Below are 230,686 nucleotides of genomic sequence, written 5' to 3' on the forward strand. Positions count from 1 at the left end.
GATCCTCGCTGGCTTCAATCGCATAATAGTCTAGAATCGCGCGAATTACAGCGCCTGCAGCTGCAGCCGACGACCCCAATCCTCGCTCTGGCGGAAAATCGCAAGCCGTTTCCACTTGTAACGCTTCGCCGCGCCAATTCGCAAATTGCAAAGCCTTATAAATCGCGGTTTTAATGGAGTTCAAACACTTTGGTGCATTTTTTAATGGCCCGCAAAAATTCAACGCTTTAAGCGTTACGTAACTTTGAGCAAGCTCTTGCAAGCTGTTTTTATTAGGATTATTTTCGATTTGTGCAACTAGCTCGTCGGTTGCTTGTGACTTTTGCGCACCTGTGTTTAATACGTTTTCTGCGTTTGCGCTACTAACTGTTGCGCGCATCTTAAGATTTTTCAGCGGAAGAGCCACTGCACTGTAGCCATAAACAACCGAATGCTCACCAAAAAGAATCACTTTTGCGCAAGTCTGCCCAACGCCAATGCGATTATGTACGCGATTTTCCGCGCTCTCACAAATATTCTCATTCTTGCGCTCATTCTTGCAATCGCACGGATTGGACGCGTGGCGATTCGCTAAAGTGTTGCACTCAGTCACTAATCCTCCTTTGCGACTCATCTGGCTCACTCGCTGGCATTGCTTAATTGATGCGCGTTTAAGCTTATTTGCACAACTTTTATAATTTAGTAGCTAAAGCGACTAAACACCACGATTTGTGCAATACACACACAACACATTCACATTTCCCGCTTCATGTAGTGCGTTTGTATCATAAAACACGTAAATCCAGTACAAACACACTACAGTTCTACGTGTTTATGTAGTGCGATTGTACTAAAAACACCAAAATCAAATACAAACACACTACATGACAGGTCGTCGTTCGCGCGGTCTAAGCGCGCGAACGTCTTCGCCGCACGTAAAGTCCACTGGACTTTACGTTTGAGCGGCTCAGCGCTCCGAATTGCCTTTTCGCTTAGAGCGTAGCGCGAAAACAAAAAAGCTCTGCGCAAGTCGCAGCAAGTAAAACTCACCACAATTCGCACAGAGCCAATGCTTAAGATCAATCCAAATGGATTGCCTCCCATCGCAAATTTCGCAGAAATCCTGCAAGAATACGCAAATCCTACAAAACTCGCAAAATCACGATAACCAGCAAGAACTCACAAAACCCGCGTGGGAAGCTGGAACACGTTTAACTACTCAGCTACAACCTTAACAGTAAAGGAAGCACTGATTTCTGGGTGAAGAGCCACAGTTGCTGGGAATTCGCCAGTGGTCTTGATTGCAGCAACGCTAATAGCGCGTGCTTCAACGGCGGCCTTTGGTGCCAAAGCAGCAGCAATCTTATCGGCGGAAATACCACCGAAGAGCTTGCCAGACTCGCTCACCTTAGCGGCGATTTCTACAACAGTGCCTTCGATTGCTGCCTTAGCTGCAACGGCCTCTTCGCGAGTGGCCACAGCCTTAGCCAAGCGTGCGCGACGCATCGCTTCAATCTGGGAAGCAGCGCCCTTATTCCACGCAAAGGCCAAGCCCTGTGGAATCAAGTAGTTACGTGCGTAACCAGCCTTAACAGTAATAACGTCACCCGAGTGACCCAAGTTTGCAACGGTCTTGGTGAGAATAACCTTGGTTTCTGCCATGTTCTTATCCTCTCAATCAGCGACCAGTGGTGGCGTATGGGAGCAAAGCCATCTCGCGAGCGTTCTTAACGGCCTTCGCGATCTTGCGCTGTTCCTGTACGGTTACACCAGTAATACGACGGGAACGAATCTTGCCGCGGTCCGAAACGAACTTACGCAACAAAGCAACGTCCTTGTAATCAATTTCAGTAATCTTGGCAGCCTTCAAAGGATTTGGCTTCTTCTTAAAAGGCTTGACCGGTGGTTGCGGCCTCTTACGTGACATAGGATGTCCTCTCTTAAATGCGTTAAACTTTTGTTTTTGTTTATACGCTAAACTGATGTTTTTAATTGTAAAGTCGTATTTAGATTTTTACCAGCATTAGTTTTACAAGCAATAAGTCATATTCGCTAAACTATCTGCCCTAAAGCAGCGGCGACTAGACGCCATTAGCGCGCGCATAAAACTAGTAAACCAGTAAAACTAGAAAAACTAGAACTCTGGCTCTTCGTCTGATCCACCAAAATCGGAGCTAGCTCCAAACGTTGCAAATCCGCCGTTTGATGGAGCAGAAGCACTCCACGGATCTTCAACGTTTACGCCCTGATTAGCGCCATTTTGCGCATTCATACCAGCACCAACAGCCGCACTATTCGCATAATTCGCGCCGCCAGCATAACCGCCAGTGTATCCACCAGCATTCATACCAGCTCCAGCACCAGCGCCCTGATTGAATCCGCCATTGTTCCCAGCAAAACCGCCCTTCGAGCTCAAACGATTAACCTGAGCGGTTGCAAAACGCAAGGATGGCCCAATCTCATCAATCATCAAATCAATGCTGTATCGTTTTTCGTTGCTGTTTTTATCAACGTAGTTGTTTGCACGCAACCTACCTTGAACAATAACGCGCATTCCCTTTGTAAGCGTTTGCGCGCAATGCTCAGCTAAGTCACCCCATGCAACGCATCTAAGCGATAATGGCGTGCCGTTAACGTAGCTGTTTGTTCTTCTGTCAAAAGTAGAGGAATTAGAAACAATCGTAAAAGACGTTCTAACACTACCGTTAGAACTGGTAGCAGTCTCTGGCTCTTTAGCCAAATTACCAATCACCGTTATAACAGTTTCTCCAGCCATCGTAGCCTCTTTTCTATTAAGACTTGGAACAATTTAGTAAGACTTGGAACAATTAGAGCAAATCCAAAATAATTTTGACTATTTTCAAATCTTGACTTTACTTTGCTTTATTTCGCTTTACTTTGCGTCCTTGCGAAGAATCTTCGTGCGGACTACAGATTCGTTAAGGTTCAAAACACGGTCAAGCTCGTCGCTAAGAGCTGGCTCGGCAGTGTAATTCACTACAACGTAGTTACCTTCGTTCTTGCCATCAATCTCGTAAGCAAGCTTACGGCGACCCCAATAGTCGGTACCATCAACGGAACCGCCCTCTTTGGTGACAAGCTCAAGATACTGCTCGGTCAACTTCTTAAGACCGCGCTCGTCAAGCTCTGGATCGGCAATGAACATCAGTTCATACTTATGTGCAGACATCACCCACCTCCTTCGGACTATTCGGCTGCGGGCTTTCCACAGCAGGAGTGTGTTTGCAAAATCGTTCGTAAATCAAGTTATTACACAATTTATTACGCAAATTCTCACGCAATATTTTTGCATATTTAATTTTACGAACAACCTACTAAGTCTACATCATGCTTGCGACTCACCGCCGCGCAGCTAATCAACAACACTAATGAGCGTAAATATTCCTATGCTTCATGTCTTCTGGAAGCGCGTTTCTAAGCGAAACAAGCGATCCCGACCTAAACACGGACCTAATTCCAGCAGCCAAAAGAGGCGCAATCGAAAGAACCGTCATGTTTTCTAAGCGCTTTTCTTCTGGAACAGGAACAGTATCCGTTAAAATGATTTCGCGCGCGCCGCAATTCTTAAGTCGCTCTACTGCAGGGCCAGATAGCAGCGCATGAGTTGCAACCAAAGTAACGGATTTTGCTCCAGCGCCTTTAAGCGTGCGCACAGCTTCGCAAATCGTGCCAGCCGTATCGATCATATCGTCTACAACAATGCAATCGCGGCCTTGAATGTCTCCAATAATTCCATGCGCTTCCGCGTGATTTGGCCTTGTTATATCGCGCGTTTTGTGAATAAACGCTAATGGCAATCCGCCAAGCTTTGCAGCCCATTGTTCCGAAACCTTAATTCGCCCTGCATCTGGCGAAACAATCGTAGTGTTTTCTAGGCTCATTGTGTTGCGAACGTAGTCAATAAGCACTGGCATAGCTGTTAAGTGGTCCACAGGCCCGTCGAAGAATCCTTGCTCTTGAGCCGCGTGCATGTCTACAGTCAAAATACGAGTAGCTCCAGCGGAACGGAATAAGTCAAACATAAGTCGCGCTGTAATTGGCTCGCGGCCTTGATGCTTTTTGTCTTGACGCGAATACCCAAAGAAAGGCGCAACAACGTTTATGCTTCTAGCGGATGCTCGCCTTAAAGAATCCACCATAAGCAGCTGCTCCATAATCCAATTGTTGATTGGATCTGTGTGCGCTTGCAAAACAAAAACGTCTGCGCCTCGAACTGGCTGCGTAAAGCGCACATACATTTCTCCGTTTGCAAAATCGTAGGCAGTTGTTTCCAGCACGTCTATTCCAAGGTAGTTGGCGGTTTCTTCCGCAAGTTGCGGATACGCTCTACCCGTTACAAGCATCATTTGCTTTTTTGGAGTGCCTTCAAGAATTGTTGACATATTTGCCTTCCCGTTTGCAAAATCTGTAAAAACGCATACGCGACTAGTTTAGCAGCATACAACGCCACTACTCAAATGCGCGAACAACCTGCTGCGCACTTCCATACGAGCTTTGTGCTCCAAATCCCATTGCTGCATACGCCGAAACGTAAGTGGCAACTTGCGCGCTTTGATCCAGACTAAATCCAGCTGCAAGTCCTGCTAAAACGGTTCCCATAAACGCGTCTCCGCAACCCGTTGTATCTACTGCTTTAACACGCTGAGGGCAAATGCGCACAGCCTTCTTGCCATCTTGCGCAGCATAGTCTAAAACAACCGAGCCTTCTGCACCAAGCGTTACAACTGCCTCGTCAAAGCCGTACTCGTGCATAATGCGCGCCGCATCATGCCAATCAAAATCATCCCAATTTCCGTCTTCTGGCTCGCTAATTTTAAGCAATTGCGCCATCTCGTGCTCGTTTACAAGAAGTATGCTTGCGTTTTCAATCAATTCGCGTGGCAGCTCGCTTACAAAAGGAGAATTATTTAGCAAAACTTTTACGCCAGCCGCACGCGCAATTTTTGCCGCCGCCGTTACGGTTTCCATTGGGCTTTCTAGGCAAAGTCCTAAAACGCTTGCGCCGCAAATTGCTTGCTTAACATCGTTTTGATTAATGTATTCAACGCTCACTTTTGCATTAGACCCTGGAGCGTAAACGATTGTGTTTTCGCCACCTTTTGCGTCTACTGTTATTACTGTTGCGCCACTTTTTACGCCTTCTACGCGCAAAATTCTAGACGTGTCTACTCCAGCAGATTCTAGCGTGTTTAGTAGGAATTTTGCATTTTCGTCGCTGCCTACCGCGCCAAACATTTGCACGTTTGCACCTATTTTTGCTGCAGAAACGGCCTGATTTCCCGATTTTCCGCCTGGAAGAACGCGCAAATCACTTCCGTTTACAGTTTCTCCAGGATTTGGGAGACGATCTGCGACTATTGTGTAGTCTGCGTTCATGGAGCCTACTACAGCAACGTGATTGCTTGATTCGCCTATCTTTTTTAGCGCGCTAGCAAGCATTTCGCCGCTTAGTGGCGTAGTCTTTTCCATCATAAATCCTTTCGTAAACTTCCATTAATTCGTGATTTAAGCGTGATTAAGTATTAATTCAAGCCGCAATCAAATCACAATTTAACTTACGATTAACTCGCCTAATTCTTAAAGCTATGAACAGGCGCTGGAATTCTTCCGCCACGCGAAACAAACTCCTCGCAGCTTGCGGTATTTACTGGCATAATAGGAGCGTACCCCATTAAACCGCCAAAATTAGCCATTTGCCCAACGCTTTTACCTTCCACAGGTATTATGCGTACAGCAGTTGTTTTTTGATTTATCATGCCAATTGCTGCCTCATCCGCAATCATTCCAGATATTGTTGCAGCAGTTGTGTTTCCAGGAATCGCAATCATATCTAGGCCTACGGAGCATACGCACGTCATTGCTTCTAGCTTTTCTATTCTAAGGCATCCAGACTTTGCAGCAGCAATCATGTTTGCATCTTCCGAAACAGGTATAAACGCGCCAGAAAGCCCGCCAACGTAGCTGCTGGCCATTATTCCGCCCTTTTTAACTTGATCGTTAAGCATTGCAAGAGCGGCTGTTGTGCCAGGCGCACCAACAGTAGAAAGTCCGATTTTCTCTAGGACTTCGCCTACGGAATCTCCCACGGCTGGCGTTGGCGCAAGCGACAAGTCGATTATTCCAAACGGCACACCAAGCCTTCTAGATGCCTCTTGCGCAACAAGCTGACCGACTCGCGTAATCTTAAAAGCTGTGCGCTTAATCGTCTCGCACAAGAACGCAAAATCCTTGCCACGCGCCTCGTCTAGCGAGCGCGAAACCACGCCTGGCCCCGATACGCCAACGTTTATTACAGCGTCTCCTTCGGTTACGCCGTGGAATCCGCCTGCCATAAATGGATTATCGTCTGGAGCGTTGCAAAATGCAACGAACTTTACGCATCCGTACGAATCACGGTCTGCAGTCGCGCGCGCGATTTGCTTAACTACTCGTCCAAGCAACTCCACACAATCCATATCAATTCCAGTGCGCGTGGACCCAACGTTTGCGCTCGAGCACACAATATCCGTCTCGCTCAAGGCTTTTGGCAGCGATTCTATAAGCATGCGATCGGCAGCTGTCATGGATTTTGCAGGCAGCGCAGAGTAGCCGCCAATCAAATCTACTCCAACTTTTTTGGCAGCCTTATCTAGCGCGTGCGCGATTTGCACAAAGTCGTCTGGGCTTTTGCACGCTGCTGCTCCAACTAGGCTTATTGGCGTTACGGTTATGCGCTTGTTTACAATCGGAATTCCGTAGTCGCGCTCAATCGCGCAGCCCGTGCTAACTAAGTCTTTTGCAAGGCGCGTAATCTTGTTGTACACGTTTTCGCACACTTTTTGCACGCTTGCGTCTGCGCAGTCTAGCAGATTTATTCCCATTGTTATGGTTCTAACGTCGAGCTTTTCTTGCTCGATCATGGAGTTTGTTTCGCTCACTTCCATAATGTTTAGCATGGGCTTCTCCTACTAATCCCTAGATTCTGTGCATGTTTGTAAATATTTCTGCGCGCTGGCAGTGTATGCTAACGCCTATTCCTTCGCCCAGCTTTGCCAATTCTTCGGCCAGCTCGCCAAATTCTACGCTTATTTCGTTTACGTCTACAATCATCATCATGTTAAAGAATCCGTTGACGATTGTTTGAGATATATCTAAAATATTCGCCTTGCTATTTGCTAAATGAGTCGTAACTTTTGCTATGATTCCTACAGCATCTTTGCCCACTACGGTGATTACGGCTTTGTTTTCATCATTATTAGTGGTGTTCATAATCACTCCTATTGGCTATATGTGATTTTTGCTGCGCAACAGCTGTTCTATCTATTCTGCTTGCCATTCGCGCGCGTTTTGCTCCTTATTTATACTATTGCCCGCCGCGTATAATCGCTTAGTTGTGCAACACGCCAAAATAACATATGAATAAATTTTCATAAAAGGTTAAAAATTTATAATAAAATCCTCTATATATCGTTATATCAACATAATATGCGTCAAATACCCCCCCCCCATCAGTAAATTTTACACTTATAAACAACGTCACGCTTAAAAAATTTCACTCAAAAAACAAAAATACGATATAATATCTTGAATTGATGAATATTTATCTGTTCATGTAATTGGGCAAAGCTTGAATGCATGCATGTTAAGCACACATTAGCAATCGCAATGCATCGCATGCTCCGCAAAGCGGCCGAATAAAAGAAGAACACAAAAAGAACGGGGATTATTATGGTAAAGAGCACTCGCCAAAAGCACGCTCGCAATCAAGAGTATCGCTCATTTGCAAATGTAAGCGCCGATTTTAGTGCATCAACCGCACGCAAACTGTCACTTAGCGCACTTACAACAGTTCTTACTGCCGCCACTTGCTTGGGCGGTCAGCCAATCCTCGCATCCTCTAATATTCTTCTTCCTCCAACTACTGCGGCATTTGCGCAAGAAGTGCGTAACGCAGACCCTACTCCTTGGCTACATACGCCAAACATTCTTGAGTATCAGCGCTACCGTTACTTAAACAGTAAAGGCGAATTTGGCTACGTTGGAGACGATAAAGTCGGCGACTGGGATAGAATCATCAACAAAACCGACATGTATGCACACGTTCAAGGCGAAGGCAATAACAAATACATGGTTTTCGACGTGTTCTTTAACAACGACGGTAAATCCATGATTTCTGCATCAAAAAAGCATCAATACGTGTGGCAAATTCCTTATGCAATTGCCGATTTAAGCAACGGCGGATATAAGAATGACACTATGCGCAATCTTAGATTTGACTTCTACAAGCGCAATGACAAATCACCTCAGACGTATGCAAATCTTTCTCACGATATTACCTTGTTCGATTACGACGCAAGCAAATCGTTCAGCCAAGACTTCTTGAAAGATAGCCAGGATCACAATAACTCAACATATCACTACTCTATAGGTGTACGCCCTGGCAGACCAGGTGATCAAGACATAAAAGATAACTTCCATGTTAACCCAGATGCTTTGGATTCTGCTATTAAAAAGGCTCTCCCACCAAACCAAAGACCTTATAACGGCTACAACTATGGCATTGGCATAACAACAACTCACGTTGATTACGCTGTTCACATGCATTGCGAGTTGAAGCTTAGACCAGGCGTAACCGATGAAGAAATCAAGAATGCCTTTACTTGGGCAAATAGCAGCTCTTATGGTAGAACTACTCATTCTGCTTACACCTTTATTTCTGGTCGCACAAAAGATGAAAATGTGCCACCTACAAAAAGCGATAAAATCCCTCCAAAGCTGTATTTTAATGGCAAAGAGATTAGCGATTCCAACAACAGCATTACCGTGTATCAGGGAGATATTCCTACAATCAAATTCGGAACATCCGACGACAGTGGAAAAGTAACGAAATTCTCTGTAAGCGGATTGCCAGACTTTGCTAAAAATGGCAATGTTGACGAGAAAAACGATAATGGCATTAACGCTAGCGAAAGCAATCCTCATACCAAGGTTGTTGAAAACGTTAAGTTTGAGCACAAGAACGGCAATACGCCAGTAAACTCCGACTACACGATTACTGTTTCTGCAACCGATGCTTCCGGCAACAAAGCAGAAAAGAAAGTCACTGTACATCTTAAGAACCAAAATCTTAAGCATAAGGTTCCAACCGCTACCCCAATTACTGTTGATTGGGGTCATAAGCCAACTGCAGATGAGCTCAAGAAGCATGTTTCTGGAGCCGACGGCGGCACGCTTACTTTTGACTCTATTCCAAATACTGAAATTCCTGAGCAGTACTTTAACGGAAGAGATACTATTCCTGCATACGCTTCTGGAAAAGTGACGTATAGCGATGGCTCGTATCACAATGTGACTGTTCCTGTGAATGTTAATAAGCCACTTTCTTTACAACATAAGAGCGAGCTTAAGGATCACACTGTTGAAGTGAGCGTTAAAGATAAGCTCACAATGACCAAAGATGGCAGCAAGGTTGACGCTAAGGAATATCTTGGTATAACCGATAAGAAGGTTAAAGATAACATCAAGAGTGCAGAGTGGGTTAATGGCGAGCCTTCCACAGACGTTGCAGGAAAGAGAACTTACACTGCTAAAGTCACGTTTAATGATGGCAGCACAGCGGAAGAAAAGGTTACTTTCACGGTTCGCCCTCAAAAGCCTAAGATTGAAACTGATTTGACTGGCGTTGCAGGCGTAAAAAACAAGGAAGTTGTAGTTGACGCTGGCCCTGGCACCGAAGGAAGCACTGTAACTCTTAAAAGTAAAGACAATAATAATAAAGTTATCGGCACTGGAAAAGTTGGAGCCGATGGCAAAGTTACGATTACTGTTGAAGACGGCATTCCTGCTGGAAATGTAACTGCCGTAACATCTACAAATCCTGCAGATCCAACTAAGGAGCAGTCGGTCCAGTCGCCAGTAAGCGACCCTAAGAATGCTACTAAAGACGACAAAGCTCCAACGCTTACTGCCGATAAAACCAATATTGAAGTCGAAGTTGGCAAAGATTTAACTATCAACCTTACAGCAAAAGACAATTTGAAAGTTGATAGAATCGACACATCAACAGCTACGATGACTCTGTTTAAAAATGACCAAACAAAGCTGTTTAGTAACCTGACTCGCGCTGGATCAAAGTACGATTCTAAGAACACAGACAAAGAGAAGAAACTTACTTATACATTCTCTGGCTTTAAGACTGAAGAAATTGGCACATACGACTTAACATTTAAGGCATTCGATTCTGCAGGAAACGAGTCAACGCCTGTAACTGTAAAGGTAACAGTTAAGAAGAAAGAAGATCTTCAGACTAGGCCTATTACTGTTAACTTGGGTCAAACGCTAGACGAAAAATGGGCAAAGAAAACTATAGCCAACCACAGGAGCTTACCAAAAGGGACTAAGTTCGCATGGAGCACTGAAACTGGCGGAACTCCAAACACTTCCACCGTTGGCAAGGAAAAGCCTGGAAAAGTTGTTGTAACTATTCCTACTAACGACCCAAATAATCCACAAGTTGAAACTGTTGCCGTTAAGGTAACTGTTAAGGATAGCGAAAGTCCTAAAGTTACGATTCAGCAAAAAGGCGAAGGTGGCACATATAACACCATTAATGGTGAATATCCTGATGGGCCAAAACACGCACAAGTATTCACTATCACTACATACCGCGGCGATAAGAACGATATTAAGATTACTGCAACCGACAACAGCGGAAAAGTTACAACTCTTACTTTAACGCCTAAAACTCCAGGCGAGACAGAAAAAACTCCTACTGGAACTGGCACAACTGCAGATCCTAAGACTTTGACGCTTGACGGCACTACTCCACTCAACACTGAGCCTGGCGAGTATAAGCGTACTATCACGGCGGTGGATCCTTCGGGCAACACTACAAACGTGTCTGTGAAGTTTGTTGTTAAGACGCAGGCAGATAAGTATAGCAAAGTCACAGGCACGCCTGTTACGTACAACATGAGTAGCGGAACAACGCATCCAGATCCTAAGAGCGGCATTAATGCAGATGATCTAAAGAATCTACCTAGTGACGCTACCTACTCTTGGACTACGGAGCCAGATTGGAATAAGCCTGGCAAAGATACAACCGCTACAGTCCGCATAACGTTCCCAGACGGCTCAACTAAAGACGTGGAGACAAAAGTTACCGTTAAAGACAATATCGCGCCTGTTATTAACACACCTAGTACCAATAAGGCAAAGAGAGCAGACACTGAGAAAACAGCTGAGTACTACCAGTTCAAGGTGCATAATGGCAAACCGTTCAGCATTGATATCAACGCTTATGACAACAGCGGAAAGATTAAGAGTGCAACAATAGCAACATTCCCAGGTCATGACGGAAAAATCACTATTGACAATCAAAACGGGAATTCTGCAGAAAAGCCTGCGACTATTCATATTAAAGGCACTGCTCAGCGAGATGCGAATATAACCAATTCGTCAGACAATAAGTGGTCTCGTGAACTTGTTGTTACAGACGAAGCTGGCAACGAGTCTAAGCTAAAGGTTCAGATTTCCGTATACACGGATGCTGAAGAGCATACTGCTACAGCTAAGCAAGTTGATAATCCTAAGGATAACAACGCAATTACCAACGCGATCACAATAACAAAATATGATAATCCAAATACGCCAATCGATAAGACTGGTATAACATTTGAAGTTGGAAAAATTCCTACAGATGATGGAAATTACACTGTTCCTGTAACTGTTAAATATCCAGATGGATCTTCCAGCAAGATTGAAGTGCCTATTGTCGTTAATAGGGAGTCCAACAACTATGACCCTGTTGGTAAAACTATTACAGTTCCATGGAATTCAAAAGAAGATCTTTCCAATAAGATTAAGTCGTTTGATAATGGCGGCGGCTTGACGTGGAATGGCACATCTGGAAACGATAAACTCAAGTCAGTAGAAATCGTCAACACAAAAGACGTTCCAAGCACCGATAAGCCTGGCGAAAGCCAAGTGCAGGTTAAGGTTACGTATTCGGATGGCTCTAGTGACGTTGCAACAGTAACTGTTAAAGTTTTGGATCCACAAAACAAGGATTACACGCCAGAAGGCCAAACTATTAAGGTTGACTACAGTAAGACGAAGAACACTACCATAGAGGATAGTGTAAAGAAGAATGGCATTAAGCTAAAGAAGAATGGCGCTGACACGACTTTGCCTACTGACGCAACAGTGACCATTGACAGCAATAGCACTATTCCAGATGGCACTCAGCCTGGCGATTTTACTGTTCCTGTAACTATCACCTATGGTGATGGTTCAACTGATCATGCAACAGTGACCGTTAAGGTTGGCGAGCCTCAGAATAAGAAGTATGAGCCAAATAAGCCTGATGGAATCAACGTTGGTTATGGTAAAACCAAACCTTCTGACAATGACATCATTGCTAAAGTCAAGTTTGACGATAAAAACCAACCTCCAACAGACGGTACAAAAATTACAGTTGACGATGGTCAAACACCTATCGACACTACTACTCCTGGAACCGTAAACGTTAAGGTTACTGTGAAGTATCCTGACGGTTCTGAGGATCACGTGGAAGTTCCTGTAACAGTTGGCAATCCAGATAACGTTACTCATAAGGCTTCTGCAACTCCTATAGAGTTGAAGCGCAATAAAGACAATACAAATAAGCCAAGTGAAGATGACATTAAAAAGCATGTCACAACTGACGTTGATAAAACTAAGAAGCAGCCAACCATTACTGTAGATACGGATAAGATTCCAACTACAGATAAGACTGGCACAACTAACGTACCTGTAACTATTAAGTATGAAGACGGCACTACCACAACTGTACAGGTTCCTGTTATTGTAACGGATACAAACGCAGACGAATACACTCCGAACGTTGACCCTGTGGAAGAGCCGTATGGCACTGGTAAAGAAAAGACCAAGGAAGCTGTTACAGCTGCTGTAACTGTTCCTGATTGGCCAGATAAAGATGATAAAGCTAAGCCACAGCCAAAAGTCACTATCACCAGCAAAGATGAGGATATTCCAGACGGCACAAAGCCTGGTACTTATCATGTAAATGTAGATGTTGAGTACCCTGACAAAACTGTTGATAAAGTTACTGTTGATGTGACTATTAAGAACAAGCAGTCGGATACTTTCGAGCCAAAAGCAAAGCCTGTTGTTAAGCCGTATGGCACGAAGGTTACATCTGATGATGTAACTAAGAATGTAACTGTTCCTGATTGGTCAAAAGATTCAAAGGAACAACCAAAGATTGAGTTGAACGAGCCTAACACAAAGCTTCCAGATGGTAAGACTCCTGGAAACTCTACTGTTAAGGTTAAAGTCACCTACCCAGATGGCACAACTGACACTGTTGACGTGCCAGTAACTATTAGCAATAAGCAGTCTGAACTTTACCCACCTAAGGCAGATAATCTTGAAAAAGATAATGGTCAAAAGCCTTCGGACGACGAAATTATCGGCAAAGTAAGTGTTCCTACCTGGCCAACGAACGAAACAAATAAGCCAACTTACTCTATTGCTGAGGGAGATAAGTCTAAGATCCCTAATGGAGATAAGGCTGGCAAGTTTGAAGTGCCTGTAACAGTTACGTATCCGGATGGATCAACAATCGTGATTAACGTGCCTGTAACTATTAAGGCTCCAACTGCTACAGCTAAAGTTGTGACTGTGCCAAAGGGCGTGGAACCTAAACCAGAAGACAGCATTGCCAATAAGGATAAGTTCCCTGAGGGTACGCAGTTCGAGTGGAAGAAAGACAACGGCAAGGAAACTGGCAAACCAGATACTTCTTCGGAAGGAAACAAGTCAGGCATTGTTGTTGTAACAGTTCCAGGTCAAGCTCCTGTGGAAGTGCCAGTAACTGTGAACGTTGTTGACCCAAGTGCTCCACAAATCAATGTGCCGCAAGGTAAGGATTTGCCAAAGCCTGAAGATGTAATTAATGGTTCCACTGATAAGACCAAGTACCCAGAAGGAACTAAGTTCGAGTGGAGTAAGGAAGATACACCAGATACCAAGAATCCCGGCACGAAGAATGGCAAGATTATTGTTACTATTCCAGGCCAGGATCCTGTGAAAGTGCCTGTAACAGTGAACGTTACGCCAGATCCAGAAGCGAAGGTTGTTAATGTGAAGGTTGGCGACAACCTTCCAGACGCATCGAAGGGTATTGCTAATAAGGATAAGTTCCCTGAGGGAACTAAGTACACTTGGAAAAACAATGGACCAAGTACTACTACTCCAGGCACCACTAAAGGCACTGTGCTCGTTCATATCCCAGGTGTGAAAGATCCAGTGGAAGCCACAGTTACTGTGAACGTAAATCCTGCGCCTATAGCGAAGGAAACCTTCGTCATTCAGAACAGCGATCCAGATCCTAAGAACAGCATTAAAGACAACGACAAGTTGCCAGAAGGAACCACATTTGAGTGGAAGAAAGATGCTGCTCCAAAGACAGACAAGCCAGGCAATACTACTGGCACTGTGATTGTAAAGATTCCAGGACAAGAGCCTCAAGAAGTGCCTGTAAAAATTACTGTTACAGCATCTCCTGAAGGAAAAGACGTAACTGTGCTGCAAAAGACTGACGGCAAGGACAACACTCCTCAGCCAAAGGATGTTATTAAGAATAATAGCGATTTGCCTGAGAATGCCAAGACTTCTTGGAAGAAGAAGCCTGATACGTCAAAGACTGGCAACCAGACAGGAATTGTGACTGTTACAGTGCCAGGCGAGCCAGATGTTGACATTCAAGTCAACGTGCTCGTTGTTCCAAATCCAAAAGACAAGACAGTAAGCGTGCCAGTAAACGCCAAGCCAAAGGCAGAAGATAGCATTGCAAACAATGGTGACTTCCCACAAGGCACTACTTTCGACTGGAAGAAGGATGGCGAGCCAAAGACAGACAAGCCAGGCACCACTAAAGGCACTGTGCTCGTCAATATTCCAGGCGTAAAAGACCCAGTAGAAGTGCAAGTAACAGTAAACGTGACCAACAAGCCATTTATCAACGATGGCAATGCTGAAAACACGCCAACTAAGCCTGATAAGACCACTATTACTGGTAAAACTCAGCCAGGAAACACAGTAACTGTCAAAGACAATGACGGTAATACTGTTGGTACTGGAGATGCCAACAAAGACGGAAACTTCACTATCGAAATCGATAAGAAGGATCCTGGCACAACACTCAAGCTTGTTCCAAGCAAGGGTGGAGTTGATGGTGACGCAACTACTGTAATCGTCACAGCTAAGCCACAAAAGCCAACGATTACGGTACCAACCGACAACCAGAAGAACGACGGAAACGTAACTGTAACTCCGCCAACTGATGACACAACGGTTGTGAAAATTGAAATCAATGCTAAGCCAAATTCAATCAATGGTCCAGAACAGCCAGTTCGCACAATTATTGCTAAGAAGGATAACGATGGTAAGTGGAAGATTGACGGAGACGCTCCAGAAGGCGTAATCGTTAATCCAGATACTGGCGTTGTTACTATTCCAACAAAGAATTTGGAAGACGGCAGCACTATTACTGCAGTATCTAAGAACAAGACGGACAAACCATCTGATCCCGCTACTGCTGTAACTGGCTTTAAGACTCCACAGATTAGTGAGCAAACGCTAAAAGACAATCCAGATGATTCTACTAAACAAATCATCACTGGAAAGACTCTTCCGGGCGCAACAGTAACTGTTACCGACAAAGATGGAAAGCAAATCGGAACAGGCGTTGCAGATAAGAATGGCAACTTCACTATTACTATCAACAAGCAAACGCCTGGTGCGATTGTAAACCTTACGCCTACAAACGGCACAGGTGATTTTGCTAAGACTGGAAACACTGTTGAAGTAACGGTTGACGGAGATATTGCCGTTCCACGCATAGATACGCCTGCAGACGGAAGCCACGACAATAATGGCAACAACGCAAACAACGCCAACAACGCAAAGAATAATGGCAACAAAAATGATGCTAGCAGCCACAATGGCAGCAATAATCATGGAAACCAATCTCACAATAGTGGATCTAATAGTGGATCTAGAAGAGGTAAAGGTGCGCTAGGCAATACTGGCGTTGGTGTTGCATTAAGTGCTCTTGCGTCTGCGATGCTTGCTGGCATGGGTGCTGCAGGAAGGGCTGTATCTCGCCGCAAGAAGCGCAACTAGCTAGCACGCGCTAAGTAACTATAAACCAACAAACAAAGGCCTGGAGCGATTGCTCTGGGCCTTTTTTATTGCCCGCTTTTGTAGACATCCGCTTTTTGTAGACATCCGCTTTTTGTAGACATCCGCTTTTTGTAGACATCCGCACTTTGTAGCTCTAAACAGCGTGCCGAACAACAAAAAGCGGAAATTCATGTAGTGCGATTATACCTAAAATATGGCGTGTCGCGTCGTTCGCGCATTACAGCGCGCTCACGTCTTCGCCACAGTAAAGTCCAGTGGACTTTACGTGTGAGCAGCTCAGCGCTCTATTCCTCACGGCTATTAGTAGCCGCGCGTTCGTAAATGAGTAAAAAAAAAACGCGGTAAAATACCGCGAAAACAAACATATTGTGGGTGATATAGGAATCGAACCTATGACCCCTTCCGTGTGAAGGAAGTGCGCTAGCCGCTGCGCCAATCACCCAAAATTTTTTTAATTATGCGTGAAAGGCAATCCTTTCGAGTGGGCGATACAAGGTTCGAACTTGTGACCCCTTCCGTGTCAGGGAAGTGCGCTACCACTGCGCCAACCGCCCAGGTTGTTTATTAAGCTAACACGCTCAATCGAGGTGGGTACGAGAGTCGAACTCATCTATACGGCTTTGCAGGCCGCTGCCTAACCGCTTGGCTAACCCACCACAAGGCCGATAACTCACCAGACCTAGAGCGGACAACGGGACTCGAACCCGCGGTCTCAACCTTGGCAAGGTTGCGCTTTACCAACTAAGCTATGTCCGCAATGCTTTCTCACTAACTAACGCCAGCCCGAAGCACGAGTAACTACTATACCAGAAATATTTATAAATTCAAGTCCGCCGCCCATTGGCGTGTCGAGCAACAAAAAGCGTCTATTTTTGCCCGCGTTTGTTCCCATTTAACGCAATTCGGGAAATAAACACGCGAAAATCGCTTGCGCTGTCCAAGCACACTATACTTACGGCGGTATTGAGTGACTGGAAGTAGTCTTCCAAGCATGAGCTTGTTTTGCGGAATTTGGAAGTAGACTTCCAACTTTTGCCATTTTGTACTAAACTTGGAAGTAGACTTCCAACTTGCGAAAGGCAAACGTATGTATTCCAGAACTGATTATCTTAATAAGCTTCTTGCTTTTAAAGACACTGATTTTGTAAAAGTGATAACAGGCGTACGTCGCTGCGGAAAATCGGTTATTCTTCAACAATACATGGATTCTCTTCGCGAGCTTGGAGTGCCAGACTCGCACATAATATACATAAATCTTGAAAGTTTTGAATATCGCGACGTGCTTACAGATTCCAATCTTATGGATGTTATCTGTTCAAAAATGCACAGTGGTAAAAATCGCAGTGGTAAAAATCCAAACGGTAGCGAAAATTCGAACAATGGCAAAAGTCAGCAAACAACCGCAAATCAACAAAAAACGTACATTTTAATAGACGAAATACAGTTTGTAGATGGTTGGCAAAAAGCCATTAACGCACTTAGAGTTAGTTTTAATTGCGATATTGTTATAACGGGTTCTAACGCAAAACTTCTTTCTGGTGAGCTTGCAACTAATTTAAGTGGAAGGTACGTTGAAATACCAGTATATCCGTTCTCTTTCAAGGAATTCTTAGGAGCAAAGCAAATCGACGTTAATTCTAGAGAAGTCGATTTGGCATATAAAGAATACGAACAATATGGCGGCTTTCCTAGTGTTGTTCTTGCGGATGAGCCGCTTAGATACACTATTCTTTCCGGAATATATGATTCCATTATTCTTAACGATATTGCTGCTCGCGCGCAAATAAAAGATAGTTTTACTCTTAAAAGAATAGTCGCATTTTTGGCCGATAATGTTGGTCAGCTTGTTAATGCTTCCAAAGTTACGAGTCTTTTAAAAAATGAGCGGATAGAAGTTTCGAATCATACTATTTCTAGGTATTTAGAGCTTTTGCAAAATGCTTATTTGTTCTTTGAAGTTCGCCCGTACGATATTCGAGGTAAAGCATACTTGAGGCAGAATGCAAAGTATTTTATTGTTGACAGTGGTTTGAGGAATCAGGCAGTTAGTCATCGTCTTGGGAATATGGGTAATCGCTTAGAAAATATTGTATTTTTGGAGTTGCTGCGAAGAGGGTATGACGTTGATGTTGCTCGAGTTGAGGGTAGTGAAGTAGATTTTATTGCGCGCAAGGGCGATTTGGTTGAATATTATCAAGTTACTCAGCAATTGCCAGAAAATACGCATGAAACCGATAATTTGCTTAAATTACGCGATAATTACGCGAAATTCCTTATTACAGGCAGATATGCTGGAGTTGATTTAATAGACGGCATTCACGTGAAGTATGTGGTTGATTGGCTGATTGATAAGTCTTGATAAGTCTTGATAAGTCTTGATAAACGCTCGCAGATTGACCGTCTTTTGGCGCGCGCTGCGCCGCAAAACGCACTACATGAAACTGGAAAAGAAAAAGGCTTGTTAGAAAACCTAACAAGCCTTTAAAACTAAAGAACAGAATCCCGTCCCTAGCGGAAAACCATCTCTAGCAACAAGCATTAAGCACCCGCAAGCAGAATAAAGAACCTACACGGTAAGAAAAGGAAATTTCGGCAAACCAAGCAAACTCTAAACCCCACATGCAAGCTGCAGCACAAAACACGCGCCGCCGCCTAACGCAAGCCTATTTTTTACACGCGCACCAGCGAACACCAGTGCGCGCACAATGCTTAGTGACGAGCCTTGCGAACAGCAGCACCCATGCCAGCAAGCATGGTGGCAGCCAAAGCGGTCAAAGTTACGCCAACACCAGTACCAGGCAACTTCTTACCGCCATCCTTCTTCTTCTCAACCACAGTGGTCTTAGCACCAGCAGCAGCACCATTAGCACCAGCCTGACCTGGCTTTGCAGCACCAGTATTGCCCTGCTGAATCGTTGCAGATGGAACAATACTCAAAGCATTCTTAACAGCCTCATCATCAGCCAAAGCTTCCTCAACTCCAGCCACAGTATCATCAGTATTAACAGCTGTCTCATCCAATGCAGTTAAAGCGTTAACAGCCTTAGCATAATCACCAGTCAACAACTCCATAAAGTTTTTGTAAGCATCCTTGAAAGCAGCACTCTTCTTCTCCTGCACCTTCTCAGCCTTCTTCAAAGCAGCATCAGCACCATTTAGGGTATCCTTCAAAGAGTTTACACTCTTCTTATCTTTATTCTGAGCCAAAGCACGCTTCGCATCATCAACACTATTCTTCGCCTTCTGAACAGCCTGAACAGCATTATTAAGACCAGTAGCAGCAGTAGTAAGAGCAGTCTTCTTCTTACCCAACTCAGCCTTCTGCTTATCAAACTCAGCCTTAGCATCCGCTAACTTAAGAGCATGAATCTTATCATCTGTAGACTCAGAATCCTTCTTCTTAGGAGTCTGATCCTTCTTAGAATCCGCAGGATTCTGATCATTCTTAGGAGCCGCAGGAGTCTGATCATTCTTAGGAGCCGCAGGAGTCTGATCATTCTTAGGAGCAGCAGGAGTCTGATCATTCTTAGGAGCGGTTGGAGTCTCAGCAAATGCTGGGGTGGCCATTGTGAAGCCAGCAAGCAAAGTTGCGCCAGCAGCGAAAGCGGCGATAGCCTTCTTATTCATCATTTTATTTTCCTTTCTTCTTCTCCTATGCGTTAGGGGCGCATAGAAAAATTTGCTCCACAATCCAAAACGAATCGTGGCACACGGCCAAACTAGGTGCGGCCATGTTTGCTATTAACATACCCCCCCCCCGTTTGAAAAAGTCAAGCCCCAGCCACACATGCTAAACCGAAAAAAATGATGTTATACACAAACTAATCCACAATTAAGCCACACTCGCCGTAAAATTTGTGGATAAACAACGATTAAACCGTAAAAATACGCATTTCAAGGTTTTTGAAGAATTTTCCCAGGTTTTTTTAAGGAAAGACTTTTCGCGCGTGTCGCAGTACAAACACACTACAAAAAATGAACAAAACATTGAACAAAAGTCAACATAAACAACAAAAAGCGGAGAAACGTTAGCGCAACCTAAGCGAGAAGGCAAGTCATGTAGTAAATCAAATGCAAACACACTACAGTTTTGCGTGTTTATGTAGTGCGTTTGTATCAAAAAACACCGAAATTCGGTACAAACGCACTACATGGCAGGTCGTGTCGTTCGCACGGATTAGCCGTGCGAACGTCTTCGCTTGCGTTGAAAGCACACCGTGCTTTCAACCTTAAGCAAGCTCAGCGCGCCGAATTGGAAAATCGTTAGCGCGGTCTAAGCGCGCTAACGTCTTCGCCGCACGTAAAGTCCACTGGACTTTACGTTTGAGCGGCTCAGCGAATCGAGGTGATTTCTCGCGCATTATGCAGCTCGAAATCGTCGATTCGCGCTACGCTTTAAGCGAAAAGGCAGGTCGTCGCGCAAACTATTCGCCAGTAACTGTTGGCGCAAGAACTAGATTCTTAACCAACTCGCGAGTGCGAAGCTGCGAATCAGCGTCTAAGCAATCGTCTGTAATAACAGTGTCAACCTGGTCAAATCGCGCAAAAAGCGAAAGCGACGTGCAAGTCCACTTAGTATGATCCGTTAATATAATCGTGCGATCCGCAATATCCATCAAAGCCATATCCGTAGCGGCTTCCAGCGAATTTGGCATAAGGAATCCGCGAGGCAGGCTCACGGAATGCGTGCCCAAAAATACTGTGTTTACGCGCAAAGACGAAACAACTTTATCGGCAATAGGTCCAACCAGCGAGTTGGAACGCGTAATCACACCGCCCGTAACAATAACCTCAATATCTTTAGATTCAAGCGCTTGAACAAGCTCCGCAACTGGAATCGAATTTGTTAGAATCGTGATTCCAGATGCCCTGCGCGACTCAAGAAGATGCTGCGCAAACACGTATGCGGTTGTTCCGCCACCTATTGCAATCACATCTCCTGGCTGAACATAATCCACCGCCTTAGTGGCGATTGCATCCTTAAGCCCCATGTCCATCTGCGACTTTACGGAAAACAGCGGCTCTGAAAGAAGCGTGTTAGTTGTAACAGCACCACCGTGCACGCGCTTTAGAAGACCGCGATCCGAAAGTTCCGCAATATCCCTGCGAATTGTCATTGCAGAAACGGCGAGTTCCTTAGAAAGAGCGGTAATACGCACGGCCCCCCTGGTGCGAAGGCGGCTCAAAATCAATTGTTGACGCTGTGAAGAAATCATGTGAACATTATCGCACAAGTAAACGCAAAAAACAAACGCAGATGAGCGTTTCTAGGCTCAAAACGTTATGTATTTAACAAAAATCACATAAAATCTGGCAAAACGAACAAATGCTTGTAAAAAGTGCGGAAAATCGTTCGCGCGGTCTAAGCGCGCGAACGTCTTCGCAGCGCAGAAGCAGTGCTTCTGCCTTGAGCTGCTCAGCGCTCCGAATTGCAAAATCGTTAGCGCGGCCTAAGCGCGCTAACGTCTTCGCCGCACAGAAGCAGTGCTTCTGTTTTGAGCGGCTCAGCGAATCGAAGTGCATTCGCGCGCTACGCTTTAAGCGCTCATGCAAGTAGATTCGCGCTACGCTTTAAGCGAAAAGGCAGGTCGTCGCGCGCGCAAATATATCAGTATTGATGATGCGTATGATCGTGCATAACATCTTTATGCTCCGATGCGTGCGGAATGTGCAAAACGCGCATACGATCAATCGCCCTGCGCGCAAGCTGATGCGCCGAACCCGCGCCTTCTCCCTTAACTCCAAAAATAACAATCAACGCCATAATAGCCGTAATAATCGCGCTAATTCTCAAAGTCCATTGCACGCCAAAAATACTAGCTGCAACGTTATCCGCACTTCCAACGCCCGTAAGAACGTGATGCCATTGCGTAAAAGTAGCCATTGTTACAACAAGCACAGGCGCACCAATCGCACCCCAAAGCTGGCGCATTGTGTTAGTCACAGCAGACCCATCGCCAAGCTCGCTTTGTTGCAAACAGTTTAATGACCAAGTTGTAACAGGCATAAGCAAGAAACCCATGCCGATTTGACGCGTAAATTGCCAAATAGAAATCCACCAAATCCACGTATGCATGTCTATAAGACTCATCATGACTGTGCCAAAAAGCAAAATCAACGAGCCAGCCATTGCCACTGGCCGCACGCCGAAACGATCGAGCATACGCCCACCAAAGTATTGCGAAATGGCCATTCCAAACGCGCCTGGCAAAAGCACAAGGCCGCTCATAGTGGCGGAAAAACCGCGATCAGACTGAATATAAAGCGGAATAACAACCATAATCGAGCTAAACGCAAAGAACGTTAAGCATGCACAAGCCGTTCCAACTGTAAAATAGCGATTTTTCAAAACGTTAATGCCAAGTAGCGGTTGCTTACCACTCGCGTGCGCGCGCAATTGTCGCACAACAAACCACGCCACTCCGCACGCACCAACAAGCATAGGCGCCCAAGAGAACGCGCTAGCAATTCCGTACGCTTCAATATTTGTAAAGCCAAACATAACGCCGCCGAAGCCAATAATCGAAAGTCCAACGGAGAAAAAGTCGGCCTTAGCGCTGCGATCTTGCTCACCAAAATTGTGCAAGAAGAACGCAGAAAGAACAATAGAAATTACGCCAATAATACTAAGCGACAAGAAAATTGAACGCCACCCATTAAAATCGGTTTGCATGCCACCAACAGTTGGGCCGATTGCAGGCGCAATGCTCATAGCCATACCAACGCTGCCCATTGCCATTCCTCGCCGTGTTACTGGGTACACGGAAAACACGGTGATTTGCAACACTGGCCACATAACGCCCGTGCCAATCGCCTCTAAAGTTCGACCAGCAAGCGCCATAATAAAGTCATTGCTAAGCCATGCCATAATTGAGCCGAGCGTAAAAAGAATCATAGACGATATAACGATTTGACGCGTGGAAAATCGCCTAGTTAAAAACGCAGTAAGCGGCACCATAATGGCCATAATCAGCTGAAAAATAGACGTAAGCCACTGACCTGTAGTAACACTAATGTTAAATTCGCGAACAATCGTTGGCAGCGCGGCCGTAAGTTGCAATTGCGCAAAATTACCAATAAACGTTATAAATGTTAGAATTGCCAAAGAAACCAAGGCTGCTCGAGTAAGACGATTGTTCTTATACGCCTGCTCACCAACAAGAGCATGGCTAAGTTCACGCAAATTCCCAAAAGGCTTGCATTTATAAGACTTGCTAACAGAGTCACTACTCTTATTAAACCATGATTTTCTAGGCAATATTGTCACTTAAACTTCCTTCCATATTTGCAAAACACGCATAAAATAATCAGCGATTATTGCAAAATCAAGAAATATACTCGACTCTACAATAATCGCCTTAAAACAAGCTATAAGACTACTCCGTGAGTTTGTTGTTTACAAAACTATGTTGTTTACAAAACTAAAAACCCACGATTCTCTATAACCCAACGATTCTCGAAAAAATAATTACAAGTCAAATCAGTAGCTTCTGCGCGATAGCCAATGCCTGTAGGCGCCTTGAATAGAGCCATAACGACCATTGCAATAATTCCAGAACCAACGAAGCTGAGTTTGATAATTAGTTGCCCAATCGGCTCCCATAGAAGACATCTTTCTTCCAGGCAAAGCTTGAGGCAAGCCATACGCGCCAGAAGGATTCATAGCGTTTACGCGCCAACCCGATTCATGCGAGATAATAAACACAGTAGCAGTAAAATCAGCCTCGCTGTATCCATTCGAAAGCAGCCACGAATGCGCCCACTCTTGCATCTCGCCAGCTGGAACTGTGGTTCCAATAGACTCAGCAGAAGCAGAATCTACACTAGCGCCGCCAGTTCCAACAAGAACAACCCTATCTTTTGGAGCTTGCTTAACAAAAGACACAAAAACGTTGGAAGACACAATCTTCTTACCTGCACGCGTAACGATTTTGCTCGTTTCCATAACGCCAGGCGCACCTTGATCTTTAACCTTTTCTGTACCTTTTGGAAGAGCCGATGTCTCTTTTTTAACCGTATTAAAAGCAATAGGCTCGTCGGAAGTTTCAAGCTTTGCACCAGCGCGCTTAATAGTTATAACTGTAGATTCACTAACCTTTGAATCAAGAGACGGCGTAACAACGTCGTGCGAATCCAAAGTTATGTCTCCCGCTTCTAAAACGGACTTAACGTTTGTAAAATCTGTTCCAAAAACCGCGCGATGATGGCCATTTATATTTACAGTAATATAAGAAGTTGCGCCTTTTTTAGATGGGTTGAGCGAGTTTCTGTATGCTCCACGAGAAACCTGATTTTCGCTATCTGTAGCCGAATAGGCAGTTACATAAGACTTTGCGGAATTTGATTTGGAACCAGAATAAAAGTTTCGAGAAACAACTCCAAGAACTACAACAGCCACAATACTAACGAAAATCACTGCAACTCTTGCCCATTGACGCATGCTCAATGAAGTAAGCGTAACAGTTTTCTTTCTGTGACTTGTCATAACTCTCCTTGATAGAAGTTAGTGCAAAGTGTAAATCTAAAACGTTATACGACTTTTTATACGATCTTTTATACGATTTTTAGTTATACGACTTTTTGCACAAAGTATATGTAATTGTAGTCTTACGTAAAGAGAAGCGCTAAAAATCAAGGTTCTTGCGATTATTTCACACTCTTATTAAATTCGCTTTACTCGCTTACAGAATCACCTAATTATCTTTACTGTTTTTAATTATCTTTATTATTTTCATCATCTTTACTAGGATCATAAGCCTTAGCTTGATTAACTAAATCTTCTAAATCAGCTGGAAGTAAAGCGCCAGCTTGACGATAAATAACATCTCCACGCTTAATAACCATAACTGTTGGAACCGCTTTAATCGCAGCTGCACTCGCCAAATCTGGAGACTGATCAATATCTACTTTAACAAACGGAACATCTTCAAATTTTGCGCTTACTTGCTCAAAAATCGGCCCAAAAGCGCGGCAAGGACCGCACCAAGTGGCCCAAAAATCAACAACAACTACCTCGTTGGTGCTTGCAATCTTCTCAAAATCTTCTTGAGTAGCGTGAATAAGTGCCATTTTTACTCCTTAAAACAAGATTTAATAAATTTTACACGAACACGTACTCATTTGCACTATAGTTATTAGCATCATCTGTCGCCTTGCGGCACTAGGCTAGAAAACATGCTTGATATCCAATTTATTCGTGAACATGCCGACGTAGTTAAGGAGTCGCAACGCAAGCGTGGCGAGTCCGTAGAACTTGTCGATGAAGTGCTTCGCGCAGATGATTTGCGCCGCACAAGCTTAAAGGCATTTGAGGCAGCTAGAGCCGATCAAAAAGCAATCGGCAAAAAGGTAGCAGCCGCAAGTGCAGATCAAAAAGCCGAACTTATTGCACAAACAAAAGAGTTAGCGCAAAAAGTTGCACAGTTTAAGGCTCAATCCGAGCAAGCTACTGCAGACTACACAACAGCAATGTGGAAGCTTTCTAACATTGTAGAAGACGAAGCTCCAGAAGGCGGAGAAGACGACTACGTTGTAGTTAAGAAGGTTGGCACACCTCGCAACTTTGCAGCAGAAGGCTTTGAGCCAAAGGATCACTTAACTCTTGGAACTGGCGTTGCTGGAATCGATATGCGCAGAGGCGTTAAGGTTGCAGGCTCTCGCTTCTACTTCTTGCGCGGAGCTGTAGCACGCTTGCAAATCGCAATGCTTACAATGGCTGTAGACCAAGCAGAAGAGCATGGTTTTACGCTTGCGATTACGCCAACGCTTGTGCGACCAGAAGTTATGCGCGGAACTGGCTTCTTGAATTCTCACGCAGACGAGATTTATCGCCTTCGCGAACCAGATGACCAATACTTAGTTGGCACATCCGAGGTTGCTCTTGCTGGCATGCACGAAGATGAAATCCTTGACTTAAGCAATGGCGCTTTGCGCTACTGCGGTTGGTCGAGCTGCTACCGCCGAGAAGCTGGTGCTGCTGGAAAAGATACTTCCGGCATTATTCGCGTGCATCAATTCGATAAGGTAGAGATGTTCGTTTATTGCAAGCAAGAAGATTCTCGCGCAGAACATCAAAAGTTACTCGGCATGGAGCAAGAGATGCTCGCTAAGGTGGAAGTACCTTACCGCATTATTGACACCGCTGCTGGCGACCTTGGCTCTTCTGCTGCGCGCAAGTTTGACTGCGAAGCTTGGGTTCCAACGCAAGGCCGTTATCGCGAGCTTACTTCTACTTCTAATTGCACTGAGTATCAGGCTCGTCGCTTGAATGTTCGCGAGCGCATAGAAGATGGCGGAACTCGCCCAGTTAGCACGCTTAATGGCACTTTGGCTACTACTCGCTGGCTTGTTGCTATTTTGGAAAATCATCAGCACGAAGATGGTTCGATTGATATTCCAAAAGCTATGCAAGCATACATGGGCGGCAAAGAGGTTATTGAGCCTACTAAGTGGGAAGCCTAAAAGCCTAAGCCTAACAGAGCTTTAAGCCTTTGATATTAACGTTGATTAATAAGTGTGCAAATCAGTTTTGGTTTGCACACTTTTGTTTTTGACATTTGCGCTTGTTGCTCAAAACGCCACTACTTTGTAGGCAGCTCTTGCGCAGAACACCCGTGCAAAACAGACGCCATACTCTGCTTTTCGGCGCTTGTAACGCTAAGGTCGTACTTATACTTAACAGCAATCTGCCTAGCTACATAACCGCATCTAAAAGACTTATTAGATGGAAGCCAATAGGCCGCAGAAGCAGAGCCTTTTTCTTGGTTTGCTGCTCCTTGCACAGCAAGAAGGTTCAGCATATCGTTACCAAACTTAAGTCGCTTAGCGCGATTCCACTTCCAAGCACCCGATTGCCAAGCGTTTTCTAGAGCCACAACGTGATCAATTTGAACAAGCGCGCTAGTTTTTCTGCCTCGCACAAAGTTAATATCTAATCCTGTATATGGGTCGTGTAAAAGCCCAGACGCTACTTTGCAAGATCCCGCATACTTAAAGCGAACATGCGTTAAATCGCGCGCAAGAACGTCTTCTCGAACATCACAACCGTTTTTATCATCGTCTGTAGTTCTATACCCAAAAACGCTTCTGTTATATCCAGAAGCATGCGACTTATCTACTTTTAGCTTACTAAGCTTTTCTGCAGCATCTCCACTGGCAACGTATTCTCCAGTAATATTCCCAACATCTTGGTTAAGTTTAGGCAAAACTAAGCCAATAACAATTCCTACAAGAATCGCGAGAGCAATAAGCCATATAAAAGACGTTACGCTCCTAGAGATTGGAGCGTTACTATAGCGCGCATCACCTACTCTACGATTGCTACGACCGCCACGACCGCTACTATTACTACGATTGCGCAGCATGATTAATATCTACAACCCAAGGAATACGACGTATAACAATGTTGAGCACTTGCTGAATAAGGCTAATAAGAATAATGATTGCCATAACTGCGTACACAACGTTCCATTGCGGATTCTTAGTTACAAGTGGGTGGATTGTACTAGAAACAAGCATTATTGCATTTGCAATTCCAATAAGAGAAACCGACATAAGAATCGCTTGCATTCTGCCGACTTTGCGCGATAATCTTACGCGTTGCTGAGCCAATTTTCGCATTGAGTCAACAACTCGCTTAACGCAATAATCTCCTTGACGGAATGCCAATACTTCTTGCAAACCAAGCTCTACATCGTCTACTTCTAGTTCAACCATTTTTTGGTCTAAATGAACTTTATTAATAAAGCTTTTAAGGCTCAAACTAAACAATCCTGGGATTACAAACACGATTAGCAAACAAATCACAGATGCAAAAATCGCGATTTGAACACTAAAGTAGCTTAGCAAAACGATTGCTGGAATAATCGAAAGGATCATTCCAACGCTCATACTAAGACCTGCCTTGTGTAAGTGCGCGTGATGAAGGTCTAGTCCTGCAAAAGACGCAACAAGCGTTAAGCATCTTAAGCATGCGCAAACAACTACAACAAGAACATAGTCTTTAACACCTAAGCCAAAAAGCGGCCTGCTTGCTATAGCAAACATTGCTGCGATTGCGCAAACAGGAATCAACAAAGCACAAACAATATTTATTACAGTTGAGAAAGCACTGAGAATGGCAAATAATGCTTTCTTTAAGTAAGACACTTTTGATTTTTTGCCACTATTATGCACAATATTTTCATGCTCATTTTCATGCTCATCGCTACTTGCATCGCCACTTGCATCGCCACTTTGCGCGCGTAAATCTCCGTTTGAATCATCACTTAGTGCGCCTACAGATGCAGCTCGCGCACGCGAATCACTAAACACACTAACTTTAACTAAATTGTCTGCACTAGTGGCGTAGCTATCGCTTGGAAGAAACACAAGAATAGTTGCTTTTTTGGCAATTTTGCGCAAAATATCGCATAAGTTTTTAGCTTCTTTAGCGCTAATATCTTTGGAAGAATAGTCAAAAATGTATACAGGAGTGCGTCGAATCAACGCGCGTGCCATAACAAGTCGCCTAAGAATGTCTTGCTTATTTTCGGCATGAATATTTTCTACGCGCAAGTCTAAACCGTTGTAATCTGCATAAACAACACCATCCGCGCGAGCAGCTCCAAGTGCCTGCCACATAGACGTTGTAGTAGCATTTTTAGACGCCATCAATAAGTTTTCTCGCAAAGTGGCAGAAAACATGTGACTATTCTTGCGAACAATCGTTACAAGATCTGCCAACGCGCCAGGATCTACATTATTTAGAGTTATATAAGAAGGATTTCCAGCAATATCGCCAAAATCAGATGCCACAAATGGCGAATCCGTACCTAAATCAGGCAGAGCATAACTATCACTGTAAGATAGAGCAACGTTTGATTTAGAGCTAAAAGTAACGCCATTAAGAACGTTGTGCGCAACTAAATCGTAATACTCGCTTGGCATTACATTCAGTTTTCCACTAGAAACATTAAAGGATGCTCGCAAAGGACGATTATTCTTAACAAAATTACAACGAACATGAAGAGAAACGTTGCTAGCGCCATCTGGAATACTCAAAGACGACTTATTGTCTATTTTTTCTAGCACGGATTGTGAATATTCGGAATCCAAATCGGAATCTAAAGTAGATGAATTATTGGAAGAACCACCATTAGCAGCAACACTTTTGAACAAATCGCCAATATTATTTAGCCCCGAAACAGCACGATTTTTAATATGCATGCAATTAGCAACTCTGCGAATTGGATCCACACTTAACATAAGCAGCGGCAAAGTTAGCATTGCTGCAGGAAGACCCACAGACCTAACCGAAAGAAGCCAAACCGTGCAAACAACAGCAACAGCAACCATAAAATACGTCAAAAAAGCACACAAACAACGCAACAAAACACGAACGTTATAAAGCGCAGTACAAAGAGCTAAAGCAGAAAAAACGGCCGCAACGAGGCAAATACTCGCTAGATAAGTGTTGATTGAGAACAACGCAATGCTAACAGCAAAAGGCATAGGAAAAGCTGCAAAAATTTGCGGCAAAAGCAAACCAGCCCAACGCTGAACCCAAGCAATATCTTCATTTACGCAAATCGAAGAATACTCAACAGAATCAGTACGATTAGCCGAACTGAGCGAAATCATAGACCGCAACATCTTCGGTCGAAGCTTCATAGCTACGCGAGTGCCAATCTCGGTAGAAAAAATACAAGATTGATGAAAAGCAACGTATTTTATAATCAAAATACCAACAAGCGAAATCAAATAAGACGTTAGCTCAACGGAGCTAAGCAAAGATTTACCAGTATATTTTGCTGGAATCAAAATAGGCGAAAGAATGCCAACACAAACATACACAAAACCGATGTTTGCAAGAGAAGATATAGCAAGACACGCCGCTCTTAAGGCAACCAGATGTTTAACACCTGGAACAAAAGCAAAGAAACGACTAATCATTTAACTATCCTTTTCTTGTTCATAAAACCTACAAAATCAACGTAGCTATATTATGCATAAGAGCGAACACATTTAACCAGTGCAAACAAACACAAAAGAAGCCAAACATCTAAATATCTAAACATCAAACAAATCTAATACTCACAGCACATCTAACATCTAAACTCTTAAAACACTATAAGTCACTTTTCAAACCCGTAAAATGCACTTTTACAAGCACTCTCTAACACACAGATTCGCTACTTTTTACAACACATAAGATTACGCTAAACGCCAGGCATCAACACGCCGAATTGTAGATTGCAATCTACCCCAAATGCCAACTCAAACGGTGCAAATCGCTAGCGCCATGCTCCAAAATCGCATCCCTATGCGCTTTAGAACCATAGCCCTTGTTATGCGCCCAATCGTAAACAGCATATTTTGGATTTTGTGCTAAATCAATCATCAACGAATCTCGAGTCACCTTTGCAATAACAGAAGCCGCCGAAACACTAGCACACTTTTGATCTGCCTTAACTAAAGTGTGAACTTTTACAGAAAATTGCATACTAGGCGCATCAAAAGTACCTAAAGCTTTGCCAACGTAATTGAACGGACCGTCCAAAATCGCAGCAATCCGCGCATCTTTAAGGCTAGAGCGCATGCGATTTTGAACATCGTTAATCGCATTAATCGCAGCAACACCAAGAGCGTAGCTAATACCCCACTCGTCAATTTGACGATTTGTACAAGAGCCAACAGCAAAAGCATTGCACCAATTTTCAATCGGATCCAGCAAACCCTCCCGCTTATGTGCATTAAGAAGCTTAGAATCCGCTAGACCTTGCGGAAAACTACCCGATTTAATCTTTTGCGCACTAAAAAGCGCTGCACCAACCATAACAGGACCAGCAAGACTACCGCGGCCAACTTCGTCTAAGCCAATAACCCAGTCAAATCCGCTGCTTATAAGGTTTTGTTCAAAGTCAAAAGATGGAATAATTGCCAAATTTGCCTACTCTTAACTACTTATTTGCACTACTTATTTGCGATATCTACTTACGTTTACTTATGCTTAATTACGTCTACTTACGCCTTACTTATTTGCAGATTTAGCTTTTACATCGTCAAAAGCATCGCTGTGATTTTCAAAAATGCCCATACGATTAAGTGGCCAAAAACGCATAAACGCAACGCCTTCAATTTTAGAAATTGGCACTAAACCATCGTCCCCATCGTTCTTATGATACCTAGAATCCGCTGAATTAGCGCGATTATCTCCAAGAACAAAAACATGGCCTGGCTTAACTTTTACCTTAAAAGCAAATGCGCTCGGACTTACACCTGGCCTAATGTAAGCAGATTCAAGAACTGGAACTCCATTAACCAAAATCGGGTCGCCATCCCCTTTGCACTCAACTGTATCTCCAGGAAGACCAATAAGGCGCTTAATTAAATCTTTGCCTGAAAGAATGCCGCCACTGCTGCTTTCTCCGCTTAGCCAATTAGCGGGATCTTCGAAAACAACAATATCACCACGATTTAGCGGAAAAACCCTAGGAGTTAGTTTAGACGTAACAACGTAATCGCCTATATGAATTGTGTCTAGCATAGATCCCGACGGTATAAAATACACGCCAAGAATAAAAATACGCAAAAAAATTACAACGATAATAGGCACAAGATACCAAGCAATAAGCTCTTTCCAAGAAGTTTTGAAAAGCTTTACTGTTCTTGCTTTAGAGCCATTTTGCGTTTGCGAATTTTGGTAATCGCTTTGCTCCGAATTATTACCACGCAAAGCATAATTCGCATAATCGCTATGATTCACGTAATTACCAGAAACGTGATTTCCCCTTATTTTGCAATGTTTAGAGTGCATACCCCTCCTAGCACTCTTAGAGCCAAAATTAAAAACGCTCATAACACCAAAGCCAGAAGCAAGATTACGCTTGACTTCTGGCTCGGGTGGAACAGGAGAAGGATTCAAGCCGTGACCTGCTACATTAACAATATGATTATCGCTATTTTGCAAGTCTTCGGAATGCATATTAATCCTTATGTAAATCCTTAACCTAAATAAATTTACTTAGCAGCGCTGTTGTCACGACGCTCGGCAATACGAGCAGCCTTGCCACGCAAAGCGCGCAAGTAGTAAAGCTTAGCGCGACGAACGCGACCACTACGAACCAGCTTAATCGAATCGATAGCTGGAGAATGAAGTGGGAAGCGACGCTCAACACCAGTACCAAAGCTAACCTTACGAACAACAAAAGTCTCGCGAACGCCAGCACCCTTACGAGCAATAACTACGCCAGTAAAAGTCTGGATACGAGTGTTGTTGCCTTCCTGAATCTTAACGTTAACGTCAACAGTATCTCCAGGACGGAAAGCTGGGATTTCTTCGGCAGCCTTAAGATGCTTAGCATCAAATGCTTCTACAGCATTCACCATAATAATTCCTCCATCGCCGCCGCATATCAGCGCAAGTTATATCAAAGTAAATTGTCTAATTTTAATTTTGACTTTTAAACTTTACTTTGAATAATCTTTCCCAAAAAGTTTGCTTTTTGGGGCTTCCATCCGCCAATCTTCAAAAGCTGGCTAGACTACTAATAAACAGACTATGCGGCATCCGCTTATTGAAAGCATACGAACATAAATTTATGCTCAATAATGGACATTATTGAGCACTATTTCGCACTATTTTAGCGTGCAACGCCATTAAGCGGCGCCGTCTCAACAGTACGCGTTAGCTCGTCGTCGTCGGCATCGTAGTCAAAAAGCTCACCATAACGACCCCAGCTAATCGCAATATCAAATTGCTGACGAGCCAAAGCGTCCGTATGCTTACTGCGAAGCAAATCCAAAATCAACTCACCGCGAAGCTTGCCGTTTCGGTTTCTGCTCAAAGCCTGATCAATCGCGTGAACAAGAGGCGCATGCTCAATCGCAAGTCGCGCAAACACCTGCTTGCTGTGCAAAATGTCGGCATTATGCCACTCTTGACCAGCTTGCGTAATCGTAATATGGCCATTTTCTGCTGTGAGCAAATCAAGCATTGTTCCAGCATCCACAAGCGGGAACAAGTCATCGATTTCAAACGACAAATCCGCGGCCAAATCAGCCAAATCAATGCCATCTGGCTCTTCCGATATAACGTCTAGCAAACCAGCCATACCTCCTGGCGTTGCGTTCGGCAGCAAGTGCACAGCAACAGGCTCTGGCTTAGGCTCGCCAGATTCCGCTTGCTCTTCGTTTTGCTTAGCTTCCACCTCTGCATCGTGATGCTTTTGAATAAGCATGTCGGCGATTGCAGCAGCCTCAGTTTCTTCCGCATCCACTTGTTCCGCAGGCAAAGAGTCGGCAACCGCACTAGGCGAATCGGAAGCTTCCGCCGAATCCGTATTTTGCGATTCAAGATCGCTTTCTGGGTTAGAGCCAGTCAAAATCGCATAAAGATTATCTACCATCGCCTCAAATTCGGCACTATGCTTGTCTCTTGGTCGAGGCAAATCAACTTTCACGTCTGCAATCAAATGACCTGGATGAGATCCCAAAACCACCACGCGATCTGCCATTTGCACAGCTTCTTCAATATTGTGCGTAACGATTAGCACGGACTTAATATCGCGCTCTTCGCTAGACCAAAGCTTAAGAACTTCTTGGCGAAGATTTTCTGCAGTAAGAACGTCAAGAGCAGAGAAAGGCTCATCCATAAACAGTGCGTCTGGGCGCAAAACCAGTGCGCGAGCAATGCCTACGCGCTGACGCATACCGCCAGAAAGCTCCTTTGGATACGCTGTTTCGAAGCCGTCCAAGCCGATTGCGTCGATTGCAGCAAGCGCAAGCTCCGTACGCTTCTCTTTGCTAACTCCTCTAGCGCGCAAACCAAGCTCCACATTGTCTTGAACAGTAAGCCACGGCATAAGTGCGAATGTTTGGAAAACAATTGCAACACCTGGGTTTGGCCCTGTAAGCTCGCGGCCGCGATACGTAACTGTTCCCTCTGTTGGCTGAATTAAGCCTGCCATTGTTCGCAAGAAGGTTGACTTTCCAGCGCCAGAACGCCCTAGAATTGCTACGATCTCTCCCTCGCGCAGCGTAAACGATATGTCGTGAAGCACGTGCTGAGTAGTGCCGCTATCGGACGTAAAGCTTTGACTTATGTGCTTTGCGTCAATAATGTCGCTTGTAATTGAAGACTGCGCAGCCTTTTGCGCGTTTTTGTTCAAAGTGTTCATAATTTTGCCAATCTGTTTTATAAAGTTAAAAAGTTTAATTTTCCGTAGTTTAATAGATTTATTCGATTGATTAGTCGATTGATTAGTCGATTAATCAATTGATTAATCAATCACTTAATTCAACACGAATCTTTTTGCCGAATACCTTTGCAAAGGCGACCAGAACAGTCGATTACTTAACACAACTATTAAGCTCATAACCGTTACTCCCACAAGCGTTTTTACAGAGTCACCAACGGTTGTTGCATTCGTAATATACGCGCCCAAACCTTGAGTTGCCATGTGATTCTTGCCGTATTCCACAATCTCTGCAACAATCGAAGCGTTCCAAGCGCCACCAGCGGCCGTAATTCCGCCAGTGCACCAAGATCCAAAAATCGAAGGCAAAACAAGAGTCTTCCACTTAAGCACACGATTTAATCTAAAGCTTCTTGTCATCTCTTTTAAGTCGTCTGGAATCGCACTAGCGCCTGCAATAACGTTAAACAGAATGTACCATTGTGTGCCAAGCGCCATCAAAATAATGCTTCCCCAACCAAGGTCAATGTGCCAAGCCATAAACCACATCATTGCAAATGGGAACACAAAGTTTGCTGGGAAGCTAGCCAAGATTTGCACAACAGGCTGCATAATGCGAGAAATCTTAGGATTCATGCCAATGTACACGCCTACTGGCACCCAAATTAGCGAGCTTACAAAAATCAACACAGCAACGCGCGCAAAAGTCAAAGCGCCTAACGCTCCAGCTGTAACAAACTCTTGCAAACCTGTGCGAGTTGCTACAAAGTAAAGCATTTGTGCAGCCGCAGCAATAATTAGAACAATCATTACAACGTTAAAAACTAAATCGCCAAGCTTGCGAGCAGACGCTTTACGAGGCCATTTTGCACCCGTGCGGCCAAATGGGCGCGTAGCCAATTCCAGCCACTCGCGAATAGGCGAAAACAGCTTGCTAATAACTTCGTCGGCATGCGAATGACGAATCAGCGTTAAAATCGCGCTCTTTCGCTCTTCGTCGGATGCGCTTTGCGTTATGCGGAATCGTTCTGCCCACGCGGTAAGAGGCTTCCAAAGGAAGAAGTCGATTGCAAGCACAACAATAATCATGGATAAAATTGCCCACCAAATATTTCCAAGCTTGTTTTCTGCAGCAGATTGCGCAACAAAGCTACCAACTCCAGGAAGCGCGTAAGTGTGATTATTTACGGAAATCATCTCGGAAGCAGTAAGGAAGAACCATCCGCCACCAACGCTCATCATGCAATTCCAAAGCAGCGGAATCATTGCGTTTGGCATATCCAGCACCCAGAATCTCTGCCAATGCGTAAGTTGCAAGCTGCGCACTGCCTCGTCCAGCTCCTTAGGCTCACTTAAAAGCGAACGGTGGAACGAGAAAGTCATATTCCAAGCCTGGCTTGTAAAAATCGCAAAAATCGAAGCGGCTTCAACGCCCATCATCGATCCTGGGAAAATCACAAGCCAAATCGTTACTGTAGCCGAAAGGAAGCCAAGAATTGGAACGGATTGCAAAATATCTAGCAGCGGAATAAGAACCTTGCCCAAGCGACGGCTGCGCGCTGCAAGAGAGCCGTAAATAATCGTAAAAATCAGCGATGCTATAAGCGCAAGCATCATACGAAACACGGATCTAAGCGTGTAATAAGGCAAATTAATAAGGTCGGTTGAAACCGCGGAAGGTATGCCACTAGGTCCAATCGGCTGGTTAATGCGCTGCAAAAGGAAAGCGCTTACTCCAAAAAGTGCGATTATGCCAACGCACACAATAATGTCGGACCAAAAACGAGTGTTTTCGTCTACTTGCGCGCTGGCACTACTTTTTCCAGATGTTGTAAATATTGTCATGATAAGTCCTCTGGTAACGCGTATTTTCTTTGAGAGCCGCTTATCACCACTATTTTGCGTAATACTAATAAGGCTAATAAGCCCAATAAAGCTAGTAAGCCTAATCAGCTAAATCACTAAATCACTAAACGCAAGTATTTTGGCGGCGATTGCTGGCTTTTTTTATATTCAGGAGGAACGTCCGTACTACTACTAACACTGTCTGAATCGTCACTAACAGCGTTAACAGTATTAGCAGTATTAGAACTTTGATTACAACCCGTACTGTCATGTTTCACAGCAATCACCTCCTCCAGCTTGTGCGCGCCAACGCAAAACCGTACTATCGCATCGTCATTGAATCGGACGGCAAGCAAGAAGACACAATGTGATTTACAAATCAAAAGAAATCAACATTAATCTTGTCGTTCAAGCTTCAGCTTCGCAGGGCGATGGCGTTGCATTAGTCGAAGCCTTGAAATCGACAACGACTGTTGACCAACTTGCAGTGTCTCCACTGTGTTGCGGCAGCAACCCGTATCCCCGTGGTAGCCTTACCTACCGACCGTGCTCATTATAAATTATCACCACTTTTAAGTCAACCTATTTTTTGAATTGACTTTTCGCGCTACGCTTTAAGCGCAAGGCAGGTTGGAGCAAAAAATAAAAAAGCCTCTTGAAGAATTTAATCAACAAGAGGCTTTAAATCAACAATCAAATAAGATTGCTACTCGCTCGCTTACTTGCGATGAGCGCGGTAGAAGCGAATCAAGCTCTGCGTAGAAGCATCCTGAGCTGCCAAAGCGCTATCATCCTTAGAAATTGCAGGAGTAATCTGCTTTGCAAGCTGCTTGCCAAGCTCCACACCCCACTGATCGTAGGAATCCAAGCCCCAAACAGTGCCTTCAACAAAGGTGATGTGCTCGTAGAGAGCAATCAACTCGCCCAAGCTAAATGGAGTCAAAGCATCGCCAAAGATAGAGGTGGTTGGACGGTTGCCGCTAAATACGCGAGCTGGAACAATCTCTTCTGGAGTACCTTCAGCGCGAACTTCGTCTGCAGTCTTGCCGAAAGCAAGAGCCTTAGTCTGTGCAAGATAGTTGCCCAAGAACAGCTCGTGAACATCTTGATCGCCATCCTTAGTAGGATTTGGAGTGTTCACAAAAGCAATAAAATCAGCTGGAATAAGCTGAGTGCCCTGGTGAATCAACTGGTAGAAAGCGTGCTGGCCATTGGTGCCTGGCTCGCCCCAGAAGATTTCGCCAGTTTCGCTGGTTACAGGAGTGCCATCCCAGCGAACCGACTTGCCGTTGGATTCCATAGTGAGCTGCTGCAAATACGCTGGGAAGCGATGCAAGTACTGATCGTATGGAAGAACAGCATGGGAAGCAACCTTGTAGAAGTTGCGGTACCAAACGTTGAGCATACCAAGAAGAACAACAACATTCTTCTCGAATGGAGTCTCAGCAAAGTAGGTATCGATTGCGTGGAAGCCCTTCAAGAACTCCTCAAAGCGCTCAGGTCCTAAAACAACAGCCAAAGAGGTGCCAACAGCGGAATCCACAGAGTAGCGGCCGCCAACCCAGTTCCAGAATCCAAAAGCGTTGGTTGGGTTAATGCCGAACTCTTCAACCTTCTCGAGGTTGGTGGAAACAGCTACGAAGTGCTTTGCAACAGCTTCTGCCTTCTTTGCATCGCTGCCGTCAATAGCACCACTCTCCTGAAGCTTGTTAAGCAACCATGTGCGAGCGCTACGAGCGTTAGTCAAAGTCTCCAAAGTGGTGAAAGTCTTAGAAACAATAATGAAAAGCGTGGTTTCTGGATCCAAATCCTTGGTCTTTTCTGCCATATCGTTTGGATCAATGTTGGAAACGTAGCGAGCATTAATGCCAGCATCTGCGTATGGCTTTAAGGCTTCGTAAACCATGACTGGACCCAAGTCAGATCCGCCAATACCAATGTTTACAACGGTCTTAATGTTCTTGCCAGTAACACCCTTCCACTCTCCCGAGCGAACCTTATTTGCAAAGTCGTAGATGCGACCCAAAACTTCGCGAACGTCGGCAACAGTATCTTGACCGTCAACAATGAACTTGCCAGCGTCTTCTGCTGGGCGACGCAAAGCGGTGTGCAATACTGCGCGATCTTCGGTGTTGTTAATGTGCACGCCAGTGTACATTGCCTTAGTGCGCTCGTCGAGCTTTACAGCCTTAGCAAGGTTTGCGAAAAGCTTAAGCGTTTCTGGCTTAATCAAATTCTTAGAAAGATCGAAGTGGAGGTCTCCAGCTTCGAAGCTCAACTTATCCACGCGATTTGCATCTTCGGCAAACCACTTCTTCAGGCTCACGCCTTCGGATTGCAACTCATCATAGTGCTTTTGCAATGCAGCCCATTCTGGGGTCTTAACGGCGTCAACTGGTGGATTGATGGCCATTTCTAGGTCCTTTCATCTTTATTAAGTGATGTGATGATTTATAAATGTTTTATATAAATGTTTTAAGTCTAAGCACAATCTTTGGCACACTTAAACACAATGCAGAATCATCATGAATCGTAAGCAAAAATCATAATGTAAACAAGTGTAAAAATGAGCTTAAGCAAGGTGCTTGCATCACATCTTCCAATTGCCAAGATACTCACAAAAGCGGACAGAAATACACTTTGACTAGAACACATGCGAACATTACGGCGCGGCGCACTAGACAAAATCGAAATATTCATATATAGTATTTGATTTGTGCGCGAGTCGCGAATGCTTCTCGGGCAGTTGCCACTTTAGCTCAGTCGGTAGAGCGTCTCACTCGTAATGAGAAGGTCGACAGTTCGATTCTGTCAAGTGGCTCTTAAAAACCCATTTTTTGCCTGTTTAGGCGATTTTGCGCGAGTGGCGGAATGGTAGACGCGCAGGATTTAGGTTCCTGTGTCTTACGACGTGTGGGTTCAAGTCCCATCTCGCGCACATTTTGTAGTTTAATCGCAAGCTGAAGTCGTTAGTTTATCGCAACTATAATCGCAAATTAAATCGCAACTACTCAATAAACATAGCTTTTAATTCAGGCAAAAGTGCCCTCAAAGCGTTGCCGCGATGAGAAATCGCATTTTTTTCTTGCTGATTAAGTTGCGCGCTAGTTAAATCGTGCATTTGAACACCATCCCTAACGGGCTGATTATTTGGCACAAAAAGCGGATCGTAGCCAAAACCCTTGCAACCTCTAGGCTCACGAATCAAGCGCCCAACCATTTCTCCAACGCGAACAGTCTCAAAACCGTTGTTTTTCCACATAGCGTTTTCCAGATCCGCATCAACGCAGTCTTTAGGAACAGCAAGAGCCGCCGCGCATCTAAATCGCGCCGTTCGGCATTCGTCTGGAATATCCTCAAGCTGCTTAAGCAAAAGCGCGTTATTGGCATTATCGTCTCCATGAACCCCGCTCCAGCGCGCAGACAATATTCCTGGAGCCGCGCCCAAAACGTCTACAATCAAGCCAGAATCGTCAGCAACCGCAGGTAATCCAGTTCTTTGCGCAACGTCTCTAGCCTTGATTAGCGCGTTTTGCTCAAAAGTCACGCCTGTTTCCACTGGGTCTGGAAGCCCCAAAGAGCCAGCAGTAACAAGCTCAATATGCTCCGATATTTCCGCAAACTCTTCGTTAAGAATCCGCTTAATTTCAACGAGTTTACCCTCATTATGCGTTGCCACAACAAGTTTCACGCTCGCCACTCCTTAGTAATTTATCGAATAAACAGACATAAATTTTATTTAATTTTGGCTTAACTTAATTTTGGCTTAAAACTGCACGCTGAGCCGCTTGAAGCTCGCGATTACCTTTGGCTGCCAAATCAAGCAAAACGTTAAGCTCATCGCGATTAAACGGGCGATGCTCCGCCGTGCCTTGAATCTCAATAAAATTGCCCGAACCAGTCATAGCAACGTTCATATCTGTCATAGCTTGACTGTCTTCTACATAGGGCAAATCAAGCATTGGAGTGCCATTAATAACGCCTACAGAAACAGCGGAAACGGAGTCTTTAAGAACGTTTTTAGCGCTGCGAATATGCTTGTGCTTTTCGGCCCAATTTAGCGCGTCTACAAGAGCCACATATGCGCCTGTAATCGAAGCTGTGCGCGTGCCACCATCTGCTTGAAGAACATCGCAATCAATTTGAATAAGGCACTCGCCCATTGCCTTCATGTCTATAACGCCCCTAAGGCAGCGACCAATAAGACGACTAATCTCGTGCGTGCGGCCGCCGATTTTGCCCTTAACAGACTCGCGATCGGTGCGCTCGGCAGTGGCCCTTGGAAGCATTGAGTACTCGGCTGTAACCCAACCTAAACCAGTGTCTCTCCTCCAGCGCGGAACGCCAATAGTAAAAGTGGCAGTGCACATAACGCGCGTATTTCCGCACTCAATAAGAACGGAGCCTTCTGGAACGTTTGTAAAATTGCGCGTGATTTTTACTGGCCGCAACTCGTCCACATCTCTGCCATCAAAGCGAATAGGTTTTATAGATTCCAACATATCCTTAATTTGAGCCATAATTCAACAATTTAGCACGCGGCATTAACTAGCACGCAGCATTAATCTTGCTAGCACACAGCATTAATCTTTAGCAAAATCGCTATACAAAACCGTAGACTTTTGCATCAAATTTGCTCGCTAAGCGTAAGCCACTCTTCTTCTAACGCGCTAGATTCGCTTTGATTCGCCTGCAACTTCTCGTTAAGCTCTTGCAAGCCAACAAAATCGCTAGGATCGTGGCTTGCCATTTTTTGCTCAATCGCGCTTTTTTCTTCTTCAAGCTTTTCTAGCTTGCGCTCTATTGCCGCAACTCTTCTTGTAGCATCGTAGTACGCTTTTCCGCTTAATTTTGCTTCAGATTTTTGATTTGATTTTTGATTTGACTTTTGATTTGAATCTAATCCAACACCTTCTGCAGACTCCGACTTTGACTCCGACTTACCACCAGATTCCGCCGCAAAATCTGCCTTAGACTCTTGCATATTTGCGCGCTCATAGTCTTCCATAATCTTTAAATATTCGTCAACTCCGCCTGGAAGATGGCGAATCTTGCCGTCAATCAACGCAAACTGCTGATCAGTCACGCGCTCAAGCAAGTATCTGTCGTGCGAGACAACAATCAAAGTGCCTGGCCAAGTGTCTAGTAAATCTTCCATAACGGCAAGCATGTCTGTATCTAAGTCGTTTCCAGGCTCGTCCATTATCAACACATTTGGCTCGTTTAGAAGAATCAAAAGCAATTGCATGCGACGTTTTTGGCCACCCGAAAGGTCTGCAATCGGCGTCATAAGCTGCTCTGGCTTAAAACCAAGCCTCTCCATAAGCTGACCAGGAGTCACTTCTTTGCCGTCGATTATGTAGCTTGGCTTGTATCGGCTCAAAACCTCTTTAACCTTATATTTTCCAAGCTTTTCCAGCTCTTCTAGGCGCTGAGATAGCACGGCAAATTTTACAGTTTTGCCAATATTTACATGACCTTTAGTTGGATGCAAAGAGCCGTCGATTATGCTTAAAAGCGTTGATTTTCCAGCGCCATTAGCTCCGACTATGCCGAATCGGTCTCCTGGCCCTATTAGCCACGTTTGATTGTCTAAAATCATGCGGCCGCTAATCGTTTTTTGCAATGCTGCACATGTTTCTTTTAATGGCGATTCTTCTTGCGATAATGGCGATTCTTGCGATTCCACTTGCGATTCTTCTACAGAAATCGTAACGCTACCATCATGCGTAGGCTGTGAAAATGGCGATTTTACAATATCCGCATCGGATGCAGCAGGACTTGATGAATCCTCAAAAATTTGCGTAACGTCAATCAAATCAACAACTTGCTTACCAAGACGAGAAGTTGCCATTCTTTTTAGCTCAAGAGTATCTCGCATTGGCGGAACGTCTGCTATAAGCTCGCGAGCTTGCTTAACGTGGAATTTTTGCTTTGTAGAACGCGCTCGAGCACCTCTAGAAAGCCACGCAAGCTCTTTACGAGCCAAATTCCGCCTGCGCTCCTCGCGAACATCCGCCTGGCGTTCGCGCTCAACTCGCTGCATCATGTACGCACTGTAGCCGCCTTCAAACGGGTCGATTGCGCCATCGTGAACTTCCCACATAGAAGAGCAAACTTCGTCTAAAAACCATCTATCGTGTGTAACAAGCAAAAGAGCGCCCTGCCCATCTTGCCACCTGTGCAAAAGATGCTCCGCAAGCCAATGAATTGTAAGAACATCAAGATGATTCGTAGGCTCGTCCAAAGCCAAAATATCCCAATCGTGCAGCAGAAGCCTTGCCAAATCCGCACGCCTGCGCTGTCCGCCAGAAAGCGTACCAACCTTAGCTTCAAGGTTGATTCCGCCCAAAAGAGACTCCACAATTTCTCGCTGCTTTGAATCTGCAGCCCACTCGTAATCCTGGCGATTCTCCAATGCAGCTTGGCGAACCGTAGCATTATCGTCTAGCGGATCTCGCTGACTTAAAATGCCTAATGTTAGGCCATTTCTGCGAGTAACTCTTCCAGAATCTGGGCTAATCGCGCCTTGAAGAAGCTTTAGAAGAGTGGACTTTCCGTCTCCGTTTTTGCCTACGATTCCTATGCGGTCGCCTTCAAAAACGCCTTGAGTTACGTCTTTGAAAATCGTTTTTGTTGCAAATTCAAGGGAAACATGTTCTAGTCCCAAATCATAAGTAGGCATAACTCACAAATATAGCTGTGCTGCTATACCATTCGCGAATGCAGGTCGTCGTTCGCACGGATTAGCCGTGCGAACGTCTCCGCAGCGCAGAAGCAGTGCTTCTGCGCTGAGCTGCTCAGCGCGCCAAATTGCCTTCGCGCGCTACGCTTTAAGCGCTCGGGCAGGTTGGCGCGCAAGCTAGGTAGAGATTCGAGATTTTTCGCCCTGAATGAGATGAACCTCAGCGCCGAAGGTGGTGATTCATCGAATGAAGAAGAAAAATCGAGAATCTCAGGCGATTAAGCAATACGCAATTGTTCAAACACGTAAGAGGGCTGGGTGATTCTTGGTCGAACAGTATAAGAGCGGCAGCCGATACCAAATAATCCAACGGCTCACGCCTACAAACAAACTTAAACCAAAAACAAAATCAAAGCCAAATCGGAACAACCGCAACAACAAACAACACGTAAGAGGCGGAGCGTTGTGAGACAAGAATTAGCCAGCCCTCAGCAACACTAAATAGGAAAATCCGCTCACATCTTCGCTTGACTTTGTACCAAAATTGCAAAATGCTTAAAGTCGTATAGTATTGAATCATGAGTTACGTATCTGAAAATTCTTTACACAATGCTGTGAATCTTGCTGCAACAGACCTCTTTACTTTTAGCTACAAGCACATTATTAAGCCGCACTTAGTGTTTAACATTCCGCCAGACGAAGCACACGACCGCATGATTGCATTTTGCAAAATAAGCGAGCGCATTCCTGGATTAATGTGGCTTTTGCGACAAATGCTTGACTACACAGATCCAATTTTACAAACGCAAGTTATGGGAGTAGATTTTGCGAATCCATTTGGCTTAAGCGCAGGACTCGATAAAAACTGTGATTTGTGCACAGTTCTAGACAACGCCGGTTTTGGTTTTGAAACAGTTGGCTCCACAACTGCTCGCCCATGCGCAGGAAACGCTAAGCCTTGGTATCATAGGCTTCCGCAATATGATTCACTTCTTGTTCATGCAGGTCTTGCCAATGACGGCAGCGAATTTGTGATTCCTAGAGTAGAAAAAGCGTGGACAAACGCTAAAAGCATGCAACTTTCTGTAAGCATTGCGCGAACTAACGATAATCTTGTTGGTGATTTAGACGAAGGTATTGAAGATTATCGCATATCTATGGAGCGCGCGAGCGGCAAAAGCTCCATGATTGAGGTTAATATTTCTTGCCCAAACACTATGGCTGGCGAGCCTTTTAGCAATCCAGATGCTTTAGATAAGCTTTTTAGTGTTTTAGATAAAGTAAGCAGACCTCAGCCAACTCTTGTAAAAATGCCTTTGAACTTAAAGGGAGGGTGGCCTCAATTTAAGTCTTTGTTAGACGTTTTAAGCGCGCATAAGGTTGATGGCGTGAGCATTGCAAATTTGCGCAAGAATCGAGATGGGCTAGACATTCCTGCAGATTGGCAAGGTGGAATCTCAGGGGCTCCAACTTACAATGCAAGCAATGAGCTTATTAAGCGCACTAGAAGCGAGTTCGGGTCTCGCTTTGCAATTGCTGGAATCGGCGGAGTATTTACCGCTGAACAGGCGTATCAAAAGATTAGAAACGGCGCCGACTTAGTTATGTTCGTTTCTTCTCTTATGTACAGAGGCCCTCAACAAATTACAACATTAAAGCGCGGTCTTGCAAAGATGCTTAGAAAAGACGGCTTTAATAGTGTTAAAGATGCTGTTGGAGTAGACGCGCTCTAGGCGAGAGTCGCACTAGTGACAACAAACACTAGCGGCCACACACTAGCAACAAACACTAGCGACCAAACACTAGCGAGTTCCGCCAGAATACGAGCTGGAGGTATCTCTACTGCTGGAGTCACCAGAATATTGGTCTTGCCTTCCGTCGCCCGTTGCGTAGCGTCCGTTTGTAGCAGCATCTTGTTGCGAGTTTTGATCACCTTGCGAGTTTTGATCACCTTGCGCACTCTGATCGCTTTGCGAACCCTGGCTTTGCTCTTGAGCTGCCTGCCTGCGCGCTTCTTCTTCCCTATCGCGCTGTTGTTGCAACTCATATTGCCTGCGCATCTGCTCGCTAGTCAACGGCATTTTTCCGCCAGCCATATACTTTGGATCTGGCTTTCCGTAATCGTTATCCATAGGCGTGTTAGATGCCTTTAGGTACGTATCCATAAACTTTTTCCAAGCAGGCATAGCAATGTAGGTACCATACCATGTGCTGTGGTAGACGCCATTAATGCGCATGTTGTTAAAGCTTTTTTGAACTTCCGCATTTCCAACCGCAATAAACGCAGATACCTTGTTTGGCACAAATCCAGCTGTTGCCATGTAAAAGTCTTCGTTAGTACCAGTTTTAGTAAACGTTTTTCGTCCACCTTCTAGCTGAGCCATATGCGCAACACCAGTTGGCTGAACAACGCCTTGATTAATAGCGTATGCTGCCGTTTGAGCAACCTTCTTTGGTATTGCTTGATGGCAATTAGCGCTAGGAACACGCAAACGCTTACCATTCTTGTCTACTACACGCTTAATGGCTATAGGATCGCATTGAACGCCATCAGCTGCGATTGTTGCATAAACATTTGCCATTGTAAGCGGCGAAGCTTGCACAGCACCAATCAACATAGGAGGATTGAACGAGTTCTTAGAAAACACATCTTCTTGACCCAGTGGCGAATTGTGATACCCCAACGTTTTAGCTGCCTCCGCAACAGCACAAAGCTTAAGCTGGGTTCCCATTGCTGCCTGAATAGTGTTATGAGAATGAACAAGACCCATTAAAGGCGTTTCTGGGCTAACACTACCGCCACCAGAGTTTTGAACAGACCAGCGACCAATTCCACGATACCTTGCACAAGAAAAATCAGTGTTGTTATAAAGCATGCTTGTTCTTAGAGGCTGATTAATCGACTTTCCAGCAAGCAACCAAGCAACAATGTTAATTGGCTTCCACGTAGAACCAATCTGCCAGCCTAAGCCGCCGCCGTCTCGCTCGTCTACAGCGTAGTTAATCGCAGTGTGCGTAGGGTCTGATTTTGCTGCATCTGTAGCATCGTAAATACGGTTGCTTCCAAATCCAAGTACTTCTCCAGTTCCAGGCTTAATCGCAGCAATCGAAACTTCAAAACCGCTTGGATCGTTGATTGGAACAGTAGCCCTAGCTGTGTCCATTGCAGAAGAGTTTGCAAGAATATCCATTGTTGTGTAAATGTCTAATCCGCCTTCGTTAAGAAGCTTTTGACGCGCAACAGTGGTTTTACCAAACTCGCGAGAATTCAATATTTTTTTAGTAACGTAATCGCAGAAGAATGCAGCGTCTCCAGCAGCTTGGCATCCAACATTTGCAACTTCGTGCTGAATATTAAGCGTATCTTTAATTGGAATTTTTGCAGCATCATCATGCTCTTTTTGGCTTATAAAATTCTGCCTAAGCATTAAATCAAGAACAATATTCCTTTGCTTTTGCGATTCTGGCCAATTTTCTTCTATAGAAGGATCATACCTAGAAGGATTTTTTGTGATTGATGCAATCGTTGCCGCTTGAACAAGATTAAGCTTTGCTGCAGTAGTGTTAAAGTAGCGCTTTGCAGCTGTTTCTACACCATAAAGATTATTACTACCGAATTGCGCAACGTTTAAGTAACCCTGCAAAATCTCTAACTTTGAGTATTTTTTCTCCATTTGAATTGCGATTAGCATTTCTCGCAATTTTCTAGCAACAGTACTTTCTGCAGCATGATATTCCGATATAGGATCGTTATCTTCCCTAGCTTTAATCATAAGAACGTTTTTAACGTACTGCTGCGTTAAGGAAGAACCACCTTGCATATCTGACTTTTTAATAAACGTTTGCACAAACGCACGCATAACGCCTTGAACATCTACGCCAGAATGTTCAAAGAATCGTCGATCTTCTCGAGCAACCATTGCTTGTTGCATATATTGCGATATTCGCCTAAGCGGCACAACAGTGCGGTTTTGCGCATAAAAAGTGGCAATAACAGTTTTGCCATCGGAAGCGTATAATCGCGATTTTTGAGGCAAAGCAGTAACGTCAAAATCAATACCATCTACCCTAAGAGAAGGCACAACAGACTTAACAACGCTGTTTATGCTCATTACCCCTGGAACAAATAGAATACTAGAAGCTACACCACCTGCAACACACAAAGTGATGTACGTAAGAAACAGTGCGAGTACTCTACGAGTTGTTAGGGATTTCTTTTTAGGCATGCGTACTATTCTAGAGGCTTGCCTCTACGTTGCGGCACGCAAAAATCGCGATTTACAAGATTTACGCGATTTGCACGATTTGCATGATTTGCACGATTTATCTTTCTGCTCGGCGAATCAACATTCCAGGCTCGTAAATAATAATCGACCTTCCGTGCCTTTTAATCCAACCTCTTTGCGCAAAATCCATCAACGCTTTATTAACTGTTTCTCTAGAAGATCCAACCAATTGCGCAAGCTCTTCTTGAGTTAAATCGTGAGGAACAAGCACGCCTTCTCTAACAGGCTCTCCAAATCTAGAAGCAAGGTTCAAAAGCGTTTTTGCTAATCTTGCTGGAACGTCCATAAAAACAAGATCAGAAATATGCTCGTTGTTTGCTCTTAAGCGAGCAGCTAAAACTTGAAGCATATCTACAGCAACTCGCGGATGATGACCTAACCAGTTAAAAAGTACTTCATTTTCTAGCCACAGCACGCGAGTTTTATCTGTAATAGCAATCGCAGAAGCCGTACGCGGCCCGCCATACGGGTCAAAAACAGGAATCTCCCCAAGAATTTCCCCATGCGTGTGAATGCTAAGCAATTGCACACGATTATCTCTAGAATGACGAACAAGCTTAACGCGTCCGCGCTCCAAAAGATACATGCGGCGATCCGTATCTCCTTCGTTAAAAATCGCCTGCCCCTTAGAAAAAACCGACTCATGCAAGTGTTCTAGCAGCTCCCTCGCTTGGTCTAGTGGCACTTGCTTAAATAACGCTGTATGCGTTAACGGAAGGTCTTCCGCATAGGGCTTATCTGGCTTAATTCTTACCACAATCAGCCTCCAATGTGTTTTAAGGATATTCTACGAAATACCCATGGCATCTAAACACCACGCGTTTTCGTAGCAAACTTCTTCCCACTTTTTATATCTACCAGAGCCTCCGCCGTGGCCACCTTCTGTTTCAACGCGCGCAATCGCATCCACTCCAGCCGCTTGCAATCGCGCAAGCCACTTAAGCGGTTCCGTAACAAGAACGCGAGTGTCGTTAATCGAAGACGTTATAAGAATCTTTGGAAACTCACTTGCATCAACGTGTTCAGGCACATTCTCGTAAGGCGTATACGACTTTAGATACGCGTAATCTTGCGCATTGTGCAACGGGTCTCCCCACTCGTCCCACTCGGTAACAGTAAGCGGCAGCGAGTCGTCCAACATAGACGTAAGCGCGTCTACAAAAGGAACGTCCGCTTCGATTCCTGCGTAGCATTGCGGAGCCATATTTGCCACAGCTCCCATAAGAAGGCCGCCCGCAGAACCACCATTTGCAACAGTATGATTTGCATCAGCATACCCTGCTTGTTGCAAAGCGCGCGTAACGTCTACAAAATCCTCAAAAGTGTGTTTTTTATTGCGCCGCCTGCCATTCTCATACCACGCGCGACCCATTTCTCCGCCGCCTCGCACATGCACTTGCGCAAAAAGCACGCCTCTGTCTAACATGCTTAAACGCGCAACAGAAAAATACGGATCGCTGCTAATCTCGTACGCTCCGTAAGCGGTTATAAACATTGCGTTCGTTTTTGCAACAGCGTCTTTTTTCCACACTAGCGAAACTGGCACGCTCTCGCCGTCTCGAACTTTAACCCACACTCGTTTTTCTGCGTAGTCGTTTTCGTTAAAATCGCCTAAAATTTTTCCGCGCTTAAGCAAAACGCTTTCACCTGTTGCTGGGTCTAGTTCTTTTAACGCTCCAAGAGTTGCGTAACTTGAGCAAGAATAACGTATTTTTGGCGCTTCATAACACGGATTTCCCGTTGCTCCAATAAGGCTGATTCTGCTATTTTTGGCTTGTTCAAGACTTATTTTAGACAATTCTTTGCGAGCGCTAGTGGAACGGAAGCTTGCGACTTTTGCGCAAGAATCGCTAGCCTCCAACGAATCGTTAAGCGCCAAAGAATCGCAAGAAACCGCGCAATCGAAAGAATCTCCTACAAACCCATCTTCTTTTACAAGACGGAATCTCCATGGGCAGCCAGTCTTAAAATCTTCAACGGCATTGCTTTTAGTCATAACTGCCAATTGAGGCAAGCCATTCGCGCGGAAAGAAAGAGCAACGTAATTTTTATAAACGCTTAAACCATCTACGCTCAAGCCGCGCAATCCTTGCAAAATCTTAGGATTTTTGCTGTTGTAATACGGCGCACTAATGGCCTTTTTACTCGCGCCTTTTTCTATTAAATCGCCATTTTGGCATCCGTATGGAGACCCTTGCGCAACGCAGATGCCTTCGCCAATGTTAAATGGCATTGAATCCGCAGAGTGCTTCCGCAAATCTATAACATCAATTTGAAAATTAGGATTTTTAAGATTGTGGCTTACAAACATTAGTGGAATATCTTTGCCATCTTGCCCAGCATTTTCAAAGCACGCAAACGAAACGTCGTATTCTACGTTTTCTATAGGCTTAAGAACCATTCTAAAATCGCCTTCTGGAGTGCTTAGAGGCAGCATTAACACGCGTGAAGTGGTTTTAGAACTGCTGTTTATAATAACACTTCGCTCGTCGAAGCTTTCGTACACGCTAACAAAAAAGCGTTCGTCTAAATCTTCAAAAACTTTAACGTCATTTTCTACACTTGTTCCAACCTTATGCCTAAACACTTGGTATGGCCTCCAAGCACTATCTAAAGTTACGTAGAAAACCCATTTTCCATCTGGCGTTAAAAGCGCAGAAGATATGCCTTTTATGCAATCCGAAAGTGTTACAAAACTACTGTTATAGCGAGTGATGTAATCGGCACTTTCGCTACCATTTTCTTCGATATTTTCGCCATTTTTGCAATCAAAATCGCCACTTTTCTCCGCGCAAAAATCGCGAATATAAAAGTCAAATCTTTCATCGCCCTTAGAGTCAACTCCAAACAGCATTCGCTTACCATCTAAGCTAATATCCATTCCACCAAGCTGAAAGAATCCGCCATTAAAACGGTTAGCTTCTATATTTGCGTCAAAAATAACCTCTTCGCATGGCGTTTGACCAGCATGAGCGCGCTCATCTATAACAGGCGGATTCCAATCATCTTCGCTCTTAATTTTCATACGGCATTGAACGCCATATTGTTTTCCTTCTTCTGTTCTAACGTAATACCAATAGCCATCCACGCGCGTTGGAACCGACATATCTGTTTCTTGAATACGGCTCTTTAACTCACTAAACAAATGTTTACGTAAAGTCTCTAAACTAGAAACGCGTTTGCTAGTGTACTCATTTTGAGCATCAATATACTCGCGCAACTCCTTGGATTTAGTGTTACTCATCCATGCATATTCGTCTACGAATACATCGTTATGAAACTTACGAACGTAGTCAACTCGTTTTGCAAGAAGTGGCTTTTTAACAGTATTAAAATCACTAACTTTTAGCGAACTATCTTCCATTTATAACCTTTACAATCTTTATGATCTTTACAACACTTAAAATACTTACAACACTTACAACACTTAGAACACTTAAAATCAGTCTTTGATTAAAATCATTCTTTGTAATTAACAGAATCCATAATAAACGGAATCATAATATCTTCTAGCAAATTGCCATTTTGAGCAGCAAAGAATGGAACACCTTCAAAAGTACCAGCTGCACCCTTAGCTTCAACAAAAATATCATTGCAAGTTTTAGCAACTCTAGAAGATGCAAGAGTCACACCAAAATTCTTAGACATGTTTCGCCTGAAATCAACCAAAGTTGCGTCTTTTTTAAGCTGACGTATGCCAACAGCAAGAACGCGATTGGGGAATTTTTCAATGATTTTTGCATAAGTCGAAGGGTCTTTTTGACCGTCATCTCCAATAAGAACAAATCGCATGTCTGGAAAATCATCCATAAGCTGTTGAGCAAACTCGAGCTTGTGCTGTGGTCCAGTTGGAACAAAAGTCTTAGGACGCGGGTCTAAATCCCTAAGAAGAAGAGGTCCTGCAGGAAAACCTTCGCGCAAAATAAAGTGTCGAATTGAAGCTTCCACATTCCAAGGAGAATTGGAAAGGTAGAAGAAAGGGGTGCTAGGAATTGAATCCTTAATACGCCTAAAAAAGTGACTCATTCCATCAACAGCATGCCTATGTTCAGGATTCATAATAAGCAAATTGTAAGCAGCTCTAAGAGGAGAAGGCGCTTGAGTGACCATAATAGTATCGTCAACGTCGGAAATAATACCTAAAGGCGTTTGCTCCGATATAACAAACATGCTTGCTTCAACAGCATTGCGATTATCAACCGTGTACGAAACCTTGTGTTCGCCTGGCAAAAGCGACCTTTCGGTAACCAAATCCAAGTAACCCGAACAATCCGAAACGCAATATTCTGCGCTACTGTTATACGCAGAATCTGGCTTATCGTACACGGAAGAATCGCCAACTTGCGCCCATTCAACAGCAACGTTATCAATACTTAGAGCAACCTTAACACGAATTGCAGGAACAACAAGCATCGCGTAAATACCGCGCTTTAAAGCGGAATGATGACCAGCTTTAGGCGCTAGAACAGTTCGGCAAATCAAGCGCGCGTAGCGATCTGTACCGTAACCAATGTATGGCTCAACGCTAGGAAACCATCCAAAATGCCGAGCGATTTTGCCACTTATGCGCACCCAAAGTCCAAAGCTAGACGTTGCAAACTTTCTAGCAAATTGAACAATCGGAGGTTTTTTATCTAAGCGCTCTTCGCTAGAAGGAGCATCAAACAGCGTTTCTGTAACACGAACCTGAATCGGAGTGCTACTAACTCTTCTAGATGCAGCAGGCAAATCGCCCTTCAAATTTGCTGCTTTATTAGCGTACTGGTCCATCTGGTTGTTCTCCAACAACTTCCACAACTGTTCCGCGAGGGCAGTTTTCAAACACCCACTTTGCATCTTGCTCATACATGTTTATGCACCCATGAGAACCGTACTTTGCAGGATATCCTTGAGATATACCAACATTGTTCCAAAGAGCTGTATGGAATGAGATTCCGCCGTTAAAGTAGCTAACCCAAGTAATTCCAGGCAAGAAATACCTAGAGCCGTTTCGGTTAAATCCGCGCATATCTTGCACTCGGTAGCGCAAGTAAATAAAGTACGTTCCGTTTGGCGTTTCGTAATAACCGTTTGAGCCACTGCAAACTGGGAATGTTTTAAGAAGCTGATCGTCTTTGTAAACGCTTATTGTTTGGTTTGACTTGTTAACAACAACGCGCATGTCAACAGTCTTTTTTTCGATTCCAAACTTAACAACGTTTGTTGGAACACTAAGCTTTGCATCTGCCGACTTTTCTACAGCTTGAACAACTTTATTTGCAAAGTCTTTAGAATACTTAACTTCTATGCCGTTTTCACCCTTAAGCGTTGTTAATATAAACTTTCCTTGCTTGTTGTATGTATCTTCTTGGTCTACTTTTTGTTGATTAAGATTCTTAGCAAGCTCTTTAGAAAGCCATGCGTTGGCAGCAGACGAATCAACCTTGTACGAAATCTTCTTTTTTGCACAATCTGCATCAATCTTAATCCAAGATGCTAAAACAGCCTTTGAAAGCGTAAAATCTTTTGAATCGCCATTATCTAACGTAATTTTTTTAGATAGCAAATTATTGAGTTGATCAACAGTTTTCTGCGCTACATCACGCTTAATTGGAGCTTCTACCTTACGAGAGCCAACCGTAACTTTTACTGTTTTACCAGGATTTTCTAGAACGCGCTTAATTGCCTCACGAACTGGCAAAGTTATAATCGTACGGCCTGGAACACCATCTTCTACAACATAAGAGTTAGAAGAAGAATCGAACTTAGCTGTATACGGCATTGCCCTATCTTTTTCGCTAACAAACTTTTTAACAATGTACGCGTCCATGCTTTCGTTGTCTAACTTGGCTTTAAGCCCAACGTTTTCTTGCAACCAAGGCATAAGCATTGTAAACACGTTATTGTGCTTTGCGCGCATAACGTTTTGCACAGTTGCGCTTTTATCTACACTTACCGATAAGTCTTTAAGTGTTTCAACAGAGCTTTTTCCAGAATCGTCTTTAATCTCAATCTTTGTGTTTTCAATCGCCCTATTTACAGCATCTGTGACTTTTTCAATCTGCGCGCCCGAAACTTCACTGCTGCCAGCAAAATGCACTCCAGGAGCAACACGGTTATGGAAGTATGCTTGCGACCCTACAAAAGCCGCAACTACAAGTATTAAGAAAATAATAAACGAGTAAAGCAATACAAGCGCAGACTTATTGCCTTTAACACGTTTTTTCGATACTTCAAATTGTTCAGTATCGTCGGATTCAAAAACGCTCATATTATTTTCTTGCGATTCAGACATAACTTTAAACCCCTGCTAGTTCTACGCGCAAAACGCATGGTGCAAGCTTATCACTTGCTTAGCATATAAAAATCATATAAATGGCACTAACTAAGCAAACATGCCAACGTCAAAATGTAATTAAGCGCATAATCAAGCTCATAATCAATGCGCTAATCAAATGCCGCAACGCGCTAAATAACGCAATAAGTGATGAAAATGTAAAGAAATAATCAAATTTTATAAATATTGTCAAAATAATGTCCATATATTAAAGATGTGTGCAAGAATAATAAATATGCCAGATATGCCAATTCAAGCAACAATTGCGTTAATGGTGATTGTTTTTGCGCTAGTTTTTGCGCCATTCGTCATCATGATAGTTACGCGTACCCTGAAGAAGCATCATTTAGCAGAAAAACTGGCAGAAAGGCATGGAGACAGCGTTCACTATGCTTTTATACTAAATCCTTCTAAACCGCAAGCCGAAGAATACCGAAAAAGCATTAAAGATTACTGTGCTTCTAACAATCTTACTTACGAAATAATAGATACACAGCTTAATAAAGACGGGCGCGAATGCGCGCTAGAAGCTTTGAAAAATGGCGCAAACGTTGTTGTTGCAGTTGGCGGAGATGGCACTGTTAGAACGGTTGCGAGCGCAGTTAGCGGAACGAACCACGCAATGGGGATAATTCCAATTGGAACGGGAAATTTGTTTGCGCGAAACATGGGGATTCCTGTAGACAATGTTCAAGCTGCGCTAAGGGTGGCCACTAGCCATGGATCTAGGTTTGTTGACGTTGGTCGCGTTTTTATACTCGATAAGCCGTACGAAGACCACGGTCACGCGTTTTTGATTATTGCGGGAATTGGATTCGACGCGCTTATGATAGACGACACTAATCCTGCACTTAAAAAGAACATAAGCTGGCTTGCATACTTTGTTGCAGGTGTTAAACACTTATTTGCGCCAAAATACCGCGGAGACGTTACTTTTACGCGCAAAGATGGAACGGATTACACATCTAGTGCAATATCTTTCCGCACGCTTATGGCTGGAAATTGCGGCCAGATTCCAATGTTTTCACTTATGCCAGATGCAGCTTACGACGATGGCATACTCGACTTTGAGATTATTGACACTTCTGGCGGATTAATTGGATGGGCTAACTTGTTTGGAGATGTTGTGCACCAAACCGTTACAGGAAAAGCGCAACAAAGCCCACTTTCTACAAACTCCAAGATTGACCAATCGCAGGGTGTTGAAGCCGAAGTTAAGCTAGAACGGCCTGCTCCTGTGCAGGTTGATGGAGATATTTTAGGCTACACAAAACACTTGCGTTTTAGTGTAGATAAACGAGCATTATGCGTGCGCGTGCCAGAGAGTTTGCAATCTTCTTTAACTCAAAATACCGCCGACTTACGTTAAAATACCGCCGCCGTGGCAAAATAAAAAATTATGGTAGCAAAAAATGCGGGAATGCCCGCCACCCCAGAAGATCTAGTAGACGTTGACGCTTTGATTGGCGCTTACTACGATGAAGTTCCAAATTCCAATATTCCAGAACAGCGCGTTATTTTCGGCACGTCTGGTCACCGTGGTTCTGCGTTAAAAACTTCGTTTAACGAAGCTCACATTGTTGCAATCACACAAGCCATTGCCGAATATCGCAAGAAGGCTGGCGTAACTGGCCCACTTTATATTGGTAGAGATACGCACGCTCTTTCCGAGCCTGCTCAAAAAACCGCTATTGAGGTTTTGGTTGCTAACGGCGTTCACGTTCGTGTGGACTCGCGCAGCGACTTTGTTCCAACGCCTGTTGTGTCGCAAGCTATTTTGACGCATAATCGCGCAGCTGATGGCACTCAGCGTTTTAGCGGCGAAGGTTTGGCAGATGGCATCGTAGTAACTCCTTCACACAATCCTCCAACCGACGGCGGTTTTAAGTACGACCCTGTAACTGGCGGCCCTGCCCCAGCAGACGTAACTAATGCGATTGCAAACCGCGCAAACGAATTGCTCGACAATTACAAGTCCGTTAAGCGCGTGCCTTTCGAGGAAGCAATCAAGTCTGATTTGGTTGAAGGCTTCGATTACCGCGAACACTACGTTAGCGATTTAGCAAACGTTATTGACTTCGATGTAATTCGCTCTAGCGGTGTGCGCTTGGGAATTGACCCACTCGGCGGCGCAAGCGTAAACTACTGGCCACTTATGAACGAAAAGTACGGCTTAAACATTGGCGTTGTGCGCCCAGATGTTGACCCAACTTGGCGATTCATGACAATTGACCACGATGGCAAGATTCGTATGGATCCAAGCTCCCCTTACGCAATGAAGGGCTTAGTTGATCAGCTTAACGCTGGCGCTTGGGATAAGTACGATTTAGTTGGCGGCACCGATCCAGATGCTGACCGCCACGGAATTGTGTGCCCTAACTGGGGCGTTATGAACCCGAACCACTACATTGCAGTGTGCGTGGAGTACTTGTTCGGCGGCGCTCGCCCAGATTGGCCAAAGAATACTGCTATCGGCAAGACGCTTGTGTCTTCTTCTTTGATTGACCGCGTAGCTGCTTCTATTAACGCTAAGCTTGTGGAAGTTCCTGTTGGCTTTAAGTGGTTTGTTGACCCACTCTTTAGTGGCGAAGTTGCTTTCGGCGGCGAGGAAAGCTCTGGCATGAGCTTCTTGCGCAAGGATGGCCGCGTGTGGACAACCGATAAGGATGGCTTGATTCCTGATTTGCTCGCTGCAGAAATCACTGCAAAGACTGGCAAGAATCCTGCTCAGCTTCATCAAGACCAGGTTGCTCGCTTTGGCGAAAGCTGGTACAAGCGCGTAGATACTCCAACCACTCTTGAGCAAAAGCAGAAGTTTGCGGCTCTTAGTGGCAACGACGTTGAAGCGACTAAGCTTGCTGGCGAAGATATTACAGCAAAGCTCACTGAGGCTCCTGGAAACGGCGCTAAGATTGGCGGCTTGAAGGTTACAACTAAGAACAATTGGTTCGCTGCTCGCCCATCTGGTACCGAGAACATTTACAAGGTTTATGCTGAGTCCTTCGTTTCTCCAGAAGCGCTTGACAAGGTGCTTGAGGAAGCTACTGCTGTAGTTGACAAGGCTTTAGCGTAACGCTTTAATTGCGATTAGTTAAAGTTGACTGCGACTAGTCGAAGTTGATTTACGATTAGTCGAAGTTAACAGCTTCTATATGCGCTGGTTGCTGATGCTGCCAGCGCATTTTTTGAAAGGTTTTGCAATGATTGTTGTTTCTACAGACGGATCTGCTCTAGGAAATCCAAATGGATCAATGGGTTGGGCTTGGGCAGACCACATAGACGAAGCGGGCAACGCTCACGAGCACAATCACGCTGGTAACGCGGATGCAGGCGGAGCTACTAACGGCACGAATCAAATAGGCGAATTATGCGCAGTTCTAGAAGCTTTGCGAGCACATCCTGGAAGCGAGCCTTTAACAATCGAAAGCGACTCGCAATATGCGATTAATTGTGCAACAACTTGGATTCATGGTTGGAAAAAGAACGGTTGGAAGAACTCCAAAAAAGAGCCTGTAAAAAATGCAGAACTTATTCGCGCAATCGATTCGGAGATTTGTAAGCGCAAAGGCTCCGTTAAGTTCGTTTGGGTTAAGGGTCATGCTGGAAACGCTGGAAACGAGAAAGTTGACGAGCTTGCTAGAACTTATGCCGAAGATTGCCGCAGCAAATTGAAGGATGGATATTTGCCACTAGAAGGGTGGAAATCGTTGATTTCTTCCTCATATTCAGATGGCGTTGACGTTCCGCAAGACGCAAAAATGCTATTGGATGGAAAAATTTCTAGTAGCGAATACCACATTGGCAGATGCGTTGGAGAAGATATTAATCCTGATTTTAATGGCAATAATACGCGTGAAACAGAGCGTGAAACATTTAGCGATACCACTAAATACGCAAATAACAACGCTGCTTGCGACTCATCTACGCAAATCATTAATACAAATGATGAATCGCCAGCAAATGATGAATCGAAAGCCGATGAAGATTCGCATGAAAATAACGAATCCAAAAATAGCGAATCTCAAAATAAATCAGAGCAAAAATATAAAGCAGTTCCAGGATTGCGCGTATGCGGAACATTGCAATTTACGCCTGCTCCAAACACAAGCCCAAGTTTTAACGGAAATCCACGATTTATAACAGGCACAATACAGTTAAGCGGATACGTTATGCCAGATGGCACTTTTAACCTAGAGCCAAGCGAGTTTTATATGCAAACAAATACGAACAAAACAGAATAAAATCTGAACGCAGACTAATATGTAGTATGTATGAAATAAGTGGCGGTTAGTAAAAATCGCTATAAACACGCTGGTATTTTAGCCACGCCAGCAAGAAAGACAAGAAAGTAGGCACACATGGATAAAGCACAACAAGACGCGCTAAAGAAAGCAGCTGGCATTGAGGCCGCAAAAATCGTACAAAATGGCATGATGGTTGGTCTTGGCACTGGCTCTACAGTGCGATTCTTAGTAGACGAGCTTGGCCGCAGAGTTAAGGAAGAAGGCTTAAGCTTTACTGGAGTTACAACTTCTCGCCGCACTCAAGAGCAGGCAGAAGGCTACGGCATTAAGATTCTTGACATTAACGATGTTGACCATATTGACGTTACGATTGACGGATCAGACGAAGTTGATAAGAACTTTAACGGCATTAAGGGCGGCGGCGCAGCTCTTCTTTGGGAAAAGATTGTTGCAATCAACTCCGATCGCATTGTGTGGATTGTAGACGCAAGCAAGGTTGTAGACACAATCGGCAAGTTCCCACTGCCTGTTGAGGTAATTCCATTTGGATCTGCTCAAGTGATTCGCAAGTTCGAGAAGCGCGGATACAAGCCAGTTTTGCGACTTGATGCAAATGGCAAAGAAGTGCGCACAGACGAGAACAACTTTGTAGTTGACTTGCATTTGGAGCGCATTGACCACCCACAAGAGCTTGCTAAAGACTTGATTGAAACTGTTGGCGTTGTTGAACACGGCCTGTTCTTGAACATGGTTGATACTGTGATTGTTGGAGATCCAAACGGTCCTCGCACGCTTACAAATCCAAATAAGTAAGCTGCATAATCCAGTCATAATCTAATATTTAACCAATCATTTCCCGAGAATGTATGTAAAATTAGTTAATTTGCATACGTTTTCGGGAAATTTTTTACAATCTTCAATCGCAATAAAAAAAAAGCGCTGGAAAATCCAACGCTTTCAAAAGTGTTACGTGCCCAAACGGGCAGGCGCGCCAAACAGCATTACTTACGCTGATGACGAGTCTTACGCAGCAGTTTGCGGTGCTTCTTCTTGCTCATCCGCTTGCGGCGCTTCTTGATGACAGAACCCATCTGAAGCCTCCATTCATATGTAAAGTGTGCAACTTGCCTAATGTTACACCGTTTTGACGACTTTGGAAAATCCTAAAGCAAAGTTTTACAAAAACACATGCAAAACATGCGCAAAACCATACGTTAAACACATACAAAACACATGCAAAACAGCTTATATTTTGCAAAGTTTACATTGGAAATTGCTTATAGAATCTTTCAACAGATTGCTTTGATCCAGTTAACTCAAACACAGCTGTGTCGTTTTGCCAAATGGCACTAGCTTTAGCTTTATTGCCCGACTCAGTCTTTAACACATAGCTGCCAGTGGTTTTTCCAGAAACTTGAATTTTTCCAGAAGCAACATCTACCCCACTTAATCCATCTAGCAAAAGCTCATATTGCTTATTCGCTAAGTCGCGACTGCTCCATTGAGCAACAACAAGCGAAACATCACTTCCAGATTCTCCAGTCGAATACTTAACTGTGTATTCTTCTAAAGGAGAAGCCGAAGACCATTTTGCGCTAGCAGAAGCATCAACACGAGCAAAATCAAGAACAGTATCTGGCATAGCTTTTAACAGAGCAGTAGAAGTGCTAGGCAAATCTTTAGCCTTAATAGATGGCGTTTTTGCAGAAGGCACATGCGTTTTAGCAGATTGCGCATTTTGCTGGTGATTTAACGCCCAACCTGGCCAAACAAACGCGGAAACAATTGCCAAAACAACAACTATTAATGCAACAATAAGCACTTTTCGTAAATTGTTATGAGACGCAGAAAATCCTTGCGAAGAAGTAGAAGAATTATTTGTATAAGAATTCATTTTTTACCCCACATAACACTGTTAAACATACTTGGATTATCTCACAAAAGTATGACGGCAAAATGTCTATAAATGCAGCTAGCGTCAAATCATGGCTGCAAAATCTTCTACTTATTACTTGTGCTCCGAATGTGGTTGGAGTGGGTCAAAATGGTACGGCCGCTGCCCAGAATGCGGCGAATGGGGTACACTAAGCGAGTTTAGCGAGCCAAAGTTGCAAAGTGGCGTTTCTAAAGCTTTAAGATCGTCTAGAAATTCAAGAAGCGCAAAAACAAATGCGATTGCCGCGTTAAACATCGATTCCAGCGTAGACGCACAGCCGATTAGCAGCATTCAAGCGGATAATGGAATTAGAATACACACGGGATTTAGCGAATTTGACCGCGTTTTAGGTGGAGGGCTTGTTCCAGGGTCCGTAACACTTATAGCAGGCGAGCCAGGAATCGGAAAATCCACTTTGCTTTTAGAAACAGCTGGAAAAGTGGCCAAAAATGGTGGCGAATCCAAAGAAAGCATAGTCTTATACATTTCTGGCGAAGAATCAAAGTCGCAAGTAAAATTGCGCGCGTCACGCATAAACGCTATAAGTCAAAATCTTCTTCTTGCTAGCACAACAGACTTAAACACAGCTTTAGCATTAATCGAAAAATATAAGCCAACACTTGCAATTGTTGATTCGGCACAAACTATTGTTTCTAGCGATGTTGATGGCATTACAGGAGGCTCCACTCAAGTTAGAGAAGTAGCTAGCGCGCTTATTGACGTTGCTAAAACTTGTAATATTCCAGTGCTTTTAGTTGGTCACGTTACAAAAGACGGCTCGATTGCAGGTCCGCGCACGCTTGAGCATCTTGTAGACACAGTTTGCCAATTTGAAGGAGATAGTCAAACTGCATTGCGCATGCTTCGCGCTGTTAAAAATCGTTTTGGACCTACAGACGAAGTTGGATGCTTCGATATGAGTGGATGTGGAATTGAAGAAGTCCCCGACCCTTCTGGCCTGTTTTTGTCTTCTAACGAGGATTGCAAAAACGAAGGCACATGCGTAACGCTTACTTTAGAGGGCAATCGAAGCCTTGCTATTGAGGTTCAAGCGCTTGTTACAGACTCTGTTCTACCTGCTCCTAGACGCGCGGTTTCGGGAGTAGATACAAACAGAATCGCTATGCTTACGGCAGTTTTATATAGGCATGGCGGATTGAATCTTCTTGCTAAAGACATTTACGTTTCTACGATTGCTGGCGCTAAAGCAAAAGAGCCTGCTTGCGACTTAGCAATAGTCGCATCTCTTGCAAGCGCTGCAAAAAATAAGCCAGTTTTGCCTTTTACATGCGCAATTGGCGAGATTAGCTTGACTGGCCAAGTTCGATCGGCTTCTAGAATGGAAACTAGACTTAAAGAAGCTGCAAGAATTGGCTATAAACGTGCGATTGTTTGCCATTTGCAAAAAAAGATTCACGTTGCAGGAATTGATGTAGTTGAAGTAAATAATCTTAAAGAAGCGTTGAAAGCGCTGGGATTGTAGGAGATTAATGGAGATTAATATGGTTGACTTTAGCAAATGGGCTGCTTTTACATCGCAAAAAACTAATCGCTCGCTTGCAGGTTCGCGAGTGTTTATTGAAGATGAAAATAAAGAGAACAACAATAACATCAACAACAGCAACAACAGCAACAACAGCAATAACATCAATAGCAGCAACAATAGCAATGTGCAAAAATTCCTGCAAAACGCGCAATCCTGGGGAATAATTCCAGTAAATTCTAAGGAAGATGCTGATTTTTGCGTAAAAATATGCGCAAAAAACCTAGAGACCAATGTAGACGCGCCTAATTTAAGCGGAAAAGATGCCATTGACTACGCGCAAAACCACATGCCAGTAATGCGCACACTACTTAACAATTTACAAGAAAATGGCCTTAATCTAGAAGGCGTTAGAATAGCCGTTTGCCTTGTGCTAGAGCCAAAAACAGCCGTGCTACTAAGGGAGCTACACGCACACGGAGCGATTGTTGGAGTTTTTTGCGGCCCAGACGAAACTGACCAGAGAGTGGCAGATCAACTTAAAAAAGAGGGCATTTTAGTGCAAGCAAACCGCGATTGGTCTCCTGAGCAAACGCACGAAGGCGCTCTAAAACTTCTAGACGAAATACAGCCAAACATAATAATCGACGATGGTGCAAGTTTTGCGCGACTCGCAAGCCTAGAACGCCCACAAATCGCAGCAAATCTAATAGGCGTTGCAGAAGAAACAACAAGCGGAGTGCGCGCTTTTGAAGCAATGCAAAAAGCTGGTCACTTGCACTACCCCGTAATCGCAGTAAATAATAGCGCTCTAAAAACCGATTTTGACAATCGTCATGGAACTGGAGAAACATGCGTTACAACAATGCAACAAATTCTTGGAAGTGAATGCTTTAACAATGCCAAAGTAACTGTTGTTGGATATGGACCAGTTGGCCGCGGATTTGCATTAAGAATACGCGCATTAGGTGCGAAAGTTACAATTTGCGATACAAATCCTGTTCAATCCTTACGCGCAGTTTTCGATGGATTTGAAGCTAAAAATCTTGAATGCGCTGTTAAAGAAAGCAATATGATTGTTTCTGCGACTGGCGTTCGTCACACGATTACATTGCAAAATATGCAAAACATGCAAGAAAACGCGATTTTGGCTGTTATTGGTGGAATTGCAAACGAGATTGCACTAGACGAAATCCCTGATTTTAAGCCAGTTGTTGGAACCGCGCAAAGAAAAATCCAAGTTCCGTGCGGTCCTCAAATCACGCTAATAAGCGAAGGAGACGGAACTAACTACACTACAGGCGGCGGAAATCCTATTGAGATTATGGACTTTAGTTTTGCTGTTCAAGTGAGCGCGGTTGCGTATTTGCTAGAGCACAATGGCAATAAAAATGGCAATAGCAATAAAGACGGCAATGGCAATAAAAATAACGATAATCGCCTTAATTCTGGAATCTACCAACTTCCAGAAAGCTCCGATAATCAAATAGCAAGAATCGCACTAGCAAAACGCGGATATAGCGCAAGCGAAGCCAATAAAAACAACGGCTACAAGTGGGATTTAACGCGATTTGCGGAAGAAGCAAATAGTTAGCATAAATCAATTAACCAAATCATAATAAATCTAAGCAATAATAGAATAAATAAAGCAAAAAGTAGTACAACGTAATTCCTTAAGGAACACAATGCTTACAGACCCAATACGCAAACTTGCACACCCAACACCACTTAGCGAAGTCACACTATACAGTGCATCAATGGTTATTCCAGTAACGGGGCCAATAATCCCCGAAGGTGCCGTTGCTGTATCTAACGGACGCGTTGTTCACGTTGGAACACGCCAATGGGTGCTTAATATTCTAAAAGACGAGATGCCAAGCGATTCTTATATGCAAATGTTTAGAAATGAGAAACATTGGCACGGCCTTATGACACCAGGTCTTATAAACGCACATACGCATTTGCAATACACAAATATGGCAAGCGTAGGACGCGGAGAATATAGAAATTTCCACGATTGGGAGCAAGGATTTAACGTTGTTTACGACAAGTTGCAAGAAGATAAACAAAAAAATCCATCGCTAACAACTTGGAAGACTTCTGCATACCAAGGCGCAAGAATGATGGTGGAAGCTGGCACTAGCGCAGCTGCCGATATTGTAACCGATATTGAAGCGGTTGGAGCGCTTGCAAGCCAGGGAATGCACGGAATTGCCTATTGGGAGGTAATGGGCTGGAAAAACGTTGATTGGAAGGAAGAAGGCTACGCTAAGCTGCTAGAAATGCTTGGGCAAATGATGAACAACGGCAGCATACCGAGCATAGGTATTAGCCCACATGCGCCTTATAGTCTAGAAACAGAGCCGTTTGTGGATTTGCCAGACATTGCGCGCCAGCTAAACATGCGCTTGCACATACACTTGGCCGAAACGCCAATGGAAGCAGGAAATCACGCAGATACGCTAACTACGTATTCTGCGCCAGATTGGAATAGCAATGTTTGGGAAAGCTATAGCGAACTTAAATCGCACGGAATGACTGCATCTGCAATTCAGTTTTTGGATCAGCTTGGATCTTTAGGGCCAGACGTGCATATTGCGCACGGCGTTTGGGCGGACGGCGAAGACCGCAGGATTTTACGCCAGCGCGGAGTTGGAGTGGCACTTTGCCCAAGGTCCAATCGCATTACTGTTACAGAGCGAGACGCGCCGATTCGCGATTACATGGAAGAAGGAAACTTACTTGCAATTGGTACAGATTCCCTATCTTCTTCCCCATCTTTAGACGTTTTAGACGATGCTGCAAAAATCTACGACCTAGCAACAGCACAAGGATATAGAAAAGATGATTTAACACATCGAATTATTCGCATGCTTACTTTAGGCGGCGCAAGCGTTATGGGCTTGCACGTAGGGCCGCACAGAATTGGTCAAATTAATGCTGGAGCAACAGCAGACCTGGCGTTCTTTAACATTCCAACAGACACAAGCTCGCCGCAAGGAGTTGAAGAGACTTTGCATAATTTTGTTCGTCACGGCGCAGGTAGTGCAAAAGCAACAGTAATATCTGGAAATCTTGTGTACAATAATGGCGCTTTTGCGCAATAAGTCTTGACTAATAAGTCTCGCAAAATAAATCAGAAAATATCAGGAGATATTATGAGCATTAAATTAGAAGATATGAGCGATTACGCAAAAAATCTTGTTAAAGAATTGCACTTAGAAGCCCACCCAGAAGGCGGATGGTACGCTCGCGATTGGCAAGCAGCACAGTTATATAGCGCAAATAACAGCACAGACGCGAGCGCAGACGCGAGCGCAAACGCGACTAATACACAAGTTGACGAAAACTCCGCAGCCAGCGCTCCAAGACCACTAGCATCGCTTATTTATTTTCTTTTACCAGCTGGCGATTCAAGCGCGTGGCATAAAGTTGATGCAGACGAGATTTGGCTTTGGCATGGCCCAGCAAATCTTACGATTGAACTTGGCGGATGCAGCCAAAATCCTTGCGCAGAGGCTGATTTGCAACGTTTTACTCTGGGAAACACTAAAGATGGTAACGATTTACTTACGCGCGGTCATCTTGTGATTCCTGCTGGAACATGGCAGCGAACTGTACCTAGCAACGCAGATGTATTGGTGTCTTGCGTTGTAAGCCCTGGCTTTACTTTTAGCGGATTTAATTTAGCGTCTAAAAACTAGTATGCTACTTTGAAGGCGTAAGCTATTTAACAAGCGCGTTCAAAACGCTCAAAGTCAAGCTTCCAGCGCGATTTGCAGCAAGAACTAAATCGTCTTTATGCACATCAAGCGATTCGTAAGATTCTCCGCAACGATTACTCATTGCGCGAATCGCAAGGAACGGCACGCTATTTTTAGCTGCAATATGCGCTACTGCAGCGCCTTCCATCTCTTCGCAATCGCCAAAAACCTCTTCGCGAACTGCATCTAGAACCTTTGGATCTGTGTTAAATTGGTCGCTTGTTGCTATGTTTCCGCAAACGTATGCAACGCCATTTTCGCTCTTATTAGACGCGCTTTGCTTAGATTCCGCGGAAAAATCGCAAGCAGCCGAAGATGATTCTTGCAAAGACTTTTCAAGCCTAAAGCCTAATAACTTCGCTTGATTTGCCGCTAAATCGCATAACTTTGAGTCCGATTCAAAAACTTCTTTGTATGGAGCACAATCTGCAATAATTTGCGTATTTGTTTCTAAATAGTGAAGATTCTTGCCTATAACAATGTCTCCAACATTAAGACGCGGATTTAATGCTCCTGCAATTCCGCTAAAAATCAACACTTGTGGCTTAGCTTCGATTATAAGAGCCTGAGCTGCTGCAGCTGCGGCACACTTTCCCATTCCAGCAATACATATTGTAAGAATCGCGCTATTTTCGTTGTTGTTAGACGCGATTTTACCTTGAATAAAAGTAACGCCGTAATCTTGCCAAGACTTATATTCGCCACTAAACGCTTGCAAAATAGGTTGAGCCTCTTTTTGAAGTGCCACTATAACCGCGAGATTTGAAAGATTGCTAAAATCGCTAGAATTACCGATTGAAAATTCCTTTTGCATAGTCTCCCCTAAAATAAGTTCGATAAATCTAATCTAATAAAATCTAACAAAATCAAATATAGTCAAACATAATCAAATACAACCAAATACAGTCAAATACTTATGACTCTAAAATCGTAAATACACGCCAAAACAACACAACACACCGCAACACACCGATTGTAACAGCCATTTAACATTTACAAAATTGAACATAAGTAGAGCAAATTTACGCCATTAAATCAACAAAATATAGCACGTTATAAACAATCGCGATAACAATTCTGTAACAATTAAGCCTTAAATACGCCTATCGTCTTATAAACTATCAAATGTACGGCCGCAAAACCTACTTAAATCGCTTAAAAAACGAATAAGCGAAAAATTTTAAGGTTTTAGCAAAAACAAGGAGAAAAAATGGCTATTTTCGTACATAACAACTTGCACACTAACCGCGTAGCAATCGCAGCTACAAAAATCGCTGCAGCAGCATTAGCAGTGGCTGCAATGGTTAGCACAGCGGCATGCGGAAGCCAAAACGCACAAGATCCAAACCAAAAGACGATCACTCCAGGCGTTTTGACAATCGGCACAGCTCAGCCAACTTACACACCTTGGATGTACGATAACAAGCCAGAAAACGGCAAAGGATACGAATCCGCAGTAGCATACGCTGTTGCAAAGAAACTTGGCTACAGCAAAGACAAGGTTAAGTGGGTTCGCACAACCTTTGACTCCGCAGTAACTCCAGGCCCAAAGGACTTTGACTTTAACCTTCAGCAGTTCTCTATTACCGAAGAACGCAAGAAGGCAGTAGACTTTTCGCCAAGCTACTACAATGCAACTCAAGGCGTTGTTATTAAAAAAGACAGCAAGTTTGCTAACGCAAAGACTTTAGCAGATCTTAAAACCGCGCAGATTGGCGCAATGGTTGGAACAACAAGCTACAGCTTTGCTAAAGACAAGATTAAGAGCGATATTCAAACCTTTAACGATAACGACGCATTGGTTCAGGCTCTTGACTCTAAGCAAATTGACGCACTTGTTATAGATACTCCATCTTCTGTGAACATTGTTCGCAGTAAGCAAGTTAAAGATGGTGTTGTTCTTGGACAGATTGCAGGATCGGAAGATAAGGAAGGAACTGGCCTTGTGCTTCCAAAAGGCTCTAAGCTTACTGCAGACGTTACTAAGGCTGTAAACGCGCTAGAAAAAGATGGCACTTTGAAGAAGCTGCAAGAAAAGTGGCTTGCAGAGTACACAACTGATGTGCCAGTTCTTAAGTAAATTGATCTAAATTAAATCAAACAAAATAGATTAAAAATAGATCAAAATAAATAAAAATCGTACCAACGTCATTACCAATACGCATTATTGTAAGCAATTTGTAACCCAATCGTCACATAAAAGTGCTTACAATAGTGCGTATCATTCATTATGTCGAAAGGCTCAGGCTACCGCCAATGACAGTACTTAACGGCAGTACAACAGATTCTGCAAGCAACGAATCAAATAAGTTACTCACTAATGCGTCGTCACTATCTAGCGCTAATACGGCATTAGATGAAGGAACGTGCGCTTTAAGCAATATCGAGCTTGAGCGCAGAGCAATACGCAAAAAACAAAATCTTAAATCTGTTTTAACAAGCATAATAAGCACTTTAGTATTGCTTGGCGTGTGCATTGCGGCGCTTGCAATGAGCCCTGGTTGGCCAAGAGTGCGCGAAACGTTCTTCTCTGGCAAATACTTTATGCTATCTTTGCCATCTGTTTTGCAAGGCTTAATGCTTAATTTGCAAGTGCTTGTGTTTGCTGTAATAGGAGTTGCAATACTTGGAACTTTAATCGCAGTTATTCGCACAAGCGTAAGCCCAATGCTTTTCCCGTTGCGAGCTATAGCGCAATTCTACACAACCATTATGCGGGGCATACCAATGCTTGTTGTGCTTTACTTAATCGGCTTCGGCATACCAGGATTGCAGCTTTTTGGGCGCATTCCACCAGCAATACTCGGCACAATCGCCATTGTTATGAGCTACTCCGCATACGTTGGAGAGGTATTGCGCGCAGGATTTGAAGACGTGCATCCGTCAATGCGAGCATCTGCAAGGTCTCTTGGCTTAACATCTGGTCAAACTGTGCGATTAGTGGTAATTCCTCTTGGCTTAAGAAAAGTGGCTCCTGCTTTAATGAACGACTTTATATCAATGCAAAAAGACGCAGGGCTTATATCTGTTTTGGGCGCTGTAGACGCAGTTCGAGCAGCTCAAATATCTGTTGCAACTTCTTATAACTTCACTCCGTACGTTGTAGCAAGCGTTGTGTTTATAGCGCTGAGCATTCCGTTTATTGTTCTAAACGATTGGTATACAACAAGACTTCGCAAGCGCGAGCTAAACGGAGGAACTGTGTGATGAATAACGTAACAAATCAAAAGGTAAATCAACAAATGAGTGATTACACGAACACAAGCAACCAAACAAATGCAAGCAACCAAACGGATTCAACTCCAGTTTTGCGCTTAAGTAATATTAGAAAATCGTATAACTCAACACCTGTTCTTAAGGGTATTTCTTTTGATATTGCGCCTCACGAAGTGGTGGCTCTTTTAGGGCCTTCTGGAAGCGGCAAATCTACTCTTATGAAGTGCATTAATTTGCTTGAGCGAGTAGACGACGGCCAAGTTTGGCTTGGAAACACAGATATTACAGATCCACGCATAAATCAAGATCAAATTAGATCTCAAATCGGAGTTGTGTTCCAGCAATTCAATCTTTTTACGCATATGAGTGTTTTAGATAACGTAACTCTTGCTGCGCGAAAAGTTCATCATTGGAGCAAAGACCGTGCAGAAAGCCGCGCAATGGAGCTTCTATCTAGGATTAAGCTAGAAAATAAAGCAAAGTCCTACCCAGATCAGCTTTCGGGCGGACAGCAACAGCGAGTGGCGATTGCTCGCGCGCTTATGACAAGCCCACAACTTCTGCTTTTAGACGAGATTACTTCCGCGCTAGACCCAATGCTTGTTGGCGAAGTTCTAGACATGGTTGCAGAGCTAAAGCAGCAAGGAACAACCATTTTAATGGCCACTCACGAGATGCATTTTGCGCACGAAGCTGCCGATAGAGTGGTTTTGCTTAGAAACGGCGTTGTTGCAGAAAACGGCACGCCGTACGAGGTTATGGACGCTTGCAGCGACCCAGAAACGCAAAACTTCTTTAAGTCATTCCGCCACTAGCGCGCGCGTTTGCTCAACGTCTTTGCTAATAGCGTCCTTAAGCTGCTCTTGCGAGTCAAATGCTTGCTGCGGGCGCAAGAAGCGCGCAAACTCAATGCAAACCCTATGCCCGTATAAGTCTTGAATCTTATCTGTTAACGCGTATGCTTCAACAGTTCGATTAGACGATTGCTCTTCTAGAGTATCGTCGTAAGCATCCGCGCTATTTGATGCGTTTGATGCGTTTGATGCGTCATCTTCAAAAGTAGGATTAGTGCCAACTGAAATCGCAGCAGCCCAACGCCAAGGAGAATGCGATCCAAGATGAAGCTCATCTTTACGCAAAACACCCACGCTAGGAATGTTTCTGCCAGAAGAAGCGCCATTTTGCTCGTCTGCATCTAAATCAATAATCCAGCCAGCATACACACCATCAACAGGAATATATCCGTCAATTCGCTCCCCAAGATTTACAGTTGGGAAGCCAATTTGATGGCCGCGACCAGCTCCGTGAACAACAATGCCTTCTACTCTATGCGGCTGTCCAAGAATATCTCCAGCATCTCGAACCCTACCATTTGCAAGCATCCATCGCACATTTGTAGAGCTCCAAGCACGAACCTTTTTATTCGGCATACCCTTGCTCCAAGCGCGATATTCCGCCTTATTCATGCCATCTGCAGGGTCTTTTGGCTCTCCGCCTTCTAAAGGAACCTCTGGCACAATCGGGTCTGGAACGCGAACGTCTCCCGGGCCAAAATCATCTACAACAACAAGATTAAAAACGCCTGTAGCTTGCGCAAGCTCTTTAATAGCATGAACGTTTCCAGCTCTTTTAGCGCCCAAAGCTGCATCCGAGCCTAAAACAAGCGCGCGCATGCCTAGCTTACCAACCAGCTGCCCAAGGAAGAATCTGTATGATTTTGCCGCAAAAGCAAGGCTATATCGAACAATAATAACGTGATCAACGTCTAACTGTTGCAAAACCCTAAGCCGCTGACGAACGCTTGTTAGAGCTTGCGAATCTACTGGAATTTGCGCGTCATCGCCAAAATCGTCGAATAAATCTGGATTTTCGTGCACAACGCTTGGACGAGGGTCAAACATTATAACAACCGAAAACGCGTTGTTTTTGCGCGCAATCTCTACTGTTCGCTCAATAACTTTACGATGCCCAAGATGCATTCCGTCGAATACACCTATTGTAACAACTGACTTACGTTGAGCGCTCAACGTTGGCCAACTAATCATACCGTTGGCATCTGGTCGAATGTCGATGACCTTCATCATATCCTTACTGTTCGCAAGAGCCGCAAATATTGGTATCGCTTTATTTTAGACGCCACTTTGCCGCAACCCCATTTTCACACTAATATCTATTTTACCAGCAAACTAGCTTTGTACAAATACTACAATTGGTTTAGCTTCTATTTGATTTGTATTTTTTTCGTTATTCTCGATTTTTTCGTTATTCTCGTTATTCTCTTGTGACTTATAGAACGTAATACTTTCGCGCGTAGAAGCTTGCGACTTTTGTGCAACCTCTAGAACTGCAACAACGTCGTTTTTCTCATCTTTTGCGGCTTTTACGTATGCAATCGCGTTTTTTGCGCTAATCGTAGGAATTGTGATTTTTCTGCCAAATCGCAAGTCTTTAGCTTGATTTTCGCTTACTTCTACTGTTTGCATTGTTAATTTTGCAGATTCAAACATGCTTAGCAAGTGTTGATTAAGAGTGTTTTCTAAAGGCGATGAGGCTGGCAAAGCAGATGACGAATCGCCAGAAACCAGCGAATCGCATGAACCTTGCGAATAGTATAAATCGTCTAAAACAGCCTTCGCGCGAGTTTGAGTCACGCCATTTTTGTCTGTAAATGTGCGAATAACACTTTTAAGCTTAAGTACGCGACTATCTTCTATAGAAAAATCGCCAATACGCGTTCTTCTAAGGCTCACTAAGTGTCCTCCAACTCCAAGAACACGCCCCAAATCGCGTGCTAGAGCGCGAATATACGTGCCACTAGAGCAAGAAACACTTGCGCTCACATCAATAACTTTCGCTCCGCTTACGCCCACACTAAAATGCGCATCTAGTAGCGAAAAGTCATGAATAACAACTTCTCTAGGCTCTAAATGAACATCTTTACCTTCACGCGCTAAGTCGTAAGCACGAACGCCGTTTACTTTTATAGCAGAAAAAGATGTTGGAGTTTGCATAATCGAGCCAGTAAAATTCTTTGCTATTACAACGCGCAATTCTTTAAGAATTTCATCAATATTTGCAAAGTTTATAATGCCATTTTCATCATCCGCGCTTGAAACAACATCACCATCTGCGTCGTCCGTATTAGTTGACTCGCCAAGACGAATCACAGCTTCGTACGTTTTATTGTGACCGAGCAAATAGTTAAGTAAGCGCGTGGCGTTACCAAAGCCAAGAATCAGCAAGCCCGTTGCCATTGGGTCTAAAGTTCCAGCATGACCCACTCGTTTAGTGTGCAACAGGCCGCGCGCAAAAGATACAACATCGTGACTGGTAACGCCTTTTGGCTTATCTACTAGCAAAATGCCAGAAGATGGCATCTTGCTAGAAGATTGCATTTGAAAATTACTCATTGCCCTCTATAAAGTCGTCTTCAAAGTCGTCGTCATCAAGGTCATTATCAAGGTCGTCTTCAAATTCCTCATCTTCACGCGGCTTTTTATACGGATCGGCTTCTCCAGCGTATTGAGCTGTTTCTCGAGCTTTAGCCAGCTCCTCGTCACGCTTACGCGCAGCAACCAAAATGTCTTCAATCTCGTGAGCTTCGCTAGGAACTTCATCGTAAACAAATTGGATTTGAGGCGTTAATCGCAAGCCTGCTTTAGCTCCAACTAAAGTGCGCAAACGCCCCTTAGCCTGCTGCAAAGCCTGGTTTGCTCGCATTCGCTCACCCTGCTCTTTTCCAGCAGTGCCAAGCTGTGTCCAATACACTTTAGCGATTTGCAAATCGTTAGTCACTCTCACTTCTGTAATCGTTACGTTAGCAAGTCGCTTATCGTGCAAATGCGATTCCATATTGGACGCAATAACTCTGTGAATCAAAGCCGCAATTCGCGCGGCTCTAGGGTTTGTTCCAGCCATATTACTTGCGCTCAATCTGCTTCATTTCAAAGGTTTCGATTACGTCGCCAAGCTCAATGTCGTTAAAGCTGCCAAGGTTAATGCCTGCCTCGTAGCCTTCGCTAACGGATTGCACATCATCCTTAAACCTACGCAAAGTGGAGATTTCAAGATCGTTAACAGTAGCAACGCCGTTTCGCAAGATACGGCACTTGGTTCCGCGCTTAACCTCGCCATCTTGAACCATAACGCCAGCAATATTGCCAAACTTGGACGAGCGGAAGATTTCGCGAATCTCGGAATGAGATGTAACAACCTCTTCAAACTCTGGCTTAAGCATACCCTTCAAAGCAGCTTCAATATCTTCGATTGCCTTGTAAATAACAGAGTAGTACTTGACTTCCACGCCTTCGCGATCTGCCAAGTCTGCAACCTGGCGATTTGGACGCACGTTAAAGCCAATAATAACGGCCTTATCAACTGTTGCAAGGTTCACATCGTTTTGAGTAATTGCACCAACGCCGCGGTGAATAACCTGAATTCCAACTTCGTCGGAAACCTCAATCTTCATTAAGGAGTCTTCCAAAGCTTCAACAGAGCCAGAAGAATCACCCTTAATAACAATGTTGAGCATATCCACTTCGGACTTAGCAAACTGTTCCTTAAGGCTTTCAAGAGACACAACCTTACGACGCTTTGCAAGCTGAGCCGCGCGTTCTGTAGCCTGACGCTTTTCGGCAATTTGACGAGCAGAACGATCGTCGGAAGTAACCAAGAACAAGTCGCCTGCAGTTGGAACAGAAGTCAAGCCAAGCACCTGAACTGGCGTAGAAGGACCTGCCTCTTGCAAGTGATTGCCATTTTCGTCGAGCATTGCGCGAACGCGACCATAAGACGTGCCTGCAACAATCGAATCTCCGACTTTAAGCGTACCTTGCTGAACAAGAACAGTTGCAACCGCTCCGCGACCCTTATCCAAACGAGCTTCAACAGTTGCACCGCGAGCATCCATGTTTGGATTTGCCTTAGGATCAAGCTCCGCATCTGTAGTCAAAAGAACAGCCTCAAGAAGCTTATCTACGTTGGTTCCCTGCTTTGCAGAGATATTCACAAACATTGTGTCGCCGCCGTATTCTTCTGGCACAAGACCGTACTCTGTAAGCTGACCGCGCACCTTATCTGGGTTTGCTCCAGCAACATCAATCTTGTTTACTGCAACAACAATAGGCACGTGAGCAGCCTGCGCGTGGTTAATTGCTTCAACAGTTTGAGGCATAACGCCGTCGTCTGCTGCAACAACAAGAATTGCAACGTCTGTAAGCTCCGCACCACGAGCACGCATAGCTGTAAATGCTTCGTGGCCTGGAGTATCCAAGAACGTAATCTTGCGCTTGTCGCCGTCTAAAGTAACTGTAACCTGGTAAGCGCCGATTCGCTGCGTAATACCGCCAGCTTCTCGAGCTACAACATTCGACTTACGGATTGTATCGAGCAAGCGAGTTTTACCGTGATCAACGTGGCCCATAACAGTAACAACTGGAGGGCGAGTTACAAGATTATCGTCTTCTTGAAGCTCTTCTTCGTCTAAGTCAATATCGAACTGCTGAAGAAGCTCTTTATCTTCCTCTTCTGCAGAAACAAGGCTAATATTCCAGCCGATTTCTTCGCCGAGAATCTGGAATGTTGTTTCATCCAAAGACTGCGTAGCTGTAGCCATTTCTCCAAGATGGAACAAAACGGTTACCAAAGCTGCTGGATTTACATCAATCTTTTCTGCCAAATCAGAAAGCGTTGCTCCCTGACGAAGGCGAATCGTAGCGCCATTACCCGAAGGAATACGCACGCCACCAATAACTGGTGCTTTAAGCTCTTCGTATTCCCTGCGCTTTGCAAGACGATTCTTGCGAGCCTTAGAGGACTTTCCACCTTGGCGACCAAACGCGCCTGCGGCTCCTGCGCGTCCGCGACCACCCCTAGATGGGCCTGCGTTTGGAGCGCCTGCAGCCGCTGCTTGGAAGCTTGCAGCTTGATTTGCGTTAAAGCGCGACTCTGCCGATGGGCGCGATCCTGCTCCACCATTGCCGCCGCCTGAACGATGCGAACCTTGCCATTGGGAACGATTTGCTCCGTTGCCGCCGTTGCCATTGCCGCCGCCTTGACGGTTTCCGCCGCGACCACCACGTCCGCGACCACCGCCATTGCCGCCGTTGCCATTGCCAGATCCTGTCTTTGAGCCACGAGCGTTCTCTGCAGCTGCGCCTGGGCGCGACATTGGGTGTGGGCGTGGAATGTCTCCAGGTGTAGGCGCGCGCATACCCTGCTTTCGACTAAACGGATTGTTTCCTGGACGAGGAGCGGCTCCCGAGCCAGAGCCTTGGTGTGGTCTAGGGCGTGGAGGCATTTGCGCAGAACGCTCTTGCTTAGCAGATTTAGATTCTGCACCACTGCGCTTTTCTGCGTTGCGCTTTGAATCGCCAGACCTAGAAGCATTATTAGGCTTTGCGTTTCCAGCCGAAGGCTTAGGAGTTGCAGTGGTAGTAGCATGCGCGTTAGAAGTCTTAGATTCATGATTTTCATGCACTTTTTGCGCAGAATTCTGCTTTGCAAAAGACTTTTGTTCTGGCTTTTGATTAGCCTTCTTTTCTACATTTTGACCATGCGACTCTGGCTTGTTACTAGGCACAGAATCCGCAGATTTATTAGACGCATGATCAACATTCTTAGACGCAGAAGGCTTCGATTCGCTCTTTGCAGCAGAATCCGCAGGCACAAATTCCGTCTTTAGACGACGCACTACAGGAGCTTCAACGGTTGAAGATGCGGACTTTACGAATTCGCCCATGCTCTTCAAACGTTCCAATACGGTCTTACTATCTACGCCAAATTCTTTGGCCAGTTCGTATACGCGCTTTTTTACCACTCAGTGTTCTCCTCAGTCTGTGGCAGCGTAAAACGAACGCAGCCACTTTATATTGTTATAAGATTCTTACTCTTATGCTTTTTATTTAGATATCTCATAATGCGATATCTCATCGTGCAACCATGATTTCAACCATGATTTTGTACCTCGTTCCCTAGGCAAAAAGCTGTTAATAAGCCCAGATTGCAGCTTTCAGCTTACTCGAAACGTTGGATTCTCGGGAGTGTCGCAAGTTTGCTAAATGCTAGCAAAATCCTATTCCGCCGAATTAGAATCAGCGTTCATTGCTTCTTGCTTTTTAGCATGCTCTTCCGCAGACTCAATTCCAATCTTCCAACCAGTCAACTTTGCTGCAAGTCGCGCGTTCTGCCCCTCCTTGCCAATGGCAAGCGAAAGCTGAGAATCGTGAATAAAAGCAACAGCAGTCTGACTTTTCTCACTAACAACATGAACTTCAGTTACTACTGCTGGAGACAACGCAGCGGAAACAAACTGTGCTGGATCTTGCGACCAATCAACAATATCGATTTTTTCTTGACCAAGATTTTCCAATACAGCACGAACGCGCGAACCACCAGGACCAATCAAAGCACCCTTTGGATTGACGCCATCTGTGTTAGCGCGAACAGCAATCTTAGTGCGAGCGCCAGCTTCTCGAGCAATTGCCATAATCGAAACAGCTCCCGAAACAAGTTCTGGAACTTCTCGCTCAAAAAGTCTGCGAACAAGATCTGGGTGAGACCTAGAAACAACTATTTCTGGTCCGCGCAATCCGCGAGCAACGTTTACAACATAAACGCGAATACGCTCGCCGTGACGATACCTTTCGCCAGGAACTTGCTCTCTTCTAGGCAAAATGGCTTCAACATCTCCAACAGCAACGTGAATATTAGAAGGATCTTTAGAATCCTGTTGCACAATACCGTTAATAAGCTTTCCTTTTTGACCAGAAAAAGCTCCAAACACGCGGTCATCTTCCACTTTGCGGAAAAGCTGCGTAATAACTTGGCGAGCTGTTGCTGCAGCAAGACGTCCAAAATCTCTAGGCGTATCGTCATACTCTTCGCCCAAAGTAAATGCTGGGTGAGGATTATCTTCTGTAGGAACACCTGGAATCTCATCTCGTGCCCATACAGTAAAGCAACCAGCACGCTCATCTAGCTCAACTCGAGCATGCCTCGCTGGGTGGGAAGTCTTCATGTATGCAAGACGCAAAGCCTCGGCGAGTGCCTCGTCCAGCTCGTCGGCATTAATCCCCTGCTGAGCCGCAAGCTGATGCATTCCCGCCAAATCCAATTCCATCGTGCATGTCCTCCTGTGATTCATTTATAAATTTTCACTTATAAAATTAACTTATTCTTCTTTTATACGTTTTACGCATAACAAAACGCTAAAATCTAATTTTAACAAGTATGTAAAGCGCAAAATTTTATGACTATGATTAAAAATGTTAAGCATAAAATGTTAGACACAAAGCAAGCCAACATTGGTCACAGTCACGGACTATTTTAGTAGATTATGCAGACACGTTTTGTTTTGTTCTAAAGCCTTGCAAGGCGTGCAAAATATTATCAAACGCGTAGCAAAAGGTGTTCCAATGCACAAAAAAAAGTTTGTTCTAGTATTTGCATCGCTTATTGCTGTATTAATGGCTTCTAGCGCTTGCTCGGGATCAGGGCAATTTAATAACGTTAACAACACTGCGGTTCGTTCATCTAAAAGCAATAATGAGTGCTACCAAGTTCTACAAAGTGCAAAGCACAATCAAAAAATCGTAGATAAACAAGAAGCAAACGTAACTAGAAACAACTTGCAAAATGCTGCGAATTCTTGGAAAAACGTTGCAATACAATGCAACGCACGATTTGCTCAAGGCGTTGTTTTTAGCGCGCAAAACACCTGGAGATTGGCCAACTTAAGTCAAGGCAACGAAAGCGGAGCAGCGAACGCCTCTAAAATCGCAAATCAAATGGAATTAAACGTTTACAAAAAATTGTATGACTTTGCGAATAACACAAGTAACTTGTATTGGAATCACGATCCACTTGCAAAAGCGGCATTAGAACAAGACAAACTAGCTTTTATGTTACAAACTTTAGCTGCAAAAGATGTTGATAATGTTTCCTTAAGACAAAGCGATATTACAGCTACGATTGCTAACACACTTATGCACTTTGCTTCAAGCGGAAGTGACTTGCGACAAAAAGTATACGAAATACCGCAAAAGAATCTGGATTCTGGCGTTGCAAAAGACGCAGCGAGTGAAAAAGAGTTGCCGATAGTTGCAATAGCGTATATGGATTGTGCGCGAGGAGAACTAGATGCGCTAAATCAAGCTATTTTCCCTACAAACAAAGACGGTAGCGTAAATCATAGCGCACTTTCTAGCAACACAAATCAAGAGTTTATTGAGATTCTTGCAAACATTGCTATTTCGCATATTATGAGCGCGTATGCTTATGGATATCCTAGCGATTCTTCCATGATTTTTGAGCAATAGCCCACTGCGATTTATGTAATGCGCTAAAACCTGCCTTGCACTTAGAGTGTAGTGTGATTGTACCGAATTTCGGCATTTTTTGATACAGACGCACTACAGTTCTGCGTGTTTTTGTAGTGCGATTGTATGACGACACGTCGTGTTTTAGGTACAATCGCACTACAGGACTACGTAAATGCAGTGATTAAAAATACGCAGAAGTTCTAGCTATTCAGAAGGTTTGATGTATTTCTCTACGAGCAATAAAAGAGGAGCATAGCGACGGGATTTGCGAGGAGAGAAATACTCAAACCTCGCGCAACATTAAGTATGAAATCACTCGCGTAAGTAAAAAGGGTTTCTAGCGATTTGCTAGAAACCCTGCTTGCGGATGAAGCGAGATTTGAACTCGCGGAGGGTGTAGCCCTCACACGCTTTCGAGGCGTGCTCCTTAGACCGCTCGGACATTCATCCTTTGCGCAAATCGCAAATACGCAAAACGCAAATGCAAAAAGAAACGCAACTTTTCAATTGTAAAACAACCCTAGAATATATAAGACGCATGGCGCGTTGACACTCACCCAAGCTCCTCGATCGTGCGCTTAGCACGAATCGCGTTTGCTCGCGCACCAAGCTCCTCGTCTTTAGGGTATTCAACATATTCCAAAGTCAAGCCATTTGCTGCAATCGGACCAGTAGATCCTTCTCGAATAGGATTTTCAATCTTATTTTTGAACCAATCAACAGAACGCTTTGCACGCCCAACTTGCACGCACGCTCCAACAAGCGAACGAACCATGTTATGCGCAAACGCATCTGCAACAATAGTAAACTCAATCAAACCGTTCTCAATGCAAGGAATTTTTCCAGTTGATTTAGATAAACAGCTCCCCACGCAAACGCGATTCCAAACAGCCTTTTTAACGCAGCGAATCGTAGTTCCACCAGGATTTGGCCGCGCAAAAGAGCCAAAATCGTGCAAACCAACAATCAAAGACGCCGCCTGATTCATGGCATCAACGTTTAAGTCGTAGTCAAGCTGCAACACAAAGCCACGCATGCGCGGATCCAAATTCGCGCGATTTGCCGCATCGCTAATCCTATACACGTATGTGCGATCCAACGCAGAAAAACGCGCATCAAAACCGCTTGGCGCAACGCTTACGCTATGAATCGAAATATCTTTAGGCAAAACGCCACAAAGCCTATATTCCAATGCTTTTACAGGCGTAAGATTTGTGTGACCGACGCAATTTTGCAAAACGGATTCCGAAACGTCTAAATGGCAAACTTGGTAAGATGCGTGAACGCCCGTATCTGTGCGGCCAGCAACGCTAAGGCGCAAAGGTTCGCTAGCATCGTCTTTATTCACGCGCAAAACCTTGTGCAATGCGTCTTCTAAAACACCTTGAACAGTGCGCAAAGTAGGCTGCTTTGCCCAACCATAAAAATCGCCGCCATCATACGCTAAATCCAAACGAAGACGCATTCAAAACCTTTCCAAACAGACTTACAAACAGACTTACAAACAGACTTCCACTAGTTTTTCTTATCTGAACCGCCAGCGAGCGCAAAAGCACTCATAACGCTACGAATCAACTCATATGTCTTTGAATCCATATGCATTGCAATCTTCAATAATGTAGGAACAACCTCCGACCAATGCGAAGACATCTCGTCGAAAGTCGAGTACCCTAAACTACTAAAAATGCTGTAAACACTATCAATTCTGCGTTTTCTCTCTTCAAATGGCAAATTCATCATCCACTCGTTTGCAGCTTTAGAAACAGCCAGAGCGCGCGGAGTTACACAATCGCAGTAGTCAAAATCACCATCTTTAACTTGCCAATACATGCCAAAATGTTGCATTAATCCAATCGAATCAGCAGCTGTAACCTTATACGGCACTCCCGTATCCATAATCAATCCAATAAAAGCAGATTGCGGAACAACTTTTTCGATTCTGGAAACAACGCGAGAAAAAACCTTTGGATCAACAACATCCGAGCCAAAACTAGGACCGTCCATTGAATAGATTTTATTAATATGATTTCCAAGGCTTCGATCTTTCGCGTCTAATCGCATTGCCGCGTATGCAGCCATATTCCCGCCTTTTGAATGGCCCACAACAAATATTGTAGGATTATCACTTAAATCGCAATCATTGCTATTTTCTAGATTGCTCTTATCTAAATCACTATTCTTAAAATCACTCTTCTTATTAAACAAATTCGCAAAATAATCACCAACACTGCTAAAAATCCCACGAATACCGCCACTTTTGCAAGAATCTTTACACGCGCGCCTAGATATAGAGAGCAAATACTCCGCTGCCGACTCCTGTGCTGGCACTGGGCAGCGAAACGCCATGTTAAAGTCTTCCTTCCAGCCAACAAGAGTATTGTCTGTTCCCCTAAAAGCTACAACAAAGCAGCTAGACCCAATGCAATCTGTTAAATCAAAAGTAACAGCCGCAAATTGCTGTTCGCAAGAGTCATCAATATTCGACTCGTCAAAACGTTCAAGAACCTCACCAACACGCATGCCCCTATAACGCGGGCTAGACTCAACAGCCAAAAGTAGATTCTTGCGAAACTCATCTACCTTAGTAGAACCAGAGCTAAACATTGAAGAAAACTCCTCACCGCGAAGCAATTCGCTTAAAGGAACGGTTGCTAGTGAGTTAGAATCGTCATTATACTTTGGAATCGATTCAGGCATGCAAATATACGCCAACTCGCATAAAATAAGCGAATCTACGGCGTTGAATTTTCGCTCTTCAAAGTTAGTAAAATCGTTATTCAGTAAATCGAGAATATTTGACATAGTTCAATAATAATTGATACCAGATATAGAAAAGATATGTCAGATATAGAAAAACGGGCTGGAGATATCTCCAACCCGTTTAATAAACCTTTATACTTGCGATTAATCGCAAAAGATTTACTTACCGATGCATCAAGATGCTAATCTCAACTACTCAGCTGCTTCTTCTTTAGCGGCAACCTTAGTAGCAGACTCAGCTTCCTTAACAACAGCCTTCTTTGGGCTTACTGGCTCAACAACAAGCTCGATAATAGCCTGTGGAGCAGTATCACCACGACGAGGGGCCATCTTAACGATGCGAGTATAGCCACCTTCACGCTGCTTCATCTGCTCAGCAATCTGAGTGAAAAGCATGTGAACAACGGACTTATTGCGAATTACGCGCAACACGCGGCGGCGCGAATGCAAATCGCCACGCTTAGCGAATGTTACCAAACGCTCAGCAAGTGGACGAAGACGCTTTGCCTTTGGCAAAGTAGTCACAATACGACCGTGCTGGAAGAGGCTGGTAGCCATATTGGCCAGCATCAGGCGCTCATGCGCTGGGCTAGAAGCCAGACGAGGCCCTTGTTTCGGTGTAGGCATTATTACTCCTTATTGCCGCGGAATTCAGGTGGGCAAAAACCCGAACATCCAAAAACCGCGACGATTTGCGGTGGTTGTTTACTCGTCTTCTGGCGAGAAGAATGTGCCACCTTCGAGATTATTGGCGTCAAAGCCAAGCGGTGAAGGCTTAAGAGACAATCCCATGGATTGCAACTTTTCTTTAACCTCATCGATGGATTTCATGCCGAAATTACGAATATCGAGCAAATCCTGCTCAGTGTGAACTACCAGCTCACCAACTGTGTGGATTCCTTCACGCTTCAAGCAGTTGTAGCTGCGCTGCGTTAGGTTCAAATCCTCAATTGGAGTGGCCATTTGGGAATCAGCTTCCGCCATGACTGGAGCTGGACCAACTTCAACACCTTCAGCATCGACGTTAAGCTCACGGCAAAGACCGAAAAGCTCAACCAAAGTCGAACCTGCGGACGCAACTGCGTCTCGTGGTGTAATAGCTGGCTTAGTTTCCACATCCAGGATAAGCTTATCGAAGTCCGTGCGCTGTTCCACGCGGGTAGCTTCGACCTTATAGCTCACCTTCAAAACTGGCGAGTAGATCGAATCCACTGGAATGCGACCGATTTCGCTGTTTTCCTGCTTATTCATTTGAGCAGGCACGTAGCCACGACCACGCTCCACAGTGAACTCAATTTCGAGCTCGCCATCTTCAGCAAGTGTAGCGATATGCATCTGTGGGTTGGCAATAGTGACGCCAGCAGGAGGAGTAATATCTCCAGCTGTTGCCTCACCCTTGCCGCTCTTGCGTAGATACATCACTACTGGCTCGTCATACTCACTTGTAAGTACGATGCCCTTGATGTTCAGCAGGATTTCAGTGACATCCTCTTCAACACCTGGCAGAGTCGTGAACTCATGTAAAGCACCAGAGATGCGTACCGAAGTAACGGCCGCACCTGGAATGGAGCTCAACAAGGTACGACGCAGCGAATTGCCGAGCGTGTATCCGAAACCTGGTTCCAACGGCTCAATAGTAAAGCGAGAACGCTGGGGATTCAGTGATTCCTCGGTAAGTGTTGGACGCTGTGCGATAAGCACTTTTGTATCCTTTCAGCTTCTGGTCGGTGGTGCACTCGCCGCCCATAAGCGGGTTGGATGGATGGATTCGTAAGAGTGCTCAGACGCGGCGACGCTTTGGTGGGCGAACGCCGTTATGCGCTTGTGGGGTGACGTCGGTAATAGAACCGACCTCAAGACCCGCGGACTGAAGGGAACGGATAGCGGTTTCGCGACCGGAACCTGGACCCTTAACAAACACGTCGACCTTTTTAAGGCCATGTTCCATTGCCTTACGAGCAGCAGACTCAGCGGCCATACCTGCAGCGTAAGGAGTCGACTTACGGGAACCCTTAAAGCCGACATCGCCACCAGAAGCCCAAGAGAGGACTGCACCCGATGGATCGGTGATGGAAATAATCGTGTTATTGAATGTTGATTTAATATGCGCCTGCCCAACCGGTACCGACTTGCGGTCCCGGCGACGCGGCTTGCGCGAGGCTTGCTTTGCAGCTGCCATTGACCCTCGTTTCCTATGACGAATTAGTTGGTATGTCTAGGCGATGAGAATTAACTCGTGGCCTAGAGCCGACCACCGACTATCGGGTGGCCTTCTTCTTCCCGGCGACAGTACGCTTTGGACCCTTACGAGTACGAGCATTAGTCTTAGTACGCTGACCACGCACAGGAAGACCCTTGCGATGACGCTGGCCTTGATAGCAGTTGATCTGAATCTTACGACGGATGTCAGCGTCGATTTCACGACGCAAATCGCCTTCAATCTTATAGTTGGCCTCAAGATAATCACGCAAAGTGATTAACTGTTCATCCGTAAGATCCTTGACGCGGGTATCCGGATTAACACCGGTCGCGGCAAGCGTTTCCTTAGCGCGAGTGCGGCCTACACCAAAAATATAGGTGAGGGCAATCTCAATGCGCTTCTCATTGGGAATATCTACTCCGGCAAGACGTGCCATTGTAATTCCTTTACTATTACGCAGGTCGTGCACCAAGTCTCCCGCAATAATATCGATTATTTGCGGCCTGGGCCTGCGCACCCAGGGTTCAGCTTAAGCTGCGACTTAGCGCCTTATTCCTTTATATTCGCGGTGGAGATCCACTCAGCCCTGACGCTGCTTATGACGTGGGTTGATGCAAATCACCATGACGCGACCGTGACGGCGGATCACGCGGCAGTTTTCGCAGATCCTCTTCACGCTAGGGCTGACCTTCATGGTTTTCCTTTGCTTGTACCTTTACTTATAACGGTACGTAATACGTCCGCGGTTCAAATCGTAAGGACTCATCTCCAGCACAACACGATCTTGCGGAAGAATGCGAATGTAATTCTTACGCATTTTTCCCGAAATCGTAGCCAGTACAATGTGCTCGTTCTCAAGCTGAACGCGAAACATCGCGTTAGGTAGTGCTTCTACTACCGTGCCTTCGACTTCAATCACACCGTCTTTTGCCATGAGCCTCGTTCCGTTCCTTGGATATACTACTTTGCGCATCCGAAGACACGCCAATCTTCTATGATACAGTAAATGCGCCCAATACAACACTCGGCGTGTCGCAAGGGCGCATTACAAATATGAGAAAATCTAAATCTTAAATAAATCTCATACCAAGGATTCAACTATGCGATTGTTGATTTCGGCAATATCTCCAACGCCATCAACTTCAACAAGCTGACCGCGGCTTTCATAAATATCCAGCAAAGGAGCTGTTTCCTTCTCGTAAGTTTCCAAACGCTTAGCAATAACTTCTGGAGTATCGTCGGAACGACCCTGCTCTACAGCACGCTTTTGCATGCGCTCAAGCAAAACCTCACGCTCCGCCTCTAAAGCAACAACATGATCTAGTGGAGTACCAAGCTCTTCCAACATGCGATCAAGAGCCTGAACTTGAGAAGCGTTGCGAGGATAGCCATCTAGAATCCAGCCATTCTTTGCATCATCTTGAGCAAGACGATCTTTAACAATGCTATTTGTCAATTCATCTGGAACAAGCTCTCCCTTATCGAGATAACCTTGAACCTTCTTGCCAAGTTCCGTTTTATTCTTTAAGTTATAACGGAAAATGTCGCCAGTAGAAATAGCAGGAATATTGTAATGCTCTGCAAGCAAAGCGGCTTGAGTGCCTTTACCTACTCCTTGCGGACCCATAATTAACAATCGCATATTAATCTCCTAGTTTTATGCCAATGCAAATCCAATACAAATATTAAACAAAACCTATCTGAAATACTACTTAGCAACCTGCTTATTATTGCTGTGATCAAACAGGAATCCAGCATACTGGAATTGCTCAGTTTGAGCCTTAGCTTGACGCAAAGTATCCAAGCCAACACCAGCAATAATCAGAATTGTTGTACCACCAAATGGAAGCTTCATATTAAGATGCAAAGACATAATCAAAACCGTTGGAATCAAAGCCACAAACAGCAAGTAAATAGCACCAACTGTGTTAAGCCTATTCATAACGTAGCTAAGATAACGGCTTGTAGCGCTACCAGCGCGAATACCAGGAATAAATCCGCCGTATTCCTTCATGTTGTCTGCAGTCTCATCTGGATTAAAAGTAATCTCGGTGTAGAAGAAGCAGAAGAACACGATCATAACGGTGTACAACGCTATGTACCAAACAGAAGTAGAGTTTGCTAAATTGGCATTAATCCAACGCACCCAATCCTTACGACTATCTCCAAATTGAGCAAGAAGTGTTGGAATAGCAAGAATCGAAGACGCAAAGATTGGTGGAATAACGCCACTCATATTCACCTTAAGAGGCAAGTATGTGGAAGAGCCGCCGTACATTTTGCGGCCAATCATTCGACGCGTGTACTGAACAGGGATTCTACGCTGAGCAAGCTCCACAAAGTCAACGAAAATAAGAATCACAAGGAAAACGCCAGCAACAATGGAGAACTTAGTCCAATCTCCATTAAGGCCATTCGTACCCCAACCGATTTCCCACAACTTTGGAAGGAATCCAGAGCAAATAGACATAAAGATTAATACAGACATACCCTGGCCAATACCCTTATCTGTAATAAGCTCTGCCATCCACATTATGAGGCCAGTGCCACCAGTCATGATTAAGACCATTACAATAAGGCTCCACATAGAACCGTCTGGAATAACCTGGCCGCATTGATAGTTAAATAGCGCGCCAGAACGAGCCGTAACCAAAATGGTAGTTGATTGCAAAACAGCCAAACCGATGGTTAAGTAACGGGTGTACTGAGTAAGTTTCGTTTCTCCAGACTGACCTTCTTTGTGAAGAGCCTCAAAGCGTGGAATCACAACTCTAAGCAACTGAATAACAATGGACGCCGTAATGTATGGCATAACGCCTAATGCAAAAATCGAAAGCTGCAAAAGAGAACCGCCAGAGAACAGATTCACCAACCCAATAAAGTTCTCGCTAGAAGAAGCCAGCTTAGCGGTGCAAGCTCGAATAACTTTGTAGTCAACTCCAGGAATCGGAATAAATGAGCCGATTCGGTAGATAATAATCATTGCGAAGACGAAGAGGATCTTATTCCTCAACTCCTTCGTCTTGAAGGCCTGGATTAACGTTTTCACCTGGGTCTTCCTCCCTTTTTTGCGCTACGATCTAGGCGCACCAGTAAAAAAACAAACTCTGAGGCAATAGTTTATATCACGGTACATACTGAAACAATAATTGAGTGAGTTTTGCAATAAAATAATCCCCCCAGTGCAAACTAGGGGGATTATTAAACAGTTAAATCACTGCGTTAATTAGCATTACTAGCTTAAGTATTACTACTTATTACTACTCTTCGCTAACAGAGCCACCAGCAGCTTCGATCTTGGCTTTAGCGGATGCAGAAGCCTTAACTCCCTTAAGAGTCAAAGCAACCTTAAGATCGCCATCGCCCAAAACCTTAACTGGGTAACCATCACGCACAGCGCCCTTAACTACCAAATCAGCAACAGTGACTTCGCCACCCTTTGGGAAGAGTTCTGCAAGGGCTGCAACATTAACAACCTGGAACTCCTTCTTGAATGGGCTCTTAAAGCCACGAAGCTTAGGCAAGCGCATGTAAAGTGGAAGCTGGCCGCCTTCAAAGCCTGGACGAACTTGGTAACGCTTCTTTGTACCTTTGTCTCCACGACCCGAAGTCTTACCCTTAGAGCCTTCACCACGACCCACGCGGATGCGATCCTTCTTAGCTCCTGGAGCTGGACGCAACGTGTGCATGTGCAACATTGGTTCTTCATTAGCCATAATCAGTCAACCTCCTCAACGCTCAGCAAGTGGCGAACGGCCATAACCAAGCCACGATTGACTGAATTGTCCTCGCGAACAACGCTTTGACCAATCTTGTGAAGGCCAAGAGTCTTAACGTTAGCGCGCTGACGCTCGGTGGAATGAACCAAACCGTGCACCAGAGTGATCTTTAAGTTAGCCATCACTCACCATCCTTTGCCTGGGCAGCCTTAGCAGCCTGAGCTTCTTCACGAGCCTTGCGTGCTTCGGCAATGCCAGCAGCGCGCTCACGAAGCAATGCGTCTGGTGCAACTTCCTCGAGGGAAAGTCCACGACGAGCGCAAATTTCTTCTGGCTCTTCAAGCTTCTTCAAAGCATCCACAGTAGCGCGAACCACGTTAACAGCGGTTGCGGAGCCCATGGACTTGGTGAGGATATCGGTAATGCCAGCGCACTCCATAACAGCACGCACAGCGCCACCAGCGATTACACCAGTACCTGGAGCAGCTGGACGAAGCAAAACTGTACCAGCAGCATCGTGACCCAACACAGGGTGAGTCACGGTACCACGAATGCGTGGAACAGTAAACATATGCTTCTTAGCGTCAAGCTGACCCTTAGCGATAGCTGCTGGAACTTCGCGAGACTTACCGTAACCAACACCAACAGTGCCCTTACCGTCGCCAACAACAACAAGTGCTGCAAAGCTAAAGGTACGGCCACCCTTGTGGGTCTTGGAAACACGGTTAATAGTAACTACGCGATCCAAAAGCTCTTCGCCGCGGTTTTCTTCACGACGGCTACGACGTTCGCTACGCTTACCTTCGCCCTTAGAACGACGGGAACGACGATCGTCGGTACGCTCCTCAGCGGATGCCTGAGTGTTCTGAGTTTCTTCAGCCACTTGGGTTTCCTTTTCGTTATCGCTCACAGTGCTAGACCTCCCTGACGGGCGCCTTCAGCTACGGCTGCGACGCGACCATGATACTTATTACCGCCACGATCGAAGACAACAGCGGTGATTCCCGCTTCCTTCGCCTTGGCTGCGATTAACTCGCCAACCTTGGTAGCAGCTTCAGTCTTCGTACCAGTAAAACCAGCGAAGTCAGAAGTCAAGGTGGAAGCGCTTACAAGGGTAAGACCCTTAGTGTCATCCACAATCTGAGCAACCATGTGACGGTTAGAACGAGAAACTACCAAACGTGGGCGCTCTGGAGTGCCAGAAATGCGCTTACGAAGGCGGGCGTGACGACGCAAACGTGCGACTTTGGTACCCTTACCGAAAATCTTAACGCTCATATCACTTACCAGCCTTTCCAGCCTTGCGCAAAATACGCTCATCGCTGTACTTAATGCCCTTGCCCTTATAAGGTTCTGGAGCACGAAGCTTGCGAATATTCGCGGCAGCCTGACCAACGGCCTGCTTGTCAGTACCCTTGACGATTACTTGATTTGCGTTTGGCAATTCAAACTCAATGCCCTCAGGTGGCTGAACGGTAATAGTGTGCGAATAGCCGAGCGAGAACTCAATGCCCTTGCCCTTCATTACAGCACGATAACCAGTTCCAACAATGTCTAGAGTCTTGGCGTAACCTTCGTGCACACCCTTAACCATAGACGCCACGATTGCGCGAGCCAAGCCGTGCTTTGCACGAGTTGGACGCAAATCGTCAACTGGGGTCAAAACGATCTTGCCATCAGCAACTTCAGCGGTAATACCTTCTGGAATTACATAGGAATCAGAACCCTTAGCACCCTTAGCGCTAAAGGACTGACCTTCAATCTTAACTTCCACGCCTGCAGGAATGTCGACGGGGAGCTTACCAATATGCGATGCCATTTTCAGCTCTCCTTTCTCACCATACGTAGGCGACGATTTCGCCGCCAATGCCTCGATCGAGGCATTCCTTCTGAGTCAACAATCCCGAGCTGGTCGAGATAATAGCGATACCGAGACCGCCAAGAGGCATAGGCAAAGAATCAGACTTTGCGTAACGACGCAAGCCTGGCTTAGAGATGCGCTTAATGCCCTGGATGGAACGCTGACCATTGGAGCCGTACTTTAATGTGACTTCCAAAGTCTGTCCAACCTTAGCTTCTTTAGCAGCAAAGTCTTTAATGTAGCCTTCGCGCTTAAGAATCTCGGCGATATTCGCCTTGAATTTGGAGTACGGCATTTCCACGATATCGTGCTTTGCCGCGCTCGCATTACGCAGACGTGTCAACATGTCTGCGATAGGATCTGTCATTGTCATGTTGGGCTAACGCCCTTTCTCGCCGTGGTTTCCACCGCCTGTTTGTTATTTATAAAGCAGTGGACCTTCAGCGTCGATATTTACCAACTGGACTTCGTAACACCCGGCAACTCACCGCGATGTGCCTTTTCACGAAGGCATACACGGCACAGACCGAACTTGCGATACACGGAGTGAGGACGACCACAAACCTGGCAACGCGTATAAGCGCGCACCTTGAACTTCGGCTTAGCGGCCGCCTTGTTTTTCAGAGCGGTTTTTGCCATATCAGTTCTCCTTGAATGGGAAACCGAGGTGCTTAAGCAGCGACTTCGCTTCCACATCGTCCTTGGTGGTGGTCACCACGGTGATGTCCATACCACGCTGATGATCAATCGAATCAGGATCAATCTCGTGGAACATTGACTGCTCCGTAAGACCGAAGTTGTAGTTACCCTGACCGTCGAACTGGTTGCCACTAATACCACGGAAATCGCGGATACGTGGCAAAGCCAGAGTGAGCAAACGATCCAAGAATTCCCACATACGATCACCACGAAGAGTTACGTAAGCGCCAATAGCCTGGCCTTCGCGCAAATGGAACTGCGCAACAGACTTCTTAGCCTTGGTAACCTTTGGCTTCTGACCAGTGATTAAAGTGAGATCCTTAATCGCACCTTCGATAAGCTTGGAATCGCGAGCTGCAGCGCCAACGCCCATAGAGACGACGACCTTCTGCAAACGAGCCACCTGCATAGGATTAGTGTGGCCAAATTCCTTTTCCAAAGCTGGAACGATTTGATCATTGTATTGTTGCTTTAAGCGCGGAGTTGCCGGCGCTTCAACTGTAGTATCGGTCATGCCAGCTCCTTTCCGGACTTCTTAGCTACACGCACGCGCACGGTCTTTACTTTGCCGTCGCGAGCTTCTTGCTTAACAATCACGCCCACGCGGGTTGGTTGCTTGGTCTCTGGGTCAATCACCATAACGTTAGAACGGTGAATTGGAGCCTCAACAGAGACGATGCCTGCCTGCTGACCCTGCTGGGTAGCACGCACGTGCTTCTTAACAACCTGAACACCCTCGACGATCAAACGGTCTTCGGCGAGTACACGAAGTACTTTGCCTTCCTTACCGCGATCCTTGCCGCGGATAACCTTTACCTGGTCGCCGGACTTAATCTTGGCTACCATCTCAGATCACCTCCGGGGCGAGGGACACAATCTTCATGAAGCGCTTATCGCGCAATTCACGACCGACTGGTCCAAAGATACGAGTGCCCTTTGGTTCACGGCCGGAGCCGAGAATAACAGCGGCGTTCTCGTCGAACTTAATATAGGAACCATCAACACGACGATGTTCCTTGACAGTACGGACGACGACAGCCTTAACTACGTCGCCTTTCTTGACCGACCCGCCAGGAATAGCATCCTTAACGGAGGCGACGATAATGTCGCCGATGCCGGCATAGCGTCGCTTCGATCCACCGAGCACGCGGATGGCAAGTAATTCCTTAGCACCCGTGTTGTCGGCGACATGAAGCCGCGTTTCCTGCTGAATCATTGATTCTCCTTAGTCGAGCTGGTTCTCCCCGCTCACCCGTACCGCTCAAATGAACAGCACAGGTGAAGCGCGGAGCCTTGCTGAACTTGTTTACTTGGCGCGCTCGATAATCGAGTCGAGACGCCAACGCTTGGTCTTGCTCAAAGGCCGAGTTTCCATAATACTCACGAGGTCGCCAATATGCGCCTCATTGTGTTCATCATGGGCCTTGACCTTGCGGGTGGAGCGGACGACTTTACCGTAAAGTGGGTGTGTCGAACGCTGCTCCAACTCCACGGCAATCGTCTTGTCCATGGCCTCGGACACGACGTAGCCGCGACGAACCTTGCGGAAGTTGCGCTCTTGGTTCTCAGCCATGCTTACTTCTCCTTGACCTCAGTGGCGCCAGGCTCTTGGCTGATGCCGAGTTCACGCTCACGCAGGATAGTATACATCCTGGCTATGTCGTGCTTGACCGCCTTGAGGCGAGCGCTGTTTTCAAGTTGACCAGTTGCTGCCTGGAAGCGCAAGTTAAAAAGCTCTTCCTTAGACTTCTTTAAGAAGCCTTCGATTTCAGCATTAGTCTTCTCGTTTAAATTCTTGATGGTGTAGTCTGCAGTTCCGACTGGCATCAGATGTCACCGCCTTCACGCGCAATAACACGGCATTTCATTGGGAGCTTGTCGATAGCGCGGCGCAAAGCCTCGCGAGCGACGTCCTCAGAAACACCACCGATCTCGAACATTACACGACCTGGGTGAATGTTGGCAATCCAGAATTCTGGAGCACCTTTACCGGAACCCATTCGTGCACCAAGCGGGTGCTTGGTTAATGGACGATCAGGGAAAACCGTAATCCACACGCGACCACCACGCTTAATATAGCGGGTCATTGCGATACGGGCTGCCTCGATCTGACGGTTAGTGATGTACGCCGGAGCCAGCGCCTGAATACCGAAATCGCCGAAAGCGATAGCGGTTCCACCCTTAGACATGCCGCTACGGGTAGGACGGTGCTGCTTGCGATATTTAGTCCTTTTTGGGATAAGCATCTGCTCACTCCTTCGTTTCCGTTGCGGCAGGAGCTTCAGCAGCTACAGCCTCGGCTGGCTTTTCGGCCTGTGCCTCGGTAGCCTTCTGCTGATTGGCAGAGCGTGCGCCACGACGTGGACGACGATCGCCACGGCGACCTTCACGCTTACCCTGCTGAGCCTGCTGCTCTTCAAACTCACGCTCAGTCATATCGCCCTTGTAAATCCAAACCTTTACGCCAATACGGCCGTAAGTGGTCTTGGCTTCAAAGAAGCCGTAATCAATAAGGGCGCGCAAGGTCTGCAGTGGAACGCGACCTTCGCGGTAGAACTCAGAACGGCTCATTTCGGCGCCACCAAGGCGACCAGAGAGCTTAATACGGATACCCTTGGCACCTGCGCGCATTGCGTCTTGCTGTGCCTTACGCATAGCGCGACGGAATGTAACGCGGTTAGTCAACTGTTCCGCAATTCCCTGAGCAACTAATTGAGCGTCAAGTGCAGCGTTCTTTACTTCAAAGATGTTGAGCTGTACTTGCTTACCAGTGAGCTTCTCAAGCTTTGCACGAACACGCTCGGCTTCTGCGCCACGACGACCGATAATAATACCTGGACGAGCGGTGTGAATATCCACACGAACGCGGTCACGGGTACGCTCGATAACAATGCGGGACACGCCTGCACGTTCGAGGTCATGGCTCATTTCCTTGCGAATCTTGTCATCCTCAAGGACGAAGTCACGGTAACGCTCGCCGGCTTTAGTAGAATCGGAGAACCACCTAGAGCGATGATTCTCGGTAATGCCCAGGCGATAGCCGAAAGGATTGATCTTCTGACCCATCTTTAGCGATCCCCTTCCTTAAGCGAGACGATAACAGTGATATGGCTTGTGCGCTTGTTAATGCGCGCAGCGCGACCCTGTGCACGAGCGCGGAAACGCTTAAGCGTTACACCCTCATCCACATAAGTTTCCTTGATGACCAAGTTCTGCTCGCGGAATGGTTCTCCAGCTTTCTCAGCCTTAACGCGAGCATTAGCGATCGCGCTTTCAAGAACCTTGCGCACCGGCAACGATGCGTCTTGAGGAGCAAACTTCAAAATGGTAATGGCTTCGCTTGCACGCTTGCCTCGGATGAGGTCGACCATGCGGCGAGCCTTGCGCGGCGTCACACGTACGTGACGAGCGATTGCTTTAGCTTCCATGTGTCCTAACTCTCCTTTAGCGGCGTGCTTTCTTGTCGTCCTTCACATGACCCTTGAAGGTCTTGGTTGGGGCGAATTCACCGAGCTTATGACCAACCATTGCTTCGGTAACGAATACCGGCACATGCTTGCGGCCATCGTGTACGGCAAAGGTGTGTCCAATGAAATCAGGGGTGATCATCGAACGACGCGACCACGTCTTGATGACGTTATGCGTGCCCTTGTCGTTTTGTTCATCGACTTTCTTCTGTAAGTGGGCGTCGACGAAAGGGCCCTTCTTGATGCTACGAGTCATCTGTTCGACACTCCCTTACTTGCGGTTCTTACCATTCGGACGACGACGAACAATCATCTTGTTCGAAGCCTTCTTCGGACGGCGGGTACGAACCTCGCCCTTGCCCCATGGAGAAACAGGTGGTTTACCACCACGGGTACGACCACCATGAGGGTGATCAACAGGGTTCATAGATTCGCCTCGGGTGATTGGCCTGCGACCAAGCCAACGAGCACGACCTGCCTTACCAAGCTCGATGTTAGCGTGGTCGGAGTTGCCAACCTCGCCGATTGTAGCGCGGCAACGAGCGTCCACGTTACGAATTTCGCCAGATGGCATACGCAACTGAGCGTAAGCGCCATCCTTAGCTACGAGCTGAACGGCAGCACCTGCGGAGCGTGCAATCTTTGCGCCACCAAGTGGACGAAGCTCGATTGCGTGAACCACGGTACCAGTTGGGATGTTCTTAAGAGGCAAGTTGTTGCCTGGCTTAATATCAGCCTGGGCGCCAGTCTCAATAACATCTCCCTGGGAAATGCCTTCAGGAGCGATAATGTAGCGCTTCTCACCATCTGCATAATGCAACAATGCGATGCGAGCGGAACGATTAGGGTCATACTCAATATGAGCGACCTTTGCTGGCACGCCATCCTTGTCCCAACGCTTAAAATCGATGAGACGATACTGACGCTTATGTCCGCCGCCGCGATGGCGGGAAGTCATGCGACCGTAAGAGTTACGACCGCCAGTTTTGCTGAGTTTGCGTACCAACGACTTTTCAGGAGTGGAACGCGTAATCTCGGAGAAGTCCGAAACCGAAGCGTTACGACGTCCTGCAGTCGTAGGCTTATAAACGCGGATAGCCATAATATAGTATTCCTTTACTTTTCTCGGCTAGCCTTCAGTTACCAAAGATATCGATTGTCTGGCCTTGTGCCACGGTGACAATAGCGCGCTTTTGATTCACACGACGACCGAAGCCGGTGCGAGAGCGCTTGAGCTTGCCAGCGCGATTCAAGGTGTTAACATTCGTTACCTTGACTTTGAAGATTTCTTCGATAGCCTGCTTGATCTGAACCTTGTTAGCGTTTGGAGCTACGACGAACGTGTACTGGCCACGATCGGAAGCTGCATAGCTTTTTTCAGAAACAACTGGCTTTAAGATGATGTCATGTGCTGGGTTATGGACTGCGACCATTGAAATCAGGCCTCCTTAACTTCAGGCTCGGTCTTAGCTGCAACGAAGGCTTCGAAACCTTCCTTGGAGAAGACGACGTACTGAGCGGTGATGACATCGTAGGTGTTGAGCTGATCAGCGAAGATCACATGCACCGTAGGAATGTTACGAACAGACATCCACTCGTTGATGTTCTCGCGAGAGAGAACAACAGTGGTGAACTGATCTTTAGTTACTGGTGTAAGTGCTGCAACAGCTGCCTTTGTGGATGGAACATCCTTAATGCCAAAGTCCACAATTGCAATGCGACCAGCATTTGCACGATCCGAAAGAGCATAACGAAGAGCAGCTGCCTTCATCTTCTTTGGAGTACGCTGATCATACTTGCGAGGAACTGGACCGTGTACAACGCCACCATGTACCCACTGTGGAGCGCGAATGGAGCCTTGACGAGCACGACCAGTGCCCTTTTGCTTCCATGGCTTCTTACCGCCACCAGATACGTTAGCGCGATTCTTAACCGCGTGAGTACCCTGGCGAGCAGCAGCAAGCTGAGCAATAACGACCTGATGAACCAATGGGCCGTGAGCCAAAACGTCTTCGTTGGAGATGCCGAAAATCTCGGCAGGAGCTTCAACAGTGCCGTTTGCATTACCCTTGGTGTCAGTTACGTTCAGAGTTACGTTTGCCATTTAAATCAGGCTCCCTTCACTGCCGAACGGACTAGAACGATAGCACCCTTAGGTCCTGGAATAGCACCCTTGATAGCTAAAATACCGTTCTCAACATCCGAAGAAACGATTGTGAGGTTGAGCGCAGTAGAAGTCACATGACCCATGCGACCAGCCATACGCTTGCCCTTCAAAATGCGGCTTGGAGTTGCACATGCGCCCACAGAACCTGGACGACGTTCATTCTTGTGCGAGCCGTGAGTACGACGGTAAGACTTGAAGCCCCAACGCTTGATTGTGCCAGCAAAGCCTTTACCCTTTGTAGTACCCGTTACGTCAACTTCTGCACCTTCAGCAAATACTTCAGCGGTCAATTCCTGACCTGGCTTGTAATCTGCTGCATTTTCAGTGCGCACCTCAGCGAGGTGACGACGAGGAGTCACGCCAGCTTTTGCAAAGTGACCAGCCAATGGCTTGGTAACCTTGGTAGGATCAATCTGGCCATAACCGAGCTGTACGGCGCAATAACCGTCAGTTTCTTCGGTCTTAACAGCGGTAACTACGTTGGTAGCAACCTCAACCAGAGTTACGGGGACAAAAAGGCCGTTTTCATCCCAAACTTGGCTCATGCCCAGCTTACGGCCGAGCAAAGCAGTGCGATTCTTATTTTGCGACATTATTTACCCCCCTTCCTACAGCTTAATCTCGATATTTACATCCGCAGGCAGGTCAATGTGCATCAAAGAATCCACAGCCTTTGGCGTTGGATCAACGATGTCAATGAGGCGCTTATGAGTGCGCATCTCGAAATGCTCGCGAGAATCCTTATATTTGTGAGGAGAACGGATAACAACAAACACGTTCTTCTCGGTCGGCAGAGGAACCGGACCCACTACTGTGGCGCCCGCGTTCGTCACCGTCTCGACGATTTTCTTCGCCGATTGGTCGATGACCTCATGGTCATAGGACTTAAGCCTGATGCGGATTTTCTGTCCCGCCATTGCCGTCCGCCCTTTCTAGCGATTCGTTTACTGTTTACCAACCTGTATTAAAGGGCACCGGGAGAATAGACACTAAAGGCTATTCCACATCAGTGCGCAGCCTACAAAAATCAACAAAAAAACTGCGATTTCTGTTTCTGCGCTCGCTTTTTTGAATTACAATATGCGAGCCTTAAAAACAGGCAACTAAGTAATTAAACCATCAACCTTGGATTAACAAAAATCGGGCGTGTCGGCTATTTTCCAACGAAAAATGGCAGAAACTACAGCTAGTGCAGCCTCTGCCATTTGTAACTAAATATGCAATAAATTACGCAATAATCACTTAGATTCGCGCTCTAAACGCATACGATGTCCTTCTTCTTGAGAAACACCATAATACGCTGCGATCGCAATATCCTTCATATCTTCGATTTGAGGAATACGCGGATTTGCAGGAGCACACTGATCTTCGTAAGCACGCATACCAATCTGATCCAACAAAGACCAGTAGTATTCTTCATCCACACCGCACGCCTTAAACGATGCGTCCATGCCAAGAAGATTATCGCGATAATTTTCAACAGCGCGCGCCAAATTCTCAACGCCCTCTTGAGGAGTTTTACCAGGATTCACACCAAGATTCTTAGCAAGCTGCTGATAGCGCTCTGGAGCGATATAGCGATTGTACTTTGGCCAGCTTGTAGGCTCTTGTGGAATTTGACCATTGTAGCGAATCACATAAGGCAACAAAATTGCATTTGTGTGGCCATGCACAACGTGGCACAAAGCTCCGATTGTATGCGCCATTGCGTGGCACATTCCAAGGAACGCCGAGCCAAACGCCATTCCAGCCATCGTAGCTGCATTATGCATCTTCTCTTGAGCTTGAATCTTGCGCTCGGAATCGTTGGAATTCACAGAATCGTTAAGATTCTCCCAAATCAACTTTGCTGCATGCAATGCCATTGCATCAGTAAAGTCGTTAGCATAAACAGATGCAAAAGCTTCCATAGAGTGAGTCAAAGCGTCAAAACCAGAATCGCAAGCAAGTTTTCTAGGCTGCGTACGCGCCAAAACTGGATCCACAATTGCAACCGAAGGCGTAATCGCGTAATCCGTAATCGGGTACTTGTAACCAGTCTTATGGTCTGTAATAACAGCAAACGGAGTAACTTCCGATCCTGTTCCAGAAGACGTTGGCACGCAAATTAAGCAAGCCTTTTTACCAAGAGGCGGAATCTTAAACGCACGCTTTCTAATATCGAAGAACTTTTCGCGCAAATCTGCGAAGGAAATTTCTGGGTGCTCGTAAAGAAGCCACATAATTTTTGCAGCATCCATAGGAGATCCGCCGCCAACAGCAATAATCGTGTCTGGCTGGAATTCTTCGCGCATCATTTCCGCGCCGCGCTCAACAGTTTCAACGCTTGGCTCTGGCTCAACGTAATCAATAATCCTAAACGTTACGCGATTGTCTCTAGCGCGAAGCTGATCAATCACCTTGTCTATAATGCCAAGCTGTTCCATCACTTTATCGCACACAATAACAGCGCGCTCAATGCCATACATGTCTCGCAAATAGCGAACAGCATTCGGCTCAAAATACGTTTTGGCCGGAATCTTGAACCATTGCATATTGTTATTCCTTCGCGCTATGCGCTTTATATTAATAAGATTTACCGCTTGAACGTTTCCAGAAACAGAGTTTCCGCCATAAGAACCGCATCCCAATGTAAGAGAAGGCGCGATTGCGTTGTAGATGTCTCCAACGCCACCTAAAGATCCTGGGGAGTTCCAAATGATTCGGCAAGCATGCATACGGCTGCCGTATTCTCGAGCAAGCTGCTGATTATTGGTGTGAATCACAGCAGTGTGGCCAGCTCCGTGCACAAGCATTTTCTCGCACATTTCAAAGCCTTGTCCCTTGTTATCTGCGCGAAGCAAAGCGTGAACAGGAGCCAACTTTTCCATTGTTAGAGGCTCCATCTCGCCAACTTCCTTGCACTCAGCAATAAGAATCACGGCATCTTCTGGAATCTCAAATCCTGCTTGTTGCGCAATAAATTGAGGCGACTTTCCAGGAACAACAGAATTAAGCTTTGGAGTTTGGCCACTATAAGACGTGCAACCAAACATGTACTTCTCAAGCTTTGCTTTTTCTTCTTCGTTTACAAAGTAAGCTTTACGGCGCTTTAATTCGAGCTTCAAAGCATCATATACGTCTTTATGAGCAATAATCGCCTGCTCTGTTGCGCAAATCATGCCGTAATCAAAATGCTTTGAAAGCACTAAATCGTTTGCAGCGCGTTCAACGTCTACATCTGCATCAACGTATGCTGGAGCGTTTCCTGCACCCACGCCAAGTGCTGGCTTACCAGAAGAATAAGCAGCTTTAACCATTCCAGGGCCGCCTGTTGCAAGAATTGTTGCAACATCTGGGTGCTTCATTAAAGCTCCCGTAGCTTCGATTGATGGATGCTCAATCCACTGAATGCAATTTTCTGGCGCTCCTGCTTCTATTGCTGCATCGCGCACAATTCTTGCTGCTTCCGCGGAGCACTTTTGAGCAAATGGGTGGAATCCAAAAATAATTGGGCAGCGAGTTTTAAGCGCGATTAGCGACTTAAAAATGGCTGTAGACGTTGGATTTGTGACTGGTGTAACGCCAGCAACAATGCCAACTGGCTCAGCGATTTCGTCGATTCCAAGAACATCGTCTTCTCTAATAATGCCTACTGTGCGCTGGCCTGCAAGATAATGCGTAATATGTTCGCATGCAAAGATGTTTTTTGTAGCTTTATCTTCTACTAATCCTCTGCCTGTTTCATCAACAGCCATTTTTGCTAAGACTAAATGCTTGTTTAGAGCTGCAATCGATGCTTTTGCTACGATTCTGTCTACTTGAGCTTGATTTAACTTTTCAAATTCATCTAAAGCGACTTTTGCTTTTTTAGCTAACTCATCAACTTCTTGTTTTGCAACTAATGCCGCTTGCTCTTTTTCATCGAGCACATTTTCTTGCGCTGTTTCTTGCGCTTGCGCCATTTGGTCCTCCTTGATCTTTAGATTCCTTACGTACTTCTACGCTTTTTGCACATCAACATTTACATGCATAATCTTCTATGAAAGACGCATCATAATGCTGGTATGTGATACATTTCACAATTTACTTGAATTACTGTACTATTTTGGCTTTGCAGCGAGTTGCGCTATTTATGAGCGAGGTTTATCCTCTAATGTTCGTTATTTGTTCTTATTTGTAATGATTTATGTGCGATTTGCCGAAAAATTTTCTAGAATGTTAGCTTTAGATGTTACTTACAAACGATTAATAACATTTAACTTGATTCTAGATTACACACGAATAAAAAATGGCTCCCAGCATAAGCCAGGAGCCATTGAAGTTGTAATTCTTCGCAGCTTAACGCTTCGAGAACTGAGGTGCACGACGTGCCTTGTGCAAACCAGCCTTCTTGCGTTCCACAACGCGAGCGTCGCGGGTCAAGAAGCCAGCCTTCTTCAAGGAAGCACGGTTTGCATCGCGGTCAATAGCGTTCAAAGCGCGGGCAACGCCCAAGCGAATTGCGCCAGCCTGACCAGTGGTGCCGCCGCCGTCTACCAAAACGACAACGTCGAACTTACCTTCAAGCTTTAGGAGCACGATTGGGGAATTAACTTCGCGCTGCAATAAGCGAGATGGGAAGTATTCCTCAAGAGTGCGGCCATTAATAGTCCACTTACCAGAACCTGGAACCAAGCGAACGCGAGCAACGGCTTCCTTACGACGACCAGTGCCATAGCCTGGAGCGATAGCGGAAATACCAGTGCCTGCACCAGCGTTGGTTTCGGTGGTGTAGCTAGTCAGTTCTTCTTCGTTCTCAAGAACCGCGGAGTTGTTGTTATCTACCATAATCATATTCTCCTTACGATTCACTTAGCCTGCTGGCTAACCTGAGAGATCTCGAAGACCTGTGGCTTTTGTGAAATATGAGGATGCTCAGCGCCAGTGAACACACGAAGGCGATCAAGCTGAACCTTAGCAAGACGATTCTTTGGAAGCATTCCCCTAACAGCGGAAACGATGATGCGCTTTGGATTCTTCTCCAAAAGCTCAGCATAGCTATCGCGGCGAAGTCCGCCTGGACGGCCAGAGTGAGAATACAATTCCTTGCTCAACTTATTGCCAGTCAAAGCAATCTTATCTGCGTTAATAATAATAACGTGATTGCCAGAATCAGCGTGAGGAGCATAAGTTGGCTTATTCTTACCACGAAGCAAAATAGCTACCTGGGAAGCCAAGCGACCAAGCACCACATCAGTGGCGTCGATAATGTACCAGTCATGAGTTAAATCTGCTGGTTTCGGTGTGAAAGTCTTCACAATCGTACCTTTTCTCTATTGTGTTTCGAGCTTTATATCTTCTTGGTTTATAGAAGATACTCTACTCATAATCCGTGGGCTCCCTGAAAGTCCTCGATGGCGAGTGGGAAAAGCGCTTTGAAGGACCCCTTAGGGAAACACAACAATCTGCAAGTATATCGCCATATGACGACTATTTGCAAACTTCTATTTTACATACAACGCGGACTACAACACGGACTGCAACGTTATGCAAATGCGGACTACAACGCTCGCAAGTCAAAAACAAACGCTGCAGCCCGCAATTAATAATGCATCTACCTCTATTTATTCATCTCTATTTATTCATGATTTGCGCTAAAGACTTAACTCTAGGCAAGTCGAATAAATCGTCCAAAAGAACAGGATTGCAATCAGCATCTGCCAAAGGAATACGCCAATTTGGATATTCGTCGTTAGTTCCAGGCTGATTTTGCGCGCGATGCTCGCCAGTGGCGTCAACAATCGACGCAGCAAGCAACTTAGAAGGCGCAGCTTTAAGCGCTTTATACAACGCTTCTACAATCTCTTGCTCATGCTGCGACTCGTCTTCTAACGCACTTTCGCTTAAGAATCCGCCAGAAACAAGCATCTTAAGCATTGCATTATGCTCTTTAACAGCGTCTGCGCGGAACTCTTCTACAGATCCAGAAAGAAGATTCAAACGCTCACGAATATTAACGTGCTCGTAGTTTAAGTACCCTGCAGCAGGTGGCATATCGTGAGTATTTACAGATGCAAGCGTCATTTCGCGCCACTTCTTAGGCTCGCGGAACGCGCCATCTCTCTGTTCAAACCACTCAACCGTGCATCCAAGAACCTTATTCTTAGCCAAAACTTCTAGAGCTTCAGCTGGCACAACGCCAAGGTCTTCTCCAACTACAACGCCATTTGCGCGCGTGGCTTCAATCGCAAGAATGCCAAGCATAACGTTTGCATCGTAGTAAACATAAGCTCCGTCTCCTGGAGTAGATCCTTCTGGAATCCACCACAAGCGGAAAAGCCCAAGAATATGGTCGATTCGCACAGCTCCTGCAGAAGCAAACATGCCATGAACCATATCTCTGTAGGTCTTAAAGCCCGTGCGCTCAAGCTCAAACGGATTAAGCGGCGGCTGAGACCAGTTTTGACCTTGCTGATTGAAGTAATCAGGAGGCGCACCAACGCAAGCACCATTGGCGAATCGCTCTGGATTCCACCAAACTTCCGATCCTGCTGGATGCACGCCAACAGCCATATCCGACATAATTCCAATGCGCATTCCTGCTTTTTTAGCTGCCATTTGCGCATCGTGCAACTGGCCGAACGCAACCCACTCAAGCCAGCGATAAAACTCTAACGTATCTGGGAATTGCTTTGCTAAAGCGCTAATCTCATCGGAATCTTTAGTAAGATGCTTCTCCCAGCAGTCATCGCCATTAGGCGCGCCCCACTTGTCGTAGCAAAGGCACCAAGTTGCGTAGGATTCAAGCGTGTCTCCCATATCTTTCTTAAACGCTTCAAACTTTTGCGCGCGCTTATCTGACATGCCCGACTTAAAAATAATCCACAAAGCGTGCATTTTTACGCGCCACATTGCGTCGCGATCAATAATTTGCGCATCATTATTAAGCGGCTCTACTTGATTGTGCAAATCGTCAACACTTTTGCGATCTTGCTCACTAAGAAGATTATATTCTGGAATGTTTTCTGGGCGAATATACGTAACGTTTACCATAGACCTAGCAACAGGCAAATATGGCGAAGGCGTTAACGGAGCAACTGGCTCTCCAGCGTGAAGTGGATTTACAAGAACAAAGTCCGCTCCCGACTTTTCTTTAGCTTTAACAAGCAAATCCGCCAAATCTGCGTAATCGCCAACTCCCCAAGACTTAGAAGAGCGGATTGAATAAAGCTGAGCCATCCAACCCCAAATCTGCTTGCCATCTTTTTCTAGCTTTTCAATAGTATCAATGCTTTCTGGCGCACTAATAAGAGTGGCCTCTTCTACGCGGTTCTCAACACTAACACGCAAAGTGTGGTAGCCCATTGGAACGTCTGCAGGAATCTTAAGCAAAGAAGTTGCTACAAACTTGCCGTCTACTGGAATTGCAACGTCATTTTTAGAAGGCAAAATCTGCAAATCACCCTTGTATTCACTGCCATCTTCCAAAATAAGCGTTGCTGTAGGATACTCTAAAATCCCAGTATTTATACTTACTTCGCTTTCTTTACCAACTGTGTGCAAAACTGTTGGAGCAACTAGGCGAGTATGACGCTCATTAAGAATTTTTTGAGTTGCTTCTTCGATTTGCTTATTGTTTTGAGCCTCTACGCATAGTGATTGCAATACTTTTACAAGCACGCTATCTGCTATTTTATGCTCTACACCATCCGATCCAACAAATTTGGAGCGAACGCCCATTAGTTCAGCCAAATGTATTAACGGACTTGTTGGCTGCACTGTTTCTTCATTTTTAGTGTTCATATTTTCCATCGAGTCTATTTGTGGGGTTTTAATGCAAACGTATGCAATTATTATTCATTTTACTTTTATACTCAAGACTTATTTTTATATTTAAGACTTATTTAAGACTTATTTAAGACTTTTGACGCAGCAAGCGAGACATCCGAGTCCTTATCTTTAGACAAAGCAATCAAAGTTGGCTGCGACACACCAGGATTAAGAGCCACTGCTCTTCTTACCATTGCAGAGAGCACAGGAGAATCGCCACTTTCTTCGCTTGCACCAAGAGAAGCCAAGTAATCCAACGTTTTTGTGCTAACACCATTTGTTTGCGCACCTTCTAATCGCATTTTCCAAGATGTTCGCGGATTGCACAAAGCGGCATCTCTAACTTCTGCACAAGAATCTTTAGTAAGCCTTCCAACTAGCCAATTCTTAGCATTTTCGTTCTTTGCAACAGCTAAGCGAACATTACTTGATTCGTCTTGAGAAAGCTTAACCAAGATATTCGGGAATGGCATTACTGTTGCTAAGTGAATGCGATCTTCTTCTGGAGTGTTTGAATTGCCTGCTACAGCTTCCAAAAGTGCAGTCGCTCTAGAAAATCCTGCCTGATCAGACCTATCTGGCAACTCTTTTACAGCAAATTCATGCAATTCTTTAGAATCACTGGAATGCCTTAAATGCTCATACACCGCGGTTAACGGCTCATATGAATTGCTAGAATCATTAGATTCAATAGATAAATCGCGGCTTGCACCATTGCCTAAATCATCGTTTTGCTCAACGCCATTAAGCTTTTGCGTATCATTCATAAACGACTCACCAACCTTTGCTTAATCACTTATATAATCTACCAGCTTTGCAACACAAATCTTAAAACCAAGAATCAAACAAGCGTTAAACAAGAATCAAACAAGAATCACTAAAAATAAAAATCAGCAAATTCTAGTGCAAACACCGCAAAAATCTGGAATTATTACTCCCGAAAATGTATTTTTTACTGCTTCAAGGAATCTATCTGATTCTTCACGCGGCAAACTCACTGTTAATTCAATAGAAACGCCGTATTCTTCGCTTATAATTTCCGCATTATTTTTTAACAATAAATGCTTAAACATTCTTAAATGCGAGTACTCAACTTTGCAAGAAAAACAATTACACTCTACAATATCCGCTATTTTACTAGACTTTATAGCACCTGCAGCCGAAGCAGAATACGCTCTTATTAAACCACCAGAGCCAAGCAAAATCCCACCAAAATAGCGCGTAACTGTTACAACTGCGTCTACAACATTAGAAGACCTAATAACATCTAAAATTGGCTTACCTGCAGTGCCAGATGGCTCGCCGTCATCGCTCATACGCTCGCACAATCTGCCATTTTTATCTGCGTAAATCGTAGCGTACGCAACATGCCTTGCTTTGGGGTGAATCATCCTAATTGACTCTACAAACTCAAGCGCTTCTTCAGCACTAGAAACGTGGCAAGCGTCCGAAATAAATTCGGACTTCTTTTCCACAAAAGCAAAGTGCGCAGGATTCTCACATAAATCAGTTACGGTTCGCATATTTTGCATATTCTTCATATTCGATATTCGATATTCAAATCGTTTTCAATTCAAACAGTCTTAAAGCTACAAAAGATTATATGCAACCGCTAGAATCGCAAGTCACAAGTCACAAATCACAAATCACGACTTATCGTAACGCATTAAGTGATCTACAACGTCTACAAGCTCTGCAACTTTCTTATCTGTAACCTTTTTATTTCCAGCGTCTTGCGCTTCTTCTAAGGCCTTTGATATTTCTTGATGAGCAACTATAAGCGCAACTGCCCTAAGAGCTGCCGTAGATGCAGAAAGTTGCATAAGAATGTTGTTGTAGTCTTCCCCTTTTTCAACCATATTTTCAACAGCGTGAACTTGCCCACATACTCTATGCAAGCGAACCAACATCTTTTCTTTATCTATGTTGTAGTCACTCATAAAAACCTCATTTGAAAACAGTGCTTTTATATACTATTTACATAATAATTGTGCGTTGTATAGTACGCAAAACTATAAGCGCCAAAAAGCTATGTTTATAGAATAAATTATGCATATTATACAACGCAACTATTTTTATCTGTTTTAATACTTTATTAATATATCTCAACATACATGTTTTACAAATTTATGCACATATGAATCAAATATTTTATGAGAGATTTTATGCAATGTAGCTTACACGTTTTGCCAAAATCACAGATCCTGCAATAAGCAATATAGCCAGAGAGAACATTAATGTTGTTTCAACTTTTACGCCAGTTGTTACTAGATGCCCAACATTAGCACCTAGACGAGCATGGCGTCGTTTTGAATTTTTTGTTCCACTTACATATTGATTATTTGGCTGCGAGTTCTGCTCTACATTAGAGTCGCTTACTTGTTGATTATCTCCATACTGAGAATCTCCCTGTTTAGAATCTCCCGGCTGAGTAGCGCTTTGATGAGTATCAACCTTCTTAGAATCACCTCTCTGAATAGCACCTGATTTAGTAGCTGTATATTTACCTTCCTTGCTATCTTCCTTGCCTTCGACATGCTCAGATTTATGCTGAGAATCCGTATTAACATTACTTTGACCATCTTTTTTATTGTTTTTTTCACTAATTTTATCGTTATTAGCATTACTCTCGCCAGTCGCATCTGCACTTTGATGAACTGTATTATTGGTTCCAGCATCTACTTGCGCACCGAGCGTATTATTATTCGCTCCAGCGTTTACACCAGATTGCGCATTGTTGCCGACTTGCGCTCTGCCAGACTGTGTGCCAGCAACTTCATTCTGCGCACTAGAACCTTGTGTGCCGCCAGGCTTTTCGCTAGAACCACCAGGCTTTTGCACACCAGGCTCACTCTTCACAGGATTCGCATTACCAGACTGCTCTTTTCCAGGCTCCTGCTTACCAGGCTCGTTTTTCCCAGAACCCTGTGTGCTGCCAGACTGAGTATTATTGCCAGCTTGCACACCAGAACCTTGCGGATTTTGAGGATTCTGAGGATTCTGCTTTGAAACAATATTATCTACAACGCCACCACTAGGAGACGTCTTTGGATCAACTTCACTACCCGTAACATTTCCACTACCAGCAGGCTCACCCGATGACTCTCCACTTTTATTACCATTCTTAACATCGCTTGCACCACCATTTTGGCCACTACTTGCGCCGCCATTATTCTGCGTTCCGCCAGGCTGCAAACCGCCAGGCTTTTCGCTAGAACCACCAGGATTATCTTGCTTATCAGGATCTTGCTTACTAGGCTTTTCGCTAGAACCACCAGGCTGCTCTTTTCCAGGATTCACATTACCAGGATCTTGCTTACCAGGCTCCTGCTTACCAGGCTCGCCCTTACCACTAGCATTCTCCGCCTTATTAACAGTCACAGTAACAGGCTTATTTCTATCAAAGAAGCTTCTACTATCTTCGTTATTAAACGACGTCTTAAACTCTTGCGCTCTAGAAGAACCTGGGAATTCATAAACAAAAACATACATTCCACTTTTAGCCGTATTGCCGTCTAAAAGATCGATCATATCTCCAACTTTTTCAGACTTTTCTTTTTTATTCTCAGCACTTCTGTTCTCTTTGTTATCTTCACTGCCCTTGTTATCTTCACTATCGCTATCTTTGCCAGATTCTTTGCCATTAGACTCGTTATGAGTAAGAATTATCTTTCCATTGCCAAGCGTGTAAGTTCCATTACGCAATGGAACATCCCATGAATCTATTTTCTTATGATTTTCGTCTTCTTTAGGCTCTTCTACAGAGCTGGAAACAAGCTTTACCATATTTTCGTTGCTCATTGAACCATCTTTGTTTCCAACCCACCAAAGACGAATGTTCATCTTTGCATCTTTACTAAACCCATAATCGGTATTTCCATCAAATTTTCCGTAGTCTTTTGGAACACCACTAACAACTATCGCATCCGAAACGTCATTTGTATCTTTATTTTTTAGATTCTTAACATGTTCAATCGATATTTTTGCCTTATGCGAAACTGTTGAATTTACGTTTCCAAATTCTTCAACAAACTTTTCTGGAATAAACTCTCTAACGTCGTCTTTTTGATTTCCAGGATCAATAAACCAAACCCACGTTCCAAATAATCCTGCATCATCTTTGTTCACTTTATAAACTTTTGCGCTAGCAAGTTCATCTTTAGATAAGTCACCTTTTGCTTCGTGCGCAACCGCTTTAACTTCTTGATTTTCTCCCGAAAAATAAACATCGGCTGCAGCAACTTGACGAATATTCTTATCTTCTCGTAGTTCCTTTATATACTCTTCTACTTTGTCTTTTTTATTTTCGCGTTTTTTCATAATATCGTTATAAGAACCAACAAAGTAGTATCCTCGAGCACGAACGTCTTTACCACTTACCCACTCATCTTCAGTAGGATTCTTTAGCGACGAAGTAACAGTATCTTCTACAGAATCGCCTACTTTCAACTCTTTTACAGTCGACTTAGAAGAAATCGAAGGCTGGAACTTTCTGTGTGCTCTCTCTGTTAATACATTTGTAAATTCTCTGACTTTTTCATCTTTTGCTACTCGTATTAAAGCTGCTCCATTCCCTATATCTTTTCTTTGCAAATATGGAATGTAGTATTCACCCTTAATTTCTGCTTCACCTTCTCCTGTTGCAACCCAATCAATTCCATACAACGTACTATAAGATCCAATGTAATCTTTAACCTCTTTAACCTGCTTCTTATCTTTTATAAAACGCAACTTATCGCCTACTGCAGTAACTTTAAAATTTATATTTTCATAGCCAGAGGGAACCTTGTTTAGATCAATACCATTCGCATCAATAACTACTCTACCGTGCTTAGAATAGTAGGTAGCATAAGGATTAAGTATTTTGAATCCCATACTGTTAGGCGTTTTTTTGCTTACTTCATTCCACAGTTTTTCGGCATTTTCCTTTAAGTTGGGCGCACCATCAAATCCCCTACGCTTCGCTTCTTCCCACCCGCGTTTATCTTCATCATAATGTTCATGAATTAAATATGCTGCAGCCTCCATTTGGGATGTAAAATCATTTTCAATAGAAGACTTAGCTATTCTTGCTGTGATTTCATTAATATTGTTAACATCAAGCGGAATATCTCTCCAATCGGAATCAGCTTTTACAGTTGATCCCGTATTAATGCAAAATACGTAATTACCATCTTCATCTTTTTTTACAATTTTTCTGCTCGGACTCACTTTTGAACAGGCATCACTATACGTATAGTATTGAGCAAAAATATCTGCAGAAGCAGCATTTATTGCGCCATTCCCAACAACAATTGCAATAGTCGCCAGCAACGCTGTCAGTAAAGAGAACATTCGCGTGCGCTTATTGCGTAAAAAGATTGGAATCCCTTTACATCCATGTTTTCCCATATCAACTCCTTAAAACGTTGTTTTCTCTAACGTGACAAACGTTTTTGCTAGCCACGATGAACGAAAAATTCGCTCATGCTCTAACTATGATTTAGGAATTTCAATCTGTAAATAAAAAACTTTCAATGTGGTTAAAGGCTATTTTAGAGGGTAGTTATCCACATTGTTATACACAATTGTGCACAATTACACACAGTAGTGGTGGTTGCTGGCGATTCGCGTTTATAGGGTTATAGGAATATGTTGCAATCAGAAAAACAGGGGTTATAGGCCAAAAATAGCAACCATGGTGCTATTTACAAAATCAAAACAAAAAAGCTCTAAACCGCTGATTTTTCAACGATTTAGAGCTAGAATCGCGGAGTCAGAGAGATTCGAACTCTCGAGCCGCTTACGCGACTAACACCTTAGCAGGGTGCCCCTATCGGCCACTCAGGCATGACTCCACTTTGTAACTATTCAAGATAGCAACAGATTCAGACTATATCACCTCTTGAGGACGTGCACAATGCTTAAGCGACACACCAAACGCGCAAAAGTGCATTTAATAGCAAAACAGCAAGATTTATGCGGGATTGTGATCTCCCGAAAATGTAATCACAACAGCCAACATAACTAAAGCCATTCCGCAAACGTCAATCAACGTTGGCATTTCACCAAATCCCATGCCAACAAGCGCCGCAATCGCAGGATAAAGCGCTTGCATAACTGAATATCTTGCAGAAGACACACGCTTTAGCAAAACCTGGTCTAAAAGCGTTGGAATAAAAGACGCGCAAATCGCAATAACAACCATTAATCCAAGAAGTTTCAAAGATCCATAAGGCTGAGCAGCCCAAGTTGCACTCGATTTAGGATGCACAACATGCAAAATTGCAGGGATTCCAAGAACACTCGACTGCAAAAGCCAACCAATTAAAATAGCTATACTAACTCTGTCAATTGCATTAGAACCTCTTGCAAGCATACGCCCAGATACAATGTACATTCCCCACATTGATCCGCCAATAAGAATTGCCACTAATCCAACAAGAAAATGCGGACTTTCGTTAGAATGCATAGACGCGCTTGCAAGAAGCACAATTCCGCAAGCCGCAATAACAATACCAACGCGCTCACGCCATGTTTTACCAGTTATAACAGCAACCATTAAAGGCCCTACAAACTCAATAGTTACAGCCACCCCCACAGCCATGCAACTAATAGCTAAATAAAACATTGTGTTCATAAGAACAACAGAAATGCCTACAGCAACAACAATTGCCCATTCTTTTAACGTTTTAGGAAGAGAGTTGCGAGCGCGCTTTTTACGCGAAAAAGGTCTTCTCCAAGCAAGCAAAAACAAAGACATAAACCCAACGCGATACCACACAGAATATAGCGGATCGAGCTGGCTAAACGCGACTTTTGCTATAGACGTTGCTAGATAGACCGTTGCAGCTTCTGCAACAACGATTAGCAAAACAGGCATGCGATTTAGCGCGTTTACTATGATTTGTTTCATAAAGCATACCCTACACGGCAGTAGTTATATTTGCCAGTAGTTATTTTGCGTATTTTACACTTATTTTTCGTAAACTTATTGCGACACGCTATTGTACAAAATCGAACGTTTGTTCTACTATAAATTCATGAGCACAGCACCGCGAGTTAATGCAGCTAAACGCGATTGGGGGCGCAATGCGTCTGGCTGCACAATACTTCATATCGATATGGATGCATTTTATGCATCACTCGAGGCGGCGCGTAATCCTAGGTTACTTGGCAAACCTGTGATTATTGGTACAGGCTCGCGCTCCGTAGTTTCGGCAGCCAGCTACGAAGCACGTAAGTATGGCGTGAATTCCGCTATGCCTACAGCGCAAGCACGAAGATTGTGCCCTAATGGCATTTTCTTGTCGGTAGATATGCCATATTACGTTTCCATTTCATCTAGGATTTTTAAGGAGGTCTTTTCAAAGATCACAGATAAAGTTGAACAGGTTTCTGTAGACGAGTGTTACATGGACGTTAGCTCAGCGTTATTACGCTGGAAAACGCCCATCGCCATAGGCGAGTGGATAAGAAGCGAAGTCGCGCGCAAGTTTCACATCACTTGCTCTGTGGGGATTGCATCAAATAAGCTGATCGCAAAAATGGCGTCAACGAACGCAAAGCCAAATGGAATGTTGATTATCCCCCAAAATCGCAATGCCGACTTTGTTTCAATAATGCCATTACGAGCAATACCAGGAATTGGACCTGCGCTTGCTAAAAAACTAGCTACGTGGGGAATAAACAGCATTGAGATGCTTAGAGGTGTAGATGAGAAGACTTTGAAACGAGTTGCTGGGTCTAAAGTTCTTGCGCGAATGCTTTATAACACTTCGCGCGGAATTGACACACGGCAAGTAACGCCCCACGTTCCAGAAAAATCCATTGGTACAGAAAGCACTCTTGATAAAGACACCACGGATATTGCAGCAGTGAAAAACCTGATCAGGCACTGCTGCAACGAAGTGGCACAAGAATTACGCAATCGCAACACAATGGCAAAAACGGTAACGCTAAAATTGCGATTTAGCGATTTGCACTATGCAACAAGATGCAAAACATTAAGAAACGTAACCGATTGCGCACCAGAGTTATACAAGCATGCTTGCGATTTACTAGAATCGGTAAATCCAACAGTTCATGACCATAAATTAGGCGGAAGTCATGTCTGTTTACTAAGCTCCGTTAGGCTTGCTGGCGTTAGCGTAAGCAATCTTGTAGATAAAAGCAAAGCGCTTGTTCAGCCTACGATTAGCGACATCTTAGAAGAGAACGAAAGAGAAAACACCATAAGTGGTATGCGTAAAAATTCAACAGAAATTGCGCAAAACGCAATAAAAAATACGCATGCAAGAATAAGTCACGCAGAACACGTATTAGATGCAGTAAGAAAAAAGTATGGTAAAGATGCTGCTCAAATGGGCATTTAAGCATCTTTTTTAGGAAGAGCAGCTACGCGATCTTCATCCCAGCCAGATGGGCCAGCTTCTTGCGCTCCGCCTAAATCGCCAAGTTTGTTAAAGTATTCCACAGCAGCGTCTTTATACCATTCCCACTCTTCTGGAACATCGTCTTCGTAAAAGATGGCTTCTACTGGGCATGCAGGCTCGCATGCACCGCAATCAACGCATTCGTTAGGGTTTATGTAAAGCGTACGATCGCCTTCGTAAATGCAATCAACAGGGCACTCGTCAACACACGCTTTATCTTTAACGTCAACGCACGGTTCTGCAATAACGTAAGGCATAACAAACGCCCCCTTTCACACTCAAAAATAAACTAACTCTTCTATTATAGTTCACGTTACGAGTGCAAAACGCATTGAGTCGGCATACGTAATCGCATACCGACTCAATACAGTTAAATTAACGTCTCAAGAAATCAACGTCTCAAAGCAAAAGCCTATTGAGCATCTTCTTGAGCAGACCCAACAGTCGCCTCTTGAGCCACCTCTTGAGCAGCTTCAGCTCGCGCTTGGTCTTCCGACTCGCCTTCCGCAACTTTTTCTGCAGCAGCAGCATCTTGTGCAAACAAGGTTTCTACTGGAACGCCAAGCTTCTTAGCTTTACGAATTTGCCTTCCAAGCAAAGAGTTGCGGTAAGAATAGCCAAAGTACACAGTAAAGCCGATTGCAAGCCAGATTGCAAAACGAATCCATGTAAGCACAGAAAGGTTTAGCATAAGCCAGAATGTAGAAAGCGCGGCGAAAATTGGCAGAACTGGATTCCATGGAACCATAAAGGATCGATGCAAATCAGGCCTACGCATACGCATAATCGGAACACCTGCAGAAACAAGCAAGAACGCAGAAAGCGTACCAATATTCACCATATCGGAAAGAATTCCAATATCTAATGTAGAAGCGATTATTGCCACAACAACGCCAGAAACAATCTGAATGCGTGCAGGAATTCCTCGCTTGCTAACCTTAGAGAAGCTACGTGGAAGCAAACCATCTCGGCTAACAGCAAACACAATACGCGTAAGGCCCAAAAGAAGAACCATAACAACAGTTGTTAAGCCGATTACAATGCCAAGAGAAATAATCTTAGCAGCCCAAGTTGCACCTACAAGCTCAAAGCTAGTAGAAAGCGAAGGAGCCTCTTGCTTAGCCAAATCCTTGTAAGAGACCATACCAGTTGTAACAACAGCAACAAGAATGTAAAGAACAGTCACAATCAAAAGACCAAGACCAATGCCCCTAGGAATGTTCTTGTGTGGGTCTTTAGTTTCTTCTGCCGTAGTTGCAACAACGTCGAATCCAATGAATGCAAAGAATACAAGTGCTGCGCCAGAAAGAATACCCGTAACGCCGTAAACAGCTGGCTGCATGCCAGTAATCCACTGCCAGAGCGGCTGGCTCATAGTGCCAGAAACGTGAATACCCTTAACGCTAGCAACGTCTGTTGCAGGTGGAACAAATGGAGTGAAGTTAGACGCCTTAATGTAGAAGAATCCAACAACAACAACAAACAGAACAATACCAATCTTCAAGATTGTTAAAGCACCGTCAAAACGAGCAGAAAGCTTTGTTCCAACAACAAGCATAATCGTAAAGAACGCAACAATAACTACTGGAGCAAGATCAAAAGTAAAACCGCCAATATTTACCGAAGTAGATACGTTAAGACCAAACAAGTGCATTAAATCGTTAAGATAAACGCCCCAATATTTGGCTATAACAGATCCTGCCATAAGCATTTCCAGAATCATATCCCAGCCAATAATCCAAGCAACAAGCTCGCCAACTGTTGTATACGTAAAGGTGTATGCAGATCCTGCAACAGGAATCATCGAAGCAAACTCCGCGTAGCACATTGCAGCCGTTCCGCAAACGATTCCAGCAATAATAAAGCTAATAATCACTGCAGGACCTGCGTGGAATGCTGCTGCTTGAGCGCCAACGGAGAAGATTCCAGCGCCAACAGCAACAGCTACGCCCATAACTGCCAAATCCCAAGCATTTAATGTACGCTTAAGATGGCGATCACCATCCATTGTTTCTGCAATAGTCTGTTCAACAGACTTTTTTCTCCATATTTGCATAATCCAACCTTCTCTAAAACTACGTCTAAAACATTCCATATAAGGGTATATATGTTATAAATCGCAAAAAATACGGTTCAACTCGCATTAATCGTCATCAAACAATAATTTTTACGATATTAAAAGAGCATAGTACTTTGTCTAGCGGAAAATCACAACACAAATCGCAATTTATTATGTTAAATTATGCTAAATTTGTGTTAACAATTGTCCTAACAATCCGCACTAACGCCGATTAAAACAGGCTCTGGAACAAGTTTTACACCAAACGAATCGTAAACACCATCTATGATTTTGCGCGCCAAATCAACAATATCCGAGCACTTTGCACAACTGCGATTAGTCAACGCCAAAGTGTGTAAAGAAGATAATCCAGCTTTACTTTTTATGCCATCGCTTTGCGTAAGTCTAAATCCCCTGTGGAATCCAGCATGGTCAATAAGCCAAGCTGCAGAAGTCTTAACTCCTTTAGACCCATCTGGCAAAGTGGCGTCAAATCGCGGAGCATCTTCTGGGAGCAAATCTGCTTGAGATTTAGTCAAAATCGGATTCATAAAGAAGCTTCCGCAACTATGGCGATCCGCATACTTGGAATCGCCCTCTTGCAAATCACCACAAACATAGTCTTCATTTTGAAGCCTAATAGAAGACTCAACACCGTTTTCGCTTTTTGCGTAGCACATCCACTTATTTGCGTAGCGCATAGCATCTTCGAGCATGCCCTTAGATGCTCTAACGCGCAAAACTTCGCGACGAATCTTAGACGTTTCCATCCTATCTCCAACTTGTACGCCAAGCGCGTGAGCAAGCTGCGAATGAGCCACAACACCTGTTTTTGAATGCTTTAAGCAAAAAGTAACAGATAAAACAACGTATCTAGGCGTTGGGAAGAAGCAATCAGCAGCAACACCAGGAGCCTTATACATGCTTTGCTTAAGAACAGACGTGCGATAGCCAAATTTAAGATCCGCAAGATTCATATAAAAAGTGGTTTTGTCTTTACGATCCCAAACTTCTACAGAATCAACACTTTGTGATACTTCCGCACCGTATGCGCCAATGTTTTGTACCACAGACGCACCAACAGTTCCAGGAATCCCAGATAACGCTTCTACGCCTTGCAATCCAAGCTCAATAGTGTGAGACACAAAATCATCCCAATTGCAGCCAGCCTCTGCACTAACGTGAACCAAAAAATCTCCGCTAGTTTTATCAACGCCGTCTATGCCAGGAGCTGCCTCATCTAAAACGCAAATCTCACGACGAGCATCACGCACAACAACTCCGTTAAACGGTTCGTCGCTTACAAGCATGTTAGACCCGCCGCCAATAACACAAAGCGGCAATCCAGCGCAATCTGCGTCTTCTACAGCTTCAATAACAGCCACTCTGCTAGTAGGCTCTACAAAACGAGCAATAGAGCCTCCAACGCCGATTGTTGTAAGATTTGCAAAAGTTGGATTATCAGATTCCAATAAGGATGATTGCATACTCATACGACTAATCCTAACAGCAATAAATAACAAAAAACCCCGCAAAACGCGGGGTAATAAAGCTATAAAACTTCGCCGAAGTTCACGCTTTTAGCGAGTCTCGCGATGGAGAGTGTGCTTGCCGCAGCGTGGGCAGAACTTGCTCAACTCAAGGCGATCAGGCGTATTACGACGATTCTTCGTCGTGATGTAATTACGCTCCTTGCACTCCGTGCATGCAAGCGTAATGCCTGGACGGATGTCTGCGCTCTTACTTGCCATTTTGTTCACCTCTAGAATATTGTATGTTGACCAACTCCTGCTGGCCATTGTAGCGAGGAAGAGACTCGAACTCTTGACCTTACGATTATGAGTCGTACGCTCTAGCCAGCTGAGCTACCCCGCCAGAGAGCCTCGAGTGAGAATCGGACTCACGACCTCTTCCTTACCAAGGAAGTGCTCTACCACTGAGCTATCGAGGCGTGGCGGGTAGTGGATTTGAACCACTGAAGCACGAAGCAACTGATTTACAGTCAGTCCCATTTGGCCGCTCTGGTAACCCGCCAACGTAACCGCGCGGAGAAGAACATCTCCAAACGGCAACTTTGTTATTTTGCCACGAACGCGCGACTAATGCAAGTTCAAGACACGCCGAAAGCAAAAATCACATCTAAATGCATCTAAAAAATGCGATTATTTATATGCTATTTATATGCCTTTAAGCGATTATTAAGCAATTATTTAAGCGAAAAACCATCTTTCTTTAAAGACTCACACACTTTAAGTACGCGATTATTTGCCTCAGTCTCCGCAATCGTAATGCGAATACCTTCTCCAGCAAACGCGCGCACAGAAAGACCTGCATCAACAAAACGTTGATTAGCTCGCTCTGTATCTTCACCAAACGGCATCCAGAAGAAGTTTGCGTATGGCTCGGCAACATTCCACCCTTGCTCACGCAAACCGCTTACAACGCGCGCACGCTCCTTAACAAGCGCATCTACGCGATTTCGCATTTCTACAAGCGCTTCATTCTCCAAAGACGCAAGAGCTGCAACTTGTGCAATTTGGCTTACACCAAACGGAACAGCTACTTTTCGCATGCCTTCTACAACATCTGCTGCAGCAATAGCGTATCCAATACGCAAACCAGCCAATCCGTAGGCTTTAGAGAATGTTTGAGCAACAACAACGTTTGGATATTCGCGGTAAAGTTGCATGCCATCTGCCGTTCCCTTTGCGTTGTTAAATTGCACGTAAGCTTCGTCAATAAGCACTAAAACGTTGCTTGGAACAGCATCCAGCACTCGTCTAGCTTCCTCGTCTGAAAGCGATGCAGACGTTGGATTGTTTGGATTGTTCAAAATAACAAGACGAGTGCGCTCATTAATCGCATCAATCATTGCGTCCACATCGTGCGACCCATCTGCACGATTAGGGATTTTAACGCTTGTAGCGCCAGCACCCGTAACAATAATCGGGTACGCTTCAAAGCTTCTCCACGGGTATATGACTTCGTCTCCAGAGCCTGCAACAAGATTTACAAGTTGCGTAATAACCTCTGTAGAGCCGCATCCAAGAACAACCTCTTCTGGAGTAACGTTAAACTTTTTAGCTAACTCTTCTACGACTTCTGTTCCGCGCATGTTTGGATAACGATTAATAACACCAAGCGCACGGCTAGAAATGGCGCTTTTCACACTTTCTAACGGCTCAAATGGGTTTTCGTTGCTAGAAATCTTATACGCACGAATGCCATCTAATGCGGGCGCTGGTTTACCCTGCTTGTAATTTGGCAAAGTATCTAAAATACTGCGATGTTTGTAATCCATGATTTTATAATAGTCGCGTCTTAAACAAATTAAATAAATTATTAGACGTATTAAAACAAATCAGACACACTAAACGATTAAACAAAAACGCTGAAAACAGCGGTAAACCGTCATTTTCAGCGCTAAATAGCTTTATATTACTTGACTAATACAAGTGATTAACCAAGTGATTAACCAAAATCAGCCAAGGATTGCAAGAACGTCACGAGACGAAACGATTAAGTAATCTTCGCCTTCGTAATGAACTTCTGTGCCACCATACTTGGAGTAAAGAATCTTGTCTCCAGGCTTAACATCCATAGGGATGCGCTCGCCCTTATCGTCTCTGCGGCCTGGGCCAACAGCCAAAACCTCTCCCTGCTGTGGCTTTTCCTTAGCATTATCTGGAATGTACAAGCCAGAAGCAGTTTGAGTTTCTGCCTGAGCTTGCTTAACAATAATCTTATCTTCCAAAGGTGTGAGCTTAATCGACACTTCGGTACCTCTTTCTAGAGAAATGTAACCTTTGCGCGAATAATGTTGACGAGGCTGACGATCACGTCAAAACTATCGAGCACTGAACCTTATAATAGCGCGTTTTTAGCACTCTACCAACTAGAGTGCTAAAATTTTAGAAAATTTTTACAAACTTTAAGCAGCGCGACGAGCCAAAACATCCCTTAAATCGGCTTTACCAAGCGAGTCTTTTGTGCTAACTGGAGGCTCTACAGTAACTTCAGATACTTCAGAGACTTTGCTTGAATCGAAAGCCGCCGCCGATTCGTTTGAATCGTCTGTTGAAATCGCTTTAGTAACTTGCTTAGTAGACTTTATTTCCAAGCTTTGCGGACCCGCATTTTTGCCATTAGCACCAAAATCACTAGAATCATCGCCAAACGAGAACGATATAAGATCTTGGTTAGAGTTGGAGATATCGACTTGCGAGCGCGCATCATTAGCAGCGGAAAAATCGCCAGCAACCGCGCTTTTTGCCACCTCTTGCCTATTTGCTCCTGCTAAAGCCATGCTTATATCTCGCTGTTGCATAACTGAAGTCTCTGTGTTGTCTGGATTGCTGGAATTGTCTAAATTCTCAACATGCTCAACAACTGAGTTTACGGCAGCGTCAAAAATTGGCTCCACAACAGAATCATTAAAAGCTGCAGAACGCTTGTTATACAAAGCAACTTTTGCTTCCCACTTGCGCGCTTGCTTAGCAGCCATAGAACCAAAGTAGAGAACAGTGCAAACAGCAGCAAGAGGAATGATTGCAAACCACGCACTATAAAGGCCAGAAAGACCAGCAACAAACACAACAAGAGTTAAAAACGTTAGAGAAAGCACCAACGCACGGCGACGGCGGATTGCTGCACGGCGAAGCGCGCGAATACGAGCAACATGTTCAGGCGTAAAAACACCATTAAACTGCTTAGCGCACTTATGTTTATTAGCATTCACGCCATTGCGACTGGACTTGCCATTATTAGGCTTTGTATTCGCTTGCATCTTCGACGGCTGCACGCCAACCCCTTTCGCCATCGTGCCGCTACACGCGTGGAAAAGCGAATCACTGCTATAATCCACAATGTGCAACGAAGGTGAATACCTATCTTCGCTGTGTTCCAGCATTGACTTCATGCTGTTTTCAGTGCGTTTAGGCAACCAACCAAACATTAAGGTTACGATGATGATCAATACTGTTAACGCGCTCACCGATTCATAACCCATACGTACAAATATAAAGTGCATTAAGGATGTAAAGGCTAAAAATAAGTCGGCGTGTCGGATTTTTTGCGATTGTTTCGCAAAATTTTACAAACAAAAAGCGTTTACGATTAGCGATTAGCCGCTTTAACGAGGCGGTATTATGAGCTAGGATATGTGATGGAATTATAGATTGGAGGAACCGTTGCCTACTTATCATTACCGTTGCAAGCAATGCGGATATGATTTTTCACAACATCAATCGTTTGAGGATGAGCCAATTACCGTGTGCCCAAAGTGCGGAAAGCAAGAAGTTCGTAAGGTTTTTAGCGCACCACCAATCAGCTTTAAGGGTAGCGGATTTTACCGCACCGATAAGTAACGTGCAAATAACCCATTAAAATTTGTGCATATGTGCATAAGTGAAAAAATATGACGCAACTTATGTGTGTATGTGAATAAATTGAAACTTTATAACGCCACTTATGTGCTTATGTGCGTAAGTGGCGTTTATTTTGCTACGCATGTGTGCGTATGTTAGTAATCACTTATATTGATATATGTTGATATGTGGATTAATACCAATCAAAAATGGCTATTTATGTGCATATGTGCGTAAGTAACTATTAAACTTCATCAAAAATGTTTATATGTGAATAAAATCCTCATAAAATCCCCATCTAAGCTAGCCTTTAACCACATTGCACAAAAAAGCTTGCAAAAGCGCTCCGCGTGATAAATGATGCTTATATGAGTACATCATTTTTACTAAAAACAGTTGGCTACAACACGGAAAACAAGGCGCCAGTAGAGCTTATAAAGCGCAGAAAAAGGGCGCAAACCTTAAACATGCTTTCAATATTTTTTATAAGTGTTGCAACATTGTTTTCAATACACCTTATTTCAACGTTTCAAGCTACTCAAAGTGTGCCAGTAGCCGTTAGAAACATAGCAAAAGGCAGCGTAATTAAGCAAAGCGACTTGCATTACGTTAATGTTCCTAAAAGTAGCGTTTTTAACAATGTTCTTAACTACACTTCTATAAGCAATTCCACTAAAAACGCGATTATTGCTGCATGCAACATTAAATACGGAACGCCGATTTTTAGCAACCAAGTTACAAAGCAAACAAAAATTCCGCCTGGTTTTACAACGATTTCGGTGAATCTTGCAAGCAGCAGCGCCAGCCTTGCGCCAGGAGACGTTATTTCTATAGCGTTTAGCAAAGTTCCAAATAGCTCAAATACAGCCAATCATTCAACAAATCCAGCACAAATAGAAACATCTAGCGACGCCAGTTTTCCCGATAACATTACTTTGCAAGACAAAAACGTTTCGCTTGTTCACAACGTAATCGTTGTTAACGTAAACAATTCTGCGCAAAGCGCACTGCTGGCAATGCCAGCAGAAAACGCGTTGCAAATCATAAACACGCAGGCGATTATTCCAAACCTTGCAGTTATAGCTGTGCAAAACTAGCGAACAATAAAGAAACTTATGCCGCTATGCAAAGTTTATCTGCCGCGCTCGCTAAAAACTGCCCAATGAGGAGGAAGCTCGCCAAGAATACGATTATCGTCGTCTTTTGCGCGCTGCTCAATCGTTTGAGCATCACCTGGCTCTTGTTTTACGCCATCCGCGTCGAAAAGCTCCGAACCTTTACGAACCACGCGCGAATGCCCCCTAGAACACCTGCGATTAGCGTTGTAATCACTCATTGCTGCTCGCCGCTTTTATAAAGCTCGCCAATTCTAGAAACAATTCGCTCAACTTCTTTTTCGGGATTAACGAATGCTCCAACGCTCCAAACATTCATAACCGACCAGCCAAGATACTCCAAATCTTGAGCTAGTACGCGATTGCGCTCACGAGTAGACTCAATGCTCATAAAACGCGCATCGTCTGTTAGAACAGCCAAAGCAAACGGCTTATTTGGCAAGCCAACAACAAGAGGAATGCTATGATCTTCACTAAAACCGTAGTTTACTGCAACATTAAGGCCGCGAGAGCGAATTCGTTCTGCCAAATCAGCAAACAAAACGTTGCTAAAGCCGTTTGCGGAAAAATCGCCAGCAGCTTGCGATTTTGCAGCTTCGCCCGCGTCAGCAGAATCAGCAGTATCGCCAGAATCACCAGTATCGCCAGCAACCGCTGCATTTGCTGCATTTACTGCATCAACTGGATTATCGTCCAAATTCTGCGCCCAAGTAAGCAAATCCTTAAGAAGCTTAGGTCCGTCTTGATGCAAACGATCATCTTCCATATCGCTAGACTTAAATGCGCAAACAATGTCCAAGTTTCTGCGAGCCAAAGCCAAGGAGTCAAGAAGCATGGACTTTCCGCCTTCTTCTTCCAAAACTCCAAACTGCTGCAAAAGCCTTCCGTGCGAAGTCTTTGCATAGCACAGCGAAAGAATAACATCCGTTGCGTATGCACCAACAGCCTCGTTTACGCTTACAAGTCGAACATGTCTAAGGAATCTACCCATGTTTTCGTCTTTAACAGCCAACGCCTTAAGCTCCGCACCAAGCCTGTTTCTAAACACGCTTGTAAGAGTCACAACTGCAAGCACGTAGCTAGAAGGAACAATGCTAAAAGTCTTAGCGCGCTGCTTAATCAAAGACACAACTTCATCAATCTCGCGCTGGCTGCTTTCAATAAGACCCGTTGCCATAACTGGAACGCCAGCGGCTTCTACTTGATGAAGCTTAACCTTGCCTTGCATTTTTTCTACAGGAACATCGTGTCTAAGCAATCCGTAGCCATGATTTTCAAGGAAATCAGCAAGATACGTGGATCGCCTGGTTGCTCGCGACTTAACGCAAATAGTAGGCAAAACACTAATAAGGTCACTTACGCTTTGCGAGCTAACAGTTTGCTTGTGCGCAATAACAACGGCTTGGCGTGCGCGCGCAAGAATGCTAAGCAGCTCAATGTTGTTAATATGCTCTGCAGAATCAATGATTACAACGTCTACAATCGGCTTAAACTCAGTCATCATAGTTAAAGTAGACGGCATTGCAACCAGAATCGGCTTAGCAGCAAGCAGCAAATCTGGGTAAGAGTTCATCAACTTAGCAAAAGTTACACCCGAACCATTGCTTGCAAGAGCAGTGTGAAGCTGATTTGCCTCTTGAGAACGCGCAAAAAGCAAGTCGCAAAGCTTTTTAAGTGCTTCTTGCTGAACCATTGGTCCTACAGAACGCACATGCTCTGTGTCTACTTGAACAAAACGATCAGAAGCGTCTTGCAACGCGGAACCGTCTTGATTAGATATAATCTCGGAAGAATTAACAATATCTTCAAAAACGGTAGTCCACCAAGCTAGATGAAGCTCGCCATCTAAAGCCTGGCCCGTAACTTTACGCCTACGCAAATCACAAACAAGATCTTCTAAACCAACGCCGCGCAATTCGCGCTCAATAACACACCTACCTGGTAGCGTATCTAAGGATTCGCGACTATCGTGCAAGGCTTGCAAGCGCTCGTCAAGCTTAGTAAACTCAATGTTTTCAAGGTCTGCACCAAGGCGCGTTGTAGAAAGCACAGCGTTAAGCGCTACAAGATTACGGTCTAAAAGCTCCTGCGTACTAACGATTTCGTCTAGCTTAGGAGGCAATACTGGCCAACCGCCATGAGGCACAAAAGTACGCCATTGCGCAGCTTGCGCGGCAACAATCTTTAATGCTTCGTGAAGATCGTCTACCTTTGCGCCAACACGCAAAAGGCTGCGCGCTTCTTTAATATGATGCCTGCGCTCCCAAAAGCCCATTGGCGTGCCTTCGCGCTTGCGAACAGCCTTCGGCTTGCTCGCTTCAATCATTGCGTTAAGATCGCGCTCAAAAATATCTGGCTGGAAAACGTCTAAAACGCGGCGAAGATTCTTTAGAACCGTAACCTGCCTACCCCATTCTCGCGCCGTAGAAGGAATAGGGAAACCGCAATTTTGCACAGTTGACTTAACGTGCTCGCGCGCGGCTGGCAAAAGCTTTGTAAGAACGTCTACAACGCGCTGATACACTGTTACAGCCTCGTTCTCGCTAAACAGCGAAGCACCAAACCACGGCGTATCTTCGGCATTAGTAGTAAATTCGCCAAGAGAATCTGCCTCGTGCAGCTTTTGCGCCCACTCGTCTAAATGACCAGAAAGCGAGCGCGCAGCATCTACACTAAGACGAACATGCGTGCAAGGATGAGTAGGCAGCATGGCGATTCCTGCAAGATTTTGCATCGTCTGATAAGCGGAGACACCCCATCGCTCGTTTACTCCGTGCAAATCTCCCAAGTAGCGGTTTAATCGCGTTTTAACGCCAACAAGCTCGTCGCAAACTTGCTCAAAGCGGCTAGAAGCAACGCTTTGGCGAGACCCAACGGCCGCTATAAGCTGCGCATCAACGTGCTTTGCAAGATGCGAATCCGAAACGTCTAGCGAAAGAGAAGAAATCTCATTTGCGCTAAGAGCGTGGCGGAATCGGCGCTGCTGCTCCATAACGTTTGGAACGTACAAAACGGACTTTCCTGCAAGAACGCAGCGCGAAGAGATCGCAGATGCGATTAAAGCGGAATCACATCCAGCATCTGCGTCTATTGCCAAAGAAGCGCCATTTGCCGCCATTCCTGCAGCGTATCGCACAGCGTTACTAACGTCACCAACTTCGTATTCGTAGTGTGGGTCTGCATCTAGTGGAGAATAGTCGGAAGTAGCTTTTGCGCCCAGCGATTCAACGGCAATATCATCTCCCGCAATCGCATCAATCATTGTATTTCCAACGTTCCCAAGCTTAAGCGCACGTAAAATCTGGCCGCTTTCTGCTAAGAATCTAGATCCCGAGTCCGTAAAACAACCGAGCACAATATCTCGCTCAATGTCGAAATCTGGGAAGACTCTTTGCGCAGCAGCACAAATCGCGTCAAAAACTGCAGATGTTTCTGGTGTGCCGCTCTGGTAGTTTGCACCATCAAAAAGCGCGTCTTCGCTAAGGTGCACGCCTCTTTCTTGCAGCCTAAGAACAAGAGCGTGGTTTAGGCGAACGTTTCCCGAAAAGTAAATCGTTGCAGCCGTCTCGTCTTTTCCAGCTTCTCGCAAAACGCGTACTGGGTATGTTAAAACTGGCACATGATTTCCACTCCAAGACGCAACTCCAACAACAAGCGAAAGCTCCGAAACGCCATTTTCGTGCGCCTTGTTGTCTCTGTCTTCAAAAACTCTGTCTAGCCTTCTACCTGCCGCGCGCAGCATTCCCGAATCGCGGAAAAGCGCTTGAAGAGTGGCCTTCCCACTGGCAAAAAGCTGGGCGATTCCCGAAGGATGCGCGTGAGTCAACTCTAGTTGCGCACAAAGTTTTGTTATGTCTTCTAGCGGAGAAGGAGCAAGCTGCGACTTGTATTTTTCATACCATTTGTTCATGCGCTCGAGTTTCTCGGCGCGCAAAGATTGTGCAGATTGGCGAGGCGCAGCCTGGTCTGGCTTATCTGGTTGATCTGAAAGATTTTGCTGATTTTGCTGGCTTAACTGACTTGCCTGGCCTTGCTGGCTGTGCATAAAGTCATTTTGATTATCGCTCATACTACTCAACTCCCTTATTTACAAGCCGATTGCATTGCGATACGCGCTGTATCCGCTATTTTGCGCCAACGCTTGATCCACGTCTGCGTTCCCCTGCGCCGAAAGCCACGCATACAAATCGTCGTACAAATTTGTGTTCATTGCCAAGAATGGCAGTAACTCTTGGTACTTTGCCATCTCAAATTGCTCGGCAAAATCGTCTGTTTTTTGCGCTTCTTCCGATGTAAATCCTCCAGCAGAAACCACTTCTTTGCGAGCGCTAAATTCGCCATTTGAAACTTTTTCAAACACGGATCCTGGCTCAAAAGCTGGTGTAAATTGCGCGGAATCGCTTGCTATGGCAGCGCTTGCATCACTTACATCGTTTGCATCATTAACGCTATTAACAGCATCTGCAGAATCATTGTATTGCACTTCTTCTTGGGCATAATTTTGAGCAACACCTTGAGCAACACTTTGATCTTGAGCAACATCTTGCATATCTGATTGAACGCTTGCTTGCAAATCCTCTTTATAATCTTCTTTAGAATCCGCTTGAGATTCTACATTCTGACTATTTGTTGCATAGTTGCTATTCGACAAATCACTATTCGACAAATCACTATTCGACAAATCACTATTCGACAAATCACTATTAGACGAATCGCTAGCAGCATCATTATTAGCAGCATCGTCAAATAAATTGCGCGGTTCCACAGGGGAAGCAAACTCATCTCGAACAACAGGCAAAACAACTTGACCTGCAATAACAGGCTTAATTTGCTCCGCAACGCTTTCTGCAACACTTGCAGCATCTATAACACTTGCAACATCTTCAACGCTTGAAGTCGCAGAAGAAGGCACAGCAGAAGTCGCAGCCGAAGTTGAATTATCATCCGAATCAGCACCAGCATCCGCCGCCGAAGCACTACCAAGATCATCTGCAGCAGCAGCATCATTAAGCCGCTTTTGACTATCCCAAACCAAATCAGGCCTAGAAACCGACTGCGCATGAAACACGCCCGTTGGCTCACCAGCGCGAATGTCAAGAATATCATCTACCGACAAATCCGCCGCATCTGGCTCCTTAATATCATTATCTGGAGCATAAGAGAATAAATCGCGCACTGGCTGCGCACTCGCATCGCTTCCTTGCGGCGCTTTTTCTTCAATGCGCACAAAATCAACTGGAACGTCGCCAAATTGCATGCGAACAATGCTGTCTGGCATGTGAAAATCAACGCCTGGGTCTAGTCGCAGCAAATCACCGCTTTCGCTAACCAAGTAAGTTCCGTTTGTAGAGTTTAAATCGCGAATAGTAGCCGCGCCGCTCGCATCAACAATAAAAAGCGCGTGCCTTTTAGACATAGAGCGCTTATTGTCTACAACGTCTACACGCATAAAACCATCTTCACGCAAAGGGCGTATAGGCTTCCTGCCAATTTCTACAGACCGACCCGCACCAACGCGTGCCTGCTCCACTCCACCTACCGTAATCATCCAGCGCTGCAAGGTTTGTTGAACACTCACGGAACCTGCTCCCTTCAAAAAACACACTACACACTATTGTGTCATGCTTTGTGTATATTGCGCTAAATGCTAATCAAATGCTTAGCGTGCAAATCAAACCTGCCGCGCTTTCTTTTAACATCCGCAACAACCATAGTCGCAAGAATCACCGCGCACCCAACAAGCGCAATAACAAACAGCGTCATCCAAAGCGGCCACTGCAGCTTGTCGTCTGGCGCCTTAACAAGATCTGGCAACACGCGATACCCCGTTACCAGCAGCCTTTGCGTATTAACACCATACGGCGTGCAAGTGAGCAAAGTCACCAAATCACGCCCCTTCTCGCGCTGCAACAAGCTGATGTCATTTGGTTCTACAACGCTAATGCGAAACACCTTGTATCGCAGCGTCTCGCCTTGAATATCCAAATAGAAAAAATCGCCTTTTTTAAGGTAGATTAAGTCGTCAAACATAGTCGCATGCGGCAAACCCGTATGCGCAGTAATAACAGAATGCCTATTTTTGCCGCCAACTGGTAAATCCGTGCCATATAGGTGACCCGCACCGTACGCTAAAACATCCTGCGAACTGCCGTGATAAATAGGAAGTTTTACACCAATCTTTGGGATTTTTACGATTCCCATAATGCCCATTGGCTCATCCAGCACGCTACTGTACTTTTTATACTCGGGTGTTTTCTTAAAATCTTCCGTTCCGTTATACGGATCCGCCGTAAAAATCGCGCTGCGATGCGCGTTATACTTGCGAGCCTTTTCTAAGCTAATTGCACGCGCATCTTTAGGCTGCTCGCGGCTAAGCTTGTCGTAAATGGCAGAAAGCTGTTTAGACGCGTGATTATTCCACAGCGTTGACGCCACTGGGTACGTAAAACATAGGATTGCGGCGACTGCCAAGACAACTGGCTCTAGCGCTCGACGCAAAGGTCTTTTCTTTTTCTTAGCCTTCATTCCTCCTCCAATGCGCGAATCTACTTGCATGGGCGCTTTGACTGAGCTTGAAATTGCATAACGCATTTCAAGCTCCTTCAAAGCGTGATTTGGCTCAAATGTAAAGTCCAGTGGACTTTACATGCCAAATCAGCCTTACGGCTACTAATAGCCGTAAGGAATAGCGCTCAGACCGCGCGAACGGCACGACCTGCCTTGTAGTGCGTTTGTACCAAAAAACACCGAAATCAAATACAAACGCACTACAAAAAATGAACAGAATATTGAACAAAAAGCAGCAAAAGCGCAAATATGCGCGAGTCTAGGGCTTACATACAAACCCTAGACTCACACACTTTACTTTTAGACTACTAGATTACTGAAGCAGCTACTTTGCAAAAGCGCATCAGGCTTTTGCCTGCTCCTCTTCCTTGCGATTGCACATGTAGAGGAACACGCTTGCTGCAATCAAGCCCATGCCAGCAAGCGCGAAAATAATCACGCCAGTAGCACCAGTTGCAGGAAGGTTGAACCATGTACCAAATGTGTTCTTCTTTGTGTTAGAGAAGTCAACAATCTTGAGCTTGCCTTCTTCTACATTCACAGCCTTAACTTCTGGCAAACGAATGTAGCCTTCTGGAGCTTTAACCTCAACAAGGTAAATGTTTGTGCCAGCTTGAACCTTAACAGCCGCCTTCAATTTACCAGTAGTTTCTTGAGTTGTAGCCTCTTCGCCCTTAAACGTAGAAGAAGCAGCACTGCATTCGGCGATATTATCTGCATCCTTACTTGCGTCGACAAGTTTCTCAGCGCAAGCGTTCGCTTTCTCTTCAGTGTTGAAAAGTCTGAACTCAGCACCAGGAAGGCCAGTCCTATCTTTCTTGCCTTCGTCTGCAGCATCGTACTTGAACACGTCGAACCAGCCATACTTGACTTTAGAAGTACCGCCGTCATCATCTCCAGACACGATTGGGTCTGGATTTGGCGTGCCCTTAGGACTTGCTTGGAAGTAACCAGACTTATTTACGACTTCGTTCTTGCCGTTTTGCTCTGTTGAAGTTGTGTCAGTAGGAGCAGTACCTTTCTGGTAATCCTCACTAAGATCGAGCTTAATAGCAACGTTTACCTTAGGGTCTTGGCCGTTGGTAATGCCATTCAGCTTATCAGCAATCTTCTTCAAACCAGCGTCGGTGAACTTAACTAAGATACGGTTTCTGGTAGATTCAAGATTCTTGCCGCCTTCTTCAGAACTAGTTTTCACGATAGAAACGGTATAATCATCGGTCGCAGTAAGTCCAGCATCATCACCATCGCCAATCTTCACAGACTCAACAGCGCTGCTGGCATCCGTTGGTGACGCAAATGCAGCAGTAGGAAAATCATCAAACACAGCAAATCCATTAAGATCATCTGCGCTCAAAGTGCCAGACTTGGTACGGTTTACAGAAGCGCTAATCGTGTAGTAAAGCGTCTTATCTTTTGCAAGAACAGAGTTGTGATCTTTGCCGTCGTCTAGTTTCTTGGTAAATGTCTTAGAAATATCCTTGTTCTTTGGGTTGATTGTTGGATTCCAGTTGTAAGGGTTAGTCTTATTAGCAGGCTCAATCAAAGGCATTGTTATGTAGAACTCGGTCATATCCGCAGCACCATACCCCGCAGGAGGAGTTTCAACAACCTTGTACAAGCCCTCTGGAAGATTCTCGAACGTTGTAGTGTTGTTACTCACTGTAGAAGTAGGATTTGAATTATCAAACGTAAGATTTGCGCTAGCCTCATCACCACGATTCAGCGCACCGACTATGCCAGCAATCTTGGACCAGGTTTCGAATTTAGTGTAATCAAGATCAACGCCACCAATCTTGGTAACCTTTTTAAGCGTAAATGTTGCGCCATTAAGAGCTTCGCCCTTGTGGTGACCCTCGCCATCTACAGCATCTGCGTACTTAAACTTGTTAATCGTTAATGTACCTGTTTTATCTTGTTTCTTACCCCACGGAGAGTTATCGGCAGGGGCTTGAACAGGTCCAGGCTTAGGCACACCCCACGCAACGCTTGCCATTGTTACGGCGCCAGCAACGCACAGCGTGCCAGCCATCGCGAGCGACGCAACAGCCGCAACGCACTTTCTTGTTAGTTTATTCATATTATCTCCTTTACTCGATGCTTCTAAGAGCAGTTGAGTTAAGTTGTTTTGTTTTTGTGTTTGTTACTGTGTGTTTGTTTTAGTACCGATTTAGCACTTGTTTACGTACTTACTCGATACTTGTTTGTGTTTGTGTGTTTGTTTTGTTTTTTGACTACCTGAAATATCTTCTGGAATATCTTGGTTTAGTTAATCTAATTATGTTTTTATTTTTGCTACGCGCACTGCACTAATACGCGAGCACAACTTGATTACGTAGGCAGCTTTCACATTAGCATCGCCGACTTTCGTAAAGCAGCTTTCTGCATGCTTCACTTTGACTTGCCACAAATCCTGCGGCAAGCACGCTCACCATTACGGCAGCTACAGCACCCAGCTGCAAGTTCCAATTCTGACCGCCCGTGTGCGGCAGAGTGAAATCTTCTGGCACGTGAATTTTAAAAGCTAACTGCGCAAAGTCTTTGTTGGCTGTTAGATTCGCACCCTTAAAAGAGGTAGATATTTTCTCTGGCGTTACGTCTGTTTTAGTTGCTTCGTCATTGAACTTATTAAGCGCATCTGGTTTTTTAAGCGCATACACAACGCATTTATAATCGCCAGCTTCAGTTGACTTAAACATAGCGCTAGCGTAAGTCCTAGCCGCAAACTTGGTAGTAGCTCCATCAGGAATGCAAGACTGCTCTCCTTCGCTTGAAGTACATTTAATTTGACTATTATCTGGGAAATTAAAGCCAAGCCTGCTTGGATCTACCCATTTTGTATACTTAAGATCTGTGTTGGATTGTATTGACTTAGTGCCAGAGCCGCCTGCATCGCTTGCGTCACTTTCTTTCGGCTTCTCGCCTTTGGAGCACAATATTTTAAGGTTGATTTCTTTTTGAGAATCCGCCTCAGATGTGGCTTCAATAAACGGCTTAAGCTCCATTCCCTTCATAACAGAAACAGTGCTGTTATTGCCTAAAGCCGAAGGAGCGGCCGCAGACGCGCCACCAGCAGCAGAGCCAGAACCAGCATCATTGCTCTTAAACGGATACACGTTCAGCTTAAGATCTCCATCTTTAACCTCAAGCTGCTTCTTTTTCTTCGACTTAAAAACAATCTTAATAGTCTTATAGTCCCAGTCGATGGTTTTTTGCTTAGAAAGCGAAGCTTTGCATTGATCTTCATTTCCGAACTCGTCTTTAGCGCCAGCAGCTGTACAAAAAGCCATCGCTGGATCTTCGAAGATAGACTGTAGTTTACTATCATCAAGATTTTCAGTGTTTGATTTAAATAGATTTACATAGCTACCAACTGAAGTTTTAAGTGGAGTAAAATCAGCATCATTAAAAGCAAACACTTTGCACGTAAAATCACCAACATCTGTAGGCGTGCCAACAATCCAGCTTTGCGAGCGCTCCGTAAAAGTATCATTTTCATACACTGTAAAGTCTTTAGCTGATTCTTCACCTGGGCGATCGCCTAAAGCATAATCCCACTGCTTTTGGAATGTGTAGCCTTCAACGCTTCCATCATCTTCATCGAGTAGTGTTGCATCGTTTGTATTTCTAAGCTTCAAACCATCAACATTATTTAAGGTATAGCCAGTCCTTTGGTCGTCTTTATGGCAAATCATGCGATGATAAATAGGATTTGGCTTTTTAGCAGATGTAGTGTCAATAAAAATCGGAGTTATTGAGCTAAAGCTTCCATTTTCATTCGAAGTAAAAGTAACACCGTCCGTGTCTTGCACTTCGGAACGACCTTTAGAGTCCTGGTGATTGTAAACCTTTAGAGATAAGTCTCCTTTGGTGCCGTCTATAGAAGCAATCGAAAATGAAAGTCTTATTACAGATTTAACACATTTTGTGCCACCAGTAGGGCAATCAAAATTAGTAGTGTACGAGCCATCCGAATACGTCACTTTTACATGCGCATAATATTTCGATTCCTTCATCCACTTATTGGCATACACTGTAATTTTGCCAGTAGTTGGGTCTACAGTAACAAGACCATTATTTTCTGTTTTTTTATGTTTTTCGTTAAGAAATTCCTCTAGCTCAAATTTTGTAACGAAATCTTCATAGTTTACTTTTTTAGATTTTCCTTTTAACGGCTTAAAAGTCGGCTCTACATAGAATTCTTTACCGCGTTCAGATACTACAGTTTTCTTATCACTATCTTTGCTAAAATGAGGCTCGTACTTGACTTTATAGCATTTTGCGAGAGATCCAGCCTTTTGGCACTCTTGTGTGCCATTGGCAGCGAGAGTGTTGACCAAAGCACGATTTTGGCGACGCGACTTATTTGCAAGCTCTGATTTTTTAGCGTCTTTTGCAACGTCGTTAACAACGCCCTTTTTAATAACATCTTTATTAAGATTCTTATTTGCGCCTTCTACATCATTGTTTGGCTGATTCGTTGAGTCAACATTTTGTGCTCTGCTTGCACTAGAGCCGTCTGGTTTAATAGAAGGTTGCGGATTTTTAGGCTCATCGGTATTAGATTCTTTAGCACCGTCTTTTACACTAGCACCATCTTCTACGACAGCACCGCCTTTTGCATCTGCTTCATTACTTGATGCAGTCTTAGGCTCAGGATTTTCGCTCTTAGCTTGCGACTGAGTTTGCTCCTGATTAGATTCATTTTGCGAGCTAGCGCCCATAGAGGCGGATGGCATAATCATAAAAGTAGCAAGAATAGTAGCAACAACAAAAAGCGCAACAATCGCACGGCGAGCGCACGCAGTTTTAGCGCAAATTGAGCGCAATAATCGAAGGAAATGGCCACCGCAATGTAAATTACGCATCGGCACACCTCCCTCTCCGCGTATTTACTAAGCTTGCAAAGCAAAATGCAAAACTTACAGATTAAATAATCATCTGCTAACTACGGCCAGTAAATGGGCACTTATCATAAGCCATTAATAATATACCCCCCCCCCTATGAAAATATCAAGTGCGATTTGCGCGACGATCTGCCTTTTCGCTTAAAGCGTAGCGCGAAAAGGCAGATCAGAGCGCAAGCGATTATAGCGGGTATAATTAGAGTGCAAGTAAAACACGAGTGTATAGATGTATAGGTGGAACATGAAACGCATTAACACGGGCGCAAACACGGCAAGCAAAATCGCCGCAAACTCGCTAATCGTTTTTACATGTATCTTCCTTGCAACTTGCACAAGTCTGGGCGTAATCTACCGCGCGCAAGGGTGTTTAACAGATTTTAACTGGTTAAATGCGCTGATTTTTGTAATCGCATTTTGCGCATATTACGCAATTTTGAGGGTTCTTATTTATTTTGGCAAAAACGGAGTTATGCCAAAAATCGTAAGATTTATGCGCGCAGAATCATCGCAAGCAGAATTATCGCCAGAAAAATCAAAAACAAAATCAAAAACAAAACAATCGAAATCAAAAATCGCAACAACCCTACGCGCCGCATTTTTTAACGCAAAACGCGCCCTAAAGTGGTGTTTTTACCACTCAACCCGCCGCAAGCGAAACATTTTTCTAACGCTGATTATCGGCTGGCTATGGGCGCCAGTAACGCTGCTCGCCGCATACGGAGCCGACATTTGCTCGCAAATCCGCGAATACAGCTGGGCGTGGAATCAAGTTACTGGCTTAAAACAGCCATACATTGGCTTCTTTAGCTTTGTTCCAGCAGACATCTACCCAACAGCACACTATCTTTGGCCTGCAAAACCAACGTATTTAAGCGACCAACACAACATTGTTTTAACGCTCATTTACGGCGCTACAGCCGCAATATCGCGATATTTTACCGAATCGAACGATGCAGGAATCGTGCTGCTTGCCGTTATGCAATTTGTGCTCGCGGCATTTTGTTGCGCTGCAACCGCAAACCGATTCTTAAACACGCCGTGGGCTAAATCTAAAACAGGCGAATCGCAAGCTGGCTACACATCAATCACATCAACACCAATCACAACAACGCCAATCGCCTTGCGCGCAGCCGTAATAATCACATTTTTATTCAGTCCACTTGTAGTATTTTCAACGATTTCGCTTACAAAATCGCCACTGTTCGCGTTTGCGTTTGTGTGGTGGTTTGGAATAATGTACGAGCTTAATTGCCTTGATTTCAAGCAAAAGCCAGCCGCACACACAATCGTCGAATTAATAATCAGCGTGTGCATTATGCTGATTGCTGCAAAATACGCGTGGTACATTCTTGCGATTCAATTTGTGTTGATGATTATATCTAGCAGAAAACGTTGGAAAATATGGGTTTTGTGCATTCTGCTCCCAACAATTCTTATACATGGCGCAATTATGCTTGCCATTTCTAGCGGCGCGATTATAAATGGAGACCCAATCGAAAGCCGCGGAGTGCAACTTCAGCAAATCGCAAGAATCGCAAAGCTAGATCCAAAAAGCATACCGCATGCAGCAAAGCGCGCAATATCGCCAATTTTTAATCTTAGTCAAACTGCAGAAGCGTACACTCCTCAAGACGCGGATCCTGTAAAATCTTCTGGCTTGCAATCTAAAAAAGTGAGCTACCGTTGGCGTTATATTACAAAAGACGACATGAAAAAGTTTAACCACGCATGGTTGCTTATGATTACGCACAGCCCGATTGTTGCAACGGATGCGCTGCTAGCAAAGTCGTACGGCTACTTCGACATTCTAGACGTGCCTTATGTTGGCCCAGAATACTACGTAAACACCGAGAATATAAAGAATTCCGAGTGGATTCGCTACTGGCTGCCCGAGTGGCGTGGCGCTGTATCAAGCAGCGCGGAAGCGTGGAGCAATACGCCGATTCTTGGGTGGATTATTCACGGAAACTTGTATGTTGTTGCAACGTTGCTTATTGGCGTTGCCGAAATAGCATTGCGCAGGTGGAAAACGCTGGTTTTGCACGCGCCTCTTGCGCTTTTGATGGGCGTAATGGTGTTGGCTCCTGCAAACAATTTTGAGCGACACATGCTGCCGATTGCGTTTGTGTTCTTCTTTACGGTTCTAATGTTTATAAGGGATAGCGTTTGCATCTCATGCCGTAATACATGCCGTCAAAGTGATAAAATAAATTGCGATTTGGTGCATGATAGTACGCGCGAGGATTAGCACAACAATACACACTACAAGACACACGAGGATTCGCACAAGAATTGAGGGAGTGAATGGACGAAAACGCTGACTTTCTTACAATTCTTACAAGCGTAAAGCCAGATGACGAACGCAGTGAAGCATGCGAATCTGCCGAAGAATCTAGCGCACAAGGCTTTACACCAAGTTCCACACCAAACTTTACGCCAATGCCATGCGCTCCAAAAAGCGAAGATGCACTCGGAATTTTTGACATTCGAGACGGCAAAATTTTTGACGCATCAACACGCTTGCGATTACACGCGCTAATCGGAACGTGCCTTATGAACGGAATCTACGACAGCCGCGTAAGCGCGCTAATGCACCTCTTGCAATGGCAAGAAAATACGCGATTCGTGGCGATTGCAGGCACGTATAAAACGGAATTGAACGCAAACGACGACAACCCAAATCCAACACCGCAAAACGCAGGCGCGCATGCGGCGCAGAACAACACAGACTCTTTAAGACGCGCAATATGGACGCAACTTGGCGCATGCGGCGCATACGATGCAATAGTTGACAGAGTGCAGCTAGACGCCATTAGCGCGCGTGCAAAAACGTGGAAAATCGGCGGAAAATCGGGGGGAAGCGTCTCGCGCAAAGATGCAGCGCCTTCGCACATAATCATTCTTGCGCTAAGAGAAAACCCAAATCCAACAGCATTAAACAAGATGTGCGAAGTGTTTGAAAAGTCGGGAAAACCCGTTTGCATAAGCGAAGTTGTAGTCGGCGCGCAAAAAATATGCAAAGAAATCACAGCAACACTTGCAGCGCTTGCCGTTGCGCCGTCTGTAACACATTTGCCGCAAATAATCCGCTGCGACGACGTTCTTCCAGAGCGCGCACTTATAGGCGATGAAACCGCCGTAGAAACCTTATACACTAAGGTGTATCAAAGCTTGGCGCCGTACAACCCAGATGACCCGACTTTGCAAACAGTAGACGCTTTCTTGCGATTTGGCGGCGCGCTAGATCAAACTTCGCACAATCTTAACGTGCATCCAAACACAATACGATACCGCTTGCGCAAAGTTGCGCAAACAACAGGCTGGGACGCCACCGATCCGCGAGAAGCATACGTTTTGCAAACTGCGATTACGATTGGGCGCATCCACGATTCTGCGCTCTAAAGCAAAAGCGCCGAAAACAATGTGCTCTAAAAAAGAACACACTATTTTCAGCGCTAAAAAATTACTCAGCTATGCTTGGCTAAAATCACGCAGCAATGCTTGCAATATCCACTGGAACGCCAGGAGCCATTGTAGAGGTAATCGTTACCTTAGTGATGTAACGACCCTTGATGGTTGTAGGCTTCAAGCGGCGAATCTCATCGGCAACAGCCTTGAAGTTCTCTTCAAGAGCCTTATCGTCGAAGGAAAGCTTGCCAAACAGGAAGGAAAGATTGCCCTGACGATCAACGCGGAACTCAATCTTACCGCCCTTAATATCGGCAACAGCCTTTGCAACATCCATTGTAACGGTGCCAGTCTTAGGATTTGGCATCAAGCTACGAGGACCAAGCACACGACCAAGGCGACCAACCTTGCCCATCATGTCTGGGGTTGCAACAACGGCATCGAAGTCAAGGAAGCCACCGGCAACCTTCTCGATAAGCTCGTCATCGCCAACAATGTCTGCGCCAGCTTCTTGAGCCTCAGTAGCCTTTGGGCCACGAGCAAACACCAAAACCTTAGCGGTTTTACCAGTGCCATTAGGCAAGTTCACAACGCCACGAACCAACTGATCCGCCTTGCGAGGATCCACATTAAGGCGCATAACAGCCTCAGCAGACTCGTCGAAAGCGTGCTTTGGCATGCTCTTAAGCAAAGCAATAGCCTCAGCTGGGGTGTAAAGGTTGTTGCGGTCAATCTTCTCAGCCGCTTCACGATACTTCTTAGAACGCTTCACCATTTTTTCCACTCACTTTCAGTCGGTAACGGTAATACCCATCGAGCGAGCAGTGCCCGCGATAATCTTCATACCAGCTTCAACATCTCGTGCAGAAAGATCTGGCATCTTGATTTCGGCGATTTCGCGCACCTGAGCCTTGGTTACAGAACCAACCTTGTGTGTCAATGGGTTCTCGGTGCCCTTAGGAATGCCAGCAGCCTTAAGCAACAAAGCAGCAGCTGGTGGAGTCTTAAGAATAAATGTAAAGGAACGATCTTCGTAAACAGTAATTTCTACTGGAACGATCTGACCCATCTTGTCCTTCGTCTGGTCGTTATAGGCCTTGCAGAAGTCCATGATGTTTACGCCGTGGGAGCCTAATGCAGGACCCAGTGGTGGGGCTGGATTTGCTTTACCAGCCTGAATCTCGAGCTTAATAAGCGCAGAGACTTTCTTTTTTGGAGCCATAATATGGTTCTTCTTTCTTTTGAAGCGGTTAAATCGGCGCCCTAAAACGTTGATATTAAGCCGTTTTAAGGATCCTCCCGCAACTTATATTGCTGTGCTGTGCTAGCGGATTACTCCTCCAGTCACAAGCTTTCCTATTATGCCACTTTGCCGCGACGATTTGGTGACACAAGATGTAGTGTGATTGTACTGAATTTTGGTGTTTTTGTCGTTAGCGCGGTCTAAGCGCGCTAACGTCTTCGCTTGCGTTGAAAGCACACTGTGCTTTCAACCTTAAGCAAGCTCAGCGCTCCGAATTGCTTTTTCGCGCTACGCTTTAAGCGAAAAAGCAGGTCGAAGCGAAAAGCGGCAAGGAATTCGTGATAACCACAAAAACCTTGCCGCATTCAAAACGCATCCGCGACTAATGCGCTAGCAAATCGCTAACCAGCAAATCACGCTAGCAACCAGCCGCATGCGTTAACAAAGTTAACAAAAGAGCCTAGAACTACTTAAGTTCAACAGTTGCGCCGGCTTCTTCAAGAGCAGCCTTAGCCTTGTCGGCATCTTCCTTCTTAGCCTTCTCGAGGACTGGCTTTGGAGCATTGTCAACAATGTCCTTAGCTTCCTTCAAGCCGAGGCCAGTCAAAGCCTTAACAGCCTTGATGACGGCAACCTTCTGAGCACCTGCAGAAGCGAGAACAACGTCAAACTCGTCCTTCTCTTCCTCAGCAGCGCCAGCGGCAGCGGCTGGAGCAGCAGCAACAGCAGCTACAGGAGCAGCAGCCTCAACATCGAACTTCTCTTCAAAGGCCTTGACGAACTCAGAAAGCTCGACGAGGGTCATTTCACCGAAAGCTTCAAGAAGCTCTTCGCTAGTGAGCTTAGCCATAATGGCTTCCTTTCTTACTTGGCCAGACACACCTTGTGCCTTAGAGCCATAACATTTTTATTATTTTTTGGTCTCATGCAGCAAGCTGCAAGGGAATCAAGCGGCCTTTTCCTGCTTCTCGCGCAAAGCGTCGATAGTACGCACTGCCTTGGTTGGCAAAGCGTTGAACAGGTAGGCGGCCTTGGACATGGTGCCCTTGAGCGCGCCAGCCATCTCGGAAAGCAATTCTGGGCGAGACTTGAGGTCTGCCAGCTGCTTGGCGCCTTCGGCATCGTAAACGGTTCCATCTGCGAAACCGCCCTTGATGACGAGGGTCTTATTCTCTTTGGCAAAATCACGCAAGGTCTTAGCAGCCTCAATGAAATCGCCCTTTACAAAGGTGATTGCAGTTGGGCCAGCAAGAAGCTCATCAAGACCTTCAATGCCCGCTTCCTTAGCGGCAATGCGAGCAAGCGTATTCTTAGCCACAGAGTAGGAAGTATCGCGGCCTAGCTTTTCGCGCAGAGAAGAAATCTGCGGAACTGTAAGCCCGCGGTACTCGGTAAGGTAGACAGCGTCGGCGTTACGGAACAAATCCGTAAGCTCTGCAACTACCGCTTCCTTTTCGGGCCTCTTCATGGCGTTCCTTCCTAAATTGGCCGCTGGAATGGAAATAACATATCAAAAAAGCCCTGCGCACAGCAGAGCATCCAAAAAACACATAGTGTTAAAAAGTTTGTGAAAAATCGCAAATCAATCGCAACAATCACTGCTCAACCTGTGCTGGCATGACACATCATTTTCAGGAATCTTGCGACTCCACCAACGGTCTGTGGTTTACGTTGGGCAAGTTTAATACCTACTTGCGACAATGTCAATATTTTTTCGCAAACTTTATATTATTTTATTTAAGATTACTTAATATTACTTAAGATTACTTATTTAAGATTATTTAAGAGCGTACTCAACACGCGCGGTTGCTGGCGACTTATCCCAAACTAATGCGGAAAAATCGCAAGGGAAAAATCGCAAGCAGCCGTACGCATCAAATACGCTCGTAAAATAATTAATTAAATTAATATCTAACTAATATCTAACTTAACTAATATCTAACTAGCAGATTTACAAAACTGCGTTAGCAACAAAGTCAAGAATGAACAAAAGCGAAACAATCCAAAGCATTGGATGCACGTCTTTAGCGCGCTTCTTGCAAGTCATAACTAAGCAGTACATGATGAATCCAGCGGCAATGCCGTAAGAAATCGAGTAAGAGAACGCCATAAACACGGCGGCGAAGAACGCAGGAATAGCTTCGGAAATATCGTCCCAAGCAATCTCCTTTAACGAGCTTGCCATCATGCAACCTACAACTACAAGCACGCCAGCCGTAGCAGCTGCAGGAACAGCGCTAGCAAATGGCGCAAGAACAATCGAAAGCGCAAAGCACACGGAAACAACTACAGAAGTCAAACCAGTGCGGCCACCAGCACCAATACCAGCAGCAGACTCAACGTAAGTAGTTGTGTTAGAAGTACCGCAAATTGCGCCAACCGAAGTTGCAATCGAATCAGCAAACAGCGCACGATCCATCTTGGAGCTAAAGCCAGAGCCGTTTTCCAAAGCCTTCTCATCTGCCTCCGAGAAAATGCCAGTTCTGCGGCCTGTTCCAATAAACGTTCCCAAAGTGTCGAAAGTATCCGACATAGAGAAGGCGAAAATAGTTACCAAAACAAGCGGAATGCGTGCTGGATTAGAGAAGAGAGCAGGGAAACCTTGCGGGCCAAAAATAGCACCAAAGGTGGTTGGAAGCTGGGCAAAAGCATCCGTAACAGAAACGGCATTATTTAGCGAAGTTAAGCCAAGCGGAATACCAATCAAAGAGGTTACAATAATCGTAATAAGCAAGCTTGCGCGAACCTTAAGAACAGTAAGAACAATAGCCAAAACAAGTCCAATAAGGAATAGCCACAAAATAGGATTGTTCATAACCGCAAGACCTGGAATAGCAGCGGTTGGCTTACTCTTAGCGGCGGCTGCAGGATCTTTAGAAGTAAAGGTGATTAAGCCAACGCTCATAATGCCAACGTATGCAACGAATAAACCAATGCCACCACCAATCGCGTGTTGCAACGAAGTTGGGATGGCACGAATAATCATCTTACGAATCTTGGTAACGGTAATAATAATGTTAATTAAACCGCACAAGAACACCATACACATGGCTTCTTGCCACGTAAAATGCAAGCCAAAGCACACTGTGTATGTGAAGAATGCGTTAAGACCCATGCCAGCAGCTTGAGCGTAAGGCACGTTAGCAAACAAGCCCATAACAAGCGTGCCAATAATTGCTGCGATGATTGTAGCGAGGAAAACGCCACCCTTAGGCATGCCAGTTTGGCTTAAAATCATTGGGTTTACAACAATAATGTACGACATTGCAAAGAATGTAGTGAGACCTGCAGTGATCTCCGTTGATACATTCGTGCCGTTTTCTTTGAGATGGAAGAACTTTTCCATAAACTCTCTGTTCCTTGGTTTTACAGCGCAAAAGACCATAAAAAGCGTGGCGAGAGCACTTGAGCAATCGCGGACGCAATTACATTTGGGCATTCACGCAGAGGTTACTGCGACTCGCTCGGCGCGCAAAGCACAAGCCGAACAAACACTCTAGAAAGCTAGCGAGAATTAGAAACGACTCATAGAACTTTGAACAACCGAACAGGTTCGACCTTACGCGCACGTGCTGACCAAAGAAAAATCGCGCAAAAATTATGCAAAAATCGCGCAAAAATCACCCAGAAACCGCGGCAAAAATCACCCAAAGCGGCCAGAAATATAGCGTTCCGCCTCCGCATTGCGCGGATTGTTAAACATAGTGGTAGTATCTGCAAAATACTCAAGATGACCTGGTTTTCCAACAGCCTTAAGGTTAAAGAACGCAGTGTAGTCGGCCACACGCGCAGCCTGTTGCATATTGTGCGTTACAATCACAATCGTGTAATCGCGCTTAAGCTCGTTAATCAAATCTTCTACAGCAAGAGTAGAAATTGGGTCAAGCGCAGAGCAAGGCTCATCCATAAGCAACACTTGCGGATGCACAGCTACAGCTCGCGCAATACAAAGCCGTTGCTGCTGGCCGCCAGAAAGCCCGATTCCTGGCTTATCGAGTCTATCTTTAACTTCGTTCCACAAATTCGCGCCACGCAAAGCCCACTCAACTAGGTCATCGGCGTCTTGCTTTGAAATATGGCGATTATTTAAGCGAACTCCTGCAAGAACGTTTTCTCGAATAGACATTGTTGGGAAAGGATTTGGGCGCTGGAACACCATTCCAACATCTCGGCGAACAGCCACAGGATCCACATCTTTGCCATACAAATCGCGGCCTTCAAGCAACACCTGACCTTCTACGCGAGCGCCTGGAGTAATCTCGTGCATGCGGTCTAAAGTGCGCAAAACCGTTGATTTTCCACATCCCGAAGGCCCGATAAAAGCCGTAACCTTGTTTGGCTCAATGCTTATGTTAACGTCTTCTACTGCTAGAAAATCACCGTAGTAAATGTTCAAATGCTTAACATCAATGCGCTGACCCATTTGCGCCTCACTTTCTAAAATCTATTTCGCTCTGTTTCGACTTATTTCGCATTATTTCGTCTTACTTTGCTTTTACTGAAAACACGCGAGCCACAACTCGCCCAACAATATTCAGCAGCAAAACAATCACAATCAACGCAAGCGCCGCTGCCCACGCGCGCTCCATCGGAATCGTAGTAACGCACGAAGATGGCGCGTTAGCTGGGCAATTCGCCGAAAGCTTTGAATACTCCTGGTAAACGTACACTGGCAAAGTGGTCATTTGCCCGTCAAAAAGATTGAAATTCGTGGATGCAATAAACCCAGCTGCCATTAAAAGCGGAGCCGTCTCGCCAATCACGCGCGCAACAGCAAGAATACAGCCAGAAACAATGCCAGGCAAAGCGGTTCGCAATACGATTTTTGTAATCATGCGCTGCTTTGTAACGCCTAGAGCAAGCGCCGCTTCTCGTAAATCGTTCGGCACAATTTTTAACATTTCTTGACACGACTTAACAACAGTTGGCAGCATAAGCAGCGAAAGCGCAACCGACCCTTCAAAACCGTTGATTGTTCCAGGACCCACAAAAATCGTAAAGCTAGAAAACGCAAACAAGCCAGCCACAATCGAAGGAATTCCGCTCATAACGTCTACAACAAGATTAATCACCCTAGCTAAGCGACTTCCTCTCGCATACTCAATCAAATACACGGAGCACATAATTCCAATCGGAATCGAAATCAGCATTGCGCCAAGCGTAATCTCCAAAGTTCCAATAATGGCGTGCAAAATACCGCCGTAACCGCCTGTTCCAGTTGCAGCGCCACCAACAACATAAGTCATATTATGCGTTAAAAAGTCAAGATTTAATCGCTTAATGCCGTTTGCAATAGTCGTAAAAAGCAAAGAAAGAAGCGGAATTAGCGCAACTATAAAAGACAGGAAGATTAGAACGCGCATAAACGCGTCTTTTCGCTTGCGACTTGCGATTCTAGAGCGCGTTGGGCGGAACTTGTTAAAGTCGATTTTTGGGGATTCGCAGCTATCTTCAATAGTCTGATCAACCCCAACAACCCCAGCTTGTAACGATTGCGAATTTTGCATCATGCACTCGCCTTTCCCGTGATTTTGCGAGCAATAAGGTTTACAGCGAATGAAATAACAAACAGCACCAAACCTGTAGCAATAAGCGCACTAACACCCAATCCGTTTGCTTCTGGGTATTGCGCTGCTATGTTTGCTGCAATAGTTTGGTTTTGTGAAGCTTGCAAAATGTTGAATTTAAAGGTGAATCCTGGAGACAAAATCATAAGAACTGCCATTGTCTCGCCAAGCGCGCGACCAAGACCAAGCATAGATGCGGAGACGATTCCCGACTTTGCAAACGGCAAAACCGCTAGCTTTATCATCTCCCACTTTGTGGCACCGAGTGCGAGCGCACCTTCTTGTTGCAATCGCGGAGCTTGCTGGAAAATGTCTCGCGCCATAGAAGTTATAATCGGCAAAATCATAACTGCCAGAACAATACTAACGGTTGCAGCGCTACGCGAAGGACTTGCCGCAGGTCCTGCAAAAAGCGGAATCCAGCCAAAAATGTGCGAAATAAACTTCCAGAACGGGTATATTGCTGGCACGAGCACCAATCCGCCCCAAAGACCGTAGATTACGGACGGAATTGCAGCAAGCAAATCAACAACACCGCTTAAAAGCGGCACTATTTTTGGCGGAGCATAATGGCTTATAAACAGCGCGATTCCAATCGAAACAAAGAATGCAAAGAGCAGAGCGAGCGCAGACATAAGAACAGTTCCAAAAACCATCGGCGCTACGTAGCTTAGAAAATCATGCGCTTTGCCACCAGTAAAGTCCAAAAATACTTGACTTACTTGGCTTTTGTTTGCGCCTAGAATCGGCCACGCTTGAAACAGCAAGAACAGCGCCACAGCTGTAAGCACCATTAAAATCAGCAATCCGCATAAAAGAGCCACGTTTTTGAACACGCGGTCGGCAAAATGGCCGCTTTTGTTCGCATCCTTACTGATTTCAGTTCTTTGTTTAGAACTCACTCATGCTCCTTTTGTAGTCATTATATAAATGCTATCAGCAGCAATATATTGACTACTCTAAAATCTTTGCAAAATGCTATTTTTACTTGCCAATCGACTGAATTGACTGAATCGACTTGTTAATCCTGCCCATAAGCTTTTCTGGCAAAGGCGCAGTTCCAGCAGCACCTTGAGCCGCAGCCTGGCCATCTTTGCTAACAACGTACGAAAGCCACGACTTTGCAAATCGCGCAGTCGCAGCATCTTTGTACGCATTGCACACAATATCGTAAGAAACTAGCACAATCGGATAAGCGCCTTTTTCTTCCGTTTTGTGGTTTATTTTAACAACAACGCGGTGCTTTGCTTTTGCTGCAGCATCTTCGTCAACCTTTGAATCGTTAACGGTTATAGAGCCACCTTCTGGGCTAATCTGGTTGTAAGAATCTCCCACTTTTACTGCAACAGTTCCAAGCTTTCCAACTTGCGAGAAGTCCGCGTATCCAATCGCTCCGTCTGCCATGCGGATTGTGGAAACAACGCCAGACGTGCCTTTTGCGCCCTGGCCTACGCTATTTGGCCAATTTTCGCTAAGATCGTACGCCCAATCGCTTGGAGCAACGTCTTTTATGTAGCTTAAGAAGTTCTGCGTTGTGCCAGACTTGTCGGACCTGTGAACAACTGTAATCGGCTTATCTGGAAGCTTTAGCTTTGGATTTTGCGATTTAATTGCATCGTCGTTCCAACGCGTAATCTTGCCGTCGAAGATTTTTGCGATTGTAGAAGCGTCCATATTTATGTGCTTTCCAGCATCCGAAACGCCTTTTAGATTAAAGATTACTGCGATTGGAGAAACGTATACTGGAACGTCGAAAGCTGTAGTGCCATTAGCGCAAACCGACTTAGACTTTTCAACTTCGTCGTCGCTTAGCGATTTATCGGACCCAGCCCAAGCTGTGGCTCCCGTCATAAATGTTGTAACTCCTGCGCCTGAGCCAGTTGGATTATAGGCGATTTTAGCGCCAGGATTTTTGGATTGGAATCCTGCAATCCACGCTTCTACAGCAACCTGCTGGGAAGATGCACCAGATCCTTGGAAGTTTCCTACGATTTTTGCGGAAGAATTTGTGGACGGTTGCGAACTGCTTGCAGGAATATTGTCGCCACAAGCCGCAAAGCTTACTAAAGTTGCGGACGCTAACAATCCTGCTGCAATCGCGCGCATATTCCACTTTGTGTTCAATTTGATTGATCGATTTTTTACTGCACTATTTTCTACTGCATTTTTTACTGCATTTTTACGCATATTCTTCATTCCTTTCAAGAAGAATTGCCATTATGCCAGCCAATCTGCGTTTCTCGTATAACCTACCGCAAATTTTCCTCTTAAATTAATTAAACTAATGTTCAAAACTGGCATCTTTTATTTCTTATTACCTTTTTCTTCTATTAACGATGCCAATATTAAGAGGGGGGTAAAAACCTTGCCGCCAAAATCTGATTGAGCTTAGAAAATGGCGGCATTTAGCGCTACTCGCCTTTTGATTGACGGTGCAACGCGTCGGCGACCACATCGGCGTGTTGAATTCTACAAATTTCTAGCAATATTTACCGTCATTTTTGCAGCCGTATCCGCGTATTCGGATATGTCGAAAGTGTGAAACTCCTCGTATTTTGTGTCTGCATTGTCGCTCATTGCGCGCACAACTAACGCTGGAACGTCGTTTCTTGCAGCAACGTGAAGAATCGCAGCGCCTTCCATTTCTACAGCATCCGCTTGAGTTGCCTCAATTACTTCCGCCACTTTTTCGGGCGTGTCTACAAAATATCCACCAGATGCGATTGTTCCCAAAATGTGATTAATGCCCATCTTTGTTAAAACACTGTCTGCTGTTTTAAGAAGATAATCGTCTGAATGGTACTCGTTTGTAAACGGTTTCCACTGACTAATCATGCGCATGTCGGTGTCTAAATATCTTAATGTTTTTCCAAGAACAACATCATTCGTATGCAAATTTTTATTGAGATTTCCTGCAATTCCCGAAAAGATTACAGCCTGCGGCTTGTACGTATCAATTAAATACTGCGCAGTTGCAGCAGCATTTACAAGTCCCATTCCGCCAACTGTTGCAGCAACTTCGATTTTTCCGCCATCTTCGCATTCAAGCACACCGCAAGATACATCTAAGCTGGCGGCTTTATTATGCTTAACATTGCTAAGAGAAGCGGCAATGTGCGCAACTTCTTCTTCCATAGCGCCAACAATGGCGATTTTTGTAAACTTAGGCATTCGTCAAATCATCCTTTAATCTTAATCGTATGTGTTGCATTTAATCTCGCGCGTTGTATTTAATCTCGCGCGTTGCATTGCGTCTAATCAAAAATACGCTTACACAACACATAATAACAAAAGACGCGGTTGCAATTTTTAGCAAAGCGCTGCACGTGAATTCAAACCAAGGATTTGTAGCTGGAACATTCAAAAACTCCATGATTTGATTTTGAAGCGCAATAAATCCAAAGAAAGACGCTATTAGCAAAACGCAAATCGTAGAGCCAACAACAAGACGCCATCCGCGCACAAAAACGCAAAGCACAATCAACGTAATAAACGGAACAATAACGCTAAACCATAGTGCGGAACAGGCAACAACTGTGTAGCCTTTGCTGTGAGTGCCGCGATACCACGCAAACGCCAGAAGAAATGCGCCAGCAAGCAAAAGCGCAAAAATCGCATATCGTGCAATTGGAAGAGCGCGGCTTAAAGCGCCATCTTTATCTTTAGGAAGACTGTTGCGATTTGTGGCTGGCGATTCACACATTTTGCACTCCTTTGTTCAAAAATGCTGACTATTTGAGGATTTATTGTAATAGTTTGTAACTAAAAAAAAACACGGCGTGTCGCCATATAATCGCACTACAGTTTTGTTTGTTTGTGTAGTGCGTTTGTATCAAAAAACACGGAAATTCAGTACAATCGCACTACAGTTCTGCGTGTTTATGTAGTGCGATTGTATGACGACACGCCGTAAATCAGGTACAAACGCACTACACGATTACGCTAAGCGCGGTAGAGATTCGAAATTTTTCGCCCTGAATGAGATGTTTCGCTCGCGCGGTCTAAGCGCGCTCACGTCTTCGCCGCACGTAAAGTCCACTGGACTTTACGTTTGAGCGGCTCAGCGCTCCGAATTGCCTTCTCGCGCTACGCTCTAAGCTCGAAGGCAGGTCGGAGCGAATCAAGACTTAAGTCGGCGAGAAGAAACAGACTGCGCAAGAGTGTTAAGCAAACGCTCGGTATCTTCCCAAGAAATGCATCGATCCGTAATCGACTTTCCGTACTCAAGCTCACTCAAAGGCGCAGGATCTTGGTTTCCGCCTTGCAAGAAGCTTTCCATCATAACGCCTTTAATGCCCTTTTCGCCGTGCGCAAAACGATCCGCAATATCTTGCACAACTTGAATCTGGCGATGTTCATCTTTGCCAGAATTCCCGTGCGAGCAGTCGATTACAACGCCATTAGACGCTACGCAATTCGCTCCAAGCCTCAATCGAACTGAAGCAACGGCAGCTGCAACAGAAGATGCATCGTAGTTTGGCCCCTTGCTAGAGCCGCGCAAAACAACATGACAATCAGGGTTTCCAAGCGTTTGTACAGCGCAAGCGCGTCCAAGATGGTCAATTCCAAAGAAAGTGTGATGCTGGCTAGCAGCTAGGCAGCCATTGACGGCGGCAGTAACAGAGCCATCTGTAGCGTTCTTAAATCCAACTGGCATAGAAAGACCACTAGCAAGCTGGCGGTGAATCTGCGATTCCGTGTTGCGCGCGCCAATCGCCCCCCAGCTAACCGCATCCGCAATAAACTGCGGGCTAGTCGGCTCCAAAAACTCGGTTGCTGCAGCCAAACCAGCGTCCAAAACGCCAAGAAGCGTGCGACGCGCCAAAAGCAAACCCTTGTGAATATCGTGCGTGCCGTCAATATCTGGGTCGTTAATCAAGCCCTTCCAGCCAACTGTTGTGCGCGGCTTTTCAAAGTAAACGCGCATAACAATCAAAAGCTCGCCTTCGAGCTTTGCGCGCAAATCAGCCAAACGAGACGCGTAGTCAAGAGCCGCAGCGGGGTCGTGAACCGAGCAAGGTCCAACGATTACAAGCAAGCGGTCGTCGTCTCCGTTAAGGCATCCGCGAATCTCATCGCGTGACTCGGCAACAATATCTTGCGCATACGGAGAAAGTGGCAACTCGCCAAGAACTTGAGCAGGAGTGGGAAGCGGCTCCAACTCCAACACGCGACGGTTGATTATGCGATCTACGCCAACCTGGTCTTCCCAGCGCTCGAATTTAGACGAGTCAAGCGGATTCATGCCGTTTTCAACAGCTTGCTTGACTGCGCTTGAAATGCGCTGATCAGGCGTAGATTCCATTTGTCACCATCCTATAAAATAAGCTGCGCTAAATGTGGAAGCGTTTGACGTAATTACAAAAGCACTACAAGTTTATGTAGTCGCTCCGACCTGCCTTTGTGCGTTACGCTCTAAGCGAAAAAGGCAGATCCTGTCGTTAGCGCGGTCTAAGCGCGCTAACGTCTTCGCAGCGCAGAAGCAATTGCAATGCTTTATAGGGGTACTTCGCAAAGTCATCAGTCAAAGCGCGTGCGCAGAAGCAATGCTTCTGCCTTAAGCGGCTCGGGCGCTTTGGAGTAGCTTAAGCGCCCAATGCGCTTAAGCTAAGCCACTGCATTCGCGCGGTCTACGCGCGCGAATGTCCTCGCTTGCGTTGAAAGTCCACTGGACTTTCAACCTGAGCAAGCTCGGGCGCGCTCGAGTAGGCTAATTTCCTAGTGAAATTAGCCTAGGCGAGCGCGCCCATTGGGTCCCACGCCGGTAAAACAATTGCTGGTTCTTCTAGTGCTTTCTTATATTCTTCTGGCAAAAGAGCCTTAGGCACAGCAACCTCGTACACGTACTCAGTAAACCAATCGTCGCTCATAGTAAAGTAACCCTTGTCGGCAATCTCTGGCCCCCAAGAGTTCTCAACACGCCAGCGGCGAGTAGTCGTGCCGTCATCCGCAACATCAACTCCAGCAAACGCCATAGCATGATTCATAGCCGAATCAGCAAAACGCACTCGCTGCTCCTTGTTCAAATCAAAATCAACGCCATAAACGCGATCGTACTCAAACAAATCCGTAGCCCACGCGCCATTATCGCGATCCATCATAGGGTGGCAATCCGCACCAAACCAAACTGGAATACCCTGCTCAACAAGAATCTTACGCACGCAATCCTTCATAAACTGGTTTGGCACGTTCAAATATTCCGTAGCATCTCCGCCAGCAACATTGCCCAAATGCTCAATCGCAATCTTCTTGCCCTTTGGATGCTCCGCACGTGGATCGTCCACCAAGCAAACATAGTCTTCCAAACCAGCAGTAACGTACTTCTTCCAAAACTCAACTGGCGTAATTTCGCCATCGCGATGGAACTTTCCGTCCTCGTCTGTCCACTCCCAATCGAAGCTCTTTGGCGGCTCACCCAAGTGGATTGTAAGAATCCTATGACCCGCAGCCATAGTCGTCTCAATAATATTGTCAATGTCGGCAGCGTTGGCATACATATGAGCCACAGCCGTGTGCAAAAGCTTTTTAAGCTGAGTATTCATATCTCCAGTGTCTTTAGAAGACTCTGTTTCTGGATACAAATCCTTAGGAACAGCACCATACTTCTTATAGACGTTCATAGCCATAGTCCACTGACCGCCGTCACCCATAACGTCACTGAGCAAATGCTGCAATAAACGAGAATCGGAAGGCTCTCCAGAGCGAACAAGAGCCGCAACATCCTTTAAGAAGTAGTTGATTCGCTCAAGCTTGTCGAAGTACATTGCGTAATTTTGCGAAAACTCAAAATCTTTAACTTTAAGCGATTTTTTAGCAACAAATCGCGCAACATTCAAAGAACTAAATAACCAGCAGCGACCAGAATGATCCTGATGCCTTGCGTCGCCATTATCCACAACCGTTGAGAATCGGCGCTGCAGCAGGCGAGCGCGGTCGTAGTTTCGCGCCACTTTTTCGATTCCTGCAGCCGTAACGCCGTTCATTGCCAAACGATTCAATGGATTTGCGTCAAAATCGTCACGCAAACCTTGCAAAGCTTCGGCACTTAATTCACAGATCTCAGTCACTGTATAACCTTTCTTGTTTTTCTTGTTTTATGTTTATTTTTTATAGTTTATTTTAGCTTTTTTCGCAAATCTTGCGGCTTGCTTGCGATTTTTCCGCGCAAATCACTCATCCAAATCACGCCGCGCGCATCTACGCCAGAAATTCACGACTCTTGAACTCACGACTCCTGCGCAATCGCCTCTTCCACTTGAGCTTGTGCATCTTTTCTAGCCTGCTTTTGAGCATCCGCATCTCTACGCTCCGAAGCAACATCACCTGCAGAATCGCCAGAATTGCCCTGCTTGCCAGATGCATCTCCAAAGTCAAATCCCGAGAATGCGTTTGCAAACAAAGACCTAAGCTCAGTAACGCGCTGCGTGATTTGCGCTTCCCTATGCTGCAACTGCGTTAAGCGCGCCGTCATGCCGTCCAGCTCCTTCTGAGCCGCAGCCCTACGCTCTTCCACCTGAGCCGTAGCATCTTGCATAGCTTTGCGAACGATTTGCGCAGCCTGAGCATCCGCATCCTTATGCGCTTGAGCAGCATAATCATCCGCATCTTGATGCACTGTTTTCGCTCGCGCAACAAGCGCATCCGCCTCTTCTTGCGCAGCACGCTCACGCTCTTTTAGACCAGAAATAAGCTCGTTCACCTTTTTTGTGGCCTCTTCTTGCTGAGCGGCAATATCGTTTCTAATTTGCTCAACTTCTGCACTAACTTGGCTAAGAGTACGCGTGCGCTCAACTTGCGCTTCGTCTGCAATCTCTTGGGCTTTTGCAGCTGCAGCATCCGTGATTTCTCCAGCCTTGCGCTGAGCATCCGCCATCATCTTTGTTGCGCGCTCTTGCATATCTGCAAGCTTCTTATTTGCTTCTGCTAAAGCCGATTCAATTTGATCATTCGTTTCTGCTTTAGCATGTGCGATTTCCGCGTTTGCAGCCGACCTTTGTTCCGCGATTTTTTGCGCTGCATCCGCCTTTAGCTGTGCAATTGCGCGTTCTTGCTCGGATTTTTCGGATGCCATTCGCTTCGTGTGCTCTTCACGCGCATTGTTGATTTCTAGCGTTGCAGCATCTTTTTGTGCATTAACATCTTTACTCGTTGTTTCGCGCAAACGCTCTGAATCCTCTTTCGCAGCGCTTGTCATCTGATTTGCCTTATTGCTTGCCGTAGAAAGCAGCGTATCTGCCTTAGTTTGCGCTTCTTGAAGCAAATGTTCCGCGTCTAATTTTGCATTATTCAGTAAAGTTCCTGCCTGAGCTTGAGCCGTCTTTTTAATAGACGCAGCGTCTTGCTTTGCACGCTCAATTAATTGCGCACTAGTTTGCTCTGCCGAAGCAAGTAATTGTTGCGCATTTGCGCCCAAAGATGCAAAAGTATTTCCGCTTTTTGCGCGTTTTACATTATTTTTTTCTTCTTGCAATTGTGCTTGCAATTGAAGAATAGATTCGTCACTAGATCGCACTTGTTCACGCAAACGCGATATTGTGCGCTCATAGTTGGTAAAGGCTTCGTTGACTTTATCTTTGTCGTACCCTCGCAAAGCAGTTGGGAAACGATCTGGCACCATGTTTATTCCTTTCACAAACCCCCGCACGACTACTACTTATCGTGCACACTCCATCAGCAATAACACTATCACTTTAGTTGCTAAAACACTCGAGCGTGTCGCGCAAACTACTTGAGCAATATTCCCGAAGACGAAGGTTTCATATAGTAATTTACAGCTTCGCAAATTATGCTTTTTCCAGCTTTTATTTGCGCGTCCAATGGCAGCCCGTGGCGCGCATCATGCAACGCAACCACTGGCGGAAAACTTACAAACCCTGCAATTATGTGCTTTTTAGAATTATTCGACGCCCAATCTAGCAATCTATAAAACAGCGAATTGCAAACATATGTTCCTGCATCCGAGCTTAGCGTAGACGCAATCCCACTATGAGCAAAATCGTTTAGAATCATTCTTAGCGGCAGCCTAGTCCAGTACGCAGCAGGCCCATTTTCAACGATTGATACGCTTTGAGGAGTGTGGTTATCTACGTCTGGCTTATTTGCATCCATTATGTTTGTAGCGCATCGTTCTAGTTGCACTCCACGAGCCGCGTGCTTTACGCCTGTTGCAATTACAATATCCGCGTCTTGCGCGTTAATCGTTTCTAAAAGATGCGGCCAAGCATTTGCAAAGCTGATTGGCAACATTACAGACGTGATTTTTACGCTAACATCTTCTGGAAGATCAAAATCCGCAAGCAAATCGCCATTTTTGGCGTGTTCAAGAACTAGCGGCACTTCGTGCGAAGGATTTATGCTTAAATCCTCGTATGGCCCAAACCCAGAAATCACTACGTTAATTTGATTCATAACAATAGCTTTCTATAGCTTTCTAACAATAGCTTTTACTTGTCTTTAACTACAAGCGCAAGCAATCGTCCTTCGTGAGATTTTCCTGCAAGACCAGCGCGCCTGTGAGAATACCATAATGGATTTTCCAGCGTACACATTGGGTTTTGCAACGCCTTAAGGCGACTTTCCAGCGCTTCGCCTTCGCCGTCTACCTTACAAATCGTTTGCAACTCTTCATCTTTAGCCAAATATTGTGTGGCAGCAGTAACACGCGGCAAAGCGTCGACAATGTTTGCAACTCCTGCAAGCGCTAAATCAATGCGAGCAGCTTCTGCAATATCAATTCCAAGTCCACCAAAACGCGTTTGCGTTACAGTTTGTGGGTATCGGCGTTCAAAGTCGCGCGCGATTTCTTCGCCAACTTCGTAGCAATCACCACAAATGCATGGCCCTAAAACAGCTGTTATATTCGAGCGTTCGGCTCCCTTTTCGCACATTGCTTCAATAACAGAATCAAGCACGCCAGCCATTAAGCCTTTTCTGCCACAATGCGCTGCAGCAATTACGCCAGATTCACTATCTGCAAGCAAAACTGGCAAGCAATCTGCAGCAAACATTCCTAAAGCAAGCGAGCAAGCAGTTGAAACTTGCGCGTCCGCTTCGATTTTAGCGTGTGAATCTGCAAAACCTGTAGCATCAAATCCGTACGGAGTGTTCCACGAATCAACTATTGAATCTGCATCAAAAACGCTATTTCCGTGAACTTGGCTAACAAGGCACAAGTCAGATTTAAGCGCGCGTTGCAAAGCGCAACGGTTGCTAAACACAGATTTAGCATCGTCACCAGCTTTGCCACCTAAGTTAAGCGACGCAAACGCACCTTCGGAAATTCCACCTAATCGTGTTGTAAAAACAGCATGAGCGCGTGCTCCAAGTGGCACTGGAATTGTCACTGGAATTGGCAAGCCATCTTCGTCTTCATGCGCAAGTGGCATTCCTGCTACGCTAGTTTCTTGCATATTATTCGCTTTCGTTTTGTCTTATTCGTTTTGTCTTATTTGATGCAACAACTTATTTTATGTAAAAGTTAATCACAATTAGACTAACCCAAATAAGCTAATTCTTTATCGCTTAATTGCAAATCTGCAGCCTTTAAGCTATCTAAAATCGTAGCTGGCCTATGCGCGCCTGGAATAACAAAAACATTGTTTCCCTTAGCAAGCTCCCAAGCCAAAACAACCTGTTGATAGCTAACGTTGTGATCATTTGCAACTTTGCGGAATGGGTCAAAAAGATGTTCGTCATACGGGTGACGGAACCCTCCAAGCGGACTCCAGCAAACAAACGCAATTCCAAGCTTCTTGCAATATTGCAACGTGTCTTCGTTTTCTAGATGCACTGGAGAATACTGATTTTGAACAGCAACAAGATTTTCTCCCAAAATCTCACGCGCAATGTCAATCTGCTCAACAGATGCGTTAGAAATGCCGATTTCTCGCGCGACTCCCTCATCAAGCAGCTGTTGCATTGCTTCAATCGACTCGTTGTATGGAACTTCTGGATCTGGCCTGTGGAAGTAAAGCAAATCAATCGTATCTACGCCAAGAGCCATTGCAGACTCTTTAGCGTGCGCAATTAAATGCTCTGGCTTTCCATCTTTACCCCACGTTGGCTTGCCATCTGTAAAGTTGCGGAAGTGACCGACTTTTGTTGCAACAAGAATCGAAGACTTGTCTCCATTCCAGCTATCCAATGCCTCGCGCACAAGCTTTTCGCCAGTTTGCTCCTCGCCGCCCGAGCAATAATACGCCCATGCCGTATCTATATGCGTGCATCCAGCGTTTAGAGCCGCGTGGATTGTTTCAATGCCCATACTGTGTCCAAGATTGTTTTCAATCGTTAATGGCATCTCGCCAAAGCCAATAGCTGTAGTGTTAAACGATCCTATAGTGCGATTCATGGCCATTTTGCTCCTGTTCAAATACTTCAAATGTTTCAAAATGCCCCCAAGCGCAAAAAGCAACTTGAAGGCATTTAGATTTTTTATTTTATATGACTAGGCGCTTATGCGCTTGCGTCTTTATCTTGCGATTAGCTTGCGATTAATCCTCGTCAAATGGGTCAAAATCGCGGCGGATTCTGCGACGAGGGCGCTCAGAGCGCTCCTCGCGAGCAGCGCGGTACTCATCGTAGTGATCGTCGTCTGCAGCGTAGCGCAAATTGCGGTCGCTCACTCTGCGATCCGATCCGCGACGAGGACGCTCTGCGCGGTCGTCTGAACGATCGGAACGCTCTGCGCGCTCGCTTGAGCTATCATCTCGGTCGTCATAGCGATCGTCGCGAACGCTACGGCGGCGAGGACGGTCTTCATAATCGTTGTTATCGTAGCGATCGCTTCTGCGATCATCCCTTCTAGAAGAGCGTTCATCGTAGCGGCTGGAACGATCAGAACGATTTTCCCTATCGTCATAGCGCGAATCGCGATCATCGCGAACGCTACGGCGGCGAGGACGATCATCTCTATCTCCTCTGTCTCCACGATCATCCCTATCGTCGCGTGGAGCACGCCTACGGTCACTTCTGCGATCATCCCTATCTTCACGATCTTCGCGAGATCCACGACCACGGTTTTCACGAGGCGCTGGCGCCGAAGACTCTTGATTTTCAAAACCTGGAATTGCCAAAGAGATCTTGCCGCGCTCGTCTACGCTTTGCACGATTACTTCTACGGTATCTCCCTCTTTAAGCACATCTTCAACGGTGTCGATGCGCTCACCGTTAGCAAGATTACGAATCTGGGAAATATGTAACAGGCCGTCGCTTCCAGGAGTCAAGTTTACGAAAGCACCAAAGCTCGTAGTCTTAACAACCTTGCCAGTAAAAGTCTCGCCAGCCTTTGGAATACGTGGATTTGCAATAGAATCAATGATTTCCTTAGCCTTTTGAGCAGCTTCGCCACCTTCGGAAGAGATGTACACAGTACCGTCATCTTCAATAGCAATCTCGGCACCAGTTTCTTCTTGAATCTGGTTAATCATCTTACCCTTAGGGCCAATTACTTCGCCAATCTTATCTACAGGAATCGTAGTTGTAATAATGCGTGGAGCAAATGGGCTCATCTCTGCTGGGCAATCAATGCACTCGTTAATCACTTCAAGAATAGTCGTGCGCGCCTCGTGAGCTTGCTGCAAAGCAGCAGCCAAAATGTCTGCTGGAATGCCATCAAGCTTAGTATCAAGCTGCAAAGCAGTAATAAATTCAGACGTACCAGCAACCTTAAAGTCCATATCTCCAAACGCATCTTCTGCGCCAAGAATATCGGTCAAAGTCTTAAAGATGTGCTTGCCATCAACGTCTCCCGAAACCAAGCCCATAGCAATGCCAGCAACTGGAGCCTTCAAAGGAACGCCAGCAGCGAGCAAGGAAAGCGTAGAAGCACACACAGAGCCCATAGACGTAGAGCCGTTGGAACCAATAGCTTCCGATACTTGACGAATGGCGTATGGGAACTCTTCGCGGCTTGGCAAAACTGGCACTAAAGCCTTCTCTGCCAAAGCACCATGACCAATCTCGCGGCGCTTTGGAGAACCAACGCGACCCGTTTCGCCAGTGGAGTATGGAGGCATCTCGTAGTTGTGCATGTAGCGCTTGGTTTGTGGGCCAGAAAGCGCATCCACTTGCTGCTCCATCTTAAGCATGTTCAAAGTAGTTACGCCCAAAATCTGGGTTTCGCCGCGCTGGAAGAGCGCAGAACCATGAACGCGAGGAACAATATCAACTTCTGCACTAAGCGTACGAATATCGCGCAAGCCGCGGCCGTCAATACGGTAATCTTCCGTCAAAATACGACGACGAACAATCTGGCGCTGCAACTCCTTGAACGCATTGCCGAGTTCCTTTTCTTTCTCGGCTTCGTCCATATCAGTAAACTCTTGCGCAATCGCCTCGCGCACGCCTTCTTTAATCTCCGCAATGCGGTCTTGGCGTGGAAGCTTTTCTGCAATAGAAAGAGCCTCGTTCAAATCAGCATGAGCAATCTCATCGATTCTTGCATAAAGCTCATCCGTATACTCTGGGAACAGCTGGAATTCCTTGGTTTCCTTAGACGCAATTCGCTTCAACTCATTTTGCGCTTCGCAAATAACCTTAATGAACGGCTTTGCGGCTTCTAAGCCTCCAGCTACAACTTCCTCATCTGGCTTAATTTGACCCTCATTATAAATCAAATTCCAAGCATTCTTACCAGCGCCAGCTTCAATCATTGCAATCGCAACATCGCCATTTTCAATAACGCGACCAGCAACAACAATCTCAAATACAGCACGCTCACGCTCACTCCAACGAGGGAATGCAACCCACTGGCCATCAATCAAAGCCAAACGCACACCAGAAACTGGACCTTCAAATGGCAAACCAGAAATCATAGTAGAAGCAGATGCAGCGTTCAAAGCAATAACGTCGTAAGCATCATCTGGATTAATTGCCAAAATCGTTTCTACAACTTGCACTTCGTTACGCAAAGTGTGTGGGAAAAGCGGGCGCAACGGGCGGTCAATAATACGGCACGCAAGCGTTGCCTCATTTGACGGGCGTCCTTCTCTGCGGAAGAAAGATCCTGGAATCTTACCAGCAGCGTACATTTTTTCTTCCACATCCACAGTCAGTGGGAAGAAATCGTAGTTTTCTTTTGGACTAGATCCTGCAGTCGTCGTCGACAAAATCATGGAATCATCATCCAAGTATGCGGCAACAGCACCGTCAGCCTGCTGAGCGAGGCGACCAGTTTCAAAGCGTAGCGTACGCTTTCCAAATGAACCATTATCAATAACGGCTTCTACAGCCTTAATTTCGGGACCCTCCACGGGTTCCTCCTTTTCTTAACTTACCTAATCAACCAACATGCGTCGTCATTGGCAGACTCGCTTTTTTGTTACCTTTACCTAACATCCGCGCGAATCTTTGCAAAATGCATAACCAACATTTCGTAGTTTTTTGTTTCGGTTACTTCAATCATCCATATTCAATTATGTTTTATTCTTCAGTTATAAATCCCACAAACTTAAGAACTTGCTAAAACTAAATCACTTAAATCTTAAATCGCTTAAATACTAAATCATTTAACCTTAAATCAATTATTCTTAAATTATTTAGCTTAGAATCTAAATCGTTAATCTTAAATCTTCAAACTTAAATCTTCAAACCTCAAATTCAGCCATTTAATCAAGCTTTTTAATTCTACTTCAAACACACTAAATTCACTAGAATTGCATAAACAATACGCATAAATACAGATGCATAAATACAAAAGCCCGAGCTTACGCTCGGGCAAAAAGACTTATCGACGCAATCCGAGTCGATCAATCAAAGAACGATAGCGATTAATGTCTACGCGCTTCAAGTAATCAAGAAGACGACGACGGTCACCAATCATGAGCATCATACCACGACGAGAGTGGTGATCATGCTTGTGTTCCTTCAAGTGATCGGTAAGGTCGGAGATGCGCTTGCTGAGCAAAGCAACCTGAACCTCTGGGGAACCCGTGTCACCCTCGTGCGTTGCGTATTCGTTGATAATGTTCTTCTTATCTTCAGCCGTTAATGCCACGGCGTCCTCCTTATGTAGTTACTGCGCGGTGCCGCATCCTTTAATACAGCGCTTGCAAATCCGCGGGCGTTACACGCCGAGTTTCAATGTTACAACTATGCCCAAACAAGCTTATAAAGCCTACATAGCAGTAATAAATCCACCAAAAATCACAACAAGAATCGCAAGAACTTCAATAGCGTAAAACATTATTAACGAAGCCCAGCTGCAAGTCAAAACGTTTAATCGCGACTTTTTAGGAACCATTACAAGCAATCCAACAAATAAAATCGCATAAACAGCAACGCCAAATCCAGCAGAGATTATTCCAAGATTTGCAGCATTTGCAAGTCCACTTGCTGACCCATAAACAACGTATGTTGAATACCAAAAACTTAAGCGCAACAAGCATAATCCGCTAATAAATTGTTCAATCGTTAGAAAAACAACAAACAAGAATCGCCAAAGCCATCTACTAGACTCAATTAGCGCCATTGCCAAAGCTGTAGCGGTTGCAACTGTTGTAACCCAAGCAATAAACACAACTCCCTGCGCAGATAATCCAGAAAAATTCTTAACAACCCAAGCAGTGTGTTGAACTGCCAAAGTTCTACCTGCCCAATAAGGAACAACAACCGCTACAAGAAGAATCGCAAAATAAAGCACCCAACGCTTAGGATTTGAGTGGCGCTTGGAGATATCTGCTATAGAAAGCTCCGACTCCAATTCGCCAGGCAACTCAAGGGTTTCATCTGCGTTAGCATTAGCAGCATTAGCGTTTGCTTTACGCTGATCCATCTCTTGCACTCTCCTTTAACGTGCTAAACTCTTAGTGCTGATTAGACTAGATTAAATTTGTTACAACAAATCTAGTAACGGCAAATCTTAGTGAATACCTTACCAGCCACATTCCCCTATCTAAAGCGTGCAATATAATGATACTCCACGCGATTGCAACAAAATGCGCAATCACAAACAGATTTAGGTACACACATGGGTTTTATTCATTTTATTCTTAACCTTCTTAAAGATCCGCGCTCTGCTATAGCTGGCTGGATTGCTATGGGAACTGCACCCGCACTAGGATTGATTTTTCTAATCATCTTTATTGAAACAGGCGTTGTGTTCTTCCCATTCTTGCCTGGCGATTCCTTGCTTTTTGCTGCTGGATTCTTTGCAGCACCAGATGCACAAACAGGTAAAAGCTCGCTTCCACTTGCGATTTTGCTCGCCGTTGTTTGGATTGCGCCCATTATTGGTGACCAATGCAACTACTTTATTGGCCACTTTTTTGGCAGGCGAATCGTTGAATCAGGCAAAGTTAAGGCCTTAACACCAGAACGCATTGCTAAAACAGAGCAAATGATTGATAAGTGGGGACCAATTGCCGTGTTCTTAGGCAGATTCTTCCCATTTATACGCACATTTATGCCATTTATTTCTGGCATTTCTGGCATGCGCTGGACTCGTTTTACTCCTTTTTCTGTTCTTGGCGGAATAGTGTGGTCATCGCTTTTTACTCTTCTCGGCTACTTCTTTGGCAATATTCCTTTTGTTCAAAAGAATTTTGAGCTTGTTATAGTGGCGATTTTGCTTATTTCTCTTGTTCCAACTTTTATTGGGCTTTACAAAGCTCACGCTGCCAACAAAGCCAAAAAACGCTTAGAAAACGAAGCGCACCAGAATTAGCTTAACAAAATAACTTAAGCAAAATAACTTAAGCAAAATTAATCGTGTTTTACAACACTCCATCACTTCTAGCGTTGTACTTTTACGCATTTTGTAGTACAGTGTGCAGAGTTGTGTAAAACATTGGGGCTATAGCTCAGTTGGTAGAGCGCTTCGTTCGCATCGAAGAGGTCGTGGTTTCGATTACCATTAGCTCCACTAAGCCCACTGCATTCATTCCACCGCAGTGGGCTTTTTCTTTGCAAATCCTAAGCACCGCTGTTATCGAATGCGTTTTCAATCGAATCGATTAGCGGATCTGCCTGGCTCATTATGCTCTTAACTCTGTTATCAACGTTTTTATTTTGCGACTTCAAAGACCGCGCTAAATCCAACGCATCGTCAAAAATCTTTTCAACAATATCTTGATTTACGCCATCTGCCTTAAATTGCGCACTCCAAGAGTTCAGGGACTCAAACACAATCTCACTTGCATCTATTTTTACAATCTCATTTTCGTTTTTCTTTGCATTTTCAACAAAAGCGCGCAACTTTCCAGCATACTCTCGCACTTTAGGCTTTGGCTTAGCTTGCGAATAGTTTGTAAGATCTAAGTAGCCTTTGCCAAGCGTGGAATACATTAACGCTGACTCATAATCCTTTGCCTTAACACCCTTTAGCGCCTCTTCAAACCACTTTGCAGACTGTTCAATACGTTCCTTTCTATTCGCACTACTTGATTCTTCTTTATCTTTAACACCGTAATACCAATACGCTTTTCCAACAGATAAGCATAATTCATACCAATCTTCGGATTTTTTAAGATCCGACTTGTACTTATTAACAAACGACGTAAAATCTTCTCTTTCGCTTGCACTCCATCGAAAATCTTCAATCTGGTTTACTAAAAGTCGCAACGCTGGCTGAATGGATATAGGCTGAACATTTGCATTAAAAAGCTTTACTTGTAAAGACATAGCTTTGTTAACATATTCAACAATTTGCTTAGAATCTGTTGATTTTGCAGCCTTAGACATGTACTTTTTATATTCTTGTACACTGCTTGTTATGTTGCTAGCGTTCTTGTTTTTTGTAGGGATATTGCCGCTTTTTACATATGAGCGCAGTTCGCTTACTTTTGCTCTACTTGCGTTTGTTATTACGGATTTACAAGCAAATGCAAAAACAATACATCCAATAAATGCCATTAAGACGCAACAAACAATCTTAAAAATATTTTTCTTGCCATTTTTAACACCATTTTTCTTGTGTCTTTTGCCAATATTTTGATTACCACTTTCCACGCGCAATCGCGCTCTAGCACGGCTGCTACGACTTGCATCATATTTTTTGCTAGTTTGCGCACCTCTTGCACGCCTTTTATTGCGCAAAACAAGACCAGATTCTCCCATATTTGACTCAACTTTTTCGCCAAATTCTAAATCTTCTAAACAATCTTTTAGCGCTTGAGAAAACTCCGCACAATCTTCGTATCGATCCTTTGGATTATGCGCCAATGCGCGCATTAACACATATCGCACACCACTATCGCAATCGTCGCAGCTCAAGTCGAAGTTAGTAAGCGGATGCGATTTATTAGAATCCTTAAAATCTAAAGTCTGATTACTAGAAAAACTAGAAAAATCGGAATTGTTAAAACTTAAAGAGGAATCGGAATGATTGGAACTCTCGCAATAGCATGTACCCGTAAGCGCGTAAAACAACGTTGCTCCAAGCGCATAAACGTCTGTAAAAACGCCGATTTTAGCATCCTGCTCAAAAAGCTCGGGAGCTGCAAATCCACATGTTGCAAAACGCGCATCTTGCTTAAATCGACTTGGTTGCACCAAAACACCATCTTCGCCTTTAAGCTCTAATGCAGAGCCAAAATCAATTAGATGCACACTAGAATCATTAGAAATCATAACGTTAGAAGGCTTTAAGTCGCAATAAACAACAGCTGGATTTAACGAGTGAAGATATTGCAATAATTCGCATAGCTGGATTCCTAAAGCGCATACTTGACTAGGAGCAATAACTCCGCTTTGCGCAATAATCGTTTTTAGCGAACTTCCTTCAACATAGTCGCGAACTGCGTACGCTCTGCCATTTTCCTCAAAAAAATCAACAATTCTAGGGATACAAGGATGATTGCAATGATTTAGAACCTCTACTTCTGCTCGAAGCGATTGCAAAATCAAAGCTTTTTTATCACTATCTAGATGCTCATCAGACGTTTCTTTAACAGCCCATTTTTTGTGTAAAACATTATCTACAGCAAGATAAACGCTAGAAGTTCCGCCCGAACCAAGCTTTCCCAAAAGCTGATATTTTCCACCTACACAAACCATATTTACCGCACTTTCATAAAATCAAACCGATAATAATCCTGTGCGCTAAACTCTATGCACTAACTCATGCAAAGAAAAGACTTAATGGAAAATGTGTACCAAAGCCATCAAAGCCCTAGAAAAATAAGGGAAAAGTTATCCACATTGCTATCGTTGCTTGCGTTGTTATAGTTGCTAGCATTAATCACACTAATCAATGTCTGCGCCAAGAGCAGTGAGCTTGCCTCTAAAGTCGGCATAACCGCGGTCAATAAGCGAAATGCCCTTAACGTTAGATGGCCCCTTAGCTGTAAGAGCGGCAATAAGATGACTAAAACCGCCACGCAAATCTGGAACATCAATATCTTGACCAGTAAGAGGCGTTGGCCCAAAAATCACAGCAGAATGCTTGTAATTGCGCTGCTGGAATCGGCAAGGAAGCGAACCTAAGCACTCGCGATACAGCTGAATCATTGCGCCCATTTGCACAAGCGGCTTCGTGAAGCCAAAACGATTCTCATACACTGTTTCATGCACAATGCTCAAGCCTTTAGCTTGCGTTAAAGCAACAACAAGCGGCTGCTGCCAATCTGTCATAAAACCAGGGTGAACGTCAGTTTCAATAGCAACTGGATGCAAGTCTCCACCTGGATGCCAGAATCGAATACCGTTATCTGCAACATCAAATTGGCCGCCAACTTTGCGGAACACGTTTAAGAACGTCATCATTTCTGGCTGAGTTGCGCCTTTAATAAACACATCTCCGTGAGTCGCAAGCGCCGCCGAAGCCCAAGATGCCGCCTCAATCCTATCTGTTAAAGCAGTGTGATTGTAACCTTGAAGCTTATCAACGCCCTCAATCCTAAACGTGCGATCAACGTCTACAGAGATGATTGCGCCCATTTTTTGCAAAACAGCCACCAAATCCATAATCTCTGGCTCGATTGCTGCACCCGAAAGCTCCGTTTTTCCTTCTGCAAGAACAGCAGCAAGAAGAGTTTGCTCAGTGGCACCAACCGAAGGGTAAGGAAGGTGGATTTTAGTTCCGTGCAAACCGTTTGGAGCAGTAATGTGAATACCGTCTTCGTGGTCTTTGTTTACATTTGCGCCGAGCTTGCGCAAAGTTTCAAGATGGAAGTCTATAGGACGCCCACCAATATTGCAGCCGCCAAGCGCTGGAATAAAAGCCTCGCCAAGCCTGTGAAGAAGCGGGCCAGAAAAAAGAATCGGAATACGAGAAGACCCCGATAACGTGTCTACGTCGGCAACGTCTGCAAGTTGAACGTTGCTTGCGTCGATGCTAACAACGCCTGCAGCACCATCAACGCTTACATTTACACCGTGCAATCGAAGCAAATCCGAAACAACGTGAACATCTCTAATCTCTGGAACATTCTTTAACACGGATTTTCCAGGAGCTAGGAGCGCTGCAACCATCGCCTTGCTAACAAAGTTTTTTGCGCCACGAACTTTAATCGTTCCGTTAAGCGGCTTGCCACCTTCTACATGTAAAACGTCTGCAGCGTCGATGCCGCTTTCGTTATGTTCAGCCGTGTTTTGCGCAGACACATTTACCTCTTTCGTTTGCAACTAAAACTAATAACTATAATACCGATACGCGTGCCAATCGCATGTAAACGACGTTGCAATCGCACAATAATCGCGTGCTATTTTGCAACTATAGACCGCCATCTTCTTAAGATCCTTGCAAAAAGTGAAGGCTTTTGCAATAGGTCCACTTCTGGCAAATCGTGGCTACAATCCGCGTTTAATCCATATGTGTACGCTTTTTTAGACGATGCTTTGCCAACTAAATCGCCAAATTCCAGCATTTGCGTTCTAGGCTCATAAGGGTGACGAATGTCGAACTCAAGAAGCCTTGCTCCGCATTTAGAAGCCACTGGCCCATAAGACGCAAAACCGCACGTTGCAGTGGCCATTAGAAGCATGCCAGAATCCTCGCACCTGCCAGCAAACGCGTTTCTGTGATCGTGCCCTGCGCAAAAAGCAAAAGCACCAATCTTTTGCAAAATATTGTATTCCCCACTGTCTTTATCTGGGCAGCTCACGCCTTCTCCAAGATACCCATCTGGCAAAACGCGATTATCGTCTAAAGCGTAGTATTTTCCAGCAAAACGCCTGTAGCCTTCGATAGCGTTTTCTTTAGCAGCGCAATCTTTAGGAACTTCGCGTAGTAAATCGTAGTATTGCGGAAGAGGAAAATGCTGAAAAACGCAGAATTTTGGCGGCAAAAAGTTTGGCAAATCCGCTAAAAAGTCAAGTGCCTTGTTGGAAGGGCTTCCGTAGCCGCCGCGCTTTTCATAATCGCCAGAATCTACGAGCACAATAGAAAATACGACTTTTTCTTGATTTACGTCCATAACAGGCAAAGCAAAAGTTCCTGCTTTGCAAGGAAATATGATTTGCTTTGGCAAAATGCTTTTTGGAAGAGACATTGCGGATCCGCTAGAAAATGCTTCATCGGTTTGCTGGCGATTCAAGCATCCCGAAAACTCTTGATACAACGAATCCAGCTCCGCGTTACTTAATCCGCACTGAAAATCGTGATTCCCGTACGTTAGCGCCCAAGGAATTGAGCGATCTTCTAAAGGCTTTACCATGCGCTTAATATGCTCTAAGACTTTTTTGCGCGTATCTTGCAAATCTTTTTCATTCGATTTGCGAGCATCTACTCCACGGTCATCTTGCGACTCATCCCAGCGCCTTCGCACAAAAGTGTTCGCAAAATCTTTAGCATACCCTGCAATCTGATTGCCACTAAAAATCACAATATCTGGCTTAACTGCATCGCAAGCAGACTCTATAAGCTTAATCGTATCTTTGCTGATTTTTGGCGCATCTTGAACATCTGCAAACTGTAAAACGCGGAATTTTCCCGAAAGATGAAATTGCAACTTACCTAATCTTGCAGAGACGGATGTTGGAAGCTTTGACGAATCAGATGCGCTATACGAATTAGACAAATTAGACTTATTAGAGGCATTAGACGACTTAGCAAAACTTGACGACTTAGCATTTTGAAAAGTCTCCTGCTCATTTAGGCTGCTTTTCAAAATCTTAGAGTCGCTTTTATCAGATTCTGCAATTTTTAACATAGTTCAAGCATACGGCACAGCATCTGGCGTATCAACAAAACACGGAAAAACACGGCAGAAGGCCGCAAAACACCGCAAAATAGCGTTTTTTTACAATATTTTAAGATAACTTTAAGCTAATAACCTATTCGCATTAAGAAAAGAGTGGTTACATATAAAGCATAGACGAAATAAATCACAATAATCAGTGATTTAGAACTAATAACTGAACCTCTCTTCTTCTCTTCTTTCAAACCCCGAGCCAATCACTCGGGGTTTTGTTTTGTGTAAGCTTTGAGTGGGATTTTCGTAAGATTCATTTGCGGAAGTTGAAAAAGAAAAAGCCCCCGCGATTACGAGAGCTATTCGCTGGGGTACCTGGACTCGAACCAAGAATGGATGAACCAGAATCACCTGTGTTGCCAATTACACCATACCCCAATTGGCAGGCTTCGCGGCTCTTGGAACCGTTCCGTCTTTGTACCCCCGACCGGATTTGAACCGGTGTTGGCGCCGTGAGAGGGCGTAGTCCTAGGCCGCTAGACGACGGGGGCTTAATTTATTTGCTACGCCTCTAGACGCAACAAATGTCGACTTTACAACATAACGCAAGTATATGCAACTAGCGGCGTGTCGCATCAGCTACAAAATGCCCCCATGCAAGTCAAAAATCAACAAGCATGGGGGCAAAACAGCATTAAGCTTAATCATTTTTACAAATGCTCACGCAATCCAGCTAAACGAGCCAAAGTCACGTCTTTGCCCACGATTTCCATGGACTCAAACAGTGGCGGAGAAACGCGGCGGCCAGAAAGAGCCACACGCACAGGACCAAACGCCAATCGCGGCTTATATCCAGCTTCCTCAACAAGCTTCTTGTTCAAAAGCTCGTGCAAGAAATCAGTATGCCAATCAGAAGCATCAACGCCATTCAAAGCAGCGAGCGCAGCATCAAGAACCTCACCAGCAGATTCCTTAAGCTGCTTACGCGCATCGTCATCTGGCTCAATGTAGCCATCTTCGCTTAACAGGCTACCAACCATACCAGCAACTTCGCCAAGCAAGCGCACACGAGGCTGAACAAGAGGAGCAGCAGCGCTAAGCACCTCGCGCTCGCGACTAGTCAACGCATCCCAATTGTCCGCACTAACTACGCCATCCTTATGCAAGTAAGGCACAGAACGATTCAAAAAATCTTGAGGCTCAAGCATGCGAATATGCTCAGCGTTAATGGAAATTGCTTTGTCTAAGTCGAAGTGTGCAGGGTTTGCTTTAACGTCACGCACATCGAATTTTTCAATCATCTCGTCCATAGTGAACACATCGCGATCAGGCGCAATAGACCAGCCAAGCAAAGCCAAGTAGTTCAGCAAGCCTTCTGGAATAAAGCCGTTATCTCTATGCAAGAACAAGTTGGACTCAGGGTCTCGCTTAGAAAGCTTCTTCTTGCCTTCGCCCATAACGTAAGGCATATGGCCGTAAAGCGGAGTTTCCTTAGCAATTCCCATTTCCATAAGATAACGGTAAAGCACAATCTGGCGAGGCGTGGAGCTAAGAATATCTTCACCGCGCAAAACCACGTTTACATCCATCAACGCATCGTCAACAGGGTTCGTAAGCGTGTAAAGCGGATCGCCATTCGGGCGCACAATCACATAATCTGGAACAGAACCCGCCTTAAAAGTGATTTCGCCACGAATTAAATCGTTAAAAGTAATGTCTTCATTTGGCATCTTCAAGCGAAGCGCAGGCTTGCGGCCTTCATCGCGGAAAGCTTGCTTCTGCTCTTCCGTAAGATTGCGATCGTAGCCATCGTAACCAAACTCAGCTGGACGGCCAGCAGCAATATTGCGCTCCTTAATCTCTTCTGGAGTAGAGAAGGATTCGTAAGCGTATCCTGCATCGAAAAGCTTTTTCGCTACGTCTTTATAAATTTCCAGACGCTGGGACTGGCGGTATGGCCCGTTATCTCCGCCAACATCAATGCCCTCGTCCCAATCAATATTTAGCCAACGAAGAGCCTCAATAATCTGCTGATAGCTTTCCTCGCTATCGCGCTCATTATCTGTGTCTTCAATGCGGAAAAGCAACTTGCCATGCGTGTGGCGAGCCTCTGCCCAGTTAAACAGCGCGGTACGAACCATACCTACGTGAGGCGTACCAGTTGGCGAAGGGCAAAAACGCACGCGAACATTCTTTGGAAGTTCAGGCTTTGTGGATTTTGTTGCATTATTAGCAACTTCTTGAGTTTCCTCTGTATCAGTCATAGGTTCCATTGTGCCGCGCGTTACGGACGTGCCTATCTAGTCAAGCGCTTGAGTTGATTCCTTATTACCTTCCACATGCGCAAACTTAGCAGCAAGAGCTTCGCGAGACTTTCTATCGTCTTCTTCTTTTGCAAGCTTCTTAGCTTCTTCTGGGTCCCAAAGAACGTCTTCCTTATGCTTTGACCATTCACGCTCAAGCAATGGAGCCGCAAATTCAACCAGCGCGCTCATACTATTTTTACTATTTTCGCCATCATCGCCATCATCGCCAGTCTTACCACTTTTTGCGCAATCAACAAGCGCACGCCACTGATCGTCCTTAAACATCATTCGCGGAACTCCAGCACACTCGCACACCTCGTTAATATATAGGAATATAGGCAAAGTTTCGTAAATGTTACTGGTTTTTTTAATAAGACTTTTAAGAATAGAAAGTATTGCCGTAATTTTTTGCGATTCTACAGGATTAATCCCGTAAAAATCGCGCTCTTGTTCATATGATTGTTCACACTCTTGTTTTGCGCATCTAAACGCATCTTGCAAGCTATCAACGCTCCAATTCCCTGCAACGCTTAGAGAATCCGCAACACCGTTGATTGCGTTAACATCGTTAGAAAGATTGGATTCAAGCTTGCTAAAAATAGCGTTAACATCATTCGTGTTGTTTTCTAGCTCTTCTTGCGCTTCGCTATAGTCTGGGTCGTAGCATAAATCCATATCATCGTAAGCGCTTGCAGCAGCCAAAAGCGCGTCAACTATATCTTGCGGGCGTCCTGGAATTTCGTCTGCACCTTCATACACAAACTCTGCATCTGGAACAGTAACGTCTAAATCCGTAATAATTCGTGCAATAGCGCGAATCGCCCTAACTTCTAGGTTTTCCGCATATTTTGCGTCATTATCTAAATGGCGAGCCTCGCTTAAAGGCCACAATTTAGTCAAATCCGCGGCCGACTTTGCAGCAGACTCAAGCAAATCTAAAGCTTTTGAATCCAGCTTTTCTACAGAATCACTCATAATAACGCTCCTTCGCATTAGCCGTAAAAAACACGGTTTCTACGCATCTTTTATGCATATTTTAAAGTCTACTGCTTATTATTCCACACGTTCTACTGCACACGCGCCGCAGGATCCACATATGTGATGGAAAGCACATTCATATTTGTGCAATCGTATGTAATCGACGTAATCGACGCCAAAGCCGTCTTGCGCAAAAGCATATTGTGCTCCGCGTGACCAGTTTCTAGCAGATGACGATAAGACCATATTGGCGATTCATGCGTTACAGCTACGATTTGTTCGCCTGGGTGATTTTTCACTTGTTCACTCGCAAAATCGCCAACGCGAGCTGCGATGCTTTTGTAGGATTCTCCCCAACTCGGCTTCCACAAGTTAGATACAAGCTTCCAATTGTTGTTTTTCCACAAAGCGCCTTCGCCGTAGCCGATTCTTTTTCCGCGAAAATTGTTTTCCGCTTCGATTAGACGATTATCTAAAATAATCGGGCCAATTTGCAAAGCGTTTGCGATTTGTTGCGCCGTTTCTTGCGTGCGCTCCAAAGGAGACGAATAAATAGCACTAATTCCGCGCATTTGTGGAACAGTCGCAATGTATTTGGCTGTAGCGCGAGCCATTTTTAATCCGCGATTAGATAAGTGAAATCCTGGGAGTCTCTCGTAAAGCACGTGATTTGGGTTTTCCACTTCTCCGTGGCGCACAAAATGAATAGTCGTAGCTGGCATATTTTCTAAACCTACTTCCAAACCTACTTCCAGCCTTTTGGAGTGTTACTTAACGACCACTCGCCCAACTTGTGAGCAAAAGTATTGTCTTTAGCGGCATCATAATCAGGTTTTTGCGACTTTGTGTCGTCTAAAAGCCACTTTCTAATAACAAAATTCCACACAGCTACAACAACTGTTGCAATAAGCTTGCCAATGTTTGTGCGAAGCATGTAAATCGCAGTACCACGCAAAGTTTGTGCCATTCCAAGCGTGCTAAGCCAAATAATCGCATCGTTAATAAGCAAACCAATAACTGCAGAAATAACAAAAATCAGCAATTCCATCCAACGAGCCATGTCTTTTCGGTGCTTAAACACGTACTTCATGCTGGCAATGTAGTTAAAAATAAGCGAGATTATAAAAGATATTGTTCCAGCAACAACGTTATTAAGATGCACAAGAAGAAGCAGATTTAGCAATACTACGTCAATAATCAGCGCAATGATTCCTACGATTCCAAACTTAACAACCTGTTCAATAAGTTTTTTCATACATTCAATTAAACACGCGGAGGCTAACAATTTACTATAATTATTGCGTAACACAGGTTTATTATTGCGTAACATATGTTGCGCAGCACAAGTTTATAAACTTAGAAAATTCATAAAACTTAGCAAAGGAGCGATTATGCCAGTTATTCACACTCATGTTTCTGTAAGCACTACGCCAGAACAGCGCGATGCCTTAAAAGCAGCATACGGCAAGGCGATTAGTGCAGTTCCAGGCAAAAGCGAGCATTGGCTTATGTGCCCATTCGAAGACAATATGCCAATTTATTTTGCTGGAGATAATACTAAGCCTGCAGCATACGTTGAAGTGAACGTTTTTGGCTCTAGCGTGCCTGGTTCGGCTTGGGAAAAGTTAACTGAGCAAATTATGGCGGCTTTGGAGAGCGAGCTTGGAATACCACAAGATCGCACTTACATTCGCTACACTGCAACAACTGACTGGGGCTGGAACGGCGGCAACTTCTAGTCGCAAGTTTTATACAAAAATCGCCATATCTTGTTACGTAAAATACGCACCAAAATATGGCGATTATTTATTATTGCAACTATCTATACAAATAAATATGAATTAGTCACTAAGATTGATTGCCAAAACTAGGTTCATCAAGCTCAGATTCGCTGGAAGAATAATCATCGCTATTAGCAACGCTGCCTTCAAGATCTGGGCCAGCAGCTACGCGAGCCACTTCTTCCATACCTTTGTTGTCACATATAACCATGCGAACATAGCCAACAACAAATCCAACAACAGCAGGGCAAACCCAAGCCATTCCAAATTCCGAGAACGGCAACCAGTTTTGAGCAACAATCAACATATCGTTCATATGCAATGCGTTGCGCAAAGCTGTTGGCAAACTATTCAAAAAGTCAAATACAGCTGCAACACCAGTAAAACCAAGTGTCCAAGCATACACGACCTTGGAATTTCCAAAAAGTCGACCACACAAAGCCAAAAGAATCAATACGATTGACAGTGGATACAAGAACATTAATACTGGAACCGCGTATTCGATGATTGCGCTCAATCCAAAGTTTGCAAGACCAAACGAAACAAGCGTAATCAATACAGCCCAAACACGGTAGCTAGGACCCTTAGGGAATAACTTAGAGAAGGTTTCCGAGCAGCTTACGATTAATCCAACCGCAGTCTTTAAGCAGGCAAGCGTTACTGTTGCAGCAAGCACGAATAAGCCAGCATTTCCAAGATGGTAGCGTGCAACTTGTGCCAAAGTTACGCCACCATTTTCCGCAGGTGGGAACAGAGCACGGCTACGCACACCAACAACAACAATCGCAACGTAAATCAAAGCCATTAGCAAGCAGCTAAAGAATCCAGAGCGAGCAGTATTTACTGCCACATCTTTAGGATCTTTTACACCAAACTGGCGAATGGTGCTAACAACCACAATTCCAAATGCCAAGCTAGCTAAAGCATCCATTGTGTTGTAGCCATCTAAGAATCCCGTAAAGAATGACTTATTAACGTAATTTCCCATAGGAGCAGCATCTGAAGAAGCACCGCTTATAGGGGAAAATAGTGCAGTAAATACCAAAACCGCTAGGAACACAAGGAAGATTGGCGTAAGAACTTTACCAACCCACGTTAGTATGCCGCTTGGTTTCATAGCAAAGAAGAACGCGAGCGCAAAGAACACTACAGAGAACAAGAACAAGTACAATTGCCCATTTCCGTCTTGCGGAATAATTCGCTCCAAGCCAACAGTGTATGAAGTTGTTGCGCATCGCGGAATTGCAAAGAACGGGCCAATTGTTAAATAAAGAACGCATGTAAAGAACATGCCGTATTTTTTACTAGCTTTGCTTGAAAGTTCAAAAAGACCGTTTGCGCGACTCATTGCAAGAGCCGTAACGCCTAACAATGGCAAACCAACGCCAGTAACAATAAAGCCTAATGCTGCAGGAGCAGAATTGTTTCCCGCGTTAGCACCAAGGAATACTGGGAAAATAAGGTTTCCAGCGCCAAAGAACATGCCAAACAACATGACCGCCACGTATGCGGATTCAATAATTGTCAAGTTCCTTTTTTTCGGGGCACTGTCTGTGCTGACACTTTGTGTTGTGACGCTCATGCTTACACCTCCTATATGGTGAAAATTGTTTAAGCATATTATTTAACGCATTGAATAACAAAACTGAAACCGAAAAATAATATTAGGGGGTATATTAATAAATCGCATGTACTTAATAGACAAAAATTTGCAATTTCGCGCGTGTCTCCTAATCAAAATAAAAGGACGCCAACATAAAAGCTAGCGTCCTAAATAAAAAGCAAATGCGCAATAATAGCAAATGCGCTAAATCACATCTTGTCTGGAGCAGAAACACCAAGCAAATCAAGGCCAGAGGCGATTACTGTGCGCACAGCAGCGTTAAGCTTAAGTCGAGCTGCAGCACGTGCTGGCTCTGGGCACTTTGCAATGCGAATAGCCTCACGCTCTGCCTCTGGCAAGCGATTTTCTGGGTCGCTCAACTCCATTGGCACTACGCGCTCAAGGTTGTACCACTTGTGGTAGCTTGCGGCCAAATCCTCAAGATAATGCGCAACGCGGTGCGGAGCGCGCAAATCGCCAGCTTGCGCCAGAGCCGCAGGCCATTGCGCCAAAGCAGCCAACACTTCGCCGTCTGCCTCAGTATTAAGCAAGCTTAAATCGGCTCCGTCTGCACTAATCCCAGCGTCTGCCGCATTACGAGCCACATTGCAACTGCGCGCGTGAGCATATTGCACATAGTACACAGGATTATCGTTGCTGTGAGAAGCAAGCAAATCCAAATCAATATCAACACTTGTGTTGTAGTCGGTGCGAGCAAGCGAGTAGCGCGAAGCATCAACGCCAATTGCATCAACTAAATCGTCAATCGTAATAACGTTTCCAGCGCGCTTGCTCATGCGCACAGGCTTGCCATCCTTCATAACGTTTACCATCTGACCAATAAGAATTTGCATGTTTTCGCCAGGATTGTCTCCAAAAGCCGCGCACATTGCCATCATTCTGCCAATATAGCCGTGATGATCCGCGCCAAGCATGTAGATTGCTACGTCTGCAGGATTCTGTTCGCGATGACGTTTGTTACGATAGTACGCAATATCTGCAGCAAAGTAAGCGTAATTGCCGTCGGACTTAATAATTACGCGATCCTTATCGTCTCCATGCTTGGTGGATTCAAACCAAGTTGCGCCATCTTTTTCAAAAATATCTCCACGCTCACGCAAGTCTGCAATAGCGCGCTCAACTTCGCCGTCCTCGTACAGGCTGTTTTCGTGGAACCACACATCGAAACCAACACGAAAATCGCGCATTGACTTACGAATTTCAGCAAACATCATTGGCACTGCGCGCTTGCGGAACTCTTCGCGCTGCTCGGAATCGCCTTCGCCAAGCGGCAATCCTTCCTCGTCTTTTCCAAGATCAATTCGAGGTAAGGAAAGAACATCAACGCCGTCTGCTTGCGCTTCTTTTATAACAGCGTCCGCGATTTCGTTAATATACGCGCCTTTGTAGCCGTCTGCAGGCGTTTCTTCGCCATGAGCTGCAGCAACTAAAGACTTTGCAAAACGGTTGATTTGCTCACCGTGATCGTTGAAGTAGTATTCGCGCACAACTTTTGCGCCGTTCGCTTCCAAGACTCGAGCCATAGAATCGCCAACCGCAGCCCAGCGAGTGCCACCAATATGGATTGGACCAGTTGGGTTTGCGGAAACAAACTCAAGATTCAAAGTTTTGCCGCTCAAGTGCGTATTTTTGCCAAAATCCGCGCCCTGATTTAAGACTTCGTCTACAACAGCAGCGGCAGACGCAGAATCAAGCGTTATGTTAATAAAGCCAGGGCCTGCAACTTCTACGAGCGAAATACCTTCTGCTTCTTGCAAACGCTCGGCAAAAAGTTCCGCCAAATCATGAGGCTTCATACCAGCTTTTTTAGCTAGCTGCATAGCAACGTTTGTAGCCCAATCGCCGTGTGCGCGATCTTTTGGCCTCATAACTGCAAGTTTTTCGGCAGCAGGAATCAAATCTTCTGTTAAACTGCCAGCTTTACCGCTTGCTACTAAATCTTTAGCAATTTTTTCAATTAATTCACTTAAGCTTTCTGGATTCATGGTTTACAGTCTAGCGTTACCGCGCGATGCTTCGCGATTATAATACACAAAAAACGCTGGAGTCGAAGATTGACTTCCAGCGCTTTTGTTTTGCGACTAATCGCAAGCAGCTTACGATTAGCTACTTTAGCTACTTGCAATTAATCATTTTTAATTATTTGCAAACTACTTCTTTTTTGCAGGAGCTTCACCGAGTTCGCTTTGAGCAACAGAAACGTTTACATTAGCTGCATCAGATTCCGCAGATTCAGATTCCGCAGATTCAGAATCAGAAGAATCTCCAGCATCCGCAGCCTTAACAGCGTTAAGCTTTACTTCTCCAGTAATGCGTCCCGCTTCTGCAACGTCATCCAAAGTCTCCTCAACAGCCTTATACGCGTTTTGCGCTACATTCAAAGTCACTTGCAAAATAGGAGTCTTCATAGAAACTTTTGCTTCAGACTTAATCTTGCGCAAAGTAGCCAAAGCCTCGCCCGCGTAAGCCAAAGTGTCTGCAGAAACACCGTTTGCAGCAGCCTCATACGCCTTAGCGCATGGCCAGCTTGCGCGATGCACAGAACCTTCGCCATCATGCATCCAGCTCCACACTTCTTCCGTAGCGTAAGGCAAGTAAGGAGCAAGCAAGCGAGCCAAAGCGTCGAGTGCAAGACCAAGAGTTGTGCGAGCAGACTTTACAGCAGATTCGCTTGGAGTGCGTCCAGTGGATTCCGCAGTTCCATAAGCACGATTCTTTGCAAGCTCAATGTAATCGTCGCAGAACTCCCAGAAGAAGGTTTCTATTGCTTCCAAAGCCTTAGAATGCTCATAAGATTCAAGCGCATCAGTTGCTGTACGAATAACGGATGCAAGCTTTGCCATAACAGAGCGATCCAAAACTTCCGTAACGTCTGCAAAATCCCAATCCGCGCTGGCAGACTCAAGAACCTGATGTTCCTCATCTTCGCGACCAATCGCGAGCGCAAACTTCGTAGCATTCAAAAGCTTAATCGCAAGGCGACGGCCAATCTTCATCTGGCCTTCGTCGTAAGTTGCATCCAAGCCAAGCTTTGCAGAAGTTGCCCAGTAGCGCACAGCATCCGCACCAAACTCTTCGATTGGCTTATTTGGCACAACAACGTTGCCTTTAGATTTAGACATCTTCTTGTGGTCTGGGTCTAGAATCCAGCCAGAAAGCGCAGCATGCTTCCAAGGCAAGCAGCCGTTTTCAAGATGCGCGCGATCAACCGTACTAAACAGCCATGTACGAATAATATCCTGGCCTTGTGGACGCAAATCCATTGGGAAAGTAGCCTTAAACAAAGCTTGATTTTCCTCACCTGGCTCTTCCCAACGAGTCACAATTTGTGGAGTTAAGGAAGATGTGGCCCAAGTGTCCATAATATCCTGCTCAGCAGTAAAGCCATTTGGCTGGTCTCGCTGAGACTCGTCGAAGCCTTCTGGAACGTCAATAGTTGGGTCGATTGGCAAACGGGCTTCGCTAGGCGTCAAAGGATGCTCGTAGTCAACTTCCCCATTTTCATTTACTGGGTACCAAAGTGGGAATGGCACGCCGAAGAAGCGCTGGCGAGAAATAAGCCAGTCACCATTCAAGCCGTGAACCCAATTCTCGTAGCGCACTCGCATAAAGTCTGGATGGAAGTTAAGTTCCTTACCGCGCTCAATAAGCTCAGCGTTCAGCTTTTCGTCCGTACCGCCGTTCTTTAAATACCACTGGCGAGAAGTGACGATTTCCAAAGGCTTATCGCCCTTTTCGTAGAAGTTCGTCATACGCTTTGTTGGCTTTGGATCGCCTTCCATATCTCCAGCAGCTTGCAAAGCTTCAACAACTTCCTTGCGAGCAGAGAACGTGGTTTTACCAGCAATTTTCTCAAACATTTCGCGGCCAGACTCGTCCGTAATCCAATCAGGAGTAGTCATTACAATGCGGCCGTTTCGCTGAATGATTGGTCGAGTTGGCAAACTCAAATCGCGCCACCACTCAACGTCTGTTACGTCGCCAAAAGTGCAGCACATTGCAATGCCAGCGCCCTTGTCCATTTGAGCAGCAGGATGAGCCAAAATCGGAACCTTCACCTTAAACAGCGGCGAGTAAACTTCTTTGCCAAAGTACTTCTTGTAACGCTCATCGTCTGGGTGTGCAATCAAAGACGTGCAAGCAGCAAGCAATTCTGGGCGCGTAGTCTCAATATAAATTGGCGTACCATCTTCAAAGCGGAAAGCAATCTTATGATAGAAACCAGGGTATTCGCGCGCTTCAAGCTCTGCCTGGGCAACTGCAGTCTGGAATGTAACATCCCACAAGCCTGGAGCATCCTTTTGGTAGGCTTCTCCGCGAGCAAGATTGCGCAAGAATGCTTTTTGCGCAACTCTGCGAGGCTGCTCGCCAATAGTGTGGTAGGTTTGCGACCAATCAACAGAAAGACCAAGCCTGCGCCACAAAGCTTCAAAAAGCTTCTCATCTTGGGAAGTTAGGCGCTCGCAAAGCTCAATAAAGTTCTGTCTACTTACAGGAACCTGATCTTTTGCCTCAATCTTCTTGCCTTCAGTACCTTCAAATGGCGGCTTAAAATCAGGGTCATACTTAAGCGAAGTATCTACGCGCACGCCGTAATAGTTTTGCACGCGGCGCTCTGTTGGCAAGCCATTATCGTCCCAACCCATTGGGTAGAACACATCAAAGCCTTGCATGCGCTTATATCGCGCAATCACATCCGTATGCGTGTAAGAAAATACGTGACCAACGTGCAAGTGGCCACTAACCGTTGGAGGCGGCGTATCGATTGAATACACGGCCTTGCGGTCGCGAGAATTGTGGAAAGCGTAAGTCTCAGCTTCGTCCCAATTGCTACGCCATTTGTCTTCAAGACCATCAACACCAACCTTATTAGGCAATGGTGTTAAATGTGCGTGTTTTACTGTGTTATCCTGTTCACTCATGAACTGAATATTAGAAACTCACTGAGACATCGCACTATAACAGAGCACTAAGAACTCACTAAGCCAGCACTATTTAACAGTCACATCATGCAAAGGAAGCAGCTGATCGGTCATGTTAGTAGGGTATCCACTCACATTTGACTTTGCAACAACAACGCTATTCCTTGCGTACAACCATCCCGAAACCGCGTAATCGCACAATTCTTTAGCGTACTTTTTAATGTTTTCTTCGTACTCTTGCGGACTTGTAGACTTCATTGCGTCTGCAAAATACTTTTGCGAAGCGTGATCTTGGAACAAATAGTTAGACTTAGTGTCTGCATACATTCCAGAGTCAAGAGTGTGATTAGTCCAAGTAAGAGCTAAGTCGTATTTACCTTCGCGTATTCGTTGATCGATTACACTTTGGTCTAATTCTTCTAGTTTTACTGGGAATCCACCTGCATAGCTTAAGTTTTTTGCCATTTGATCGCAAACGCTAGCCATTCCAGTTGGAACAAGCATTGTGATTCCGCGCAAATATCCTGCAACAAAGTAGTGGTACATACCGTAAGCTTTTTGAACGTCGTGAGGATACGTATTACTAAAATCTTCATACCCTGGAGACATAGGGTCGATTGGACCGCCAACAAGCTGGCCTCCAAAAGGATCGGAAGCAAGAATAACATTGGGCTCAATCACGTGTCTTGCAGCTCTACGAATTTGCTGATCGCAGAACATAGATGACATTCCCGTGTTAAAAGCAAACATTCTTAATCTTGTGCTTTTTCCCTTTACCAACTTAGTGTTTGGCATTGCAGCCATTCGCTTGTTTTCATTTCCGTCTAGTGGAATTGCCATTTGCACGCTGCCATCTTTAACAGCGTTTGCTAAAGACGTGTCATCGTTAAAATACTTAAGAGTTATGCTTTGGCATCCAGCTTGCCCCGCCCAATAATTGTTGTTTCTAGCAAGAACGAGATCCCCACCCTTGTTATATCCCTTTACTGTAAACGGGCCCGTTCCAATAGCGTCGGAAGCGTAGTTAACAAAAATGTTTGTGTTGTAAACAATTCCAGCTCTTCCAGCTAATCGCCTTGGCAAAAGTGGGTCTGGAGTTTTAAGAGTTATATCTAGAACGTTAGGCCCAGAATTAGAAACGCTTGTTATGTTTGTTAGCTTTTCGTAGCCAGGATAATTCTTTGTAATGCCTTGCTGAAGCGATTTAAGAACGGAACTTGAGTCCATTGGGTCTCCGTTAGCAAACTTAATTCCGCTGCGGAGCCTAAATTTATAATTCAATCCATCGTTCGAAACGCTCCAAGATTGCGCAAGTCCTGGGTGTAAAGCATTGTTTTCGTCTCGTTTTACAAGTGTTTCGTAAACGTTCTCTAAAAGTGCCTGTTGTAAGGAATCACTATCGTCTGTTCTAATATCTAGCGAGGCTGGAGCCGTTCGTAATCCTATTGTTAAAGTTGAATTTGACGCTGGAAAGATGTTTGTAGGTATTAAAGATCTTCCGCCTATAAACCGCCATCCGCCCCAAATTATTGCAGATAGAATGCCGATTAAAACAATAAATACAACCCATGGTTTAGCGCTTCGTCTAGTTCTATGCGCATATCTTGCACTACGCACATGCGAAGCAGATGAGTATCTTTCAAATTCAGGCATGATTAAAAGTTTATATCACCGTTTGAATTTGATTGCCGAATTTATTCACAAAATAGTCTAAAAATATCCTAAAAATATTCTAAAAAATTTACTAGACGCCATTAATCTTGTGCAAATTTATTTTCTACAATCTAACAGAAGGGCATAAAAACCTAAGAGGACAATCGCCACAGCGCGGGTTTCTAGCAGTGCAAAACATTCTTCCGTGCAAAATAAGACGATGTGAAAGATTAGTCCATTCTTCTGGAGCAAAACAAGCTGTGACTTCTCGCTCGATTTTTGCAGCATCTTTAGCTTTAGCACTAGCCTCACTAACCCAGCCAAGTCTTGACGTAACACGCATAACATGAGTATCTACTGGAAATCCTGGAATCTTAAAAGCGTTTCCTAAAACAACGTTTGCTGTTTTTCTTCCTACACCTGGTAGCTTTGTAAGATCGGCCATATTATTTGGAACAATGCCATTAAAATCTTTAACAAGTTTTTGCGAAAGCTCAATAATATGTTGCGATTTTACTCTATAGAATCCAAGCGAATGAATTATTTCTTGCACGTTGTATATTTGTGCTTTTGCTAAATCGACTGGCGTTGGGTATGCCTTAAAAAGCTTACTAGTAACCAGATTCACGCGCTTATCGGTTGTTTGCGCGCTAAGAACAGTTGCGATTAAAAGCTCAAATGGGTTCGTAAAATTTAGCGCACATTTTGGATTTGGGATTTCTTCGCATAAAATCCTATATTCTTCGCGCATTTTGTTTTTATTTATCACATTTACCGCATTGATTTTATTTGTGTTATCTATTGTGTTATTTATTTTATTCGTGTTATTTGTAGCCAATATAAGCCTAGTCTAAATCGTTGGAAACGCCTGAATCCTCGGCACGCGAATCGCCAGCATCCGCACTATTGCCATTTTGTGCGTAATCGTCATTTTCTACTTCGTCAACTTGAGCTTCTAATGGGTCGAAACGATATCCAACATTTCTAACTGTTCCAATAACATGCTCATATTCAACGCCCAACTTTGCACGAAGCCTACGAATATGAACGTCTACCGTTCGCGTTCCGCCATAGTAATCGTAGCCCCAAACCTCTTGAAGTAAATGTGCACGCGTAAAAACTCTACGAGGATGCTGAACAAAATATTTAAGCAGCTCAAATTCTTTATACGCTAAATCGATAGGCTTTCCGTGCAAACTAACTGTGTAACTTTGCGTATCCACAACTAAATCTCCAGAGCACATTTGACCATTGCTGTTAACCTCAACGCTAGTAGAATCGGCAACAGTAGAGCCAGCAGCAGAATCTGCAGATACAACTTTTTTAGCAGCTAAGCGCAATCTTCCTTCTACTTCTGCAGGAGAAGCAGTTGTTAGCATAACATCGTTAACGCCCCAAGATGGGTTTACAACTGTAAAACCGCCCTCGGTAAGAATTAGAATAATAGACATTGTTAAATTAGACGCGCGCACAAGAGAACACAGCGATTTTGCTAAAGATAAGTCTTCTCTAGCATCAACAAGAAGAATAGTATCTTCGGGCATTTTAAGCATGCTAGAAGGTTCCATTGGCACTACGCGCACGCGATGCGAAAGAAGCGTTAGCGATGGCAAAACTTTTGCAGGCGCGGCACAAGAGGTCATCAATGTAATATCCGTCATATTGACACCTCCATAGCGCATAGAATTGAATTAAAATTCAAAATCAAGCTGTTATAAAAAAGAATTGTAATCCATGCTTAAGAAGAATCAAAAAGCGCAAGTGTACGCTTGCATATAAAATGATGTAAATACATGATTAACGAATTAAATACACGGATTGAATACACAGATTGAATACTGCGTAAACGCGATAGGAGCGTACAATGAGCAACAATATTCAGCGCAACAAAATGTATGGTCACATTACGATTGCTGTAACTCAATTTGTTGCTATAGTTCTTTTAGCATCTACTGCAATGCTTCCGTTTGCAACAACAAAAGCAGTTTTAACGGTTTGCATTCTTATTCTTCTTGCTTTAATAACTTTTTGGCCACTCAAAGGCTCCACAGCCGATAAAGCTATTCCTTTTCTTGCATCATTAGCGTCTATGTGGTGCGCAACGCTGGCCTTAAAAGGATGGCTGCCAAGCAGTGTGATTGATGGCGAATCAGAAGTTAGTATTCACAAATTTGTTGCTGCTATTAGACCATACGAACGATGGGCGGTAAACTTTGCGCTAATTCTTGTTGCAGCAACATTTGTTAGTTTTGCTAGACAAATGTTTAGAGAAGATAGGTCTAATCTTGTACGAAACCTATCTCATTGCCTTACTGCAAGTATTGCATGCGCAGCCTTGCCTGGATGGCTTTTCTTGCCGTCAATTATTAAATTCACTTTTTCTGTGCGCGTATTAGAACTTGGCGTGTTAGTGGCAATTCTTGGATTGTTTGTTGTTCTTGTTTTGGCTGGTCTTTCTCACCTTTGGATTAAAGACGCACAATACAATGCTGGAACAGTTTTCCCGCAAATTGGAACAGCTTTGATTCCAATTATGATGTGCGGAATGGTTGTTTACGGAGCTGGATTGGCAATGTTGCTTGTAGCGTAAGCGATTAAAGTTAATGCTAGTTGTTTCACACGTTGTTTCACGCACTGTTTCACGCACTGTTTCACGCAATTAGATAGCAATTACTTATTAAGATATTAAAAAATATTAAAAGATATTAAAAAGTGTCTAACACATAAAATGCGTTAGACACTAATAGATACGTTGTTAAAACGTTCGGAAGCTTTGCGACTAATCGCAAGAACTACTTTTCGCTTTCTTCCAAACGCTTGCGAGCTGCAACGATTTCCTTCTCTGCTTGCTCAACTCCAGCCCAGAAGTCTCCAGGAAGAACTTCCTTGCCTGGCTCCAAAGCCTTGTATTGCTCAAAGAAGTGCTTGATTTCTGCCTTGTGATACTCGTTAACGTCATCAATATCTTTAATATCGTCAAAGCGAACATCTGCTGGCACGCACAAAACCTTGTCATCTCCGCCAGCTTCGTCAACCATGTGGTACAAACCAACAGCGCGGCATTCAACAACGCAACCAGGGAATACGGAATTTGGAATCATAACAAGAGCGTCAAGCGGATCGCCATCTTCGCCCAAAGTGCCATCAATGTAGCCGTAATCATCTGGATAGCCCATTGCAGTGAATAGAGTACGATCCAAAAATACGCGACCAGTTTCGTGATCAACTTCGTACTTATTCTTAGAGCCGCGTGGAATCTCTACCACAACGTTAAATGTTTCTGCCATTTTTACTCCTTAACGTAAAACTTAATGCTTAAGTACATTAGTACGTTTAAGCATTTGTTTATCAATCTAACGTTTGTACATCTAACTTAGACTGTTCAATCTAACTTTAGCGCGCAGCAAAGAGTATATAAAACACTACGCGCACGATAGCAATTCAGAACCAGTTAGATATACAGACTATATGCGGAATATATGCGAGACATATTTGTGTAATATATTTGCGACATGTGAAAAATAGTGCGCAATACGCTTTACGATATATGCACAAGCAAATCGAAGCAAAGCGCAATAATGCGCGATTTAGATAAACACAGAAAAATGGCGACTAACCAATGAGAAAAACACAAAGAAAAATATGAAAAATATTAATAAAAAATATTAATAAAAACAGTAAAACATTTGAAAAATATTTTAGCTCACATTAAAAAAACTCTCGTTAATTACGCAAAAATATGCTAAAAATCAAGGAAAACCTAAGACACGCTATAGGCGTCTTTAGTGTCTTAATACATAGATAATATGACTACGTTTTGGCGCGATACTAATGGGAAAAATCGAACATAAACACTTGTAAAACTGAATACAAAACTGAATACAAAAACACAACAAACACAACAAACACGTATTAAGTTGTAGGCAAGATGACAGAATTGAACAACGCAACAAACGCTGCAAACAAACGCAACGCTGCAATAGACGGCATGCGCGCGATCGCAATTATTGGAATTGTAGCGTTCCACTTGCGTCCAATTGTATTCAACGGCGGCTTTTTAGGCGTAACAATGTTTCTTGTTATGGCAGGATACTTTAGCACCGTATCTTTGCTAAAAATGTTCAGCGAGAATAACAATAAAAATTCGCATTTAGATGGCAACCAAGAAAGCCAGAAGAAAAAATCAAAACTTATTGCCTACTTTAAGTACTTGCTTAAACGCATAAAACGAATATGGCCTTCTACGCTGGGCATTATTGCACTAAGCGCACCACTTATGTGGCTGTTTTCGCCAAGCCTTTTAACAAAGTTGCAATCAGATGCTCTAAGCGGAGCAACATTTAGCAGCAACATGGCGTATGTTTTGCGAAAAGTCTCGTATTTTGAGCAATCGGGGCTGCCTTCTCCTATTAAGCATTTGTGGTACTTAGGCCTTATTATGCAAATGTTTATTTGCTGGCCTATTATTCTATGCGCAATTCTTAAAATAGTTAAATCAAAGTTCGTGCGAATGCTTGTTACAGCAACGCTTGCGATTGTGTCTGCGCTTACAAACATTGCAATAACAATTCTTTATGGAGAAGGGCAAACCATTGCACGCGTGTACTACGCTTTAGATACACGCGCATGTGAATTCTTAATCGGCGCGATTCTAGCAATGTATTGCACGTGGTTTAGTGGAAAATCTGCTATAAAAATCATCTCAGACGCGTGCCGCTACATTGTTGGAAGCAAAAGCGAAAAAGAACAAATTGAAAACCAAGAAAACGATTCGCAAAATGGCAAAAACAAAGGCAGACAGCCAATTTTAGAATCCATTGTAGGATTTGCTGCACTAGCATTTATTTTATTCTGCTTTATTAAACAAGACGGACTAAAAACGTGGATTGTGTACGGCGGTTATGCACTTTTTGCAATAGTTTGCGCAATTTTAATGCACGCTTGCATGCTAAAAAACAACATTTGCGCAAAGATACTTGGCACTAGCGTGTTAAGCTACTTAGGCAAGAGATCTTTTGCGATTTATCTTGTTCATTTTCCTATACTCGAAGTCTTAAATCCTGCAACTAGAACAACGCATATAACGCTATTTGAGCAGATTTTGCAATGCGTGATTGTTGTTGCTGCAGGTGAAGTATTTTACAGAATTTTTGAAATGCCATTTGCAAGTAAATATATGACTTTTAGTGTTAACACAAAATCAGAGAATGCAAAAGATAATTCGATGGATGATTCAAAAGATAATCCTATAGATGATTCTATAGATGAAAATAAAAACCTTGATCTTTCTAGCGATACTTTAAGCGTTAAAAGCAAAAACATTCGACTTCCATTTGTTCTACGAAGAGTTGCAACTACTGTGTGCGCAATAGCGTGCATAGTACTAATTGCTGCGCCATTAAACTGGAACAGCATTGCGCAGGCGCGAGCAATACAATTAAGACCAGAACTAACGAGTCAAGAACAAAACAATAAAACTCATTCGCAAAATGGCAAGCAAAAGCCAGAGTCAGGCCAAAGCTCAAAGTCAAACAATAACTCAAACAACAAGACAAACACAAAGTCAAACAACAAATCAAATCAAAATCAAAAAAGAAAAGTGGGCGGAAAGCGCCAAAATATAACAAAACAAATGCTTCCAACAAAGCCAAGCGCGCATAGAGTTCTAAACCCAATCGCAGAAAAAGTGCCAGCAAACATAAACACAAAACCTTGGAAAATTGACTCAAAACAAGACGTTTGCACGGCAGACATAACAATGGTTGGAGACTCAGTAACCGAAGGCGCAAAACCGTACCTTATAAAAGCTCTACCAAACGCTTGGATTGACGGAAAAGTTAGCAGGCAGATTTTCCACGGTGCCGAAGACTACCAAAAAGACATAGCAGAAAAACACCCTGGAAGTGTTGTAATCTACGAACTTGGAACCAACGGGCCGCCTAGAGACGAGTCAGTTTTACAAAACATGGTGAATATTACTGGCGGAAAGCCCGTGTACTTTGTAACAACTCGCGTGCCGCAACCTTGGCAAGACGAGACGAACGCAAAATTGCGCGCATTTGCATCAAAGCGTAAAAACGTTGGAATTATTGACTGGAATGGCACGAGTGCAGGTCATAGCGAGTTTCTAACTGACGACGGAATACACTTAACGCCTATTGGCGGACCACAATACGCACGAATGATACGACTAGCAGTGTGCGGCGGATGACTTGCGACTAGCAAAACAAACCGCCCAAATCACGTCAAAATATTACGATGGTATATATGAGTGAGTTAATAACCCCATTTTCCCAAAGCAATAAGGGCGATTCGATTGCAGATTGGAAGAATCCTCTGCGAGACCCGCGCGACTTGCGACTAGCTAAAATCGCAGGACCGTGCAGCCTTGTTATATTTGGAATCACGGGCGATTTAGCTAGAAAAAAGCTAATGCCAGCCGTATACGATTTGGCAAATCGAGGACTTTTGCCTCCTGGATTTGGACTTACGGGATTCGCCAGACGCGACTGGACAGATGAGCATTTTGTAAACTTTGTGCGAGAAAATATTCAACAGCATTGCCGTACGCCATTTTGCGAATCCACTTGGATTAATCTTGCAAAAGGCATACGTTTTGTTCGCGGAACATTCGACGACGCAAGCGCTTTCGAGCGATTAAGCAAAACCGTAAGCGAACTAGACAGAGATCGCGGAACTCGCGGAAATCACGCGTTCTACATGTCGGTTCCGCCATCCAGCTTCCCTGTTGTAGCGCAGCAATTGGCTGCATCGGGGCTTTCACACTCCTCCGAAAACGCATGGCGACGAGTGATAATCGAAAAACCATTTGGCCACGATTTAGCAAGCGCACAAGAGCTGGATCGCGTAGTTTCCGAGGTTTTTGACCCTAATTCCGTGTTCCGCATAGACCACTATTTAGGCAAAGAAACTGTGCAAAATCTGCTTGCTTTGCGCTTTGCAAACGCAATGTATGAGCCAATTTGGAACGCTAATTATGTTGACCACGTGCAAATCACTATGGCAGAAGACATTGGCATAGGTGGCAGAGCTGGATATTATGACGGCATTGGCGCTGCGCGAGATGTTATTCAAAACCACTTGCTTCAACTAATGGCACTCACCGCTATGGAAGAGCCTGTAAGCTTTAGTGCTAGCGATTTAACAGCAGAAAAAACTAAAGTCTTGTCTGCTATACGCCTGCCTAAAGATTTGTGCGCAAACACTGCAAGAGGCCAATACGCAGAAGGCTGGCAGGGGTCATATAAGGCTATTGGATATTTGCAAGAGCAAGGAATTAGCCCAGATAGCACTACAGAAACGTATGCTGCTGTGCGATTAGACGTAGACACTCGCCGATGGGCTGGAGTGCCATTCTACTTGCGAACTGGCAAGCGCTTAGGTAAGCGCGTTACAGAGATTGCTGTGATTTTTAAGCGCGCTCCACACTTGCCTTTTGAGACTACTGCTGTTCGCGAACTTGGTAGCAATGCGATTGTGATTCGTGTGCAACCAGACGAAGGCGTAACAATGCGATTTGGCGCAAAAGTGCCAGGCGGAACGTCTATGGAAGTTCGCGATGTTTCTATGGACTTTAGCTATGGAAGGTCTTTTACAGAAAACTCTCCAGAAGCCTACGAGCGCCTTATTTTAGACGTTTTGCTTGGCGAGCCGCCACTTTTCCCAACAACGCAAGAAGTTGATTTAAGTTGGAAAATTTTGGATCCGATTGAAGATTTTTGGGCTTCGCTTAACACGCGTCCGCAACCATACCGCGCTGGAACGTGGGGGCCTGAAGAGGCAGATCAAATGCTTGCGCGCGATAATCGCCATTGGAGGCTGCCATGATTATTAATCTTCCTAACACAAACACGTCTAAAATCTCCGCAAAAATCGACGAGCTTCACGAAGAACGAGGCGAATCCGCCACTGGCCGCGTGCTCACTCTTCTTATTGACACCACTCTTAAAGAGCTTGAAAACGCACTGGGCGCAGCAAATGCAGCTAGCCGCGAGCATCCTTGCAGAGTTATTGCGATTGTTCGCGATTGGCAAAGCGCTAATGCAAGTTTGCATAATCAAAATCAAGGCAATCAAAATCAAGGCAATCAAGAAAATCAAGAAGAAGAAACGCCGAACTTAGACGCTCAAGTGCGATTTGGCGCAGATGCTGGAGCAGGCGAAATCATTATTCTCTACCCACATAATGACCTTGTTCGCCACCCAGATACGCTTGTTATTCCGCTTCTTGTTCCAGACGCGCCTATTGTTGCATGGTGGCCTACAAATGCTCCCGAAAATCCTGCTAAAGACTTGCTTGGAGCTATGGCAAGCAGCAGAATCACAGACGCTCAACGCGCCAGCAACACTCTTGAAACTGTACAAAATCTGCGAAAAAACTGGTCTTCTAAAGACGTTGATCTTTCTTGGACTCGCATTACGTCTTGGCGTGCAATGCTGGCTTCTATGCTTGATCAACCGCCTCACTTGCCGATTCTTAGCGTTAAAGTTAGCGGCCCTAAGCATTACGTTCCACTGCATTTGCTTGCGCAATGGCTAAAAATCTCACTTAATGTTCCTGTAGAAATTGTTGAAGATTCAAGCGCGAATGCAATTACGGAAGTAAGTCTTAAGCGGCAAGATGGCGAGCTTTCGCTTGTGCGACCTTCCGGCAGCAGCCAAGCAATAATAAGTCTCCCTGGGCAAGCTTCTCAGCCTATTTCTATGCCGATTCGTTCTTTACAAGACTGTTTAAGTGAAGAATTACGCAGAATTGACCCAGACGAGATTTATGCGCAGCTTATTCACGCAAATTGTTGCACAATGCAGAGTAACGAACTTGCAAGATAACGAACTCTAATACAACAAGTAAAAGTAATAAAAGGATTCATTATGGCTGAAGATTTTAGATTTGCGCATAACGCAACAGTGTACGGCTACGACAATCAAGATATTTTAGCTGCTGTTGCTGCACAAAAATTTGTAACTTTGATTATGCAATGGCAGAACAATGTTGAAAATCTTAATAAGCCATTCCATCTTTTGCTAACAGGTGGAACAGATTCGATTCGCATGTTTCAAATGTTAGCTAGCAATCCGTTACTTCCAGCAATCAACTGGTCTAATGTGCATATTTGGTGGGCAGATGAGCGTTTTGTAGCTTATAACAGCAGCGATCGTAATGCGCGCAAGGCTCGCGAGCTACTTCTTAGCATGCTTAGCGATCACAAAGTTTTGCAGGAGTCTCATATTCACGAAATGCCTGCAGATGAGCGCAATGCGCAAGAAGTGGCAAATGCTAGCGATGCTGAAAATGACGCTATTTTAGATGCGGCAGCACGCGATTACGAAGAAGAGATTATAGGATTACTTGGGCCAGAGCCTCACTTTGATTTGGCGATTCTTGGCATGGGGCCAGACGCACATATGGCTTCTCTTTTCCCAGGATTGCCGCAAATTCACAATCGCGATCGCATAGTTTTAGGTGTGAATCACTCCCCTAAGCAGCCGCCAATGCGATTAACGCTTAGCGCACCCGTTCTGGCTCATAGCCGCCGCACTTGGTTCTTAACTGCTGGCGAGCAAAAAGGAAAAGCTTTAATGAACGCGCTTTCTGGAAGCAATAACCCAGACTATCCTGCGTCTTTTGCCAACGGCACAGAAGAAATCGCATGGCTAACTACCGCCGAAACTTTGCGCGCTGCAATCCAATAATCTGCATAGCCTTCTAACATCGTGCATAATATTTAGAACAATAAAATACAGGCCTATGCATAATAACGCAAAGGCCTGTTGGTCCTAAATATTATTAGTTTTAATCTTGCTTTACTTCTGGGCGATTAGGCTCTGCCCACAAAGTGTGGAATACGCCTGGCTCGTCAATGCGCCCGTATGTGTGCGCGCCGAAGAAATCGCGCTGAGCTTGAATGAGTGATGCTGGCAAACGCTTAGAACGCAAGGCATCGTAGTATGCAAGCAAGCTAGAGAATGCTGGAACAGGCACGCCATGCTCAACTGCACGCGCAATAACACGTCGCCAAGCAGCTTGCGACTTTTCAATAGCATCCTTAAAGTACGGCGCAAAAAGCAAGGAAACACTTGCCTGCCCAGATTCAAAAGCCTCGGAAACGCGGTTCAAGAACTGAGCACGAATAATGCATCCGCCGCGCCAAATGCGAGCAACAGCAGCCTGGTCAATCTTCCAATCATGCTCAATTGCAGCAGCAGCAATCTCGTCAAAGCCTTGCGCATAAGAAACAATCTTAGAAGCGTACAAAGCTTGGCGAATATCCTCAATAAATGCCTTACGCTCAGAATCGTTCAAATCAAAATGCATATCTGGGCCAGTCAATCCCTGGTTTTCTGCAGCTTCACGCAAAGCAACTTGGCTTGAAAGTCCGCGAGCGAACACAGCTTCTGCAATACCCGTTACAGGGATTCCAAGCGAAAGCGCAGATTGCACAGTCCAAGTACCCGTGCCCTTCATTCCAGCGTGATCCACCATCATCTCAACCAAAGGCTTACCAGTCTTAGCGTCTTTCTGGCGAAGCACATCCGCAGTAATCTCAATCAAATAAGAATCAAGCTCGCCCTTGTTCCACTCGCTAAACACATCTGCAATGTCTTCGGACTTCATGCCCAAACCGCGAAGCATTAAATCGTAGCTTTCGGCAATAAGTTGCATATCGGAGTACTCAATGCCGTTGTGAACCATTTTTACAAAGTGACCAGCACCATCGGTGCCAATATGCGTTACGCAAGGCTCGCCTTCTGCAACAGCCGCAATCGACTTTAAGATAGGGCCGAGCGTCTTCCAAGATTCCTCCGTTCCACCAGGCATCATCGAAGGGCCGCGCAAAGCACCTTCTTCTCCGCCAGAAACACCACAACCAACGTAGTGAAGACCGCGCGCGCGAATGTTTTTCTCTCGGCGAATCGTGTCTTCAAAGTAGGAGTTTCCGCCGTCAACGATAATATCTCCTGGCTCCATAGCATTTGCAAGCTCTTCAATAACAGCGTCTGTAGGGGCACCAGCTTTTACCATAATAATTGCTGTGCGCGGACGCTTAAGCGAAGCCACAAACTCTTCAACGGTTTTTGCAGGCACAAAATCGCCTTCGCTGCCGTACTGATTCATCAACGTTTCTGTGCGCGAATAATGACGATTATAAACAGCAACTGTATTGCCGTGATGCGCAAGATTTCGCGCCAAATTCGATCCCATAGCTGCCAAGCCAACAACACCAATATTTGCTCTAGCTTGAGTTTCCGCCATTTTGCACCTCTATCTTTTAATATTTATAACAGTAATATTTATAACCGTTTTATTATTTTATGATTGTTTTATCTTTAACACTTAACCAATCAAAACACACTTTTTTAAGTTTATCGTTTTATATGCACAAGCGTTTTTGTTGCGCTCACACGTAAATTTTGCACTATCGCAATAGTGGCAATTTTGTGATAAAGATTACATTTTTACTTTTATTCATCGCTATTTAGAAAGCATAAATACCGCTTAAATCTTATAGACACGCGTGCTGGCTCAAATTTGGAGACACTAGATATAGGGATTATCTATACAACACGCCACTACAAATAGTGTTAAGTGGTAGTAGACTGTTAAATCGTGCCAAAAAGCACGAAATTAAATAATCATAAAGCAAAAACTTAAACACCACATAACGAAGGGAGACGAACCGTGACTATTACAGTTTTCACCAAGCCACATTGCCCACAGTGCGATGCCACAAAGCGTCAATTCACTAAGCTAGGCGTGAATTTTGAAACAGTAGACTTAACTCAAAGCCCTTCTACTTTAGACCAGTTGCGCGCTGCAGGATATCGCCAAGCGCCAGTGGTGATTACTCCAAACTCATCTTGGAGCGGATATCGTCCAGATTTGATTGCACAAATCGCAAGTCAATTAGAAGACAACAATCAAAACGATTAAAGCAGTCAAAAATCAACAATCAAAATATGCAAAGCAATCAAAATAATCAAAGCAATTAAGAAGCATAAAAATGTGTGATCAAGAAAATATGTCACAACCAAGCGAGCCAGAAGCGCGCGCACAAGGCGAATCAATCGGAGCTGTAGTCTATTTTTCTTCCGTCTCCGAAAATACACTACGATTCGTAAAAAATTGCGATTTTCCAAGCAACAATGTGAACGTGTATCGCATACCGCTTCGTCCAAAAGAACCAGAATTGCACGTGCGCGAACCATACGTTTTGATTGTGCCAACTTACGGCGGCGGAAATATTAAGAAAGCAATACCAATGCAAGTGCGCAAATTCCTAAACAATCGCGAAAATCGTTCGTTTATTCGCGGCGTAATATCTTCTGGAAACACGAATTTTGGAGACGCATATTGCGCTGCAGGCGGTCAAATCGCAGGAAAATGCGCGATTCCAAATATGTACTCGTTTGAACTTACGGGAACTCAAGAAGACATAGAAAAAGTAGCGCAAGGAATACCAAGATTTTTAAGGCAATTAAAAGAAGCAGATAAATAAAGATAAATAAAGATAAACAAACAAAAACAACAAAACAATTCAGCGTTTGAAAAGCAAAAACAACGCACAAGGAAAGGAATAAAACCCATGAATAGCACGGATCCGATGAGCGAATCTACTTCGCTTAATCTTGATCACACTGACGATGCCAGCACTGCTAGCAGCACAACTGCCGATCGCATTCGCAACAGCCGCGACTACCATGTTCTTAACGCTATGCTCGGCCTTTTTGACCCAGAAAAAGGCATTCAGTTTGATAAAGATCAGGAAGCAGAAAAGCTTTACGTTTCGGGTTACGTACAAGAACACAGCATGAAGTTTGCTTCCACTCGCGAGCGCTTGAACTATTTGATTAGCAACTACTACTACAACGGCAACGTTTTCCACAAATATAGCGACGAGTTTCTAGATAAGTTCTATGAGCACGCTGAGGCCGCTCACCACACTTTCGGCACATTCTTGGGTGCTTTTAAGTTCTACACTTCTTACGCTTTGAAGACTTTTGACGGAAAGAAGTATTTGGAAAACTTCGCTCAGCGCGCAGCTGCAGTCGCTTTGGAACTCGCAGACGGCGATGAAAAAGCAGCGCTTAACTATTTGGACGAGATGCTTGCAGGCCGTTTCCAGCCAGCAACCCCAACGTTCTTGAATCTTGGCAAAGCTCAGCGCGGCGAAGCTGTGAGCTGCTTCCTTGTGCGTTTGGAAGACAACATGGAGTCTATTGCGCGCGGAATTAATTCTGCTTTGCAACTTTCTAAGCGCGGCGGCGGCGTGGCTCTTCTGCTTACGAATTTGCGCGAACTTGGCGCTCCTATTAAGCGCATTGAGAATCAGTCGAGTGGCGTTGTGCCTGTTATGAAGCTTTTGGAAGATTCATTCTCTTACGCTAATCAGCTTGGCGCGCGTCAAGGCGCTGGAGCTGTGTATATTAGCGCGCATCACCCAGATATTATGCGTTTCCTCGATACTAAGCGAGAGAACGCAGACGAGAAGATTCGTATTAAGTCGCTTTCTTTGGGCGTTGTAATTCCAGATATTACTTTTGAGCTCGCTAAGCGTAAGGAAAAGATGGCTTTGTTTAGCCCTTACGACGTTGAGCGCGAGTACGGAAAGCCTTTTGCAGACATCTCCGTTACCGAGCATTACGATGAGATGGTTGCAAATCCTCGCATTCACAAGAAATACATCGACGCTCGCGAATTCTTTATGACTCTTGCAGAGATTCAGTTTGAATCCGGCTACCCTTACATTTTGTTTGAAGATACTGTAAATCGCACAAATCCTATTGAGGGTCGCATTACTATGAGCAACTTGTGCTCCGAGATTTTGCAAACTCAAGAAGCAAGTACATATAACGCCGACTTGTCTTATAGTCACGTTGGCCGCGATATTTCTTGCAATCTTGGCTCTCTTAATATTGCTAAGGCAATGGACGGCGATTTGGGTGCAAGCGTTGATTTGGCTGTGCGCGCACTCACTTCTGTCTCGGAGCACACTTCGATTGATTCTGTGCCTTCGATTCGTCGCGGAAACGCGGAAGGCCACGCTATTGGCTTGGGTCAAATGAATTTGCACGGTTTCCTTGCTCGCGAGCATATGCAGTACGGAAGCGAGGAAGCTCTTGACTTTACAGACATGTACTTTATGACGGTTGCCTACCACGCTTATAAGGCTTCTCACGCTTTGGCTGTAGAGCGCGGAACTGCTTTTGCAAGCTTTAAGACGAGCGCCTACGCTAAGCCTGCAGGCCAAGGAAACTACTTCGATAAGTATACAGATGGCAGCCGTTCTCTTGAGCCTAGAACTCAAAAGGTTCGCGATTTGTTTGCTCGTTTTAACGTTGCAATTCCAACCGTTTCGGACTGGGAAGCTTTGCGCGACGAGATTTTGCGCGACGGCATTTACAACGAGTATTTGCAAGCTGTTCCTCCAACTGGTTCCATCTCGTACATAAACCATTCCACGAGTTCGATTCACCCGATTGCTTCTCGCATTGAGATTCGCAAAGAGGGCAAAGTTGGTCGCGTCTACTATCCTGCTGCATACATGACGAATGACAATATGCAGTACTTTAAGGATGCATACGAGATTGGATGGAAGGCAATTATTGATACTTACGCTGAAGCAACGCAGCATGTGGATCAGGGATTGTCGCTTACTTTGTTCTTCCCAGACACTACGACTACTCGCGATTTGAACAAAGCTCAGATTTACGCGTGGCGTAAGGGAATTAAGACTCTTTACTACATTCGTATTCGCCAGAAGGCTTTGGAAGGTACGGAAATCGAAGGTTGCGTAAGCTGCACGCTGTAAGTCGTAACGCTGAAAATCTTTCGCAAATTAAATCAAAAACTTAAAAATTTTATAAAACGTAAACACAGAATCAGGAGTAATTATGACAGAACTCAGCCCAACCGAGCTTAGAAGTAGCCTCGATAAGCCTTTCGGCACAAATCGCGTAATCGCAGATGACGCTATGATGGCAGCTTCTATCACACCAGCTCAGTATCGCTATCATCACGGTTCGCGCGTGCGCCCAGTTAATTGGAACAATATTATTGACGACAAGGATTTGGACGTTTGGAATCGTCTTATTGCTAACTTCTGGCTTCCAGAAAAAGTTCCGCTGAGCAATGATATTCCTTCTTGGCGTTCCCTCACCGATCTTGAGCGCAAGACCACTACTCGCGTTTTTACGGGCTTGACTTTGCTTGATACCAGCCAGGCAACTATTGGCGAGCTTTGCCAGATTGAGCACGCTCGCACGGAGCACGAGCAGGCTATTTACACGAATATTGCTTTTATGCAGTCAATTCACGCGCGCTCCTACTCCTCTATTTTCTCTACTCTTTGCTCTAGCGAAGAGATTGACGAAGCTTATCGTTGGGCTGTTGGCAACGACGTTTTGCAGCAGCGCGTTACCACCGTGCTTTGTGAGTACGAGAGCGAAGATCCGCTTAAGCGCAAGATAGCAGCGACTATGCTTTCTTCGCTACTTCTTTACGCGGGATTCTACCTTCCACTTTACTTTGCTTCTCGCGGTAAGATGATGAACACTGCCGACATGATTCGCTTGATTTTGCGCGATAAGGCAATTCACGGCTACTATTCTGGCTACAAGTTCCAGCGCGGCTTGGAGCTTAGAAGCGAGAACGATAAGAAGAATCTTGAAAAGTTCACTATGAACTTGCTCGACACTTTGTACGATTTGGAAGTTGAGTATTCTGGTCAGATTTATGAAGGATTTGACTTCCACGATGACGTTTTTGACTTCGTGCGTTATAACGCTAACAAGGCTTTGATGAATCTTGGCTACCCTGCTAAGTACAGCGAAGAAGAAACTCACGTAAGCCCAGAAATTCTCGCAGCTCTTTCTCCTGCAGCCGACGAAAATCACGACTTCTTCTCTGGCTCTGGTTCCAGCTATATTATGGGCAAGTCTGTTGAAACCGACGACGATGATTGGGACTTCTAGTCACTTAGTTGTTTCATTGCTTCGTTAATTAGTTAATTAATCAGGTTGCTTATGTACTTTTCATAAGCAACCTCTTTTTTATTTAATTATTTAAGAATATTTCCATTTTGGAACTATTCTTAAATATCCGCGTACTTATGGCGTTATCGTGGCAGTTTTTGCTAATTTTGCAATTTTTGCTAGCTAGAATAAGTCGTCGTGAGATCCTAAGCGTAGAAATATAATGCAATCTTCTTTAACTTGATACAACAGTAGAACATCTGCAGACACATGTAATTCATGCACGCCTTTATATGAGCCTTTAAGAATATGATCTCTATAAGTTGCAAGCTCGCGAGAATCTGCACCATTGCAAATAAGTCTTACAATATTGATTACTTGCTCAATATCGTAATGCTTCTGCTTATATTTCTTAACATCTCGCAGATAGATTGGACTATAAAATGGCGGTTTAGGCATTGCGCATCAGCTCAGCAAAATCGTCTACAGTGCCTGCAGCTATTGGTTTTTCTTTCATAGCTTCATCAATAGCGTGCTCGCATGGAGAACTTTCAAGTGAAAATGGGAAACGTTGCGTATTTACAATCTGATACAAAAATAGGTTGACTGCTGAACTCATATCAAGACCATAATGTTCAAGAACTTGCGATGCGCTATCTCGTATTTCTGGGTTAACTCTTACACTTAATCTGCCTGTTCTCGCTGTTTTTGTAGAAGTCATATCGTTTCCTTTAAGCTCAAAATCATAAATTTGTTATTCATGTTTTGCTTTATTATAACAGACCTACAGCACCCAACGTAATACCAAAGTAGCACCATTGTACACACAATTATTACTAAATCACAAGTTATCGTGGCAGAAATTACAAAAATTGCAAAAACTGCCACGACAACTCCATAAGTACGCTATATTTAAAAATAGCTTCAAAATGTAAATATTCTTAAATGTTGATTGTTGAGAACATGCAAACTGCTAATAGTAAAAGTTTTCTAAAAGCACTATCGTTAAAAATAGGTACGCCTATTTGTGTAGATAAAATCTGCACGTTAGTATGTTGGTAATTTACAAAACAAGAATCACAAGGAGGTGCTTATTATGACTAATCCTTTGCGCGGTATACGAGAAGAAGATATCGTCAAGTACTTTAAAGATCACAATCTTTCAGTTGATAAGACGTATGTATTTACAATGAAATACGACCCTTGGTGGAAAGATTTAATCAAACTATTTTTGTTACCTAAATTATTCTATGTAGAGCAAGGCGTTGCTGCGCGTATTATTGCTGCCACTAATAATGAGTTTATTGTTGTTAATCCGAATGTAATTTTAGGCTCGGGTAATCTAGCTAAATTAGACGATAAGTATCTTCGTCGTATTGCGTGGAATCAACTCACTAATTTTGAAGTTATAAATAAGCCAACAACTCAAATAATTCGTTTTACTGCGAATGGTAAAACCGAAGAATGGAGTGTGCCAACGGAAAGTGCTAGCGTATGGCACTTTAATGTGTACAATCTTGATAATTTGAGAAAAACAATACAATCGCACATCTCTTGATAAGTGGATTCCAAAACAAGATACAATATATTGTATGAACACTACTTACGCAATTGTTGATAATGACACGCTTGTATTGCGATATATGCAACTTCTTCTGAAAAGTCGTTTGCCTGAAAACTTTGTTTGTGCATGGATGTGCTCTTCTGCAAAACAGGCTATTCATCGTTGCGTTACAGAAAATACTCCTGACGTACTTTTAGTAGATATGTCAATGAGAGAAATGAGTGGTGTTGATGTAATTAAAGCAATTCGCGAGCGCAATAGCAATATTGTTTTAATTGGCATTACTTCCTACATGCTAGATGAATACGTATTGCAAGTTGCTAAATCGGGTGGTCAAGCGCTAGTGCATAAAGATAATTTAGCAGACGTAGTTGCAGCCATCCAATCGCACGCAACAAGCTACGGTTGTCCAGAATTGCCACAATATATTGACTATTTTCACACTCCGCAAGAATCATTCAATATGATTTCTCAACTTCCGAAGACTTCAGTTTTGTCTCCTCAAGAATCGGAAATTATGCGCTTGTGCAAACAGGGGTATTCTACGAAAGAGATTGCAGATCAGCTTAATGTGAAAGTTTCAACAGTAAACACGCATTTACGGCGTATTTATGGAAAACTTCAAGTCCGAAGTCGAATGCAGGCGCTTGCTGCGCTCGCAAAGTATTCGCATGACATATAACGTGTAAGAAATTAACGTGTAAAAGTAGGTAGTTATGAAATTATTAACGCGTATGATCAATTTTTTGCCGCATGATGCCTGGCAGAAAATTGGAATTGGTGTAATCATAAGTTGTACTTTGATTCTTGAAATTTGTTCTTATAATAATCTTCATTACTATTCTAATTGGCATGCAATTACAGTTGAAATAGTATGGATTGTAATATGCTTGTGCATTGCAATATGGCCTCGTAAAGCATCTTTTATTGTGCTCATTTGGATGCCGTTGGTAATTATTGCGCCAAATATCAACTACTCATCTATGATGCTGACCATATTGATCTGTTTGGCAATTGCTGTAATCACTCAGCCTTGGTACACTGTGCTTTCTTCTTGCGGAGTATCTTCATGGTTCTTTATTATCTGCGATTTTCAAAACGCTCATATGTTAGCGTGGTGGCTTCTTATCGTTCTTATTTCTAGCGCAATCGTAAAATACTATATTTCTACTATTCACCAACAGCAGGAACAGTTATTTGCACAGCGTTACAACGTTTTTCAAAAATATGCCACTATTGCCGCAATTCGCATGCACGATGAAGTAACTAATGAACTTTCCAGCATTATGATGATGGCTCAACAATCTATTGAACCTCAAACGACTCATGACCAAGAGCATGAAAATTCGCGAGAGATTCTTCAACGTGCTACTACAACTGTTCATAGAGCACGTAATATCATTTCTCTTCTTGACAATGCTACAACTGCAAGCACTGGCGATGTTATGCAATCGACTACATGTTATGAAGATTTTTGTACAGGATTACGCGTTTTATTTGATGGTGAGCAAAAGTCATTTGAGAAGCTTGGCTATATTGGTTCCATTGACTTGAATAGTGATTTAGCTGCTGAAGATTCGAAATCAACGCATTTGCCTTTTGAAGAATGTGCTCAAATTGAGTATATTTGCCGAGAACTGCTTGCGAACGTAAAAAAGCACGCTGCAAAGCCTAAAGAATACGCCATGAATGTAATGCTTAATGACCATGAATGTCATATTACGTGTATAAATAGTGCGCAACGCGGTATTCTTGCTAACTTGCAATTAGGATATGGACTGCGTTTTCATAAGATGCTTGCGGAACGCGTTGGTGGAACTTTTAAAGTTATTGAAGATGGCGATTCGTGGATTATTAATGTACACGTTCCGCTTCATGTAGAGAAATAGCCATTGTGCAAGATACTTATTGTGCTTTCTTGCGCGTTAATCGAGTATTTGGACGTGTCTGCTGCATGGCAGATGCAAGTAGGCGGTTAATTTGCAATGCAGAATGCTGTTTCGTTGCTATGTTATACACGTTATCGTGGCAGTTTTTGCTAATTTTGCGATTTTTGCCACGATAACGCATGATTTGAGTGATGCTAGTTTAGTGGAATAACAACATTGACCAGCCAAGTGTCGTCATCTTTTTGCGCGCTTAAAGATCCACCTAAACGTTCCACAGATTTTTTGTGGAATAGTAGCCCTTTGCCAAAAACAAGCCTTTCACCAAACTTATTCAACGTCGAAATCGAATTCATACACATTATTTTGCATTCGCGCTCATCAACCGTAACATTCATAGAAAAATCAACGCTAGTATTGCAATGCTTGCGAATATTAGTAAGCAGCTCGCTGCACATGCGAATAGCACATTGAGCTTTTTCGGCATCAACTATTGCAGATGCAGCAAAATCGTTACTTACCGAACTTTCATCATTTACTGTTAGAGAGCCATAGTACCCAAGCTGCTCACAAATCTTACGTTCAGCCTGTAAGCGCGCGCGAATATTGCATAAGAAATCAGCCAAAGTCATGCAATCATTACCATTAGAACCATAAACGAACTGCGTGCTAGCAATACTAGCAATATTTGAATCTAAAGAATCATCATACTTATGCTCAGCTTGCTCAAGTAGATTAATAACAAGTCGCGTTTTAGAAAGCGCATTACGAGAATGCTCAACAATCTGCTCTAGCGACTCTTTTGTATGATCACTTTTCTCGGCATACAAAGCATCAGTCGCAAGCAATGTAATATCCGTAATCTCATTGTTCACATCGTCGTGCAATTGCAATGCAACAGAAGCAATATAAGACTGGAACTCACTGCGCACAATATCCATTTTTGCGCGATTATTTTCTTCCAACATGTTCAAATACTTGCGCAAAGCGTAACCGCAAATCATGGAAATAAGAATAAAACAAGGGAAAGTAAGCGGAATGTACGCCATTTTTGCAAAGTACATAATATTCAGCGAAACTATGTACGCACAAAGCAAATACTTCCACGAATCATAAAAGCCTGCAACAAGCATGCTAGCGAGCAGCGCAAAAAACACGCAGGTTGCATTTACGCCTGGTACTGCTAACGTTACGCAATATAAAATCGGAGTTACGAGGGATATTTGACGCGGAAAAGCAATCATAAGAAAAGTTGCAAACATCCAAATGTATTGGCACGCAGATTGTAATGGGTTGCGCCACAACCAAGCTGTATTGCAAGATTGCACATCCATTGACACTACAAGAATCGCCAATATTATGAATAAAGTTCGCTGAATTTTCCAGCTTTTAACCAACTCAATAACACGCGAAAATGTTTTCATTAACATGCGCTATCCGTTTCTTGAGAAGGATTCGGGTGATTTTGCGTCGAATCATAAGCATATTGCAGATTGCTAGCTTGCTCACGATTTTGCATTGCAGCAAATGCGGATATTGCTTGCACGCGGTTAGAAACGTGCAATTTTTTGTAAATCCTATGAATATGCGTGTTAATAGTGTTTGGCATAAGACCAAGTTGAGCCGCAATCTGATTTGTTGTGTAGCCTTTAGCAAGCAAATCCATGATTTTTAGTTCTTGAGGCGGCAAAACGCTGCGCGACCTTGATTTAGAAAGTCTAATAAAAGATTCTTGCGGAGTAGCAAAATCGTAAGCAACATTCTTAACGCAACGGCAGCCATACACGTGCTGATTATCGCAATATTGCAAAGCTTCTGCTAGTCCTTTGAAATTGTCTTTAGCAACCATAGCTTGCCCACCAACTTGCGAAACCATCGAAGCGTAGGATCTACAATCGTACGAAGTCATGCCAATTAAAACAATGCTGTTGTTTTGTTCACGAATTGCGCGTATTACCTCTACTCCAGACATGTCTTTCATTGACATATCTATCAAAATATAATCCGGAGTGGTTTTTGTTACTTGGCAATATTTCAAAGCTTGCACGCCTGATTTTACGCACCATTTGCACACGTACTCGCTTGGCAAAAGCTTGCTGAGCACGTTTCGCATAACCGCTAAAACTAATGGGTCGTTATCTACTATTGCATACGTTTTTGGCATAATGGCTTTCTTGCAATCACACGCTACTTTTCTTATATTCTACTTTATAAACGCGCGCAAAGTAGGGCAAATTGTGTAGTAATAAATGATTACAAGTAATGCACGTAAGTCAAATTTGGTTATAATAAGTAACAATATGTGACTTTTGGTTGCGTTGAAATTCATATTCAATAATGATTGCAGCAGGATTATATGACAAAACGATTAGTAGTATTACACTCCGCAGAAGTAGCTGCGATGGCGCTTGCCTCAACAGCTGCTTTTATGCGTAGCTTTGACTTTTTCGTTTTGTGGCTTGTTCTAGGACTTCTTTCTGTTGCATTGTATTCTTATGCATATTTTTTCTTGCGTAAAAGCGTTATTAAAGAAAAAAATGCGTATATAGAAAATAATATATCTAAGATTGATGGCGATGGCGCTAACAGCATAAGTAGTGATGTTGAGAATACAGAGAACAACAAAGATTACATAATTACGCTTGAGCAAGAACGCAAAAAAGTCGAATCACAAAATAAGCAAATACTCAACAATTACTCAAATAATTTAATAAATATTATTTCATGCTTTATTTGTGGGCTTATTCACGTTCCTTGGATTTATTACTACGGAATTGCAAACGGCGTTTTAACATTGGTGATTTTGTGGCGAGTAATAAAGCGCCCACAAGGTCACCCTATTGATGAAAGCGATTTTTAAAGATTTAAGACTTTAAGGATTTAAGCTTATTGCTGATCTTCCATTGAAAGATTTAATCCTTTTGCAGCATTGCGAAAATATTCTATGTGATCGCCATAACCGTCTGCAATAATAGCATCCTCTTTTACAACAAAAGAGCCATTTTCTAGCACAATATATTTTGTAAAGAATTCTTCTAATTGCTTAGCTAATTCATCAATTTCATCTTGCGAAAGCTCTTCGCTACTATTTTCCGCAAAGTTATCTTCCTGCTTTTGAATTTGATTAATGCTATTTTCGCAAACTTTTCCTATTTTGTTTACGTTATCTTCTGGCTGCCAAGAGTTTATGCCAAAATCACTCATGCTTACACTACCAATATTTGCGCTACTCATGTTTGTATCTCCTTGTATTTGTAATATATTCACAACTTATATTCGCAACACATATTTTCAATATATTTGTGCGTTGCTTTAAGTCTAATTACAAACATTTTCCGTGCAATCTTGAGTACTAAGTTCTGAGTACATAGTATTTCTCGAAGACTTGCAGCATTTATACTAGAAATACAAAATGCATACGAACGATAAGCAATGTACATGAATTAGCTACAATGCTCACAAACAAAACAGCAAATTGGAAGGGAAACAACTCATGAGCAAGGACTCTATAAAACTTATTAAAAAAACGCTTATTTGGATTCTTAAGTGGGCAATATTTACAGCAATCGAATTCCTTCTTTTGTACGTTGCGCTTATATCTTGGAATCATGATTTTGCACAGTTCATGAACGAATACAGAAATGCGATTATTCCATTTATGGCAGCAACTGGAGCTATGGCAGCGGCGATGATTCGCGACGAAGGCACTATTCTTGAAGTCAAAGATTAAGGTAGATATGGTACTAAAACGCAATATTGCAAACAATAAGCAATTTATGATATAACTTCGTTACGCCGTGACTGCGCCATATTGCAGGTTTGAGGTTAATCTTCAACACGGCGTCTATTTTTATTATTTCAATTTTCAATAATGCAGCTACCATTAGGCACGGCGACTACTCCGAATCCTTCCGCCTTACCTTGACTATTTCTACGAACGTTATTTCTTATCATATTATAAAAAGTTGAATCTCTTTTAGAGCATTTTCTATAAACTGCTCCTGCAACTAAATCTGCAAACTGTACACCTACGCTGTGATGCGAAGCTGCTATAAATAATCCTTCAATTAAATTGTTATAATCAGCTCGATGTGAGTCATGATTATTAAGCAGGTCAAAATGGAAATCATCAAGTTGCTTATTTTGCTTACTATTACGAGCATCAATAACTATCATTCCGTAAATTAGATTATGTAAATATTTATGAGCTATTGTGTTTAATACAAATACGAGTATACTTTTACCTTCTACGGGTATAGTGTAGAGATTGTACTAATACGATGCATTAACTAATGCCAAACTTCAGCAGATAATATGGAGCTAACAATGAGAAGAAATAATAAATATAAAGGCATGCGCATACTTACTGCTTCAACTATCATTGCAGCAATGTCGCTACTTTCTGTATATCCAATAAGTGCATTAGCTGTTACCCCCCCCCCATCAACAGAAGTAACCGTAACTAACCCAGCTCCAAAAACACAACTTGTTGTAGATGGCACAAACGGATCAGACACAAACGATGGATCTGAAAGTAAGCCATTAAAAACTATTCAAAAAGCTCTTGAAAAAGCCACACAAAAACCTGCAAATATCAACATTAAAGGCAATTTTTCACTTAATGCACCTATAGAAATTCCACAAGGCATTACACTTTCTATCGATAAATCCGGCGCCACAATAACAGGCTCGAATAGTGCCAACGATGGAATCACGCTGAAATCTGGTTCCACACTTCGCGGTGACGGCGAATTGAAAATGACTGCGTTTAAGGTAGCACTTACAGCAGAAGAAGGCTCTCTTATTACGGACGGCACATACAATTTCAAAGATAACGGAGTAAAAGACAGTAACGGAATCTACCTTGCGGGAACAGTAAAAGGTACAAGCAAAGATAAATTAACAATTACTGCTGACGACAACTGTGATACAGATTTTTATGCTGATGGTATTACTTTCGAAAACGCTACTATTAACGTTAAATCACAAATTCGCACATGGTTTGATGCAAGAGATTTAACTTTGAAGAATTCTTCACTTACTGTAGCAGGCTTTGGAATGTCATACTACGTAAACAAATTAAACATGGATAATTCGGAGTTTGTGATTAATAAAATTGGTTGGAGGCACTCAACTGGTTTAACAATTCAAGGCGACTCAACTGTTACCAATAATTCACGAATTGTTGCGAATGCAGGATCTACAGCAGGCATTTCCGTTGGAATATCAAACGGAAAATTAACTGTTACCAACTCTACTCTTGAATTTAATAATGGTGGCACTGGCGGCTTAAATGTAAATACCGGAAAAGTAATTATCTCCGATTCTACAATCAAAGGCAATGGAAAAAATAGTGGAGCGCTTTTTGGAGCTCAGGAAAACGGATCTATTGAACTTAGAGAAGACTGCTTAATAGATAGCCCGGCAATCAAAAATGCAGATGGTGGAGCTGGAACAGGAAATAGCTATGTTGTTACTGGAGGCTCGCACATGGTTACATATGCTCCTGATTATCACAGCAACAGGGGAAGCACTGTTCCTGTAAACGGTAAAGAAAACGGTAATGAAAGGCTAAGTCTCTTTACTCTTGCTGATAGTTCTGTAAATGAGATAAAACCAATTAACAAAAATGGAAATGCCTACATATACTCAGTTAAAAAAGCTTCTAAAGATAACAAAAAGCACGTATGGGTTCCAGCAGCAAAAGTGACATTCGAGCTCAATGATACAAATGCTGAGGATTCTAAAAAAGCTAAAGAAGCTATATTCTCTGACTCTTCAACTAAAGCAAAAGAATCCCTTGCCGTACGAGGTTACGCATTAAACTTTGCAAAAACAGTGGCAGGAGGAAGTACTGAAGTACCAGCAAATCCAATTGCTCCTGGATATAAGTTCCTCGGGTGGTTCTTCAAGAACGCTGAGAATAAAGAGCAACAATTTACTGAAAGTATGCCTATAACAAGCGACACAACAGTGTATGCAAAATGGGAAAAAGATGCCTCATCTTATGCTGTTCGCTACCATAATTGCGCTCAAGATGATGCAACATACCTTGTTAGTGAAACTAACCCAAAACGCACCAGCAAAGTTCTTTCATTCGACGAAGTTATTAAGAATAATGCAAAATTTGCCCGCGAAGGAATGGTCTTCAAAGGTTGGACCACAGAGAAAAACGGCAAAGGCAAGACTGTAAAAGCAGGTAGCAATATTGCTATAGCGAAGAATAAAAACTTAATTGACTTATATGCAAATTGGGAAGAAAAAGAATTTACAGTAAAATTCTCAGCAAACGGCGGAACTTTCTCCGATAGCAGTATTTTTAAGAAAAATACAAAAGTATTTGAGATTAAAAAAGATGAGCACGGTGGAGATGTTGCTGTTGTTAAGAAAACAGCAAAATTTAGCGAAAACAAGACGCTAATCAATCTTATTAAAAGTTTGGATGATAATGTCAATATAGACACACCTGGCATTAGTGGCAAAGCAAGTTCCGATTCAGATGCAAATTATACGAATCTTGCCACGCGCAAATATTATCATTTAATAAATGAGAAAAAAGAAAACTCACTCTTTGGCTATGTGTATAGCACAGATTACTACTACTGGTTCAAAGACAAGGATGGAACAGAAAAAGCTACTATTGACAATGATCCAAAAGTGAACGATGATCTTACCTTCTACCTTAAGTGGAAGATTGATCCAAGCATTGAACACATACAGCAGGAGAATATTAATCTTCCTGCAGATTTATTAACTGGCGATAACACAGCAACTACAGCATACAAAGTTACACCAGGACAAACTATTGATTTCACTGGCACAATCACAGCTTCAGTAGTAAAAGACCAAATGAAAGCGATAGAAAATAAATTTAACAAAGTAAAAGCGACAGATTATAGCAATATTGCTCTAAGCGATATGACATCTTCTTTCATGGCTACATTTACTATCCCAGACAGTTTAACGCTGCCTGAAAATATCACAAAAAATACGCTTAAGCTCGATGGATTCTCAGATACTTTTGCTATCCAGGATGTGCAAGTTAAAGACAAAACTGTAACAGTTACTATTAATTTGAAATCTGGTATTAAAACGTATGCGGAATTACAGACAGCAGTACAAACAAATCTTGGCGACGCAATGAAAATCACTATTCCGGGAATAAAGATAAACCAAGATTTCTCCGGAAAAGCTACAATTGTTGGAACCGTATCGGGCTCATTCCACGCAGCTGCAACATTTAATGGAACAACAAAATTATTTGACTTTACTTGGAACGGCTCGCAAACAAGCGAAGGGAAAAACTCTGACGCAGCAGCAGGCGCTAATGATATTTCTCTCACAGTAGAATATAATCCTCCAACTCCTCCAACTCCGCCGACACCCCCAACACCGCCAGCACCAGTTCCTGAACCAACGCCTGTTCCAGAACCAACGCCTGTTCCAGAACCTACACCCGTTCCAGAACCAACCCCAGAACAAACACCATGGCCAAAATATAAGCCGACGCCAGAAAAAACACCAAACCCTGCGCCACAACCAAAAGAAAATCCGAATAATAAAATTGCAGAAAAACGCAAACACGATAATAACCAACTTCCAAAAACAGGAAGCGAAATATTACTAACTGCCTTTGCTGCGATTGCAATATTCGGACTTGCTGTAGTAATAGCAAAATTAAAGCGCATAAAAATAAATAAGCAATAATTTCATAAAAAATAAACAAAATAGGGGTTAGTATTGTAAACAACTGCAGTACTAACCCCTATTAATACACACAAATATTCAACAATATAATCACGGTTATATTAAAAATTAAGGTTGCTGTAAATTATTTTGCGGATTGAATTGAGGCCTCTTGACGAGCAACGTCAAGCGCTTTGTTGAAGGCATCACTAGTCCAACTTGCTCCAGCAACAACCGAGATATGCAAATCTTTCAACGGCTTTCCAACGATTTTACCTGGAATAGCCTCGCTAAAAGCGCTCATGTGTTTTTTGGAGATTGGCGTAAACGGGTGAGGCGTAATTTCAACACTACTCACATTGCCGCTTGCAACGCTTAAATTCACATCAATACTGTCTTCTGCAACTGGGCCATACGTAGCTTTGATTTTGTAATCGCCATCTTTGTAGTTGCCAGTATCGGTTTTAGATTGGTTTTTAGAGTCCCCAGAATCTTCACTTTGCGCAGAAGCGTGCGATTGTTGAGCGCCAGAATCGTAAGACTTCGAAGCATTGCCACTATCGTTTTCGCTTTGACCAGAATTACCAGCAAACTCATCATTCATTGGAACAGCGCTCGGCTCACCGCAAGATGCAAGAAAAGCACTTGAACTAGCCAAAACCGCAATCGCAGCAACCGTTTTTGCAATTTTTTTAGACTTCAAATCATCACGCAAATTATTGCAGCGTGAAACATTATGAAACATATTATCTGAAACCATAAAATCATCGCCTTTAAATCTTAAATTAAAACTATGAGCAACTAATCATCTAAAAACTAATCATCTAAATTCGCTAATTTAGGCGACTTAGTAGGCTCATGATTTTGCAAAGATTGCGCAACGCTTTCATCAACATGCGCACTCGTAAACGCAGGCTTGCCACCAATCGCCTCGTACGCTTTGCGCGCATCCTCATTATTCCAACGCTCCCCAACAAGCACACCGTGGTTGAGCATAATTTCACGATCCGCGCATTGAGCTACCAAAGAATCATGCGTTACAACAATAATCGTAGTGCCTTGCTTGTGCAGCTGCTTAAACAAATCGAGCACAATCTGCTCATTTTTTTCGTCCAAATTACCAGTCGGCTCATCCGCAAGAAGCAACTTCGGGCAGTTAATAAGCGCACGCGCAACGCACACGCGCTGCTGCTCACCGCCAGAAAGCTGGCTTGGTAAATGGTGAGCGCGATCCTTTAATCCAACTCGCTCCAAGGCTTCCATTGCTTGCGATTCATCTACAACTGAATGATAATATTGCGCAACCATCACGTTTTCAACTGCTGTTAAATGTGGCACAAGATAAAACTTTTGAAACACAAGGCCGATTACGTTTTTGCGAACGTCTGCAAGCTGGCCCGCGTTCAAATCCTCGAGTTTGCGGCCTTGCAAAGCAACGGAGCCTTTAGACGGCGAATCCATGCACCCAATAATGTTCATTAGCGTAGTTTTGCCAGAGCCGCTCGAGCCAACAATCGAAAGCCACTCGCCTTGCGGCACAGTAAGCGACAAATCGTCAACAGCGCGAAGAGAGCCGTAAATCTTGGAAACGTGGTCCAAAGTCAACAGCATTTCTGGCTCAGTTTTTGTGCTCTCCAGCTTAGTTTCTTTATTCTCTGTCATATTAAATCCTTAACCAATCACTCTAAAATCACTATAAAAGCTATTCTTCTCGAAGCACAATCGCAGGGTCGATTTTTGAAGCGCGCAAAACAGGCGGCAACGCAGCAACGCAAGACGCTGCAACGCTAAACACAATAGAAAACGCCACCAGCCACCAATTCACGCTCAAATCTCGCGCAAACACCATTGACGCAAGCAATCGCGCAAATCCATACCCTACTGCCGTACCAGCGATTCCGCCAATAAAACCATAAAGCCCAGATTCCGCAGTGAACTCAATGCCAATGCTCTTAGCGCTCGCACCCAAAGCTTTGCGCAAGCCAATCTCATTTCGGCGCTGCTGCACAATCGAAGAAATCGTAGTGCTTACGCCAACCATCATCAACGCAAGAACAACCAGCGAAACAATCCAAAATAGGCTGCGAAGCATAGCAATAATGCCAGTATCTGCCGCTGTAACTTTAGTAACTTGTTGCGCACGAACACGCATAGAAGTCATATCGTTAATGCTGCGCACAACCGCATCTACGTTCGGCGCAGAAGACGAGTAAGCAATCACGTCCGCGCCACGCTTAACGCCTGTAAGCACACGCAAATCCGCGTTAGTTGCGTAAAGCATGGAATCTTCGGCGTCTCCCGTGTCTAAAATGCCGCAAACGCGGAAAGTTGTGCCGTGAGTATCCATAATATCTGTGGAAACTCTGCCTTCAACAAGCTTATTTTGGGAAGATTTTTGTGCAGGCTTATGCGAATCCGAGGAATTATCGCCAGCGCGATACGCGATTGCAATGCGCGAGCCAATCTTCAAGCCCATAGCAAAAGACACATCTCGCCCAACCATAACGTTTCCACTGCTAGGCCAAGCGCCATCCACATTCCAATGCTTATTAAGCGACTTAACAGCGGAAACATCTACTCCAGCAAGCACGTACGGAGCCGCATTAATGCGCACATTTTCGTAACGGTACGTAGCAGATCGCATAGCGCCTTTTGCAAGAACCATGTCGTTAGTGTGCAAAACCATTGCGCGATCAATGCCATTCTTCCACTCGCCTGCAAGCGGCGTCACAATAATATTCGCTCCATACGCGCGCATTTCGTCACTCATTTGTTGAGGAACAACAATGCAAATTGCAGCCAAACAAAACAGCGTTGCAGCACCAACAAGAGTTGCAACTACTGCCATAAGCGCACGCGACTTTCGGCGAAAAACCGCGCCAAAAAGCATAGTTGCAAACATTGCGCTATTAGAAGTCATACCAGAACCAGATTTAACGCCCATGAAGCACCTCCGCAGGACGCACATGCAAAATAGAGCGAATAGAAGAGCCAGCGGCAGCAAGAACAGTAATCGCAAGAAGAACAAACACCAGCACAAACACCATTGGTCGAAGCGAAATCGCAGAACCAAACACGCCAAATCCAATCACTTGCGCAACTCCAAAGCCTGCAATCATGCCAATTAGCGCACCAACGCACGCAATAACCGCTGTTTCCATAAGCATTAGCCGCGCAACAGCGCCATCGCGCGCACCCAGCGCCTTGAGCAGCGCAAGCTCCCCCGAGCGCTCCGAAATCGCAGCTGCCATAAGATTCGCAACCGCAACAGCCGCCGCAACCAAGCTAAGCGCCGTCATAAGCACCATCACAGCGCGCGTCTTGTTAAGCACGCTGCCTTGCATAGCCGAAACTTGCCGCACTTGCTTTGCAACAGCTCCTGGAATCACTTCTTCAATTTGGTAAGTAATCGAGCTTGGGTAGGCTGTGCAATACCACGTCTCCCACTCTTCTTGGCTAAGAGCCGCTGGATTCTTCGCCGCTTTACGCGCTAAATCGTTTTCTGGCGTAGTCAATGCTTTAACTTCAATCGCCTCAACCATATTTGGCTTGTTTGAAAGGCGTTGTGCCTGGCTGGAATCCGCGTAAATCGCGTTATTGTCACTATCTCCAGAATCGTAGATGCCAACAATTTTAAGTGAGATTTGTCTGCCAGAACGAGTTAGTTTTATTAGCTGACCAACTTTTAAATTATGACTTTTAGCAAGATTTGTGCCAACAGCGGCCTCGTGCTTAAAATCGCGCGGGAATCTGCCTTCAAGCATCTTCCACCAAGACCGCATTCCTTGCACGCCAACAACTGTTGTCTCTCCAGAAGCGAGCGCAAGCTTGCGATTAAACCACGTGCCAACAATCGGAACTACTGAATTAGCAGATTTAGTGGAATTAGAGGAGTTAGCAGAATTAGCAGATTCGGCAGAAGAATTTGCCTTAAGATTTGCGTAAATCGTTAGTTTTGGCGCAAAATTCGTTATGTTAAACGCCCAAAAAATCATTTTGATTTTTGCAGCATCCGATTCCTTCAAAAAAGCGGTAGATTCTTGACTTTCAGCATCCGCCAAAGTTTGAGAAGATTGAGAAGATTGAGAATTACTATAAGCCGACTTTGTGCGAGACGCATACAAGTCGTTCACAACAGCATTCGACTTAGGCTGAACAATAATATTGGATCCGTAAGAGCTAAGCTCCGCGTTAATTTTGTCTCCAACGTCGTAAACAACGCTAAGCATTGCAACGCTTACACACGCACTCAAGCACACAACAATCGCTATAAGAACTCGCTTTTTAATCTGCCTTGCAAGAGATCGCGCAATCATTCGAATCATAAACATTTGCAAGCACTCCTACTTAAAGTGCGAGCTAAGCACGTCTAAATCGGCTGTGTGAATGGTAATTTTGCCACCACCAGCCTTGTATGGGAATGGAATCGGGTTGCATCCGCCCTTAAAACCAATAGTCGCCAAATTTATTGCAACATCGCATTTTCGGCATATTATCTTGCCGTCTTTTTCGTAGTAGCCTGCGTCTCCACAATTTTCGCAAGCGTCCAAGCCCACTCCATACGCTCCACCATTTTTCTTGATGATTATAAAGCGCATAACAGTGCCATCTTTAGCTTTGTATTGGAATCTATGCAAGTGGCCATCGCTAATTTGCACAAAGTTGATTGTTGCTACGCCATCATGCAACTCGTACGGTTCTGGTGGCGTAAGCGTTGGCTTAATATTCATAAGAGACACGCCAGCAGTAAGCGTAAGTATTACTACGATTGCAGCCATTAGCGCCGCAAGCGCAGACCTTCTAGACTTGCGCTTAAACGCTCGCTTTGCGCGGATTTGTGCAGGATTTTCTCCATCTACAGGCGTCTTAAAACCAATTACAATAGACGCAAATGCAGGAATCAAAAACACGCAAATTTGCGCAATAATCATAAGCGGAGCGTTGTTTATAAGCCAAACAAGAATGCTAAACGAAAAATCGTCTATATACAGCAAAATACTTCCTTGCATAATTTGCAGCAGGGATGTTAAATGCTGAATTAGCAAAATTATTATGCTTAGAATAATCGCGATTCTAAAGGCGACTTTACTGGCGGTTGCGCGCAAAGAACGAACCATAAGACTTATGCAAATCGCAGCAGCCGCGCCAAGAATAAATCCTAGTGCGCGAAGAAGCATGTCGGAAGTAAATGGAGGCGTGCTGGAGTCAACGAAAATCGTAAGCTGCAAAATCACGTCTGGAAGCGCGTAAAACACTGTAAACGCTAGGCAAAGCGCGCCAATTGCATTACTTATGTGCAAGGGCAGCGGATTTTTGCGCCATTTTGCAACCGTTTTGCCAGACGCAGCAACACAAGCGATTGTTGCAATATCTAGCGGAACAGCAATGCAAAGCGCTGGAAGATTCACAAAATTGCGCTGATTAATCACCACGCTTGCGCGCAAAAATGCAAAAACAAGCGCCGCAACTGTTCCAAAAATCAAACCAAAAAGTCGCCAGCGACAGCTGATTGGCTTATCTCGTCCCTCGCCAACGCTTAGCGTTGAGCTTAATCCCATTGTAAGCAGCGCAAGAGGGAGCAGCCCTGGAAGAACTGTAACGAACAGCCTGAGCATGTCTCCCTCCTTTGCTGTTTACATGATTTTTGTTTTTTATTTATACATTATGCATTATTTATACATTATGCATTATTTATTTGTTGTTTTTATTCTTAAAAACTACCACTGGCAAAAACTACCACTGACGTGGAGTGTACTTCCAATCGTCGAATGTAGCGGTAATTGGCTCAGTCCAGAATCGGCCAGTCACGCCCGTAGCAGGATCTACGTGAAGCATCCAACCCTTCTTTTCTGGCGATTCAACAGAAAGCACTAACTTGTAGTTTCCAGCCTTATCGAGCTTAACATTTGCGCCGTAGTGTGGGCCGTCGGAAGCGTTCATTTGCATAAACGTTCCCTTTACAACAGCGTCACCGCTCGCCTTATCAATAATTTGATAATTCACAGTCAAATCTGGAATAAACTCGCCCTTGCCGTAGCCAAGCTGTGTACCTTTCTTGTTTGCGTGAATATCTGCTTCAAGGTGGAAGCTTGCCTCGCTTGCCTTTAAGCCCATGCCTGCTGGAACCATGTCGACTGGCTGGAAGTACACAGCGCCAATCGTAAGCGGGCCAATGTTCTGGTCTTGGTGAGGTCCAACTGGAACCTCTTCAAAGCCCTTGTCTCCGCCCTTATCGTCGGCCTTCTGCTCAGATGATTGTGGCTTTGACGCAGACTTTGCTGCATTTCCGTTTGCGCCACAGCCAGTGAGTGTTAGCATTCCTGCAAGCGCTAAGGCTGCAATTGCCATCATCTTTTTATTCTTCATATCTAACCTTTTCTATTAGTTATTGTTTATTATTGCTTGATTTTTAGTTTTGATTTTTAGTTTTGACTATCCGTTAACGGTTGTCAACGGTTGCTTGCGATTTGCGCGTGCGCACAAAACTTACGCAAAGCAGCGCAACAACTACGATTGCAGCTACGACTTGCGCCGAAATCGTTTCAACGTACGGATAGAATCCAAGCCAATCGTTAGTTGGCAAGCCTTGAATATACGCGCCAGCGAGCGCATCACCCTCTATAAGCGCATGCACACCTCCGCCAGCAAAAATCACCACTAAAATGCACATAAGCGCACTTGTTCCTGCAAAGAACGGGCGAATCGGTATGCGCACAGACGCAAAGCGAATCAGTAAGAAGATTACAACTAGAACAGCAGCTGCGGCCACGAATCCGCCCCAAATCATGGAGTCAGCTCCGCTTGATACAGCAAAAATCGCCTGGTAGAAAATCACAGTTTCTGCGCCTTCGCGAAACACTGCTAGGAAGCTTAGCAACGCTAGAGAAATCAGGCTGCCTTTAGAAACAGCTGCCGTCGTTTGGTTGCGAATATACTCGTTCCAAGCTTGCACAGAAGATCTTGAAATCATCCAATTGCTTGTGTACAGCAGCATAAGCATTGCAAACAGCGCCACAACGCCTTCCGTAATCTCTTGCTGCGGTCCAGAGCCATTGAACAACAATCCAAATAGCGCAGCAACAACAAGCGACGCCGCAATTCCAGCAACAAGACCCATGTAAATGTACTTAACCATGTGCTTGTGCCCAGATTTAATAAGATATGCGATTATTGCAGCAACAACCAGCAGAGCTTCCAACCCTTCGCGCAACAAGATTATAAAAGCCTGACCAAAGGAGCTTGTTATAAATTGCATAAACACATTGGCATTAGCCGCCGCTCCGCCGTCTAGCTTGGATGCATCTTCAATAAGCATTGACTTAAGATCTGTAAACAGCTTTTTTGTTTGCGCAAATGATTTGCCATTGTTCATAGCCTGCCTGCACTCTTTGAATTGATATTCAACAGTGCTTACTCGGCTTCCGCTTATTGCGTTCATAACGTTCTTCTCGAAACCGAGCTTTTCGTAATACTGGTAATAGGCTTCGTTCACTAAATCAACAGCTTTTGCAACTTCTTGCTTATTTGCTTTTGCTGCTTTATACGTTGATGCAGATTTGTCGAGTATAACGTTCATTTCTCGCGCTACTTGACTCCAAGTTCTGCCGTTTCGCCCAAGATTCTTCTTTTTTGCAGCATCGAGCTTTTTGCGTTCTTTTGCGATTTGCGCACGCAATTTGGATGCATAAACATTCGGCTTATCTAGATTTGCATTTGAGTCTAATTGAGATGCTGTTTGCGCAACGTCTTCTTCTAGAGCAGATACAACTTCACTAATTTGCGCGGCCTGATTTGGTTGATATACCAGCGTTTGTAACTGTTGGAATTGGTCACTTTGCGATTGAACTTTATTCTGACTAATCGTATCTCGCACAACTGTAATCATGTTTGAAGCTACATAAACAGAGTTGTATGCAGCTTGAAACCTGGTTGCTGCTCCTGCCATATTTGCGTTTGCATACTCGCTTTTGCCTTGTTCTAGCTGACTTTTAATAGCTAAAGAAACTTCCGACCAAGTGTTGTATGTTTTATTGGCATCCGTAGCATAAGCAGGCGTTGGAGCTGCGATTAGCCCAGCAAACCCAGCAACACCAGCAATTCCAGCAAACCCTATTGCGCAACTTACAAAAACGCATATCGCAAGTAAAAATGCATACACTTGCTGTGCTTTTTGGCGCGCTTTTGCACACGCGTGCATAATGTCTCCATATCTCCTTTGGCTCTAATCCCCATCGAGCGCACCCAACTTCTTTTATTTTCGTTCTATTTTTTAGTTTTGCTGGAGCTTTTATCTTTAAGTTTTAGCTTCAGTTTTTAGTCTTCAGTTTTAATCGTTCAAATTTTTTGGCGATTTCTACGCGGTTGTTCTGTTTTGCTAGAACTTGTTCCGTTTTGTTATATTTGAAGTCGCCTCGCAAGTAACCCCATCAACATAATATCGATATATCAAGTAGATTGATATAGTTCAGCGCAAAAAACTCGCAAATATTACAAAAATGATATTGATAACGATAATTATCAATCTTTTTGCGAATCGTATTGAGAAAAGCCAATAAGCCCAACAAACTCATTAAACATGTTTCTCATACTTTCTACAATGCGACTTTTCTTCTCAGCGCGCGCCTTAGCCGCAGCGCCAAATCTGCTCATTCTAGGCATTAAATCATTAATGTCTGTACCAAGCTCACTCACTTCGCCAGCGCTAAAAGATTTCTCCATAAACTTGCGAGTCAAAGCATCGTTTAATCCTTCACTTTGCACGAGTTGCTCCAAATCATGATTATACTTTTGCTCAACATACTCGCTCCAGCAATCAACAATGCTCAACTTGTTGCCGTTAGAATCGTAAACGGTAATGTTACCTTCAGAATCCACAAGCTTCCCAAGCTCATTCTCGTTAAGCTGCGCAATAAACCCTTCAATAAGCTTCTTTTTACTACGCAACTGCGGGCTAGAGTCAACCGCCACCCTAATAGAGGCAAGAACATTTTTATCTTTACAATGCTTGCTATGGTAATGTTCTACTAACATCAAAATGTAGTCAATATTTACTTCTACTTGGCGCACAAGCTCCATCTCAAACACAACATCATCCGTAATGTCTGCAATCTCGCCTTTTTGCTCTTTGCGCTTCCACTCTTCATGCAAATCTTGGTAATGCCCCAAGTAATCTTGCATATCGCGCTCTTTGATTATTTCGTTGCCTTCAAATTGATCAAAAGCTTTCAGCATGTTACGCAAGCGCAAAATATTGCTAAAAAGCGATATAAACTTTTTCTGATTCTCTTCTCCAACAATGTTGAATCCTTGCAGCGGATACTTTTCCATAAGCTCATTTACTAAATCACTGTATCCGCAACGCTCAATTCCTTTATCGTCAACGTAACCGTTGAAAATCTGCTCAAACGTAGGGCAAAGCACAATTCCTTGCGCATCTTTATCTCCAAAAAGACTTACCGCTTCGTCAACTCTATAACTCAAATCCCTAAAGCACACAATGTTTCCGAATGTTTTAACGGAATTTAAGATTCGATTTGTGCGCGAAAACGCTTGAATAAGCCCGTGCATGCGAAGATTTTTATCTACCCAAAGCGTGTTCAAAGTTGTTGCATCAAAACCAGTTAGAAACATGTTGACTACAATCAAAACGTCAATTTCCTTATTTTTCATGCGAAGCGAAACATCTTTGTAATAGTTTTGGAATTTGTTATTTGACGCATCATACGCAGTATTAAACATTTCGTTATAGTCTTTTATTGCGCTTTCCAAGAATTCTTGCGAATTTGCGTCTAGCTTTGCAGTACTTTCGGAATTTTCTTCTCCAAGAGAACCCATGCCGTTGGCGTACGCCGAAGAATCTGACTCACCCTCGTTTACTGCATAGCTAAAAATAGTTGCTACTTTTAAGCGTTCACTTGGAGGCAGATTTTGCTGCTGCTTTTTGAACTCGTTGTAATACGCTTTTGCAAGAGGAATGTCTGCAACAGCAAAGATTGAATTAAAGCCGTTTACGTCAACTGCTTCAGAAGATTTTTTAGTCTCTAAAGTATTATGCTTATCTGCAGCAAGTTCTTTAACGTTAATAATGCGCTTGTATTTGTAAGTTTTCTCGTTGCGATACGTTTTTTGACTAAAATGCTCAATAATGTATTGAACAACATTATGCACGCGAGCTTGGTGCCTAATTACATCTGATCGATTAATATCTTTAACCAATTCGTCGGTTGCTTTTTCCAGCTCGCTCGACGTTTTTACAGTAGCAACGTATTCCACACGGAATGGCAACACGTTTTTATCGTTAATCGCGTTAATGATTGTGTACGTGTGCAAGCACGGTCCAAAGGTTTGCTCGGTTGTAGAAATATGCGCAGCGTCGGAGCCAGCAGCGTTCGCTTCAAAAATTGGCGTGCCAGTAAACCCAAAAAGCAGAGCATTTTTAAAGTGTTTTACAATATCTGCATGCATGCCTCCAAACTGGCTTCTGTGGCATTCGTCAAAAATAAACACTATGCGCTTTTTGTAAATTTCATGACTTGGGTTGCTGCTTATAAACCTACTAAGCTTTTGAATAGTGGTTATAATAAGCCTGCATTTTTCGGTATTGTCTTCTAGCTGTTTTGTAAGTACAGCTGTTGAAGTGTTACTATTTGCGGACCCTTTTTCAAACGCGTTATATTCTCTCATTGTTTGATAGTCAAGATCTTTACGGTCTACAACAAACAAAACTTTGTCAACAAGATTCTTGCCTTCTGCGTCTTTTAACGCTTTTACTAGCTGCGATGTTTTGAAGCTAGTTAGCGTTTTACCAGATCCAGTAGTATGCCAAATATATCCGCCCTTTTGTCGCTCTGCTGCCGGTATTTTGCTTGCATTAGCAAACATGTATTTTACGCGATCCACTATGTTTTCTGCTGCAGTAATCTGGTATGGTCGCATTACCATCAAGCATTTGTCTGCATTAAAAACGCAATATTTTGTAAGAATGTTAAGAATTACGTGCTTTGCAAAGAAGGTTCTAGCAAAATCGCATAAGTCGTAGATTATAGTGTTTTGAGCATCGGACCAATAGTTTGTAAATTCAAAACTGTTACTTGTTGTTGTTTTGCTAGATCCTCTACTTTTCTGCTCGTTGTACGCATTATTGCGAGTTGAGTTAGAGTAATACTTTGTTTCAGTGCCATTTGAGATTACGAAAATTTGCACGTATCCAAATAGTCCGCTTCCAGCCCAAAATGAGTCGCGAGCATAACGGTTAATCTGATTGAACGCTTCTCTAATAGGCACGCCTCTGCGCTTTAGCTCAATGTGAACCATTGGCAAGCCGTTTACTAGAACAGTCACATCGTAACGATTGCTACGCGCAGGGCCATTTGCATCATTATTGTTTGCATTATCGTTTGCATTAACAGCATATTGGTTGATTACTTGCACAATATTCTTGTGAATATTTTCTTTGTCAATAATAGTAATGTTCTTATCTGTGCCGTCATCTTTTTTGAGTATTTTAACGTTATCTCGCTGAATAGTATCTGTTTTCTTAACTATATCGTCAGTGCTGTTTGCAATATTTTCTTTGAAAAATCTTTCCCACTCGTCATCTGAAAAATGATAGTCGTTGAGCTTTTCGATTTGCACTCGAAGATTTGCTATAAGATCTTTCTCGTTGTGAATGTGAGCGTACTCGTAGCCTTGGGATTGCAAAATGTTAATGAACTCTTCTTCGAGTTGCGCTTCGCTTTGATAGTTGCCGTTATTGCGCGCGCTCGGCGTAAACGTAGACATTACAGTGCTATCTTGATTCTCTAACACAATTTTCATTTTGCTTCCTTCTTACTCACATCACATCTTTTTCACAATTTGGGTAAGAGGCAAAGAAGAACCCCCAGGTTTGAGCACTGTTAGTAGGCTTAGGGGGCTGCTATTACTGGCAAGTTTAGCAGACATTTCTTACCTCCTCAATCTCTTCGGCGAGTCTCACTAGAAATGTAATTTATGTAAATTGTAATACTAAATACGCTTTTATAGTTTACTTTACATAAATTGTGCATAACTACATTACGCACGCTTGAAGGTTAGGAGTTGATCGCGATAATACTCGTATTGCTTGCGACGAGCTTCGATTTCTGCAGGCAAGCCTTGAGTTAAATCATTGCAAAGTGCGTCAAATCGATCCAGAATTTGTACGATTTGGCGCTGCACTTCTAGAGGCGGAACGGGGATTTCAAAATTAGAATATGTGCTAATCCAAAGACGTTTGTGTTCCGAAGAAGAAAATCCAAGAAGTGCCATCCAATGGTATAAATATCGTATTAACACATTAGGCTTCGCTGTAATCATTTTCATAGCAGATGATTTAACTTTAAATGGAAAATCAACCCATTGAATTGCGCCAGTAAAATCATCAAAAATAATTACAGGATTATCTTTTGATGCTAAATAAATATTATCTAATTCATCTGTATATCCAAGTATGAAGCTCTGTCCAGCAGTCAATACTGGAGTAGTAAAAGAATCATCATATCTTGTACTTTTTACAATATATTTCGTTGGCTGCTCATAATCCGCAATATCGCCAATCTTCTTATACTCCACACCGTTTGGGCAGTAGCGTTGGATAAGCGAGTATAGAGGATTATTATCGTTGAAGGTGAGCAAGGTATAGCGATAATACTCGTATTGCTTTTTACGACCTGTAAGCTCTGCTGTAAGATCTGCTGTAAGCTCTGTAAACGTATCTAAAATCCGCACAATCTCCGCTTGCACATCAAGCGGCGGCACTGGGATTTCAAAATCTTCAATCATTGGTTTCCGTATTGAAGTAACGGTAGCGCTTACTGCTTTACGAATAATAAATCGCTTAAAATTAGACTTAAAATAGTAATATGCAAAACGCGTGTTAACTATTGGCTCCTCAAAATGTACACGATACACACGTTGGTGCAATGCATATTTACCTTTTATGTAATGGTAAATATCACCAATCCCACCTTCACCAGGTATTATAATTGCTTCTTCGTCGTATTCCCAATCGTTTTTACGCTTTATATTTTCAGAACGCACAAAAAATGGATATAGACCATCTTCTTCTGCTTCATTACCGTTACTTTTCCCAGTTTTTACATCCGCAATATCGCCAATCTTCTTATACTCCACACCGTTCGGGCACAATTCAGCGATTAAATCCTCAAGTTTGCTAGTCATTGAGCCACCTCGCTATTATCAGAATTAACGCTGCCAGCTTCAATCTCACTTACAATTTTCTCAATTTGTTCGCGTAACTCTTGCTCGCGAGCGCAAATCGATGCAATTTGCGAGTTAAGCTCCGTAATATCAATCTTTTCGCGAATATCTTCCGCTTCAACATATGTGGAAACAGAAAGATTATATTTATTGGACTCCACTTCTTCCAAAGACGCTACGTGCGCAATATGCTCCACATCTTGCCTAGAAGTGTACCAGTTAACAATCTGCTCAATGTTCTCATCCGAAAGCTTGTTACTATTCGTTGACTTTACAAACTCTCGGCTAGCATCAACGAACAATATAGAAGTGTCGTTTTGCTTATTTTTGCGCAAAACCATAATGCATGTAGCAATCGAAGTGCCAAAGAACAAGTTGCTTGGAAGTTGAATCACGCAATCAACAGCATTATGCTCAATTAAATATTGGCGAATCTTTTGCTCGGCTCCACCGCGGTACATAATCCCAGGGAAGCAAACAATAGCAGCAGCACCATCTTCCGCCAGATGCGCTAAACAGTGCAACACAAACGCCATATCTGCCTTGCTTTTTGGAGCAAGAACTCCAGCTGGAGCAAAACGAGGATCGTTAATCATCAACGGATTAGAATCCCCCTCCCAACTCGTGGAATAAGGCGGATTAGAAACAACTAGCTCAAACTTTTTATTAGCATCGATTTGCGGATTTATAAGAGTATCGCCGCAAGTAATAGTAAACTTATCAAAATTCACATCGTGCAAAAACATATTCATGCGGCACAAGTTGTAGCTAGTAACGTTCTTTTCTTGACCGTAAAAACCGCCATTAATATTTTCAATGCCTAGCACTTTTTTCGCTTTTAGCAGAAGTGACCCAGATCCGCATGCTGGGTCGTATACGTCTGAAATGCTTGATTTTCCAACGGTTCCAAGGCGCGTGAGCAGCATTGAGACTTCTGCAGGCGTAAAGTATTCGCCGCCAGACTTGCCAGCGTTCGAAGCGTATAAGCCCATCAAATACTCGTAAGCGTCACCAAAAGCCTCAATCACATTGTTGTTTACACTGCCAAGCCTCATCTCACTAATCACTTGTAATAACTTAACAAAACGCTTATTGCGGCCTTCAACAGTGTCTGCAAGCTTAATGTTATTCACATCGTAATCGGAGAATAATCCCTTAAAATCGCCAGACGAATCAGTGCCTTGAGAAGAAGCTTCAATATTGCGGAACACGCGGCTTAATGTTTCGTTTAGATTGCTATCTTGAGGAGCGTTCTTAAGCACATTGCAAAACAGTTCGCTAGGAAGTATAAAGAAGCCTTTTTCACTAATCATGTCACCGCGAAGAGGCTCTGCATCTTCATCGCTTATTTTTGCATAATCAAAGTTTGGATCTCCGCCTTCAGATTCATGCTCATCTTTATTAATATAATCGCATAAATTCTCGGAAATATAGCGATAAAACATTGTGCACAATACGTATGCTTTGAAGTCCCAACCATCAACTGAACCTCGCAAATCGTCGGCAATCTTCCAAATCGTGCGATGCAATTCCGCGCGTTCTTCTTCTTTGCGAGTGTCCATTTGCTGCTCCCTATTTGTGCAATTTGTGCAAGCGTATGCGCAATATATAAGCTAATTAAACAAGCGCAATATTACGCAATATTACGCAATAATTAAATAAGCGTTCTTTAATATTCTACTGTAAACGCGCACAATCAGCAGCAACGCCACTCGCATCGCTTAGCCTAGCTTCGATTCTTGCAAGCAAGTTAGCTCGCATAGTCATTATTGGGCATTAGTTGGCATTATCCTGCATTATCCTGCATTATTCAGCATCATTCGGCAAAAAAGTGCGCTGGGAATACGCGCGTTTTGCGAAGCGCACTATTTGGCGAGATTACAGCAAACTCAGCACTGGTAGTTTGCACGATTTTTTGCAAATCGCTTTCTTGCGATACAAACAACGCAGTTGCGAGCGCATCGGCGTAAGCTGTTGGAAAATCGCAAGTTTTAGCAGGAATATAAACCCAACTTGCGCATAAATCGCAAGCAGGAATGCCATCAAGCGCATTAATCAAGTGAGTCGCAATTAAATTAGACTCAAAGCCACTTGCATCTTTACCTAAGCAACTTGCTTCTTTTACTTTCCAACGCTTTCTTGCACTAGACGATGCACACAATGCTCCGCTTGCGATTGATGCAACTGCAACTGCTTGAGTTGTGTCAAACGGATTTTCCAGAGCCACTTTTATTTGATCATTCTCTTCGCTAAAACAAGCGCGCATATCACCGCCAGCGTTTACAAGAAAATCAAAATCCGCATGCGAATCGCTATCCGCAGGCATCTCACTACCAAGCTCCTCTTTAATAATCTGTGTTACAAGATCTACAAAATAGCCCTTTCCAGCTGCACCAAAATCAAGCTGCACTGGCTGATTTGTGCAAAGCGTTGCACGGCCGCCATCTTGCGAAATATCCGACCAAGCAATCGGCAAAGAGCGGCGATAATTAGCCCAACTGCCTATATTAGAACTCGCGCTAGCTGCCGACTCTGGAACGAATTGCACAGAATTATTGTAGCCAAGCGCAAGCAGATCCGCGCCAATGCACGCGTCGAAAGCGCCATGCGTAGCAGCGTAAAACTCGCTATAAAGCGCAAAAAGTGGCTGAACCCACGTTGGAAACTCAAACTCGCCACCATGCTCCGCACAAGCCATGCGCGAAACAAGCGAATCCGCACGAAAGCGCGAAAGTACCGATTCATACTCTTCAACAAAAGCGCGAATCCGCTTCTGCACGCGCTGCGAAATCGGCACGCTGCTAGAGATAATAATCCCAGTTCCAAGCGCGCGCTCAATCGCCACAACGTTCCTAAACATCGCTTTCCTCACGCAAAAACATCATTTGCCTTACTCCCAACATCAAACACTTTATCAATCATAAAAAACCACAACAATATCCCCCAAAAGCCACAAAACAGCAAAATGTCGTCATGGTTTACAGGCAGTCGCATTCTATACCTACATTTTGGCAAAATGAAGGCATAGCACGCAAAAAATACTCATCTATACCTACATTTTCGCAAAAACGCACTATAGAAACATAGGTAGCATCGACAACATCAACATAACGCCACTCGTTTCGAGTAGCATGATTTACGCGCTTTAATGCCAAGCAAACCTCACTTCGCAAAACCAGCCAAATCCCACTTCGCAAATTTGAAAATTTTTTAATTTTGCGAAGTGAGAAGACATTCACGCAAGCCTCAAAACATAATAAACAGAAAGCAATAAGCGGAATACAAAAGGGCCTTCGAGCGTGAACGCAAGCGAACACAAACGAAAGCCCTAAAACACTAGCATCTACTTGTAATTCCTACTTATAGACCCTACTTAAGCAACCAATCAACAATGTTTTCAACGCGAATGCCCTCGTAATTATCATCTAAAGCCTTGCTCAAAGTAATAACCAGCTTTTCGTAATTATTTTGGATCTTACGAAGCGGCTTTAACTCTCGCTCGCGCACAGACTCATCCATCATGCTTTCAGTTACTTGAATATAAAGCTTTTCGGAAGCAGAAGTCGCAACAAAATCCACCTCCAAATTATCTATTTTGCCAACAGCAACATCATGTCCGCGCCTTAAAAGCTCAAAGAACACAACATTTTCTAGCGCATGCCCTCTATCTCTGTCTCTAAATCCGAGCAAATAATTACGCAACCCAATGTCAACAATGTAATACTTGCCAAGAGTGCGCAAATAATCCTTTCCTTTAATGTCAAAGCGCTTAACGTCATAAAACATGTAAGATTCTTTTAACGCACTAACATATGCGGATATAGTTTGAGTTGCAGGCTTGCCGCCGCGCGCGCGCAAGACGCGAGAATTATTATCAACAGCATCAAGAAGATTTTCAGAAGAAAGCGTATTACACACAGAATTTAATGACGTATTGTTTCCAATATTATCTGCCAAAAACATAATGATTTTTCTAAGAAGATCTGCGTCTGTAATCTGCCTTTGCCCGCGGCGCTTCTCGCGCTCGAGTATATCGCGAACTACTACAGTGGAATAAATTCCGTCCAGCAAAGTCATTGCACTACTCTGATCAAAACCTGATTCTAAAGCAATATCACAGATTGCAGGCATACCACCGTAACGCATATAAGCTGCAAACAAGTCATCAAGCTCTACACTACTACCATTCGCGCTCACCGCTCTTTTTTTCAAATCGCCGAGCGGAGACTTATATTCTTCAATGGAATAATCCTGAAAATCAACGAACTCTTTGAACGAAAGAGGATACATTTTCACTTCCACATACCTACCAGACAAGTACGTTGAGTACTCCGAGGAAAGCAGGTATGCGTTAGAGCCAGTTATATAGATATCGCAATCAAAATCTACACGAAACGAGTTAATTGCATCTTCCCAACGATCTATACGCTGAAGCTCGTCAAAGAAAAGATACGTTTTTTTAGGATGCTTAATACTAGAAGACTCAATATCAGCGGATTCAATACTGTTGGATTCAATACTGTTGGATTCAATCCGACTTTTAACGTAATTGTATAAGTCTTTGTAACTCATATCTTGAAACTCGAGCGACTCAAAGTTTATAGATATAATTTGATTTTGCTCAACCCCAGAGTTGAGTAGATACTTTTGCATGAGCTTAAGCAGAGTTGACTTGCCGCAGCGACGAATACCCGTCACAACTTTTACAGGCTCTGTATCTTTGAAAGCTATAAGCTGATTAAGGTAAATATCGCGATTTTTAATATTTTTGCCGACTATTGCAGGGCGATTACTGCGCATTGGCATATTTGCGCTTCCAAGTAACTGTTTTTGCAAATTTACCATAATAAGTCTCTACTCCGCTTTAGAAAATTTAGAAATTCTTAAAACAATGCTTACGTTGATTGCAAAGTCACAAAATTGCATAGTCATAAACTTTATGAATTTTACAATCTTACGAATCTTATAAATATTATGACCTAAACTTCGATTTTTCACAAGTTTAAGTCATTTATAACCTAAACTTTTATTTTTCGTAAGTTTAAGTCATTGATAACCTAAACTTTGGATTTTACACAAGACGGTTCACTTTCAAAACTTAAAAAATATTACAGTTTTGAAAGTAGAAATACGTGTTTGCTTTCAAAAGTGAAAAATACTACGATTCCTACGACATTGAAGGAATACGCGTAATAGACATAGCGCAATGGCTACTTAGCGCAAACTAAGTCAAATAGCAGAACGCAGCAAACAAAACGCAATCGGAAAACACATAAGCAGAATACAAAAAGGGCCTTCGAGTGTGAACGCAAACGAACACACGCGAAAGCCCTAAAACAATAGCGCTAACACGCAGCAGTAATATTAATTAGCTACGCACCTTACGCAACACTGCACCAGAAGCAGCAAACATCAAAGCAGCAAAAGCCACAAATGCGCCACCAACACCAGTAACAGGCAAAACACCCTTACCATCACCCTGGCCAGACGTACTATTCGCAACAGTAATATCCGTCCAAGCAAGCTGATTACCATCTTCATCAACAAGAACAACAGTATGCTTACCAGAATAACCAGCAGGGAACTGCGCATCAAAATAAGGAACACCATCAGCACCAAGCTTAACAGTCACAAAATCACTACCATCCACACTACGCAAGAGCTTAGGAGTGGAATAAATGAACGCATAAGCACGCACAGAGCCCTCGCTATGCAAGCGATTAAGGAACGCCTTGTTGTTAACGTTCACAGAAACCTTGTTTGCAGAACCTGCAACAGCAATGTTGTTGGAGCCAACCTTTAGCGTACCTTTTAATTCTGGCTTAAGCTGATCAACGCTAGCAGGAGCCGAAGGAACTACAGCTTTAGTTTGAGATGGCTTTTCAGAAGACTCAGGTTTTGCTAATCCAGGCTTTGCAGAAGAATCTTGAGCATCATCAGAATCGGAAGCGGAAGGAGCAGATGGAGCTTTTTCTGCAGGCTTATCTGCAGACTTATCACCAGGCTTATCTGGAAGAACATCACCAGAAGCTCCTGGATTCTTTTCACGCGCACTATTCTTGCTCTTCTTAGCTTCTGCAAGAAGATTCTCTAAAGCAACCAATCTAGACTTCTTAGAGTTGCGAATCAAATTAGCTATAAAGTGGAAGCCTTGATCATCTGCTTGCTTAGCTAAATCTTCCTTTTCTTCCTTATAGTTTTTAATAGCTTTCTTAAGATTTGCAGAAATCTTATTATTAAATTCTACGGCAGCAGCACCAGCTTGATTTGCTTCAGCAGTAGTAAAGTCAGCAAAAGTCTTATTACCAAAACTCTTTACAACTCCAAGGAACTTTGCAACAGCAGCCTTTTCATCACCAGTAGCAGTAAACATTCCCGTGTTAACTAGCTGAGCTAATTCAACGGCATTAGTATAAGATTTTTCTTGGCCATCGCGACGCTTTTGCAATTCTTTTCTAAAGAATTCAATCTGGGAAGGCGTAGCACTTTTACCACTTGCTTTTAAAGCCTTAAGAAAATCTTCCTCTGATGTCCCTAGGTCTACAATGCCTTTAATTGCACTATCTGTAATTGTTTTTTGAGCTTCGTTAAATAAAGCACGAGCGCCACTAAAAGTCGCAGCTTTGCTCATAAGCGTAGCAGTAAAGTTGAAACCTTTAGCTTTTGCTTGCTTAATTAAGTCTTCCTTAGCATACTTCTCTGCTTCGTTAAGCAAATTCTCTAAAGAAGATAAAGAACTGTAATTAGACTCTTTAATCTTGTTAGCAACTAAAGTAAGACCCTCATCTTCAGCTTTTTTAACTAAAGCAGCTTTGCCATTAACATATGCGCTTTGAGCCTTATCGCGCTTATCTTTAGTCTCATCTTGTCCATTAGAACCAAAGAAAATTTGATTCGCAGACTTGAAGTCGTTAGCTTCACGCACCTGCTTAGCAAGCTCATGCAAACCAATAACGTCGAGATGCCTAGCACGATACTCAACAATCTTGTCATCTACGTACTTAACAACAGCATTGTTAGCATCACCGCTACCAGTAACCTTTGAATCGTTCTTGCTAACGTATTTTAAAAGCTCATCAATTTCACTTTTAAGAAGACCAGAGTTTTTTACACGGTTTTCGAGCTTCGCTACAGAAGGATGCTTAGCAGATTCTCCACCGCTATTCGTTTGAACTGTAGTCGCGCTATTAGCCAACGCTGGCATTGCAAACGCAATTCCCGAAACAAAAGTCGCTACCGCTGCAAATGCGGCAATCGCTTTTTTACTTAACATACTTTTCCTTTCCTCTCATCACGAATCATCGTGCGAAGAGCCTATTTGCTAAAACAGCACAATAAGTGATTCAATTTAGGCTTAAATTAAATCATTACAAAGTATACAGATACCCTACCCCCCTAATGTATTGTTATAACCTTTCCATAACAGATAAACAGACCAAATAAACAGACCAAATAAACAGAGATAAAACAAAAACAGGAGCTGCGATAAATAATCGCAAACTCCTGCAATATACAAGCCGATTAAGCTTAGGCCTTATAAAACCGTAAGAGTTAGGCTTAAATCACTTTTGCATTGGGCAAAACGTTGCCGTCTTTATCAACATTGCAACTATGCTCAACAGCAATCGTAATGTGATCGTTGTCAACGGAATAGAAGCCATCAGTCACCTTAAAAACGTGACGAACGCCTTGCAAATCGTCAACCTTTACAAATCCGTGATCAATCAACGCAAGCACAGCCTCATGCCCAGGAAGAACGCCCATTGTGCCATTCACAGAAGGAATAACAACAAACTTGGCATCGCCTTCCCAAACAGGATGCCTGGCTGCAACCACACTAACGTGCAGCGTTTTCACTTGCTTTTCTGCCATAATCACGCACCAAACTCTTGCTGCATATCGTGCCAATGATGCTCAAGATCGTCGATGCCACCAATGCCAGAGAACGCCTGCTCAGGGATCTCGTCGTAAACGCCATCGCAAATGCGCGTAAACGCCTCAATCGTCTCGTCTGCTGGAACATAAGAACCTGGGCGGCCAGTAAACTTTTCGGCCACGTAGAAGTTCTGACCAAGGAACTGCTCAATCTTACGAGCGCGGCTCACAGTGGTCTTATCTTCTTCACCAAGCTCATCAATACCAATCAAAGCGATGATGTCTTGAAGCTCCTTATTACGCTGCAAAATGGCCTTTACGCGGTTAGCGCAATCGTAGTGAGCCTGACCAACATAACGAGGATCCAAAATTCTAGAAGTAGAAGCCAAAGGATCCACAGCTGGGTAAATACCCTTAGCTGCAATGTCTCGCGAAAGCTCGGTAGTTGCATCCAAGTGCGTAAACGTTGTTGCAGGTGCAGGATCGGTGTAATCATCTGCAGGCACGTAAATAGCCTGAAGAGACGTAATAGAATGGCCGCGCGTAGAAGTAATACGCTCCTGCAACGCACCCATCTCGTCTGCCAAGTTTGGCTGATAACCAACTGCAGAAGGCATACGACCAAGCAACGTAGAAACCTCGGAACCCGCCTGAGTGAAGCGGAAGATGTTGTCGATAAACAGCAACACATCCTGATTCTGCACATCGCGGAAGTACTCAGCCATAGTCAAAGCGGTAAGAGGCACGCGAAGACGAGTCCCAGGAGGCTCATCCATCTGACCAAAGACAAGCGCCGTCTTCTCCAAAACGCCAGCCTCAGCCATTTCGCCAATCAAATCGTTACCCTCACGAGTACGTTCGCCAACGCCAGCAAACACAGACACACCGCCGTGGTTCTGAGCAACGCGCTGAATCATCTCCTGAATCAACACGGTTTTACCAACGCCTGCACCACCAAACAGACCAATCTTTCCGCCCTGAACGTAAGGCGTAAGCAAATCTATAACCTTAATGCCTGTTTCAAACATTTGAGTCTTAGACTCAAGCTGATCGAAAGCAGGTGGGTTGCGGTGGATTGGCCAGCGCTCAGTCACCTCAATGTTCTCGCCTGGCTTAGCGTTTAAGATATTGCCAGTAACGTCAAAAACGTGACCTTTTGTAACATCTCCAACAGGCACAGAAATTGGGCCACCAGTATCTCGCACTAAAGCACCACGAACCAAACCGTCCGTAGGCTTAAGCGCCACTGCTCGCACAGTTGAATCACCAAGGTGCTGCTCAACTTCCAATGTAATCTCGTGGACGGTATCTCCTTCCGTGTTTCCAACGGTGTTGATATCAACCTTGAGAGCATTGTAAATATCTGGAAGATAGCCAACTGGGAACTCAACGTCAATCACGGAACCCTGAACACGGGTTACGCGGCCAGCCGTTGGGTCGCTTTCCTTTGCATCTTCTGGAGGTGCTGTGGTCTGATTTTCAGCCATATGCTCCTATTCCTCCTCATTATTCAGCGCATCAGCGCTGCCGATAATCTCGGTAAGTTCTTGTGTAATGGAAGCCTGGCGAGAAGCATTAAGCTTTCTCGTTAAATCATCCACCAAATTGCGGGCGTTGTCTGTAGCCGTGTGCATAGCATTTTGCCTACTAGCTGTTTCGGAAGCTGCAGATGTAAGCAAGCATTCGTGAATACGCGACTGAATATACTTTGGCAAAACTGCATCCAAAACCTCGTCTGGGCTAGGCTCAAAGCAGTATTCCACAGCATCTGGATTGCTGCGACTAACAGCTTCTTCACGCGCCGAAACCGCACCCGTAGACGAAAGCGAAGCAGAAGGGCCAGAAGCCGCCTCGTAGTCAGGCCTATGCATAGCAAACTCTTCGCCGTCTTTTAACGGAACCAGCTCAACTGGAAGCATGCGTAGCGTACGAACCTTTTGCCTCACCATGTTTATAAACTCAGTGAACACAATGTAAAGCTCGCTAACACCGCCATCTTCTTCGGGAGTCATGTACGCGTCCATTAAAGTATCGGAGATTCGCTCTGCGATTGTTACATCAGGATGATCCGTAGACCCTTCCCAAGTGCCTGCAACGTCGCGATTACGATACTTGTAATAGGTTGCACCTCGGCGACCATACACATACAACTCTGCGTGCTTTCCTTCGGCGTCTAACTTTGTAAGCAGTGCCTCGGTTTCTCGAATAATCGAAGACGTAAACGCGCCCGCCATTCCGCGGTCGGAAGTCAACGCCAGAACGGCTACGCGATTGCCTGCACGCTCTTTTCCAAAGATTGGATGCTTAATGTTTGCTTCGTGATGAGCTACCAACGCCTGCACGGCATCGAAAATTGCGTCGCTGTATGGCTTAGCGTTAAGCGCAATATCTCGCGCTTTTGCAATATGCGAAGACGCAATCATTTCCTGAGCCTTAAAGATTTTACCCAAAGACTGTGTGGAAATAATTCTCGATTTCAATGCAAGTTGGGAAGACATACGCTACTTCCCCTCAGACTCGTTATTGCTTGAATCGCGACCATCCGACTTTGGCTTTGCAACAAGCTTTTCCTTCTCAACAGGAGCAGGATTCTCGGCAGGAGGCAAAGAATCCTTAACAATCAAAGGCTTTCCTGCAGAAGTCTTAAACGACTTACGGAAATCTTCGATTGCTGCATCAAGCTTTGCTTCTGTCTCTTTTGTAAAGTCCTCGGTATCGCGAATCACTTGCAAAATGTCGGTTCCCTTATCTAGATAATCCAACATTTCGCTTTCAAAGCGAAGCACGTCTTTTACAGGAATGTCGTCTAACTTTCCATGAGTACCAGCCCACACGGAAACAACCTCTTGCTCCATGGAACGAGGCGAGAACTGCTTCTGCTTAAGCAACTCGGTTAAGCGAGCGCCACGAGTGAGCTGAGCCTTGGAAGCTGCATCCAAATCGGAAGCAAACATTGCAAAGGATTCCAAAGACTTGTAACGAGCCAGCGAAATCTTAAGCATGCCAGAGACCTTCTTCAAAGCCTTGGCCTGAGCTGCGCCACCAACACGAGACACGGAAATACCAACGTCGACTGCTGGGCGCTGACCTGCGTTGAACAAATCGGACTGCAAGAAGATCTGGCCATCGGTGATAGAAATCACGTTGGTTGGAATGTATGCAGAAACGTCATTTGCCTTGGTCTCAATAATTGGCAAGCCAGTCATTGAGCCTCCGCCCATATCGTCGGAAAGCTTTGCGCATCTTTCTAGCAGACGAGAGTGAAGATAGAACACGTCGCCTGGGTAAGCTTCACGCCCAGGTGGGCGACGAAGAAGCAAAGAAATCGAACGATATGCTTCTGCTTGCTTAGACAAGTCGTCGAAAACAATCAAAACGTGCTTGCCGTTGTACATCCAATGCTGGCCAATTGCAGAACCAGTGTATGGAGCAATGTACTTAAAACCTGCAGAATCCGAAGCTGGGCTTGCAACAATTGTTGTGTACTTCATAGCGCCTGCTTCTTCTAGGCTTTGACGTACAGATGCGATTGTTGAACCCTTTTGTCCGATTGCTACGTAAATGCAACGAACTTGCTTCTTTGGATCTCCACTTTCCCAGTTTGTGCGCTGGTTAATAATCGTATCGATTGCGATTGCGGTTTTACCAGTTTGACGATCACCAATAATCAACTGACGCTGACCGCGGCCGATTGGCGTCATCGCGTCAATGGCCTTTAGGCCAGTAGACAAAGGCTCATCCACAGGGTGACGATGAATCACGTCTGGAGCCTGGGCTTCAAGAATACGACGCTCCTTGCACTCAATCGCGCCAAGACCATCAATTGGATTACCCAATGGGTCTACTGTACGACCAAGATAGGCGTCTCCCACTGGCACAGATAACACTTCGCCAGTGCGGTAAACTTCCTGCCCTTCTTCAATGCCCGTAAAATCGCCTAGAATAACCACGCCGATTTCGTGAGCATCAAGGTTAAACGCTAGACCCAAGGTGTCGTTCTCAAAGGTGAGCAGCTCGTTTGCCATGCAGCCAGTCAATCCAGCTACGTGCGCAATGCCGTCACCAGCCGTAACAACATAGCCAACTTCTTGCGTTGGCATGTCTGCTGGCTTGTACGAGTCAACAAACCCGTCAAGTGCCTTGCGTATAAGGGCGGGATCAATAGATAGTTCCGCCATAATTCTCCTTAATTTATTACTTCACTGCCTGTGTCCAAGCGCCATTGCGCGCAGAACGCTGCAGCTGCTTAAGCTGCATTAACATTGTGCGGTCTGTTACTTGATCGCCAATACGTATACGCATTCCACCAAGCACGTTTGGATCTACGATTGGGTTTATGTATGCACGATGACCCAACTTATTGCTGTAAATCTCAATCAAACGCTTGATTTGCTTATCCGTAAGAGGCTGAGCGGTTGTAACAGTAACCAAAGTTTCGCCTGCTTCGCGCTCAAAACCAGACCATGCGCCGCCAAAGCTGCCCGTCTTGCCACTTTCTGCGCCACCATGCCAAGTTCCTACCAGGTAGTGCATAATGCGCAAAACAACGGGATGCGCCTTACCTCCAATAAGCTCGTCTATTAAGCGAGATTTATCTTCCGAAGACCTATTTGGATCGGTAATGGCGTCAGAAAGCTCTGGATACTTTTCGATCGTATCCATCATTGTTGAAAGCTCATCAGATATGCGCTGAGCTTCGTCATGAGCATCTGAAATGGCTTGCGCAAGCGAAGAACGCGATAAGTTTTCGCTTACTCGCGATGCCTTTTCTGGCATCCGTACCTCCTCATTTATGCAAAACTAAGTAGCGATTAGCAACACTAAAACTTAAGACTTAAAACTTAAAACTTAAAACTTAAGACTTAGTGAAAGCTTGCTTTGACTACTTGTTTTGCGCCGAATCCTTAACGTCTCCTACTTCATCAATCACATGATCAATGATTTTGGAGCCTACGGTATCGTCATCTAGCTTAGAAGCAAGAATCTTTCCAGCTAATGCTGCGGCGAGTACCGAGACTTCTCCTTGGAGGCTAGTCATGGCGTGCTTATGCTGAGCTTCAATGGAATGCTGAGCTTCACTAATAATCTTCGCAGCATCTTTCTCTGCACGCTGTCTTGCTTCATCAACAATCTTGGAAGCTTGTGCACGAGCCTGTTCGCGAGTCTTTGCAGCATCTGCTTGAGCTTGGGCGAGTTCTTCTTCCATCTGGCTCTTTAGCTCATCAGCTTCACGCTGCACATTGGCTGCTTTAGACATTCCGCCTTCGATTTTCTCTGCACGCTCATCAAGAATTGCCTGGAATTTAGGCATAACGAACTTGTAGAAAAACGCTGCAAGAACAACTAAAATAACCAGCGACCATATAACGTCGTAAGGCTCCGGCAAGAACAACGCCAGTTTATTAGTTTCGGCTGCATATGCCATGGCTTGTCCTTTCTATTCTTTCAACACTTGTATGCGTTGGAACGAGTTGTTTCGTTCGGTTCAGCTTCCCATAATGTAGGCAACGAATCCGAGCAAGCCCAGAACCTCGATGAATGCCAAGCCAATAAACATGAACAACTGAATACGGTTGCCGACTTCTGGCTGACGTGCAGTGGATTCCATAGCCTTGGATACAACCATTGCCATTCCGATAGCAGGGGAAAGAGTAGCAACGGCAAAGCCGAGAATGCTAAGGTTGCCCGTCAATCCTGCGAGAGCGATGATACTATTCATTGGTTTCCTTTCTTTAGGAACAGTAACCAGTTATAAACCCTAAGATTATTAAACCTGATTTATTTGTTTGCTTTAATTAGTTTTAACTATCTATGCAACAGCAACAGCAGATTTTTCTTCTTTCTCGGGGTAACTTTCCGAAATATACACAGATGCAAGAACGGTAAAAATAAATGCCTGCAAGCCTGCAACTATTATTTCGAATACTGTAAACAGAATGCCACCAAGCAGCCACAATGCACCGCCTAAGGCAAGGAGTTTATTGCTGGAATCCACCACAAAGAAGTTGGTGAATACTAGGCAAGTGGCCACCAGCAAATGGCCAGCAATCATATTCGCAAACAAACGGATTGTAAGCGAAAGTGGTCGCACAATCAACAATTCCAGCAGCTGCAATGGCGTAAGAATAAAGTAAATCGGCCATGGCACGCCTGCTGGGAACAAGGATTCGCGGAAGAACGTTAGGAATCCTTTTTCTCTAATTCCAGTGATTAAGTATTGGCACACAACCCAAAGAGCAAACACTAATGGCCCTGTAATAGTTGCGGTTGCAGCTATATTTAAGCCTGGAATAACTGAGCAAAGATTAAAGAAGAATATTGTTATAAAAAGAGTTGTAATC

General features: G+C 44.3%; 192 protein-coding genes, 14 tRNA genes and 1 riboswitch (2 of these 207 running past the window's edge). Of the genes, 41 read left to right on the plus strand and 165 right to left on the minus strand.

Annotated features, from left to right (window positions below):
* The 9 genes from mvk to MAF46_RS03870 all read right to left on the minus strand — a co-directional run.
* Positions 1-613, minus strand: partial view of a mevalonate kinase gene (mvk, locus tag MAF46_RS03830; protein ID WP_081090800.1) — the 5' portion only. 551 nt of this gene lie to the left of the window's left edge; the window shows 613 of its 1,164 coding nt (coding positions 1-613); it begins with the start codon at positions 611-613; the stop codon falls past the left edge of the window.
* A gap of 581 nt (positions 614-1,194) precedes the next feature.
* Complete coding sequence (gene rplI / locus MAF46_RS03835; RefSeq protein WP_004112972.1) at positions 1,195-1,641, minus strand: 50S ribosomal protein L9; 447 nt, start codon at positions 1,639-1,641, stop codon at positions 1,195-1,197.
* A 16-nt stretch (positions 1,642-1,657) separates the two neighbouring features.
* Positions 1,658-1,906: a 30S ribosomal protein S18 gene (gene rpsR, locus MAF46_RS03840; protein ID WP_004105399.1), complete on the minus strand. Its 249-nt coding sequence runs from the start codon at positions 1,904-1,906 to the stop codon at positions 1,658-1,660.
* A gap of 207 nt (positions 1,907-2,113) precedes the next feature.
* Complete coding sequence (gene ssb / locus MAF46_RS03845; protein WP_060785657.1) at positions 2,114-2,755, minus strand: single-stranded DNA-binding protein; 642 nt, start codon at positions 2,753-2,755, stop codon at positions 2,114-2,116.
* A 117-nt stretch (positions 2,756-2,872) separates the two neighbouring features.
* Positions 2,873-3,169, minus strand: a complete 297-nt coding sequence (rpsF, locus tag MAF46_RS03850; protein ID WP_004131822.1) for a 30S ribosomal protein S6 — start codon at positions 3,167-3,169, stop codon at positions 2,873-2,875.
* Between the two features lie 196 nt (positions 3,170-3,365).
* Positions 3,366-4,382, minus strand: a complete 1,017-nt coding sequence (locus MAF46_RS03855) for a ribose-phosphate diphosphokinase (RefSeq protein ID WP_004131821.1) — start codon at positions 4,380-4,382, stop codon at positions 3,366-3,368.
* Positions 4,383-4,449: 67 nt separating this feature from the next.
* Positions 4,450-5,472 carry a ribokinase gene (locus MAF46_RS03860; protein WP_060785656.1) on the minus strand — a complete coding sequence of 341 codons (1,023 nt, stop codon included), beginning with the start codon at positions 5,470-5,472 and terminating at the stop codon, positions 4,450-4,452.
* 98 nt (positions 5,473-5,570) lie between these two features.
* Positions 5,571-6,935 carry a PFL family protein gene (locus MAF46_RS03865; protein WP_060785655.1) on the minus strand — a complete coding sequence of 455 codons (1,365 nt, stop codon included), beginning with the start codon at positions 6,933-6,935 and terminating at the stop codon, positions 5,571-5,573.
* Between the two features lie 19 nt (positions 6,936-6,954).
* The gene (locus MAF46_RS03870) at positions 6,955-7,248 is read right to left on the minus strand and encodes an ACT domain-containing protein (RefSeq protein ID WP_004131818.1); all 294 of its coding nucleotides are present in this window, start codon (positions 7,246-7,248) and stop codon (positions 6,955-6,957) included.
* A gap of 459 nt (positions 7,249-7,707) precedes the next feature.
* Between MAF46_RS03870 and MAF46_RS03875 the strand changes: the two genes are divergently transcribed.
* Positions 7,708-16,167, plus strand: coding sequence for a Rib/alpha-like domain-containing protein (locus tag MAF46_RS03875; protein ID WP_060785654.1), 8,460 nt, complete (start codon positions 7,708-7,710; stop codon positions 16,165-16,167).
* A 390-nt stretch (positions 16,168-16,557) separates the two neighbouring features.
* On the opposite strand, the gene MAF46_RS03880 is transcribed toward MAF46_RS03875, so the two are convergent.
* The 4 genes from MAF46_RS03880 to MAF46_RS03895 form a co-directional block, all read right to left on the minus strand.
* Positions 16,558-16,630: transfer RNA gene (locus tag MAF46_RS03880), tRNA-Val, on the minus strand.
* Between the two features lie 40 nt (positions 16,631-16,670).
* Positions 16,671-16,742 (minus strand) — tRNA-Val (locus MAF46_RS03885).
* A 31-nt stretch (positions 16,743-16,773) separates the two neighbouring features.
* Positions 16,774-16,844 (minus strand) — tRNA-Cys (locus MAF46_RS03890).
* A 27-nt stretch (positions 16,845-16,871) separates the two neighbouring features.
* Positions 16,872-16,944, minus strand: a tRNA-Gly gene (locus MAF46_RS03895).
* Between the two features lie 331 nt (positions 16,945-17,275).
* Here MAF46_RS03895 and MAF46_RS03900 point away from each other — a divergent pair.
* Positions 17,276-18,547, plus strand: a complete 1,272-nt coding sequence (locus MAF46_RS03900) for an ATP-binding protein (protein ID WP_004132222.1) — start codon at positions 17,276-17,278, stop codon at positions 18,545-18,547.
* Between the two features lie 350 nt (positions 18,548-18,897).
* On the opposite strand, the gene MAF46_RS03905 is transcribed toward MAF46_RS03900, so the two are convergent.
* From MAF46_RS03905 to trxA, 5 genes are all read right to left on the minus strand, one after another.
* Positions 18,898-19,818 carry a hypothetical protein gene (locus tag MAF46_RS03905; protein ID WP_060785653.1) on the minus strand — a complete coding sequence of 307 codons (921 nt, stop codon included), beginning with the start codon at positions 19,816-19,818 and terminating at the stop codon, positions 18,898-18,900.
* A 794-nt stretch (positions 19,819-20,612) separates the two neighbouring features.
* Positions 20,613-21,404 carry a DeoR/GlpR family DNA-binding transcription regulator gene (locus MAF46_RS03910; RefSeq protein ID WP_016636371.1) on the minus strand — a complete coding sequence of 264 codons (792 nt, stop codon included), beginning with the start codon at positions 21,402-21,404 and terminating at the stop codon, positions 20,613-20,615.
* A 392-nt stretch (positions 21,405-21,796) separates the two neighbouring features.
* Positions 21,797-23,455, minus strand: a complete 1,659-nt coding sequence (locus tag MAF46_RS03915) for an MDR family MFS transporter (protein WP_060785881.1) — start codon at positions 23,453-23,455, stop codon at positions 21,797-21,799.
* 213 nt (positions 23,456-23,668) lie between these two features.
* Positions 23,669-24,673 (minus strand): aggregation-promoting factor C-terminal-like domain-containing protein, encoded by a 1,005-nt coding sequence (locus tag MAF46_RS03920; protein WP_060785880.1) that lies wholly within the window; start codon positions 24,671-24,673, stop codon positions 23,669-23,671.
* A gap of 227 nt (positions 24,674-24,900) precedes the next feature.
* Complete coding sequence (gene trxA, locus MAF46_RS03925) at positions 24,901-25,257, minus strand: thioredoxin (protein WP_060785879.1); 357 nt, start codon at positions 25,255-25,257, stop codon at positions 24,901-24,903.
* Between the two features lie 105 nt (positions 25,258-25,362).
* Between trxA and serS the strand changes: the two genes are divergently transcribed.
* Positions 25,363-26,649, plus strand: coding sequence for a serine--tRNA ligase (gene serS, locus MAF46_RS03930; RefSeq protein ID WP_060785878.1), 1,287 nt, complete (start codon positions 25,363-25,365; stop codon positions 26,647-26,649).
* Between the two features lie 119 nt (positions 26,650-26,768).
* Here the strand turns inward: serS and MAF46_RS03935 are convergent, their stop codons facing one another.
* From MAF46_RS03935 to pgi, 9 genes are all read right to left on the minus strand, one after another.
* Complete coding sequence (locus MAF46_RS03935; protein WP_018619636.1) at positions 26,769-27,551, minus strand: HNH endonuclease family protein; 783 nt, start codon at positions 27,549-27,551, stop codon at positions 26,769-26,771.
* On the minus strand, positions 27,535-30,120 hold the full coding sequence (locus MAF46_RS03940; RefSeq protein WP_060785877.1) for a hypothetical protein: 2,586 nt from the start codon (positions 30,118-30,120) through the stop codon (positions 27,535-27,537). The genes MAF46_RS03935 and MAF46_RS03940 overlap by 17 nt, the downstream gene beginning before the upstream one ends.
* A 307-nt stretch (positions 30,121-30,427) precedes the next feature.
* Complete coding sequence (locus MAF46_RS03945; protein WP_016793383.1) at positions 30,428-31,111, minus strand: ribonuclease HII; 684 nt, start codon at positions 31,109-31,111, stop codon at positions 30,428-30,430.
* An 87-nt stretch (positions 31,112-31,198) separates the two neighbouring features.
* Positions 31,199-32,152, minus strand: coding sequence for a signal peptidase I (lepB, locus tag MAF46_RS03950; RefSeq protein WP_020759212.1), 954 nt, complete (start codon positions 32,150-32,152; stop codon positions 31,199-31,201).
* A gap of 35 nt (positions 32,153-32,187) precedes the next feature.
* Positions 32,188-32,556, minus strand: a complete 369-nt coding sequence (rplS, locus tag MAF46_RS03955; protein WP_004127473.1) for a 50S ribosomal protein L19 — start codon at positions 32,554-32,556, stop codon at positions 32,188-32,190.
* Between the two features lie 254 nt (positions 32,557-32,810).
* Positions 32,811-34,346, minus strand: a complete 1,536-nt coding sequence (locus MAF46_RS03960) for an ABC transporter ATP-binding protein (protein WP_060785876.1) — start codon at positions 34,344-34,346, stop codon at positions 32,811-32,813.
* A gap of 114 nt (positions 34,347-34,460) precedes the next feature.
* Positions 34,461-36,209, minus strand: a complete 1,749-nt coding sequence (locus MAF46_RS03965) for an ABC transporter permease (protein WP_004131741.1) — start codon at positions 36,207-36,209, stop codon at positions 34,461-34,463.
* A 116-nt stretch (positions 36,210-36,325) separates the two neighbouring features.
* Complete coding sequence (locus MAF46_RS03970; protein ID WP_004133392.1) at positions 36,326-36,487, minus strand: hypothetical protein; 162 nt, start codon at positions 36,485-36,487, stop codon at positions 36,326-36,328.
* A gap of 113 nt (positions 36,488-36,600) precedes the next feature.
* Positions 36,601-36,761: riboswitch (M-box (ykoK) riboswitch) on the minus strand.
* A 166-nt stretch (positions 36,762-36,927) separates the two neighbouring features.
* On the minus strand, positions 36,928-38,622 hold the full coding sequence (gene pgi / locus MAF46_RS03975; RefSeq protein WP_060785875.1) for a glucose-6-phosphate isomerase: 1,695 nt from the start codon (positions 38,620-38,622) through the stop codon (positions 36,928-36,930).
* A gap of 335 nt (positions 38,623-38,957) precedes the next feature.
* Between pgi and MAF46_RS03980 the strand changes: the two genes are divergently transcribed.
* Positions 38,958-39,030: transfer RNA gene (locus tag MAF46_RS03980), tRNA-Thr, on the plus strand.
* Between the two features lie 36 nt (positions 39,031-39,066).
* Positions 39,067-39,147, plus strand: a tRNA-Leu gene (locus tag MAF46_RS03985).
* Positions 39,148-39,216: 69 nt separating this feature from the next.
* Here MAF46_RS03985 and MAF46_RS03990 read toward each other — a convergent pair.
* The 3 genes from MAF46_RS03990 to MAF46_RS04000 all read right to left on the minus strand — a co-directional run bounded on the left by MAF46_RS03990 (position 39,217) and on the right by MAF46_RS04000 (position 42,894).
* A complete protein-coding gene (locus MAF46_RS03990) occupies positions 39,217-39,900 on the minus strand; it encodes a non-canonical purine NTP pyrophosphatase (RefSeq protein WP_004133394.1) in 684 nt (227 codons plus the stop codon).
* Between the two features lie 64 nt (positions 39,901-39,964).
* Positions 39,965-40,729: a ribonuclease PH gene (gene rph, locus MAF46_RS03995; RefSeq protein WP_004133395.1), complete on the minus strand. Its 765-nt coding sequence runs from the start codon at positions 40,727-40,729 to the stop codon at positions 39,965-39,967.
* Positions 40,730-40,836: 107 nt separating this feature from the next.
* Positions 40,837-42,894 carry an ABC-F family ATP-binding cassette domain-containing protein gene (locus MAF46_RS04000; protein WP_020758776.1) on the minus strand — a complete coding sequence of 686 codons (2,058 nt, stop codon included), beginning with the start codon at positions 42,892-42,894 and terminating at the stop codon, positions 40,837-40,839.
* Between the two features lie 578 nt (positions 42,895-43,472).
* On the opposite strand from MAF46_RS04000, the gene MAF46_RS04005 reads away from it, so the two are divergent.
* Entirely contained in the window at positions 43,473-44,627 is a 1,155-nt protein-coding gene (locus tag MAF46_RS04005; protein WP_018623157.1) for a quinone-dependent dihydroorotate dehydrogenase, read from the plus strand.
* 69 nt (positions 44,628-44,696) lie between these two features.
* Here the strand turns inward: MAF46_RS04005 and MAF46_RS04010 are convergent, their stop codons facing one another.
* The 5 genes from MAF46_RS04010 to MAF46_RS04030 all read right to left on the minus strand — a co-directional run bounded on the left by MAF46_RS04010 (position 44,697) and on the right by MAF46_RS04030 (position 53,454).
* Positions 44,697-47,120, minus strand: a complete 2,424-nt coding sequence (locus MAF46_RS04010) for a transglycosylase domain-containing protein (protein WP_020758660.1) — start codon at positions 47,118-47,120, stop codon at positions 44,697-44,699.
* Between the two features lie 97 nt (positions 47,121-47,217).
* Positions 47,218-47,937 (minus strand): Crp/Fnr family transcriptional regulator, encoded by a 720-nt coding sequence (locus MAF46_RS04015; RefSeq protein WP_004131732.1) that lies wholly within the window; start codon positions 47,935-47,937, stop codon positions 47,218-47,220.
* 30 nt (positions 47,938-47,967) lie between these two features.
* Positions 47,968-50,544, minus strand: a complete 2,577-nt coding sequence (locus MAF46_RS04020) for a S9 family peptidase (RefSeq protein ID WP_060785874.1) — start codon at positions 50,542-50,544, stop codon at positions 47,968-47,970.
* A 95-nt stretch (positions 50,545-50,639) separates the two neighbouring features.
* Positions 50,640-51,950, minus strand: coding sequence for an App1 family protein (locus MAF46_RS04025; RefSeq protein WP_004131730.1), 1,311 nt, complete (start codon positions 51,948-51,950; stop codon positions 50,640-50,642).
* Positions 51,934-53,454, minus strand: a complete 1,521-nt coding sequence (locus tag MAF46_RS04030) for a L,D-transpeptidase (RefSeq protein WP_004131729.1) — start codon at positions 53,452-53,454, stop codon at positions 51,934-51,936. The genes MAF46_RS04025 and MAF46_RS04030 overlap by 17 nt, the downstream gene beginning before the upstream one ends.
* 277 nt (positions 53,455-53,731) lie before the next feature.
* Between MAF46_RS04030 and MAF46_RS04035 the strand changes: the two genes are divergently transcribed.
* The 4 genes from MAF46_RS04035 to rpiA all read left to right on the plus strand — a co-directional run bounded on the left by MAF46_RS04035 (position 53,732) and on the right by rpiA (position 58,553).
* Positions 53,732-54,865, plus strand: coding sequence for a diacylglycerol/lipid kinase family protein (locus MAF46_RS04035; protein ID WP_060785873.1), 1,134 nt, complete (start codon positions 53,732-53,734; stop codon positions 54,863-54,865).
* Between the two features lie 30 nt (positions 54,866-54,895).
* A complete protein-coding gene (gene pgm, locus MAF46_RS04040; protein WP_060785872.1) occupies positions 54,896-56,569 on the plus strand; it encodes a phosphoglucomutase (alpha-D-glucose-1,6-bisphosphate-dependent) in 1,674 nt (557 codons plus the stop codon).
* A gap of 79 nt (positions 56,570-56,648) precedes the next feature.
* Positions 56,649-57,737, plus strand: a complete 1,089-nt coding sequence (locus tag MAF46_RS04045; protein WP_060785871.1) for a ribonuclease H family protein — start codon at positions 56,649-56,651, stop codon at positions 57,735-57,737.
* Positions 57,738-57,854: 117 nt separating this feature from the next.
* A complete protein-coding gene (rpiA, locus tag MAF46_RS04050) occupies positions 57,855-58,553 on the plus strand; it encodes a ribose-5-phosphate isomerase RpiA (RefSeq protein WP_004131725.1) in 699 nt (232 codons plus the stop codon).
* 188 nt (positions 58,554-58,741) lie between these two features.
* Here the strand turns inward: rpiA and MAF46_RS04055 are convergent, their stop codons facing one another.
* Positions 58,742-58,831, minus strand: a complete 90-nt coding sequence (locus MAF46_RS04055; protein WP_004268639.1) for a 30S ribosomal protein bS22 — start codon at positions 58,829-58,831, stop codon at positions 58,742-58,744.
* A 170-nt stretch (positions 58,832-59,001) separates the two neighbouring features.
* Positions 59,002-59,634: a hypothetical protein gene (locus tag MAF46_RS04060; RefSeq protein ID WP_004131724.1), complete on the minus strand. Its 633-nt coding sequence runs from the start codon at positions 59,632-59,634 to the stop codon at positions 59,002-59,004.
* Positions 59,635-59,725: 91 nt separating this feature from the next.
* On the opposite strand from MAF46_RS04060, the gene radA reads away from it, so the two are divergent.
* The 4 genes from radA to MAF46_RS04080 all read left to right on the plus strand — a co-directional run bounded on the left by radA (position 59,726) and on the right by MAF46_RS04080 (position 64,863).
* On the plus strand, positions 59,726-61,159 hold the full coding sequence (gene radA / locus MAF46_RS04065) for a DNA repair protein RadA (RefSeq protein ID WP_060785870.1): 1,434 nt from the start codon (positions 59,726-59,728) through the stop codon (positions 61,157-61,159).
* 19 nt (positions 61,160-61,178) lie between these two features.
* Positions 61,179-62,753, plus strand: coding sequence for an adenosylhomocysteinase (locus tag MAF46_RS04070; protein ID WP_060785900.1), 1,575 nt, complete (start codon positions 61,179-61,181; stop codon positions 62,751-62,753).
* Positions 62,754-62,844: 91 nt separating this feature from the next.
* Positions 62,845-64,266, plus strand: a complete 1,422-nt coding sequence (locus MAF46_RS04075) for an amidohydrolase family protein (protein WP_060785869.1) — start codon at positions 62,845-62,847, stop codon at positions 64,264-64,266.
* Positions 64,267-64,317: 51 nt separating this feature from the next.
* Positions 64,318-64,863: a cupin domain-containing protein gene (locus MAF46_RS04080; protein WP_020759299.1), complete on the plus strand. Its 546-nt coding sequence runs from the start codon at positions 64,318-64,320 to the stop codon at positions 64,861-64,863.
* A gap of 22 nt (positions 64,864-64,885) precedes the next feature.
* On the opposite strand, the gene MAF46_RS04085 is transcribed toward MAF46_RS04080, so the two are convergent.
* Positions 64,886-65,737, minus strand: coding sequence for a 5'-methylthioadenosine/S-adenosylhomocysteine nucleosidase family protein (locus MAF46_RS04085; RefSeq protein ID WP_060785868.1), 852 nt, complete (start codon positions 65,735-65,737; stop codon positions 64,886-64,888).
* A gap of 396 nt (positions 65,738-66,133) precedes the next feature.
* Here MAF46_RS04085 and MAF46_RS04090 point away from each other — a divergent pair, with 396 nt between their 5' ends.
* The 3 genes from MAF46_RS04090 (at position 66,134) to MAF46_RS04100 (ending at position 68,954) form a co-directional block, all read left to right on the plus strand.
* Positions 66,134-67,003 (plus strand): ABC transporter substrate-binding protein, encoded by an 870-nt coding sequence (locus MAF46_RS04090; protein WP_060785867.1) that lies wholly within the window; start codon positions 66,134-66,136, stop codon positions 67,001-67,003.
* A gap of 176 nt (positions 67,004-67,179) precedes the next feature.
* On the plus strand, positions 67,180-68,130 hold the full coding sequence (locus MAF46_RS04095) for an amino acid ABC transporter permease (protein WP_016805650.1): 951 nt from the start codon (positions 67,180-67,182) through the stop codon (positions 68,128-68,130).
* Complete coding sequence (locus tag MAF46_RS04100; protein WP_020759303.1) at positions 68,130-68,954, plus strand: amino acid ABC transporter ATP-binding protein; 825 nt, start codon at positions 68,130-68,132, stop codon at positions 68,952-68,954. Before MAF46_RS04095 ends, MAF46_RS04100 begins: the two co-directional genes overlap by 1 nt.
* Here the strand turns inward: MAF46_RS04100 and ribF are convergent.
* The 5 genes from ribF to nusA form a co-directional block, all read right to left on the minus strand.
* Positions 68,940-70,220, minus strand: coding sequence for a bifunctional riboflavin kinase/FMN adenylyltransferase (gene ribF, locus MAF46_RS04105; protein WP_060785866.1), 1,281 nt, complete (start codon positions 70,218-70,220; stop codon positions 68,940-68,942). The genes MAF46_RS04100 and ribF overlap by 15 nt on opposite strands.
* 105 nt (positions 70,221-70,325) lie before the next feature.
* A complete protein-coding gene (truB, locus tag MAF46_RS04110) occupies positions 70,326-71,549 on the minus strand; it encodes a tRNA pseudouridine(55) synthase TruB (RefSeq protein WP_016805647.1) in 1,224 nt (407 codons plus the stop codon).
* Positions 71,542-72,057 carry a 30S ribosome-binding factor RbfA gene (gene rbfA / locus MAF46_RS04115; protein ID WP_060785865.1) on the minus strand — a complete coding sequence of 172 codons (516 nt, stop codon included), beginning with the start codon at positions 72,055-72,057 and terminating at the stop codon, positions 71,542-71,544. The genes truB and rbfA overlap by 8 nt, the downstream gene beginning before the upstream one ends.
* 1 nt (position 72,058) lies before the next feature.
* Positions 72,059-74,956, minus strand: coding sequence for a translation initiation factor IF-2 (gene infB / locus MAF46_RS04120; RefSeq protein ID WP_060785864.1), 2,898 nt, complete (start codon positions 74,954-74,956; stop codon positions 72,059-72,061).
* Positions 74,957-75,211: 255 nt separating this feature from the next.
* A complete protein-coding gene (nusA, locus tag MAF46_RS04125) occupies positions 75,212-76,258 on the minus strand; it encodes a transcription termination factor NusA (protein ID WP_004131711.1) in 1,047 nt (348 codons plus the stop codon).
* A gap of 256 nt (positions 76,259-76,514) precedes the next feature.
* Between nusA and MAF46_RS04130 the strand changes: the two genes are divergently transcribed.
* Positions 76,515-77,456 carry a hypothetical protein gene (locus MAF46_RS04130; protein ID WP_060785899.1) on the plus strand — a complete coding sequence of 314 codons (942 nt, stop codon included), beginning with the start codon at positions 76,515-76,517 and terminating at the stop codon, positions 77,454-77,456.
* A gap of 367 nt (positions 77,457-77,823) precedes the next feature.
* Here the strand turns inward: MAF46_RS04130 and MAF46_RS04135 are convergent.
* From MAF46_RS04135 to MAF46_RS04340, 42 genes are all read right to left on the minus strand, one after another.
* Positions 77,824-77,909 (minus strand) — tRNA-Ser (locus tag MAF46_RS04135).
* Positions 77,910-78,012: 103 nt separating this feature from the next.
* Positions 78,013-78,924: a tRNA pseudouridine(38-40) synthase TruA gene (truA, locus tag MAF46_RS04140; protein ID WP_060785863.1), complete on the minus strand. Its 912-nt coding sequence runs from the start codon at positions 78,922-78,924 to the stop codon at positions 78,013-78,015.
* Positions 78,925-78,974: 50 nt separating this feature from the next.
* Positions 78,975-80,261, minus strand: a complete 1,287-nt coding sequence (locus MAF46_RS04145) for an Mbeg1-like protein (RefSeq protein WP_060785862.1) — start codon at positions 80,259-80,261, stop codon at positions 78,975-78,977.
* A gap of 150 nt (positions 80,262-80,411) precedes the next feature.
* On the minus strand, positions 80,412-80,846 hold the full coding sequence (rplQ, locus tag MAF46_RS04150) for a 50S ribosomal protein L17 (RefSeq protein WP_004131707.1): 435 nt from the start codon (positions 80,844-80,846) through the stop codon (positions 80,412-80,414).
* Between the two features lie 78 nt (positions 80,847-80,924).
* The gene (locus MAF46_RS04155; protein WP_004131706.1) at positions 80,925-81,920 is read right to left on the minus strand and encodes a DNA-directed RNA polymerase subunit alpha; all 996 of its coding nucleotides are present in this window, start codon (positions 81,918-81,920) and stop codon (positions 80,925-80,927) included.
* A 79-nt stretch (positions 81,921-81,999) separates the two neighbouring features.
* Positions 82,000-82,398: a 30S ribosomal protein S11 gene (gene rpsK / locus MAF46_RS04160; protein ID WP_004105468.1), complete on the minus strand. Its 399-nt coding sequence runs from the start codon at positions 82,396-82,398 to the stop codon at positions 82,000-82,002.
* A 79-nt stretch (positions 82,399-82,477) separates the two neighbouring features.
* A complete protein-coding gene (gene rpsM, locus MAF46_RS04165) occupies positions 82,478-82,855 on the minus strand; it encodes a 30S ribosomal protein S13 (RefSeq protein ID WP_004105472.1) in 378 nt (125 codons plus the stop codon).
* A gap of 144 nt (positions 82,856-82,999) precedes the next feature.
* On the minus strand, positions 83,000-83,113 hold the full coding sequence (gene rpmJ / locus MAF46_RS04170; protein WP_003842636.1) for a 50S ribosomal protein L36: 114 nt from the start codon (positions 83,111-83,113) through the stop codon (positions 83,000-83,002).
* A 21-nt stretch (positions 83,114-83,134) separates the two neighbouring features.
* A complete protein-coding gene (gene infA, locus MAF46_RS04175) occupies positions 83,135-83,353 on the minus strand; it encodes a translation initiation factor IF-1 (RefSeq protein ID WP_004105485.1) in 219 nt (72 codons plus the stop codon).
* 147 nt (positions 83,354-83,500) lie between these two features.
* Positions 83,501-84,061: an adenylate kinase gene (locus tag MAF46_RS04180; protein ID WP_004131705.1), complete on the minus strand. Its 561-nt coding sequence runs from the start codon at positions 84,059-84,061 to the stop codon at positions 83,501-83,503.
* Between the two features lie 66 nt (positions 84,062-84,127).
* Positions 84,128-85,468 (minus strand): preprotein translocase subunit SecY, encoded by a 1,341-nt coding sequence (secY, locus tag MAF46_RS04185; protein ID WP_004131704.1) that lies wholly within the window; start codon positions 85,466-85,468, stop codon positions 84,128-84,130.
* Between the two features lie 211 nt (positions 85,469-85,679).
* A complete protein-coding gene (gene rplO / locus MAF46_RS04190; protein ID WP_004131703.1) occupies positions 85,680-86,135 on the minus strand; it encodes a 50S ribosomal protein L15 in 456 nt (151 codons plus the stop codon).
* A 2-nt stretch (positions 86,136-86,137) separates the two neighbouring features.
* On the minus strand, positions 86,138-86,320 hold the full coding sequence (gene rpmD / locus MAF46_RS04195) for a 50S ribosomal protein L30 (protein WP_004131702.1): 183 nt from the start codon (positions 86,318-86,320) through the stop codon (positions 86,138-86,140).
* Positions 86,320-87,048, minus strand: a complete 729-nt coding sequence (rpsE, locus tag MAF46_RS04200) for a 30S ribosomal protein S5 (protein WP_004131701.1) — start codon at positions 87,046-87,048, stop codon at positions 86,320-86,322. The genes rpmD and rpsE overlap by 1 nt, the downstream gene beginning before the upstream one ends.
* Positions 87,045-87,416 carry a 50S ribosomal protein L18 gene (rplR, locus tag MAF46_RS04205; RefSeq protein WP_032819224.1) on the minus strand — a complete coding sequence of 124 codons (372 nt, stop codon included), beginning with the start codon at positions 87,414-87,416 and terminating at the stop codon, positions 87,045-87,047. Before rplR ends, rpsE begins: the two co-directional genes overlap by 4 nt.
* 1 nt (position 87,417) lies before the next feature.
* Positions 87,418-87,957, minus strand: coding sequence for a 50S ribosomal protein L6 (rplF, locus tag MAF46_RS04210; protein WP_004133436.1), 540 nt, complete (start codon positions 87,955-87,957; stop codon positions 87,418-87,420).
* A gap of 16 nt (positions 87,958-87,973) precedes the next feature.
* Positions 87,974-88,372 (minus strand): 30S ribosomal protein S8, encoded by a 399-nt coding sequence (rpsH, locus tag MAF46_RS04215; RefSeq protein WP_004131699.1) that lies wholly within the window; start codon positions 88,370-88,372, stop codon positions 87,974-87,976.
* A gap of 80 nt (positions 88,373-88,452) precedes the next feature.
* A complete protein-coding gene (locus MAF46_RS04220) occupies positions 88,453-88,638 on the minus strand; it encodes a type Z 30S ribosomal protein S14 (RefSeq protein WP_004114370.1) in 186 nt (61 codons plus the stop codon).
* A 1-nt stretch (position 88,639) separates the two neighbouring features.
* A complete protein-coding gene (gene rplE, locus MAF46_RS04225; protein ID WP_020758325.1) occupies positions 88,640-89,212 on the minus strand; it encodes a 50S ribosomal protein L5 in 573 nt (190 codons plus the stop codon).
* A complete protein-coding gene (gene rplX, locus MAF46_RS04230) occupies positions 89,209-89,544 on the minus strand; it encodes a 50S ribosomal protein L24 (RefSeq protein WP_004114367.1) in 336 nt (111 codons plus the stop codon). The genes rplE and rplX overlap by 4 nt, the downstream gene beginning before the upstream one ends.
* Before the next feature lies 1 nt (position 89,545).
* Positions 89,546-89,914, minus strand: a complete 369-nt coding sequence (gene rplN, locus MAF46_RS04235) for a 50S ribosomal protein L14 (protein ID WP_004114366.1) — start codon at positions 89,912-89,914, stop codon at positions 89,546-89,548.
* A gap of 90 nt (positions 89,915-90,004) precedes the next feature.
* Positions 90,005-90,271, minus strand: coding sequence for a 30S ribosomal protein S17 (rpsQ, locus tag MAF46_RS04240; protein WP_004114365.1), 267 nt, complete (start codon positions 90,269-90,271; stop codon positions 90,005-90,007).
* A gap of 2 nt (positions 90,272-90,273) precedes the next feature.
* The gene (gene rpmC / locus MAF46_RS04245) at positions 90,274-90,525 is read right to left on the minus strand and encodes a 50S ribosomal protein L29 (protein WP_004105502.1); all 252 of its coding nucleotides are present in this window, start codon (positions 90,523-90,525) and stop codon (positions 90,274-90,276) included.
* Positions 90,525-90,944, minus strand: a complete 420-nt coding sequence (gene rplP, locus MAF46_RS04250; protein ID WP_004114362.1) for a 50S ribosomal protein L16 — start codon at positions 90,942-90,944, stop codon at positions 90,525-90,527. Before rplP ends, rpmC begins: the two co-directional genes overlap by 1 nt.
* Before the next feature lie 4 nt (positions 90,945-90,948).
* Positions 90,949-91,764: a 30S ribosomal protein S3 gene (gene rpsC, locus MAF46_RS04255; RefSeq protein ID WP_004131698.1), complete on the minus strand. Its 816-nt coding sequence runs from the start codon at positions 91,762-91,764 to the stop codon at positions 90,949-90,951.
* Between the two features lie 2 nt (positions 91,765-91,766).
* A complete protein-coding gene (gene rplV / locus MAF46_RS04260; protein ID WP_004131697.1) occupies positions 91,767-92,126 on the minus strand; it encodes a 50S ribosomal protein L22 in 360 nt (119 codons plus the stop codon).
* A 16-nt stretch (positions 92,127-92,142) separates the two neighbouring features.
* Positions 92,143-92,421, minus strand: coding sequence for a 30S ribosomal protein S19 (rpsS, locus tag MAF46_RS04265; RefSeq protein ID WP_004114357.1), 279 nt, complete (start codon positions 92,419-92,421; stop codon positions 92,143-92,145).
* Positions 92,422-92,436: 15 nt separating this feature from the next.
* The gene (rplB, locus tag MAF46_RS04270; protein ID WP_004114355.1) at positions 92,437-93,267 is read right to left on the minus strand and encodes a 50S ribosomal protein L2; all 831 of its coding nucleotides are present in this window, start codon (positions 93,265-93,267) and stop codon (positions 92,437-92,439) included.
* 34 nt (positions 93,268-93,301) lie between these two features.
* Positions 93,302-93,598, minus strand: a complete 297-nt coding sequence (rplW, locus tag MAF46_RS04275; protein WP_004114354.1) for a 50S ribosomal protein L23 — start codon at positions 93,596-93,598, stop codon at positions 93,302-93,304.
* Positions 93,599-93,603: 5 nt separating this feature from the next.
* A complete protein-coding gene (gene rplD, locus MAF46_RS04280) occupies positions 93,604-94,269 on the minus strand; it encodes a 50S ribosomal protein L4 (RefSeq protein WP_004133440.1) in 666 nt (221 codons plus the stop codon).
* Between the two features lie 5 nt (positions 94,270-94,274).
* Entirely contained in the window at positions 94,275-94,925 is a 651-nt protein-coding gene (gene rplC / locus MAF46_RS04285) for a 50S ribosomal protein L3 (protein WP_004116043.1), read from the minus strand.
* Between the two features lie 15 nt (positions 94,926-94,940).
* Positions 94,941-95,249 (minus strand): 30S ribosomal protein S10, encoded by a 309-nt coding sequence (rpsJ, locus tag MAF46_RS04290; RefSeq protein ID WP_003808013.1) that lies wholly within the window; start codon positions 95,247-95,249, stop codon positions 94,941-94,943.
* Between the two features lie 321 nt (positions 95,250-95,570).
* A complete protein-coding gene (gene adhE / locus MAF46_RS04295) occupies positions 95,571-98,276 on the minus strand; it encodes a bifunctional acetaldehyde-CoA/alcohol dehydrogenase (protein WP_060785861.1) in 2,706 nt (901 codons plus the stop codon).
* A gap of 376 nt (positions 98,277-98,652) precedes the next feature.
* The gene (gene rpsI, locus MAF46_RS04300; RefSeq protein WP_060785898.1) at positions 98,653-99,141 is read right to left on the minus strand and encodes a 30S ribosomal protein S9; all 489 of its coding nucleotides are present in this window, start codon (positions 99,139-99,141) and stop codon (positions 98,653-98,655) included.
* Positions 99,142-99,161: 20 nt separating this feature from the next.
* Complete coding sequence (gene rplM, locus MAF46_RS04305; protein ID WP_004131693.1) at positions 99,162-99,611, minus strand: 50S ribosomal protein L13; 450 nt, start codon at positions 99,609-99,611, stop codon at positions 99,162-99,164.
* Positions 99,612-99,927: 316 nt separating this feature from the next.
* A complete protein-coding gene (gene malQ / locus MAF46_RS04310; protein ID WP_060785860.1) occupies positions 99,928-102,096 on the minus strand; it encodes a 4-alpha-glucanotransferase in 2,169 nt (722 codons plus the stop codon).
* 101 nt (positions 102,097-102,197) lie between these two features.
* The gene (locus MAF46_RS04315; protein WP_020757323.1) at positions 102,198-102,890 is read right to left on the minus strand and encodes a hypothetical protein; all 693 of its coding nucleotides are present in this window, start codon (positions 102,888-102,890) and stop codon (positions 102,198-102,200) included.
* A 123-nt stretch (positions 102,891-103,013) separates the two neighbouring features.
* The gene (locus MAF46_RS04320; protein WP_081090832.1) at positions 103,014-103,655 is read right to left on the minus strand and encodes an IMPACT family protein; all 642 of its coding nucleotides are present in this window, start codon (positions 103,653-103,655) and stop codon (positions 103,014-103,016) included.
* A gap of 114 nt (positions 103,656-103,769) precedes the next feature.
* Complete coding sequence (locus MAF46_RS04325) at positions 103,770-104,063, minus strand: metal-sensitive transcriptional regulator (RefSeq protein ID WP_004131689.1); 294 nt, start codon at positions 104,061-104,063, stop codon at positions 103,770-103,772.
* A 223-nt stretch (positions 104,064-104,286) separates the two neighbouring features.
* Complete coding sequence (locus MAF46_RS04330; protein WP_060785858.1) at positions 104,287-107,514, minus strand: dermokine domain-containing protein; 3,228 nt, start codon at positions 107,512-107,514, stop codon at positions 104,287-104,289.
* A gap of 359 nt (positions 107,515-107,873) precedes the next feature.
* Positions 107,874-107,960, minus strand: a tRNA-Ser gene (locus MAF46_RS04335).
* A 119-nt stretch (positions 107,961-108,079) separates the two neighbouring features.
* Complete coding sequence (locus tag MAF46_RS04340) at positions 108,080-109,018, minus strand: EamA family transporter (protein WP_060785857.1); 939 nt, start codon at positions 109,016-109,018, stop codon at positions 108,080-108,082.
* Between the two features lie 127 nt (positions 109,019-109,145).
* On the opposite strand from MAF46_RS04340, the gene dinB reads away from it, so the two are divergent.
* Positions 109,146-110,477, plus strand: coding sequence for a DNA polymerase IV (dinB, locus tag MAF46_RS04345; protein ID WP_060785856.1), 1,332 nt, complete (start codon positions 109,146-109,148; stop codon positions 110,475-110,477).
* Here dinB and fdxA read toward each other — a convergent pair.
* From fdxA to MAF46_RS04395, 10 genes are all read right to left on the minus strand, one after another.
* Complete coding sequence (fdxA, locus tag MAF46_RS04350; RefSeq protein WP_004131685.1) at positions 110,474-110,794, minus strand: ferredoxin; 321 nt, start codon at positions 110,792-110,794, stop codon at positions 110,474-110,476. The genes dinB and fdxA overlap by 4 nt on opposite strands.
* Positions 110,795-110,949: 155 nt before the next feature.
* Entirely contained in the window at positions 110,950-112,593 is a 1,644-nt protein-coding gene (locus MAF46_RS04355; protein ID WP_060785855.1) for an APC family permease, read from the minus strand.
* Between the two features lie 212 nt (positions 112,594-112,805).
* Entirely contained in the window at positions 112,806-114,089 is a 1,284-nt protein-coding gene (locus MAF46_RS04360; protein ID WP_004131683.1) for an FAD-binding protein, read from the minus strand.
* An 87-nt stretch (positions 114,090-114,176) separates the two neighbouring features.
* Entirely contained in the window at positions 114,177-114,347 is a 171-nt protein-coding gene (rpmG, locus tag MAF46_RS04365; protein ID WP_004114322.1) for a 50S ribosomal protein L33, read from the minus strand.
* Positions 114,348-114,397: 50 nt separating this feature from the next.
* Positions 114,398-114,471 (minus strand) — tRNA-Met (locus tag MAF46_RS04370).
* A 4-nt stretch (positions 114,472-114,475) separates the two neighbouring features.
* Positions 114,476-114,547 (minus strand) — tRNA-Thr (locus tag MAF46_RS04375).
* A 1-nt stretch (position 114,548) separates the two neighbouring features.
* Positions 114,549-114,630: transfer RNA gene (locus MAF46_RS04380), tRNA-Tyr, on the minus strand.
* Positions 114,631-114,802: 172 nt separating this feature from the next.
* Positions 114,803-115,897: a histidinol-phosphate transaminase gene (gene hisC, locus MAF46_RS04385; RefSeq protein WP_060785854.1), complete on the minus strand. Its 1,095-nt coding sequence runs from the start codon at positions 115,895-115,897 to the stop codon at positions 114,803-114,805.
* Between the two features lie 180 nt (positions 115,898-116,077).
* Positions 116,078-116,371, minus strand: coding sequence for a co-chaperone GroES (groES, locus tag MAF46_RS04390; protein ID WP_004131681.1), 294 nt, complete (start codon positions 116,369-116,371; stop codon positions 116,078-116,080).
* Between the two features lie 156 nt (positions 116,372-116,527).
* Entirely contained in the window at positions 116,528-117,604 is a 1,077-nt protein-coding gene (locus MAF46_RS04395; protein WP_060785853.1) for a hypothetical protein, read from the minus strand.
* Positions 117,605-117,785: 181 nt separating this feature from the next.
* Between MAF46_RS04395 and MAF46_RS04400 the strand changes: the two genes are divergently transcribed.
* Both MAF46_RS04400 and MAF46_RS04405 read left to right on the plus strand, forming a co-directional pair.
* Complete coding sequence (locus MAF46_RS04400; RefSeq protein ID WP_004131679.1) at positions 117,786-117,962, plus strand: FmdB family zinc ribbon protein; 177 nt, start codon at positions 117,786-117,788, stop codon at positions 117,960-117,962.
* A gap of 368 nt (positions 117,963-118,330) precedes the next feature.
* The gene (locus MAF46_RS04405; RefSeq protein ID WP_060785852.1) at positions 118,331-119,059 is read left to right on the plus strand and encodes a CpaB family protein; all 729 of its coding nucleotides are present in this window, start codon (positions 118,331-118,333) and stop codon (positions 119,057-119,059) included.
* 35 nt (positions 119,060-119,094) lie between these two features.
* Here MAF46_RS04405 and MAF46_RS04410 read toward each other — a convergent pair whose 3' ends face one another.
* The 6 genes from MAF46_RS04410 to MAF46_RS04435 all read right to left on the minus strand — a co-directional run bounded on the left by MAF46_RS04410 (position 119,095) and on the right by MAF46_RS04435 (position 130,512).
* A complete protein-coding gene (locus tag MAF46_RS04410; RefSeq protein ID WP_020758721.1) occupies positions 119,095-119,298 on the minus strand; it encodes a hypothetical protein in 204 nt (67 codons plus the stop codon).
* Positions 119,295-122,987, minus strand: a complete 3,693-nt coding sequence (locus MAF46_RS04415; RefSeq protein ID WP_414101632.1) for a helicase — start codon at positions 122,985-122,987, stop codon at positions 119,295-119,297. Before MAF46_RS04415 ends, MAF46_RS04410 begins: the two co-directional genes overlap by 4 nt.
* 177 nt (positions 122,988-123,164) lie before the next feature.
* Positions 123,165-124,655, minus strand: a complete 1,491-nt coding sequence (locus MAF46_RS04420) for an FHA domain-containing protein (protein WP_275883745.1) — start codon at positions 124,653-124,655, stop codon at positions 123,165-123,167.
* 62 nt (positions 124,656-124,717) lie between these two features.
* Complete coding sequence (locus MAF46_RS04425; protein ID WP_230953890.1) at positions 124,718-125,632, minus strand: class C sortase; 915 nt, start codon at positions 125,630-125,632, stop codon at positions 124,718-124,720.
* Between the two features lie 355 nt (positions 125,633-125,987).
* Positions 125,988-127,724 carry a SpaH/EbpB family LPXTG-anchored major pilin gene (locus tag MAF46_RS04430; protein WP_060785850.1) on the minus strand — a complete coding sequence of 579 codons (1,737 nt, stop codon included), beginning with the start codon at positions 127,722-127,724 and terminating at the stop codon, positions 125,988-125,990.
* Between the two features lie 271 nt (positions 127,725-127,995).
* Positions 127,996-130,512, minus strand: a complete 2,517-nt coding sequence (locus MAF46_RS04435; protein WP_060785849.1) for a Rib/alpha-like domain-containing protein — start codon at positions 130,510-130,512, stop codon at positions 127,996-127,998.
* Positions 130,513-130,792: 280 nt separating this feature from the next.
* Here MAF46_RS04435 and MAF46_RS04440 point away from each other — a divergent pair, with 280 nt between their 5' ends.
* Together MAF46_RS04440 and MAF46_RS04445 are read left to right on the plus strand one after the other, a co-directional pair.
* Positions 130,793-132,799: a DUF6020 family protein gene (locus tag MAF46_RS04440; RefSeq protein ID WP_230953888.1), complete on the plus strand. Its 2,007-nt coding sequence runs from the start codon at positions 130,793-130,795 to the stop codon at positions 132,797-132,799.
* Positions 132,800-132,855: 56 nt separating this feature from the next.
* A complete protein-coding gene (locus MAF46_RS04445; RefSeq protein ID WP_060785847.1) occupies positions 132,856-133,953 on the plus strand; it encodes a helix-turn-helix domain-containing protein in 1,098 nt (365 codons plus the stop codon).
* Between the two features lie 85 nt (positions 133,954-134,038).
* Here MAF46_RS04445 and rplA read toward each other — a convergent pair whose 3' ends face one another.
* From rplA to MAF46_RS04545, 20 genes are all read right to left on the minus strand, one after another.
* Positions 134,039-134,734, minus strand: a complete 696-nt coding sequence (gene rplA, locus MAF46_RS04450) for a 50S ribosomal protein L1 (RefSeq protein ID WP_004118314.1) — start codon at positions 134,732-134,734, stop codon at positions 134,039-134,041.
* Positions 134,735-134,749: 15 nt separating this feature from the next.
* On the minus strand, positions 134,750-135,181 hold the full coding sequence (gene rplK / locus MAF46_RS04455) for a 50S ribosomal protein L11 (protein ID WP_004112010.1): 432 nt from the start codon (positions 135,179-135,181) through the stop codon (positions 134,750-134,752).
* A 487-nt stretch (positions 135,182-135,668) separates the two neighbouring features.
* On the minus strand, positions 135,669-136,052 hold the full coding sequence (rplL, locus tag MAF46_RS04460; protein WP_004112006.1) for a 50S ribosomal protein L7/L12: 384 nt from the start codon (positions 136,050-136,052) through the stop codon (positions 135,669-135,671).
* A gap of 96 nt (positions 136,053-136,148) precedes the next feature.
* Complete coding sequence (gene rplJ / locus MAF46_RS04465) at positions 136,149-136,670, minus strand: 50S ribosomal protein L10 (RefSeq protein ID WP_004112001.1); 522 nt, start codon at positions 136,668-136,670, stop codon at positions 136,149-136,151.
* A gap of 483 nt (positions 136,671-137,153) precedes the next feature.
* Positions 137,154-138,548, minus strand: coding sequence for an NCS2 family permease (locus MAF46_RS04470; protein WP_004131666.1), 1,395 nt, complete (start codon positions 138,546-138,548; stop codon positions 137,154-137,156).
* A 297-nt stretch (positions 138,549-138,845) separates the two neighbouring features.
* Entirely contained in the window at positions 138,846-139,625 is a 780-nt protein-coding gene (gene pstB, locus MAF46_RS04475) for a phosphate ABC transporter ATP-binding protein PstB (RefSeq protein ID WP_004131665.1), read from the minus strand.
* Between the two features lie 61 nt (positions 139,626-139,686).
* Positions 139,687-140,712 (minus strand): phosphate ABC transporter permease PstA, encoded by a 1,026-nt coding sequence (gene pstA, locus MAF46_RS04480; RefSeq protein WP_060785846.1) that lies wholly within the window; start codon positions 140,710-140,712, stop codon positions 139,687-139,689.
* Positions 140,709-141,671 (minus strand): phosphate ABC transporter permease subunit PstC, encoded by a 963-nt coding sequence (gene pstC, locus MAF46_RS04485; protein ID WP_060785845.1) that lies wholly within the window; start codon positions 141,669-141,671, stop codon positions 140,709-140,711. The genes pstA and pstC overlap by 4 nt, the downstream gene beginning before the upstream one ends.
* 82 nt (positions 141,672-141,753) lie before the next feature.
* Complete coding sequence (pstS, locus tag MAF46_RS04490) at positions 141,754-142,965, minus strand: phosphate ABC transporter substrate-binding protein PstS (RefSeq protein WP_081090829.1); 1,212 nt, start codon at positions 142,963-142,965, stop codon at positions 141,754-141,756.
* A 273-nt stretch (positions 142,966-143,238) separates the two neighbouring features.
* Positions 143,239-143,940 (minus strand): 5'-methylthioadenosine/S-adenosylhomocysteine nucleosidase, encoded by a 702-nt coding sequence (gene mtnN / locus MAF46_RS04495; RefSeq protein WP_060785843.1) that lies wholly within the window; start codon positions 143,938-143,940, stop codon positions 143,239-143,241.
* A 40-nt stretch (positions 143,941-143,980) separates the two neighbouring features.
* Positions 143,981-144,472, minus strand: coding sequence for a hypothetical protein (locus MAF46_RS04500; RefSeq protein WP_060785842.1), 492 nt, complete (start codon positions 144,470-144,472; stop codon positions 143,981-143,983).
* A gap of 417 nt (positions 144,473-144,889) precedes the next feature.
* Positions 144,890-146,074 carry a 3-deoxy-7-phosphoheptulonate synthase gene (locus MAF46_RS04505; RefSeq protein ID WP_004133517.1) on the minus strand — a complete coding sequence of 395 codons (1,185 nt, stop codon included), beginning with the start codon at positions 146,072-146,074 and terminating at the stop codon, positions 144,890-144,892.
* Positions 146,075-146,501: 427 nt separating this feature from the next.
* Positions 146,502-147,836 (minus strand): C1 family peptidase, encoded by a 1,335-nt coding sequence (locus MAF46_RS04510; protein WP_004133519.1) that lies wholly within the window; start codon positions 147,834-147,836, stop codon positions 146,502-146,504.
* A 158-nt stretch (positions 147,837-147,994) separates the two neighbouring features.
* Positions 147,995-149,386 carry a hypothetical protein gene (locus MAF46_RS04515; RefSeq protein WP_020758714.1) on the minus strand — a complete coding sequence of 464 codons (1,392 nt, stop codon included), beginning with the start codon at positions 149,384-149,386 and terminating at the stop codon, positions 147,995-147,997.
* Between the two features lie 107 nt (positions 149,387-149,493).
* Entirely contained in the window at positions 149,494-150,177 is a 684-nt protein-coding gene (locus MAF46_RS04520) for a pyroglutamyl-peptidase I (RefSeq protein ID WP_060785841.1), read from the minus strand.
* 35 nt (positions 150,178-150,212) lie between these two features.
* Positions 150,213-151,178: a purine nucleoside phosphorylase YfiH/LACC1 family protein gene (locus tag MAF46_RS04525; RefSeq protein WP_004133522.1), complete on the minus strand. Its 966-nt coding sequence runs from the start codon at positions 151,176-151,178 to the stop codon at positions 150,213-150,215.
* Positions 151,179-151,261: 83 nt separating this feature from the next.
* Positions 151,262-152,125 (minus strand): aldo/keto reductase, encoded by an 864-nt coding sequence (locus MAF46_RS04530; RefSeq protein WP_032843141.1) that lies wholly within the window; start codon positions 152,123-152,125, stop codon positions 151,262-151,264.
* Between the two features lie 136 nt (positions 152,126-152,261).
* On the minus strand, positions 152,262-155,021 hold the full coding sequence (locus MAF46_RS04535; protein WP_060785840.1) for a polyribonucleotide nucleotidyltransferase: 2,760 nt from the start codon (positions 155,019-155,021) through the stop codon (positions 152,262-152,264).
* Between the two features lie 473 nt (positions 155,022-155,494).
* Positions 155,495-155,764: a 30S ribosomal protein S15 gene (gene rpsO, locus MAF46_RS04540; protein WP_004131651.1), complete on the minus strand. Its 270-nt coding sequence runs from the start codon at positions 155,762-155,764 to the stop codon at positions 155,495-155,497.
* 120 nt (positions 155,765-155,884) lie between these two features.
* A complete protein-coding gene (locus tag MAF46_RS04545) occupies positions 155,885-156,541 on the minus strand; it encodes a hypothetical protein (RefSeq protein ID WP_020757554.1) in 657 nt (218 codons plus the stop codon).
* Between the two features lie 195 nt (positions 156,542-156,736).
* Between MAF46_RS04545 and MAF46_RS04550 the strand changes: the two genes are divergently transcribed.
* Together MAF46_RS04550 and MAF46_RS04555 are read left to right on the plus strand one after the other, a co-directional pair.
* Positions 156,737-157,432 (plus strand): DedA family protein, encoded by a 696-nt coding sequence (locus MAF46_RS04550; RefSeq protein ID WP_004131648.1) that lies wholly within the window; start codon positions 156,737-156,739, stop codon positions 157,430-157,432.
* 125 nt (positions 157,433-157,557) lie between these two features.
* Positions 157,558-157,630, plus strand: a tRNA-Ala gene (locus MAF46_RS04555).
* Positions 157,631-157,680: 50 nt separating this feature from the next.
* Here MAF46_RS04555 and MAF46_RS04560 read toward each other — a convergent pair.
* The 9 genes from MAF46_RS04560 to MAF46_RS04600 all read right to left on the minus strand — a co-directional run bounded on the left by MAF46_RS04560 (position 157,681) and on the right by MAF46_RS04600 (position 167,378).
* Entirely contained in the window at positions 157,681-159,762 is a 2,082-nt protein-coding gene (locus MAF46_RS04560) for a serine/threonine protein kinase (protein WP_060785839.1), read from the minus strand.
* 189 nt (positions 159,763-159,951) lie between these two features.
* Entirely contained in the window at positions 159,952-161,310 is a 1,359-nt protein-coding gene (murA, locus tag MAF46_RS04565) for a UDP-N-acetylglucosamine 1-carboxyvinyltransferase (protein WP_004133526.1), read from the minus strand.
* 98 nt (positions 161,311-161,408) lie between these two features.
* Complete coding sequence (locus tag MAF46_RS04570; protein ID WP_230953887.1) at positions 161,409-162,857, minus strand: metallophosphoesterase family protein; 1,449 nt, start codon at positions 162,855-162,857, stop codon at positions 161,409-161,411.
* A 348-nt stretch (positions 162,858-163,205) separates the two neighbouring features.
* Positions 163,206-163,277 (minus strand) — tRNA-Gln (locus MAF46_RS04575).
* Positions 163,278-163,317: 40 nt separating this feature from the next.
* Positions 163,318-163,390, minus strand: a tRNA-Glu gene (locus tag MAF46_RS04580).
* Positions 163,391-163,549: 159 nt separating this feature from the next.
* Entirely contained in the window at positions 163,550-165,112 is a 1,563-nt protein-coding gene (gene gltX, locus MAF46_RS04585; RefSeq protein ID WP_004131641.1) for a glutamate--tRNA ligase, read from the minus strand.
* Between the two features lie 27 nt (positions 165,113-165,139).
* Positions 165,140-166,120, minus strand: a complete 981-nt coding sequence (locus tag MAF46_RS04590) for a hypothetical protein (RefSeq protein WP_060785838.1) — start codon at positions 166,118-166,120, stop codon at positions 165,140-165,142.
* Between the two features lie 92 nt (positions 166,121-166,212).
* Entirely contained in the window at positions 166,213-166,845 is a 633-nt protein-coding gene (locus MAF46_RS04595) for a histidine phosphatase family protein (protein WP_060785894.1), read from the minus strand.
* A 23-nt stretch (positions 166,846-166,868) separates the two neighbouring features.
* Complete coding sequence (locus MAF46_RS04600) at positions 166,869-167,378, minus strand: GtrA family protein (RefSeq protein WP_016831953.1); 510 nt, start codon at positions 167,376-167,378, stop codon at positions 166,869-166,871.
* A 136-nt stretch (positions 167,379-167,514) separates the two neighbouring features.
* Here MAF46_RS04600 and MAF46_RS04605 point away from each other — a divergent pair, with 136 nt between their 5' ends.
* A complete protein-coding gene (locus tag MAF46_RS04605; RefSeq protein WP_016831952.1) occupies positions 167,515-167,862 on the plus strand; it encodes a phenylpyruvate tautomerase MIF-related protein in 348 nt (115 codons plus the stop codon).
* Between the two features lie 109 nt (positions 167,863-167,971).
* Here MAF46_RS04605 and brnQ read toward each other — a convergent pair whose 3' ends face one another.
* The 6 genes from brnQ to MAF46_RS04635 all read right to left on the minus strand — a co-directional run bounded on the left by brnQ (position 167,972) and on the right by MAF46_RS04635 (position 177,764).
* Complete coding sequence (gene brnQ, locus MAF46_RS04610) at positions 167,972-169,486, minus strand: branched-chain amino acid transport system II carrier protein (RefSeq protein ID WP_016831951.1); 1,515 nt, start codon at positions 169,484-169,486, stop codon at positions 167,972-167,974.
* 230 nt (positions 169,487-169,716) lie between these two features.
* Positions 169,717-171,513 carry an arginine--tRNA ligase gene (gene argS / locus MAF46_RS04615; protein ID WP_060785837.1) on the minus strand — a complete coding sequence of 599 codons (1,797 nt, stop codon included), beginning with the start codon at positions 171,511-171,513 and terminating at the stop codon, positions 169,717-169,719.
* Between the two features lie 165 nt (positions 171,514-171,678).
* Positions 171,679-174,450 carry a valine--tRNA ligase gene (gene valS, locus MAF46_RS04620; protein ID WP_060785836.1) on the minus strand — a complete coding sequence of 924 codons (2,772 nt, stop codon included), beginning with the start codon at positions 174,448-174,450 and terminating at the stop codon, positions 171,679-171,681.
* Positions 174,451-174,519: 69 nt separating this feature from the next.
* Positions 174,520-176,103 (minus strand): ABC transporter substrate-binding protein, encoded by a 1,584-nt coding sequence (locus MAF46_RS04625; RefSeq protein ID WP_060785835.1) that lies wholly within the window; start codon positions 176,101-176,103, stop codon positions 174,520-174,522.
* A 124-nt stretch (positions 176,104-176,227) separates the two neighbouring features.
* The gene (gene nth, locus MAF46_RS04630; protein WP_060785893.1) at positions 176,228-176,854 is read right to left on the minus strand and encodes an endonuclease III; all 627 of its coding nucleotides are present in this window, start codon (positions 176,852-176,854) and stop codon (positions 176,228-176,230) included.
* Positions 176,855-176,948: 94 nt separating this feature from the next.
* Positions 176,949-177,764 carry a response regulator transcription factor gene (locus tag MAF46_RS04635; protein WP_060785834.1) on the minus strand — a complete coding sequence of 272 codons (816 nt, stop codon included), beginning with the start codon at positions 177,762-177,764 and terminating at the stop codon, positions 176,949-176,951.
* 203 nt (positions 177,765-177,967) lie between these two features.
* Between MAF46_RS04635 and MAF46_RS04640 the strand changes: the two genes are divergently transcribed.
* Positions 177,968-178,693: a hypothetical protein gene (locus tag MAF46_RS04640; RefSeq protein WP_018644822.1), complete on the plus strand. Its 726-nt coding sequence runs from the start codon at positions 177,968-177,970 to the stop codon at positions 178,691-178,693.
* 202 nt (positions 178,694-178,895) lie between these two features.
* On the opposite strand, the gene MAF46_RS04645 is transcribed toward MAF46_RS04640, so the two are convergent.
* The gene (locus MAF46_RS04645; protein ID WP_004105658.1) at positions 178,896-179,390 is read right to left on the minus strand and encodes an inorganic diphosphatase; all 495 of its coding nucleotides are present in this window, start codon (positions 179,388-179,390) and stop codon (positions 178,896-178,898) included.
* Positions 179,391-180,031: 641 nt separating this feature from the next.
* On the opposite strand from MAF46_RS04645, the gene MAF46_RS04650 reads away from it, so the two are divergent.
* The 4 genes from MAF46_RS04650 to pgl are packed head-to-tail and all read left to right on the plus strand — an operon-like array spanning position 180,032 to position 185,816.
* Positions 180,032-182,314, plus strand: a complete 2,283-nt coding sequence (locus tag MAF46_RS04650; RefSeq protein ID WP_004133542.1) for an acyltransferase family protein — start codon at positions 180,032-180,034, stop codon at positions 182,312-182,314.
* Positions 182,315-182,370: 56 nt separating this feature from the next.
* A complete protein-coding gene (zwf, locus tag MAF46_RS04655) occupies positions 182,371-183,951 on the plus strand; it encodes a glucose-6-phosphate dehydrogenase (RefSeq protein ID WP_032840385.1) in 1,581 nt (526 codons plus the stop codon).
* Complete coding sequence (locus MAF46_RS04660) at positions 183,948-184,952, plus strand: glucose-6-phosphate dehydrogenase assembly protein OpcA (protein ID WP_018640556.1); 1,005 nt, start codon at positions 183,948-183,950, stop codon at positions 184,950-184,952. The genes zwf and MAF46_RS04660 overlap by 4 nt, the downstream gene beginning before the upstream one ends.
* A gap of 42 nt (positions 184,953-184,994) precedes the next feature.
* On the plus strand, positions 184,995-185,816 hold the full coding sequence (gene pgl / locus MAF46_RS04665; protein ID WP_060785833.1) for a 6-phosphogluconolactonase: 822 nt from the start codon (positions 184,995-184,997) through the stop codon (positions 185,814-185,816).
* 100 nt (positions 185,817-185,916) lie between these two features.
* Here pgl and gndA read toward each other — a convergent pair whose 3' ends face one another.
* Positions 185,917-187,377: an NADP-dependent phosphogluconate dehydrogenase gene (gene gndA / locus MAF46_RS04670; RefSeq protein WP_060785832.1), complete on the minus strand. Its 1,461-nt coding sequence runs from the start codon at positions 187,375-187,377 to the stop codon at positions 185,917-185,919.
* Positions 187,378-187,803: 426 nt separating this feature from the next.
* Between gndA and MAF46_RS04675 the strand changes: the two genes are divergently transcribed.
* The 4 genes from MAF46_RS04675 to nrdF all read left to right on the plus strand — a co-directional run bounded on the left by MAF46_RS04675 (position 187,804) and on the right by nrdF (position 192,095).
* Positions 187,804-188,055 (plus strand): glutaredoxin family protein, encoded by a 252-nt coding sequence (locus MAF46_RS04675; RefSeq protein WP_016635882.1) that lies wholly within the window; start codon positions 187,804-187,806, stop codon positions 188,053-188,055.
* 70 nt (positions 188,056-188,125) lie between these two features.
* Positions 188,126-188,620: a class Ib ribonucleoside-diphosphate reductase assembly flavoprotein NrdI gene (gene nrdI / locus MAF46_RS04680; RefSeq protein ID WP_060785831.1), complete on the plus strand. Its 495-nt coding sequence runs from the start codon at positions 188,126-188,128 to the stop codon at positions 188,618-188,620.
* Positions 188,621-188,707: 87 nt separating this feature from the next.
* Entirely contained in the window at positions 188,708-190,933 is a 2,226-nt protein-coding gene (gene nrdE / locus MAF46_RS04685; protein ID WP_081090826.1) for a class 1b ribonucleoside-diphosphate reductase subunit alpha, read from the plus strand.
* 82 nt (positions 190,934-191,015) lie between these two features.
* Positions 191,016-192,095: a class 1b ribonucleoside-diphosphate reductase subunit beta gene (gene nrdF / locus MAF46_RS04690; RefSeq protein WP_004131599.1), complete on the plus strand. Its 1,080-nt coding sequence runs from the start codon at positions 191,016-191,018 to the stop codon at positions 192,093-192,095.
* Positions 192,096-192,278: 183 nt separating this feature from the next.
* Here the strand turns inward: nrdF and MAF46_RS04695 are convergent, their stop codons facing one another.
* Together MAF46_RS04695 and MAF46_RS04700 are read right to left on the minus strand one after the other, a co-directional pair.
* A complete protein-coding gene (locus MAF46_RS04695; RefSeq protein ID WP_012913985.1) occupies positions 192,279-192,554 on the minus strand; it encodes a type II toxin-antitoxin system RelE/ParE family toxin in 276 nt (91 codons plus the stop codon).
* Entirely contained in the window at positions 192,547-192,816 is a 270-nt protein-coding gene (locus MAF46_RS04700) for a type II toxin-antitoxin system RelB/DinJ family antitoxin (protein ID WP_018631986.1), read from the minus strand. Before MAF46_RS04700 ends, MAF46_RS04695 begins: the two co-directional genes overlap by 8 nt.
* Before the next feature lie 375 nt (positions 192,817-193,191).
* Between MAF46_RS04700 and MAF46_RS04705 the strand changes: the two genes are divergently transcribed.
* Genes MAF46_RS04705 through MAF46_RS04715 form a run of 3 tightly spaced genes read left to right on the plus strand, consistent with a single transcriptional unit; the run spans position 193,192 to position 195,548 of the window.
* Positions 193,192-193,653: a hypothetical protein gene (locus tag MAF46_RS04705; RefSeq protein ID WP_004131591.1), complete on the plus strand. Its 462-nt coding sequence runs from the start codon at positions 193,192-193,194 to the stop codon at positions 193,651-193,653.
* 34 nt (positions 193,654-193,687) lie between these two features.
* The gene (locus tag MAF46_RS04710) at positions 193,688-194,341 is read left to right on the plus strand and encodes a response regulator transcription factor (RefSeq protein WP_060785830.1); all 654 of its coding nucleotides are present in this window, start codon (positions 193,688-193,690) and stop codon (positions 194,339-194,341) included.
* A gap of 34 nt (positions 194,342-194,375) precedes the next feature.
* Positions 194,376-195,548, plus strand: a complete 1,173-nt coding sequence (locus MAF46_RS04715) for a sensor histidine kinase (protein WP_060785829.1) — start codon at positions 194,376-194,378, stop codon at positions 195,546-195,548.
* Positions 195,549-195,742: 194 nt separating this feature from the next.
* On the opposite strand, the gene MAF46_RS04720 is transcribed toward MAF46_RS04715, so the two are convergent.
* On the minus strand, positions 195,743-196,975 hold the full coding sequence (locus MAF46_RS04720) for a sensor histidine kinase (protein ID WP_060785828.1): 1,233 nt from the start codon (positions 196,973-196,975) through the stop codon (positions 195,743-195,745).
* Complete coding sequence (locus MAF46_RS04725; RefSeq protein ID WP_020759145.1) at positions 196,969-197,709, minus strand: response regulator transcription factor; 741 nt, start codon at positions 197,707-197,709, stop codon at positions 196,969-196,971. Before MAF46_RS04725 ends, MAF46_RS04720 begins: the two co-directional genes overlap by 7 nt.
* Before the next feature lie 192 nt (positions 197,710-197,901).
* Between MAF46_RS04725 and MAF46_RS04730 the strand changes: the two genes are divergently transcribed.
* A complete protein-coding gene (locus tag MAF46_RS04730) occupies positions 197,902-198,405 on the plus strand; it encodes a hypothetical protein (RefSeq protein WP_018631968.1) in 504 nt (167 codons plus the stop codon).
* Positions 198,406-198,431: 26 nt separating this feature from the next.
* On the opposite strand, the gene MAF46_RS04735 is transcribed toward MAF46_RS04730, so the two are convergent.
* A complete protein-coding gene (locus tag MAF46_RS04735; RefSeq protein ID WP_018631966.1) occupies positions 198,432-198,779 on the minus strand; it encodes a hypothetical protein in 348 nt (115 codons plus the stop codon).
* Positions 198,780-199,038: 259 nt separating this feature from the next.
* Between MAF46_RS04735 and MAF46_RS04740 the strand changes: the two genes are divergently transcribed.
* Positions 199,039-199,275: a hypothetical protein gene (locus MAF46_RS04740; RefSeq protein ID WP_032813307.1), complete on the plus strand. Its 237-nt coding sequence runs from the start codon at positions 199,039-199,041 to the stop codon at positions 199,273-199,275.
* A gap of 128 nt (positions 199,276-199,403) precedes the next feature.
* On the opposite strand, the gene MAF46_RS04745 is transcribed toward MAF46_RS04740, so the two are convergent.
* Positions 199,404-199,781, minus strand: a complete 378-nt coding sequence (locus MAF46_RS04745; protein WP_308299570.1) for a DUF3800 domain-containing protein — start codon at positions 199,779-199,781, stop codon at positions 199,404-199,406.
* Between the two features lie 90 nt (positions 199,782-199,871).
* Between MAF46_RS04745 and MAF46_RS04750 the strand changes: the two genes are divergently transcribed.
* Positions 199,872-203,252, plus strand: a complete 3,381-nt coding sequence (locus tag MAF46_RS04750; protein WP_219722686.1) for an InlB B-repeat-containing protein — start codon at positions 199,872-199,874, stop codon at positions 203,250-203,252.
* A 124-nt stretch (positions 203,253-203,376) separates the two neighbouring features.
* Here MAF46_RS04750 and MAF46_RS04755 read toward each other — a convergent pair whose 3' ends face one another.
* From MAF46_RS04755 to atpB, 21 genes are all read right to left on the minus strand, one after another.
* The gene (locus MAF46_RS04755) at positions 203,377-203,991 is read right to left on the minus strand and encodes an FMN-binding protein (protein WP_060785826.1); all 615 of its coding nucleotides are present in this window, start codon (positions 203,989-203,991) and stop codon (positions 203,377-203,379) included.
* Between the two features lie 56 nt (positions 203,992-204,047).
* A complete protein-coding gene (locus MAF46_RS04760) occupies positions 204,048-204,893 on the minus strand; it encodes an ABC transporter ATP-binding protein (RefSeq protein ID WP_081090824.1) in 846 nt (281 codons plus the stop codon).
* Between the two features lie 40 nt (positions 204,894-204,933).
* A complete protein-coding gene (locus MAF46_RS04765; protein ID WP_060785825.1) occupies positions 204,934-206,175 on the minus strand; it encodes an ABC transporter permease in 1,242 nt (413 codons plus the stop codon).
* Positions 206,165-207,562 carry an ABC transporter permease gene (locus MAF46_RS04770; protein ID WP_060785824.1) on the minus strand — a complete coding sequence of 466 codons (1,398 nt, stop codon included), beginning with the start codon at positions 207,560-207,562 and terminating at the stop codon, positions 206,165-206,167. Before MAF46_RS04770 ends, MAF46_RS04765 begins: the two co-directional genes overlap by 11 nt.
* Before the next feature lie 12 nt (positions 207,563-207,574).
* Positions 207,575-208,846, minus strand: a complete 1,272-nt coding sequence (locus MAF46_RS04775) for a DUF2318 domain-containing protein (protein ID WP_060785823.1) — start codon at positions 208,844-208,846, stop codon at positions 207,575-207,577.
* 118 nt (positions 208,847-208,964) lie between these two features.
* Positions 208,965-209,597, minus strand: a complete 633-nt coding sequence (locus tag MAF46_RS04780; RefSeq protein ID WP_060785822.1) for an iron transporter — start codon at positions 209,595-209,597, stop codon at positions 208,965-208,967.
* 73 nt (positions 209,598-209,670) lie between these two features.
* Entirely contained in the window at positions 209,671-211,428 is a 1,758-nt protein-coding gene (locus tag MAF46_RS04785) for an FTR1 family iron permease (RefSeq protein ID WP_060785821.1), read from the minus strand.
* A 320-nt stretch (positions 211,429-211,748) separates the two neighbouring features.
* Positions 211,749-215,048, minus strand: coding sequence for a type I restriction endonuclease subunit R (locus tag MAF46_RS04790; protein ID WP_060785820.1), 3,300 nt, complete (start codon positions 215,046-215,048; stop codon positions 211,749-211,751).
* Between the two features lie 237 nt (positions 215,049-215,285).
* Positions 215,286-216,431, minus strand: a complete 1,146-nt coding sequence (locus MAF46_RS04795; protein WP_060785819.1) for a restriction endonuclease subunit S — start codon at positions 216,429-216,431, stop codon at positions 215,286-215,288.
* On the minus strand, positions 216,428-218,032 hold the full coding sequence (locus MAF46_RS04800) for a type I restriction-modification system subunit M (protein ID WP_060785818.1): 1,605 nt from the start codon (positions 218,030-218,032) through the stop codon (positions 216,428-216,430). Before MAF46_RS04800 ends, MAF46_RS04795 begins: the two co-directional genes overlap by 4 nt.
* Before the next feature lie 254 nt (positions 218,033-218,286).
* Entirely contained in the window at positions 218,287-219,315 is a 1,029-nt protein-coding gene (locus tag MAF46_RS04805) for an FAD:protein FMN transferase (RefSeq protein ID WP_060785890.1), read from the minus strand.
* A 524-nt stretch (positions 219,316-219,839) separates the two neighbouring features.
* Positions 219,840-221,315: an ATP-binding protein gene (locus MAF46_RS04810; RefSeq protein WP_196485398.1), complete on the minus strand. Its 1,476-nt coding sequence runs from the start codon at positions 221,313-221,315 to the stop codon at positions 219,840-219,842.
* Positions 221,316-221,838: 523 nt separating this feature from the next.
* The gene (locus MAF46_RS04815) at positions 221,839-223,743 is read right to left on the minus strand and encodes a hypothetical protein (RefSeq protein ID WP_060785817.1); all 1,905 of its coding nucleotides are present in this window, start codon (positions 223,741-223,743) and stop codon (positions 221,839-221,841) included.
* A 284-nt stretch (positions 223,744-224,027) separates the two neighbouring features.
* Positions 224,028-224,342: a F0F1 ATP synthase subunit epsilon gene (locus tag MAF46_RS04820; RefSeq protein WP_004131539.1), complete on the minus strand. Its 315-nt coding sequence runs from the start codon at positions 224,340-224,342 to the stop codon at positions 224,028-224,030.
* A 2-nt stretch (positions 224,343-224,344) separates the two neighbouring features.
* A complete protein-coding gene (gene atpD, locus MAF46_RS04825; protein ID WP_060785816.1) occupies positions 224,345-225,832 on the minus strand; it encodes a F0F1 ATP synthase subunit beta in 1,488 nt (495 codons plus the stop codon).
* A 6-nt stretch (positions 225,833-225,838) separates the two neighbouring features.
* Entirely contained in the window at positions 225,839-226,843 is a 1,005-nt protein-coding gene (locus tag MAF46_RS04830) for a F0F1 ATP synthase subunit gamma (RefSeq protein ID WP_004131536.1), read from the minus strand.
* Positions 226,844-226,846: 3 nt separating this feature from the next.
* Positions 226,847-228,523, minus strand: coding sequence for a F0F1 ATP synthase subunit alpha (gene atpA / locus MAF46_RS04835; RefSeq protein ID WP_016795901.1), 1,677 nt, complete (start codon positions 228,521-228,523; stop codon positions 226,847-226,849).
* Between the two features lie 16 nt (positions 228,524-228,539).
* Positions 228,540-229,121, minus strand: a complete 582-nt coding sequence (locus tag MAF46_RS04840; protein ID WP_004131534.1) for a F0F1 ATP synthase subunit delta — start codon at positions 229,119-229,121, stop codon at positions 228,540-228,542.
* A 106-nt stretch (positions 229,122-229,227) separates the two neighbouring features.
* A complete protein-coding gene (locus tag MAF46_RS04845) occupies positions 229,228-229,770 on the minus strand; it encodes a F0F1 ATP synthase subunit B (RefSeq protein ID WP_004131533.1) in 543 nt (180 codons plus the stop codon).
* Between the two features lie 60 nt (positions 229,771-229,830).
* Entirely contained in the window at positions 229,831-230,064 is a 234-nt protein-coding gene (gene atpE, locus MAF46_RS04850; RefSeq protein ID WP_004105752.1) for an ATP synthase F0 subunit C, read from the minus strand.
* A gap of 90 nt (positions 230,065-230,154) precedes the next feature.
* Positions 230,155-230,686, minus strand: the 3' portion of a protein-coding gene (atpB, locus tag MAF46_RS04855) for a F0F1 ATP synthase subunit A (protein ID WP_060785815.1). 329 nt of this gene lie beyond the right edge of the window; the window shows 532 of its 861 coding nt (coding positions 330-861); the start codon falls outside the window, past its right edge — the gene reads right to left on this strand; it ends in the stop codon at positions 230,155-230,157.

The sequence above is a fragment of the Gardnerella pickettii genome (genome assembly GCF_029226345.1).
Lineage (GTDB): Bacteria > Actinomycetota > Actinomycetes > Actinomycetales > Bifidobacteriaceae > Bifidobacterium > Bifidobacterium piotii.

What these genes read in the sequence shown, in the direction of transcription:
- rplB (WP_004114355.1), bottom strand. Translation starts at nt 93,267, where the DNA reads ATGGCTATCCGCGTTTATAAGCCTACGACTGCAGGACGTCGTAACGCT.
- MAF46_RS04315 (WP_020757323.1), bottom strand. Translation starts at nt 102,890, where the DNA reads ATGAATGATACGCAAAAGCTTAATGGCGTTGAGCAAAACGATGATTTA.
- MAF46_RS03870 (WP_004131818.1), bottom strand. Translation starts at nt 7,248, where the DNA reads ATGAACACCACTAATAATGATGAAAACAAAGCCGTAATCACCGTAGTG.
- MAF46_RS04530 (WP_032843141.1), bottom strand. Translation starts at nt 152,125, where the DNA reads ATGGCCATGAATCGCACTATAGGATCGTTTAACACTACAGCTATTGGC.
- MAF46_RS04810 (WP_196485398.1), bottom strand. Translation starts at nt 221,315, where the DNA reads ATGGTAAATTTGCAAAAACAGTTACTTGGAAGCGCAAATATGCCAATG.
- valS (WP_060785836.1), bottom strand. Translation starts at nt 174,450, where the DNA reads ATGAGTGAACAGGATAACACAGTAAAACACGCACATTTAACACCATTG.
- MAF46_RS03855 (WP_004131821.1), bottom strand. Translation starts at nt 4,382, where the DNA reads ATGTCAACAATTCTTGAAGGCACTCCAAAAAAGCAAATGATGCTTGTA.
- truB (WP_016805647.1), bottom strand. Translation starts at nt 71,549, where the DNA reads ATGAGTAATTTTCAAATGCAATCTTCTAGCAAGATGCCATCTTCTGGC.
- rplP (WP_004114362.1), bottom strand. Translation starts at nt 90,944, where the DNA reads ATGCTTATCCCAAAAAGGACTAAATATCGCAAGCAGCACCGTCCTACC.
- pstB (WP_004131665.1), bottom strand. Translation starts at nt 139,625, where the DNA reads ATGGGTCAGCGCATTGATGTTAAGCATTTGAACATTTACTACGGTGAT.
- MAF46_RS04815 (WP_060785817.1), bottom strand. Translation starts at nt 223,743, where the DNA reads ATGTTAAGTAAAAAAGCGATTGCCGCATTTGCAGCGGTAGCGACTTTT.
- rplX (WP_004114367.1), bottom strand. Translation starts at nt 89,544, where the DNA reads ATGGTAGCCAAGATTAAGTCCGGCGACCAGGTAAAGGTTATCCGCGGC.
- MAF46_RS03935 (WP_018619636.1), bottom strand. Translation starts at nt 27,551, where the DNA reads ATGCTGCGCAATCGTAGTAATAGTAGCGGTCGTGGCGGTCGTAGCAAT.
- MAF46_RS04325 (WP_004131689.1), bottom strand. Translation starts at nt 104,063, where the DNA reads ATGAGTGACTACAACATAGATAAAGAAAAGATGTTGGTTCGCTTGCAT.
- MAF46_RS03865 (WP_060785655.1), bottom strand. Translation starts at nt 6,935, where the DNA reads ATGCTAAACATTATGGAAGTGAGCGAAACAAACTCCATGATCGAGCAA.
- rplA (WP_004118314.1), bottom strand. Translation starts at nt 134,734, where the DNA reads ATGGTGAAGCGTTCTAAGAAGTATCGTGAAGCGGCTGAGAAGATTGAC.
- MAF46_RS04425 (WP_230953890.1), bottom strand. Translation starts at nt 125,632, where the DNA reads ATGCAAGTAGATTCGCGCATTGGAGGAGGAATGAAGGCTAAGAAAAAG.
- MAF46_RS03900 (WP_004132222.1), top strand. Translation starts at nt 17,276, where the DNA reads ATGTATTCCAGAACTGATTATCTTAATAAGCTTCTTGCTTTTAAAGAC.
- MAF46_RS04005 (WP_018623157.1), top strand. Translation starts at nt 43,473, where the DNA reads ATGAGTTACGTATCTGAAAATTCTTTACACAATGCTGTGAATCTTGCT.
- MAF46_RS04600 (WP_016831953.1), bottom strand. Translation starts at nt 167,378, where the DNA reads ATGAAAAAACTTATTGAACAGGTTGTTAAGTTTGGAATCGTAGGAATC.
- MAF46_RS04710 (WP_060785830.1), top strand. Translation starts at nt 193,688, where the DNA reads ATGAACACTACTTACGCAATTGTTGATAATGACACGCTTGTATTGCGA.
- MAF46_RS04045 (WP_060785871.1), top strand. Translation starts at nt 56,649, where the DNA reads ATGCGCTGGTTGCTGATGCTGCCAGCGCATTTTTTGAAAGGTTTTGCA.
- ribF (WP_060785866.1), bottom strand. Translation starts at nt 70,220, where the DNA reads ATGAAGGTCATCGACATTCGACCAGATGCCAACGGTATGATTAGTTGG.
- MAF46_RS03960 (WP_060785876.1), bottom strand. Translation starts at nt 34,346, where the DNA reads ATGAACACTTTGAACAAAAACGCGCAAAAGGCTGCGCAGTCTTCAATT.
- MAF46_RS04080 (WP_020759299.1), top strand. Translation starts at nt 64,318, where the DNA reads ATGAGCATTAAATTAGAAGATATGAGCGATTACGCAAAAAATCTTGTT.
- pgm (WP_060785872.1), top strand. Translation starts at nt 54,896, where the DNA reads ATGGTAGCAAAAAATGCGGGAATGCCCGCCACCCCAGAAGATCTAGTA.
- brnQ (WP_016831951.1), bottom strand. Translation starts at nt 169,486, where the DNA reads ATGAGCGTCACAACACAAAGTGTCAGCACAGACAGTGCCCCGAAAAAA.
- MAF46_RS04725 (WP_020759145.1), bottom strand. Translation starts at nt 197,709, where the DNA reads ATGCCAAAAACGTATGCAATAGTAGATAACGACCCATTAGTTTTAGCG.
- rplI (WP_004112972.1), bottom strand. Translation starts at nt 1,641, where the DNA reads ATGGCAGAAACCAAGGTTATTCTCACCAAGACCGTTGCAAACTTGGGT.
- malQ (WP_060785860.1), bottom strand. Translation starts at nt 102,096, where the DNA reads ATGAACACTAAAAATGAAGAAACAGTGCAGCCAACAAGTCCGTTAATA.
- gltX (WP_004131641.1), bottom strand. Translation starts at nt 165,112, where the DNA reads ATGGAACCTATGACTGATACAGAGGAAACTCAAGAAGTTGCTAATAAT.
- rplS (WP_004127473.1), bottom strand. Translation starts at nt 32,556, where the DNA reads ATGGTGAATGCTGTAGAAGCATTTGATGCTAAGCATCTTAAGGCTGCC.
- MAF46_RS04395 (WP_060785853.1), bottom strand. Translation starts at nt 117,604, where the DNA reads ATGGGTTATGAATCGGTGAGCGCGTTAACAGTATTGATCATCATCGTA.
- MAF46_RS04545 (WP_020757554.1), bottom strand. Translation starts at nt 156,541, where the DNA reads ATGGATCAGCGTAAAGCAAACGCTAATGCTGCTAATGCTAACGCAGAT.
- rpsH (WP_004131699.1), bottom strand. Translation starts at nt 88,372, where the DNA reads ATGACAATGACAGATCCTATCGCAGACATGTTGACACGTCTGCGTAAT.
- MAF46_RS04750 (WP_219722686.1), top strand. Translation starts at nt 199,872, where the DNA reads ATGAGAAGAAATAATAAATATAAAGGCATGCGCATACTTACTGCTTCA.
- rpsM (WP_004105472.1), bottom strand. Translation starts at nt 82,855, where the DNA reads ATGGCACGTCTTGCCGGAGTAGATATTCCCAATGAGAAGCGCATTGAG.
- pstA (WP_060785846.1), bottom strand. Translation starts at nt 140,712, where the DNA reads ATGATGCAAAATTCGCAATCGTTACAAGCTGGGGTTGTTGGGGTTGAT.
- MAF46_RS04760 (WP_081090824.1), bottom strand. Translation starts at nt 204,893, where the DNA reads ATGACAGAGAATAAAGAAACTAAGCTGGAGAGCACAAAAACTGAGCCA.
- MAF46_RS04000 (WP_020758776.1), bottom strand. Translation starts at nt 42,894, where the DNA reads ATGCCTACTTATGATTTGGGACTAGAACATGTTTCCCTTGAATTTGCA.
- MAF46_RS04720 (WP_060785828.1), bottom strand. Translation starts at nt 196,975, where the DNA reads ATGTTAATGAAAACATTTTCGCGTGTTATTGAGTTGGTTAAAAGCTGG.
- MAF46_RS03965 (WP_004131741.1), bottom strand. Translation starts at nt 36,209, where the DNA reads ATGACAATATTTACAACATCTGGAAAAAGTAGTGCCAGCGCGCAAGTA.
- MAF46_RS04070 (WP_060785900.1), top strand. Translation starts at nt 61,179, where the DNA reads ATGGTTGACTTTAGCAAATGGGCTGCTTTTACATCGCAAAAAACTAAT.
- trxA (WP_060785879.1), bottom strand. Translation starts at nt 25,257, where the DNA reads ATGGCACTTATTCACGCTACTCAAGAAGATTTTGAGAAGATTGCAAGC.
- MAF46_RS04145 (WP_060785862.1), bottom strand. Translation starts at nt 80,261, where the DNA reads ATGTCAAATATTCTCGATTTACTGAATAACGATTTTACTAACTTTGAA.
- MAF46_RS04515 (WP_020758714.1), bottom strand. Translation starts at nt 149,386, where the DNA reads ATGGTGCCAGATCGTTTCCCAACTGCTTTGCGAGGGTACGACAAAGAT.
- rplR (WP_032819224.1), bottom strand. Translation starts at nt 87,416, where the DNA reads ATGAGCGTTAAGATTTTCGGTAAGGGTACCAAAGTCGCACGTTTGCGT.
- MAF46_RS04635 (WP_060785834.1), bottom strand. Translation starts at nt 177,764, where the DNA reads ATGACGGATATTACATTGATGACCTCTTGTGCCGCGCCTGCAAAAGTT.
- mtnN (WP_060785843.1), bottom strand. Translation starts at nt 143,940, where the DNA reads ATGCCTAAGTTTACAAAAATCGCCATTGTTGGCGCTATGGAAGAAGAA.
- MAF46_RS04640 (WP_018644822.1), top strand. Translation starts at nt 177,968, where the DNA reads ATGAGCAACAATATTCAGCGCAACAAAATGTATGGTCACATTACGATT.
- nrdF (WP_004131599.1), top strand. Translation starts at nt 191,016, where the DNA reads ATGACAGAACTCAGCCCAACCGAGCTTAGAAGTAGCCTCGATAAGCCT.
- MAF46_RS03875 (WP_060785654.1), top strand. Translation starts at nt 7,708, where the DNA reads ATGGTAAAGAGCACTCGCCAAAAGCACGCTCGCAATCAAGAGTATCGC.
- MAF46_RS04410 (WP_020758721.1), bottom strand. Translation starts at nt 119,298, where the DNA reads ATGAGTGATTACAACGCTAATCGCAGGTGTTCTAGGGGGCATTCGCGC.
- rplN (WP_004114366.1), bottom strand. Translation starts at nt 89,914, where the DNA reads ATGATTCAGCAGGAAACGCGGCTTCATGTCGCCGACAACACGGGTGCT.
- MAF46_RS04030 (WP_004131729.1), bottom strand. Translation starts at nt 53,454, where the DNA reads ATGTCTGAATCGCAAGAAAATAATATGAGCGTTTTTGAATCCGACGAT.
- MAF46_RS04500 (WP_060785842.1), bottom strand. Translation starts at nt 144,472, where the DNA reads ATGTGTGAATCGCCAGCCACAAATCGCAACAGTCTTCCTAAAGATAAA.
- MAF46_RS04775 (WP_060785823.1), bottom strand. Translation starts at nt 208,846, where the DNA reads ATGCTCAGGCTGTTCGTTACAGTTCTTCCAGGGCTGCTCCCTCTTGCG.
- MAF46_RS04085 (WP_060785868.1), bottom strand. Translation starts at nt 65,737, where the DNA reads ATGCAAAAGGAATTTTCAATCGGTAATTCTAGCGATTTTAGCAATCTT.
- hisC (WP_060785854.1), bottom strand. Translation starts at nt 115,897, where the DNA reads ATGGATTACAAACATCGCAGTATTTTAGATACTTTGCCAAATTACAAG.
- MAF46_RS03860 (WP_060785656.1), bottom strand. Translation starts at nt 5,472, where the DNA reads ATGATGGAAAAGACTACGCCACTAAGCGGCGAAATGCTTGCTAGCGCG.
- rplJ (WP_004112001.1), bottom strand. Translation starts at nt 136,670, where the DNA reads ATGAAGAGGCCCGAAAAGGAAGCGGTAGTTGCAGAGCTTACGGATTTG.
- MAF46_RS04505 (WP_004133517.1), bottom strand. Translation starts at nt 146,074, where the DNA reads ATGGAATCTACGCCTGATCAGCGCATTTCAAGCGCAGTCAAGCAAGCT.
- rpmJ (WP_003842636.1), bottom strand. Translation starts at nt 83,113, where the DNA reads ATGAAGGTCAGCCCTAGCGTGAAGAGGATCTGCGAAAACTGCCGCGTG.
- MAF46_RS04075 (WP_060785869.1), top strand. Translation starts at nt 62,845, where the DNA reads ATGCTTACAGACCCAATACGCAAACTTGCACACCCAACACCACTTAGC.
- MAF46_RS04790 (WP_060785820.1), bottom strand. Translation starts at nt 215,048, where the DNA reads ATGAAAATTGTGTTAGAGAATCAAGATAGCACTGTAATGTCTACGTTT.
- MAF46_RS04770 (WP_060785824.1), bottom strand. Translation starts at nt 207,562, where the DNA reads ATGTTTATGATTCGAATGATTGCGCGATCTCTTGCAAGGCAGATTAAA.
- rpmG (WP_004114322.1), bottom strand. Translation starts at nt 114,347, where the DNA reads ATGGCAAGTAAGAGCGCAGACATCCGTCCAGGCATTACGCTTGCATGC.
- dinB (WP_060785856.1), top strand. Translation starts at nt 109,146, where the DNA reads ATGAGCACAGCACCGCGAGTTAATGCAGCTAAACGCGATTGGGGGCGC.
- argS (WP_060785837.1), bottom strand. Translation starts at nt 171,513, where the DNA reads ATGAATCCAGAAAGCTTAAGTGAATTAATTGAAAAAATTGCTAAAGAT.
- rplO (WP_004131703.1), bottom strand. Translation starts at nt 86,135, where the DNA reads ATGGCTAATGAAGAACCAATGTTGCACATGCACACGTTGCGTCCAGCT.
- truA (WP_060785863.1), bottom strand. Translation starts at nt 78,924, where the DNA reads ATGCGTCTTCGTTTGGATTTAGCGTATGATGGCGGCGATTTTTATGGT.
- MAF46_RS04060 (WP_004131724.1), bottom strand. Translation starts at nt 59,634, where the DNA reads ATGAATTCTTATACAAATAATTCTTCTACTTCTTCGCAAGGATTTTCT.
- lepB (WP_020759212.1), bottom strand. Translation starts at nt 32,152, where the DNA reads ATGCATTCCGAAGACTTGCAAAATAGCGATAATCATATTGTTAATGTA.
- MAF46_RS04440 (WP_230953888.1), top strand. Translation starts at nt 130,793, where the DNA reads ATGAAACGCATTAACACGGGCGCAAACACGGCAAGCAAAATCGCCGCA.
- fdxA (WP_004131685.1), bottom strand. Translation starts at nt 110,794, where the DNA reads ATGCCTTACGTTATTGCAGAACCGTGCGTTGACGTTAAAGATAAAGCG.
- MAF46_RS04525 (WP_004133522.1), bottom strand. Translation starts at nt 151,178, where the DNA reads ATGCAAGAAACTAGCGTAGCAGGAATGCCACTTGCGCATGAAGACGAA.
- MAF46_RS04055 (WP_004268639.1), bottom strand. Translation starts at nt 58,831, where the DNA reads ATGGGTTCTGTCATCAAGAAGCGCCGCAAGCGGATGAGCAAGAAGAAG.
- rplL (WP_004112006.1), bottom strand. Translation starts at nt 136,052, where the DNA reads ATGGCTAAGCTCACTAGCGAAGAGCTTCTTGAAGCTTTCGGTGAAATG.
- MAF46_RS04730 (WP_018631968.1), top strand. Translation starts at nt 197,902, where the DNA reads ATGACAAAACGATTAGTAGTATTACACTCCGCAGAAGTAGCTGCGATG.
- pstS (WP_081090829.1), bottom strand. Translation starts at nt 142,965, where the DNA reads ATGAAGAATATGCGTAAAAATGCAGTAAAAAATGCAGTAGAAAATAGT.
- nusA (WP_004131711.1), bottom strand. Translation starts at nt 76,258, where the DNA reads ATGGAATTGGATTTGGCGGGAATGCATCAGCTTGCGGCTCAGCAGGGG.
- MAF46_RS04180 (WP_004131705.1), bottom strand. Translation starts at nt 84,061, where the DNA reads ATGCGATTGTTAATTATGGGTCCGCAAGGAGTAGGTAAAGGCACTCAA.
- MAF46_RS04010 (WP_020758660.1), bottom strand. Translation starts at nt 47,120, where the DNA reads ATGCCTAAAAAGAAATCCCTAACAACTCGTAGAGTACTCGCACTGTTT.
- MAF46_RS04785 (WP_060785821.1), bottom strand. Translation starts at nt 211,428, where the DNA reads ATGCACGCGTGTGCAAAAGCGCGCCAAAAAGCACAGCAAGTGTATGCA.
- MAF46_RS04035 (WP_060785873.1), top strand. Translation starts at nt 53,732, where the DNA reads ATGCCAGATATGCCAATTCAAGCAACAATTGCGTTAATGGTGATTGTT.
- MAF46_RS04520 (WP_060785841.1), bottom strand. Translation starts at nt 150,177, where the DNA reads ATGAATCAAATTAACGTAGTGATTTCTGGGTTTGGGCCATACGAGGAT.
- nrdI (WP_060785831.1), top strand. Translation starts at nt 188,126, where the DNA reads ATGTGTGATCAAGAAAATATGTCACAACCAAGCGAGCCAGAAGCGCGC.
- MAF46_RS04100 (WP_020759303.1), top strand. Translation starts at nt 68,130, where the DNA reads ATGAATAACGTAACAAATCAAAAGGTAAATCAACAAATGAGTGATTAC.
- MAF46_RS04220 (WP_004114370.1), bottom strand. Translation starts at nt 88,638, where the DNA reads ATGGCAAAAACCGCTCTGAAAAACAAGGCGGCCGCTAAGCCGAAGTTC.
- MAF46_RS04570 (WP_230953887.1), bottom strand. Translation starts at nt 162,857, where the DNA reads ATGTTAAAAATTGCAGAATCTGATAAAAGCGACTCTAAGATTTTGAAA.
- MAF46_RS04590 (WP_060785838.1), bottom strand. Translation starts at nt 166,120, where the DNA reads ATGAGTGATTCTGTAGAAAAGCTGGATTCAAAAGCTTTAGATTTGCTT.
- MAF46_RS04735 (WP_018631966.1), bottom strand. Translation starts at nt 198,779, where the DNA reads ATGAGTAGCGCAAATATTGGTAGTGTAAGCATGAGTGATTTTGGCATA.
- MAF46_RS04415 (WP_414101632.1), bottom strand. Translation starts at nt 122,987, where the DNA reads ATGAACAAATGGTATGAAAAATACAAGTCGCAGCTTGCTCCTTCTCCG.
- rplV (WP_004131697.1), bottom strand. Translation starts at nt 92,126, where the DNA reads ATGGAAGCTAAAGCAATCGCTCGTCACGTACGTGTGACGCCGCGCAAG.
- rpsR (WP_004105399.1), bottom strand. Translation starts at nt 1,906, where the DNA reads ATGTCACGTAAGAGGCCGCAACCACCGGTCAAGCCTTTTAAGAAGAAG.
- MAF46_RS04470 (WP_004131666.1), bottom strand. Translation starts at nt 138,548, where the DNA reads ATGGAAAAGTTCTTCCATCTCAAAGAAAACGGCACGAATGTATCAACG.
- MAF46_RS04595 (WP_060785894.1), bottom strand. Translation starts at nt 166,845, where the DNA reads ATGCCAGCTACGACTATTCATTTTGTGCGCCACGGAGAAGTGGAAAAC.
- rpsQ (WP_004114365.1), bottom strand. Translation starts at nt 90,271, where the DNA reads ATGGCTGAGAACCAAGAGCGCAACTTCCGCAAGGTTCGTCGCGGCTAC.
- rph (WP_004133395.1), bottom strand. Translation starts at nt 40,729, where the DNA reads ATGGCTCAAATTAAGGATATGTTGGAATCTATAAAACCTATTCGCTTT.
- rpmC (WP_004105502.1), bottom strand. Translation starts at nt 90,525, where the DNA reads ATGCCAGTCGGAACTGCAGACTACACCATCAAGAATTTAAACGAGAAG.
- MAF46_RS04435 (WP_060785849.1), bottom strand. Translation starts at nt 130,512, where the DNA reads ATGCGTAATTTACATTGCGGTGGCCATTTCCTTCGATTATTGCGCTCA.
- MAF46_RS04625 (WP_060785835.1), bottom strand. Translation starts at nt 176,103, where the DNA reads ATGCCTGAATTTGAAAGATACTCATCTGCTTCGCATGTGCGTAGTGCA.
- rpsC (WP_004131698.1), bottom strand. Translation starts at nt 91,764, where the DNA reads ATGGGTCAGAAGATCAATCCTTTCGGCTATCGCCTGGGCATTACCGAG.
- rplD (WP_004133440.1), bottom strand. Translation starts at nt 94,269, where the DNA reads ATGGCAAACGTAACTCTGAACGTAACTGACACCAAGGGTAATGCAAAC.
- MAF46_RS04800 (WP_060785818.1), bottom strand. Translation starts at nt 218,032, where the DNA reads ATGGACACTCGCAAAGAAGAAGAACGCGCGGAATTGCATCGCACGATT.
- rplK (WP_004112010.1), bottom strand. Translation starts at nt 135,181, where the DNA reads ATGGCTCCAAAAAAGAAAGTCTCTGCGCTTATTAAGCTCGAGATTCAG.
- MAF46_RS04405 (WP_060785852.1), top strand. Translation starts at nt 118,331, where the DNA reads ATGAGTACATCATTTTTACTAAAAACAGTTGGCTACAACACGGAAAAC.
- MAF46_RS04740 (WP_032813307.1), top strand. Translation starts at nt 199,039, where the DNA reads ATGAGCAAGGACTCTATAAAACTTATTAAAAAAACGCTTATTTGGATT.
- ssb (WP_060785657.1), bottom strand. Translation starts at nt 2,755, where the DNA reads ATGGCTGGAGAAACTGTTATAACGGTGATTGGTAATTTGGCTAAAGAG.
- pgi (WP_060785875.1), bottom strand. Translation starts at nt 38,622, where the DNA reads ATGGCCATCAATCCACCAGTTGACGCCGTTAAGACCCCAGAATGGGCT.
- MAF46_RS04025 (WP_004131730.1), bottom strand. Translation starts at nt 51,950, where the DNA reads ATGGACCAGTACGCTAATAAAGCAGCAAATTTGAAGGGCGATTTGCCT.
- rpsF (WP_004131822.1), bottom strand. Translation starts at nt 3,169, where the DNA reads ATGTCTGCACATAAGTATGAACTGATGTTCATTGCCGATCCAGAGCTT.
- MAF46_RS04020 (WP_060785874.1), bottom strand. Translation starts at nt 50,544, where the DNA reads ATGGAAGATAGTTCGCTAAAAGTTAGTGATTTTAATACTGTTAAAAAG.
- rpsI (WP_060785898.1), bottom strand. Translation starts at nt 99,141, where the DNA reads ATGGTAGATAACAACAACTCCGCGGTTCTTGAGAACGAAGAAGAACTG.
- nrdE (WP_081090826.1), top strand. Translation starts at nt 188,708, where the DNA reads ATGAATAGCACGGATCCGATGAGCGAATCTACTTCGCTTAATCTTGAT.
- atpD (WP_060785816.1), bottom strand. Translation starts at nt 225,832, where the DNA reads ATGGCTGAAAATCAGACCACAGCACCTCCAGAAGATGCAAAGGAAAGC.
- pgl (WP_060785833.1), top strand. Translation starts at nt 184,995, where the DNA reads ATGGCTGAAGATTTTAGATTTGCGCATAACGCAACAGTGTACGGCTAC.
- MAF46_RS04705 (WP_004131591.1), top strand. Translation starts at nt 193,192, where the DNA reads ATGACTAATCCTTTGCGCGGTATACGAGAAGAAGATATCGTCAAGTAC.
- MAF46_RS03910 (WP_016636371.1), bottom strand. Translation starts at nt 21,404, where the DNA reads ATGATTTCTTCACAGCGTCAACAATTGATTTTGAGCCGCCTTCGCACC.
- MAF46_RS04560 (WP_060785839.1), bottom strand. Translation starts at nt 159,762, where the DNA reads ATGGTTTGTGTAGGTGGAAAATATCAGCTTTTGGGAAAGCTTGGTTCG.
- infA (WP_004105485.1), bottom strand. Translation starts at nt 83,353, where the DNA reads ATGGCAAAAGACGGTGTGATTGAAGTCGAAGGCACGGTAGTAGAAGCA.
- rbfA (WP_060785865.1), bottom strand. Translation starts at nt 72,057, where the DNA reads ATGGCTGGAACAAACCCTAGAGCCGCGCGAATTGCGGCTTTGATTCAC.
- MAF46_RS04360 (WP_004131683.1), bottom strand. Translation starts at nt 114,089, where the DNA reads ATGAGTATGCAATCATCCTTATTGGAATCTGATAATCCAACTTTTGCA.
- MAF46_RS04660 (WP_018640556.1), top strand. Translation starts at nt 183,948, where the DNA reads ATGATTATTAATCTTCCTAACACAAACACGTCTAAAATCTCCGCAAAA.
- rplC (WP_004116043.1), bottom strand. Translation starts at nt 94,925, where the DNA reads ATGTCGCAAAATAAGAATCGCACTGCTTTGCTCGGCCGTAAGCTGGGC.
- MAF46_RS04700 (WP_018631986.1), bottom strand. Translation starts at nt 192,816, where the DNA reads ATGACTTCTACAAAAACAGCGAGAACAGGCAGATTAAGTGTAAGAGTT.
- rpsK (WP_004105468.1), bottom strand. Translation starts at nt 82,398, where the DNA reads ATGGCAGCTGCAAAGCAAGCCTCGCGCAAGCCGCGTCGCCGGGACCGC.
- MAF46_RS04830 (WP_004131536.1), bottom strand. Translation starts at nt 226,843, where the DNA reads ATGTCTTCCCAACTTGCATTGAAATCGAGAATTATTTCCACACAGTCT.
- MAF46_RS04330 (WP_060785858.1), bottom strand. Translation starts at nt 107,514, where the DNA reads ATGGGAAAACATGGATGTAAAGGGATTCCAATCTTTTTACGCAATAAG.
- MAF46_RS04550 (WP_004131648.1), top strand. Translation starts at nt 156,737, where the DNA reads ATGGGTTTTATTCATTTTATTCTTAACCTTCTTAAAGATCCGCGCTCT.
- atpE (WP_004105752.1), bottom strand. Translation starts at nt 230,064, where the DNA reads ATGAATAGTATCATCGCTCTCGCAGGATTGACGGGCAACCTTAGCATT.
- MAF46_RS04755 (WP_060785826.1), bottom strand. Translation starts at nt 203,991, where the DNA reads ATGGTTTCAGATAATATGTTTCATAATGTTTCACGCTGCAATAATTTG.
- rpiA (WP_004131725.1), top strand. Translation starts at nt 57,855, where the DNA reads ATGGATAAAGCACAACAAGACGCGCTAAAGAAAGCAGCTGGCATTGAG.
- MAF46_RS04090 (WP_060785867.1), top strand. Translation starts at nt 66,134, where the DNA reads ATGGCTATTTTCGTACATAACAACTTGCACACTAACCGCGTAGCAATC.
- MAF46_RS04095 (WP_016805650.1), top strand. Translation starts at nt 67,180, where the DNA reads ATGACAGTACTTAACGGCAGTACAACAGATTCTGCAAGCAACGAATCA.
- rplW (WP_004114354.1), bottom strand. Translation starts at nt 93,598, where the DNA reads ATGGTCGCAGTCCATAACCCAGCACATGACATCATCTTAAAGCCAGTT.
- MAF46_RS04340 (WP_060785857.1), bottom strand. Translation starts at nt 109,018, where the DNA reads ATGAAACAAATCATAGTAAACGCGCTAAATCGCATGCCTGTTTTGCTA.
- atpA (WP_016795901.1), bottom strand. Translation starts at nt 228,523, where the DNA reads ATGGCGGAACTATCTATTGATCCCGCCCTTATACGCAAGGCACTTGAC.
- MAF46_RS04845 (WP_004131533.1), bottom strand. Translation starts at nt 229,770, where the DNA reads ATGGCATATGCAGCCGAAACTAATAAACTGGCGTTGTTCTTGCCGGAG.
- MAF46_RS04355 (WP_060785855.1), bottom strand. Translation starts at nt 112,593, where the DNA reads ATGCAAATATGGAGAAAAAAGTCTGTTGAACAGACTATTGCAGAAACA.
- gndA (WP_060785832.1), bottom strand. Translation starts at nt 187,377, where the DNA reads ATGGCGGAAACTCAAGCTAGAGCAAATATTGGTGTTGTTGGCTTGGCA.
- MAF46_RS04715 (WP_060785829.1), top strand. Translation starts at nt 194,376, where the DNA reads ATGAAATTATTAACGCGTATGATCAATTTTTTGCCGCATGATGCCTGG.
- MAF46_RS04780 (WP_060785822.1), bottom strand. Translation starts at nt 209,597, where the DNA reads ATGAAGAATAAAAAGATGATGGCAATTGCAGCCTTAGCGCTTGCAGGA.
- MAF46_RS04650 (WP_004133542.1), top strand. Translation starts at nt 180,032, where the DNA reads ATGACAGAATTGAACAACGCAACAAACGCTGCAAACAAACGCAACGCT.
- MAF46_RS03940 (WP_060785877.1), bottom strand. Translation starts at nt 30,120, where the DNA reads ATGATTAGTCGTTTCTTTGCTTTTGTTCCAGGTGTTAAACATCTGGTT.
- MAF46_RS03920 (WP_060785880.1), bottom strand. Translation starts at nt 24,673, where the DNA reads ATGACAAGTCACAGAAAGAAAACTGTTACGCTTACTTCATTGAGCATG.
- MAF46_RS04795 (WP_060785819.1), bottom strand. Translation starts at nt 216,431, where the DNA reads ATGACTAGCAAACTTGAGGATTTAATCGCTGAATTGTGCCCGAACGGT.
- rpsS (WP_004114357.1), bottom strand. Translation starts at nt 92,421, where the DNA reads ATGACTCGTAGCATCAAGAAGGGCCCTTTCGTCGACGCCCACTTACAG.
- adhE (WP_060785861.1), bottom strand. Translation starts at nt 98,276, where the DNA reads ATGGCGCAAGCGCAAGAAACAGCGCAAGAAAATGTGCTCGATGAAAAA.
- MAF46_RS04840 (WP_004131534.1), bottom strand. Translation starts at nt 229,121, where the DNA reads ATGCCAGAAAAGGCATCGCGAGTAAGCGAAAACTTATCGCGTTCTTCG.
- MAF46_RS04765 (WP_060785825.1), bottom strand. Translation starts at nt 206,175, where the DNA reads ATGGGCGTTAAATCTGGTTCTGGTATGACTTCTAATAGCGCAATGTTT.
- MAF46_RS03905 (WP_060785653.1), bottom strand. Translation starts at nt 19,818, where the DNA reads ATGATGAATAAGAAGGCTATCGCCGCTTTCGCTGCTGGCGCAACTTTG.
- serS (WP_060785878.1), top strand. Translation starts at nt 25,363, where the DNA reads ATGCTTGATATCCAATTTATTCGTGAACATGCCGACGTAGTTAAGGAG.
- rplQ (WP_004131707.1), bottom strand. Translation starts at nt 80,846, where the DNA reads ATGCCTACACCGAAACAAGGGCCTCGTCTGGCTTCTAGCCCAGCGCAT.
- radA (WP_060785870.1), top strand. Translation starts at nt 59,726, where the DNA reads ATGGCTGCAAAATCTTCTACTTATTACTTGTGCTCCGAATGTGGTTGG.
- rplF (WP_004133436.1), bottom strand. Translation starts at nt 87,957, where the DNA reads ATGGCATCGCATATTGGTAAGCTCCCCGTCGACATTCCTGCAGGCGTG.
- zwf (WP_032840385.1), top strand. Translation starts at nt 182,371, where the DNA reads ATGAGTGAGTTAATAACCCCATTTTCCCAAAGCAATAAGGGCGATTCG.
- MAF46_RS04445 (WP_060785847.1), top strand. Translation starts at nt 132,856, where the DNA reads ATGGACGAAAACGCTGACTTTCTTACAATTCTTACAAGCGTAAAGCCA.
- nth (WP_060785893.1), bottom strand. Translation starts at nt 176,854, where the DNA reads ATGCGCGAAGAATATAGGATTTTATGCGAAGAAATCCCAAATCCAAAA.
- MAF46_RS04820 (WP_004131539.1), bottom strand. Translation starts at nt 224,342, where the DNA reads ATGGCAGAAAAGCAAGTGAAAACGCTGCACGTTAGTGTGGTTGCAGCC.
- rplE (WP_020758325.1), bottom strand. Translation starts at nt 89,212, where the DNA reads ATGACCGATACTACAGTTGAAGCGCCGGCAACTCCGCGCTTAAAGCAA.
- MAF46_RS04605 (WP_016831952.1), top strand. Translation starts at nt 167,515, where the DNA reads ATGCCAGTTATTCACACTCATGTTTCTGTAAGCACTACGCCAGAACAG.
- MAF46_RS04320 (WP_081090832.1), bottom strand. Translation starts at nt 103,655, where the DNA reads ATGCAAAATATGCGAACCGTAACTGATTTATGTGAGAATCCTGCGCAC.
- MAF46_RS04695 (WP_012913985.1), bottom strand. Translation starts at nt 192,554, where the DNA reads ATGCCTAAACCGCCATTTTATAGTCCAATCTATCTGCGAGATGTTAAG.
- MAF46_RS04430 (WP_060785850.1), bottom strand. Translation starts at nt 127,724, where the DNA reads ATGAATAAACTAACAAGAAAGTGCGTTGCGGCTGTTGCGTCGCTCGCG.
- MAF46_RS04645 (WP_004105658.1), bottom strand. Translation starts at nt 179,390, where the DNA reads ATGGCAGAAACATTTAACGTTGTGGTAGAGATTCCACGCGGCTCTAAG.
- rpsJ (WP_003808013.1), bottom strand. Translation starts at nt 95,249, where the DNA reads ATGGCGGGACAGAAAATCCGCATCAGGCTTAAGTCCTATGACCATGAG.
- rpmD (WP_004131702.1), bottom strand. Translation starts at nt 86,320, where the DNA reads ATGGCTAACTTAAAGATCACTCTGGTGCACGGTTTGGTTCATTCCACC.